The sequence below is a fragment of the Methylothermaceae bacteria B42 genome (assembly GCA_001566965.1).
Lineage (GTDB): Bacteria > Pseudomonadota > Gammaproteobacteria > Methylococcales > Methylothermaceae > Methylohalobius.
On the sequence record LSNW01000014.1, the window covers coordinates 1 to 228732 of the forward strand.

A 228732-nucleotide genomic window follows, 5' to 3' on the forward strand; every position below is an offset into this window, starting at 1 on the left:
CTTTCGTATATTTCTTGCGTACTGTCATCTCTCACCTCAGTTTTTAAAAATTATCCCTTAACTGGGTGTCCGTGGGAATTAGACCACATTAGTTTGAGATGAAGAATAAAGCTGCTTGCCCGGCAAGGATGACAGCAACCTTTGGGTGAAGGCGTGTTGGGGGTGGAACAGGATTTGACGGGTTTCCCCTAGCTCGACGATTTTACCCTGGTCCATCACCGCGATTTGGTCGGCGATTTCGGCAACCACGGCCAAGTCGTGGCTGATGAACAGATAACTGACGCCGGTTTTTTCCTGAAGCCGTTTCAACAGCTCGATAATCTGCTGTTGCACGGAGACATCCAGGGCACTGGTGGGCTCGTCGCAGACAATCAATTGGGGTTCCACCGCCAAGGCCCGGGCGATGCAGATCCGCTGGCGCTGGCCGCCGGAAAATTCGTGGGGATAACGGAGCCTGGCCTCTGGTGAAAGATCCACTTGTTCGAGCAGTTGTTCGGTGCGTTTGATTCGGGCGGGTTTGCTCATTTCCGGGCGCAGTGACTTTAATCCTTCGGCAATGATATCGCCTACCAGCATTCTGGGGTTCATGGAGGAAAAAGGGTCCTGAAACACGATTTGCATGGCCCGACAGCGGCGCTTGATGGGCAGGGTATCCAGTTCCTGGCCGTCAAAGTACACTTGGCCGGAGGTGGCGGGAATCAGCTTGAGAATGGCTTTGCCCAAGGTGGTCTTGCCACAGCCGGATTCCCCCACCAGGGCCAGGGTTTTGCCTTTTTGCAGGGTGAACGAGACACCATCCACCGCCCGCACATAATCCACCACCCGTTTTAAGATTCCCTTGCGGATGGGATACCAGACCCGGAAATCACTCACTTGCAGCAAAGGCGGGGCGGGCTGGGATTGCCGCTGCAGGCAACTGTCCAGCTTGGGGAGGGCCGCGAGTAATTGACGGGTGTAGGGATGTTTGGGGTTGGAAAATAACGGGCCGTCTTTTTTGTTGAAAATTTCGACAATCTTGCCCTGTTGCATTACCGCGGCCTGGTCGGCGAGATCGGCCACCATCCCCAGGTCGTGGCTGATGAGCCACAAGGTCATTTGCCGTTGCTCTTGCAGGGTTTTGAGCAGTTTCAGAATTTGCGCCTGGATGGTGACATCCAGCGCGGTAGTGGGTTCGTCGGCAATGAGCAGATCGGGTTCGCCGGCCAGGGCAATGGCAATCATCACCCGCTGGCGCTGTCCACCCGACAGTTGGTGAGGATAGTCCCACAGGCGCCTTTCCGGTTGCGGAATGCCCACTTGGTGCAACAGTTCGATACAACGTATATGGGCGTCCTCGCCCGTCAATCCCAAGTGGATTTTCAAAGCTTCCATGATATGGATGGCGATGGATTTGACTGGGTTGAGCGAGGTCATGGGATCTTGGAAAATCATCCCGATGCGCTTGCCCCGAACCCGGTTCATTTGCCATTCGGTGAGCTGGAACAGATCGTCACCCTCAAGAACGGCTTGGCCCGATACGATTTTGGCGTCCGGCGGCAGCAGGCGCATGACTGACAGGGCGGTCATGGATTTGCCGGAACCCGATTCCCCTACCAAAGCAAAGGTTTCGCCCCGCTGAATGGCAAAGCTGACCGAATCCACGGCGGTGAAGACCCGCTCTGCTTGATGAAAGCGGGTGGTCAGATTGTCCAGGCGCAGGAGCGGGTCAGTCATTCAAGCCTTCCAACAATAAATACCTTACATCGTGCCAGTCGCCGTGGTCGATTAACACATCGGCATGGTTGCGGGTGATGCCGTGGCCGTGATAGGCAATGCCCATGCCGGCCATCGCCAGCATCGGGATATCATTGGCGCCGTCTCCCATGGCCACGGCTTGCTCGGGGTTGATGGCCAGTTTTTGACAAAGTTGCTGGAGAAATTCCGCTTTGACATGTTTATCCACAATCGGGCCTGTGAGCCGTCCGGTGAGCCGCCCTTGTTTGATTTCAAGCTGACAGGCGTGGGCGTCATCAATGGGGAGGGCTTGCCGTAAACGGTCGGTAAAAAAGGTGAAGCCGCCGGAGACCACGGCAATAAAAACGCCTCGTTGCTTGAGCCAGGCGAGGGTTTCCTTGGCGCCAGGGTTCAGCTTCATTTTCTCGTGGAATACCTGTTCCAACACTGATTCGGGCAGTCCTTCCAGCAGCGCTACCCGTTCCTTGAGGGCGGCGGCGAAATCCAGCTCCCCCGCCATGGCTTTTTCGGTGATGGCGGAGACTTGCGCGCGAAGATTCAGCATGGCCGCCAGTTCATCAATGGTTTCAATGGCGACGAGGGTGGAATCAAGATCGGTGATGAAAAGCCTGGCTTGGGTAGGATCAAACTTGAGCGGCAGGGTGTTGATATCACAGCCAAGAGGTTGCCGTAGATCTTCCAGCGCCAAAGGCTCGCGGTGATGCAGCAAGAGATAACCCTTGCCTTGTTGCAGCTCACCTAACGAAGAAAGGCGTTCCCGGTGCCCGGTTGGAAGGTTGGCCTGGTGAATGACGGTGCGGTAGGTCATGTTTCTGCTCTTCTAGGGTCAAAAGCGTCACGAACGGTGTCGGCAAACAGGTTGGCGGATAAAACAAAGGTGAACATAAACAGAAAGGCCGCAAGCAACGTCCACCAGACGATGGGATCGCGGGCCAGTTCCAGCCGCGCGCTATTGATCATGTTGCCCCAGCTTTGGGTGGTGGGGTCGACGCCGATGTTGACGTAAGACAGCACCGCTTCCGCCAGCACCAGTCCGCTAAAATCCAGCACCACGGATATCAAAACAATGTGAAAAAGATTGGGGACGATATGGCGGATCAAGATAACGGGATGGGAAACCCCCAGCGCCCGCGCTGCCTGGATATATTCCATTTCCCGCAGTTTCAGGGTTTCCGCCCGCAGCAGCCGACACAACCCCGTCCAACTGGTGATGCCGAGAATCAGGCACAAAAAGAACAGCCGCATATCGGCGCGAACCGCCAGATTGGCGAATTGATCCTCATGGGCCGCCATATAGACCTGAATCATTAAGATCGAGGCAGCAATCAAAAGGACACCGGGAATGGAGTTCAAGGTGGTGTAGGTGTATTGAATGATATCGTCAATCCAGCCCCGGAAATAACCCGCCAGGACCCCGAGCATGAGGGCAAAGGGAAGCATCACCAAGGTGGTCAAGGTGCCGATGACAAGGCCGGTGCGGATGCTTTTCAAAGTTTGATAGAGGACATCTTCTCCCACCTTGTCGGTGCCCAGTACATGGTATTTCAAACTCAATTCGGCCAGGGAAAAACCCAGTACCGATAATAAAATCACCGTCGTTGAGAGCGTGCCCCAGGGAACGTCGGAACAGCCAGGTTTCCCTTTTCTGAAAAAGTAAAGCGGCGACATGAGGAATACCCCGAGTCCCAGTCCTTTGAGGATGCCGATGGATGTGGTGGCGGCAATATCGCGCCATTTCTTTGCTGGGTTTTGTAGGTGGGCGCCGCCATAAACCAAACGTGGATAGCGCCACTCCCGGCTGCCATCAGTTAGCGTCATGTATTCTTTGGTATAGAGATGGGTAGCGAAAGGAGCCGAGTAGGTTTTTTCCATCCTTGTCTTTAAAGGCGCCACCCAAACATCGAACAGGCTGATCACTTCGCCGCCTCTGGTGCTCCGGAAATGCACGGAATCCAGTAGCCCGATGGCCATAAATGCCATCAGAATCAGTAGCGCCGCCATGCCCTTGCGGTTACGCAGAATTTTACGCCAGGGGCGGCGCAGATGTTCCTGGTGGCGGGCGTAAATCACCAGCAGAACAATGGCGGCGACCAGAATAAACAGTAAGGCATCAGTCCACAAGATCACGGGTATCATTGCAGACGCACCCGTGGATCTGCCAAGGTGTAGGAAATATCCGTCAGCAGGAGCCCCAGGATGTACAGAACCGACCCTAAAAACACCATGGCGCGGACAATGGCGAAATCCTGCCGGTTGATGGCTTCAATTGTGTAGCTTCCCAGCCCTGGAATGCTGAAGAAGGACTCAGTCAGCAAGCTGCCCATGAAGAGTAAGGGTAAAATCGCCACCACGCCGGTAAGAATGGGAATCATCGCGTTGGGGAGTACGTGGCGGAACAGGACCGTCGGTTCCGACAAGCCTTTGGCCCGGGCGGTGCGGACATAGTCCTTTTCAATTTCCTCCAAAAACAAGGTGCGGTACCAGCGCACCCCGGAACCAATGCCGGAGACCACCCCGACAAGCACTGGCAGAATAATGAATTTGATGGCGGTCAAGCCGCTTTCGTAACCGGAGATGGGCACCAGCCGCATCAATTTCCCAAACACATACTGGCCGGCGATAATGTAAAACAGCGCGGAGATAGACATCAGGATGACGCACCCGGTCACCCCGGCGGTTTCCAGATAGCTGCGCCGGAAAAAAACTAGCAACAAGGCAAAAGTAATATTAACCGCTAGCCCAAGGATAAGGGATGGGACGGCAATCGCCAATGATGGCCACATCCTTTCCCGGATGTCGGCGCCGATATTCCTGCCGCTGTCCGAGCGCCCAAAGCGGAATAGAAATAAATTGAGCGATTTCTGATAGAAAATCGTCTGAGTGATTTTTTTTACTCCTTCGGCCTGCTTGTTGTAAAACAAAGGCAGGTCATAACCGCGTTCGTGCTTCCATTTGTCGATGGCTTCCTGGGTGACATATTTATGCCCCAACTGCATCCGGGCCATGTCGTCGGGCGGATTGACGACGAAAAAGAGCAAAAAGGTAATCAGGTTGACGCCGATCAGAATGGGGAAGGCATAGAGAAGGCGGCGGATGAGGTAGGCTGTCATGGTTTTAAGTAATTATTCCGTAGTACGGGCCTTTGCCAGCTAACGTTGAGAATCATTACAGTAAATGTGGTTCATTTTGCTTTCAGATAACTGCTGATTGTTATTAAAATGTAAATTATACAACTTGGGTAATTCACTGGTTACAATCAGACAGCCTTTGCCTGCATTCGCCGCCGGTAGCTCAAATAGGCTGGCAGTACCGCTAAAATCAAAAACGCAAAAAGCAATCCAAGCGGCCACCACACCGGTTGATTCCATAACGTCCTTAAAACGGCTCTGGGCTGTGGTTCCAGACGCATGTATTTGAGGGCGTTGTTTGCCATCATGTTGGGTTTCACATTATGCAGCCATTGATGGTATAGGGAAAAGGATTTTGGATGAAAACCAAATACCCAGGGCGCATCGCGGCGGACGATATCCTGGAGTTTGGCAATTAATGCCAGGCGCTTGGGCGTATTGTCCATATTGCGCATTTGCAGGAATAAACGGTCGAACTCCGGGTTTTCATAGTTGGCGGCGTTTTCGCCGCCGTATTTGACTTTGCCGTTGGCGCTGTAGAGCAGGAAGAAAAAGTTTTCAGGATCGGGATAATCGGCGTTCCAGCCCCACATGAAAATTTGCGTGTTGCCGGTGCGGATTTTTTGCCGGAAACGGTTGTAATCGGTGGCGCGGATGACCAATTGGATGCCCAGTTTTTCGAATTGCTTGCGGTACCAGTTGAGGCGGGCTTTTTCATCCGGCCCTGAGGCGGAAGTATCAAAATACAGCAGCAGTGGCTGGCCGGTTTTCGGGTCCCGTCCCCCAGGGTAGCCTGCTTGGGTGAGTAGCCGGCGAGCCTCGTCAATGGATTTTCGAACCGGCCGGTTATTCTCCCAGTGGTAGACATAGGGGTTGATCCCTTGGGGACCGGAGCGATAGCCGAAGATACCCGGCGGCAATACGCCTTGGGCGGCGACGCCACGGCCATTCATAAAGATAGAGATGTATTCTTCGTAATCGATGGCAATGGAAATGGCTTGCCGCAGTTTCCTTTGCTTCTCCGTCAGGCCGCCGACGACCGGGTCCAGCATATTGAATCCCAAGTAGAAAATGGAAGGGGCAACGGCGGTTTCCAGGCATATGCCTTTGTCTTTCAAGGTATCGGTCAATTCAGCCTGTCCCTGGCTGCCAAAGCGGATGGCCTGCTCAAAACTGTCCGAGCCGATGCCAGAGGCTTCATAATAGCCCTGAAGAAATTTATTCCAGGCGGGGATAGATTCCCGCTCCAGGATGTATTTCACTTCATCGATGAAAGGCAGCGGCTTGCCGGCGTCAGCGAGCAATCCTTTCTCTTGGTCTTGGGCTTCTCCTTCGCGGGGATAAGTTTCCAGATGAAAGTTGGGATTCCTTTTGAGCACCATGCGGCGGTTGGGATTGTTTTCCACCAGCATATAGGGGCCGGTGCCTACCGGGTACCAGTCAAGGGTCAGGTTGCGTTCCTTGAGCGCGGGTTGATCATAAAAATGATCGGCTTCCCAGGGCATGGGCGCAAAGAATGGCATGGCCAGCCAATAGGAAAATTGCGGGTATTTACCGTGAATCTTGATGCTGTAACGGTAGCGGTCTATCTGTTTGACGCCTTCAAGAGGGTAGGGGCGAAGGTCGAAAAAAGCATCGGAGCCTTCTTGTTCGTAGCGTTGCTGCATCGCCTTGGCGAATTCCTTCAGGCCCACAATATGCTGCTTCATCAATCCAGCGATGGGGGAATGCAGTTGTGGATGGACCAGGCGCTTGATTTGATAAATGAAATCTTTGGCGGTCAATTCCCGGGTTCCGAGCTTGGGGAAGTCCATGGGCGTGCGGATGCCATCCAGCAGGTCTTGGGTCAGCCGGTGGTAAAGCAGGATGCCTGTTTTATTTTTGGCAAAGGCTGGATGGGGTTGGAAGCGGATCCCTTTTTTGATAGTGATGATATATTCACTGTAGGCAATGCTGTCAACCGGCGCGTCGGCGGGGAGAGGTCTGCCCCCAGCATCGTAGTATTTCACATCCGGCATGGTGGCGGCGGCCAAAGGTGCCAGGGTATAGGGACGCTTCAAGTAATGATATTGCAACGGCGGTTCGTAGATCTGGGCGATCAGGCGGTATTCGTCGCTGCTGTAAGCCACCGCAGGATCGAGATGTTTGGGGCGTTCGGAGAAAGAGGAATAATAAATGTTCCGGTACTTTTCCGCGGCCGGGTAGGGGCTGTTGAGCGGGCCTTCGCAAGCAGCCAGCAGGGCCAATGATAAAATGGCCCAAACCAAAAGATTGAATATGCGCGTGATTTCCATCTGGGCGATACTATCGCATTCGTACTGAGAGGCCAAGGAACGAAAACCCATGAAACGGTTCAAAAGGTCAATATGATTAGAATTGTGCTGCTTTTTATCCTGCTTGCCCTTTTGTGGTGGGGGCTGCGGTGGTTCAGCCGGGTGCCGCCCAAAGAGGTAGTGCAAAAACTGCGGGGCAGTGGGGGTTTGCTAGTCATTGCCGCTTTGATTCTCCTTGCCGTACTTGCCAAGAGTTGGCTGTTTCCCCTAATTGGCGCGGTGTTGGCGGTATCAGCTCGTGCTATCCCTTATTATCTTCCCCGTCTCTTGCCGGTCCTGATTCAATTTTGGCGGCAGCACAGCGCCTATAGGAGGAGTTATCAAAGTGGGCCGGAAAATTCCGGCGGCGCTGAACCGGACTCGGTGGAAGAAGCCTATCAATTATTAGGATTGGAACCGGGCGCCAGCCGCCAGCAAATCATCGCCGCCCACCGCCGATTGATGCAAAAAGTCCATCCTGACCGGGGCGGTTCGGATTATCTGGCCGCCAAAGTCAATCGCGCCAAGGAAATTTTATTGAATTTGGAAAAATAGTCCATTGGACGCCTGGCTTTATCGTTTGTTTGTCAAAACTTTGGCCAGGTCCGATGCCCGCCACAACATCAGGTTTTGTGACCTTCCCCGGTAATCCCATGCCCCCAGTGCCCCTTCAGTGGGCAGCGGTGGAGAAAATCGGTTGCGATAGACGACAATGACCGCCTTCGGGTGCTGATTGGCCCAGGTTTTGATCGATGAAACAGGAATGACTACCAATGGCCGGCGCAGACGGCCGGGAAAATGAAATTGGCCATGGTATTTGCCGGCGTGGGCGACGATAACACCGGCCTTTTGGAATCTGCCAATGTTGGCGGCGACCTCCGTTACGTCATAAGTAGGCGCCAAGGCGCGGATGGGGCCCAAGTGGGCCAGCACGATGATCAGCGCTGACGCGGCAGTCATGCCGCGTATTGTTGGAGCAAGCGCAACAGGCCGCCAGAACCGCAAGCCTATCATGCTTGCAAGGATCAGCAGAGCGCCAGGCCAAACCGGCAGGGTAGCCAGCCGTGGCAACCCCAGGTGCGGCGCCGCCAAGGGCAGCAAGGTAAAGAACAATCCCGTGACGCCAATATAATACGCCGGCGCCCGGGAATCGGTGATGAGCTGTTTTCGTGAATCGAGGGTGGCGGCGAATAACAAAATGGCTCCGGGCAGCAAGGGCAACAAATATTTCAATTGCTTGCCGCTGACTAGGCTGAAGCCGACAAAAACCGGCGCCAACCAGGTGGTGAGAAAGGCTAAGGGGTACCGATGAGAGGCTTCGGGCAGGTGTTCACGGCGTTTTTCGAAGCAGACCACCCGCCCCGGCTTGAATAGATGACGGAGTCCTGAGGCTTCAGGGCGCTTCCATAGGCTTGGCCAACCTACCCAGGGCGCGAGCAATAATGGCAGCATGGGCAGGTACCACCACCAAGGGTGCCGGTGGGCGAAGGAATTCACTACCCGGCCAGCGGTTTGTTTCCAGAAAATCGCCTCCCGGTAGGCTTCCCCCCCGCTGTATGCCGCTGGAATCGCCCAGGCCAACGCTATGACGGCGCCGCCAAGCAACGCCAGAAACAGGCCGAGAAACCAGCGCGGGCTGCGTCCACTGCTTGTCCATAGGGGTGCTAAAAGTGCTGCCGGGAATAGGTGCAATAAGATGACAGGCCCCTTGGCGAGGACGCCCAAGCCGATGGCAAGGCCAAAAAAGGCAAATCCACGATGTTGCCCTTGCGCGGCCTGGAGTAGTCCGAGTAATCCCAGCAAAGTGCAGGCGGTTACTAAAAGATCGAATTGCACCAAGGTGTAGAAAAAAGTGAAGAACAGCGTGCCAAAGAGCAACCAAGGGGCGGACCGGGCAATCTCGGGCTGGTCGGGCCACAGCCGGCGGGCCAATAAAGCGGTCTGCCCCAGGCACAATAAACCAACAAGGGGACAGACCAGCCTCGGCCACCAGGCGTTGACGCCGAACAGCCACCATCCGCCATGGATCAGCCAGAAAAGTAGCGGCGGTTTATGGGGATAGGGCTCACCATTGAGGTAGGGCACCAGGAAATCGCCACGGGTCCACATTTCCCAAGCCACGGATACATAGCGTGCTTCCACAATGGGTAACAGGGGCCGGGTGGCGAGCGCAACGGCCAAGGCACTGCCCCACAGCAAGCAGAGTAACGCACGATTGGTGGTAGGGCTCATCGGGAAAACGGCTGGTTTTTATTCATTTGGTAGCGGAGATAGAGCGACAGGCCAAGGAGCCCGCTCATCAGAAATAGCCCCAGGCCCAAACCGATGCGCAGGCTGGAGTTGACGGTTATGCCGCTGCCGATGAGGGCGAAAACCGCGGTTTGGGGAATATACCCCAGGGCCGAGCCGAAGAGAAACGGCCAAAAGGGGATGGCGGAGACCCCCGCCGCCAGGTTGACCATTAAATTACTGCCCACGGGGAACAAACGGATAATCAACGTCATGGTAAAAGGATGCCCGCGCAGAAAATCGTCAATCGGTTTTAGCTTCTGACCATAACGCTGGATTACCCAATGACGTCCGAGCCATCGCGCCAGATAAAATGAAAGGGTGCAGCCGGCTATTGACGCGGCGAGCGCCAAGGCGAAGCCGAAGCCGAGCCCGAAGGCATAACTGCTTAGAAAACTGATGAATTGCCGGGACATGCCCGCGGCAACCGCCAGCGCGGCGGTGATCACAAAAAGGAGCTCGCCAGAAAGGCCATGGCCCCGGATGGTGGTATTTATCCAGGTTTTGTCGAGGGTGTTGTGAAGGCCCCAACCCAGGGCGCTAATCAACAGCAAGGCCCCGGCGCCAGGGAGAATCAACCGCCAGTGACGCTGAAGGGTCATTGGTTTTCGTGTATTTCAGCGTGACAGGGCCGGCGCCTCAGCCAAAGCACGCCCGCCAAGTCTACCAGGCCTACCCACAGCCGGTTGCCGATTCCGTATTTACTCTCCCCGTGTTTGCGAGGGCGGTGATTGACTGGTATCGACAGGACCTTGCCGCCGGCACGTTGGAAGAGGGAGGGCAGGAAACGGTGCATGTGGTCAAAATGGGGCAATTCTAGGAAGGCTTCACGGTGGAATACCTTCAATCCGCAGCCGGTATCGGGCGTGGCGTCCTTCAACAGGCGGCCGCGGACACCGTTGGCTATTTTCGAGGAAATTTTCCGCACCAGGTTGTCCCGGCGTTCTTTCCGCCAGCCAATCACCAGCCAAACTTGGCCACGGTAACGGGTAGCGGGCAAATGATCCACCAGCGCCGGGATATCGGCCGGGTCGTTTTGGCCGTCGCCATCCAGGGTGACGATAACGGGAGCCCGGGCAGCCTTGACCCCGGTCAATAGGGCGGTACTCTGGCCGCAAGGGGATGCATGCCGCAGAATCCGCAAGCGCTTAGGGTATTGCCGGGCTGCCAGTGTTAGTTCATCCGGCGTTGCGTCCGTGCTGTAATCGTCCACATAGATGATTTCATAGTCGTAACGGCTTTCCAATGCCGCGCGCACCTCCGCCACCAAGGGAAGAATATTTCCCGATTCGTTGCGGACTGGGATGACGATGGACAGATCCATGTTGAGACTTAGTGCAATCCTGCGGATTAATCGGCGATAGAAGGATTCTAAGGCTATTTCTCAGGGAATGACAAGGCGAGGGGGGAAGAAAGCCGGGGCTCCGTCATCTATTCAAGCCGAGGGAGGTGGTCTGCTTCGAAAAACGCCGTGAATACTTTCTTGCTGCACAATCCTGCTCTGCAAGAAAGTCCTGCCCAAACTTCCCTGTTTGGGCGTTCGCTCGGCTGCGAAAGTTCACTGGACTTTCGGTCCGGCTCGCCCCTGTAGGCTCCACGCCGGCCTCCCTGCCGGCGAGGATTTCGAAGCAGACCACCTCCCTCCACCTTCAATCAATCCTTTACGTGTTTAAATAACGTGGCCCTGGGTAAAAACAGGGCCGAGGGGTTGGGCAGGCTAGCTGATATCGATGCCTTACGAGTTTAAAAAAGTTGTCCTGGGTCCAGATGTGTTGTTGTATGTTGTTTATGGAGCAAGCAGAAACGCTTATCTAGCGGCAAAAATATATCGCGGCGAAGAAAAAATATTGGAATTTTCCAAATAATCCTTGCATTTATCAGGTTTCTCCAATAGGCTTTGTCTATCTGACCGACCTGATTGTTTATGTATCTCCATGCTTCCGAACTCCTAGACCAATTCAAAAAATCTGGAGTTCTCATCGCCCACCAGGGCCCCGACACCCTCATCCAGGGCATAGCTCCCCTTGAGCAAATGGAAGACCACTGCTTGGTTTTCATCGAGAAACCCCGCTATCTTTCCGCCTTACGCCAGGCCAAGCCTGCCGCTGTAGTGACCAACCCGGCCATTGCCGCTGAGCTAACCGAGTGTGATTTCGCTGTATTGGTAGCACCCAATCCCCGCCTGGCGCAAGCACTGATCTGCCAACGTTACGGCGATCGGGACCTGTTCCATACCGAGTGGCCGCAAGTCCATCCTTCCGCCGTGGTTCATCCAAGCGCCGATATCGGCAGTGACGTCGTCATCGGACCGTTGGCCGTGGTGGGTGCGGATGTGAAACTGGCCGGTCAAAATGTGGTCATGGCTGGCAGTGTCATTGAGCAGGGCGCCAGGATTGGTCTTAGGAGTGTCATTTATCCCCATTGCGTTATTGGCTATGACTGCGAAATCGGAGCAGACGTGATTATCAAATCCGGCGCTGTGATTGGCTCGGAGGGTTTTGGCTTCGCCCAGGATGAGGCCCGCAGGAATCACCGTATCCCTCATACCGGCAAGGTGGTGATTGAGGATCGGGTGGTGATCGGCGCCAATTGCACGATCGACCGTGGGACCTTCAATGAGACCCGGATACGGCGAGGCTGCGTGATCGACGCCTTGTGTCATTTGGGCCATAACGTGGAATTGGGCGAAGACTGTATTCTGGTCGCGCAAACAGGCATCGCGGGTTCATCCCGCTTTGGCAAGCGGGTGATTGCTTCGGGCCAGACCGGGGTGCTCGATCATGTGACCGTGCCGGATGATACGGTATTGGTACATCGCGCCGGGGTTATCAATAGCATCAAGCAACCAGGCAGGTACGCGGCGACGCCGACCCAGCCATTTCGGCAATATCTAAAAAACATTGCCGTATTCCAGCGCCTGCACGAAGTCTGGACCAGGCTCAAGGCGTTGGAAAAGAAAGTGCAGCAATTGGCTCTGGAAAGTGAATAACATTCCATTCAGGCCAAACACAAATTCGGGCGTTGGCCCGGAACACGAAGACTTGGTTCTCGCGCCATTGGCCGGGTCTTCGGTGATTGAAGAAAATGGCGTATTTTTCCGATAGGGTTATAGAAATGAAGAATATTTATGTAGGTAATTTGTCGTATCAACTCACTGAAGACGAACTGCGCGATACTTTCTCCGAGTTTGGCGAAGTCTCTTCTGTGCGGATCATCAAGGACCGTTACACCGACCGTTCCAAAGGTTTCGGCTTTGTGGAAATGCCGGTGGATTCGGAAGCGGAATCTGCAATTCAAAGCCTGGATGGACAGGATCTCAAAGGCCGCGCGTTGAAAGTCAACGAAGCGCGCCCCCGGGATGACTTCCGTCCTCGCAGGCAGTTTGCGTAATAAGTAGAAGTGGCCTTGTTATCTAGCAGATAGGCCATTTTTATTTCTTTTGAGCCGGCGTCAGATTATTATGCTGCCGCCGGCTTTTTTGTGTGTATAAATATCTGGTAGACATACTATGCTGCACCGTTTTCCTTTAGGGAAAAAGCAAACAAAGAGCAGTCGATAGAAGTGGCTGAATGTTATGGGAATCGTAGGTTATTGAAGTGGCTGGCCGTCCAAGATAAAGCCTGTCCTTCCCGATCCCAGGGCGTTAATACAATGCGTTTGCCAGATGGGTTGCCATTGAGTGTGGTTTTGTGAATGCCTGGGCGATGCGTGTGCCCGTGAATGAGTTGGGTGACATTAAACTTGGCCATCGTTTGCTGGACGGTGTTTTGATTGACATCCATGATATTCAAATCGGTTTGGCGGGTGTGAAACCTGCTTCTTAACCGGTACCAGCGGGCCCAGGTTCTTCTGAGCCACAATGGTTTGGCCAGCGCCCGTTCGCGCCACTCGGGCGTGCGAATTTGTTGGCGGATTTGTTGATAGCGGGTATCGTCGCTGCACAAAAGATCTCCGTGCATGAGCAAGGTCGGTTGGCCGGATAGGGAAATAACATGATAGTCTGGGAGCAAAGTGACTCCGGCAGCTGCGGCAAATGCTTCACCAATGAGAAAATCCCGGTTGCCTGCTTGAAAATAGACATTGACTCCGGCATGGGTAAGTAACCGTAGTTGGCTTGTGACGTTTTTGGCCAGTGGGGAAGGGTCATCGTCGCCAATCCAGACATCAAATAAATCCCCCAGAATATAAAGGGCCTTTGCTTGCTGTTTGCAGCGCTGGATTAATTGGCAAAACCGCCGCAGGGTGTGTGGTGTTGAAGGGCTCAGGTGCAGGTCGGAAATGAACCAGATTTCATCTGGTTTCATCGCTGGCGCCTTGCTCGCGCAATCTTAACCACAGTCCTCCTGCCGAAATAATAAACAGCCATAGCCATAATGGCCAATCACGCCATCGAACATAAGGTGTGGCGCCAGCCAGCGGGGTGATTTGTTCGGTCAGGGAGGTGCGGACGAACTGGGCGGCTTGAGAGCGTACTTTGCCATCCGGGCCAATAACCGCCGTGATACCGGTGTTGGTGGCTCTAAGGAGAAAACGGGCGCCTTCCAATGCCCGCATGCGCGCCATTTGTAAATGCTGGTGGGGGGCGATGGAATCGCCAAACCAGGCATCGTTACTGACGTTGACCATATAGGTGGCTTCTGGCAAGCCAGCGAGGGCATCCCGGGCAAAGGCGTCTTCATAGCAAATAGTGGGGGATAGAGGATAGCCGGCAGCAATCAGCAGTGGTTGATCATCTGATCCTGCGGCAAAATCCGATAGGGGAATTTGCAGAAGATCGAGAACGAATCCAAACACGGATCGAAGGGGCAAATATTCCCCAAAAGGCACCAAATGGCGTTTGTAATAAACCCCTGGGGTTTGTCCCAGGCTGATAATAGCGTTGTAGTATTGATTGGTGGTTTGATCCAGTACCGGAACGCCAATCAACAGGTCCGATCCTTTTTGTATGGCTTCTTTTTCCAGGGGGTTGATAAAACTGTTTCGAACCTGATGGAGAAATGCCGGGACCGCGGTTTCCGGCCAAACGATAAGCTTGGAATCCCAGTGTTGCCGGGTCATGGTGAGATAAGTTTCCAGAATCCGCCGGCGGGTTTCGGGTTGCCATTTCATGTCCTGGGGAATATTGCCTTGCAAGAGGGTGGCCTGAAAAGGCTCACCCGCCGGTTGATGCCAGTCGATGAGTTTGAGTCCGGCGCCAGCCGCCCAGATCAGAATTAATGAGGCCACTAGCCGATATGCGGCGACCCGGATTTGAAATAATAACCAAATACTGGCCGCTGTCAGAGCGGTGAGCCAGCCAACGCCATAGCTTCCAAAAACTGGCGCGTAGCCCGCAAGGGGCGTGTCGGTTTGGCTATAGCCGATTTCCAGCCAGGGAAAACCGTTCATGATGGATCCCCGCAGTATCTCCCCAATAATCCAAGTGGTAGGGAAGATCAGGATAACCTGCCAGACCGGCATTTCTCCCCGGCACAGCCAGCGTGCGGCGCCTCCCGCCAGTGCCGGAAACAGGGCCAGCACACTGATGAAAAGCAGGGTCAAAAGGCTGGATGGCAAGGTGCCCGCGCCACTGAATTCGTGCATGCTGATGAATACCCACCAGGTTCCCAATCCGAATTGCCCCAGGCCAAACAGATAGCCCAGCCAGGCTGCTTGCTGTGGGGTGGAACATTGTTGCCAGCAGAAAAAAAGTATCGCCAGCATGAAAGGTGCCAGATAACTTTGGCCGAATGGCGCAAAGGCACAGGGAAGAATTGCCCCGGCGATGAATGCCAGGGGCTTGGGATAGGCAAAAGGATTAATTGGCACTGGATGCCATGTCAGAAGTTTTCGGCTCCAAGACTTTGACTTTGAGCATATGAATCCGGCGGTTGTCGGCGCGCAGCACCTCGAATATCAAATGATCGATTTGAACTTTTTCTCCTCGTTTGGGAACGTGGCCGAATTGATGAACGATCAAACCGCCAATGGTATCAAATTCGCCGGCCTCCAATTGGGTGCCAAAATGTTCATTAAATTCCTCAATGGGCATGATCGCCTTGACGGTGTAGCACTGGCTGCTGCGGCGGAATACATATTCTTCTTCCAGATCGTGTTCGTCGGCAATTTCGCCCACAATCTGTTCCAGAATATCTTCAATGGTCACCAGGCCCGCGGCGGCGCCGTATTCATCAATGACAATCGCCATGTGTTGACGGCGCATGCGAAATTCCCGCAACATGACATTCAAACGTTTGCTCTCCGGTACAAAGTGGGCCGAGCGCATGACTTTTTTGACAGGGACATCCAGCTGTTGCCGCAGGGCATAGGGCAATAAGTCCTTGGCCAACAGGATGCCCACGACTTCACTGCGGTCTTCTCCTATGACAGGGAAGCGGGAGTGGGCCGTGTCAATGACGATGGGGAAGACTTCTTCTATCAAGGAATTTTGGTTGACGACATCCATTTGCGCCCTGGGAATCATGATATCCCGCACCCGCAATTCCGAAACCTTCAGCACCCCCTCAATCATGGACATGGCATCTGGGTCGATGATGTGGCGCTTTTGCGCGTCGCGGAGGATTTCCAGTAGTTCGCTTCTGGATTTGGGTTCGCCGGAAAAGAAATGGCTCAACCGTTCGACCCAGTTTTTCGAGTCGTTATATTCGTCCGGTTGTTCGTCATTCATGGTGGGTGAGTACCTCTTCTTGGTAGGGATTGTCATAACCGAGTCGGGCTAGTATTTTTATTTCCACTTGTTCCATGGCCAGAGCATCCTTGGGGTCGATATGATCGTAACCTTGCAGGTGCAGTAAGCCATGCACAACCATATGGACCCAGTGGGCGGAAAGGGATTTGCCTTGCTCCCGGGCTTCTTTAGCCACGACAGATGAGCAGATGACGATATCGCCGAGGAAATCCGTGGGCACCCCGGGCGGGGGATCAAAGGGGAAGCTGAGCACATTGGTTGGACCTTGTTTGCCCCGGTAGCGATGGTTGAGGGTTGTCATTTCAGCTTCGTCCACGATACGAAGAGAAACTTCAGCGTCCTTGCCCGCCAGCGCCTGTTCAACCCATCGCCTTATTTGTTCGGGGTCAGGGCAGGGGTCCTCGCTGGCTTGCTGGATATCAACGCAAATGGTCATTTAGCCAGTTCGGCGCGGGCCTTATCGTGAGCTTCGTAGGCGGCGACAATCCGTTGCACCAGGGGATGACGAACGACATCGTTGGCGTCAAAGCGGGTGAAGCTGATGCCTTTTACGTTGCCCAGGACTTCCAGCACGTGTTTCAGTCCTGAAAGGCGATCCCTGGGTAAATCCACCTGGGTGATATCGCCAGTGACGACAGCGGTGGAACCGAATCCCACCCGGGTCAGAAACATTTTCAACTGTTCCACAGTGGTGTTTTGCGCTTCGTCGAGGATGATAAAGGAGTCGTTGAGCGTCCTTCCGCGCATGAAGGCCAGGGGCGCGATTTCAATGACGTTGCGTTCTATCAATTTGGTAACCCGCTCGAAACCCAGCATATCGTAGAGGGCGTCATAAAGCGGGCGGAGATAAGGATCGACCTTTTGCGCCAAGTCTCCCGGAAGGAATCCCAAGCGTTCCCCCGCCTCCACGGCAGGCCGGGTTAAAATCAATCGCTTGACGGTTTCTTCTTCCAAGGCAGCCACCGCGCAAGCGACGGCAAGAAAGGTTTTGCCGGTACCCGCAGGACCAATGCCAAAATTAATATCGTGGGAAAGGATATTTTTTAAATATTGCTGCTGGTTATTTCCCCGGGCCTTGATGACCATTTTACGGGTGCGGATTACCACGGGCGCCTGCGGATTTTCCTCTTCCAATAACGCATTGACGTTGGAACTTTGCAAGGAAAGATGCACGTGCTGAGGAGTGATGGTTTCTTCGGAAGCGGTTTGAAACAGATTATGGATAATTCTGGATGCCGCCTCGACCGGTTGGCAGGATCCCATGATCTGGAAGCGATTACCGCGGCTGGCAATCTCGACGCCTAAGCGTTTTTCGATTTGTTTCAGGTTTTCATCATATTGCCCGCAGAGATTGGCCAATCTATGATTGTCTGCGGGCTCCAGGGTGATTTGGAGCGTTGTGGAGTTTTCTGTCAATGGATAAGATTTAAGCCACTTGGGCTGGTTCAACACCTCAAAATGCTGTTTAGTTCAGCATAACTTAGACTAGCCGTCCCCGCAAGGAGTTCGGCAAGGCTTCGGTAATAATTACCTGGGCAAATTGGCCCGTCAATGTCATTGGGCCTTGAAAATTCACCACCCGGTTATTTTCGGTACGGCCGCTTAATTCCTTGGGGTTTTTGCGGGACGCGCCTTCCACCAGGATAGTTTGCCGGGTTCCTATCATGCGGCGGGAAATTTCCCCAGCCATGGCTTGAATTCGCTGTTGTAATCTGGCCAGACGCATTTTTTTGGTCTGCAACGGCACGTCATCGGCCATTTCCGCTGCTGGCGTGCCGGGCCTTTGGCTATAGATAAAACTGTAGGAGTGGTCAAAGCCGATTTGCTCAATCAAATCCATGGTTTGCTCGAAATCTTCTTCGGTTTCCTGGGGGAATCCCACAATAAAATCAGAGGACAGAGAAATATTTGGCCGGACAGACCGCAGTCTGGCAATTTTATCGATATAGTCCTGGCGGGTGTATCCTCGTTTCATTTGCGCCAAAACCTTGTTGCTGCCGCTTTGAACCGGGAGATGCAAATGATCTACCAGTTGCGGAATGGCGGCATAAGCTTCGATGAGGTTATCATCGAATTCCGCCGGGTGAGAAGTCGTGAAACGGATTCTACCGATACCGTCGATATTGGCAATTTCAAATAACAATAGCGCCAAATCCGCCCAATCGCCGTCTTCGGTTGCTCCCCGGTAGGCATTGACGTTTTGTCCGAGGAGATTGACTTCGCGCACCCCTTGGTTTGCCAGCGATTTGACTTCCGCCACCACATCTTCCAGAGGGCGGCTGATTTCCGTGCCCCGGGTGTACGGGACGACGCAATAAGTACAGTACTTGCTGCATCCCTCCATAATGGATACAAACGCTTTGGGGCCTTCTGCCCGGGGGGTGGGAAGGGCATCGAATTTTTCAATCTCGGGGAAGGAGATGTCCATCACCGGGCGTTTTTCGGCGCGGGCTTGTTCAAGCAGGTCCGGCAGCCGGTGCAGGGTCTGAGGGCCAAAGACGATATCCACGTAAGGCGCCCGGCGTTGCACGGTTTCTCCTTCCTGGCTGGCGACACAGCCTCCGACGCCGATCACTACCTCAGGACGGCGGGCTTTCAAAGGCTGCCAGCGGCCCAGTTGGGAGAAGACTTTTTCCTGGGCTTTCTCCCGGATCGAACAAGTATTGAGCAGCAGGACGTCGGCCTCTTCAGGGTCGTCGGTCAATTCCAGGCCGTGAGAACGGTGGAGCACATCCCGCATCTTGTCGGAATCATACTCGTTCATCTGACAACCAAAGGTTTGGATATAGAGTTTTTGGCTCATCAAGGGTTATGTGGCATAAAATGGGGGTTAATTATAGCACCTAAATTCTGCAAGTGTTTCGGCATTCGGTTGTCAAATCAAGCCTTTATGCTGCGTTGGCTGCACCAATTTTATGCTCGAAGTAGCGCTGCTACGCCTGCGCGAAAATTGGCTTGCCGCCTTGCCTAAAGCCTTGCTTGACACCCTCGGTGCTCGAATCACTCGCAAAATTTAGGTGGCAAAATGCCATGTCAACCATGTTTTTTCCTGACAGCGAAAAATGCAAAGAATTCCTGAACCTGAATTGATGAATCATCCTGAGCAGGCCAAGGCCTATGCGGAAGCGGACTTTAGTGAAGCGAATAAGTTGTTTCTCCAACTGTTTCAACGCTATTTTCCTGATGCCGAGCCTCTCAAAGTGTTGGATTTGGGTTGTGGGCCGGGGGATATTACCGTGGCATTTGCCAGGACTTTTACCCGATCCCGCATTTGGGGCGTGGATGGAGCGGAAGCAATGCTAAAGTTTGCCCGTCAGAAAACCATGGATGACTCAAACCTTAGCGGACGGATTCGTTGGCTGCGCGCGCGAATACCCGCCGATATCGGCATCCATGGCTTTGATGGCGTGATTAGTAACAGCCTGCTCCATCATTTGCATGATCCAGGGATATTATGGCAGTCGATTCGTCAAAATGGTCAAGCGGGGGCAGCCGTATTGGTGATGGATTTGTTTCGCCCTGCCAACCTGGAAGCGGCGAAAGCGCTGGTCGATCAATATGCTTGCGATGCCCCGGCGGTGCTTCAGCGGGATTTTTTCAACTCCCTGTGCGCAGCCTATCGTCCCGGTGAAATTGAAGAGCAACTGGAGCGTGCGGGATTGGAGAATCTAGCGGTGGAAATTGTCAGTGATCGCCATGTGGCGGTTCATGGTCTTTTGAAATAAAAAAGGCGGACGCTTTCCGCGCCCGCCAGTAGAGGCTTGTACTTTACTTATTTGACGTAATTGAATGTTTTCCCTGGCGTGGCCGGCAAGCGGGGCATTTCCAGTTTGGGGAAGGGCCCGCTCAAGGCATTGAGGAAAGCCACAATATCGGCTATTTGGTCTTTGGACAAATCTTTGTTGAGCTGTAATTTAGCCATTACTTTAACGGCTTCGTCCAAGGTTTTGACTGCGCCGTTATGAAAATAAGGAGCGGTCAAAGCCACGTTACGCAGGGTGGGCACCTTGAACATATGCTTGTCTTCTTCCTTCTTGGTGACAGCATAGCGGCCCATGTCGTCTTTAAATTTATACTTGCCTTCAAAATAAGGATTGTCAAAGGTGGGAAACTTCATGAAGAAACCTTGACCTTCAGGCAGTTCTGGCCCGTTAAAGGCGGAGCCTGAGTGGCAGTTGACGCAACCGACTTCTTCAAAGGTTTTCATGCCTTTGATCTGTTGGTCGTTCAAAGCGCTTTTATTGCCCTTGACGTATTTATCATACGCGCTGTTGGGCGTAATCAGGGTGCGCTCAAAAGCGGCAATGGCTTTCACGGCATTGTCTTCGCTGATTTCCGCGTCATTGCCAAAGGCGGCTTTGAATAATTGGGGATATTCGGGAATTTGTTTCAAACGGGCAACCACGTCATCCCAGCTTTTCATGCCCATTTCAATGGGATTGGTCACAGGTCCTCGGGCTTGATCTTCCAGACTTTTTGCGCGGCCATCCCAAAATTGCACAGAATTGAAAGCAGCATTCCAGACCGTGGGCGCGCTGCGGTCGCCGGTTTTGCCATGCACGCCGGCGGAGACCGGGCGATTATCTTCACCCCCCGCCATCACGTTGTGGCAGGAATTACAAGAAACCGTGCCGGTGGAAGAGAGTCTTGGGTCTAAAAAAAGCATTTTGCCCAGTTTGACTTTGGCAGGCGTGGTGGCGTTGTCTGCGGGTTCTGGCGCCTTGCTGGGCAAGGGTTTCCATTCGGCGCCATGGGTAATAGTTGCCACGCTGGCCAGCGCCAGCGCGGAAATAAATGTTTGAACTTTCTTCATGGTAGCCTCCTTTTTCCTCTTTGAAGTTTTGAAAGTGATTATTTTGTTTATTATGTAACGCCGTTATTGAAGCACAAGGATTGGTTGCCCTGCAATGCTGAATTAGAATCGAGCAGGCATTAAAAAAGCCCGCAGGGTGAACCTGCGGGCTTTTGATTTTAAACGCTAACTAAATCGCGCGATTAGGCTCTTGGGAAAGTATTCAGGATTTTCAAAGCTTCTTTCAAACTTTCTTCAGCACCGGCCAGATCGCCACGTTTTGCCTTCCCGCGGGCCATGCGAACCGCGCTTTGAAAATTCTGCAACTTGGCACCAATGGCATCGCCAGTGATTTCCTTGGCTATTTGCTTGATTTCATTGATTTTCTTTACCAGTCCTTCTTGATCTGTACCTTCCGCCGCTATTTGTATGGCTTCGGGAATCATTTTTTTCAGCGCGTCAATGGCTGCGTTTACGCCAGCCGCGGTTTCAGCAGCAATGGCTGTAGTGCTGGCACCGCCAAACAGGAAACCTGCAGAAATGGCAATCAACAGTGCAGTTAAAATTTTTCTAATCGTTCTCATGGTTCAAACCCCCTTCTAGGTGTTTATTTTTGAAATTACAAATTAAAGGTATTGCGCTTAACTTATGCTTAACCTTTGATATCACATCCACTTGCATGAAGCAGTGTCGTGTACGGAAAGGATTTTACCATAACCCACCGAAGTTCAAACCCAAATGCCTGGGTTGCATCAGGGCTATTCATGCTGGGGCAGGTGGTCTGCTTCGAAAAACGCCGTGAATACTTCCCTCTAGTCTCCACGCCGGTCTCCCTGCCGGCGAGGTTTTCGAAGCAGACCACCTGCCCCAGTAATCAATCCTTTGCGTGTTTAAATGGCGCAGGTCCCGTTTGAGATGATTGCTTGCCACCTGTCAGTTTGCTTCTCCGGGAGCTGGGAAGGGTCTGCCAGCGGCCATGGAAGGTCGCTCCGGGCCTAAATTCAAGGACGAATTTCGGTCCGGCAGACCCTTCCCAGCCCCCTCTCGTGGAACTGATAGGTGTTGAGGAGATGATTGTTTGTAGCGCAGGAGTGATAGCGTTTCAGTTATACTTTCTTCTTTGTTTATGTCAACTGCCCATTAAGGTTGGGAAAAATAATGCGGGTGTTTTTCATAACATTGTGGCTCATCAGTATTGGTTTGGCTGGTTGTTCCACGATTGGAAATTGGTTTTCAAACACTTCCAAGGAGGTTGAAATTCTTCCAGAGGAGGAGCTGTACGAGCAAGCGAAGGAGAAATTGGAGAAAGGGCAATATACCCGGGCTATAGAACTCTACCAGGCACTGGAAACCCGCTATCCTTTTGGCCGGCGGGGACCTCAAGCCCTGCTGGATTTGGCTTATGCCTATTACAAGCAAGGGGAAACTGAATCGGCGTTGACGACTGTCGACCGGTTTATCAAATTGCATCCTACCCATCAGCGGCTGGATTATGCCTATTATCTGCGGGGATTGATTAATTACCGCCGCGGGATGGGGGTGGTAGAACGGTTTTTTCCCATTGATTTGACCAAGCGGGACATGGGGCCGGCGCGGGATGCCTACAAGGATTTTGTCACCTTACTGGAAAAATTTCCCGACAGTGAATACGCGGAAGATGCCCGCAAAAGAAAAATTTCCTTATTGAATGCGATGGCGGCCCACGAAGTTCACGTGGCAGATTTTTACATGCGCCGGGGAGCTTATCTGGCGGCCGCTACCCGGGCAGGCCGAATTGTCAAGGAATATTCCCGCACCCCGTCAGTACCATTCGCCCTGAAGATCATGGAAGAGGCATACACGATATTGGAACTGGACGATCTGGCGGCAGATGCGGCGCGTGTTTATGCCGTCAACTATGGCGAAAGCCTGCCGCGTAAAAAAGAAAAAGAAAAAACCCTGTTAGGCTGGATTTTCTGGTTTTTCCGCTGGGATTGACAATGCAAGTGGATGTGCTTTGTATCGGCCACGCCTCGTATGACTTGGTGTTTGTGGTTCCGTATCATCCCGGCCCGGATGAGAAGTGCGTTGCGAATAACTTTGTCTCCTGTGGCGGAGGACCTGCCGCCAATGCTGCCGTGGCTGTTGCCCGGTTGGGATTGGAATCGGCTTTCGTGGGCTATTTGGGAAAAGACCTTCACGGTAAAGCTCACGAAGCGGAGTTACTGGAAGAGAAGGTTAACATCGATTTTGTCAGCCGCGGCAATTCTCCCACACCTGTGTCAGCCGTGTTGGTCAAGCCGGACGGCAAACGTGCCCTGGTCAATTATCGGGGCGGAACGCAACCTCTGCATGCCAATGCATTGGACTTGTCATCCGTAACTGCCAACGCGGTATTGTTTGACGGCCACGAACCCCATGTATCTGTACAATGGCTGGATTTTTTCAAGCAACGGGGTTCGGTGACCGTGCTGGATGCCGGTTCCATGCACGAAGGAACAAAAGCCTTGATGTTTAAGGTGGATTATCTGGTCTGTTCGCGAAAATTTGCCTGCCAGTATTTGGGGGAGGACAATCCGCATAAAGCCTTGGAATCATTGGCAAAGTACTCGCCCGCAGTTGTCATTACTTTGGGAGAGGAGGGTCTGATTTGGCGGCGGGGCGGCGAAACAGGGCAACTGCCTTCTTTTCCTGTGAAAGCTGTCGATACTACCGGCGCTGGGGATACGTTTCACGGCGTTTTCGCCGCCTGCATCGCTGAAGGGCGAGACTGGGAGGAAACCCTGCGAGTTTCCAGCGCGGCGGCCGCATTGTGTTGTACCCGTTTGGGAGCACGGCCTGGGATTCCCTATCAGGAAACGATTGAAGCATTTCTTGAATCTCGTTTGTAACCTAAATTGTGCAAGTGATTCGAGCACCGAGGGTGTCAAGCAAGGCTTTAGGCAAGGCGGCAAGCCGATTTTCGCGCAGGCGTGGCAGCGCTATATCGAGCATAAAATTGGCGCGGCCAACGTAGCATAAAGGTTTGATTTGGCAGCCGAATGCCGAAATACTTGCAGAATTTAGGTTTAATATAAATTGATGGGATCAACATCCAGGGACCAGCGGACGCGCCGGGCAAGGGAGAGTTTTTCCACTTGTGGAATCCATGTATCCAGTAGTTTGTGCAAGAGATTGCGGGTAGGTGATTGGAGAAGCAACTGGCTCCGGTAATACCCGGCCCGTTTGGGCATCGGTGCTGGCGCAGGTCCGAGAATGATAACTTCATGCCATGGGAGCTGGCGCGCCAAACCGGCTGCCTTAAAGAGGAATTGATCAGGAATTTCCGGCCTGCTGGCTTCAGCCCGCAGCAGGGCTTGAAAACTGAAAGGCGGCAGTCCCGCCTGTTGTCTTTCCTGGAGTGCCTGGCGGGCAAATCCTGGGTATCCTTCATCTAATAATGATTGTAATAACGGATGGTCGGGGAATCGGGTTTGAATCAAAACTTCTCCCGGTTTTTCCGCCCGGCCCGAGCGGCCCGCCACTTGGGTAATCAATTGGGCCATCTGCTCCGGCGCCCGGTAGTCTGTGCTGTAGATACCGCTGTCGGCGTCCAGTATGACAACCAGGGTGACATCGGGAAAATGGTGCCCCTTGGCCAGCATTTGAGTGCCAAGCAAAATATCAATCTCTCCTCGGCGGGCGGCTTGCAAATGTTCTTCTAGCGCGCCTTTGCGACGAATATTGTCGCGATCGATGCGCGTGGTTTTTTGGTCGGGAAAAAGTTCTGCCAGGGTGTCTTCCACCCGTTGGGTGCCTTGTCCCAATGGGCTGAGCTGTGATGAGCCGCAATCTGGGCATTGATTCAATAAAGGTTGTTCATGGCCGCAATGATGACAGCGAATCCGCCTTTCGTTTAAGTGAACGACTTTTTTGGCGTCACACCGGGGGCAAGTGGCTACCCAGCCGCAGCTATTACAAATGAGTACCGGCGCATACCCCCGGCGATTGAGAAAGATCAACACCTGTTCTTTCCTTTGTAGCACGCGTTTCATGGCGTTGAGGGTTGAATCGGCGAAACCCTCGGTGAGTGGTTGATCTCGAATATCGACCAGTTTCATTTGTGGCGATTGGGCGCAGCCGGCCCGTTTTGGCAGTCGTAAATGTTGATATCGGCCGCTGAGGGCATTGTGAAGGGACTCCAGGGAAGGGGTGGCGGATCCCAAAATGATTGGAATGTCGCTCAGGTGCGCTCTTTTGACGGCGACGTCGCGGGCGGAGAAGCGGAAGCCGTCTTGTTGTTTGAAGGAAGGATCGTGTTCTTCGTCGAGAATGATCAGGCCGGGTCGGGCCATGGGTGCAAAGACAGCGGAACGGGTTCCCAGCAATAAAGGCAAGTCCCCCTTTTGGAATTTCAGCCAGGTGTCGAGCCGCGCAGCGGGACTTAAGCCTGAGTGATAGATGCCCACGGGAGAATTTAGACGGGCGCTGAATCTGGCTTGTAGTTGAGGCGTTAAGGCGATTTCCGGGAAAAGCACCAACACTTGCCGGCCTTGCGCCAATACTTTTTCAATCACGCGCAAGTACACCTCGGTTTTGCCACTACCGGTCACGCCTTCCAAAAGAAATGGAGCAAATTGGCCTGTTTGGCTGGTAATTGTGTCAATGGCCTGTTGTTGCGCGGGGTTTGGCGTCATGAGTTGGGTCTGGAGAGTTTCCTTTGTTACGCCGATTTCTTTGAATTCCACCAACCCTTTCGCGACCAGGCTCCTTGCGGCTGGGTGCCATTTCCAGGAAATGGCGTTAAGGGATTCAAGTGCAATTATGCCGTTACTGTTTTTCAGGATTTCAAACAGAGCTTGTTGGCGTGGCGCATTCTTGAGTTGGCTGGGGGCGTAGTTGATGCCTGCTTGGGTGAGGGCAAGATGAGTGAACAGACGCTTGCTTTTGGCGGCCTTGCCTTGTCTGAGCGGTACAGGTATCGCGGCAGAGAAGACCTCGCCAACCGGATGGTGGTAATAGTGGGCCGCCCATTCGAGTAATGTCAGATCCGGTTGCCTGAGCAAGGGTTGGGTCTCCAGAATTTCCAAAACAGGGCGTAAACGCTTAGGTTCAATTTGGCTACTGGACTCGATTTTTACCAGGATCCCAATCTGGGATTTTTTTCCAAAAGGTACTCGTACCCGAATCCCCGGCTTAAGTTGTTCCTTGCTAATGTCTGCTGGGGGCAGATAGTCAAATAATGTTCGAAGTGGTGTGGGAACAGCGATTTTGAGTATGAATTTCATTGACTGGGTGGTAATGCCAAATGGGCAAACAATTCAGGTTTGTTTTTTCATTAAATGGAAGGCGAGAGGCGTATTCCTAGGACATTCAGCGCTTTTGCTTTATGTGAATATGAAGTAATATCACAAAAATAAATGGTATTTATGCTCTAGGGAAATAATCCGGGCATGAATGTTATGCACATTTTTTGTGGATAACTTTGTGAACAAAGTGCTGAAAGTGCTTTCCAACGCGCATGATATCTAGGGTTTTATCAAATTGTAAAAAACTTGTTCATTAATTTAAGACATTTAAAAACAACAAGTTATGTTTTTATGGTTGTTTTGGTTGCAAATCGTGTTAAGACAATATTCACTGAAGTCCGCATGTGCATAAGTATTGACTTTGATCTTTTGATTTGCGCAGAACGTTGAGTGTGGAGGTCTCATGAGTTCGCTTTCTTTGCAGGTTTTGAGGACAGATGCTTCGGGCATGCCAATGGAATGGATAGATTATCAGGAGGCTGCCAAGCTTTATTATCTTGAGCAGGTGGCATACACATGCGGGACTTTATTATATACGATTCATGGCGGCATCAATGCCCGTACAGGTCAACGCAGCATCATCGAAGTCAACTCCATTATCGCTACCTATGGATACAGCCATCTGACTCGAAAGCAGGGGGTCAATTATACTCCGCCTTTGAGCAATCGCACTTTGTTCAGGCGGGACAATCATCTCTGTTTGTATTGCGGTGTGCGATTCCGGCACAGTGACTTATCCCGGGATCATGTGACGCCTTTGAGTCAAGGGGGAAGCGATACTTGGAACAATGTCGTAACCGCCTGCAAGCGTTGTAATAACCATAAAGCAGGCAGAACCCCTGAGCAGGCGGGGATGGAGCTGATTGCCATTCCTTTTGTACCGACCCATGCGGAATATATCTATCTCCAGGGGCGGCGTATTCTTAGTGATCAGATGGATTTTCTGCGCGCCCATTTTCCGCGGAAAAGTCCACTCCATGCGCGCTTGAAACAATCCAATTAAGGAAAGTCTGAATAAATCAGACTTTCCTGCGGTACATGGATGTGCCGCCAAAATTAATCGCAACAAGCGATTGATTTTGAACAAAAAACGAAAATCACACTTTTCGTTTTTTGTGCTCTGAGAATTCAGGGATGAATTATTCAGAGCTTCCTTAAGTTGGGTTATTTTCTGGCTAACCACAATGCCCAGCCAGCCAAGCCTAAAAATGCGATAAGCGTCCAGGCCGGGATACTCATCCCCAGAAAGGTCCAGAGCACGTCTGCGCATTCTCCGGTGCCGGAAAGCAACAATTTGATGGTTTTGGATAGAGGGAAATGTTCAAATACATACGCTAGTCCTGGGCCACAGGCGGGTACTTCTTCCTTGGGCAGGTTTTGCAGCCAAACGTGGCGGGCCGAGACTGCCGCGCCGGCCAAAGCTAACACCGTGGCCCAACCGGCATAGATTCTTCTCCCCAAAGGCCCTGGATTGTGAAGGGTTGCCATGAGAAAAACAATCCCTGTTCCTAGTACGAAGACCCTTTGGGTAATGCACAAAGGACATGGTTCTAATTCTTTCACAAATTGAAAGTAGGCGGCGACAGATAAAAGAACAGCGCAAAAAGCAAAACCTAGAAAAAAGCCGAGGCGGGGGGAGATAATCATAATCGCTTTATTCATTTGAAAATAATCGTTAAGGTGTTGATACCATAACAGAATTTAGCTCATGCTAAAATCGAATCACGCTTATTTCGGCATCTGTCGGGGCAAGGTGACACTTTGAAAAGCTTTTCTATCAACCGGTTGCAAAATCTTGATTAATTTGCGTCGTTAATATGCGACATAAACAGTATGGGAAAGACTTTGTGTATTTATATAATAGATTGATTTTATTGAAAAATATAAAAGTTGGCACTCTGTGTGCGAGGGTTAAGGTGTCAACATTATTGACTTGAGATTAATTGTATTTAGAGGTGTTTTGTATGTATAAGAAGATTAGCTTGGCTGTGATTATTGCAGCTTTTTCCGGCATGACAATGGCTGAAGAAAGTGGCCTTTTAGGCGCTGCCCAAGAAACGGCTGAAAGCGCGGCAACTGCAGTTGAGCAATCAGCTGAAAATGTCATGGGCGCGGCTCAAGAAGATGCGCAAAAAGTGGCTGAGTCTGCCAAAAGCACTGGTCTTTCTGACCTGGATGCTGACAAAGACGGCGTGATCAGCGCCGAAGAAGCGCAGGCCAATCCTGATTTGGCTAAAAGCTTCGAGTCTGTTGATGAAAATAAAGATGGCAAGATTGACGCGGCTGAGTTCGCGCAGTTTGAAGCTATCCAATCGCCAGCGCCAGAGGGCACCAGCGCTGAGTAATTTTTCAGTATTTCGGTAGAGGGAAATGCCGGTTTTCGACGGATCCGAGCCGTTGAAAAAAGAGGAAGCTGAAGCGACACCTTCAACTTCCTCTGTCTGAGAAGTCCAGGGAGGACTTGTTCAGACTTTAGTTTCCCCGTCTCAGGGAGTGCTTGCCAGGGAAGGCTCTTTTTTTACAATGTTCATGGATGGTGGCGTACAGCCTGCCAGCGTTAAGCGGGGCGGCTCCAGGGAGAAGGAGAACGGCGTCAATTTCGCAAGCACATTTAGGCCCAGAATGTGGCGCCTGCCATTGGGGAAAACGGCCACTTCAACATCTTCCACCATGCAAATGTCTCCCAATGCCAACTTTTTGATCCGATAAAGTGGCACTTCAATTTTGGTGCCATCTGCTAGTATACCGCTTTGGTTACGGATAAAAGTGGCATCTCCCGATGCTTTTAGCGCCGTCAAGGTTTTTTTATCGATGGTCGAGAAGCTCGATCCAGTATCCACCAGCAATTTGATCGGCTGAAGATGGCCAAATTGGCCTTCAATATAGTAAGTGCCGGTGCCCGGGTTATGCAAGGCGACAGAGGAGAGAATTTCACCACTGTGAACATGCAGGGAAAAGCAGGCTAATCCAAGCCAAACCCAATATTTCAATAATCTGACGCCCATTCTTCGCTACCACCAGTTGGATTTAAAAAAGTTTCAAAAAAACCAGCTAATGCTTGCTTTTTTGAAAACTCTAAGGAAACTCTAGTTTATTCAGAGTCTCCTGCGACACAGGGAGGTGTCGCCAAAATCAGTCGCTGCCAGCGATTGATTTTGTGCAAAAAAAGAAAATCACACTTTTCTTTTTTTGTGCTCTGAGAATTCAGGGATGAATTATTCAGAGCTTCCCTAATAAAAAGCGTAGTTGAGCCTTTGCTTTTTGCCTAGCGCTCTCCCTTATAATGAGAGGTGCTTCACAAAAAGTAAGAAACTTGGAGGGAGGAATGAAAGCAATCATAGTGGAATCCTCAGGTGGACCGGAGGTCTTGCAACTCTCCGTGGTTGAAACCCCGGCTATTCAGCGGCCAAGTCAAATCCTGGTCAAGCTGAAAGCGGCAGGTGTCAATCCCATTGACTACAAAATCCGTCAAAATTTAGATCGTTTTCCCGTGACGCTGCCTGCCATTCTTGGCTGTGATGGCGCGGGTGTTGTAGAAGCTGTTGGCTCTGACGTTACCCAATTCCAGCCCGGAAATGAAGTGTATTTTTACGAGGTGGGCTTCAACGGCCGTCAGGGCACTTATGCTGAATATGCCTTGGTGGATGAGGCATTAGTAGCCCATAAGCCTAAATCTCTGACTTTTGAAGAGGCGGCCGCTGTGCCATTGGTCATGATTACCGCTTGGGAATCGCTTTATGATCGGGTTCAAGTTCGCGATGGCATGCAAGTTTTGATTGAAGCAGGTGCCGGCGGGGTCGGTCATATTGCTATCCAATTAGCCAAGATAGCGGGTGCTCGCGTGGCGACGACGGTTAGTACTGCGGAAAAGGAAAAATTTGTGGTTGATTTGGGCGCGACTTATCCGATCCGCTACCGGGACGAGGACGTGGTGCAAAAAATCAAGGATTGGACCCGGGATGCGGGGGTGGATATTGCTTTTGATACGGTAGGGGATAAGGTGTTCTCCCAATGTTGTGAATGCACCAAGGTTTACGGTGACGTGGTTACGATTCTTGAACCTCCACCGGAGATGGATTGGATGCCATCACGGGTGCGGAATCTGAAAATCTCTCTGGAGATGATGCTGACCCCGGTGCTGATGGAAATGCCCGAATGGATGAAGCACCAGGGTCATATTTTGAAAAGCGCCGCCGAGTTGATTGACCAGGGCAAAATCAAGATCAAAGTCTCCCGGACCTTCGCCTTGGAAGAAGCTGATGAGGCTCACCGTTACCTTGAAACTCAATCCCCGATGGGGAAAGTGGTATTGGTGATTGAATAGTATTTCCCGTTACCCAGAACGCCGGTTTGGATCTGCTTCCGAGCCGGCCAGAGGCACGCCGCCCTTAGCTTCACACTCCTGTGGCGTGACGTACAAATACCCGCGGCCGCGGCAGTCATTTTGCCCGGCGCAGGCGTTAAAGGCCGTGGCGCACGCGGTGGTGCCCTTGCAACTGTTGATTCCCCAGCATGCGATTTGCCCTTCCTCGGCTTGCGGCGCAAAACGCTCGACGGATTTGGATAACCCATAGAAAACCCCTGCCGCAGCGACACTGACCGCAGCGCCAGTCACCAGGCGCCTTTGCTTGTCAATGGGTTCCTGTTGTGGCGGGCAAGCCAGGCCGGCCTTGCCGCGCCGGCTTTCCCTAAAATCCCAGATTTGCCCGGCGATAAATACCACCAATCCCGTATAGATCGCCCAGTTTTGGGGTGAGAGTCCTGTCACGGTAAACCACAAAGCAAATGTGGACAACATGCCGCCTCCCAGCGCCAGCCAGAACGGACCGGTATTGCCCCGCCGTTGCCCGTTTCGATATAGCAACCATAAGCTCAAGCCGATAAATCCAACAAACAGGGGAAACAGGTATGCATCGTTAATCAAGAAACCCAGGCCAACCGCGGTGACAGCCGATAAAGCCAAGGGCAGTCCCAGGCAGCAAGCGGCTGCAAAAGCGGCGCCAAAGGTTCCTAGCCATTGTCCAATTTTTTCTTTCATGGTTGCCTCCTATCCTGCGCAGCAAGAAAGTTGTTTCACATCTTTGGAAAAGGTCTGGGCGCAAAGTTTTAGCCCCTCGACCATGGTGAGATAAGGGAAAAGTTGTCCGGCCAGGTCTTCCACCGTCATATGGGTGCGGATGGCCAATGCGGCGGTCTGTATGATTTCCCCACCTTCGTGGGCCAGTACTTGAGCGCCCAACAATTTGCCACTGCCTTTTTCTGCCACCAGCTTTATAAAGCCGCGGGTTTCAAAATTGGCCAGCGCCCGGGGGACATTATCCAAGGTCAAGGTGCGGGTTTCGACTGGAATTCCCTGTTCATTCGCGCGGCGCTCATCCAGGCCTACCGTTGCTACTTGGGGATCGGTGAAAATCACTTCTGGCAACACAGACAAATCCAGTTTGGCCTGCCCGCCGGTCATATTGATGGCGGCGCGGGTGCCAGCGGCGGCGGCGACATAGACAAACTGAGGCTGGCTGGTACAGTCACCGGCGGCATAAATATGGGGGACGGAAGTGCGCATATATTCGTCCACTACGATGGCGCCATTGGATTGGGTGGCGACGCCGGCCTTTTCCAAATTCAGGCTGCCAGTATTGGGTGGACGGCCAGTGGTGATCAAGAGCCGATCGCAAGTCAGCTTGCCGGCATTGGTTTCCAGGATGAAACGGCCTTTTCCCAGCAGCGATTTTCGGTATTGTACCGAACTGGCTTGGGTATTGGTGAGTACTTGCATCCCTTCGTGTTCCAAGCATTCCTGCACGGTTTCCCCAATGGCGGGATCTTCACGGTAAAGAAGCGTATGACGGGCAAGCAGGGTGACTTTTGATCCCAGTCTCAAATAAGCCTGGGCCAATTCCAAGGCCACCACTGACGAGCCGATGACCACCAGATGCTTGGGCAGCTTTTCGGCAATCAAAGCTTCCGTGGAGGTCCAAAAAGGGGTTGCTTTTAATCCGGGAATGGGTGGAATGGCGGGAGAGGATCCGGTGGCGATGAGAATCCGGTCTGCCGACAGGGTTTGGGTTTGGCCGTCAGGTAGAGTGATAATCAAGGTTTGGGGATCTGCGAAAGCAGCCGTTCCGCGGATTAATTGGATCTCGGGGTGGGCGGCGAGTATATCTTCGTACTTGGCGCTGCGTAGTTCCTGAACCCGGTTTTGCTGTTGAGCTACCAGTTTTGCCCGGTCAATTTGGGGTTGATGATGCTCAATGCCTTGGAAGGGATGGGCCCGCTGCAAATAGGCGACATAAGCGCTGCGAATCATGATTTTTGACGGCACACAGCCGACATTGACACACGTGCCGCCAATAATGGAATTTTTTTCGATCAAATAGATTTTTTTTACCCCGCGCTCTATAGCCTTGAGGGCGCAGGCAAACGCCGCCGACCCGCTGCCAATAATGGCAATGGTCAAAGACTCTATGGGTTTTTCTGGTAGAGGGCCTGATTTATCTAAAATGCTGGCGCGGTAGCCTTTTTCTTCAATAGCGTTGATTAAGGTGGATAGCGCCACATCGCCGCCATTTTCCAGCTCCAGCCAGGCAAGAGATTCTTGGTAGGAAACTTTGGCGGAAACGCCGGGGAGTTCATTGAGCTTTTTTTCCAACCCCGGCGCACACGTGGGGCAGGTCATGCCTTCGATTTTTATAACGTGGGTGCTCATGCATGACTCCTGGTTTGTTTAGGGTGATTGTAAGTATGCATGCCGTACCTAACTACGGAGTCAAGCCATTTCTGATGTTACGCAACTTACGGGAAGAATAGCGCCGTCACACCCTCTCCCCAACCCCTCTCCCTCCCCCGCATGCTGGGAAGGGTTGGGGAGGGGGGGCCCTGTCTTGCCCGCAAGCCAATGCCTGGATTCCTTGGCAAACCGCTCACTTCGTTTGAGAGCTGACATGCGTGATATCAGTTATACCTTATAATGAGGGCAACCAAAGTGGAGGGATCTATGCTTGAAATCATCCAAATCCCCGTCCTTAGCGATAACTATGTCTATTTATTACATGACCCGGACTCTGGCATGACGGCGGTGGTAGACCCGGCAGTGCCGGAGCCTGTATTGAGTGTTTTGGAAACCCGGGGTTGGCGGTTAACGCATATTTTCAATACCCACCATCACTGGGATCATGTGGGCGCGAATGAAGTGCTCAAATCCAGCACCGCTTGTGAAATCGTCGGCTTTCAAGGGGATGCCCGGCGGATTCCCGGGATTGATCGGCTGGTGAGCGAAGGGATGACCGTCGAGTTGGGGGCGATAAGGGGGGAAGTGCTCGAAGTACCGGGTCACACCCGCGGACATATCGCCTATTGGTTTGAAGACAGTGACGCGGTATTTTGCGGGGATACCTTGTTTGTCCTGGGTTGTGGCAGGCTGTTCGAGGGAAGCGCGGAACAAATGTGGCATTCCTTATGTAAACTGAGAGCGCTGCCAAAATCCACCCGGGTTTATTGCGCGCACGAATACACCTTGAGCAATGCGCGGTTTGCATTGAGTATCGAACCAGACTACCCGCCTTTATTGGAAAGAGCGAAACAAGTAGAGGCGCTGCGCCGTGAGGGGAAGCCAACCGTGCCTTCAACCATTGGGGAGGAATGCCTTACCAATCCTTTCCTGCGGGCCGAAGACCCGCTATTACAGGCACGTTTGGGAATGAAGGGCGCACCAGCGGTGGCGGTATTTGCTGAAATTAGGCGAAGAAAAGATCACTTCCACGGCTGATGGCTTTCACTGTTATTTCCGGAGGACAAACTGGTGTGGACCGGGCGGCGCTGGATGTGGCTTTGACTTTGGGCGTGCCGTGTGGCGGATGGTGCCCGGAGGGACGGCAAGCCGAAGATGGCCCCCTTTCGCCGCATTACCCATTGCGCGTGTTGCCTGGCGCTGACTACCAGGCCCGCACCCGCCGGAATGTGATAGACAGCGACGGCACTTTGATTATTTATTTTGAAGAACTGGAAGGCGGCACTGCTTTGACTGCAAAGTTTTGCCTTGAATTGCATAAACCTTGCAAATTGATTGATGGAGCGGAGATTGCGCCCTTGCAAGCTGCGGAAGCGATAAGGCGATTCGTGAGGCGGCATAGCATAGAGTCGCTGAATGTTGCCGGTCCCCGGGCGAGCAAGGCGCCTCGCGCCTATGCTTACACCCGGGAGGTGCTGACAAAATTGTTGTCTCAGCGCATCCCGTAGACAACAATGGTTTTTCCACGGGCGCTGAGCAGTCCTTCAGCTTCCAGTGTTTTGAGCACCCTGCCCGCCATTTCCCTAGAACAACCAACAATCCGCCCTAGTTCTTGACGGGTAACCCGGATTTGCATGCCGTCGGGATGGGTCATGGCATCGGGCTCCTTGCATAAATCCATTAAAGTCCGGGCGATGCGTCCGGTCACATCTAGAAATGCCAGATGACCCACTTTGCGGCTGGTTTGCAGCAAACGTCTCGAGACTTGCCGGCCCAGCGTGCGTAATAGTTCGTTGGCGTAAGGCGCCAGCTCGCCTTCCAAAACTTGTTCCAAGTGTTTATAGCTGATCTCCGCCAACTTGCAGGGTTCTTTGGTGCGGACTGTGACGGCGCGGGTGTTTTCCCCCAAAAAAACACCCACCTCGCCGATGAACTCTCCCTTATTGAGATAGCCTAAAACCATTTCACGGCCACTGTCTTCCTGAATGCTTACGGAAACAGAGCCTTCCATGATGTAGTACAGAGTATTGCCCGGATCACCCGGTTGGATGATCGGGGCCTTCGAGCGGTATTGCCGGCGCCGGCAGCAGTTAAGGAATGCTTCGATAAAGTCTTGGTTTTCGACAACAGGTTCTGGTGTTTGAAGCATGCTTTGCCCGCAGTGTAACTCGTCCTTGTTTAAGTCTAGGCGAGATTTGGTGATTGTAAAGGTGCCTTTTCCGTGCTGATTTTATTGGTTTGCCTTGGGCTAGATCGGCTCCTTTATGGCTTTTCACGGTACAATCGATTAAAGATAGTGGATTTTTTACACTAGCCCGGATATTTCACCAGCCGGATTCGGGCTTTCCCATAATTAACTGATTTTTATGGATAAAATGCTTAAGCTTCATGATTTCCACGAAATCCAGATTGGATTCAGCCCGAATCCTATCCCGGCCCTGGCTTGTCTAGGCACGTCTGGGCTTGGGCTTCCTTCAAGCCGTAAGCTTAAGGCTATGCCTTTACTCCGGGCGTCCTGCCCTCCGCCCCTGACGGGGCCAGCGGAGCTGTTCCAAATCGCTCCCGGCGATTTGGTCAGTCCAGCCCTGCGCCCAGCCGCACCTGTCCTGCGCCATCATCCGGGATGCTGGTGAAATATCCGGGCTAGGAGCGAAAGGCCATGATTGATCAAGCATTCGTCGATAAATTATTCCCCCATTGGGTAGAACTTCGGAGGGAATTGCACCGCTATCCGGAGTTGGCTTTCGAAGAAGTGGAAACCGCCAGAAAAATCATGGCTGAACTGGATCGTTTGCAGATTCCGTATGAATATCAAGGCAAAGGCGGGGGCGTGATTGGCCGGATTGACGGTAAAATCGGCGTCCATGTGCCTACTGTTGCCTTGCGCGCGGATATGGACGGACTGCCCGGCACGGAAACCACCGGTCTGCCTTTTGCTTCCGAAAATCCTGGCAAGATGCACGCTTGCGGTCATGACGCTCACGTCACCATGGTATTGGGGGCGGCGGCTTTATTGCGAGAAAATCCGCCGCCGGGAAAGGTTTTGTTCGTCTTTCAGCCTGCCGAGGAAAGCGGCGGGGGCGCTCGAGTCATTCTTAAATCAGGCGTGTTAGAAGGGGTTCGGGCGATTTTTGGCGGTCACGTGACGCACCATTACCGGGTAGGAGAAATCATGGTGGCTGAGGGCGTGATCACCGCGCAATCCGATAGTTTCACCATTCACATCCATGGCCGGGGTGGTCATGGCGCCCGTCCCCATGAAGCCATTGACGCCGTGGTTATTGCCGGTTTTTTGATTACCGCAGTACAAACCTTGGTATCGAGGGAGATTGATCCTTTGCACCCCTCGGTGATTACCATCGGTCAAGTCGAGGCTGGCAGTGCGCCTAACGTGATTGCGGAAAGCGCAATGCTGCGGGGAACCATTCGAACCACACTGCCTGAAGTGCGTCGTCACTTGCACCGTGGATTGAAGCGAATGGTCAATGCGTTGGCGGATCTCCATGGCGCTGAAATTGAGTTGGAAATTCGGGAAGGCTATCCTCCGGTAATCAACTCTCCCACAGAAACGCAAATAGCCTGCCGCGCTGCGGAGGCAGTGGTAGGAGAGAAAGGCGTAGTGGCAATGGATCATCCCAGCATGGGGTCGGAAGATTTCGCCTTTTATTTGCAAAAGATAGCCGGCTGTTATGTGCGTTTTGGTGCTCGTAAGCAGGAAGAAGAATACATACCGCTGCATAGCCCAGCCTTTGATATCAACGAAGAAGTACTCAAGGTCGGCGCAGCTTATTTTGCCGCAGCAGCTTGGGAAGCGTTAAAGACCTATGAGCAAGGATGATCCTCTGATTTTCAAGGGTTCCAAACAGCGTACCCTCGGTCTGGAGTGGGAGCTTCAACTGGTGGATCAAGGCACCTTGAATTTGGCGGACAAGGTGCTGCCGCTGATGGAAGCTTTTCCCGATATTCAGTGGATTCAACCCGAGTTTATTCAAAGTTGTATTGAGATCTCTTCAAAAGTTTGCCATGGCATATCTGAACTGGAAGCCCATGTGCATGCAGTGCTTAAGGATCTTTGTCAACGAAGTAAAAACCTTGGGGTGCTCTTATGCGGCGCAGGTACTCACCCCATCTGCCAGCGGTTGGCATTGATTACGCCACTGCCCCGTTATTTGAGGCAACAGGCCTTGTACGGCTATTTGGCCCGTAATCAGATCACTTTTGCCAGCCATGTTCATGTGGGGATGCCGTGTGGCGAAACGGCAATCGCACTGATGCGGGAAGTCAAAGCGTATTTACCCGTCTTAATTGCCATTAGTAGTAGCTCCCCTTTCTGGCGCGGCTATGAAACGGGATTTGCGTGCTACCGGCAAAGAATCTTGGCCTCCGGCCGCAGCTTTGGTATTCCTCCCTCTTTTGCGGACTGGTCCCGGTTTTGTGAGTTTTTTTCCCTTTCCCAGCGGGCAGGCATTTTCGAAAACATCGACGATATTCACTGGGATATCCGCCCCAGGCCAGCACTTGGGACTTTAGAAGTGCGGGTAATGGATTCCCAAACCTGTCTCGAGGATGCAATATCCCTTGCCGCATTTGTGGTGTGTTTAATCGAATATCTGCAATCGACTTCTGAAAAAGATCGGCCAGCCATGCTTCCCAAGCCCTTGCCTTGGTGGCTTGAGAAAGAAAATTATTTCCAAGCCAACCGAGCAGGCTGTGAGGCCCAATATATCGACAAACGGGGCAATATCTTAGCGTTAAAAGAAATCATTGAATGTCTATGGTCTGAGTTATTACCCTGCGCTTCGGCGATGGAGTTGCTTTGCTATTTTGAACATTTGCACCAGAGAATCGTGTCGGGAGTAAGCTGGCAGCGTCAATTGCAGTGTTATAAGAAAACCGGAAATTTACACGACGTCGTCATGCTACTGGTGGATGAACTCTGGGAAGGGTTGGGTTAGGTGGGCGGGGGGTGATCTGCTACAATCCAAGGCAGCAAACATCAAGGACATCTATGGCTACCAAACAAATATTTAAAGTTGCTTTCGTCAATCAGAACCAAGTCTATGAGATCTATGCAAAGCGTGTGTATCAAGGGGATTTGTATGGATTTGTCGTCGTCGAGGATTTCGTGTTTGGCGAGGCCAGTTCCATTGTGGTGGACCCCAGCGAGGAAAAGCTGAAGGCTGAATTCGAGAACGTCAAGCGGAGTTTCATTCCCATGCACGAAATCATCCGCATTGACATGGTGGAAAGGCGGGGAACGGCAAAAATTTTGCCTCTCAAAGAGGTTGGTGGAAGCAGTAAAGGCCCTTCTTTTTATACGCCGGACAAGAAGTAAGGTTGTTTCAAGCGTTTAGGGATTTATATGCGTACTCAAGCGCGCGTCATTCCGGGAGAATTTTTGCGAAAGCAGGATGAGAGTTGAACGATTCTGGTTAGATAGAAAATATCGACCCGGAGGGCATATGCACTGACACTTGGATTCCCAGTGGAACGATTACGGTCATTTCACCACTTTCAGGGTAGGCCGTTTGGGTTTCTCCGGCGTTTTCTTGGGAGAGCTAGGCGGTGGGGTGTCACCATCGGTTTCCTCATCAAAGATCATGCCCTTGCCCGTTTCTTTGGCATAAATCGCCAAGACTGCTTGTATCGGTACATGAACCTGCATTGGCGTGCCCCCAAAACGGGCTTGGAAAGCGATTTCTTCATTACCCATCAACAAGTTTACGACTGCTGCAGGATGCAGATTGAGCACAATGCGGCCATCTTGCACATATTGCCGTGGCACGATCGCCTGCTCCTGGTCTGCATCCACCAGGATATAAGGTGTCATTTCATTATCGACAATCCATTCATAAATCGCGCGAATAAGGTAGGGACGCAGTGGTGTCATGGCTAGGCAGAAATCTTTTCGGGTAAGTGACCCATTTCCAATTCAATATCGCTCAAGCTTCGTTGGAAGCCATCGCGGGCGAAAATCCGGTTGGCATAAGCTTGAATAGCTTGGGCTTCCCTAGGGAGTTCAATGCCAATTTTGGATAGCCGCCACATCAAGGGCGCCAAGGCGCAATCCACCAAGGAAAATTCTTCGCTCAGGAAATAGGGTTTGGAAGCAAAGATTGGCGACGCGGCTATCAATCGCTCCCGTAATAATTTGCGAACCTTGGCGGCCTTTTTATCCACCGAGGCTTCGATCTCGTTGAGCAGGCTAAACCAATCCCTTTCAATTCGGGATATCAACATCCGGGCCCGAGCCCGTGCCACCGGTTCCATCGGATGCAAGGGCGGATGGGGAAACCGCTCATCCAAAAATTCCATAATGATTTTTGGGTCGAATAGTACCAGTTCCCGGTCAATCAAGGTGGGTGTATCGCCATAGGGGTTGAGATCGATAACATCCTCGGGTGGATTGGCAGGGTCAATGTATTCGATGTCAGCCTGTATGCCTTTTTCAAACCAGACCACGCGGACTTGGTGGCTATAGGGGCAGAAAGGAGAACAATACAGTTTCATTATATTTTGGCCATTGAATATAACAATCCGAAACCTTAATGTTGCGGAATTGAATAGGACTGCACTATATTATCACGCAACACGTCAATGAATTTCTTTCCAATACGCTTTCTTGAGCCGGTACATAATGAAGGCCAAGATAATCAAATAAAATAAAACATATTTACCGAGTTTTAATCTATCCAATTGCGCTGGTTCGGCAACGTAATTGAGAAAATTGACCAAGTCAGTCACTGCCCGGTCAAATTCTGTTTTGGATAAGGTGCCAGGAGAGACCTGTTGTAATTTTACAATGGTGGGTGTGCCCTTCTTCTCCTTGATTACAGCTTTTTGCATCCCCTGAAGATCCCACAATACATGAGGCATTCCCACGTCTCTAAACACCCAATTATTCACCCCGAAAGGACGCTCCTCATCCTGGTAAAAACTGCGCAAAAAAGTGTAGACCCAGTCCGCGCCTCTGGCCCGAATACGCTCGGACAAATCTGGGGTGGGCAGACCGAACCATTTTTCCGCATCTTCAGACGGCATGGCAGTTGACAGGGTTCCAATAGGTTTGTCCAACCAGGGGAACAGATTCTTCAGTTCATCATCGGATAGCTTCAAGTCTTTTTGAATGCGTTTGTAGCGCATATGCTTGAGAGAGTGACACCCAATACACCTTTCTCCGTAAAGTTTTGCTCCGCGTTGTAGAGATTCGGTATCAAAGATATCCAAGTCGGGTGTTTGTAATGGCGCGGTTAATTCTGCCGCTACCATCCTTGGAAGACTCAAAAACAACGCAAAAATTAAATGCTTCATAGGAATTTTCTCAGGATTTTGTTGTTTTTAATCATTGTCTGAGTAGCTGACCAGGCTTCGGCCGCCTTTTTGTATAGTGGCAAAGATTGGAGTATGGCCTGGATTTTTTCTAAAACAGGGCGCAATAGCTTCCAGATCATGCGGGCAAGCGCCGGGGTCCAGCCCTCCCGTTCCAGGAAAGGTTTGGGCGGCCAAACCACCCGTTCCGGTACTGGCTTGGTGATTTCCATGCGGGTGTAGATCGGCATGAAAACGAAGAAGGCAAAATAGATAATGGTGAAAATAATGCCGAAAAATGCCGCCGTCGGCGTGGGTGGAATCGTACCCAAATAGCCCAGGGCCAAAAAGCTGATCACAAACAAAGCCAAAGCGATTTTGTAGGTAATACCCCGGTAACGGATAGAGCGTACGGAACAGCGGTCCAGCCAAGGCAGGAAAAACAAAATAAAAATCGCCGCGAACATGGTCAACATGCCACCGAATTTACTCGGAATCGCCCGCAGAATGGAATAGAAAGGCGTGAAATACCACACCGGGGCGATGTGCTCGGGGGTTTTCAATGGATCGGCGGGAATGAAATTGGGATGCTCCAAAAAGTAACCGCCGAAATCTGGTTCATAAAACACAATCCATGCGCAAATGGTGAGGAAAACCGCAGCCGCGAAAAGATCCTTCACCGTGTAATAAGGGTGGAAAGGAATGCCATCCAGGGGCACGCCGTTTTTGTCCTTCTTTTCCTTGATATCGATGCCGTCGGGATTGTTGGAGCCTACTTTATGCAGGGCCACAATGTGTAAAAATACCAGGAACACCAAGATGAGTGGCACCGCAATCACATGAAAGGAGAAAAACCGGTTCAAGGTGACGTCGGAGATGACAAAATCCCCGCGTATCCAGGTGACTAGATCATCACCAATCACCGGAATGGCCCCAAACAGGGAGATAATCACGTTGGCGCCCCAGTAAGACATTTGTCCCCAAGGCAGCAGATAACCCATGAAGGCCTCCGCCATCAGCGCCACATACATGGACATACCCAACAGCCACACCAGTTCCCGCGGTTTTTTGTAGGAGCCATAAAGCATGCCCCGGAACATGTGCATATAAACGACGATAAAAAACATCGAAGCGCCCACTGCATGCATGTAGCGGATCAGCCAGCCCCAATCCACATCGCGCATGATCATTTCCACGGTATCGAAGGCGCGGTCAGCCGAGGGTTTGTAATTCATTGTCAGCCAGATCCCGGTGAGTATCTGATTCACCAGGACCAGCAGCGCCAAGGAGCCAAAGAAATACCAAAAATTGAAGTTTTTGGGGGCGTAATACTTGGCGAAGTGTTCGTTCCAAACTTTCAGTAAGGGAAAACGCTCATCTATCCAAGCGAGCAAGCGGCTTCCACAATCTTTGCATTCGTTCATGTCAGGCCGATGCCTCCTGTTGTTCTTCTTCTCCAACGACAATGCGGGTATCTGTCAAATAGCGGTACGGAGGGACTTCCAGATTGGTTGGCGCGGGGACTTTTTTGTACACCCGGCCCGCCAGGTCAAACCGCGAGCCGTGACAGGGACAGAAAAAACCGCCCAGCCAGTCTTTGCCAAGATCGGGTGGCGCCACTTCGGGCCGGTAAGTGGGGGAGCAGCTTAAATGGGTGCAGACCCCCACCGCCACAAAAATTTCAGGTTTGATAGAGCGGTAACGGTTTTTGGCAGCCTCTGGCTGAATGGATTCCTCAGATAAGGGATCCCGCAGCAAAGGTTCCAGTTTGGGTAGGGTTTCCAGCATTTCCTCGGTGCGTTTCAACGCCCAAATGGGTTTGCCGCGCCACTCGACCCGAATGAGTTGCCCGGGCTCCAGCTTGGCGATATCGACTTCAATGGGAGCGGCGGCTTCCAGGGTGACAGCGCTGGGCTTCAAATAGCCAAGAAAGGGCACTGCGGTCATCGCAGCGCCGGCGGCGCCTACAACCGCTGCGGTTTGGGTGAGAAACTTGCGTTTCTCGAGATCGATCTGACTATCGTCTTGACTCATGACGAAGACTCTCCTCCAAATTCGGCCTGGCGGTGTTATATAAATTTCGTTGCTAGAAGGCAAGCAATTAATGTGCCATTAAAAGCTTGCCGAGAGAAAGACGCCAGTTGCCGTTGTGTTTTTATTAAGGTTGCATATGCTTTTTGCCTTGGATTTTGGCGTTTATCAAGGCCACTGTCAATGTCCTGCCCGGATTACCAGGCTGGCGGATAGGCTGAAACCCATTGATTTTATAGGGGTAGCGCGGATTGCAGTGCGGCGAAAAAAACCGCATTTTCTTCAGGGGTGCCGATGGTCACCCGCAGGCAATTGGTTAATAACCCCCCTGCGGGATGCAGGTTTTTAATCAAGATTTTTTGCTGCTTAAGCTTGTGAAAAACCGCGTCTGCATCGGGAACACGGAAGAGAATAAAATTGGCCGCGCTGGGAAAAGCTTCCACCTGGGGAAGTTTTTGTAGTTGCTGAAACAGTTTGGTGCGGTCGCTCCGGATTTGGGCGGTTTGCTGCTCGAAAACGTTGGCATTGGCCAGGGCAAATTCCGCGGTGATTTGGGTGAGGACATTGATGTTGTAGGGCAATCGCAGTTTGTCCAATTGTTCCAGCCAGGCGGGATGGCCGGCCAAAAATCCAAGACGCAGTCCGGCCAGTCCCAATTTCGACAGGGTGCGCATGACCAGTAGATTATCGAACTGATTCAGGCGATCCATGAATGTCGCCTGGGCGAAAGGTGCGTAAGCCTCGTCCAGGATTACCAGGCCCGGCGTCTTTTTGATGATTTCAGCAATAACTGTTTCATCAAACAAGTTACCGCTGGGATTGTTGGGGTAGGCGAGAAAAATAAGCTGTGGTTGATATTGTTTGATGGCGGCCAGCACTTTTCCGGCATCCAAAGAGAAATCACTTTGCAGCGGCACGCCGACAAAATTCAGTCCCAAGCTGATGGCCAGTTGTTGATACATGACGAAAGTGGGTTGTGGCGCCATGACCGTTGCTTCGGGCTTGCCCGCCAGGGCCATCAGCAGGATTTGGATGATTTCATCAGAACCATTACCGAGCAGGATTTCCATGGTCTCTGGTACCTTGGCGTGTCGCCGCAGGGTATTCTTAAGGGACTCAGGCTGGGGATCCGGGTAACGGTTGGGTTGAATCTCCCGGAGCTTGCTCAACCACGCCTCAACCATCTCAGGTGGCCAATGATAAGGATTTTCCATGGCATCCAGTTTAACGAATCCTTCCGCGGAAGGAACGTGATAGGCATTCAGCGCTAGAATTTCCGGACGGAAAAACGCGGTAATTTTATCGTTGAGATTGGTCATCGTTTGATCCGGTATTCCGCGGAACGGGCGTGGGCGGTCAAACCCTCGCCACGGGCCAGGATGGCAGCGGTTTCGGCAAGTTTAGAGGCGCCTTCGGGGGAGCAAAAGTTGAGGGTGGTGCGCTTTTGAAAGTCATAGACGCCCAGCGGGGAAGAAAATCTCGCGGTGCCGGAGGTGGGCAGCACGTGATTCGGGCCGGCGCAATAATCTCCCAATACCTCGGCGGTATAAGCGCCCATGAAGATGGCGCCTGCATGGCGGATTTGGGAAAGCAGTGCTTCGGGATCGGTTACCGCCAATTCCAGATGTTCCGGCGCAATGATATTGGCTATCTGACAGGCCTCGTCCAGATCTTTGACTTCGATCAAGGCACCGCGCCGGGACAGAGAGGCGTGGATGACTGTTTTTCTTTCCATGGCGGGCAGTAGCTTGTCAATGCTGGCGGCCACTTGTTGGATATAGCTTGGATCCGGGCATAGCAAAATTGATTGGGCATTTTCGTCGTGTTCTGCCTGGGAGAATAAATCCATGGCGATCCAATCCGGTTCAGTGCTGCCGTCAGCAATGATTAAAATCTCGGAGGGACCGGCAATCATGTCGATCCCCACTTGGCCAAACACCAGCTTCTTGGCGGTAGCCACGTAGATGTTGCCGGGACCGACAATTTTATCAACTTTGGGAATGGACTGCGTGCCGTAAGCCAGCGCCGCGACAGCTTGCGCGCCACCTATGCGGAAAACCCTGTCCACTCCGGCGATGGCGGCGGCGGCCAGGACCAAATCATTGATTTCCCCATTGGGGGTGGGGACGACCATGATAAGCTCGGGTACTCCGGCGACTTTGGCGGGAATCGCATTCATCAACACCGACGAGGGATAGGCCGCCTTGCCGCCTGGAACATACAACCCCACCTTGTCTAAAGGGGTAACTTGTTGGCCCAGCATATTCCCCAAAGCGTCAGTATAGCGCCAGGATTCCAGCTTTTGATGCTCGGCATAGGCGCGGATGCGTTCGGCGGCAAAGCGGAGAGCTTTGGTTTGCCGATTGGGTATAGACTGCAATGCTTGATCTAGCCGCGATTTGGGCAGTTCAAGTTCACTAATGGAAGCGGCCCGGAGATTGTCGAAACGTTGGGTATAGTCCAAAACCGCCGTATCGCCACGGGATTTGACCTGCTGAAGTATCGTCTGCACTGTTTGCAGCACGGAAAGATCCTCCTCGTCATTCCATGCCAACAGCCGGTCGAGCTTGGAAGGAAAGTCAGGGTCAACGCTGGAAAGCCGCTGCATTGCAATAGTCATGGCATGGCCTCGGCGGTAACCGCGGTTTCCAGGTCGCGGATTAATTCCTTGATGCGTTCGTGTTTCATTTTCATGGCGGCTTTATTGACGACCAGTCTGGAGCTCACGTGCATGATCAATTCCTTGGGTTCCAAGCCGTTGGCTTTCAAGGTATTGCCGGTATCCACCAAATCAACGATACATTCCGCCAGCCCTATCAAGGGCGCCAATTCCATGGAACCGTAAAGTTTGATAATTTCCGCCTGAATCCCCTGACCGGCGAAATAGCGCTTGGCGGTATTGACATATTTGGTTGCCACCCGCAGCCGCCTGCCTTGCCACTCTTCCCCCGCTTTGCCGGCGGTCATCATTCGGCAGCGGGCGATGCCCAGATCCAATGGCTCATAGAGCCCTCCCGCCCCATGCTCCACCAGCACGTCCTTGCCGGCAATACCGGCATCAGCCGCCCCGCAGGCGACATAAGTCGGCACGTCCGTGGCGCGAATAATCAGCAAACGGACATCTTCTTGATTGGTGGGCAGGATTAATTTGCGCGAGGTTTCCGGATCACAAGCAGGTTCAATTCCCGCAGCCGCCAACAGCGGCAGTGCTTCCTGGTAAATCCGGCCTTTGGAAACGGCAATGGTAAGCATTTAAATATTGTCCTCAACTAATTTAACAACCCATATTCCGGACTTTCGCTTGCCAGGGTATTCAGTCTTTCTTCCGAGGGTGTCGGCAGCAAGGATGCTGCCGTCAAGTTCCCCAGAATCGCATCATTTAAACACCTAAAATATTGATTGCCGGGGCAGGTGGTCTGCTTCGAAAACCTCGCCGGCAGGGAGGCCGGCGTGGAGACTAGAGGGAAGTATTCACGGCGTTTTTCGAAGCAGACCACCTGCCCCGGCTTGAGTAGATAACGCAGCCCTGACAAGTTCCCAGGGAAGGGCTTACAACGTCTCTCGGAAGAAATACTGAATACCGTGGCCAATGATTTCATTTTCACGCTACCCGGCGGATAACAGCACCCAATTGGGCGAGTTTCTCTTCAATTTGTTCATAGCCCCGGTCAATATGATAAATCCGGTCAACGATGGTTTCATCCTGGGCCGCCAGCGCCGCCAGCACCAGGCTGGCCGAAGCGCGCAGGTCGGTGGCCATGATTGGCGCGCCCTGGAGTTTTTCCACGCCCCGGCAAATGGCGGTATTGCCCTCGATAGTGATATCCGCCCCCAGGCGGCGTAATTCCAGCACATGCATGAAACGGTTTTCAAAAATGGTTTCAGTGATGACCCCGACGCCTTGGGAAATACTATTCAGCGCCATGAGTTGAGCCTGCATATCCGTGGGGAAGGCGGGGTAGGGAGCGGTACGCAGGGAAACCGCCCGGGGGCGCTTTGGCATGTCCAGTTCAATCCAATCGCTGCCGGTTTCGATTTCAGCCCCGGCTTCCTTGAGCTTATCCAATACCGAATCCAGTAGGTCGGGACGGGTTCGAGTGGTTTTGACCCGGCCTTGGGTGATGGCGGCGGCGGTCAGATAGGTGCCGGTTTCGATTCGGTCGGGTTGTACTTCGTAATGCAAGCCTGGCTTTCCCAAGGTGTCTACCCCTTCGATTTCCAGTACATCAGTACCGATACCTTGAATTTTGGCCCCCATCTGGTTGAGAAAAAGCGCCAGGTCGGTCACTTCCGGTTCCCGGGCGGCGTTTTCTATGATGGTCTTGCCTTGCGCCAGCACCGCGGCCATGAGCAGATTTTCCGTGCCGGTGACGGTGACTTGATCTAGCACCAAGCGGCTGCCGTTAAGGCGTTTGGCCGTGGCGTGAATGTAGCCGTTTTCCACCTGAATTTCAGCACCCATGGCGGTCAAGCCTTTAAGGTGCAAATCCACGGGCCGGGCGCCAATGGCGCAACCGCCCGGCAGGGATACCACGGCCTCTCCAAACCGGGCCAATAAAGGTCCTAGCACTAATATGGAGGCGCGCATGGTTTTGACCAGTTCGTAAGGAGCCAAAGGCGAGTGGATATGGCTGGCGTCGGCTTCAATCACCATTTTCTCGTCCACGAGGAACTTAACCCCCATGCCGCCCAACAGTTCCAGCATGGTGGTAATGTCCCGCAGATGGGGTATATTGCCCAGGGCTACCGGGATTTCCGAGAGCAATGTCGCCGCCAGAATGGGCAAGGCGGCGTTTTTTGCGCCAGAGATAGGAACTTCGCCGCACAAGCGGCGGCCCCCTTCAATCAGTAGTTTATCCATGGTTACAGGGGAGAAGGGACTCTAAGTCATAGACTTGGGCAATGGGATCCAGTTGCGGCGGACATTGCCGGTAGGTCAAGGTTTTCCCAAATTGTTTCGTCATTCTCAACCATTCCACCAGTAAAGCCAGCCCCGCGCTGTCAATGCGCTGGACGTTGCTCAAATCAATAACAATGGACGAAGGCGCTTTTTCTAAGTGTTTGCGGGAAGTTTTCCAAAGGGTGGCGGCGGTGAAAAAAGTCAAATCGCTTTCCACCAGGAAATGCCCATTGCCCGTCTCCACCAGTCTGGGTGTCGCTGTATTGGAAGGTTGCGAGGGGGATGTCATGGGAATGTGCGGTTTGCTTATTCTTTTGGCGGATCGGGCGCTTTATCACTGGCTTTCATGAAAAAGCGGCCAATCAGCTCTTCCAAGACCAGCGCCGATTGAGTGATCTCAATCTCATCGCCGTCTTGCAGATAATCAGGACTGCCACCGGCTTCCAAAGCGATATATTGTTCTCCCAACAGCCCAGCGGTATAGATGCTGGCAATGCTGTCATCCGGCAGTTTATTGTATTTAGGCTGGATTCTCATCTCCACCATCGCTTCGTAATTTTCATCGTCCAAACTAATGTTGGAAACCCTACCGATAGTGACACCGGCTACCTTGACCGGGGATCGTACCTTGAGACTGCCGATATTCTGAAACCGCGCATAGAGATGATAACCTTTGCGCTGATCGCCATATTCACTCAAGTTGCTGACTTTCATCGCCAGCAGAAATAGCGCCGCCAGCCCCAGGGCGACGAAAAACCCAACCCAAATTTCAATCATTCTCGTGTTGTGCATTCCCTTAATCTCCAAACATCAGCGCTGTGAGGACAAAGTCCGATCCTAATACTGCAAAAGCCGAATAGACCACCGACCGGGTCGTGGCCCGGCTTACCCCCTCGGAAGTGGGGGTCGCGTCATAACCTTCGAATACCGCGATCCAGGTGACAATGACACCGAATACCAGGCTTTTGATCACACCGTTGACAATGTCCTCCTTAAAATCGATGGCGGCCTGCATCTGGGACCAGAACGAACCTTCGTCCACCCCCAACAGCCCCACGCCCACGAAGTAGCCGCCGTAAATCCCGATAAAACTGAACAAGGCCGCTAAAAGCGGCATGGAGAAAAAGCCGGCATAAAACCGGGGCGCAATCACCCGGCGCAAGGGATCGACCGCCATCATTTCCATACCGGAAAGCTGTTCGGTAGTTTTCATCAAGCCGATTTCCGCGGTCAGGGCCGATCCCGCCCGCCCGGAAAACAGCAGCGCCGTCACCACGGGCCCAAGTTCCCGCACCAGGGAGGCGGCAATCATCACCCCCAGGGATTCCTCAGCGCCAAAATCCGACAACACGTTGTAGCCTTGCAGCCCCAACACCATGCCGACAAAAAAACCGGACAAGCCAATCAATAAGATGCTGAGTACGCCGACCACATACATTTGCTGGATCAACAAACGGGGACGGATCACGATTTCCAGGCTGCCGGACAACACCTGGAGCATGAAAACATTGGCGCGCCCCAGTTTGGCAAAGCCAGAAAGCGTGGTGTGGCCCAAGCGTTGCAGTACCCCTAGCATTCCAGCAAATCCTTTTCGTAATCGGGCGCTTGATAATGAAACGGCACCGGCCCGTCGGGCAGACCGTTGAGAAACTGCCGAACCCAGGGCGAATCGGTTTCCTCCAATTCCGCCGGTGTCCCTTGACCAACTACCTTACCCTCGGAAATCACATAAATATAATCGGAAATCGATGCCGTTTCTTGCACATCGTGGGATACTAAAATACTGGTCAGCCCCAATGCTTCATTCAGAGTCTTGATCAATTTGATCAAAACTCCCATGGAAATTGGGTCCTGGCCGGTAAAAGGTTCGTCGTAGAGGATCATCATCGGGTCCAGGGCGATGGCCCGGGCCAGTGCCACCCGCCGCGCCATGCCGCCGGATAATTGGGCCGGCATCAAGTCCCGTGCGCCGCGCAGGCCGACGGCCTCCAATTTCATCAACACCAGGGTGCGGATCATGGATTCCGGCAGCCGGGTATGTTCCCGCAGCGGAAAGGCGACATTTTCGAAGACATTCAAGTCGGTCAGCAAGGCGCCGGTTTGAAACAGCATTCCCATTCGTTTTCGCAGTTGGTACAGTTGGCCCCGGGACAGCCGGGGGACTTCCTTGCCATCCACCAAGATGGTTCCTGCCTGGGGGCGCAATTGGCCGCCAATGAGTTTGAGCAAGGTGGTCTTGCCGGTGCCGCTGGGGCCCATGATGGCGGTCACCGAACCGCGCCTGATATCCATATCCACGCCGTCGAAAATCCGCCGCTGGCCTCTGGAAAAGACCAGCCCGCGAATACTGACGATGACATCCTTTTCCCTGTTCATTGGTAATGACTAATGTTTCGATTGCGTTTCAAAATATTGCATTGTCCCCGACCTGGGGAGGTGAAGTCAATGGAAGCCGCTTGTCTCCCTTTTACATATTAATTTACTTTTCCGGGGAGGCAGAGGGTCTTCAGAACAACGTCATTTGCCCGGGTTGTCCGCGAAAGCGGCTGCAATCGAGGGGAGGTGCCGGTTGGTCGAGTTTGTATTTACGGACGGCGAGAAGGAAGCGCTTGCCAATCAGTTCGGCGAAGATGCCTTCGCCCCGGAGCCGGTGGCCGAAGCGGGGGTCATTGGCACGCCCGCCCCGGGTATCGCGGATGCGGTTGAGCACGTGATCGGCTTTGTCGGGAAAGTGGACGCGGAGCCACTCTTCGAACAATCCGGCGACTTCCAGGGGCAGGCGCACCAGCATGTAAGCGGCCGTTTGGGCGCCCGCCTGGCTGGCGGCTTCCAGAATGGATTCCATTTCCGGGTCGGTGAGTACGGGAATCACGGGCGCGACCATGACATTGACTGGAATGCCAGCCTCACGCAGAGCCGTGACAGCTTGCAACCGGCGGTGAGGCGCACTGGCGCGCGGTTCCAGCTTGCGGGCAATACCGGGTTGCAATGTAGTAATGGACAGGTTGACCTGAACCAGTTGTTTTTCCGCCAGGGAAGCCAGTAAATCCTTGTCCCGTTCCACCAGGGCCGATTTGGTGGTGATGGTGCACGGATGGTGGAATTCGTCAAGCACTTCCAGAATCTGGCGGGTGATCCGGTATTGCCGCTCAATGGGTTGATACGGGTCGGTATTCGCGCCCAGGGCGATGGGAGAACAGCGGTAACCGGGTTTTTGCAATTCCCGGCGCAGTAATTTGGCGGCATCGGGTTTGGCAGTCAGTCTGGATTCGAAATCCAGCCCCGGGGACAAGCCGAGATAGGCATGAGTGGGCCGGGCGTAGCAATAGATACAACCGTGTTCGCACCCCCGGTAGGCGTTGATTGATTGTTCGAAGGGAATATCCGGGGACTGGTTGCGGGCGATGATGGTGCGGGGGGATTCGAGCGTAACTTCGGTGCGAAGCGGTGCGGGATCGTCATCGTCTTCCCAGCCGTCATCCACCGCTTCGTGGTGATATTGATTGTAGCGGCCATCCTGATTGCTGACCGCGCCGCGGCCTTTGGGTTTTTCCGGGGGTATCATCGCCATGTGTATGGATTGCCAAGTTTAGACATTATGAGCACTGAGCTTTGATTTCCTGACCCATAATTCGTTTATGATCGGATCGTAGCCCAGTTACGCCGGTTTGGCTACCTGCATTTTTCGAGGACGATTGCAGACACGGTTCTGGAGGCCATGTTCTTCCAAAAACCGTCTCTGAACCTGTCAGGAATTTTTTGTGCGCTTTGATAGGATGTAGTATCATAACTACAATCTGGCCCATTATTGTAACCATCATGTCCATATTGTCCAGCCGGGAATTCAATCACCACCCCAGCAAAGCCAAACAGGCCGCCGAAAAAGGTCCGGTAATCATCACCGACAGAGGACGTCCCACCCATGTGTTGCTTACCTGGGAATCCTATCAGCGCATGGCGGGTGGACAGACCAGCCTGTTGGATGCCATTGTTCCGGAGGAAACCGAAGAGTACGTCGAGTTCGAGCCACCGAGACATGAAGGCGGTTTCCACAAAAGCGCCGTCCTCGAGAACGGGGATTGAATGTTCCTTTTGGACACCAATGTTATCTCGGAACTGCGCAAGGCGCCTTTCGGAAAGGCCAACCCGAACGTGGTCCGGTGGGCTTCCGCCAGGGCGGTTACGGATTTTTACTTGTCTGTGGTTTCCATGTTGGAGCTGGAACACGGCGTGCTTCTCATGGAGCGCAAGGATGGCAGGCAGGGCTTGGCGTTACGGCAATGGCTGGAGGGGCGGGTGAAATCTGGGTTCACAGAGCGTATCCTGCCCATCGACACGGAAGTGGCTGTCTGTGCGGCCCGGTTGCATGTGCCGGATCCAAAACCGGACCGGGACGCATTGATTGCCGCCACCGCCATTGTCCATGGTCTGACAGTAGTCACGCACAACCTGAAGGATTTTTCGGCAATGCCCGTTCCGGTCATTGATCCATGGCAGAATTAATACCTTGGCGCTTGTGAGTGGCCAAAAAAATACATGGCTCAAAATAAGTTCTGATGTTATACAGCCGACAGCAGATATGCTCAGGTTTACGCGATCTTTGACCGTCATTTCGACCAGAGGGAGAAATCTTCACACCCCAGCCTCGATTTTGGATCAACTACAAGATTTCTCGCAAGCTCTCTCACTTCGTTCGAGACAGGCCTCGAAATGACAGTGCGTAACATCAGATAAGGTGTCTGTTTTTTTGACTACGTCAACACCCAAACATCGTTTGCTCAGCTAGATTTACTTGTCACCCGCTTTCAGGCTCGTTTCTGATTTGGAAAAAACTTTGGAGATGAAAAATTGGCGTTCAAATTGGATGTCAGGGCGGCGAGCCTGATAACCGTTGTGATTCTGGCAATTGCGATAGCCGCCATCCTTGGCCCGATACCCCAGGACCCCGCCTATCACCAATTTGCCGATGCCCGCGCATGCGGTTCCATTCCCAACTGCTTCAATGTCCTGTCCAATCTGGGGTTCGTGTTGGCGGGATTTCTGGGGCTGCGCTCGGTTTTCAAGTGGCCGGCGCCGTTACAACCGGCCATGAAGGTGTTCTGGTGGGGGATTCTCCTGATCGGCCCAGGCTCTGCCTGGTATCACTGGGCTCCGGATGATGCGCGGCTGGTGTGGGACCGGTTGCCGATGACCGTAGCCTTCATGGGCTTGTTTGCCGCCGTGCTGCAAGATCAATTTCATTTGAAAGGTTACTGGCTGCCCTTGCTGGTGGGGGTTGGCCTGGCGAGCATCGGGGTGTGGCTGGTGTTTGATGATTTGAGGTTTTATGGCCTGGTGCAATTTTTACCACCGGTATTGATCTTGTTGATTTTTTATCTGTCTCCGCCCGGGGTGATTCCCCGACAGGCTGTGTATTATGCTTTCGCCTTTTATGTCTTGGCTAAGGGAGCGGAATTTCTTGACCGGGAACTATTGGCGTTGACCGGCTGGATCAGCGGCCACACGCTCAAGCATTTGCTGGCTGCCGCGGCGGTGACATGGCTGATAAAAACCGAAGGTTAACTGAAACGGATTGATGCAATGAAATCCAAGCTCGCTGAAAGACAAGCCTTGTTAAATAAAGCGAGGATATTCCAACTCCTCAAATACACCATCTATATCCTATTGATGGTGGATGCTTATCAATACTTTCTTTCCGACTACGCTGCCAGCCGGCATTTATTTGAGACGGGTTTTAGTTTCAGCGAATTTGCCAAGGCCTTCGCCATCACCATTGATGTGACTGCGTGGCTGGTGTTGCTTTTGTTTTTTGAGCTGGAAACCGCCGTCATTCCAGCGGAAAAAATGAAAGGCCCATTGCTTTGGTTTCTGCACGGCGTGCGGCTGGTTTGTTACTTTTTTGTGTTCTCCTCGTATTACGGTTATTTCTCGAAATATTGGATGTTCGTGAATGCAGTGCCTTTTGCCGTGGATGACGTGTGCGCATTGGTGGGGGGCGCTTATACCTATGTGGTGGACCTGGATGAATATTTGCCAATTACGGAAGGAGTTTGCCAGAAGTTGAACCAGGCACCTCTGATGCGGTTGGAAGGGACGCATATTTTGGCCGATCCCGAGCGTTTGCAAGAGGCCCGCTTCATGGCTTTGGTAGATGTCCTCTACGCAACAGTTTGGTTAATTGTCATTGCCATTCTGGAGATTGATGTCTATTTGAAAGAGCACGGCAAGCTTAAAGGCTGGGTGCTGCTGGCCAGTGAAGTCACCAAAGCGCTTTTGTACCTGGCGCTACTGGGGGGCGCCGTTTTTTGGGGGATCAAAGGCGAGTTTCTGGACTTCTGGGATGCTTTTCTCTGGTTGGCCGCTTTTGCATTAATTGACTTGAATGTGTTTGGTTTGGCTGACGATTCGTAGGTTGTTATTGAAGGGTGTGTGAAATCACTTATTCACAACCGCTAGTCAAAAATGAAAAGTAAATGTCAAGCCCAGCAGTCAAAATTTTTCAGTTATATATTTTCTTGTAAACTATTGATTCTTATGGATAAATTCGGTTTGTCCAGTTTTTTTACAATTTGATAAAAGGCCATGATTTATGCGGGATTCAGGCTGCTTTTTGCAACTTGTTCACAAAGTTATCCACAGCTTTTGTGGAAAAAAATAGAGTTATAAATTCCGCACATCCAGGAAAGAACCGCTTTCATAAGCCTTTAGTTTCGGGAAGGTTTCAGCCAGCAGGCGGGCGGCTTCTTCTGGCGACATTTTCTCGGCATCCTGAACCCTTTGCACCGAGGGAAACTTGATTTTATCGCTGGTTTCAATCACTTTCGCCAGCATGGGGGTCCAAATAATCCCGGGCGCCAAGGCAGTGACGTGGGTGGATTCCATTTCCCGCGCATAAAGTTTCAACAAGCTGTTCAGCGTGCCTTTTGACAAGGAATAAGCATTCCAGCCCCGGTTGCAATTCACCGCCGCGCCAGAAGAGATGCCTACGACTTGATCGATATCGACCTCCAGATCAATCAAAGTATCGAGTAACACCTTGTTGGCCCAGACGTTGACTGTCATCACGGCGTCGATTTCATACAGGGGCGTCTCTGTCATATCTTTGATGGCCCCCAATACCCCGGCATTCAAAATCATCAAATCCAGGTTTTGGACGCCGTTTAACAAAGACCTTGCCGCTGGATCGATCCTTTCCAGTTGTTGCAAATCACAGTACTGGAAGCGGCATTTGCCGTGGTCTTGCAGCGGCTCTGGAAAATGACGCCCAAGCGCATATACCTCAGCTTCTTGCTGTAAGTACCATTGAGCCAGGGCTAGACCAAGTCCCGAACCGATGCCTGTAATTAAGATTCGTTGCATAGACATAACTCTTCTAAAGTGCGGGTCGAAAGAACCATTGAAAAATTCAGGAGTTTAAGGTGTTCCTTGGTGTGAGTCCATTTGTTTTGAGTGATGTTTTGCAAGCTATCTCCTGGCTAGCCGGCTCTCGGTCACTGAGCACGATGCTTTGAACCTCGGTAGATTCTGAAAAACTAGCCGGTATCGATGAAGTTCTCCCGCATCTGTGCGGATGGACGGTCACGTGAATGTATTTTGTCCACCTGGACAATCAATCCACTTATCATTCTGTGTGATATGCCGCACTAACTGCGGTATATCACGCAATATTTTGATAAAGGGCTTTTCTCTATTTTGATAAGGCTTTGAATTTAGTGGCTTATGATACTAAGGAACAGAATATGCTTAAATGCTTAGTTTCTAAATATTGATCGTCTTTTTATAGAGGAGGATGCCATGAGAAAGCTCAGTTTGCCGAAACTGATCGCAGTAGCCATAGTCTCTCAAATTCACGGTGTATGGGCGGAGTATGAGGAGTTGCCAACCTTGGTGGTGGAAGGAGAGATGATGGAGCCTGGGACTGTTTCGCTTCAACCCGGTTCCACCGGGGCACTGGATGCCGCGGATTTTCTGAATTATGTGCCTGGGGGAAATGTCAACCGTAATGGCCCGTTGACTGGAATTGCTCAGTTCCGGGGGTTGTTTGGGGAAAGGGTTAACCTACTCACCAACGACATGGCCCTGAAGCCTGCCTGCACCAATGCCATGGATGATCCTGCCAGCCACATTCCTTCTTCCCTGTTCCAGTCGATCACTGTTTATCGGGAAGTAACCCCGGTCAGCACTGGCCTGGAAACCATCGGCGGAACAGTCCAAATGAAATCCCGGGAGAGCGAATTCACCGATGAGAAAAAGTTTAGTCTCCAGGGGTTCGGTAGCGCTGGCTATAGTGGTGTCAGCAATGGTCATTACGGTGCTGGCTTGTTTGGGGTGGCTAATCAGCATTTTCGTGCTCATTTTGCCGGCAGTGTTGAACGGGGCCGGGACTATCGCTTCGACCGCACCCGCCGAGTCAACTCCAGCAAATACAGCCGCGAGACCTACGAACTTGGTTTCGGCTTAAGAGGTGCCGGCCATGAGTTCGGTTTCACTTATGACAACAAATACACTGGCCATTCCGGCACGCCGTCATTGCCCATGGATATTCTCTTTGACAGAATGAGTATCTATCGGGGCGAATATCATTGGGACTTGGGCAGCGGCTGGAAACTAAGTTTTTTGGGGTTCTACCAAAACGCCAATCACGTTATGAACAACTTCAGTTCCCGTCCCGCACCGACCAACAAGAAACGCTGGCGTGAGGCCGAAACCGAACTGGAAACCGGCGGCTACAAATTCACCGTGACCATTCCGAATATCGGTCCAGGCAGTCTCCAGTTGGGCTTTGACGGCGATGTGGCGCTTCACAATGCCGTTATCCGCAATCCTAATAATACAGCTTTTTTCGTCAGCAACTTCGAAGACGTCAATCGCAATCGCTATAGCGTTTATGCCGAGTGGCGTGGCGAGCCGTTCGAAAAATTCACTGTGACCACCGGTGTTCGCTACCGCTATACCTATATGGATGCTGGCAAGGTGGATGGCACACCGGCGCGCAAAATTGCCGCGGCAAAGACGCTGCGTGACCGGTTCAATGCGGCCGATAGGCGTCAAGATCAGCACGACGTGGACGTTGGCATGAATTTCCGTTATGCTCTGCGGGACAGCGTAGATCTAGTGCTGGGCCTTGCCCGCAAGACCATGGCACCCACCTACCAACAGCGCTACACTTGGTTACCGCTTGAATCCACGGGTGGTCTTGCGGATGGGCGGGTTTATATCGGCAATATCGGATTGGACAGCGAGAAATCCTACGAGGTTGTGGCTGGGTTTGATCTACGCCTGGATCATTGGGGCGATTGGATCCATGATATCTATTTCGAACCTCGGGGCTTCTATCGCTACATCAATGATTTCATCCAAGGCCAACGGGCCACTGACCCAACGGTTCTAGCGGCGGCTAACGCCATGTTGCCTGGAAGAACCTGCCCGAACGACCCCAGCCCCGGCGATAATGACGCCAGCGATTGCGTTTTGCAATGGGCCAATGTCAATGCCCAGCTTTACGGGACCGATATTCAGGCCGGTCTGGCTGTGGGAGATCACTTCCGGCTGGATGGATTATTGAACTACACCCGCGGTCAGAAGTTAAGTGGTAAGGACGATAACCTCTACCGCATTGCGCCTCTAAATGGCCTTATCCGGGGGACATTTTCCTGGTGGGATTTTTCTTTTTCCACTGAGTTGGTTGGAGCGCTACATCAGGACAAGGTGGCCGACTACAACAAGGAAAGGAAAACTTCGGACTGGAGTGTGTTGAACCTGCGCTTGCAGTATCAGCCCTCTTATCGTTATGTCCAAGGGCTTAAGATCGCCTTAGGGGTGGACAACGTTTTCGACAACGAGCACACCAACCATCTCAATGGTCTCAACCGGGTTCGTGGTACCAGGAATTTGCCCGTGGGCTCAAGGGTGCCTAACCCCGGGCGCAATTTGTATGCAACTCTTACCTATGACTTTTAAGATAGGAATTTTGTCATTCACTCTCTTTTTGAAACATTCTGTCCAGTAACGTTAATATGCATCTTAGGTCTCCTCTTCGGATTTGATTCACAAGGTAAATCTTCCATTGTGACACCTCAATTCAGGTAAGGGGGAGGAGACCATCTCATCAGGCTAGTGCGGTTCAATAAAACTGCATTTCGTTTCCGGTATCGGCGTGATAATCTCTATAAAGGTTTTGAATGCTGGTTGCTTCAAACTTCAAACCTAAATTATAAGGATTATTTTTTAACACCCTTTCAACCCGTAACGGTAAAGGTATATGCAGCTGATTATTACAGCCGTTGGTGACCACCAAGGCACGGTATTTTCTGAATTGCTTAAGCTCATCCAAGAGTGTTCCTGCAATATCCAGGAGAGTCGGATGAGCATGATGGGCGGTCATTGCTTGGGGTTGCTCTTGGTGCAGGGGAATTGGAACCATGTGGCGAAACTGGAAAATTTGTTATCCGCCCATCAGCAGCGCACCGGTTTCCATGTTTATTACAAACGGCTGGCGGGGGAGGGGAGCAGCGGCAAGGAAGACGCCTTGCTTTATGTGACGGAAATTGTCGCCAAGGATCAGCCCGGCATCCTGGGCAATTTGGTGGATTTTTTTGTCTCCCAAGGGGTGGGGATACAGGATCTTAGATCCAGCTGTTATCAAGTGCCTTATGTGAAATCCGCCGTTTCCACGATTCATATGCTGCTTAAAATCCCCGATGATATCTCCGTTATCACTTTGCGGGATGATTATCTCGAGTTTTGCGAAAAGTTATACGTGGATGCGATTTTGGAACCGGTAAAACCCATTGTCTAAGGAAAAATGTTATGAGTGAAGCTGTTGTAGAAGTAGGCCAGTCTGTCCCGGATTTTGAGCGTCCGGCTACCGGTGGAAAGACGGTGAAATTATCCGATCTGCGCGGCAAGTATGTGGTGTTGTATTTTTATCCCAAGGACCACACGCCAGGTTGTACCCAGGAGGGACGGGATTTTCGCGACCATTACGAAGAATTCAAGCAATTAAATGCAGAGGTTTTCGGGGTATCCCGCGATAGTTTGAAAACCCACGAAAACTTCAAAGCCAAACAGCAATTTCCTTTTGAACTGATTTCAGATCAAGATGAACAGCTGTGCCGGATGTTTGGCGTGATCAAAAAGAAGAAAATGTTCGGCAAGGAGGTGATGGGCATTGAGCGCAGCACTTTTATTATCGACCCGGAGGGAAAACTGGCCGCCGAGTGGCGGAAAGTGAAAGTCAAGGGTCATGTGGCGGAAGTGTTGGAAAAACTCAAAGCCTTGCAAAGCTAGGTTATTGCAGCATCGTCTTCTGCTTTTTGTCCGGGCGGTCGCTTTTTATCCGCCTGCCCCGCCCATGAAGGCGGGGTTTGCTGGTTTTTTCGAAATGTTGATAGCGTTGTCCCCGGGGCCAGGCGGAGATAACCGCTTCCACCAAGGTCGCCAGGGGAATGGCGAAAAACACCCCCCAAAACCCCCACAATCCGCCGAAAAACAAAATGGCGACGATGATGGCCACCGGGTGCAGGTTGACCACTTCGGAAAACAAGATAGGCACCAGCAACATGCCGTCCAGGGCCTGAATGACGAAATAGGCAATGGCGATGTACCAGAAGTCATTGCTCAGGCCCCATTGGAAATAGGCCACAATCAGTACTGGGAAGGTCACCACCGTGGCGCCAATGTAGGGAATGATGACCGACAACCCCACCAAGACGGAAAGTAACAGCGCGTAGTTGAGCCCCATCAAAGAAAAGGTCAAAAAACTCGCGCCGAAGACGATCAAAATCTCAATGACCTTGCCGCGAATGTAGTTGCCAATCTGCGCATCCACGTTGCGCCAGACTTGGGCGGTCAGGTGAATATCCTTGGGCAGAAATTGTTTGAACCACCCCAAAATGCTGTCTTTGTCCTTGAGGAAGAAAAAGACCAGCAAGGGAACCAGGATCACATACACAATGATGGCGATGATGTTGACCAAGGAAGAATAGGAATAGCTGACCAGGGCCTGGCCCATGGAAAGCAGTTCCTGACGAATCGCCAGGGTAAGTTCGTTGATTTGGGATTGACTGATGAATTCGGGATACAGTTCCGGGAGGCGGTTCAAAAGCGCCAGCCCTTGGGTCACCATGTTAGGCAGTTGTTGGACCAGTTGGGCCAACTGTTGATAGAGCAAGGGCAGGAGTGCAATGACGGTGAACAGCAGCAACGCCATGAACCCGACAAATACAATTGTCACGGCGGGCAGCCTGGGGATGTTGAGCTTTTCCAGGGCGCTGACCGGCCCTTCCAGTAAATAGGCAATCACCAAAGCGGCAAACACCGGCATCAGCATATCCGCCAGCATGACCACGGCAAAAAAACCGATGGCCAGCAGGATAGTCAGCGCTATCGCTTGCGGGGTGGGGAAAATGCGCTTGATCCAGCGAAGGAATATCTGGGTCAAAGTGGGAGCGTGGGGGGAGGGTTGCGGGTGTTTGGGTGCCGGCATGGGAGTAGCCTTTTTCGTTTTTTATCATTATAGAGAGTTTTTTCTCCTGGCTATTTTGCCAAAAGATGGCGTGAGGGCTGGAATTATTTTTTGTCTGCGAATTTCCGCGGCCAAGGTATTCCGGTCTTCCTTCTGTGGGACGCCGTGAACTCATCCCTGAGGGCTTGATGGTGGCCATCCAGGCCACCAACACCCACGGAAGGAAGACCGGAATACCTTTTTTGCCCTAACATTGAGACATTCTCCTGCTCACCCACAGGTTATCCACAGCCTATCCCATGGATAAACACAACATATTGGGGTTGACATTATCCAAAAACACCGTCTATAGTGTCTTGCAAGGAATTCAAAAAATCTGTTTTACAACCCGATGAATGTTGTGAGTCACGATGGATGCTTGGCGGCAATTGCCGGATTTTATGCCGCAAGAAGTATTCCAGTCTTCTTTCCTCGGGACGCCGTAAACCCATCCATGGGGGCTTGATAGCGGCCATCCAAGCCGCCAGCACCCGCAGAAGGAAGACTGGAACACCTCAAGAGAGTGGTCAATTTTTACAGGCGCGAAGTGAAAAAAATTTTTAATATCCCCAATCCATTACCACGGGAGGCGTTATGGAAACCGATCTGATCAGCCCATCCAACCAAATTGATTCAGCTCAATTGTCATCTGCCGAATTGAGCGCCGAAGTCCAGGCCATGATACCGGGTGAATTAAAAGTCATCCGCCGCAACGGCAAATTCACCGGTTTTGACGCCAACAAAATCCGCCTCGCCATCACCAAGGCGTTCCTCGCCGTGGAAGGGGGGCAGGCGGCGGCCAGCCGGCGGATTCACGACACTGTGGCGGAGTTGACCGAGCAAGTGGTCCGCGCGCTGATGCGGCGCTTGCCCGCTGGCGGCACGATTCATATTGAAGACATCCAGGATCAAGTGGAGCTGGCCTTGATGCGCAGCAGCCACCACAAGGTGGCGCGGGCTTATGTGCTGTACCGGGAAGAGCGGGCCCGGCTGCGGGCGGACAAACAGGCCAAGCAGACCCAATCTGGCGCGGCGTCGATTCATGTCACCGATGCCGAGGGCCGCCGCAAGCCCCTCGATGAAACACGCATGCAACGGGTGGTGGAGGAAGCCTGCCAGGGGTTGGAAGATGTCGAACCCGCCTGGATTCTGGAAGAAGCCAAACGCAACCTCTACGATGGCGTGCCGGAGCAGGAAGTCGCCGACACCCTGATCATGGCGGCCCGGGTCAAAATCGAACAGGCGCCCGCTTACAGTCAGGTGGCGGCCCGGTTGCTGCTGGACAAGATCCGCAGCGAGGCGTTGGGCTTTTTGAGCGGCCGTTTCGAAGTCGCCACCAGCGCGGAAATGGCAGAGCAATATCCCGCCTATTTCGAGCGCTACATCCGCCGCGGCATCGAATTGGAACTGCTCGATCCGGTCATGGCCCAATATGACCTGGAACAACTGGGCCAGGCCCTCGACGCCTCCCGGGACTTCCAATTTACCTATCTGGGCTTGCAGACCCTCTACGACCGTTACTTTATCCACTACAACCAGGTGCGTTTCGAATTGCCCCAGGCTTTCTTCATGCGGGTGGCGATGGGGCTGGCAAAGAATGAAATCGATCGGGAAGCGCGGGCCATCGAGTTTTACCGCTTGCTCTCCAGCTTCGATTTCATGTGCTCCACCCCCACCCTGTTTAATTCGGGCACGCTCCGGCCGCAATTGTCTTCTTGTTATCTGACCACTATTCCCGATGATCTGGAGGGGATTTTCAACGCCATCAAGGAAGACGCCATGCTATCCAAATATGCCGGCGGGCTTGGTAATGACTGGACGCCGGTGCGGGCCATGGGTGCCCACATTAAGGGCACCAACGGCACTTCCCAAGGGGTGGTGCCGTTCATGAAGGTGGCCAATGATACCGCAGTGGCGGTCAACCAGGGGGGCAAGCGCAAGGGCGCCATTTGCGCCTACCTGGAAACCTGGCATCTGGACATCGAGGAATTTCTCGAACTGCGCAAGAACACCGGTGAGGAACGCCGCCGCACCCACGATATGAATACCGCCAATTGGGTCCCGGATCTTTTCATGAAACGGGTGGCCGAGGAAGGCGAGTGGACGTTGTTTTCTCCCGACGAAACCCCCGATCTCCATGATTTGTATGGGGAGGCATTCGAAAAAGCCTATCTGGCCTATGAGGAAAAGGCCGGGCGGGGAGACATCAAGCACTTCAAGAAAATTCCGGCGGTGCAGTTGTGGCGCAAGATGTTGACCATGCTGTTCGAGACCGGCCATCCCTGGATTACCTTCAAGGACCCGTGCAACCTGCGCTCGCCGCAGCAGCACGTGGGGGTGGTGCACAGCTCCAACCTGTGCACTGAGATTACCCTCAATACTTCCGATGAGGAGATTGCGGTATGCAATCTGGGTTCGGTGAATCTGGCCGCCCACGTGACCGAAAAGGGCCTGGATGAGGAAAAACTGGCCAAGACCGTCACCACCGCCATGCGGATGCTGGATAACGTCATCGATATCAATTACTACAGTGTTCCCAAGGCGCGCCGCTCCAACCTCCGCCACCGGCCGGTGGGATTGGGGTTGATGGGTTTCCAGGACGCCCTTTACCGCCAGCGGATTCCCTATGCCAGCGAAGATGCCGTTGCCTTTGCCGACCGCAGTATGGAGATGCTGAGTTACTATGCAATTCAAGCCTCGACACAACTGGCGGAAGAACGGGGCCGCTACGCGTCCTACGAAGGGTCTTTGTGGAGTCAGGGAATCTTGCCCATCGATTCCATCGGCCTTTTGGCCCGGTCCCGGGGGGAGTATCTGCAAATGGACCGTTCCATGAGCCTGGATTGGGATAGCTTGCGGGCGGCGGTGAAAGCCAAGGGCATGCGTAACTCCAATTGCCTGGCGATTGCCCCTACCGCCACCATTTCCAATATTTGCGGGGTGTCTCAGTCCATCGAGCCCACCTTCCAGAATTTGTATGTCAAATCCAATTTGTCGGGGGAGTTCACTGTGGTCAATCCCTACTTGGTGGAGGATTTGAAGGCGCGGGAGTTGTGGGATGAAGTCATGATCAACGATATCAAATACTACGAAGGCAGCGTGCAGATGATCGACCGCATCCCCGACGACTTGAAGCAGCTTTACGCCACCGCCTTTGAAATCGACCCCCGCTGGCTGGTGGAAGCGGCTTCCCGGCGGCAGAAGTGGCTGGACCAGAGTCAGTCCCTGAATCTCTATATGCCCGAGCCTTCCGGGAAGAAGCTGGATGCGTTATATAAGCTGGCCTGGCTTCGGGGGTTGAAAACCACTTATTACCTGCGTTCCCTGGGCGCGACCCGGGTGGAGCGACATGCACCGAGCGCGCCGGCCACTTCTGAGCTTGAAGAGCCGAAAGTGTGCTCCATATTGGATCCGGATTGCGAGGCGTGTCAGTGAGATTAACCTTCAGATGTTGGGGATGGCTTTTTGAAAAACGCCATAAACCCTTCCATGGGGGCTTGATGGCGGCCATCCAGGCCGCCAACATTTTCAAAAAGCCATCCCCAACATCCCAATATTTATTTAACCGGGTGTAAAAACGAGGAGAACCACCATGTTGAACTGGGATGATCCCCTGGAAAAAATTACCCCTGCGGCTTCCGCCAAAGAGCACTTTACCGACTTGCCGGGCGTCGCCGCGGACTGCGAGGCGGAACCTGCGGTTGACAGCGTCAAGCGTCTGGTGGGCGGGTCGGATTTGACCGCCAACATCGCCCCCATCAAATATCAGTGGGCGTGGGACGCTTATATCAAATCCCAGCGCAATTTCTGGCTGCCCACCGAAATCGGAATGGGAGAGGACTTGATGGCTCTCAAGCAATTAAGCGACAACGAGCGCCATACCTTCTTCACCACCTTCGCCACCCTGACTACCGCCGACGCCTTGCACCAGCGCAATCTGGCTCTGGCGGTCTATGAGCGCATCAGCGCGCCGGAGGTGGGGATGGCGATTATCGCCCAGATGCACCAGGAAACCATCCACTCCATGAGTTATCAGCACATTATCGAGTCCCTCAATTTTGACGAGGATGAGATTTACCTGCTGTATCAGCGCATCCCCCAAATCCGCGCCAAATTCGAATACAGCAACCGCATGACCCGGGGGCTGCAAGGTCAGACGGCGGACCTCAAGGAATACGTGCGGGGCTTGTTCTTTTATTACATGATTTTTGAAGGGGTCTGGTTCATGGCCAACTTCTGCCCCATCTTCTCCATGCAGCGGCGCCGGCTCATGGTCCGTACCGGCGAGCAACTGCAATACATCGCCCGGGACGAGTCCGGCCATGTTGGTTTTGGCCGCGCCCTGATTTGGGCCTTGTGGCAGGAAGCGCCGGAAACCCGCCTGGAAGAATCGGAGGCCCATGAATTGATGCGCGAAGCCATGGCATTGGAAACCGATTATGCCGAGTACACGGTCAAGCCCATGCTGGGCTACGACCTGGAGCTGCACCAGCGCCACGCGAGATATCTTGCCAACCGCCGCCTGCAAGACATGGGCTTCGCCCCGATCTACCCGGAATCGGAAGTGGCATGCCTGCCTTGGTGGGAGGAGCAGATTGGCTTTAGGAAGGAAAAGAACTTCTTTGAAACACGGGTCACGGAATATCAAACTGGTGGGGCGCTGAGTTGGGATTGAGCCTCCGTTAGGATGGGAGCCTGTAGGGAGAATGAGAAAAATAGTGGAAGCGGAATCGGTTACCTACGGACTCACCTGGAATACTCCGATGACGGTGTCGGCCATTATTCTGGTGCTGACTTTCATCGGGATTTTTACCGAGGGTCTGCACGGTTTTCACCGCACCAAGTTCGCCATGCTGGGGTCAGGCGTTATGATTATCGCCGGGCAATGGTTTGGCTTCTATGATCCTCAGCGGGCGCAGGAAGCGGTGGACTGGAATGTGGTATTCCTGCTTGGGGCCATGATGACCATTGTCGCCATCATGATTCCCACCGGGGGGTTCCAGGCTTTGGCATACCATATTGCCGACTACAGCAAGGGCCGGCTTTTCTTGTTGATGGCAATGATGGGCACGGCGGTAACGGTAATTTCATTACTGTTGGACAATGTTACTACCGTGGTGATTTTTGGTCCCCTGATTATCCTGATCTGCCAGGCAATGCGGGTGAGCCCGGTACCCTATCTGTTAGCGGCGGCGCTGTTGTCCGATACCGGCGGGGTGGCGACTTTAGTAGGCGATCCGCCTAATTTGATGATTGGCTCTGCGGCCCATATCGACTTTAATACCTTTTTCTTGCGCATGGGCGGTATTGTCCTGGTGGCCTGGCTGGCCATCTTGTTTGCACTGAAATACTTGTTTCATAAAGAGTTGTCCGTCATTCCCCAGATACCTGATTTCAGCAGAAAGGAGGAAATCAAGGACCCCACCACTTGGTATAAAGCCTTGGGAGTAATGGGGGTGATGGTGGTGCTGTTTATATTCCACCATGCGTTGCACTGGGAAGCGTGGATGGTGGCGGCCTTTGGCCTGACCTTGCTGTTGTTTCTGGCGCCGGATGTGGATATGGACGCCTCCTTCGAGAAGATGGAAATGACGCTGTTGATTTTCTTCATCTCTTTGTTCGTTTTAATTGGCGGTGTCGAGCATAGTCATTTCCTGGAGTACATAGGCCAGTATATTGAACCTTTCGTGGATGAGGATTTGTTGACGGCGTGTATTGTATTGATGTGGGTGGCGGCGATTCTGTCGGCCATGATTGATAATATTCCCTTCACCGCTGCCATGATTCCCATCATTTCCGCCATGGAGACCAAGGGCGTGAATGTGACCCCACTGTGGTGGAGCCTGGCGATCGGGGTTGGGATGGGCGGCAATGGCACCCATTTGGGTTCCTCCGCCAATGTCTTTATCGTGACGTTGTCGGAACGGGTCGCCAAGGAAACCGGCGATCCCAGCCTGGCCATCACGCCGGGGGTTTGGTTCAAAAAAGGCACCCCGGCCATGATCCTGACTTTGGTGGCTTCGTCCTTGATAATGTGGCTGTTTTTTGATTTTTATGCAGCGCCTATTCATCCACATTGATAAATTTCGGTTGGCTGCATTGTGCCAGAAAACTTTCAGGAAACCCTTTCTTGTACCCCAGGCGGATCAGATTTTCCGGCCGATTGGTTGTTTCCGAGACGTCGAAAGGCCCCAGTTCCAAAAAGCTAATCTGCCTGAAATAGTCATGGAGAGGTTGAGGCTAATAACCAATTTGGTGTGGGTGACGGAATCAAAATCGTCACACCGGAAGGGAATCACGATGTGATACTGACCTGTCAGGAAAAAGCGGATAGTGCTTTGACTTAGGTGGTTCCGGGTTCAGGTCACAGGGTTAGACTTCACTTTCAGAGATTGGATTGCTGGCCAGATATCTGGAGTCCCATGATGCGGCAAGCGTGGCAGAGGGTTCCTGATTTATTCGATTTCCGCCTCGAGAAATTTCCGCCCTGCCTTGACACCCGCTTCGATATCTAACCCAGGAACCACCGCCCCCAGAAGAGAATGGGTAATATCTGCATCTGCGGCAATCAGCTTGCGGATTGCCTCATGGTCAGGTGCAGGAATATTGTTGGCTTGTTCTTTTAATTTTTTGATGGTCTCTTTATAGTCAGTGCCAGGATCCACATCGGTCATAGATGCGAGTCCCTCCAACAGGTTGATGATTGCTTCATAGTCAGATGTAGATGGATAAGCGTCGGCTGCTTCAGAGTTGAACTCAGAGATGTACCCCTTTATCAGTTCAGTATCGCGGATGCTGCAGGCTGCGAGTAAACCCACATCATCAAAACCATCTCCCTTGTCATAACTGGCCCGTTGCCACTTCTCACCATTCCAGCCATAGATGAAACCAATCCATGGTCCCTGGGGTTCCGGGTTCAGTGCCTCTCCCCACCAGTCTGGTGCATCCTTGAGCAGGTCGGTTTCTTCTTCACCGAAATACTCGGCAGCTTCACCAAAATAGGTTTCTGAATATTCATGGTCATGACCAAACAGGACAGCTCTGCTTTTGTCCACAAAATGGAGCTTGGCCCAGTTACCGCCGCCATCATGATACAGCCACTGATTGGATGACAAGGCACAAACGTCATCACCCCATCCTCTGGCGGCAAGCACAGCGGCCAATGCTGCCCATCCACCACGAAGCTGTTTTGGAGCGGGTATATCAAGATCGATTAGTGGCATGACAAAGAAGCTTGCGGATCCAAATGTTATCTATTTCTCATTATATTTTTAAATATTTTTAAATCGGTTTAAAGAAAACGCCAAAGGCATACGCTTGAATCATGAAGAAATTCCTGGTTGTACTGCAAGTTCTCTTCGTGGCAGGAACCAGTTTCAGGTCTGCAGTGTTTTATTCAAGCCTATTTTTGCTCGATTCATCGGAGGCCGAGGGAAATAAACTACTTATGCTGTTTGCTTTAATTCAATGAATTTAGGAGCCACATTCCACGCACCATTTGACCTTGCCGTTGGGGTCCACGGTTTCCAGCCGGACTTTGAAACCCCACAGGCGGTAAATATGTTTGAGGACTTCGTCGGCGGTTTCCGCCAAGGGGCGGCGGTGGTGCTGGTAATGCCGCAAGGTCAGTGACCTGTCGCCCCGGGTATCCACCGAGTAAACCTGAATATCCGGTTCCAGGTTGCCTAGATTATAGTGTTCGGAAAGTTGATGGCGGATTTCCTGGTAACCTTCGTCGTCATGGATGGCGGTGATTTCCAGCTCCTCTTCCTCGTCGTCATCGAGGACGCTGAATAGCTTGAATTCCCGGATCACGGTGGGGGAAAGGTATTGGGCGATGAAGCTGTCGTCCTTGAAGTTCCGCATGGTGAAATCCAGGGTTTCCAGCCAGTCGCTGCCGGCGATGTCGGGAAACCAGTGTTTGTCTTCTTCGGTGGGGTTCTGGCAGATTCTCTGGATATCGCGCATCATGGTGAAGCCCAAGGCGTAAGGGTTGATACCGCTGTAATACTTGCTGTCAAAAGGCGGTTGGTAGACGACGTTGGTGTGGGTTTCCAGAAACTCCAGCATGAAGCCCTCGTTAATCAAGCCTTCGTCATAAAGCTGATTCAAAATGGTGTAATGCCAGAAGGTGGCCCAACCCTCATTCATGACTTTGGTGTGGCGCTGGGGATAGAGATATTGGGCGATCTTGCGCACGATGCGGACAATTTCCCGCTGCCAGGGTTCCAGCAATGGGGCGTTTTTTTCAATGAAATAGAGCAGGTTTTCTTCCGGTTCCGGCGGATAACGCTCGCTGCTGTCGGAAGCTTTGGCAAGCTTTTGCGGGACGGTTTTCAGCCACAGTTCATTGACCTGGGATTGCAGGTATTCGGCCCTTTCCTTTTGCCGCAGCTGTTCTTCCTTGAGGGACAACGGTGGCGGTTTGCGGTAACGGTCCACCCCGTAATTCATCAGCGCATGGCAGGCGTCGAGGATTTCCTCCACGGCCTCATCGCCGTAGCGTTCCTCGCATTCGGAAATATAATTTTTGGCAAAGACCAGATAATCGACAATGGCGTCGGCGGAAGTCCAGGTTTTAAACAGATAATTATTTTTGAAAAAAGAGTTATGGCCATAACAGGCGTGGGCGATCACCAAAGCCTGCATGAGCATGGTGTTTTCTTCCATGAGATAGGCGATGCAGGGATTGGAATTGATGACCAACTCGTAAGCCAACCCCATCTGGCCCCGTTTGTAGTTTTTTTCGATGGACAAAAACTGCTTGCCGAAGGACCAGTGGTGGTAATAGACTGGCAGGCCGCAACTGGCATAAGCGTCCATCATTTGCTCGGAGGAGATGACCTCAATCTGGTTGGGGTAGGTATCGAGGCCAAAAATTTCGGCGATGCGGGCGATTTCCGAATCAAACCGTTCCAGCAAGGGGAATGTCCATTCGGAACTGGTGGTGATTGGTTTATTGTCACTCATCCTGCTGATGCTTTTTTCTTGAACAATTCCCGGAAAACCGGATAAATATCCGCCGGTTCATCAATCGCCTGCATGGCAAAGTTGGGCCAGTGAGCGGCGACCTTTTCATACTCTTGCCACAGCCCCAGAGGATAATCGTTGTCGATTTCTATATAAGCATAGTATTGCAAATAGGGCATGATTTCTTCGTTTAACAGCCGGCTGCAATTGCCGGAATCCTCGGGCCAGTTGTCGCCATCAGAGGCTTGGGCGGCATAGATATTCCAATCCTGGCTGGGATAGCGCTCACGGATGATATCGCGCATCATTTCCAGGGCGCTGGAGACGACGGTGCCGCCGGTTTCCCGGGAATAAAAGAATTCTTCTTCGTCCACTTCCTTGGCGATGGTGTGGTGGCGGATGAACACCACGTCGGTGCGTTCGTAGTTGCGGGATAAGAAAAGATAAAGCAACAGGAAAAACCGTTTCGCCAGATTCTTTTTGTACTGGTCCATGGAACCGGAGACATCCATGAGGCAGAACATGACCGCCTGGGTGGTGGGCTTGGGGATCTTTATCCGGTTGCGGTAACGTAAATCCAGGGTGTCTATAAAAGGGACAGCGGCGATTTTGGCCTTGAGCAGGTCGATTTCCTTTTGCAGATCCCGGCGTGTTTCTTCGTCCGCGCCATCGGCTTCCAACTCGGCCAATTCTTTTTCCAATGCCTTCATTTTGCGCCGGCTGGCCATGGTCAAGGCGATGCGGCGGGCCTGGGCCTCTTTCAAGGAACGGACAATGTGGAGGTTGGGGGGGATGCCGTCTTTGGCGAATCCCGCCGGTACACTTTTGTGGGTGACCTCTTTTGCCAGCTTGGTTTTGACCAGGTCCGGCAGTTCGAGATCCTCAAAGAAAAATTCCAAGAACTCGTCGCGGCTGAGCTCGAAGACGAAATCATCCATCCCTTCGCCCTGGTTGCTGGCCCGGCCGCCCTGGCCGGCGCCCCCATCGGGCCGGGGAATGCGGTCTCCGGTAATGAAATCCTTATTGCCAGGGTGAATGATCTCCCGCCGCCCGCCGGGGCCGTGGTGAAAGACAGGTTCCGACAGATCCTTGGCGGGGATGGTGATTTTCTCGCTGCTTTCGGTATCGGTGACCGAGCGCCCGTCCACCGCGTCGGAAACCGCCTTGCGGATCTGTTTGCGGAACCGCTTCAAAAACCGCTGGCGGTTGACGGCGCTTTTGTGTTTGGGGTTCAGGCGGCGGTCGATGATTTGCGACATGGCTCGGGCTCAAGTGGATTTGCGGACTCTCAAATACCATTCGCTCAACAGCCGGACCTGCTTGGGCGTGTAGCCCTTTTCCACCATGCGGTTGACGAAATCCTCGTGCTTCTTCTTGTCCTCCGCGGAAGATTTGGCGTTGAAGGAAATCACCGGCAGCAGTTCCTCGGTGTTGGCGAACATTTTCTTTTCAATGACTCTACGCAACTTTTCGTAGCTGGTCCAGGCCGGATTGTTGCCTGCGTTCTTGGCCCTGGCCCGCAGCACGAAGTTGACCACTTCGTTGCGGAAGTCCTTAGGGTTGCTGATCCCTGCGGGTTTTTCGATCTTCTCCAGCTCTTCGTTGAGGGCGCGGCGGTCGAACACTTCGCCGGTGTCGGGGTCGCGGTATTCCTGGTCCTGAATCCAGTAATCGGCGTAGGTGACATAGCGGTCGAAGATATTCTGGCCGTATTCGGCGTAGGATTCCAGATAGGCGGTCTGGATTTCCTTGCCGATGAAATCGATATAGCGCGGCACCAGATATTCCTTGATAAAGCCGAGATAGCGCTCTTCGATTTCAGGCGGGTATTGTTCCTGAATGATCTGTTGTTCCAGGACATAAAGAAGATGGACCGGGTTGGCGGCGACCTCAGAGTGGTCGAAGTTGAAGACCTTGGAAAGAATTTTGAAGGCGAAGCGGGTGGAGAGCCCCTGCATGCCTTCATCCACGCCGGCGAAATCCCGGTACTCCTGATAGGATTTGGCGCGGGGGTCGGTGTCCTTGAGGTTTTCCCCGTCATAGACCCGCATCTTCGAGTAGATGCTGGAGTTTTCCGGTTCCTTCAGCCGGGACAATACCGCGAATTGCGCCATCATTTGCAAGGTATGGGGGGCGCAGGGGGCTTCCTTCAAAGAACTGTTGCGGAGCAGTTTTTCGTAGATTTTGACTTCCTCCGAGACTCTCAGGCAGTAGGGGACTTTGACGACATAGATGCGGTCGAGAAAGGCTTCGTTGTTTTTGTTGTTTTTGAATTGTTGCCATTCCGATTCATTGGAGTGGGCCAGAATGATGCCTTCGAAAGGAATAGCAGGCAGTCCTTCGGTGCCTTTGTAGTTGCCTTCCTGGGTGGCGGTTAGTAAGGGATGCAGGACCTTGATGGGCGCTTTGAACATCTCCACGAATTCCATGATGCCGCGGTTACCCAGGCACAAACCGCCGGAATAGCTATAAGCGTCGGGATCGTCCTGGGCATAGGTTTCCAGCTTGCGGATATCCACCTTGCCGACCAGAGAAGAAATATCCTGGTTGTTTTCGTCCCCGGGCTCGGTTTTGGAAATGGCCCGTTGATCGAGAATGGAAGGACGGACTTTGACTACCTTAAATTGGGTAATGTCCCCATTGAACTCATGCAGGCGCTTGGAAGCCCAGGGAGAGATGATGGTGTTCAGATAACGGCGTGGAATGCCGTATTCGTCTTCCAAAATAGGGCCATCTTCTTCGGGAGAAAACAGGCCCAGCGGGTTTTCATGGATAGGTGAGCCCTTGATGGCATAGAATGGGACTTTTTCCATCAGGCTCTTGAGTTTTTCCGCCAGGGAGGATTTACCGCCCCCAACGGGCCCTAACAGATATAGAATTTGTTTGGCTTCTTCCAGGCCCTGAGCCGCATGGCGGAAATAGGCCACGATTTGTTCGATGGTATCCTCCATGCCGTAAAAGTCGGCAAAGGCGGGATAGCGTTTGATGACTTTGTTGGCGAAAATGCGGCTCAGGCGCGGGTCGAGACGGGTGTCCACCAATTCTGGCTCGCCAATGGCGAGCAACATGCGTTCCGCCGGTGTGGCGTAGGCGGATGGGTCGTCACGGCAAATTTCTAAATATTCTTGGAGGGTATATTCTTCCTCTTGACTTGTTTCATATCGGGAACGGTAATGGTCGAAGATCCCCATGGATGCCTCCTCAACGTTGACAGCAATATTCAGTGGATTAGCGGAGATTTTTGTCTTCGCCTGTTAATAAAGATAGTAACGCAAATCTCGCGCCAAAAAAGAATAGAATGAGTAAAGAGCAGCGTATGCACTATTGTGACGCTTGAGATGCGCGATGGTTCCGGGAAAAATTGTCAAAAAAACAGACATTTTGCGGTAATTTTTAACCTGTAATGACAATATTATGGCGCATTTTTTTCCACCGGGTATTCATATCGGGACTTCCGGTTGGCATTATGAGCACTGGCGGGGGCGTTATTATCCCCTAACGTTGCCAACGGGAGAATGGCTGACATTCTATGCCCGGGATTTTCACTGCGTGGAAGTCAACAACAGCTTTTACCGACTGCCTTCCCCTAAAACCGTGGCTCAGTGGACTCAGCAAGTACCCGATGGCTTTATTTTTGCGGTCAAAGCCAGCCGGCTCATGACCCATATGAAAAAACTCAAAAACTGCCAGGCGCCTTTGCAGCAATTTTTGCGGGTAGTTTCAGGATTCGGGGACAAACTCGGTCCAATTTTGTTTCAGCTGCCCCCCCGCTGGCATCTGAACCTGGAGCGGTTGCGGGATTTTTTGCATATCTTGCCAAAGGAGTATCAATATACTTTTGAATTTCGCGATCCCAGTTGGCACTGCCAGCCTGTTTACGAGTTACTGGAGGCATTTGACATGGGGTTTTGCCAATTCGACCTCGCTGGCTGGCAGTCCCCCGAAGTGATTACTTCAGCCTTGGTGTACATTCGCCTCCATGGGCCTGGGGCGGCTTACAGTGGTTGTTGCGATGCAGCAAAACTCAGGCAGTGGTCGGAAAAAATAAAACAATGGGCGGAGGAGGGCAGGTCGGTATTTGTCTTTTTTGACAATGATCAGAACGCCTATGCGGTGAAAAATGCGCGGCAATTGCAGGCCATGATCAGGTCGTGAATATTCGGGCTAGGTACTCATCATAAATGTCTTATAGGACAGTTCGCGCAGCTCTTTATCAATAATTTTCAGCGCCACGACGGTGGCGCCCAGCATCCCGGCCACGAAGCCGTAACCATACAATTCCGGGCCCATTTGCAGGGTAAACAATGTCAGGCCGGTATTGAGTGCGGCGAGCACGGCGCTGACAACCAAAACTTCTAGGCGTTTGTCGAGATAAAAAAGAATATTAAGCGCGCCAATCAGAATCACTTGGATACCAACGCCAATCACATTGACATGAAACAATGGCGCGTATAAAGGATCGAGCCCAAAAACCTTCAACAACGCAGGACCTGAGGCAATGATGGCCAAAGCGGTAATGGTTTGTACTTTAATAATATCGAAAATGCTTTCCCGGGCGCAGAATGTCATCTCTTGTTGCAGGTGCAATATTGTGGAAAGGGCGCCCCCGCTGCGGACGGTTTGGTAAAAACGATCATAGGCTTCGGCGAAGTCGGTTTCGATTCGCATGATAAAAACCGCCATGCCTGGAATGATGGTGAGATAGGCCAGAAAGATCGGCGAATCATAAATCGGCGAGGCCCGAAGTCCGCCAAGAACCGGGCTGCCCGTTGGCCCCAGCCAGAAGATAATCTTGTCAATCCAGACGCCGAAATTGAACAAGAAACCGGTTGCCAAGAGTGACGGGAATCCCCGGCCCTTTTTGAAAATATCAAAATCTATCAGTCTGGGAGAAGGATATTCCTTCCAAACCAAGGCGGACATCCCCAGCACCAAAATGGTTTGGCCGAGCATAAAACTGGCCAATAGCCCTTCTTTACCCCATTGGGCAAACCAGGGATTGAGGGCCAGCATGCTGCCATAGCCAAGGAAGTAGATCAATATAATCATCTTATATTGCTTGAGCCCGGTAAGCAGGACTGTCAGCAACCAAACCAGGCATAACAGCGCAAAAGTGGTGAAGACCAACAGTTGATACAAAACGGGAACATCGTCGAAAGTCAGGATCAAAAATGCGGCTACCGTGGGAAGCGAAATTGCAAAACTTGCCAGTACCGCGGCATGCAGACCGGGTAAGACGCGGCTTGGTTGATGCTCGAACAGGCGGTCGGCGATATAGCGGGTGAAATACAATTGCAGCCCACCGGTAAAAATGAGGGAAAAGGCAATCAGCCAGGTGACTGTCACCTGGAATTGTGCGATCAGTTCAGGTAGATAAACGGCTTTGAGGCTCAGGAAATTGATCAGTAGCATGGCCAAAATGGAAATAATCCACGGCCCTGAGCCAATCACGCCCGCAAACAAATAAGCCTGAAAAAGCCCGGTAAAGGAGTCTTTTTTAAGAAGTTTCCGTAGTTCGAAGCCGATACCGGCCATGTTCGATCGCCTCGGTATAAATCTCCCGGAATCGGGAAAGCATTTGGTGTTCCGTGTAATAAGTTTCAACCCGGGTAATCGCCGCTTGCTGAGCTCGGCGCCACTTCTCGGGGTTGGTTAAAAGCTCCAGGGCCGCCCCGGCCAATGCCGCGGGGTCGGCAATACCGACGACTTTGCCGGAAGGGCCGATGGCATGGTCTTCCGGGGTGCGTCCTTCAATCAGTTCCCGGCATGAGCCGACGTCCGTTGAAATACAGGGCAAACCGCTGGCGTAAGCTTCGAGAATAACAAGGGGCAGCCCTTCGCTGATGGAGCTGAGTACCAGTACGCCGGATTGAGGGAGAATGTCGGTGATTTTCTGGAAACCCAAGAACTTGACTTTGTCTTTGAGTCCCAGGCTGGTGACTAATTGCTGGCACTCTTCAAAGTAATCCGGGTCTTCATCGGTGGGGCCGACAATCCAACCCTCCGCTTCCGGAAGGCGATTGGCCACCGTGCGCATGGCGCGGATAAAGGTTTTGATATCCTTGATGGGAACAACCCGGCCCAACAAGCACAGGACTGGCGGGGGGGGAAAGGGTCTTTGCTCCCGTAGCGGCGCAAGACGCTCGATGTTTACCCCATTGGGGATAATCATGGTGCGATAGGGATCGGCGCCATCGTCAATCTGCCGCTGACGGGCTTCGTTATACAGGCTAATAATGGGATTGGCGCTGTCGTAGGCAAACTTGCCCAGCGCTTCGAAAAAACGGATCCACATTTCCCGCAAATAGCTCAGTTGCATAGGATTGTGTTGAAAGGGATTGCGGTTGTCGGCAATCCAGTCAGCCGCCAGGAGATCGATCCGGCGCTCCTTGGTATAAATACCGTGTTCCATCAGGATATAAGGTGCGTTGCGGCTGTGTTGGAGCATGGCCCCGAGGAAGCCAGCGTAGCCAGTGGAAACGCTATGATACGCTGCCGCTGGCGGCAGTGTGCGGACCAGCTTCAGTAATACCCATAGAGGCTGATGCAGATTGCGTACGGTCCAGAAATAGTCGATGAAAGAAGGCTCGGTGCTGTATTTATGAAAACACTCGCTGATGAAATTCCAACTGGCCTTGCTATGCAAGAATGTGGATTCGTTAAAGACTTCTGGATTGTCTTTAACCGTGCGGGATAGATCCGGCACCGGGGCGTTCTTGTGGTCGAGCAGTTCGCGCAGTTCGCTGTGGAATTTTTCCACACATTGAAATTGCTTTGGGGATATTTTGGGAGGGACAGCAGGCGGTGGCGGGCTGTCATAAAGGAAATGTTCCTCATAATGGACAATATTGTCCGGCATGTCATAGGATTTTTTCCCGTAATCCTGCTGGCGGGAGCCAATAAAAACCAGAGAAAAACTGATTTCAGGCAAACCTTTGATAATATTGGCCACCCACGAGGAAACTCCGCCACGGACGTAAGGGTAAGTGCCCTCTAGGATCAGCATTAAATCAGCAGGAGGATTATGTGGCATCAGAAATATTCCACAGCCGGTAAACGGGTTTCAAGGCAGGTTGCCATGCCAGGGTGGGTGCTTCCTGGAGAAAATAGGGGATTTGTTCAAACTGCCGCTCAAGGTAAGCATATTCCGCGGCATAGGGCATGATTCTACTGGGTGGGGCGTGGAAATACAGCGCATGCTGCAAGGCGTTGTCCGCCACCTCATAGGCATTGGCGCGCAAGGCCATACGGGCTTGAAGTATCCAAAGTCCGGTATCTTCCGGCAAAAGTTCAAGCGCCAGTTGAAGATGGAACGAGGCTTGTTCCAAATGGAATTGCTGCAAGTCTTCTTGGCTGAGGGCCTGGTAAAGCAGTTCCCAATGCAAATAAGCCAGTTCCTTGTGAAAGCGGCCTAATTGGCCTGGATCCGGGTTGTCCTCCAGGTGTTCGTGCAAGGTGTGAATCAATTCCAGTATCCGCTTTTCCCGGCGATCGAGCATGCTGAAAGCGAGCAAGCGCAAATAATCATCTTGGTGGCCTAATGTTTGCCGCAAAACTTGCGTATCGGCAGGGGTGTTATGTTGGTCAAGGGCCAACAGCGCCAATACCGCGCTATCACTTGCCACAGAAGGGTCCAGTAGTCTTTTGACGGCGCCACCGGCACTGAAATGAGTGGGTTGGGCGGAGATTTCCGGTGCATAGGCAGGGGGTTCCAAATGGGTTGGAATGGGTTTAGGGCCAGCTTTGCCCAAACGGGATAATTTCACTATGGCAGGGAATAAAATGAAGGGTCCGATGATGGGGATGCAGGCGCCTAGAATCCATAAGAACAGCCCATCCCGAAACCCCCAATGCGTATGACTTAGCCTTCTGCAGAGAAGGAAGGTTAAGGTGGCGCTGAGGCCGGCGATCAATGCATTTAGCATTAGCGCATTGGTCAGGTTAAGCCATGGTGGCAGAAGTTGGGCGGGCGGGGGGGCTGCCAGTTCGGGTAATATAACCACAGAAATTACGCGCTTGATAAATGGGGACGCAGGGGGTAGCTGTGCGTATAGCCGATATATTCATCCAGCCAATCCACCAAATCCTCTGGCGGTAGCAGTCGGCTATCCAGTCTTAGGTTCAGCTCAGAGGCAGTAGCCTGAAAGCGCTCCAGGAGCATTTCAGCGAAGCGGTGTAGAAATCCTTCCGCGCCAATAGTGCTGGTCAGTGGCATGAGTTTTAGGAGTATGACGGTTTGCGAATCTGGCGAGTGAATCCAATGTAGATCCAGTCCGCGTTTGGTTTTTTCCAGTGCTTCCAAGATGGCAGCCTGTTTGTGACCTGGAGGAATGGTAATTGCGATGAGTGATGAATCAATATCTATTAACCGCTTGAGTCTGGAGAGTTTCAACAATTCCTTGCCGAAAGCAGGCGGACATTGGGGAAAGTGTTTGCGTAGGGGGACACTTTCTTCATAGATGGATAGCTCGTCGGCAAAATATTGCAAAATGGCCTTCGTCATCAACAGGTTTTCTTCGTTGAGCGCCAAGAATGGCATATCGGCGACCACTAACAATCCATATAATTTGCCGGTATAGGACTCGATAGGGATTACGGCCAGATAATCACTTACTTTTTCGGAAATGATTTGGGAAACGGCATAGAAAGCATCGGTCCGCTTTTCAATCGCGGCAGTGACCAGCGGATCATCAACATTGAGCTCAAAGGCTAGCCCCAAGGTGGCAGAAGGGTGATTCAAGGGACGGTCATGGACGACTGGAAACAGCGCGGCGGATTCCAGGCGATTGTAATGACTTAGAAGTATCAAAAGGTTTTTTGCCGCTTCTCCGGTCAATGAGGCATTGTCTTTTTCGATCAGCTTGCGCAATTCTTCAAAGGCATTGCGCAAAGTCGCAGGCTGGGTAATGAGATTTTGTTCCAAAATATCATGGGAAATGCGGGTAACGTAAAAGTCCCGAGTCAAAGCTGTCAGGCGCTGTTCGTTGTACTCCAAAGCAATTTGCTGTTTGTCCAGGCGCCTGCGCCATAAATCGCTGAATTGGCCGCACAGCAAAACCAGGATGATGCCGCCGAGGAATTGCTGACTGGGCATGGGAGTGTCAATTATTTGGTATTTGCTCAGGACAAAAAAACCCAGGACCAAAACCCAGGCCGCGCCAATCCCGGGCATCAACCCATACCTTAGCGCAATCAATACCGGAGCAAGCCATACCCAAGGAAATTCACTGGCGCTAAACAGGCTTTTGGGCGCCATCCATAGTTGAAGCGCCATGGCCAACACGGGAATGGCCAATGTCTCGAGCCAAAGCTCAAGCTGCTTTCTTTTGGCCGGTGATTGACCAGGAAACAAAATCATGATTATTCAGACAAAAGCCGCTTGATTAGACGGTCCAACGTGCTTTGAGCAAGAACGCCAGCGCTTTGCCAATAACGTCCGGAGGCACTGGCAGCGCCCCGCCATAGGGCAGTGTCAGTAGATAAATCCTTGAGTTCCAGGGTAAAAGAAACCGCCGGTTCCCCATCCAGCCCTACTTTGTAGCGCCATTCATCTACAGAACCGGTAACCAGATAGCGAATGTTGTGTTCTTTCGCCCAGGAAAGATATTGTTGTTGGCTTCCGCTGCTTTTGCCAATTGGCATGGGGGTTTGCGCGGGGGGAGGGAAGTTAACGTTGGAGACTTCCCGGCTTTGCAGCAGGGCTGCGGCTAGCTTCTGCGCCCTTTGCCCGGCAAAGGGGACGGTAGTGTGATTATCAAAGGGCAAGACACCCCAGGCGGCTGTTTTGTCCAGGGAAACGGTGGAGCTGGTATTGATGCGCGTGGTGGTGCAGCCACCAAGAAAGCCCATGATGGAAAGAAAAATTATAAAAAAAGATAGGTTTTTTATTTTCATCACTGTTGTCCTTATGCTGTCTAAAAGAAAATTTGATAAGTCAAACCCAAGTTCAAGGAGTCATTTTGCACTCCTTGCCCTCCCTTGATGCGGTCAAAAAACAGGGTAAGCCGGTCTGGGCCAAATAACCGGGAGGTAAGTCCCGCGTGAATACTCCCACCAAAATCATTGACGGAATGCCAATTGCCGGCAATGGAGAAAAAGGGATGCAGTCTTGGTGTGAAGCCGGTTTCAAAATCGGTATTCACATCGAGCGCGATATTGACCTGGGTATAATCCTGGGGAATCATAAATCTGCCATTCTTATTTCCGCCTATGGGGACATGGCGCGCCAGTTTGCCCGGCAATGATTTGGCCGCGGAATAATCGCGCCATTGCACGCTGCTTCGCAATGCAATTTGGGGTGACCGGCTCCGCCAAAGATAACGGTAACTGCCATCCACCAGCCAGCCCTTGCCAACATCGTCCCCATTGGAAGCTTCAAACCAACGGTGGCCGAAGCGGGCGAAAATGTGCTGTCTTTGGCTCAAAGCATAGTCCAGATTGGTGGAAACTTCTTTGGCGGAACCTGCCAGAAACAGTTGCACACTTTCCCGGTTGACTTCGCCGGTGGCGATCTTTAGGCCTGCCCTCAGCCCAAAAATGGCGGGCAATTGGTGTTCCAGGGAAAAAGCGGGATGTTGACCCTGCGCTTGAGTGATGCCGCCATGCAATTTGGTTTCCCCGTAACGGTGCCGGTAGCTTGCTTGTAACAAATATCGGCCAGGCCTTGGTTTGGACCTTCGCCAGAGCGTCGGATCGACGTCAATCAGATTGATCCGCTCGGCTATTCCCTTCAAACGTAGCCGGTGTGTCAATTGTTGATTGATCTCAAGGCGTGCTTGGTGCCAATGGGCGTCCTGTAAATTTTCATAGCGCCAGGTAAAAGCAGCATTGTTGCTTTGTTCCAAAGCCAGGGTTTGAAATTGCTCCGCTAAGGGCTGATTCCAGGGAGACTGGCCAAGGGTGTCAAATGCTAGGTTGATGGCCTGATTTTGCCGCTTTAAATTGAGTGCCGCATTCAGTTTTTCCGAAGCGGATAATCGAATGCCTTGATAGTCTAGCCAAGCGGCGATAGTTTGCGCATCGCTTTCTTTAACCGCCAGGTTGAGAGATACCAATGGCGGTTGCTGGTGGCGTTGCCAATAAGATTTCAAATACCAATACCGGGCCAAGGATTCATCGGGTTGGGATAAAGCCCAGGCGAGAACCAAATCTTGTAGCTGGGGATTGAGATTGGATTGCCTGGCGGTTAGCAGGTTAAGCATGGCCGCAGCTGTGTTATCACCGCCGCCAAAGATCTGTAACAGACGTAAAAGCGCGATTTTTTCATCATCCTTTAAGGTAAAGGGGTGGTTTTTCAATAAGTGATAGCTGTGAACGCGCCACAATTGGGCTTCTTGCCTTCTTCCCGATTGCTCCAGCAGATCCGCATAGTTCATGAGCCATAAAGGATCGTTCTGACGGTCGCGCGCCTGCATGCGCATGAAAAGCAGGGCTTGTTCCGGTTTTTCCAAAGCAGTCAGCAGAGCGACAGTTGGCTCAATCAATTTGGGGTTATGGAGCGCCCAGGTTTGCAAGGTAGGGAGCCAGGAAGCAAGCAAATCCGCTTGGCCGTTGTCAATCATGATCCAAAGATAGGTCAGCCATAGATCCAGATTGTCCGGAAGTTGGGCGAGTCCTTCCCGAAGCACAGCTTGCGCTTCCGCAATCCGCCCGTGATGTTGATGCCACTTTGCCCAGCTTAAAAAATACAGTGGGTGATTCTGCAATTCTTCCATGGGGAATTGGTCAAGAGCGGAAATGGCTTGATCTAAGAATGCACCTTTTTTGTCTTGATTGGCGATCGACAGCAGCATCAATGCCGAACTGAGATTGGGTTCCTGTTGCCACAACCGCAAAGCCATGGAAAAAGCCTGGTCCAGCCTGCCATAACTTTTGTCCAAAAGAATCAGGCGGGCAATCTGGTTAGCAGACAGGGTTTCTTGATAACGTTGAACCAGCTTTGAGAAGGTTGCGTAATCTTGTTGTGACCAAGCGAGTTCCAAGTGCAGGCCCGCCAATTCCGGGGAAACTTCTCTCAGTCTGGGCGTGTATTTTTGCAATAAACGATAAGCGCCCTTGGCATTTCCTCGCAGCAATTCCAGAGAAGCCAGGCGTTGGATTGCCCAAGCTTGGGGAGAATGCCGTTTTAGAAATAATTGCAGAACGTGGCGTTCGCGTTCCGGTTGGTCGATACTGCGGTACAGTTCAGCCAATTCCCGCAACAGACCGCCGTGACCATATTTTCGGTACCGCTGCCAAAGTACGGGGATGGCTCGTTCTGGTTTGCCCACCTCGCTCCAGGCATGGATAAACTTCATAAAGAGTTGGTCATCTCTCGGCCGCTCCTTCATTTGCATCCGGTAGAGAACCAAAAGCTTGGGATAATCATGCAGGGCCTGGGCCAAGGTTAAGGCGCGCTGGAAATCATCGGGATCGCCTTTTAGAGCGAGAAAGAAAAAATGCCTCAAGGCAATGTCGCTTTTCCCTTGCCAAAGGGCTGCCTGGCCAGCTTTCCGCCGCCATTCCAGGTTATTGGGATCGTTTTTAAGCGCTTTGACCGCGACCGCAAGCGCTTCTTTCAATGCGCCGGATTTGATAAAAACATCATAGGCTAATTCATAGTCGGTTTGCTGAAAGGGGCGGGAAGGTTCGGGTAATTCTTCGCTTCTTGCTGGAGACAAACCGATGGCGAGCAGGAAAATCAATGACCAGCAGAAACGCATTGATTTTCTCCGTGGGGTTGAGGAATGCCAACGAGCAGGCGCGCAAAGTAAGCAGCACACTTGGAATTAGCCGACATGAGCGCTAATTTAGAAAGCAGTCGGTAGGTTTCCTGGGATGGCTGGATGTTGGGTAGCAGTTCCAGGGCCAGTGCCAGGGTTTTTTTGGAGTCGCCCAGGCTCAAATGGGTACGAATCGCCTCTTCGAATACTTGGCGTTTGAGAGTGGCATCTGAAGAAGTCATCAAGATCTGGCGGTACAAGTGAATAGTCAATTGCGCATTACCTAGGTGTTTTGTTGTCGCCGCCAATTTTTCCAAGCGGGCTGGATTTTTTTCCGCTTGAATCAATTGTATTAATTTGTTTTCCAGTGCTTGGCGCCGAGGATCCGATTCGCTGAGGTCAAAATAATAACGCTCCAATGCCACGAGATAGGCTGCCAGGGTTTCCGGGTGGTGCGGAAGGAATCTTTCCAGAATCTTCATGGCCTCCTGATAGTTGCCGGTTGCAACTAATTGGTTAGCCAGTTGCTGCTGATATTCAAGCGCATCGGGATGTTCTTTTGCCAATAAGCGCAAGTACTTAAGGGAAGCGGGGGTAGGATCTTCCGAGCGATTTAATAATCGGTCCAGGGCTTTGTCCGGGGCAAGCCAAAACAGCGCCGCGGCGACAGCGACAATCAAGCCGATGAGCAGACCCAGGGAAGCGAAGCGTTCCTGGCCTTCGTTACTGGCATTTAAAGGTAAATTTGACACTTTGCTCATGAAAATGATACTGAATGAATCCCTTGCCCTTTTGGCTGTGAATCGGGTTGCGGGATAGATGCGTACGCTTGCAATGATCGCCTGGCGCCAATTTTACTTTTATGGGTACTTCCCCGCGCAACTTAATTCGTAGCCGATCGTGGTCGATTGTATAGGTTTCCACGGTGGCGTTGGCCGAGATGACATAAGGTTTCGTATGCTTTTTATCGGTGAAAGAAAAGCGAGCTTGTGAACCGGGGGTCAGGTGAAAATAATAGTTTTCGCCATTTGCAGCATCGAAACCCGCGACATGATCGCTCGTGTTCAAGTTTGGATATCCAAACTTTTGCGGTACCCGCAGGGTAAGGGCCTGGCCATAATTTCGGATAATAAAATGATTTTGCTGTCGCGCAATAACCAACTTCTCAAAATCCAGTGCGGACTGAATATAAGCGGAAGAAAACAGAGGGTGCGACTGCTGACGGGCGGCCCAGGCATAAACTTCTTGCAACGCGTGCAAGGCGCCGGGGCGGTCCGCGGAATAAAAATGATAGTAAATATTGATCGGTTTCAGGCGCCTGGGGGATTCGGTTAACTGAAAAGTGTTTCTTACCCGTTTGAAGCCATAAAAAGGCCCCTGCCACAAGTTGGTAAAGTCGTTTTCGTTCCCCACGGGAGCGAAGACCTGAAAATAATCTCCTTTCCAGATGCCATTTCCAAACAGGTTGGTCAGGGATGGCTTGGTGCGGAGAATCACGCTGCCGCCGCCATTGATATTGAGCAGGCCTGCTTGATAGGCTGCTTTGAGGCTGGGAACGCCCGGGTCCGTGTCGCCCGACCAGTTGATGATTTTGGTTTTTTTGCCGGGAGGAGCGATCAGTTCGTCAATCAGTTTTGCCGAGCCGGCGGTTTCCATGTAAGGGTCGAAGCGGTAGCCTGGAATTGGCAGGTTGTAGCCATACTCACCTGCCGCGGGATTGACGGGTTTGGGGTTTACACCTGCGCTTAAATCTGGATTTTTTTCCAGCGCCTGCCAATTGAAAGGATGGGAATAGGTGTGACTAGCTGTCTCGGTCCACGGCAATTCGAGAATGCGCCGGGCAATTTTACGCAGTTGCGGCGCTTTTTTGGGAAACAGGCCATCATCGGTAAACTCGCCCACAATATAGGAGACATTGGTAGGCCAGCGATATTTGCGCAGGATTTCCATTTCCAGCACTTCCCCGGCAAAACGTCCGTAATAATCGGGGACGGTGCTGAGCGCGGCAAACCCGTCGCCATCTATGTGTATCATCATGATCCGGCGGCCGCTGCGAGTGGTAATATCCGGTACCGGGAATTCGGGCAAGCGCAATGCCTGAGTAAGGAAGGTAAACGGATCCAAGATCCATAGGGATTGTGCGCCTTCTTCGGGGAGTGTAATCAAATTGACGATATGAGGGGCTACGATATAGCCGCCCCATGGGGTGATGGCGGCGGCATCCTGGCGCTGTTTTTTACTGTCCTGCAGTTGGAGCAGTACCTTGCCTTTTTCAAGATGCAAAGGGCTGAAATCGGCAATCGTTGGCTGAGGGGCGGCTTCTAGGCCGATAAATCGTTTATCGATTTTTGTAATGGTAATGGGAGCGCCGGTTTCAGAAATGTTGGGAGCGCTCAGACCAAAAGGTTTGAGGTGAGGCTTATCCAAGGGAAAGCCAAAGTCTCCCATGATGACAATGGGAACGCCGTTGTTTTTTTGTTGCACAAGCCATTGCCAAACCCTTTCACTCTCCGCTCCCAAGGGTTTTTCAAACCAAGTGACTATGCCAGCGTGTGTGCCCGTTAGAGGGAAATCCGGCAGGGAATTTTGTATATGCAAGGGGCGGGCGGAATAACCCAGATAATTCACCGGCATGGTGAGGTAGTAATTGAGGTTGGAATCGTAGGGATTGGTGTTGCCATTGTAGAGCATTAATATTTTGCGGGGCATGACTTCCCGTAGTCCAATGCCAACCATATTCAGGTCCGCGTTGGTGATCCAGGGGATAAAACCATGGCTTTGGATCTTTTTAGCAGTGATCCGGGCCTGATCACGCTGGTTGGGAGGCAGATAATCAATCACAATGACGGGCAAGCCCAAATTGCGGGCTTTATTCAGCTGGTTCAGCAGCCACTGCCGGTCTTGTGGGTTGACTTTAGTGTACTGGTGTTGAGACTGATTCCATCCTTGGTACAAAGATTCCGCGGCTACGGCGTCCACGTCACTGGCCACCTGCTCTAAAAAGGGAAAGCCGCGGTTTAATATCAGTTTGGTTTCTGGATAGCGGGATTTGATGGCTTGAATGAGCGCGACTAGCCCTTGCTCATGCCGCTTTCTATCAGAGGCTTGTTCGCTGACAAGCTGGTAGGAATCCAGTGTATCCAGGAAGAACCCTCGAAACCCTCTTTCCCACAGCGGCGTGACAATGTGGTCCAAAAAATATTGGCGGCACTTGGGCAGGGATTGGTCGATGACGCTTGCTTGCCACGCTTTATTGGTCCCAACGATACAGCCTTTGGGAATCTTGTTTAAATGAGTGCTTTGGCCATGAAGCTCGCCAGCGCTGACATAGACGAATAATTGCGAGTCGGGGGTTTGGTAGTCCGCCGGGTTCAGATTGCTATAGGGTTGCACCACGACCCAATCGAAGGCGCGAAGCTCATCGGTCGGAGGTTCGGTACCATAATGAAAAGCTACTGCGGGGTTGCTCCAGACAGGGGTGGCAGACCACATTTGAAACCCAAAAATAAAAATTAAAAAGCGGGCCATAAAAATTGCTATAAAAAACTATCCCAATTAAATACTAGTCAAAAAAATAACTTGAAGCGCTCCTGATTAATCGGAGTAGGTTTCCCGTTTGATATTTGCGCTGTGGGAGCCGCACTATAGTTTATCGGATTTTTCTAAAACCGTAAGCAAAATCGTACAATCTAATGTCAGTGGCGGGTGAAGACCAATTGCCGCCAAGGTAAAAGTAGCATAAGCTCAATCCATGGTAAGCTGAGGGCTGGAAAGTAATGAAGCTGCAAATTGACAAGCAAAAAGACTGGAGAATCCTCCGTCTCTTGGAGCCGCGCCTGGATGCTCATAATTCTGGTGAGTTAAAAGACCGGATCCTCAAACTTTTGGAAAATGGCGAAAAAGATTTGATAATAGATTTATCCGAAGTGCGTTTCATTGATAGCTCAGGACTCGGCGCGCTTCTCTCCGGTTACAAAAACGCCAACCTCCACCAAGGCCGTTTGGTGTTGGCAGGACCTCAACCCCGGGTCCGGTCGATGTTCGAATTGACCCGTCTCAATCAAGTGTTCGACATTTATGCCAGCGTTGACGAAGCGTTGGCTGAGAATTAAATGATGAACACTTCCATTAATGATATTCAAGTAGATATTGTCGTTCCCAATCAAACCCGCTATTTAAGCTTGATTGGTAACATCGGAGAGGCGATTGCCAAGGAGTTGGACCGTTATCAAGGGGATCGAGAGACCTTGGCATATCATCTTAATTTAGTGCTGACCGAAGCTATGACCAATGCCATCCGTCATGCCCATCACGATAATTCCGCGAAAACCGTGCGGGTGCAAATCCATATCGATCATAACCAGCTGTGTATTAAAGTCTATGATCAAGGCCAGGGTTTTGACCTGGAATCCATCCCTGAACCCGATCCCGGCGCCCCAGTTGATCACGGCCGAGGGCTGTTTTTAATCCGTACATTGATGGATGAAGTGGAATACCGCCAGGGTAAGGATGCCAATGTGTTAATCATGAAGAAAAAACTGAGCTAGGCTGTGGATTCTTGGGATAAGAAACTGTTGGCTTTGGTGGATAATGGATTTACCTCCGAGTTAATTCAAGTATTGCCCCTAAGCTATAAACAAGCCACTTCTCCCCGTCAAGCTGTTAAGGATATTGCCTATCTTGAAGCGCTGCGCCACAGCAACGATGTGGTGGTGGATTTTAGCTTTGAAGATGATACTCATCCACCTTGTTTGCGTTTCTACACTACGCGGTTCACGTATTTAGACACCTGGTTGCCACCGATTAACCACCTGGGACTACGGGTGGTGGACCAATCTTTTTTCCGGATTCCATTCCCAGAGAGCGAAGTCTTTTTACGCTGTTTCCACGTGGAACCGGCCAAAACTATGGACCGGCGAGCCTTAAAGAGGCGGCGGGCAGAAATTATTGCTTTGCTGACAGCCGTGTTTTCTGGACGGGTGGAAGATGATCAGCTAAATGGCTTGATATTGAGCGCATCCTTGTCTTGGCGGCTAGTGAATATGCTGCGCGGCTATCGCAATTATTTTTTTCAATTGGGCAGCACCTATTCCAGTACCCGTTTCCATAATGCTTTTTTGGATTATCCTCAGGTAGCAAAGCTACTGTGTGATTATTTTGAGACTCGCTTCGACCCATCATTACCCTGGACAACCCTGGAAAAGCGCGAAGAAGAAGGCTTGTTTCCCCTGCGTCAGGCGTTGCAAAAGGCGTTGGAACCGGTCGTTGACATGCATGCCGACCGGATTTTAAGAACGGTATTTAATTTGATTGACGCCACGGTCAGGACCAATTTTTATTGTCCCGAGGCTGAAGACCGGTTGGCTTTCAAGCTGAGTGGCTTGGGTGTCATAGAGATGCCAGCGCCGATGGCGAAATACGAAGTCTATGTTCACAGTACTGAGATGGAGGCAGTGCATCTTCGCGGCGGCAAGGTTGCCCGTGGCGGTATCCGCTGGTCGGATCGCCAGGATGATTTCCGTACCGAAGTGTGGGAGCTGATGCGCACGCAAATGCTTAAAAACGCATTGATTGTTCCCCAAGGGGCTAAGGGCGGCTTTATTGTCAAGGATAAAAAGCCTCAACCCAGTCAAATCAAAACTGCCTACGTCAATTTTATGCGTGCCTTGCTGGAGGTAACCGATAATCTTAAAGAGGGACAGTTAGTTCGACCGCCTCATGTGGTCAGTTACGATGGGGATGACCCCTATTTGGTGGTGGCGGCTGACAGGGGGACGGCCCGATTTTCTGACATTGCCAATCGGATCTCGGTTGAGTATGAATATTGGCTCAAAGATGCGTTTGCCAGTGGCGGTTCCCGTGGGTATGACCATAAGAAGCTCGGGATAACCGCTAAAGGGGCTTGGGAATGCGCCAGGCGCCACTTTTATGAGTTAGGGCGCAATTTAGAAGAGGAAACCATTACCGTTATTGGAATTGGCAGCATGGATGGCGATGTTTTTGGCAATGGCATGCTGTTGTCTAAACAAATCAAATTGTTAGCCGCCTTCTCCGGGCGCGCTATTTTTATTGACCCGAATCCGGATCCAAAAATTGCCTATCAAGAAAGGCTGCGTCTGTTTCAGTCAGGGGCCAGCTGGGATCAATACAATCCAGAATTGATTTCTGAAGGGGGCGGCGTGTACCCCCGGCAAGCTAAAAGCATCCCTCTTTCAACACAGGTTCGGCGTTGGTTGGGCGTTCGTCATAAAGTTTTAGATAGCGAGACATTGATTCGACATATATTAATGGCGGAAGCCGATCTTATGTGGCTGGGAGGTATTGGAACCTATGTCAAGGCAAGTTGGGAAAAGCACCATGAGGTAGGCGATCCCGCCAACGATGCTGTCAGAGTGGATGCCAATCAGTTGCAGGTGAAGGTGGTAGCCGAGGGTGCCAACCTAGGATTTACCCAGTATGGTCGGGTGGAATATGCGAGTTTGGGCGGCAAAATCAATATGGATGCCATAGACAATTCCGCCGGCGTGGATTTATCCGACCACGAGGTCAATCTCAAAATCCTTTTGTATTCCTTGCAAGAAAAACAAGAGCTGGGGGACAAAACGCCCTACTATTGGTTGTCTCGGGTTTGCGGAGACGTTGTCAATAAGGTGTTGGGACATAATGCCAGTCAGAGTCTTTGTATTTCAATCGATCTACTACGTTGCCGGCGCGATTCCGCCCCTTTCTTGGATCTGGCTGACCGGTTAGAGAACGCCGGTTTATTGAAGCGGGCGTTGGAAAGCTTTCCGGGTTCAGAGCAAGTTATTGCCCGCAGCGACCAATCCTTGACCCGGCCAGAATTGGCGGTATTACTTTCGCTCACTAAATTGCAGTTAAAGCAAGCGCTATTAGTCCGGCCAACGTTCTTGCGTCAGAATTTTTTACAGGGGTATCTTCGCGATTACTTCCCGGCCGAGTTATCCAAACAATTTGGAAGTAGTATTACTCAACACCCGTTGGCAGCCGAAATTACCGCGACGGCCCTGAGCAATCATATTCTGGATCGGGCGGGTGCCACTTTCCTTGGCCGGATTGAAGAAGTATCCAGTCCTCTTATCGAACATGCAGTAGCTTTATACTTGACCTTCGACGGAGTTTTGGGAACCGCGCTGTTGCGTCAAAATTTATTGGATCGAGCGGGGGTGTTTCCCTGTGACAGGCTTTACAGCTTGTTGCTGCGAATTGAAGACGCCTTGGCATTATGCTTGAGTTGGTTTTTGAACCGGGGTCGGTCATTAATGCCAAAGCCAGAAATAATTCAGCGCTGTCAAAATTTTTTACAAGCGTATGGCCATCGATTTGTTACCGAAGACACCTTGGAAATAGGTCAATTGCAATCGGAAGGCTTAGAAGATGAGGATGCGCGGCGTCTGGTTCTTATGAAGCAACTGTATGATTTCCCGGTGTTGGTGGATCTGGCGATAAACAATCCAATGGATTTTACGGAAATTGCGCAAACGTATTTCACGGTTGCGGAATTTTTGGGTCTTTCTTCAATCCTAGAGTCGTTGGCGTTGATACCAGTGCGCTCGGATTGGGAAAGCCGCCTCAAGCAGGCCCTTTTTCTCCGTTTTAAGGGGGCGAATGCGTCGTTGACACGGCACTTGATCTCCGGCGCCGAGGATGTAGGGATGGTTTGTACAAGCCCTGTATGTTTACAGAAATTCAGCCGTTTTCAGCGCCTTAGGCGTGAGCTGGAATCTCATCCCCCTACAGATTTACTGCCTTTTGCAACTCTCAGCGCGGAAATGGAGGGGATGGTGGAAGCCTTGGCTTGAGCAGTTATTTTTCCACTAGAAGAAGATGCTAAGATAAAGTTTTAATCACTAGAAAAACAGGGGAGGATCTTGCCATGTCGGATAATAAAGCTGAAGCAATACTTGAAAAAATGGAAAAATGGTTTCAAGCGATAGGGGTTGATACCCGCGCCTGGAACGCTCGATTTGACCACTTCGCCCGTATTGCATCGAGGCTTGCAGGTCGCCCCATCGCGTTTAATATTGCTATCGCCATTATCCTTTTGTGGATGCTCAGCGGCCCTGTTTTCGGCTTCAGTGATACCTGGCAGTTGATTATCAATACCGCCACCACCATTGTGACCTTTTTGATGGTATTTATCATCCAACACACCCAAAACCGCGACACCGACGCCATCCAGATTAAACTCGACGAACTCATCCGCGCTGTGGACAATGCGGAGAATATGCTGCTGGACCTGGAAGAAATGGAAGAAAAAGAACTGGACATCCTCCGCAAGCGGTATTTGGAACTGGCGCGTAAGGCGCGGGAGGAATTAGAAAGGCGGGAGGATAAATCTACTCAGTAGCTTTCAAAAATCTGAGCCCCTCTATAATTTGTTCAAATAAATAAGGAAGTTACTATATGAAGTTACTATATTGTTTATTTTAAATATTGATATATACCCTAGGTTGGGATTTTTATTCCATGGCATTCCGTGAATATATGTAGATACACTTCAGATTTATTCAGGAATTTTGTCTTCGGTCACAACTATTACTATATCATTTTAATTTGATTTATTCCTTGATGCGGGGATTTTGTTCGAGTTTTAAATACAGATGAGGTCTTTATGCCTGATTATTCTTTGTGGTTTCGTCATTTCTTTTTCATTCTACTAGTAACATTTGCTTTTTATGGGTGCGCTCCGGAGTTGACTGAAGCAGAACATGTTTCCAGAGCAAAAGAATTTCAGGAAAAAGGCGATTTTAGAGCTGCAATCATCGAACTCAAAAGCGCTCTTAAAAAGAATCCCCGCAACCAAGAAACCAGAACCCTGCTAGGAGAATTATATGTAAAAGTTGGAAACGGACCATCGGCAGAAAAAGAGCTTCGGCGCGCAATTAACCTTGGCGTTAGCAAGGAGGCTCTGATGTCCCCTCTTGCTAAAGCGCTTGCTATGCAAAACAAATATCAGGAAATATTGAATGAAATAAATATTCCCCAAAGTTTGTCGTCGGTGCAGCAGGCTGAGCTTTATGCTTACCGGGGTGATGCTTGGCTTGGGCTGGGTAAAAGGGAAAAAGCTGAGGCAGCGTATAAACAGGCGTTAAATCTCGACCCCCAGTCACCACTTGCTAAATTGGGGATTGCTCGCATAGCCATGGGCGATAAAAAAATCTCTGAAGCAGCAAGGCTTGTGGAAGAGGCGCTGTCTTTCAATCCTGAATTAGGACGTGCGTGGCGTTTCAAGGCAAAAATTCTTGAAGCCCAGAGAAAACTAAAAGGGGCAGAAGAAGCTTATACAAAAGCTATTCAGTTCAACCCTATCAATATTCCGGATTTGGCTAGCCGGGCGCTCCTTCGTATAGAAATGGGCAGGTTAGAGGAAGCCGCCAAAGATATTCAGGTTGTGAAGAAAAAAGCGCCAAAATATTTTTTAGGCTATTTTTCCGCGGGTTTGCTTGCGCTCAAGCAGCAGCGATTTGATGATGCCCTTTCCGAACTCGAACAAGCCCGGAAATTAAATGAACGTTATCCTCAAACCCACTATTTTCAGGGCTTGACTTTTTTGTTGAAAGGTCAGCAGTTGCAGACGGAAGCTGCGATTAGGCGTTATTTAAGCCTGGTTCCAGGTTCGGTCAAGGGACACCAAGTTTTAGCTTGGGTACAGTACAAGATGAAACACTATGATGCGGCTAAAAACACTTTAGCGCCGGTGGTGGAAGCCTTGCCAAAAGATTTGTTTTCGCGCATGTTGATGAGCCGGATTGAGTTTGCTCTTGGTAATCATCAAAAGGCAATAGAGCACATGCAAGCCTTGCTGGAACTGAATCCGGATTCTCCGGGATTATACGCCCAACTTGGCATGGGGTTGGGTTCGATTGGTAAACTGGAAGAAGGCGAAAAGGCGCTAAAAAAATCACTGGAGATTAATCCCGATTTTCTTCCTGCCAGAGTCCAACTAACTATGCTGTATTTGCGCAATAAACGCTTTGATGAAGCCCGCAAGGAAATCTCAATAATTCAAGAAAAACTACCAGATTCCGTTCTTGGGTTGGGGTTACTTGGGTTGCTACAAGTAAAACAAGGGCATATTGAGGAAGCAGAAAATACTTTTGAACAAGCCCTGGCGTTGGAACCGGGCAACCCTGCCATTGCCCATAATCTTGCGCAGTTGGCCGCTGATAGGAATGACTTTAAAAAAGCGCGTGAACTTTATAAACAAGTGCTAAAGCATCATCCTGATAATCTTAATGCTGCCATGCATTTGGTGATGCTGGATGCTATGGAGGGCAAGGCAAAAAGTGCTATTACTCATCTTGAGGAAATTGTGCAAAAACATCCTGATGTGCTTGCGCCAAGGTTGTCATTAGCGCGAACCTACATCCAAATGAATGAATTTGGCCGTGCCCAATCTTTGCTGGAAAAAATTCGTCCACTCTATCCAGATTCTGTCCCACTCTTGATGGTGTTGTTGGAAGCGCAAATAGAAGAAGGCCAAATTGGCCGAGCACAAGATACCGCAAAAAAATTAAGAGATTTGGCGCCGAATTCCCCCTTATCACATTTTTTTCTCGCCCAGGTTTTTATGAAATCAGGTGATTTTGCCCGAGCACAAATGCATCTGGAAAAGGCTGTCTTGCTCGATAAGAAATTTTTGCCGGCACATTTGGCCTTGGTGAAATTGGAGATCAAGAAAGGTGATCTAAAAAACGCCCAGGCGATTTTGACGAAAATCAAAAAAAGTTATCCTGAAAATCCCAAGGTTTTATCCCTCCAAGCCGAATTGGCAATGCGCCAGAATGAACCGCAAAAAGCGATTAAACTCTACCAGCGGGCATTGGCAAAAAAACCGGATTCGGAAACGGCCGTCGCATTATCCCGTGCCTACTGGAGAGTGGGAAAACAGGAGAAAGCAGAAGAAACGTTGGATGATTGGTTAAAAAAGTATCCCCAGGATCTCAAAGTAGCCTATATGCGTTCGGTGCTTTATCGTACCATGGGCGAGGATAAGCGGGCGATTAAGCAGTTGGAGGAAATTCTGCAAAAAAATCCAAAGCAAGCAGATGTGCTGAATGACCTTGCCTGGATGCTTCGGAATCAGGATCCGGATAAAGCTTTACAATACGTAGAAAAAGCGGTGGAAATAGATCCCAATGCAGGGATGATCTCCGATACCTTGGCAATGGTATTGTTGGCGCGTGGCGAACGTGGTCGGGCATTGACTGTTATGCAACCTGTCGCGGAGAAGTTTAATTTCCCTTCCGTGCAGTATCACTGGGCCAAAATTCTTGTTGCCAACCGCCGGAGACAAGAAGCCATCAAAGTTCTGGAAAAGCTATTGAACAATCGGGCTTCTTTTCCAGAGCGGGAAGAAGCTCAAAACCTTCTGGCTGATCTCAGAAATTAATTCATGACAATACGCTATCTAGAGTTTCTGCGGCGATGGCGTTGGTGGTTGCTGGCTGTACTCATGTTGGTAACCGCCATTTTGATAAGCGGCATTAGGTTTTTGGACTTTACTGCGGATTACCGGGTATTTTTCACTCAGAATGACCCCTATCTGAAGCGCCTAAATACCATTCACGAAACTTATACCAAGGATGATACGGTGATGTTCATCCTCTCGCCCAAATCCGGCAATGTATTTAATTCCGAAGTCTTGGAAGCGATTGAATGGTTGACGGATCAAGCCTGGTACATACCTTATGTTCAGCGAGTGGATTCCCTGAAAAATTTTCAGTACACCTTGGGCAGGCAGGATGAGTTAATTGTCCGTGATTTGTATGCTTCTGCTGGTAAGTTATCACGGGAAGATATTGAAGAAATCCGCAAGATTGCCTTGAAAGAACCCTTATTGGTGCGCCGGGTGATTTCCAAGGATGCTAAGGTTACTGGTCTTCATGTGACTGTCAGGCTGCCGGGGGTTGACGAGCATACCGAAATCCCCTCTGTCGTTAAATACGTTCGCCAGCTTGCCCAAAAATTCCGGCAGCGTTATCCCAAAATTGAGGTGCGGCTTAGTGGTGGCGTTTTGATGAGCAACGCATTCCCCGAAGCCTCGCAGCAAGACATGGCCACTCTATTCCCTCTTATGTTTACCCTGGTATTTATTGTGTTATGGGTATTACTGGGATCTTTGATGGCGGCGGTTTGGGCTTATATGGTATTGCTGCTTGCCATTGGTGCCACCATGGGATTAGCGGGCTGGATGGGTTTTGAAATTTCCCCGCCCTCGGCGGCTGCACCCAATATTATTTTGACAGTATCGGTCGCCGATTGTGTTCACTTGTTAGTGACGTTTCTTTTGGTTCTTAAGCAGGGCTGGCTAAGTGCTTTAGGTTGGCGTCAGCTGCAATTCCAAGCGCTTGCGCAATCCTTGCGTGTAAACTATCAACCTATATTTCTGACCAGCCTGACCACCGTTCTGGGTTTTTTGACGCTCAATTTTAGCGATTCTCCGCCTTTTAGGGATTTGGGCAATATTTCCGCCATGGGCGTGGGTTTTGCTTTTTTTTATACCATTGTGTTGTTGCCGCTGCTGGCGATAGTGGTACCGGTCAGGGTTTCTCTGCCCAGATACAAAGGCTCACCGGGAATATCGTGGTTGGCGGATTTTGTTATCAAATACCGCCTCCCGCTTTTGCTCGGCATGCCGGTTTTGGTGATCGGGTTGTCCAGCTTTGCCTTTAAAAATCAGCTCAACGATGATCTGATCAAATATTTCTCGCCTAATGTCCAGTTCCGGTCCGATACCGAATATGCCACTAAACACTTGACCGGTATGTATATTATGGAATACTCCCTCCCGGCGCCACCTGGCAGCACAATCACCGATCCGGAATATCTTGACGCCCTGGACCGTTTTGCCCAATGGTACCGCGACCGGCCGGAAACCCTGCATGTCTATTCCATCGCCGATATTATCAAACGTCTGAATATGAATATGCATGGCAATGAGCGTGCTTGGTACAAGATTCCCCAGAGTAAGGATCTGGCGGCGCAATATTTGTTGCTCTATGAGATGTCTTTGCCCGAAGGGCTGGAGCTCAATGACCGTATCAACGTGAATAAGTCCGCTTCGCGCATGACGATTACCCTGAAGAATCTCTCCAGCGACGAAATGCTGGCCCTTGAGCAAGACGCTGACCAATGGTTGCGGGAAAACGCCCCCGCTTATATGCATGTAGGTGCCGCAGGCACTATTATGTTCGCCCATATTGGCCGCAGTAATATTCGTGGCATGTTGATTGGCACCATGGTTGCGTTTGCGGTGATTTCACTGACTTTAATCCTTGCCTTTCGCTCTGTTTTTTGGGGGTTGCTCAGTTTGGTGCCCAACCTGGTGCCGGCATGGATGGCGTTTGGCTTATGGGGGGTCATGCACGGTCAAGTAAGTATGGGGCTTTCGGTCGTCGCGGCGATGACCATGGGAATCGTGGTGGATGATACGGTACATTTTCTCAGCAAGTATCTCCATGCTCGCCGGCAATTGGCGTTGTCACCCATGGGTGCGGTTCATTACACCTTTGAACACGTAGGCAGCGCTATGCTAATTACTTCCATTGTGCTAGTGGCAGGATTTTTGGTGCTAACCTTGTCTGATTTTGCCATCAATGCCCAAATGGGACTGTTGGTTGCAATAACCATCGGGTTTGCCCTGCTGACCGATTTCTTTTTAATGCCCCCGTTAATTTTGTGGGCGGAGCGAGGAGTACAAGATGATAAAAAGGCATACAGTTATCTGGCTTGAAATACTGTTCCTGATTGCCTTAACCTGGCAGCCCAAGGCATGGGCGCTCAGCGCGGAGGAACGGGGTTTGGAAATCGCCAAGGAAGGTGAACGCCGTGATGAAGGGTGGGGGAATTTCCGTGCCAGTTTGATCATGATATTGAAAAATCAGCGCGGAGAGACAAGCGTTCGTCGTATCCGTAGCATGACCTTGGAAGGAACCGATGATGGTGACAAGAGCCTGTTGATTTTCGACAGTCCTGCGGATGTCAAAGACACTAAGTTCCTTACCTTTTCTCACAAACACAGTGACGATGATCAATGGTTGTATCTGCCGGCGCTCAAACGGGTGAAAAGGATTTCTTCTTCCAATAAAGGTGGTTCATTCATGGGCAGCGAATTCTCCTATGAAGATATGACCGCGCCGGTATTGGAAAAATACGATTACAAATACCTGGGGGACGATAATTACAAAGGCCGGAAGGTTTTCCTCGTAGAGCGTTATCCAAAAGATCCTCACTCCCTTTACAGTAAGCAAGTGACCTGGACGGACCAAGAACATTATATCCCATGGAAAATTGAATACTTCAACCGCCGGGGCAAGCATCTAAAAACGCTGACATATCATAAATACAAGCGCTATCTCGGGCAATTCTGGCGGCCGGGCAAAATGCTGATGGTCAATCACCAAACCGGCAAGGCAACTGCGTTGGTTTGGAAGAAATACCGATTCAGGGATAAATCCATCAAAGAAAATTTGTTTAATCCGGCTGCGCTTCCCCGATTGCGATAATATGGCCGGAAAACGTTTGTTGTTTTTTGCCGAGGCGGTTACCTTGGCTCACTTGGCCCGCCCGTTGGCATTAATTGAAAAACTATCTGAAACAGATTGCGAAATCCATTTGGCTTGTCCCACCAATAATTTTCGCCAGTTTCTGAAAGACTTTCCCTATCCTGTCCACGATCTCGATTCGATAACGCCAGCCAAGTTCCGGCGCATACTGGATTGGGGGTTGCCCCTTTTCAGCAAAGCGCGGCTAAGACAATACATCAAAACTGACCTTGGACTGATTGAGAAAATCCAGCCCGATGTTGTGATTGGGGATTTGCGATTATCGTTGGTAATCAGTGCCCGGGTGGCGAAAATCCATTATATCAATATCACCAATGCCTATTGGCGCCCTGAATTCTGTCCGATACCCCCGCTGCCTTGCCTTAGGCCTTTTGCTTATGTACCTCATCAATGGGTGGAGCCAGTTTATAGGCGGCTGATTCCTTCGATATTTGCCAGCCATGCCAGGCCTTTCAATCAATTACGGCGTCAATATGGTCTATTGGAATTAGGAGATGATGTCAGGAAAATTTACACTAACGGCGATACTGTACTGTATGCGGATGTTCCCGAAATGTATCCCGATCTTCCCATGCCGGAGAATCATCATTTTCTGGGTCCGCTTCTCTGGGCGCCGCCTGTGCCTGAACCTCCATGGTGGGGTGAGGTCCCCGACGACAAACCAATAATCTATGTGGTTGCCGGTACCTCCGGTTCCGCCCAGGCATTTCAGAAGGTGCTGGACTATATGTCAAATCTGCCGGTTACAGTTATCGCGGCTTTGGGTCACAAGCAGGCCGGCGTTACCGGCAATCTTTTCCATGCGCCTTGGCTGGATGGTCTGAAAAGCGCGCAACGTGCGGATTTGATGATTTGTAACGGTGGGGTAATGGGATGTCACCAAGCTGCGGTGGCTGGGATACCGGTACTGGGAATTTGTGCCAATATGGATCAGTTTTTGAATATGAGGGCTGCAGAGCTTTTCGGAATAGGAAGAAGTCTAAGGCAGGATGAGGTTAGTGAAGGCCGTTTGGCAGTAGGGTTGGACAAACAAAAAAAAGAATTTCTTCAGATAACTGAAACCAACCTCTCTGGCAATGTGTTACTTGAAGTCATTGAGAGTAAAAAGACACCGTAGGATTAAAAATGTCAGCAAATTTTACAGATATGGCCAGATATCTAATTGACAAAAGAACCATATCTCTAAGATTATGTTTTTCCAATAAATTATATCAGCGGCACGAGTTTTGCTTTAATTGTTCTGAAACTGAGTGGTTTCCTTATTACACTTTATTTGAGTACATTTATTTAAGGAGTAGATGGTATGAAAACTAAAAAAATATTTTTAGCGGTGGGCGCCGTATTGGCCTTGGCTGGGGCAAGCGCACACGCAACGACAGTGCTTTTCGATCATGACCAAAATGGCGCCTTTTCCCAGGCCAGCGGGTTTGATTGGTTTCCAGGCAATGCTTTGTCCGTAGATTCCTTGACAGATGGCCAATTGAATGTTGGCGATGTCTTTACCACCTATTATCAGGCGGAGCTGGGTTCTTTTTCCGGAGCTGGGAATACTAGTTTACCTGTTGGTAACGCTGGACCCTACGAATATACCGGAATTGCGGTAATCCAGGAAGAGGTGACTTTCGTCGCAGACACCAATGGCGATGGCGTTCAGGATTTGGTGAAATTTAAGCATGTGGGTGGTACCTTTAAGATGTATTATGATGATCTTGGCGGTACCACTAATGCTGATGGTATCACCGGCAATACCGGGCTGGGATACGATGATGGGCAGTTGATTTTGACAGCTAATGTTACTCTGGGCGGTGCAAACTTTACCTTGGCTGACCCACTCAATACCGACCTGCTGGATAAATTTGGCGCCGATGATCTTGGCGGGATTCAAACGGTGGTGGGGAATGGAAATACCAACGTCGAAGGGCCTGTCACCTTTGTTGATTCTAATTTCCTCAAGGGCATAAATCCTGGAGAAAGTATTGTAAAGCTGTTTTGGGACAGTACTTTAGCGGCCCCATTTGACAGTATTAATCCCGAGACGAGCATTGTAGGACAGACTCCTAACTATGGTCCTGATAATCTAAATGGACCATCCGTTGGGGCTCAAGGGAATGAAGACTTCCATTTTGAAGCTGATGGCAACATGAGTGTGGAAACTAAAACAACGGTTCCTGAGCCGGCAAGTTTGGCGTTGGTGTCACTTGGCTTGCTTGGGATGGGCGCGGTTTCCCGAAAGAAGAAAGCTTAATAAGCTTAAGCTAAAGAGCAATTATAAAAAGCCCCGCGTTTGCCGCGGGGCTTTTTTACGATTGTCTGACTTTACGTCCTAAAACTTAATGGCTACGCCATAGATAAAATCTCCGCCATATTTTTCCACCAGGCCGCCAGGCAATGAGAACCCTTGTTTTTCGAGTTCTTCTGCAAAGTCCTGGGCACTGAACCGGTTTTCTTCCGGATGAACGAAGAAAACACGGTAAAACCATTTATTCAAGGCATGGGTGGTCACATCCTGAAAATAAAATTTCCCCCCGGGCTTTAGCACCCGATGGATTTCTTTGAGCGCATTCTGCCAATTGGGAACATGATGAAGAATGGCGAAATTGAAGCAGGCATTGAATGTTTCATCGGGCTTGCTGATTTGGGTTACGTCACCTACTTCGATTTGGAGCTTTTCTTTTGGGTAATGGGCCAATCGCTTTTGCGCTCTGGCCACCATGTCAGGATCCAGGTCTATGGAATAAACGTATTTTGCCCGGAATCTTTCCAGGATTTCGCGCGTACCGACACCTTGTCCACAACCAACTTCCAAGGCTGCCCCCCCTTCGATTTTTCCGCCCAGTTTTTCCAATAGGGGAGCTTCATACCAGCGCTGAAAGGCTGTGCGAATGGGGGAGTTCATTGCCAGTTTTTCAAAGGTATTCATTTTCATGGCTAACCCTCTTAATTTAATTAATACCGCATAGGTGATAGATGCAGGGAGTTTAATTTCTATTTTTCAACATTATTGGACTAGGCTTGATGGCGCCAAACTGCCGCCGGTTCATAGGCGGATGGGAAAAAATAACCAAAAAAGGCCCAAAACCAGAGTATCGGGCGTTTGGCCATGATTTTTCCAGCATCCGGCTTCAATGCCATGTTCATGTTATGACCAAGGGCGCGGTTAAATTCATCCAGAAACCGGTAATTACTGAAGGGTACGAGACGATCCATGTAGGAACGCCGCCAGCAAGCCAGTGGTTCCAGGCCGAGTTCCTCTCCCAATTTCATCAGACCGGCCTGGGTGAGGACTACCCGATGGTATGGCTGGTGCAGGCGCATGATATGTTTTTCCAGATCAGCCATGTTTTCCACCCCTTCCGAATCTGCGGTGCCCACATAGAGCAGCCCCCCAGGGTTAACCAGGCTAAGGGCGTCTTTCATCATGGCGCGGGGATCGTCCACGTGTTCAATCACATCGTTGGCAATCACGCAATCGAAAGTGCCGTTTGGCCTTTCTTTCCAGCCAGGCACGTAAGGATCCCATCCTGCCACGTTTTTGTATTCTTGCTGTTTTAAAAATTTCACCATTACGCCATTGCCACAGCCATAGTCCAAAATCCGATCGGTTTTTTTGAGCCCGGCCTTTTGCAGGCGCTTGAGCAGGTTTTTCAGGGTGCCTCGGGCGAAAATATCTAGTTTCCGCTCATTCAACGGATAGCGGGAATAAATTTCATTGTAATCCACCGGTTTCAGGCTGTGGATGGCCTGGCAGCCTGGGCACTTCCACAGGGGAAATTGCTCTTCCAGGTAGCCTTCAATATTGCCCCGGACCTGGCCAAAGTTATCTGGTTGACTGGGGTTGATAGGTTCATTGCACAAGCTGCAATGAGTATAGGCGGGGTTGTCAGGCATCATGGTGTTGTTTCTCATCGGTTGATAATGTGATCAGCGACGCGCAAGGCATTGGCAGCGATGGTCAGGGCAGGGTTGATCCCGCCGCTGCTTGGGAAGAAAGAGGCATCGGTAATGTACAGGTTATCCAGTTCATGGGCCTTGTTCCAGCGGTCCAGTACCGATGAGTCCGGGTCGTCGCCAAACCGGCAAGTGCCGCAGACATGGGCGATACGCTCGTTGTTTTCAGCCTGGTTGAGTCGTTTGACTTTCCATGGTGCAAAGGCAGCTTGTATGTGTCTGCGAAACAGCCTCAGCCGTTGTTGGTCATATTGACTGAGGCGATAATATAACTCAAGTTTGTCCTGGTGAGGTTCGATCCGGTTATCCGCATAGGGTAAATCTTCAAGAATGCCGGCAAAAACTGCCTTGCCTGAAGTCATTATTTGGATGATGGGTTTTAAAAAAGGCTTCATGATGGGGAAGAAGGAGGAAAGCAAGGGAACTGCGTGACTGATATCTTTATGAAGGCCGTCCAGGAGCATGGGCAAGGGCGGCAGGGTGCCGAAAGATTGCACCGATCCGAGTTTGCCTTTATCGGTGAGATAAAAGTCATTGAACGCCAGTTGTTTGCGATAGCGCTGAACCGGCCGGGGTAGTTTCACAAGATAGAGATCAATGGCATGGCGCATTAAATTCCGCCCCACCATGGCGGAGCCGTTGGCCAGTCCTTTCGGCCATTGGCGGCTTATAGAGCGCAGCATCAGGGCGGGCGTGTGCAAAGCGCCGGCGGCAAAAATAAACAAGTCGCCATCAATCTTGATTTCCTTCCCCTGTTTGATGCATGCAAGCCGATGAATCGTTTGCTGCCCCGCTTCAACGCCGATCACTTCACATTCATCCACCAATGCCGCATTGTGTTCCGCCAGAGCTGGAGCCAGACAAACAGAAGCGCTGTCGCGCTTGCCGCTTGTGGCACACAGAAACCCTTGGCAGTCGCGGCAATTTTCCTTTTCCAGGCAGGCCCCGGGAACCCGGTAGGGATGGAGCCCCTTGGATTTTAAATGAGTGGCAATCATTTGATTGGCAGTATCCAGGGGTGGGTAGTCAGCCAGCGGATCAAGGTGGCCAGCCCGTAACGGATCGGTGGTGCCATAAACTTGATAAAGCCTTTCCGCGGCCACATACCAAGACCGCATTTCTTCATAGGAGATGGGCCAGGTTGGTGGCAATGTGGATGCATTTTTGCTGTTATGGTGCTTGCCTGGCTCGAAGTCTTCGGGAAAAAACCGTTCCAGTGCGGCGCCGTACAAACTGCTGGAACCACCGCTGCCCATGCCAATGAATGGAATAAAGGTTTTCTCCAGGCGCATGCTTCGATCATGCAGGGGGGATGTCCACCGCCCGGTTTCAGGTAGAATGTCTGATAATGGAGTGTCTTTTTCGGATGCGATCATCTCGGCATACGCTCCGGCAAGCCTGTCATTTGCCAACAGGTTTTTACCGCGTTCGAGAAACAATACGGACCGTCCTTTTTGCGCCAGAGCATAACCCACTGTCGCGCCTCCCATGCCAGAGCCAACGATGACCACATCCCAGTGTTTGCGGGCAGCCGTGTCAAGATCCATTGGTTTGAGATATTAATGCGGGAAGGGGAAATCTCAATGACCGGGCGGCAGCCTGTCTTGCCTGGCCTGTGCGCCCGGCGAAAACGATTTTCTCCGGTGTTTGATACAGCCGGGAAAATTGTTTTGCGAGACGCACCGCCTCTTGTTGCACGGATTCTGTATGAGTGAATTGCTTTCCCTTACGAACGTAACCAGAAAAAATTACAGGTGTCATCTCCGGTTGCAACTGCAATCCCAGTGAGGTGGCTGTCAACCAGAATCGCTGCAGGGCCCGTCCGGCCTTGAAATAATCCTCAATCGTTTCGGGTGCTTTGTCCGCTACGAGTGCAAAATGGGCGGCGCACAAGATGCCGGGCAGCAGATCCAGTTGAATTCTGGGAATCCAGGTTCCGGCCAGCCAGCGGTTCATGAATTTTACCCGGTCCCAGCTTTGCATTGCCCAATGCATGAGCTTCAAGGCAAGCGGATCCAGGCCCACCGCTTGATCGGGGATTTTATCTATGCTGTAGCGCGCATTCCACTCAATAATGCGTTTGTGGACTTCATAGGCCTCGGGCATGGTCAGGCGTAGCTTGGCGTTGTCAAACATCAATTTGGCTGCCTGCCAGCGTTTTTTCCAGCCTTCAAGCCAAAGGACTTGATAGTTCGCCCCAATGGATTGTTCCAGAGCTTTTTTCTCCCGTGGCGTCAGGGGTCGGGTTTTGAATGGGCGGCGGTTGACAGTGCGCTCAGGAAGATAGGGAAATAAAGGATCTGGCTTGATATCCGGATTTTCTTTCAGGAAAACATCAATAATGGGATGGGTTTCTGGAGATTCCTTGCGCAAATTGAACTCAGCTTCCAGCCCGAATTGGCTGGCGGCGATGGCAATGCTTTCCAATAAGGCGCCGATGGCCAGTTGACTGGCCCGGCCTTCCAGATCGTACACGCACCAGTCCCGGGTGTCGTGTCCATGGATGACAATATGATGGTCATTCACCATCTCGAATTGCCATGGCTGAGTATTATCTCCCGAAGGGGCCCAGCGAGCGGCATCAAAAATCTGTTCAGTGATTGTCCGAGGCGGTTTTTCAGAGGGTTCGTCAATATTTTTTACACTCATAAATTGTTTCCGGGCAATGGTCAGAGCCAGTTTCTGGATCGGGTTGCGGTTACCGCCTGGACGCCAGGTTGTCACCATTGTATTGCGGTAAGCATCGAACTGTAATCCCCAAGGCGCGGATTTAACCGTACCACGATTAAGAAGAATCTTTAGCGCTTCTGTGGCGGTAACGCCCGCGCACAGTTCGCAAGCCATGGGAGTCGAAGGTCCTTTGTGTTGCCCAAGCTTGACGGCAGTAGGGTCGACGAGATAGCCTGATTGTAGCATCCGTGGCGATAATCCCAGTAAAAAACGAATGATTTGTTCGTCTTCGGGTTGGCCTTCCAGTTGAAAGTACTCTTCAAAGGTCATTTTTCCGGGCAAAAAGTTCAATAGCGCCGTTCCCATGCCGAGGGGCGCGGCTGTCACTGCCGGGATGCCTACATTGGCGCAGTAGGCAAAGACCATTCGGCGGGTGTCAAAGGCAAAAAAGTCCAGGCCATCTACGTATAAGTCAACATTCGTAAAAAAATCTGACAAATTTTCTTTATGGACACCGTCGGGAAAGGTTTTGATATCCAGTTCGGGATTAATGTCACGAGCCATTTCGGCCAGTACATCCACTTTTGGTTGTCCCAAATGGCTGACTGAAGCCCCTGCTTGACGGTTGAAGTTCGCCAGCTCAAACACATCAAAGTCAGCAATATGAAAGGCGCCTATGCCCAATCGGGTTAAGGTCAAAAGGTGACTGCCGCCCACGCCACCCATCCCGGCAATGGCAATCCGTTTGTTTTTGAGGATTAATTGCTCATTTTTTGTCAGCCAGCCGATATTGCGAGAAAAGGCTAACCGATAGTCGAAGTCTGTGATGGTGTTCATAGTTGGGCTTTATTAGCTTGTCCTACAATAAATATAGCTGGATGGGATATCCATGAGTTAAACATCATGTTGGGATAGCAAGATATGATTACAGAATTGGGACAAAGGGAAAAATTGGTACGTAAAGAAGATAGTTTACGGGAACAATTTTATAAATTTTTTAAAATTCTGCCTGCAAATACCGAGCCCCTATTACGTGAGGTATACCACCTCCGGTTTCAAGTCTATTGCTTGGAAACCGGCTTTGAGAGCAAAGAGGATTGCCAATATATTATAGAAAATGGACAGGAGATTTGGCTCGAGAAAGATAAATATGATAGGCGGGCAGTTCATTATTTGGTCCAGCATCGCAGAACGGGCCTTTATGCGGCGACTGTTCGTTTGGTGCTGCCGGATCACCGAAATATTAATATACCTTTCCCAATCGAAAACCATTGTAATCTCGAATTTCCGGTAAAAAATCCTAAAATTCGAAGGCATCTAGCTGAAATCTCCCGTTTTGCAGTATCGAGAGAATTTAAAAAGCGTCAGGGGGAAAAGGGGACATTGGCGGGCATTTCTGATTCTACAGAAGTTTACTTAGAGCCCGAGGAGCGAAGGATTTTACCCCATATGGCAGTGGGATTATTCGCGGCTATCGGGAAAATGAGTTGTGAAAATGATATTACTCATTGGTATGCGGTGATGGAGCCAGCATTATTACGATTGTTACGCTTGTTCGGTATTCGATTTATTCCCATCGGCGACGATGTGGATTATCACGGCCTGCGTCGTCCGTGCCTGGCTGAATTTAGTAAAGTGTTAGCGAGTATAAGAAACGTAAATCCTGATGTGTGGGACTTTGTAACCGATAATGGCAAATATGTTAAATAATGATTGGATTTCTCTGTGTGAAAAATGAACCCATTCCTCCCCAATTTCTGCGACGTCCGTATATTACTGCTGGTGGTGCTGGGCTCGATTTTCCTGGCGTTGCTGATGACCTTGGTAAGCGGGGTTGAAGAAAGCTTTGGCGCTGAGTTGGGTCTTCGGGGGATATTTATTGCCTGGGTGGCTTTGCTTAGTGCGTTTTTTTTGTGTTTTTTTCGTCGGTTAATCAGCAAGTTTCAGGTTTTTGTCCAGGCGATTTATGTGGTTCTCTTGATTACGGGAGTCACTGTCTTTTTAACCTGGGTGGCTTTTGAGCTGCTTTCTGTTAATGCTATTCAAGGTCATTCTCCCTATCTGCGTCATTTCAGTATCGCCCTGTTGATCAGTTTGGCGCTGTTGCACTATTTTCATCTTCAGTACCAATGGCGCCAGCAAGTGCAAGCGGAAGCCGAGGCGCGGTTGCAGGCGTTGCAGGCCAGAATGCGTCCGCATTTTCTTTTCAATAGTCTAAATTCCATCGCCGAGCTTATTGCCACGGATACCGTGGCGGCTGAAGACCGGATTGCGGATTTGGCGGAATCTTTGCGCGCCGCCATGCGGCTGGATAGTCAAAAATTAGTGCCATTGGCGCAAGAACTGGATTTGACGCGGCATTACCTGGCGCTTGAGCAGGCCCGGTTAGGAGAAAGGTTGCAAATCCGCTGGAAAATAGAACTTGCTTTGAAAGAGACGCAGGTTCCGCCCTTTTGCTTGCAACCTTTGGTGGAAAATGCTGTTTACTATGGCGTGGAACCTTCTTCTGATGGGGGACAGGTGGAAATTTCCGCCATTGAACAAAAAGGCTATATAGTATTAAGCGTCAGGAATACGATTCCAAAATCCGTTACTAGAAAGCGCAAAGGAAATCATATCGCCTTGCAAAATATCAAGGCCAGATTATCTGCAAGTTTCAAGCAGCAAGCCAGCTTATGGATAAGCACGGCAGAGGGCTGGTATCAAGTTCGGATGCGCATACCGCTAAACCCCATCAACTGAATTCTTTGAACGGGATCACATAGCAACTTAAACCTAAAGGCTATGCTTATTAGCATGGTTTGTTTGGCTGCTGTAATCTCATGAATCTTGTCGTTACCGATGATGAAGTGCCTGCCCGTGAGCGCCTTTGCCGTCTGGTCAAAGAAGTAGCGCCTGAATGGCAAGTGGTGGCCAAGTTTGGCAACGGCCTGGATGTGGTTGAATATTGCTGTGCCAATCCGGTGGACCTGGTATTGCTGGATATTTGCATGCCGGTCATGGATGGTTTGGATACGGCCCAAAAACTAATTCAACTGCCAGTGCCGCCAGCGATCGTATTTGTGACGGCTTTTGAAGATCACGCTTTGCAGGCGTTTGAGGCTCAGGCCGTGGATTATCTGCTCAAACCCGTCCGTAAGCAGCGTTTGGCGGCTACCTTGAAACGGGCGCAGGTCTGGATAACTGCTAGCAGGCAAGGCGGTTTCCCAGCGGGTAATCACCACCGTCACGTCTGCGTCAGGCACCAGGGGGGGCAGGAATTAATTCCTGTAGAGACGATTCGCTATTTCCGTGCCGATCAAAAATACGTGGTGGCGCGCACGGAAAATCGGGAAGTCTTACTCGACGAGTCCCTAAAATCCCTGGAGGCTACCTTTGCCAATGCTTTTATTCGAGTTCATCGCAGCGCGTTGGTGGCTTCTGCCTATATAAAAGGTGTGCATCGCGATGCCCAAGGCAGATATTGGGTCACTTTGGATGGGGTGTCGGAAAAGGTGGAAGTCAGCCGCCGTCATGTCAGCTTGGTAAAACGCTATCTCCAAAGCAACGCTGTAGTTACTGCATAAGCCGTATTGACGGCAGTGCTTTCAGGCAGTCTCTTCTAAGAAAAAATCCCGTCAGCATTTTTGATACAATGAAACGCTTGTATAGTGCTGGCATGATTTGTGACAACTACCATACACATCGCAACCCGTAAAAGCCCACTGGCCCTGTGGCAGGCAGAGCACGTGGCTGCCTGTTTGCGGGCTATCCATCCCGGAATTACGGTTGAATTGGTCAAAATGACAACCCGCGGCGATCAGATTCTGGATGCCCCGTTAGCCAAAGTCGGTGGCAAGGGGTTGTTTGTCAAGGAGCTGGAGCAGGGGTTGCTGGATGGGCGGGCGGATATCGCCGTGCACTCCATGAAGGATGTGCCAGTAACCTTACCGCCTGGGCTGCACATTGGCGCCATTCTCGCGCGGGAAGACCCAAGAGACGCGTTTGTCAGCCAGGCATATTCCGGCTTGGATGATTTGCCTGATAATGCGCGTATCGGGACTTCCAGCCTCAGAAGGCAATGCCAATTGCTGCAACGTTTCCCCGGATGGCGGATTACCCCTTTGCGGGGAAATGTCGGTACCCGCATGGCAAAGCTGGAGGCAGGGGAATTCGATGGTATTATTTTGGCGGTGGCCGGCTTGAAGCGGCTTGGATGGGCGGACAAAATCACCCAAATCATCGCCCCCGAACTGAGTCTGCCGGCGATTGGCCAGGGGGCCGTCGGCATCGAGTGCCGGAAAGATGATCCCACAATCAACGAATTGATCGCCCCGCTTCACCATAATGAAACGGCCATCTGCGTCACAGCGGAACGGGCCATGAACGAGCGCCTCGAAGGGGGTTGCCAGGTGCCGATTGCGGGTTTTGCGGAAATTGACGGGGAGTGCTTGACATTGCGCGGCCGGGTCGGGAATCCTGATGGATCGGAAATGATCGCCGCCCAGGCTACGGGCGTAATCAGCCAGGCGCAATGGCTGGGTGAGTCGGTCGCCGAGACTTTGCTGGCCCGCGGCGCGGACCGGATTTTACATGCGGTTTATCATGGTTGAAGATTGGGATCTTACAGGCATCCGGGTATTGGTCACTCGGCCGGAACCTCAGGCAAGCCGTTTATGCCAGTCTATCCAGGAAAGAGGCGGGGTTGCGTACAATTGCCCCATGATTGACATTACCCCGTTACAACCCGCGTTGCCTCTTGCAGAGTGGAGAAGGTATGATTGGCTCATTTTTGTGAGTGCCAATGCGGTTCGTTTTGCCCTGGACGTCGGGATGAGGCCGATGGCGGATGTGCGGATAGCAGCGATAGGTCCGGCGACGGCGAAGGTTTTAGAAAAGGCGGGTTTTCCAGTGACGTGTCAGGCGCCCGCGCCTTATACTTCCGAGAGTTTATTGACAGTGCCCGCGTTGCGGGAAGTGGCCGGTCAAAAGCTGCTCATTGTTAAAGGACAGGGGGGGCGTGAGCTTTTACAGGAGACATTGCGTGATCGCGGGGCTGAAGTGAGTGTCGCAGAGGTTTATCGGCGTACCTGCCCGCGGCAACAGGCGGTAGAAAGATTACATCAAGTGCTATCGGAAAATATTACGGTAGTGACGGCAACCAGCGGAGAAATCCTGGCAAACCTGATCAAGGCGGCAAACGGGATGACCGGCCGGTTGCTTCAATTGCCGATTGTGGTTGTAAGTGAGCGCCTGGCCGACCTGGCCCAGTGTAAGGGCTTTACCCATATAATTATCGCGGCATCGGCATCGGATATGGCAATATTAAAGGCGATTGAGCAATGGCGAGTGGCCGCGGCAGAATCATGATTTGGCGAATAGGATAAGGAAAGACCATGGCAGATTTGCTCCACGGTGAAGAATTTGATGAAGATGAAGTAGGTTCCCGGCTGGGCCTGTGGATCACTATTGTATTGGTGCTTCTGTTACTGGGCTTGGTGGGTGCTGGTTTTTACTTATTTCAAATGCTGCGCGCCGAGCAGGCGGGACTAGGCGGTAAACTCGGCAAGGAAGGGATGCGGGTGATCGAAGTGACCAAACAGATCACCAACTTGCAAAAAGAAGTGGCCACTTTGCACACCCAAGTGGCGACCCTGGATAAAAAGTTGTCGGTACGAGATGAGCATTGGGAAAAGATGCTGGCGGAGCAAACCAAAGTCTTTGATGAAAAGCTGGAAGCGTTGAAAAAACAGCTGGAACTCAGCCACAGCAAATTGGCCAATAAAATCCAGGCGGTGCAAAACCAGTTCAACAAAACCCAAGCCGATGTTCTGATTGCCGATGCGGAATATTTGCTTGGGGTGGCCAATCAAAATCTTCGATTGGTAGGGGACGTGAAGTCTGCGTTGGCTGCATTACAAGCGGCGGACCAGTTGCTCCGGCAAAGCGGCGATCCGGCGGTATATAAAGTCCGCCAGGCATTGGCCAAGGAAATCGAGTCATTGAAGGCCGTGCAAGCCCCCGATATTGTCGGCATCTCGGCTAAGCTGGTCACTTTGCAGGACAAAGTGGAGTCACTACCATTAGCATTACCCCACATGGGCAAAGTCGCGACTTCAAAAAAGAAATCCGCCGAACAAACACATGAGACAGATAAAGGACTTCTGGAAAGCTGGAAAGAGGTGCTCACTATCCGCCGCCGGAAAACCGACCGCCCGGTGGAAGCGATCCTGACACCGGAAGAAGTGGAAGCTATCCGTCACGCTCTGATCCTGAAGTTGGAAACCACCCGGTTTGCTGCCGTGCGCGGCCAGCAGGATTTGTACAAGCACAGTCTGGAATCCGCCAAGCAGTGGGTCAAGCGTCACTTTGATACCCGCTCCCAGGCAGTCAAAGACTATTTGGCCCAACTGGATTCCTTAGCCAATGCGCCGGTTTCGCTACAACTGCCTGAAATCGGTAGATCGCTCCAACTACTGCAACATTTGCCTGCTTTGCGGCTGGAACAGACCAGTCTCTCAGGGAATTCAGCCAATCAATAAACGGGAGTTGCTGTGAAGGCTTTAAAAAAGCAAATCATCATCTGGTCGGGAGTCCTGTTGCTGGCTGTGATAGCCGCGATTATGCTGCCCCGGCTGAAGCTTCTGGATGATGCTGGCTATGTCCTCATTGGCTGGGGCCAATGGGAGCTTGAACTGACGCTGGTGACATTGATTTTAATCTTTGTCATTGGCTTTCTTCTCCTGTATTCAGGAATTAGGTTGATAAATTTGTTGTTGCAGTTGCCGGCCCAACGACGCCAGAGAAAAGAAATCGAGCGTATGGAAGCGTCCCACAGGGCCCTACTGGAAGGCTTGCAACAATCGGCCGAGGGTAATTGGGAGCAAGCGGAAAAGGTCTTGATTGAAAACGCCGCGGTAAGTGGCCAGTCTCTGGTCCACTATCTGACCGCGGCCCATGCAGCCCACCATCGCGGTGCTGCCCGGCAACGGGATGAATATCTGAAGCAAGCTTATGAAGCCGCGCCCGATGGGGAAGTCGCCATTCGGGTGACCGAAGCGGAATTTCACCTGTCCAACCAGGAGTTTGAGCGGGCGCTCCAGTGTCTGCTGCAGGTGCGCAAAATAGCGCCCAATAATGCCCGGGTATTGAGGCTTCTGCACCAAGTCTATGGAAAATTGGAGGACTGGGAAGGACTTCGCAAACTGCTGCCCGCTTTGCATAAAAATAAAGTACTGATGGAGGCGGAGGTCAAGCTGCAAGAGATAGAGGCTATAAGCGCACTGATTAAGCAAAAGAGCAAGGTTAAGGATGTTGCAGGTCTCAAGGGGTTGTGGAATGACCTGCCAGAACATGTTAAGAAAACGCCGGGTTTGCAAGCGACCTACTTTGCAGCCATGATTGAAAATGGGGCGGGACCGGAAATTGAACCTCAATTGCGAGCAGCTTTGGAAGAAAAGTGGCAGGATACGCTGGTGGTGCTGTATGGCACCATCGAAATGGAAAATGCCGCCGAACAACTGAGCCATGCCGAAGCCTGGCTGCAAAAACATCCAGACGATGCCGTTTTGCTGCGGGTTTTGGGTAAGCTGGCCTTACGGGCTGGCGATAGCGAAAAAGCCTTGGATTACCTTACCCGTTCCCTGGAACAATCACCTACGGTGGAAGCTTATCGTTTGTTGGGCGATCTGTTTATGAAAAAAGGCGAGACGGAACACGCCTGTGAATGTTACCGCCGTGGGCTGATGCTGGCCTCCAAGGCGGTGATTGAAGAGATCGAAGCCCATCCGGAGGGCGTTGGTTATAAATCAATTCCCAGTTGATCCCAGATCGAATCCACTCGCTGTTTTACTTCCGGGGACATGGTGATAGGCTTGCCCCACTCGCGGTTGGTTTCGCCGGGCCATTTATTGGTGGCGTCAAAGCCGATTTTTGAGCCCAGTCCCGCCACCGGCGAGGCAAAATCCAGATAATCAATTGGCGTGTGCTCGATGATTGTAGTATCTCTAGCCGGATCCATGCGCGTGGTCATGGCCCAGATCACATCTTTCCAGTCCCGGATGTTCACATCGTCGTCAGTGACTATCACAAACTTGGTGTACATAAACTGGCGCAGGAACGACCATAATCCCAGCATGACTCGTTTGGCGTGACCGGGATATTGTTTCTTCATGCTGATGACAGCCAGCCGGTAGGAGCAGCCTTCCGGCGGCAGATAAAAATCAACAATTTCCGGAAACTGCTTCTGCAAGATGGGCACAAAGACTTCATTCAATGCCACCCCAAGCACAGCCGGTTCATCTGGCGGACGGCCGGTGTAGGTGCTGTGATAAATGGGGTTTTGCCGTTGGGTAATACACTCGATGGTAAACACCGGGAAGGTTTCCACCTCATTGTAATAGCCGGTATGGTCGCCGAAAGGACCTTCCGGCGCGGTCTCGCCGGGATAGAGAAAGCCTTCGAGGACAATCTCCGCGCTCGCCGGAACTTGAAGGTCGGAAAGCTTGGCTTTTACCACCTCGGTCTTGCCGCCGCGCAGCAGCCCCGCAAAAGCGTATTCTGACAGCGTATCCGGCACGGGAGTCACTGCGCCCAAAATGGTCGCGGGATCGGCGCCCAGGGCGACGGCCACGGGAAAAGGTTCACCAGGCCGTGCCTGTTGCCATTCCTTGTAATCCAGCGCCCCGCCCCGGTGTGCTAGCCAGCGCATGATGACTTTGTTGGGAGCAATCACTTGCATCCGGTAGATGCCAAGATTCTGCCGTTCCTTCAGTGGTCCCCGGGTAATCACCAGGGGCCAGGTAATAAGCGGACCAGCATCTTCCGGCCAGCAGGTCTGGATGGGGTAACGCCCCAAATCCACCTCGTCTTTTTTCAGGATTTCTGTCTGGCAGGGCGCATGACGCAAGACCTTCGGCGCCATGTTGAGTACCTGCCTGAAAATCGGCAATTTTTCCCAGGCGTCTTTCATGCCTTTGGGCGGGTCCGGTTCTTTCAGGAAAGCCAATAACTTCCCAACTTCCCGCAGCGCTTCCACCGAATCGGCGCCCATGCCAAAGGCCACCCGCTTGGGAGTGCCGAATAAATTACCCAGTAATGGCATTGTCGAACCTTTGGGATTTTCAAATAGCAGTGCAGGGCCCTGCGCCTTCAAGGTGCGGTCACAGATTTCCGTGATTTCAAGATAGGGATCGACTTCCAATTGAATCCGCTTGAGCTGGCCTTGTTGCTCGAGTTGGCGCAGAAAGTCCCGCAGATCGTGATAGCGCATAGTGCCCGCTATTGTAATTGTTTTTGTGACAGCGGGACCAGACTGCCGGCAATGAAAAAGAACAACACATCCCCACTAATGGTCATGACCCTGAGTAATAAGGCGATCAAAGCGGCAGGCGCTTCGGGGGATAGGTGTTGCAAACCCAACACGATAATGCCTTCTCTGATGCCGAGTCCTGATGGCGCGCCCGGCGTCAAAAAGCCGGCCAACCAAGACAGGGCAAAAATGCTTACCAGATGAAATGCTGGAAAAGGTTGTAATGCCCTGTCATCAAAAAGGCCACATAAAGCAACGAGCAATAAACCGGCGATAATAAAAAATAGCAAATAATTCAGGTACGCTTGGAGCAATGCGCCTGCTGTTTGTCTGTTCATCAAGTGAGGCCAACGTGTTTTTGTTAAATGGCGAGCTGCAATTAAGATCAGGATTGCCAGGCAGGCGAGAACCATTAAATAATAGGCATAATTTCGATCTTGAAACAGACCGAAATTCAGGGCAGTTGGCACCGCTATTGTGGTAGACGCGGCCACCAATCCCACAAACTCATACAAAGTGGAGGCGGCTAGAATATTATGGCTGATGCCAAACTGACGGCCCATGATTTGTCGCCCTACCACATGGAAAAAATTACCTGGCAGGTATTTGCCAATCTGGCTTTGGGCGAAAACGCCTACCGGAATAGACCACTTTAAGCCATCCACGCCTAATCCTTTGAGTAAACCGTGCCAGGCTACCGCTAGAAATATGCAGGCGAAGGCGTAACCGGCACAACCTGCCGCAAGAATCCCTATCGCCAGTCCATCTGGGCGCCAGTGACGAATAGTAGGCCATTCACTGCCTAAACGAAGGGCGACAAAATACAAAGACAGCCCCATGACTGCCCAGCCCAGCCAGGTCACATTATTCTTTAGAGACATTTAACCTTCACGAACGGTAATGTTTGGAACGGCCTAGAATGATTGTCCAGGGCAAAGGGGATCGAATTTCTACAAGCTCGAATTCGCGTCCAACAAAATCCAAAAACGCCTTTTTTGACCAATGCTGGATATGGCCAGGGCTGTTGCCCCAGCTTTTGACATGAGCCCCACGCAGAAAGTTGAGAATCCGCCATAGCGGTTCCCGGGGGACAGACATCAAGGCATAGGGTTGGGCCAGCTGGGCAAGTTTGGACAGTCCTTTGTCAGGATTGTCAAGATGTTCCAAAACCTCGCAACAGACAACCAGTTCCGCGTTATGACTTTGCGGCTCCAAATCGACAATATTTTTTGCCTCAAAAGTCAACCTGGGTGAATCTAGGTTTTCACGGGCGATATTGACAATGGTGGGGGACAAGTCCGTGGCATGGATTTTGGCTTGGGTATGATCCAGCAAGATTTGGGTGATATGCCCCTCTCCACAACCAACTTCAAGAATGGTGTCAGGATTGACGGACGAGGCCAGTTCGGCCACAGCGTCGTCAAACGTTTTGAGCATGTACTGGGCCAAAGGATTTTTGGTTTCATACTTGTCCGATCCTGTGCCCACCACAATGCCATTTTCAATGAGGGGTGTCTTCCTGGCTTTCATGCAACGTCTCCCCCAGCTCGTTCCAAAATCGCAAACTCAGGCGGCTTTTCATTGGCGTGATGGGTAATCAATTCCGCCAATAGCCCAACGGAAATCAATTGGATTGACAAAATGACCAGCAAAATTCCGATAAAAAATAACGGCCGGGTGCCAATGGGCCGGACCCCGGAAAACCAAAGTACTGCCAGATAAGTTAAAATTGCCACACCCAATAGGCCAGAAGCAATACCCAGGCCGCCAAACAAATGCCCGGGCTTATGACGGTAGCGAGTGGTGGCCAGTACCGTTAACAGGTCCAAGAATCCCCGTGCGTAGCGTTCCCAGCCATATTTGGAAACCCCATGTTCACGGGGGTGATGTTTAACCGGTATTTCCGTGATTCTAAAGCCTCGGTCGTGGGCCAGTACTGGCACATAGCGGTGCAACTCGCCGTACAGCCTGAGACTTTGCAATACCTCCCGCTGGTATGCCTTGAAGCCGCAATTGAAATCATGCAATGGAACGCCACTCAGCCAGGCGGTGACTTTGTTGAACAAGCGCGAAGGCAGGGTTTTGGAAAGGGGATCTTGACGGTTTTGTTTCCAGCCCGAGACGAGATCGTAGCCTTCTTCCAGCATGGCAATAAAACGGGGGATTTCTTCCGGGTCATCCTGCAAATCCGCATCCATAGTGATAATGATATCCCCGTGGCTGGCTTGAAAACCGGTCGCCAAGGCAAAAGCCTTGCCGAAGTTTCGCCGCAACCGCAGCGCAATCACCCGGTTCGGATGGTCAACCGCCAAGGATTCCATGATTTCCCAGGTTTTATCGCTACTGCCGTCATCCACGAAAACCACCTCAAAGTTGTAGTCCGGGAGGTGGCCCATGACCGTGGTAATTTTTTGAAAAAGCGTTTCCAAGCTATCCGCCTCGTCTTTGGCGGGGATGACAAAACTGATCAGACTCATTTTTTTAATGGATTAAGGGTTGTAGCTGATGGAAAAACAGAATGGGTGTCACTTAACGGGTACCATTGTAATGGCTTGCCTGTAAGTACATAGGCAAACAACTGTTTATCTTGCGGCGCTATTCTGGCATAGCCTAGCCATCCGAAATCCCCCGGTTTATCAAGATATTGATTGACATCTGGCCTGGGGAATCCAGAAAGCGCAAGGCCACGGACAATTTTATCCTGGTTGGTGATTACAATGCAGCGCAGAGGCGTGGAGGGAATTGGTCTAGCCCAACCCTCCACCTTATAAATCAGAGGATCGAGCAATTCTATGCGATCAAAATGCCCCGCAGTAAAACCACCTTTCTGGCCAGGTGGGCTTTGTTCAGTAATGTTTAATTTTTCACCCGGTTGAGGGCAATGCTGGAAAGTGCCGTCAAATGGAATGTGACGAATTTTTTTCAATTGGGGAATCAGGTTGGCGGCTATTGCGCGTCCTGCCTCAGTTTTTAGGGTAGGGGTGACGGTTTGGGATAGCAAATCAAAATCGTATCCGCCAGTATAAATCGAAACCATGGCCAAAGTTTTTTTCTGGCTTCTAGCTAGAAAGTAACCGGTGATTTCCCCGTATGCGGGAATGCTGGCATAAGCAAATCCGGCCAATAGCAAGAAAAAGACAGGGAAACGCCAATGACGGAATAACGGAAGTGTGCGGGAAAGCAAAAGGATTATGCCAAACCAACCAAGCCAGAAAAGCGCGGGCAAGGTCATATAGCGGGAGGAAAGCGCCTGTTCGATACCAAAGCCGGCTCTTGCGAACGCGATAATGCCCATATTGGCCAAGGCATAACAAATGATCATCAACCAGATGGCCGAGGCCTGCCGCGATGCTGGTGTTTTAATTAACCGCCAAAGAGCAAAAACAAGCGTAATGAGTCCAGCGCCGGCCAATTTTTGCGCCAGCCCGGCATCATGGCTAGTAAACAGCCCGCCGGTCAAGGTCAGCAGGTAGATCAAAATGGTAAAAGGATCTCTTTGCAGATCCGGGTGTCCTTCCGGTTTATGATAAAAAAACAAAAACATTAAGGAGGCTATGAAGGCATAGGCAAGTATTTTCTTGATACTGTCCAGCGGGTGTTTGGCCAATAACGCGCCGACAATAAGCGCTGGCCATATTCCCAGCGCGGTGCTGTAAGTCAACATGCCTATCATCGCGACTAAACAACTTAAATGAACTTGCCGATTGGCGAGAAGGTAGAAAGCAATTAAAGCCAGGGCATTGGCGCCAATCCAGGCAACGCCGCTCATCCCCAGCATCCAATTATGGGCGGCGGCGGGCGTGAAGATAAGAAGGCTAATCGCCAGGGTTGCCCAGTGCTTTTCTGTGAAGGTGAGATATTTCCTAACAAAGGTCAAAAGGATTATGGCTTCCAAGGTTGCGAAGGAAAATCCCAGTAACCCTAAGGCCCGGTTGTCTCCACCAGTGAGTTTGATGTTGAGAGCATAAAAAATTTTGGGGATGATAACGATGTGTTCTGTATTATGGGCAAACCAATCCCTAAAACGCAGACTAAAAGCGCCATTTCGGAGAATGGTATTTAAATAATCCCAGTAATCGTTGTCGGGCAGTTTTCCTGCCTGGGTGATCAAGGCGAGAATATATAGCGCAGGAAGGCAACAGAGGATGACAAATGCTAATAGCGCCAACAATTCAATGTATTGTTCTCCCTGGTGCAAACAAGTGGCTGTGGCATTTTCTCTGGCTAGTATCGTCATCGGTAACGTGGCGGGTTTGACTGTAATTATTTTGAGATTAAAAGAACTAGGCAAAAAATCGCTTTTTCGGAAAAATGCAAATTAGATAGAAGTACATTTGCGCTTGGTTATAATAACTTGCCATAGTTGATGCCAAATCCATTGAAGCGGTATTGGGCGCGATGTCCAATGCGGATAAGCCGCTACAATGGTATTCTACAATCTTTTCTCCTCATGAGAGTTAAGGATTTGCTAGGATTAAGGAGGCTTTCATTCTTATGCAAACACATTTTTTGCTGGATAATAAAATATCAATAAGGATCTTGCTGACCAGTTTGTGGCTGGTCATGTTAGGGGGATGCGCCCTCAATGGGCCTAAAACTCCCGAGGCCATTGTTGCCGAACGGGCGCAAGCTCGCTGGGACGCATTGATCAAAGGGGATCTTGAAACCGCCTATCAATACCTGTCTCCCGGCTACCGCAAAGTCAAGAGCTTTGAGCGCTACAAGCGCGGAATCTTTGGCGTTGGTGTATGGCAGGCGGCAAAGGTGGATAAAGTGGTGTGTGAACAGCCGGATGTCTGCAAAGTCACGGTGCTGGTGACCACTCGCCTGGCATTGCCGCGGATTGGCACGCCCATGGAATCGACCACCCCGGTCTATGAGCGCTGGATTCGCGATGAGCAGGGTTGGTGGCATGTGCCCCGGGAATGATGAGTTGCCTTTTTGTTGCAAATTGACAACATGTGGTAAAAATACCTTATCATGCAGCGCTAGCTGTGTAATAACTAGGATAGAAATCATGGGATGCGGGAAGGGATTTGCATTTTTGTGAAAAATTTGTTGTTTTTAAATTGCATTTCCGCCAAAGTGTGCTAGGATTTGAATCTGACAGTAATAGCGATACCAATGCGATCAGTAGAAGGCTTTGGAGGGTGGCTTTATCTGGGGGCAATCGGATTTGAGGGGGGATCTCAAATTATCCGTCAGCAACACCAAGATTTAACCATTAAAGCTATCCGCCAAGGCTTTGGCCGCGGTCCGCCGCATCAGGCATGCTCCGGATCTGGCTATTGGTCGAAAAAGGGGCCGATTGTCGAAATTCGCTGAAGTTTGAAGCTTTTGTTAACTACAACGTTCGAAGAAGGAGAGTACTATGAAGTTCAAGATGTCTAAAATCGCCGCTGCTGTGGTGGCAGTCGGTGCCATTGGCAGCGCTCAAGCAGTGACAGTAAACCAGGACGGGCTGGGAGAGGTTCTACTCGTTCCCTATTATAATGTAAATAATAATTTTCAAACCAATATCCACATTGTTAACACCAAAAATGAATCCAAAATTGTCAAGGTCCGTTTCCGTGAAAGCGGCAACTCCCAGGACGTACTTGACTTCAACATCTATATGTCACCTTACGATGTGTGGACCGGCGTAGTCCGTAACGTTAATGGCAAAGCTAATTTGATCAGCACGGATAATACTTGCACCTTACCTCTAAATGATTCAGCTACGTCTGTGGGGACACTGAACAGCACTGGATGGAATATGAATACTGTCTATCCAGATGTTGAGGATTCCGATGCCCGAGAAGGTTATGTTGAGATTATTGAGGTTGGTGTCATCAAAGCTAATCAATACGCAGACACTGATGGAAATGGGACAATTGATAACACCAAGGACATGGAAATTGTAGCAGGCATTAAGCATGGCAGCGATGGCAAACCTGCCGATTGTAGTGTCATTACCTCTGCCTGGACGAATGGGGTGGGCACGAATGGAAATGCTGCTTCTAGAAATAACTGGGGAACTAGCACTGTTTCTGGTGCTACTGCCACTTATGTGGGCGACAGTGATGCTAATGCCGCATTGAGTGAGCCAACTGGAGGTCTCTATGGCCACGCGATTTATTTGAATAATGCTACGGGGGCAGCGTATGTTGCCCAGGATACAGCGCTTTCAAACTATGCCAACAAGAGTCAGCATTACCGTCCGGATGATCCTGCGTGGTTTTTACTGCCATCTTTGGCTTCCGGCGATGTTAGAACCAGTGGGGTAGTAAATGCAGGTGGTGATGCTATAGTAAACCCTGGATCAAATTGGCCTTTAGCTGTGGATGCAACTTTGAATGACGGTGATAAAAACACGCCAGCATCAGGCAATAATCCATTCCCTATGGCCCATGCTATGCAAGCAGTTTCCGTCTTAAATGATTATTTCATTGATCCTACTTATGATGGGGCTACCGATTGGGTGGTAACTTTCCCAATGCGCAAACATGGCATTTTTAATGGCCAATACACAGAAGATTGTGACGATGATGGCACAGAAGAGTCTAGTACCCAGCAAGTTACCTTTAATGCCGATAATGTCCCAACAGCTGCGGTAACGGAAAGCGATCCTTCTGATGTTTGCTTTGAGAAGAAAGATCAAGATGTTGCTATTCAAGTGCAGCCTTTTGACCGGGAGGAACAGCAACCAGCCCCAGGTGGGTTTGGTGTCTCTCCTGTCCTTGGTAGTCCCGATACTATTTTAGAGCGGGAAGTCAATATCCTGAATTTCCAGAGTACCGCATCTTCCGTGTTGGGTTCCGATAATGCTAAAACTATTAATACGGGTACTTCCTTTGTAACTGGGTGGATGAAGCTTACCTTCAATAATAAATATGAGTTTGTTGAATCCCAGTTAAGTGACGCCACAGTAGACTTTGCAGATGCTGACGGTGGCGCTGATGGGGGAACTGGATTAGTAGCTGCTGATCACACGTTTGAGGGTGTTCCAGTGATTGGTTTTGCTGCTCTCCGCGGTAAGAATCCAGTGGGTTCAAGCTTTGGGGAAACTGTCGATCACCGTTTCGAGCGTGATGTAACGGTCAACAGTGATGACTTCTAAGCTTTAGCTGATTTATTTAGCATTATTGGCAAGGCGGACTTCGGTCCGCCTTTCCTTTTGGTATTGGAAAAGGCTAGAGGAGACAAGATTGTTGATGAAAAAAGTAAAAGTTGCTGGTTTTCTGATCATGTCAGGTAGTTGGCTGTTGGCCCATGCCGCAGAGTTACAACAAGATTTGATTGGCGATGGCAAGATCAACGTGCCGCTGGCCAATTTTGAGGCCTATATTTCCCAGGCGCCGGCCAATGGGCAGTATAAATTGCTCAATGACCGTCAGCGTTTGGAAGAAGTCATTTACCATTTGTATCTCAACTGCGCCCTGGCAGAGGAAGCAAAAAAGCTGGGGTTGGATAAAGATCCTTTAATCCAGGCGGAGATTGAAAACTTCCGCGACCGGCGTTTGGCTTTGGCGCGCCTGGACGCCATCCGAAAAGAACCAGTACCCGATATGACCCAAGCCGCCCGCGATTATTACAAAGCCCACTACGATGAATTCATGCAGCCCGAGCAAGTGGATGTTTCCCATATTCTTATCCGCTGGAAGGGCAAGCGCCCCAAAGCCGAAGCCAGGAAAATGGCCGAGGCGGCACGGAAGCGGATACTGGCCGGCGAGGATTTTGCCAAAGTGGCCGACGAATTGTCAGAAGACCCTTCCGTCAAGGCCAATCATGGCCGTCTAGGTTGGGTAACCCCCGATAAGGTGGTGACTCCCTTCCGCAAGCAGGTGTTCAAACGTAAACCCGGCGAAGTGAGCGAAGTTTTTGAAACCGAGTTTGGCTTTCACGTGGCCAAGGTATGGGATAAAAAACCGCCCAAGCAACTTCCCTTCGAGCAGGTCAAAGACAAGATCATCGCCAACCTCGAGAAACAATACCGGGAGGACAAGGTTCAGCAATATCTAGAATCTTTCCGCAAACGGAAGATCGGGATAGAGAAAAAACTGCTGGATGCCTATGTGAAGGAAAAATTATCAGAATTGCGAAAAGAGTTGAACATAAAGGCGCCAGAGAAGCCTATTCAGCAGGTAGCCGAGCCCTTAACAAAACCAGTAGAATAGATTGAACCCTCGGGTTATGCTGCGTTAACCCAAGTTTTCATCCCGTTTTCACAGTCCATTGATACAAAACATCAAAGAAGGGTGGCGGTTCCGCCACGCCCTTTGGCAATTGACCTTGCGCAACTTGGCCCAGCATACCCGGGGCTCGGTGCTGGGCGTGGGTTGGCTTTTGCTGGAGCCGATGTTTCTGTTTGCGGTTTACACGGTAGTATTCGGTTACTTGATGAAGGTGCGTTTTGATACTGGTGGTGGAGTAGCGGATTTTGCCTTGTATCTGCTTTGCGGTCTAATTCCATTTGACGCCATGCAGCAGACCGCCATGCGTAGCACCGGCATTCTCATTGGTAACCGCCCGCTATTGCTGCATGCGCAATTCCCTGGCTGGTTGCTGCCGGTAGTGGAAGTTTTGACCAGCTTGGTCACCGAGTTGATGGGCTTGATAGTGTTATTGGCGGCCATCTTTATCAAAGGCTATCATTTGTCGCCGTGGTTGGCGTTACTGCCCGTGCTGATGTTGACCCGGCTGATGGTGACCGCGGGCATGGCCTGGGTCAGCAGTGTGTTGACAGTCTTTGTCCGGGACTTTAGCCAGTTGTTGCGTATGCTGTTAATGCTGGCGTTTTTCGCGACGCCGGTGATTTATCCTCTGAGTTTGATTCCCAATCAGTGGCGCTGGCTGGAAGATTTCAATCCCTTTTACTGGTTGGTGGCCGCTTACCGGGCGGTTTTCTTGCAAGGCGTGCCGCCGCCTGCCGGTTTTTGGTGGTTATTGTTGGGTAGCGGGATATTCTCTTTATTGGCTTGGATTTTTTTTAACAAGTCTCTGGAGCGGGCCAAGGATTTTCTATGATTGCCATTCGGGCCAACAACCTCGGTAAAGTGTACCGGCGCTATCCCCGCCCTATCGATAGCCTGCTGGAAATGCTGCTGCGTCGGCCCCGCCATCACCCGTTCCACGCCCTGGATGGCGTGTCTTTTGAGCTTAACTATGGAGAAACGGTGGGAGTCATTGGCGATAACGGGGCAGGCAAGAGTACCCTATTGAAAATCCTGGCCGGCTCTGTTGCCCCGACTTTTGGGGAATTGGCAATTCACGGCAGGGTCTCGGCCATTTTGGAATTGGGGGCGGGTTTCCATCCAGAATTTACCGGTCTGGAAAATATTCGTTTGGGATGTGCCCTGCTGGGGCTGGATGAAGCGGAAACTCAAACCAGAATACCTGAAATTATCGATTTTTCAGAGCTGGGGGAGTTTATTCATCAACCGGTCAAAACTTATTCTTCCGGCATGTATGTGCGCTTGGCTTTTTCCCTGGTGACCTGTATTGACCCGGATATTTTGATTGTCGATGAAGCCTTGGCGGTGGGGGATGCCCATTTTCAGAAAAAATGCATGGACCGGATGACTGAATTCCGCGAAAGGAATAAAGCATTGCTGTTTTGCTCCCACGCCCTTTATCAGGTCAAACATTTGTGCGACCGGGTCTTGTGGCTAGAAAGTGGCCGGGTCAGGCTCAGCGGGCCAGCCGAAGAGGTAGTAGATGCCTATCAAGACTATGTGCGGCAACGGGACGCCCAATACCCCGCCCCAAGCATGGCCCATCCTGCAGCAGCCCAGGTTCAGCAAGAAAAAAGAGCCTGGTTGGAGTCGATACAACTATTACATTGCCGAAAAGATGATGATGGCAGGCCAAGATATCACACAGGAGAGGTATTCCAGCTAGAAGTGTTGGCCCATGCTGGCGTGATGCCCTTGGCAGATATTCATGTGGGTATTGTGATCAAGCGCAATGACGGTGTCCAGTGTTTCGGTGCTAGTACCGAGGTGGACCAGGTTACATTGACGGATCTGGGAGAAGGCAAAGTGGGTGTGATTTTCGAAATCCCGGCATTACCTTTATTATCCGGAGAGTATCTTTTGGATGTCTGGTTGATTGATCGCACCGGCGTTCATGTTTACGATTCCCGGGAATCTTGTCTGCCTTTCCGGGTCAGGCAACCGATGAAAGCGGTGGGTATCTGCTGGATGGAACATCAATGGCAGGCAGCGGAAAGTATCAAACAAGTAATTTCCATGGGTGATTAACGTGCAGGAACAGGCATTAGTACCGTATCAAACAGCATCGCTGCCCCCAGGCCCCTGGCTCGTATTTGCCCCCCATCCAGATGATGAAACCTTTGGCATGGGTGGCACATTACTGTTGGCAAAAGAAGCCGGAATAGAAGTTTCCATTGTCGTTATGACGGACGGCGCCATGGGTGGGGAAGGGGATCCTGAGCATTTGGCCCAAACCCGTGAACAAGAAGCCCAAAAGGTTGCTTCCCGCTTGCATCTCAAGCAATTGATTTTTTGGCGCGAGCCGGATAGGGGGCTGGAAATTAACACCAGGTTGATTGCTAAGGCTCAAGCGGTCATTAAGCGGGTTCAGCCGGCAACGATTTTCTTCCCTTCCCCCATGGAATTTCACCCAGACCATAGAATGGCTGGCGCACTAGTTTGGCAAGCGGCGCAACAAATGGGGTACGTAGGCAAATGTTATGCCTATGAAATTAGCGTGCAAGGACGGGTTAATCGGCTCCACGACATCACTTCGGTGATAGAAGAAAAAAAAGCGCTCATAGACTGTTATAAGAGCCAGCTGCAGGCCAATGACTATCAAAACAAAATCATAGCTATCAACCGTGCAAGAACCTATAGCCTCCCCCCGGAGATGCATTATGCGGAAGGCTTTTATGAATTTAGTGAAATAGAAGGCGATTATGCCAAGGTGGTTCTGGATTCCCTTAGCCTGTACTGGCAAAGCGTGGCGATGTCGCCCGCTGAAAATGATGGGGCGCGGGAAATCAATCCTGATATACAGTCGTTGCTGGAGCAAGGCGCTTCGAAGATGGATGCGAATCCCCTGGTGTCGGTCATTGTCCGGACCAAGGATCGCCCCGAATTGCTCAGCGAAGCCCTCCAGTCTTTGGTTGGCCAGACTTATTCAAACCTCGAAGTGATTGTCGTCAACGATGGCGGTGTCGATGTCAGTAGTCTGTTATCTTCTTTTGAAGATAGATTGACTATCCGTTACCTTCATTTTGAACAAAATCGAGGCCGCTGCGCGGCAGGCAATGCTGGGCTGGAGGCGGCAAAAGGGGACTACTTAGCCTTTCTGGACGATGATGATTGGTTTTTGCCGGAACATTTTGAAAACTTAGTCAAAATCATTCATGCCAGGCCAGAAAAAGCGGTATATGTTTCGGTCCAGGCGGTCAGGGAACAGAATGGCCAGAGGCTGAAGGAGCATTTGTTTGAGCTGGATTACGACCCGCTCCGGTTGCAATGCGTCAATTACATACCAATTCACGCGGTTTTATTTGATCGTTCCTTGTTGGATGCGGGTTGCTGTCTGGATGAAACATTGGATCACTATGAAGATTGGGATTTTTGGCTGCAGGTTGCAGAAAAAACGGATTTTTTTCACTTCAAACGAGTGACGGCGGTTTACCGGTTGCCTCCTGACGGCGGTTTTGGGGTGAATCCCGATTCAGAAGAACAGAGAATAGCCTGGCATCAATTGCTGGAAAAGTGGCGTAGCCGTTGGTCTGTCGAAAAAGTGCGAGAGCTGACTGAACATGCGCTGCGGGGTTTGGATCTGGAAAAGGAAAAGCAATTAGATCTGAATCATATCAAGAATCTAGAAAATCAGATCGACGCCTATAAAAAGGAAAAATATTTAGATCAAAATCATATCAAGAATCTAGAAAATCAGATTGAAGCTGATAATAAAAAAATTGAATTAGCTCAAAGCCATATTGAGAATCTTGAAAGTCTAATTGATGATTACAAAAAGGAAGTTGTTTCTCTCACCCATGCTTTAGAGCAAAAGGCGGGGTTATTGAAGCTTTGCCAAAAGGAACTGGAGGCAACCAAGGTCCATTCGCGCAACCAAGAGGAAATGATTACTCACTTACGGCAAGTGATAAAAGAGAAGGAAGCACAGATTGGACAAGTTACTCAACAAGTTCAGCAGCTGCAAACAGAAACGGAGGTCAAAGTGCGTGAGCTTCAAGTCAAAGAAGCCGAGCTTGCTCGTTGGCGGCATGCCTATGAAGAAGTCATGAATTCGACCAGTTGGCGAGTCTCGGCGCCAGTTCGGATGTTTGGCCGTGCCTGGAAGCGCTTTCGCCGTTTATATCGATCACGCAACCATGAGTTCGAGATGGAAGCCGGGGATGATCTTAGGATGCTTGAAGACGGGAAATTTGTTTCCACTGGCCAAGATCCTCATATCCTGTTGCGTTCGAACCGCGGTAAAGCCCCTAGCGGTTGGGTTAGGATTAAGGGGCAGTTGTCTGGCACGGCTTTGATTTATCCGGTGCTTTATATTGATGATGGATCCGGTTTTAACGAAGATAACAAAATTTTTCTGAATCATTGTTACGATGCCCAGAATGGGCGGATCGAGGGTATTGTAAGATTGCCCGATAAAATCAACCAATTGAGGTTCGATCCTGCCAGCAGTTACGGAGAGATAACTTGCCGGGCATTGCAAATTCAGGAAATTGGTTTATTGCAGGCTGCTTGGCGGATCCTTGGCCCGCAGCTGAAAAGCGTTTTAAAACAACCGGGATCGGTTGGGGCGATTATGTCCAAGGTTTGGCGGATTTATCGCCACCAAGGGTGGTTGGGATTGAAGCTGGCCATTGTCAATAAGACTCGGTCAGAAAGTGACTATCAGCAATGGTGGCAACATTATGGGGTTTTGTTCGACTCCGACCGAAAGGCAATCCGAAACAGAATCCAGGAGATGTCTTTATTGCCCAAATTTTCCATATTAATGCCGGTATATAACCCTGATGAAATATGGTTGCGAAAGGCGTTGGATTCTGTTTGTAATCAACTCTATCCGTACTGGGAGCTATGTATTGCCGATGACGCTTCCACTTTGCCCCATGTTCGCAATATTCTGGAAGAATATGCGCAAAAAGATGATCGAATCAAGGTGAAATTCAGGGATGAAAACGGGCATATCTCCGCTGCCTCTAACAGTGCTTTAGCGCTTGCAACTGGACAATTTCTTGCATTGATGGATCAGGACGATGAATTAACGGAACACGCATTGTACATGGTGGCTGAAGAGCTGAATCGTTATCCGGATGCGGAATTGATTTATTCCGACGAGGACAAGATTGACGAGCAAGGTCAGCATCACGAGCCATACTTCAAGCCAGATTGGAATCCGTTGCTGCTTTTAGGGCAGAATTATCCATCCCATCTCTCGGTGCTGAAAACAGAACGGGTTCGCAGCTTGGGCGGTTTTCGGGAAGGACTCGAAGGTAGCCAGGATTGGGACTTGATTTTCCGGTTCACCGAAAACCTTCCTAGTGAGCGAATCAGGCATATTCCTTTTGTGCTCTATCACTGGCGCATGATTCCAGGGTCCACAGCCTTGGATGTTTCCGAAAAAAGCTATGTGCGCGAGGTTGCGGTGCAAGTGGTCAAGGAACATTTAGACCGGATTGGATTTGAACATGCCGAGGTATCCCGATGGGTAGGGGGATACTGCCGGGTACGATTTCCTTTGCCGGAGCAAAAACCACTGGTTAGCCTGATTATTCCAACCCGTAACGGTTATCACTTGTTGCACCGTTGTGTAGAAACGCTGTTAGAAAAGACGGCGTATCCGAACTATGAGCTGATAGTTGTCGATAATCAATCGGATGATCCCGAAACTGTCCAATATCTAGAGCAACTAGCAGATCGAGATAGGGTTACTGTAATTCCTTATGATGCGCCCTTTAATTTTTCTGCATTGAATAACCAGGCAGTGACCCATGCCCGTGGAGAAATTTTAGGCTTCCTCAATAATGATTTGGAAATATTGCATGCAGACTGGCTGGATGAGATGGTCAGCCATGCGGTTAGGCCCGAGACAGGCGCAGTTGGCGCCATGTTGTATTATCCCGATGACCGGATTCAACACGCCGGTGTTATTCTTGGCGTGGGCGGGATTGCAAATCACGCTTATCAAGGGATGCCGCGGGGCGTACCTGGTCAATTAGGAAGAGCGTTATTACTGCAGAATCTCTCTGCGGTGACCGCAGCTTGCCTCATCGTCCGGCGCAGTATTTTTGAAGAAGTCGGGGGTTATGATGAGGAAGCGCTGACGGTAGCATTCAACGATGTGGACTTGTGCCTCAAAATTCAACAACGAGGCTATTGGAACGTTTGGACGCCATTTGCCGAGCTTTACCATCACGAATCGGCAACTCGGGGCAGGGAGGATACGCCCGAGAAGCTGGCGCGTTTCAACCGGGAAATCAGCATCATGTTGGCGCGCTGGGGGCATGTCCTATTTGAAGACCCAGCTTACAATCCAAATTTAACCCTAAATACGACTGATTTTTCCCTTGCCTTTCCACCGCGGGTTGTGCGGCCCTGGAGCCTAGTGGATTCAGATCCGGAAAATCATCATGTTGGCAGTGCCCAAGTTGCCGCTACAGGATAAGCCAATCCTGCTTCGTCCCCTAATGCCACGGGACCAGCTCAATGCGCTCGGCCTATGGCAAGCAGCGTTTGGGAAAACCCTGGATTCCAGCGTCTGGCAATGGAAATATCAAGGCACCTTTGGAAATAAATGCATGGTCGCAGAACATGCCTCTGGCGAATTGATCGCCATGTTTGGCGGTGTTCCCTATCAGGCACATTGTCGGGGAAAGCGGCTGGAGGCTGTTCATTTATGGGACAACATGTCCCATCCGGATTACCGTGGCGTGATGGGTGGACGCCGTGGCGTTTTTGTTAAGACGGTGGATGCTTTCATTGATGCTTATTGCGGGGATAATAAGGCTGCGATGCTTTATGGTTTTCCGGGGGAAAGGCATTTTCGTCTTGGTCAACATACATTGCAATACAGCAGACTGGCCGGAGGGATGGTTTGTTTGCAAGCAGAGCTAAGAGATCTGGCTTTTACCAGCAAGAGCGGAGGCGTTGAACGACTGCTCAATGCAGATGAAAGGTTGGACCGCTTGGCGGAAGTATTCGATGGAATTTATTCGTTTTGGATAAGACGTGACCGCCGCTTTATCGAATGGCGTTATTTCCAGCACCCGCATCAATCCTATTGGGTTTACGGTTTCCCGCGGGGATGGAGCGGGGCGCTCCATGGGCTGATGGTAATGACCAGCGCTGACCAAGCCGGGGAGGGGGTAGTGGTGGACTTTCTGTTGCCGCCCAGGGAACAGGATGCGCTGGCCTTTTTGGCGGGGATGGTACGGGAATGGCTTTGGCTGGAGTGGCAGAAAGTCCGGGTATGGATGCCGTCCCGGTCTCCATATCGTAAATTTTGGGAACGGGTGGGTTTTCAGGCAATTCCAGAACCCATAGGGATTATTCCTACCGGCAGGTCTTTTTCTTCTGGTCTGGATTGGACGTGGGCGTCAAACAACTTTTTTTATACCATGGGTGATGGAGATCTTTTTTAAGGATTTGCTTGACGGTTTGCTGGTAAAGATTGTGCTGTGGGGATCGTGGGTGCAGACTAAAAATTAAATCTTGTTCCACTGCCATGTTTTTTGGGTGCCCAGTGTTGGATGCCTAAGCCGAGTATAGTACCGGCCAGGCTCAAGCTGTTGCCATACTTCGTCGGGGAGGATGATAGGGGTATTGCCTCGGGTTTGGGTTTGGATAAATGGAATAAACCAGGGGTTGTGGCTGATTTCAAAATATAATGGGCCATTGCTCTCTTTTTCTATTGTAAATTCAGGTGAGTGCTGAAATTTTCCCAATAGAGCCGGTTCCGAGGCGGGTTTAGCAATGCTGATCGAACATTGAGCCGGTACTGTCCCAAAGTGCTTTTGATAAAACTGCGCGCGGGCCTGTGCCATTAGCTGTTGTTTTTTGGAGGCAGGCGCCGGGCTCTGGTTATAGTAATGAACCATCTGCGCTTCTGGTACGCACAAGGGTTGGATTTGGTGTTGAAGTAGCCGCATGCACAGGTCGGTATCTTCATAATAAAGAAAAAACCTGTCATCGAAGACCGGCTCGGAATTATTCTCGAACCACTGTAGATCCAGTAACAAACAGGCTCCGGACAGGAAAGGCTCATAAAATGGCGTGGTTTGACGCCAGAAATGATCGTGACGAAGCTGCCAATAATGATCCAGCGTATAAGCTTCCGTAAAATGCTGGCTTGCACCGATCAGCGCGGTTGCCAGCCAAGGGTGATCGCCTGGCGCAGGGGGCATGCGGAATCGGCGGGCATTATCCCAAAAAAAACGTGGCCCACTCACTGGTGCGGAAAATTGAACTGCCGCCTCCCGTAACAGTTGGACCATACCGGGCAGAAGCAGTGCATCAGGGTTGACCAAAAGCGCCCAGCGAGTATTCACATACCGAACCGCTAAATTCACGGCTTTGGCATAGCCGGGATTATTTTTTTGGCTAATGATGCGAATTGGAAAAGCAGCGGAAAGCGAATTCTCAAAAGTGCCGCTGTTGTCCACAATAATCCATGCTTCGATGGTTATTTGCTCTGTTAAAGATTCCAGCAGGGCGGGAAGAAAAGATTCGGTATGATAGTTAACAGTAATAATTGTGATTGACATGGAATGGATGTGAATTTACAGGTTTTTTGGCCAACGGTCGATTCCCCGCCGGTTAAAGAAGTAGCGTATTCTTACGATTTCTGCCGAAAATTTAGTCAAAGTGAACTTCCGAACGGCAACTGGGTGAGTTACCACCCCGAACAATCTTGGCAATGGCCTGACTCGGACGGAAACAAATTTATTTGCATCGTTTCCGACCCGCAATTGGTAATACCAAGGCTAACTTGGGATCAGCTGTTGAACGCATTGTTACTCCAGCAAACAGCCGTGGTTGCACCCGTTTATAATATCAGTCCGAATCCAAAGCAAGTCGCCGAGCTGCCCGGTGTTTATACCACGGTGAGCACGTTTTTAGAAATAACCCAAATCGTCCACGGGCAACATCGCCCAGCCACTGATTTAACTCAGCCTTATGACCCAAGTTGCTTAATTTGCCGAGGTGATTTGTTTCCTTCCAATACAAAGTTTGAAAATCATGCCGATTTTATTTCTCGGTTACCAGAAGAAGCCTTTCTAATCCCCAATGCCTTAGTGCATAGGTTTGGAAGCTATGGAGAGGCAGACAGAAGTGATCTGGTGGCATGGATACCTCCTGCTGCTACGGACATTCTCGATATTGGTTGTGGGCGTGGATGGTTGGGGAAGCACTTGTCTGAAAAACGTCCTCATGTAGAAATAGTCGGTGTGGAAAGTAATCCCGCAATGGCCAGCCAGGCGCGAAAGTGGTATCGGGAAGTGTTTGTGACGCCGGTAGAAGATTTTACGAGTAGCCAAAAATTTGATTGTATTGTGTGTGGCGATATCCTGGAACACTTGGAAAATCCCTGGCAAGTTGTTGAACGTTTGACATACATGCTTTGGCCTTGTGGTTGCTTGGTGGCCAGCGTGCCCAACGCCGGGCATTGGTCTCTGGTGCGTGATCTGGCACAAGGAAGATTTGATTACCTTCCATATGGTCTAACGTGCATTACTCATATCCGCTGGTTTACTGAAGCCACGCTAAGGGAAATGATTGAACAGGCAGGATTGCAAATTGACAAAATTGAACATCAAGTTTCTCCTCCCACACCACAAGGGGAGAAATTTATCAAAATGATGGTGAGGGGGGAGGCAGGCAATGATAAATCACTACGTGCTCATGGCTTGATAGTGCGTGCCTTTGCTCCTGGTTACCGAATCAAATGATTTTCAGTTCATCACCACGTATTAGTTCCAATATACGTATTATCCCATTCGTGAAAGGATAGATAGTCGCTTTTCTTCTGGATAAAATACATTATTTATATGTATCTATATGTGGAATATTAATAAATATTTATTAATATAAATCTAATTTAGAAGCTAGAGATAGGAATAGATAAACTTTCTAACCATATGTAAGGTAGGATTTTGAGGAAACTCACATGTTCGATTATGTGATCATCGGGGCGGGATTTGCGGGTTCAGTGATGGCTGAAAGACTTGCAAAAGTATTGAATAAACGTGTTTTGATTGTGGAAAAACGTCAGCATATTGGGGGGAATTGTTATGATTTCTATGACCAATATGGTGTGCTTGTACATAAATATGGTCCGCACCTGTTTCATACTTCAAATAAAAAAGTGTTTGACTACCTAAGTCAGTTTACAGAGTGGATAGAATATCATCACCGGGTTTTAGTAGTAGTTGATGGCAATAAAGTGCCATTGCCATTTAACTTGAACTCCTTGCGATTGTTATTTCCTGAATCGATGGCTAGTTCTTTGGAAACCAAGTTGATCGAGCGTTATGGATTTGATGTAAAGGTTCCCATTCTTGAGTTAAAAAAAGAGAAAGATAAAGAGCTTCACTACCTTGCTGATTTTATTTACCGGAAGATATTTTCCAATTACACAGCAAAGCAGTGGGCTTGTACTCCTGAAGAGATATCCCCAGAAGTGACGGCGAGGGTGCCTGTTTTCATTTCACGGGATGATAGGTATTTTCAGGATAAGTATCAAGCAGTTCCCCGTCAGGGATATACTAAATTGTTTGAAAATATGATTTCTCATGAAAACATCAAGTTGATGTTAAATACAGATTACAAAGAAATTCTGCATTTAAACTTAGACTCCGGTAAGATGGAATTGTTTGGGCAGAACTTTAATGGGCATGTTATATATACTGGAATGGTGGATGAGTTGTTTGGCTATCGTTTTGGTGAGTTGCCTTATCGTTCACTTAAATTTGATTTTGAACATTTGAGCAAGGAATACTTTCAGGAAGTAACTACAATTAATTATCCTGAGAACTTTGATTTTACAAGAATAACTGAATTCAAACACATCACCAAGCAGGAAATTCGAAGTACGACTATTGTCAGGGAGTATCCTCAGGATTATGACCGTCTGAGTTCAAGCAAAAATATCCCCTATTATCCTGTGTTCAATGACGGGAATATGGATAAATATAAATTGTATCAAGAGTTTTCGAAAAAGTTTTCCAATATCACCTTGATTGGAAGATTAGCCGAATACAAATACTATGATATGGATGATATCGTTGCCCAAGCCCTAGAGCTATTCCAGTCTGATTTTTGCAATTAAGCATGTCTAAAATTGACTCGCACAATAATAAAAAACTCAGCATTGTTTTTTTAAATTTCAATCGTCTCCATGAAACTCGGCAAACAGTCGATCAGTTGCTTCAATTATGCGGCCGAAGAACCGATATTGAAATTATTGCAGTGGATAATGGCTCTAATGATGGTACCGCGGAATTTCTCGCTTCCCAGGAAAACATTCAGGCTATCCTGCTGGATGAGAATTACGGGATCGCCGGTTACAATGCGGGCTTTAGGCAGGCGAAGGGCGATTATATTTTAGTGCTCGACGATGATTCATGTCCGAAGGATGCTTCCACACTCAATCAAATTATTGATGTTTTCGATCAACAGCCAGCAATAGGGGTTATCGCTTGTCATATCGAGACTCCCATGGGGGAGGCGCAATGGAGTTGGCATCTTCCCCCACAGCCTGTGGCTGGATCTTCGCCTTTTTTTATTGGATGCGGTTTTGCGATTCGGCGCAATCTGTTTCAGGAGATTGGTTGGTATCCTGAAGAATTCTTTCTGTACCAAAATGAAGTCGAAGTGGCTTATCAAGTCAGGCAAAGACATTTTCAGATATTTTATCTGCCCGATTGCCGGGTTGTTCACCGGGGAATGCCATGTCAAAGGCCTGGTTGGCGGCGTATTTATTTTCCTACTCGTAATACTATATGGTTAATAAAACGTTACTATCCCCAACCTAAATCGACTTATATGATCATTTCACGGATGATGATAGGTTTGATTCGTTCGTTACAGTTTGGAGAATTTATAACCTATTTGCGTGCAGTTTTTGACGCTTACAAGCAACCTGTAAAGAAACAACAGCTTTCACCTGAAATTCTTAAGGAAACAAGTGTTTTCTTTAGGCAGAACAGTATTTTTCATCATCTTTTTAAACGTGCCTAAGCAAGTTAATTTAATGAAAAACTATCCCAAGGTTTTAGTCATTATTGTGACATGGAACAAAAAGGATTATGTCATTAACCTATTGGATTCTTTGTTAGATATGGATTATCCCAAAGAGGCCATGGAAATTCTGGTGGTAGATAATGCCAGTACCGATGGGACGGCAGAAGCAATCAAAGCCCGTAAAGATAATATCAATATAATATGCAATCGTGAAAATCTTGGAGGTACCGGAGGCTTCAATACTGGGCTGTCATGGGCTTTTTCACAGCCCGCTGAAAAATATGACTATTTATGGCTACTGGATAATGATGTACTGGTCCACAAACACGCTCTTTCGGCGCTTGTGCAAATTTTATCCAAACACTCTGATGTCGCTGTGGCAGGATCCACCATGATGCAACTCGATTATCCTTGGAAAATCAATGAGATGGGTGCCGGCGTGGATCTTGAGCATGGACGACTCAAACTTAATCGTCATTTCCAGGAAATTGACTCCTGGAAGAATATTCCGGTTGAGAGATTGCGCTCTCAAGATATCGATATAAGTTTGCAATTGGATAATTGCCCAAAATGGATGAAGGTGGATTATGTGGCGGCGGCATCATTGCTAATCCGCTCACACGTTGCCAGAAAAGCAGGGCTTTGGGAGGATTATTTCCTTCATTTTGATGATGTGGAGTGGTGTTTGCGTATTGCAAAGATGGGGGAAAAGGTTGTTGTTTCCGCGCAATCCATAATTTGGCATCTTTCCGCATTTTCCAAAGTGCCCTCATGGGTGTTGTATTACGATAACCGCAATGTGCTTTATCTCTTGGAAAAGCACGGTACTCCCGGATCTATCTCGAAAACCAGGCGCTGGATCCAAATGAAATCATTATATTATGCCGTTCTCGGTAAATTCGATCTATCCAAACTGCATATAGAGGCTTTACGTGATTATCGGCTAAGGGTGATGGGGAAAAAGAATATTCAATTGGATGAAGGCTATGGCAAACTCAACGAAATAGAAAAGACATTATCTGACCCGAGTATCAAGCAAGTTTTAATTCCCTGGACGCTGGAAGATTCAGCACCTGCGCTTCTCCAAGCGTTTCGTCGAGTGGCTAATAATAAATCCGCCCCAAATATTGATGTTTTGCTTTCTCCTTATCTACAAACAGCTCCTCGGTTGGCTGAGCTAGCGACTGCGGATCCTATGGTTTTACCTAAGAATAGGGTACTGCGGTTGATCAAGTATTTTCTGTTACGTGGCCGTTACGACCTGGTTTTGCAATCCGATTATCAACCTGTTCCCGCATTGTCATGGGTGGGCGGAAAGGTCTTGTTTACAAATAATGAGTACTTCAGCATACGAGACCGCCCGCGAATTTCCCAAGTGTTTAAAACGCTGTGGGAAGCGATTAGGAGCTGATATCTTCTTCAATGGCCAGTTCATAATGGCGACTGTGCTGGGAAAGATTAGGGTTGTATGCGGGATCCCCTTTGTTCAGCCATTCCTGCCAGTGGTTTCTGAATACGGGCTGTTCATTTTCCATGAAAATTTCCGGTAAAGGTTCGGCGAGCAATTTAAAGACAGCGTTGGGTTCGTACACGATGCGCCAACCGAGCGCCAAACCTCTGAGAGCAAAATCCAGGAGCCCGTGGGCGCCTCGAAAAACCGGATTAAAGCCTCCAAGCTGCTCCCATAGCTCGCGATGGATCATCACGCAATAAGGATTAGGCGTGCTGATATTACGTACAATCGCGGTAACCGCCATATATCCCGGTTCCTCGGAAGAAAATCCTTGATAAGGCCAAAGCAGCTTGCCCTCTTTGGTTAAAATGCCGCCGGCATAATGTAACTGTCCTGATTTTCCTAATACTTTACCTGAGGCCATGCCTATATTTTTTAGGGTAAGCCAGCTAGCCAGCTGCTGTTCGGCTTGAGCATCGATGGGTTGGCAGGCTTGATGGCGAATCAGAATATAGGATTGGCTTTGCTCGATCAGTAGACGATTCTGTACTATTTCCGTATATTTTTCAGGCGTGATGTCTGTCGGCAATATGACCTTAGTGATTTTTTCCTGATCAGGTAAAGGTAATTGCACCCGGTAGTTACCACGCCAAAGTGTTTTAATCTCGCTGACAGTACCTGAAATCTTCCGCCTTGAAAGGGCGTCTTCTAAAGCTCTGATCCCGGCGTTAAAAGCATAGGATTTGGCGTTGTCATTCAGGGCTACGGAGTTCGAATGTTGGCGCCAATGATATAGAACTTTCGGGATGTGCTCGATTTTGTCAGTATATTCCATGCATCGGAGTATCAAATCGTAATCCTGTGAGCCATCATATTCGGATCTCAGTCCTCCTACTTGCTGAATTAAACTCTTACGATATGCCATCAAGTGAAAGAGATAATTTCCTGAGAACAAGTTTTCCGGAGACCAGCCAGGTTTCATCAGATGCATGAATCTTTTATTCTCTGGAGACAACATGTCTCGATCAGAATAAACAATATCGGTTGCTGGATGTTGACTTAGAAACTCAATGAGATTTTGAATTGCATCCAGTGCCAAGCGGTCATCATGGTCCAAGAAAACAATAAAATCCCCTTGCGCAAGATTGATTCCCAGATTGGTCGCAGCAGAAATTCCTTGAGGACAACTTCTATTAATCTCAAGCAATCGAATTCTAGGATCGCGGCAATAAGGAGAAGCTAAAACCGAGCGCGTTTCGCGATTCTGTGAGGCATCGTCAATCAGAAGCCATTCCCAATAGGGGGAGGTCTGCATTCTGACCGACAAAATACATTCTTTCAATACTTCGGGATCGGTATTGTAGACAGGGGTTACGATAGAAATTTTAGGTCCGGGCGGGGTTGCTAGACGCCGCAAGGATTGCCATTGTTGGCAGGTTTGGATGGTGTGGCGATCAATCCAGCGTTGATAGTCAGGCCATTCGCTTTGGGACCATTTTACTAACAGGGCATCATTAGGGGTAATGGGGGGATAATAGCGCAACCAGTGCCAGCGTTTGGCGACAAAAGGGGATTTAAAGGCAAGATAAAAGAGATAGCGAGCTGCCCGGGGAATGAGAGAAGATTGGATCATCAATAAGCCAAATGCCCCATTATCGGGCTAGGATGTGGTAAGAAATTAATTAGATGGGGCCAAATTCCAGCTATTATCGTAAATATTGTTGAACGCTTGGCTCGCACTTTCTAGCGGTGCTACTCGGTATAGCCTCACTATGTTGTCATAGATGTCATTATAGGCTGCATCCCTATCCAATAAAATGCCGGCACGGTGAGCGCCATAGATTATGTTGCCGGCAATCACGTTTTCTAGTGAGGGGGAAAAATTCAAAGAATGTTGGGGATTTTTCGCCACTTGCGGCTCCGCATTGGCCGAACCTAATAGCACCCCAAAAAACTGGAATCGGTCATTGTGCCCTTTATTATTGTCGATAATCGAGTTAAATAAAATGTAATTGCGATGGCTACTCCGAACAGACTTGACGCCATCACCGGCATTGTTCTTGATGATGTTGCTCATGATCAAATTATAAACCGCGTTATCCAGCGAAATGCCCGGAAGTTTGGCGACAGCAGAGCCATCTGGTAGGCGCCCGAATCCTGACACTAGATCAATTTGCAAGTCTTCGTCTGTTTGTCTGGCTCGATTACCATTGCCACTAACTTTGTTATCAATGACTAAATTTAAGGCGCTGCCAAAGTCCAAGCACATGCCTTCTTTGTCATTCATGACAATCGTGTTGTCCTCAATCAGATTGCCATTGGCGCCGTCTAAATAGATTCCTTGGGCCCTGTTATGGTGTAAGTTATTTTGGGTGATCAAAATCTGATGAGGAACATTGGCTGGTGGCCAAATGGGTTGAGCTAGGGCGGCATTGTTGGTAAAAGCTTCCGGTGGGCTCCCTTTGGGAGCGGTGCTATCGGTAAGCAAAATTGCGGCACTGCCGTTATTGGCAGCCATTCCATTGGTGATCTCATTGTTTGAGATTCGAAGATAAGTAACATCTCCTTGCACTAGAAGTCCGGTATTTTGAGGGGTATCGATAGTAGATTGATCGATTCCGATAAACCGGCTTTTTGAAAAGACTGTAATTCCCCAGGTCGGTTGAGTTAAAGTCAAATGAGTTAAAATTATCTTCTTGGCGCCTTTGATAGAGATGGGCCAGAATACATTATCAAACTCGAAGCCGCGCAACCCAGAAAAGATTGTGTCCTTATCCAACACAATAGCCGGCGCTTGTAATCTGCCTTTCACCGTTACCCCGGTCCCGTCAAGGAATATAGAGCTTGATACGGCTAATGTGGTGTCGGCGACAATTTCCGGCGAAGCAAATTTGATCACTATGCCAATGTCTGTTCCCTGATGTGTAGCCAAGAATTGATTCAATTCAGAGAAAGACGAACCGGTAAAGGTTAGAATGTTTGAGGTTTCTGGCCATTTAGGAATATTGTCCTCAAGGGTAGTTGTTAATTTAGTGCGAAATTCACGAAGATTGACAACCTCTCCCAAGACAGGAAGTTTACTTGTGCGTTTTAATGCCAATGAATGCTGGATAATATTATAGGCAGCATCGGTTTCAGGAACACGCTGAACAGGAGGCAGCTGATAGTGTTTCAGCAGGTTTTCACAGAAGGCAGTATGGTTAAAGGAAAAAGCCGCCAGAAACATAAGAAATGAAAATTTAAAAGATAAAGGGCGCATAACCAGGCTGTTAATTGAAATAATTAAATAATAATATTAGAGATATGCTTTAAATAGAATGTATGATGGAGGCGCAGGATAATTCATCCTTAAATTATTCAGCAATTTATTAGCGTTCATATATGTGGCGAATATATCTTGTAAACACTGTCGCTAAAGATTGTTGCTGAAAACCTTCTTTTGTATCGGAGAAATCCGATGAGACGGCAATGTCAGGTACCGAGACATGGAAGAAATTAGCGTCTATTCTTCCACTGGCATCAAACCATATTTTCACGAATACTTCGGGATTGTTTTCGCTTCCCCATGATACGTCGTTGGGTGAGGCATAAAAATAACCCCATACCACTTCATCGCCGCGTTGTGTGGAGTCATAGCCTCCTTCTATCCAAATGGCGTCAATGGGCCCAATGTCCTCCGTGTTTATTGTCGCACCAATGTCCAGATTATGGAGAATTGTTTGACGAATTGGCTTGCTTGACACTTCGCCGCCTATCCCATTGGATGCTGAATTTGACACGACTTCAGAACCGGATTGGCCGTTTTGAAAATAATGGCGAACATATCGCCGCTCCATTGTAGTGGTGCCTGATTGGTCGTATTGGCCATCAAAAACATAGTCTGTGTATACCTGAATATCAGGTACCGATACATGAAAGTAATTCACATCGACCCTGCCACTCACATCAAACCAGATTTTGACGAAAAGCTCGGGATTCTGCTTGCTTCCCCACGAAACATCGTCTGGGTTCGCATAAAAATATCCCCAGATAACCCGGTCACCTCTATTGGTTAACGCTTCCCCGCCTTTATGCCAAACGCCTTCAATGGGTCCTTTTTCTTCAGTTTGGATAACAGAGCGTAACCATAAATCGTCAGTGACCATGTACCCCGTTGTTAAAGGGATTTCTTCGCCTTGATAAAATTTAATAGCATGGCTTGTATTAAATTGTGGCAGTGCTATTTTTGCTACGCCATTACCATCTGGTGTGACTTCGAGCTTTTGAATTGGAAAGTTTTGATTTGGGTCGTAGGTGTTCCAGAATTCCACAAAATATTTGTGACGTGGCGATAAATTTTTTATCTTTAAAGTGGCCCCTGAAATTTTTCCATAGATGGCTTTTCGTTGATCTTTTAGTAAAAAAATAATTCCTTGTTTCGCATTACCGGATCCAATTTTGATTAAAGGGATATCCGTTCCGATAATTTCCAATTCATTACTAAGGTTTTGGGGGGTAAAATTAGCAAAATTGAGATCACTGGCGACAAAATTACTGAGAGCTTTTTGATACGCTCTCATTTTTGTTGTCAACTTATGATCTTTTAGCATTTCGCCTGGCCATCTTAGTCCGGTTCCCGCGTCGCCACCTGCTAAGTGCGCCCAAATCATGTTGTGGAAATATTGTTCGTCATCTGCTTGAGAGAAATAAGCATCGTAGGCCTTTGTGTAAAAAACGATAGGACCACTTTCTGTATCCATGTAGGGTTTGGTGTCAAAAGCATTAGCTTGGTAATATTGAAGACCTTGGTTGACCCTGACTGCGGGCGCTACGGTGTTATCAAGATCTGCAACTTGATAGACAAACTCCGAGGTCGCGGTATTGTCGGGATGATTTAAGTTAGGATCTCGGATGTCGTGGTAATACATATGGGTAGAATTAAAATCCATAAGATCATTGTTTAGTACAACCGCCGTATCCGCTCCGGGCTTCGAGCTCAAATCTGCTTCAGGGATGTGGTTGGTGAACTTAGGATCCCAACGCACGGAAGAAACATAAATTAGGTGATTGGGATCTATAGAACGATAATAAGTTGCCAGTTCGTTGAGGGTATTTTCTCGTATATCGAATGCAGCGCGATTCCATCCGAACTTTGGGTCATCGCTATCAAATTCATTGATTAATTCAATCGCCAAAATATTTTTTTTATCACAAATTGTTTCGCATAATTTTTTCAAAATCCTTTTTAGATACACCCGGTTTTCGGGCAGAAATAAGTCGTCTGGAGACTCCATGGGGCCGCCCATTGTGGTACTAAAAGGCACTTTATTCCACTTGACTTGGTAATGGAAAGTATCAAAAGGAGTCAAAATCAAATTGATACCGACTTTTTCGGCTTCATCGGCCAAAGTCCGGATGAAATTCAAAGTATCTTGGTTGAATTTGATGTGATCAGGCCCTTGAGACACATCGGTAAAAAGGCGCACGGGATAGTCGAGATCATAAGATTCTGCAATTAGCCGAATTGTATTGACGCCGTTATCAGCTAAAGTTTGCAAATAGTTTTGCCCCGTTTGGATGCCTTCTTCAGAATAGAAATTTCTGAATCTACCTAGCATCTGATCCCACATGGAGCCATTGTAGAATGTCCTGATTTTAGGCCAGGGAATGCCTTGATTGTCACCAATGACAACAAACGCCTCTTTGTTTTCAAAGCAAAAATAGCGTTTTCCCGGACAGAGCGTTATAAAACCTTTGTCATTAGGGTCTTGAGGCAGGGTGGTGAATTGAGCTGTAACCAGCGCCGAAGCATTGCCTTTCTCATCTATCGCTTTAATGCCTAGGTAATAATGACTGGAAGGAGCAAGGCCAATGATTTGGATTTTTTCTGCAAGACCTGCTTTCTTGGGGCGTTGGTTGACTGGATAGGATCTAGCTAAAGCCCAGGTTTCATTCGTAATAGGCTGATTGGAATAGCGGATTTCATAGTGATGTGCATAACCTTGCAGAGCATTATCGCCACTAGCAATAAAGTTTATCCATGCGCTTCTCCCGTGAATATTAGTAATAGATAGGTCCCTGATTGCGGCAGGAGCCGTCTTATCAGAAGAACCGGAGAATGCGAATTCAGCCCAAAATTCGGGTCTGCTTTCTTCTCCCGCCAGTGGGGTGATTTCATCATATACCCGCTTCCATTCCTTGTAATAAGCAGGATCTAGGGCACCGCCGGTATCATCTTCTATATTTGTGATATTGATGCCGATGGCATCGCCATCGGAAGGCACAGGTGGTGTCGTTGAGCCATATAGATTTTTCCAACTGATCGCCGCTTCAACAATAAAATCATCATCGCTGTTCGAGTAATGGGTATTTTGGAAAGTGTTGTCATTCAAAGTGCCGCTAAGAGTAACGGACTGTAAAATCTCATCAATTTTTTGTGCCCCTATGGTGGAACCACTGCCATCTCCTTGGTCGAATCTTGCCGCCGTGCCGTTTGCATTGATAGCAAATATCCGGTCTGATGGTTGGATTAATTTGTCGCGGCTAAGATCCAGGTCGAACTCCCATTTGACCGCATCATCGTCAAATGTGCTTATCCAGGGTTTGGCTGGATCGAAATTATCGACCCATAGCTCAAAGTCTCTGACTTCAGCGGCTATATAAAGATATTCCGAGTCCCACATGAGATGGTATTTTATTTGTGCATCTTCCCCAAAGAATTTATAGATAACGCGGGTGCCCAGAGGATTCCATTCGCCTGTATCAATCTTTCCATCAATCACCGGTTTGCCTTCTGGGATGAAACCACCAAAAAACTTATATTCGGTAGCTAAGGATGGGTTTGCCCAATATCCCGCAAACAAGATCAATGAAGTAATAATCGCTTGAAATTTAAACATTTTTTAGTGTGATAGTGGGAAGTGCTTTCTAATTAAGTGTTGTAGAGGGTTAGCACTCTGTCAAATCAGGAACGGCAAATTTATAGTGGCAAAGATAGTGAATGAATCTCAACGGTTGGCAGTTTCCATTGTGGTCCACAATTCTTCCCTGCGTGATTTGGATCGCTCACTGGAAGCGCTGGGGATTGCGGTTAAGGAGGCTCAAAGGGAAAACTGTCTAAACGATGTGCGGATTACGATGATAGACAATGCTTCTGATCAAGAATATTTGAAAGAATTAAAAGCATTGTTGCAGCATTGTCAAAATACCGGGGGAGTGGTTGTGGAATTGATTCAGTGCGCTGGAAATCTTGGATATGGCCAAGGCCATAATGTGGCAGGCAATAACAACGAGGACTTCCGGTTAATACTCAATCCTGATGTCTTCCTTGCCCGGGACTCCCTGAGCCAAGCCCTGAATTTTGTGAAGGAAAATCCGGAAGTAGGCGTTGTCGTGCCTCGGGTACTGGATTCAGATGGCGATGTGGATTATTTGTGCAAGCGCTATCCCTCCATTTTGGACTTGGCGCTGCGGGGGTTTGCGCCGGTTTGGTTGCAAAAAATGTTCACAAAACGCCTCCATCGTTATGAGATGCGTGACATCGATTGGACTAAACCCCATTGCCAGGTGGAGCTGGCCAGTGGTTGTTGTCTGCTGATGCGGGGGGAGGTTTGGCTGGCGTTGGGGGGGTTTTCCCCGGATTATTTCATGTATTTTGAGGATTTTGATTTATCCATGCGGGCCAAGGAGATTACTACCATTGCCTATGTGCCAGAATTTGAGGTGACTCACCTTGGCGGGAATGCGGCGCGGAAGGGATGGCGGCATATTCTATGGTTTATTAAGTCGGCGTGGGTATTTTTTAATAAGTATGGTTGGCGGTTTTGGTGAGGGACTGCGATGCACTGTGCTGTGCAGTCATCGCTCCAAGAGGAAGACCAGCAGCGCCGTCAATAAACCAATCAAGGTGGTTTTGATTCCCATCCAGATGCCCCAGGCGCCAGATATTTGGCCAAGAAAAACGCCGAGTAAAAACAAGATAACAAAAGCCAAGGTAATGGACAGCAGTAACGGGTTGATGGGCAATTGCAGGCCCAGTTGAACCCACCAAAGGGGAGCGATGAGGATGATGGAAATTAAAAAAGGGGACAGGCCGTTGACTGCGGCCACAAAGATCGGGATATATTTTGATGCCAGCGCGTGGTCGGAGTCGCTGAGATCGGCCACCAATGCCTGTTCGAGTTCCCTCAATTCCTTCTTTCTTTCCGCGGCTTCGCTGATATAGGCGCTGCTCATGCCGCTTACACCCAGCGCAACTGCGGCACCAAGACAAGCGCTGATGACGACTGGCAGTTGAGCTTCGTCGCTCATGTAAAAACCGATCATGATGCCAAGAATGGTCAAAGCGCCATCAAAGCCGTTGGTGACGAAATATCTGCGCCCAATGGCCCAGGCATGAGTAATTCGGAGCAAAAAGCGTAGGCGCGAAAAGAGCCTCATGCGTCAGCCGATTTTTCATCAGGCAGGTCATGGATCTCTACTTCGTCAATACTGTGGACCGATCCTCCCATGCTGGCGATAGTTTCGATAAGCTGCTCATAGTGAAGATCTATTCCCTCGATTTCCAGCACCGTACTTTCAGTTTTTTCATCCATTTCCTCCAGCATCAGTTTGCCGCGATACACGCCTTCGACAGCAAGCAGGCGTTGGACGAACTCAAAGGCATTGGGTTGGTGGGGTTTGAGGACATCCAGAACTAATTTTATTTTGGCCATCTTTCCCGTTTTTGGTTGTGTGTCCCAGCGAGTATGCTCAATCCCCTTAGTGCTTTCAAGCATACCGTCTTAAACAACCGTAAGGCGACAATGTAAGACTGCTGTATAATAGGCAATCAATCAATGATCATAGCAGCAATTCATGGAAGCATTTAAAGGTACTACTATTCTTTCTGTGCGCCGGGCTGGTAAAGTCGTCATTGGCGGTGATGGCCAGGTTTCCCTGGGCAATACCGTGATGAAGGGCAATGCCCGTAAAATCCGCCGTCTCTATCATGACCGTGTTTTGGCGGGGTTTGCCGGTGCCACGGCCGACGCCTTCACCCTGTTCGAACACTTCGAAGGCAAGCTCGAGAAACACCGGGGCAACCTGGTTCGGGCGGCGGTGGAGATGGCCAAGGACTGGCGCACGGACCGGATGCTGCGGCGGCTGGAGGCGCTGCTGGCCATTGCCGATGCCAAGGCCTCACTGATCATTTCCGGCACCGGTGACGTGATCGAGCCGGAGCAGGACTTGATCGCCATCGGTTCCGGCGGTTTTTATGCCCAATCCGCGGCCCGGGCCCTGCTGGAGAATACCGAACTGAGCGCGCGCGAGATTGTGGAAAAATCGCTCAATATCGCTGCAGACATCTGTATCTACACCAATCACAACCTGACCCTGGAAGAACTGGAGTCGGAAACATCATGACCATGACCCCCCGTGAAATCGTCCACGAACTGGACAAACACATTATCGGCCAAGCCGAAGCCAAGCGCGCCGTGGCCATTGCCTTGCGCAACCGTTGGCGCCGCAGCCAGGTATCGCCGGAGTTACGCGAAGAAATCACCCCCAAAAATATCCTCATGATCGGCCCTACCGGCGTGGGCAAGACGGAAATCGCCCGCCGTCTGGCGCGCCTGGCCCATGCACCTTTCATTAAAGTAGAAGCCACCAAGTTTACCGAAGTCGGCTACGTGGGCCGGGATGTGGAATCCATCATCCGCGACCTGGTGGAAGTGGCGGTGAAAATGACCCGCGAGGTGGAAATGGAAAAAGTCCGCGCCCGCGCCGAAAAGGCAGCGGAAGAGCGGGTTTTGGATGTGCTGGTGCCACCGCCCAGCAGTTGGTCGGAACAGGCAGCGGAGGAAAAAGATTCCGCCGCCCGCCAGCGGTTCCGGGAAAAACTGCGCGCCGGGCAACTGGATGATATGGAAATCGAGATCGAAGTCCAGGCCACCCCCATCGGCGTGGAAATCATGGCCCCGCCGGGCATGGAGGAAATGACCAGCCAGCTCCAAAGCATGTTCCAGAATCTGGCGCCCGGCCGCACCAAGAAGCGCAAGCTGCGGATCAAGGATGCGCTCGAAGTGCTGAGGGAAGAGGAAGCCGCCAAGATGATCAATGAAGAAGATATCAAACTGCGGGCGGTGGAATCGGTGGAGCAGCACGGTATCGTTTTCCTCGATGAAATTGACAAAATTTGCCGCCGCACCGACATGAGCAGTTCCGGCGCCGACGTTTCCCGGGAAGGAGTGCAGCGCGATCTGCTGCCGTTGGTGGAAGGCAGCACCGTCGGTACCAAATATGGCATGATCCGCACCGATCATATTTTGTTCATCGCCTCCGGCGCGTTTCATCTGGCCAAGCCATCGGACTTGATTCCCGAGTTGCAAGGCCGTTTCCCCATCCGGGTGGAATTGGATGCGCTGTCGGTGGAAGATTTCATCCGCATTCTCACCGAACCCGATGCGTCATTGACCGAACAATACAAGGCGCTACTCAAGACCGAAGGTGTGGAACTGGAATTTACCAATGATGGCCTGGCCCGGATTGCGGAAATCGCCTGGCAGGTGAATGAAACCACGGAAAATATCGGCGCCCGCCGTTTGCATACGGTGCTGGAAAGGTTGCTGGAGGACGTGGCTTTTGAAGCATCCGACATGGCGGGGCAAACGGTTCGCATCGATGCCGCTTATGTGGACGCCCATTTGGGTGAATTGGCGCAGGATGAAGATTTGAGCCGGTATATTTTGTAAAGCGTATTGATGCCAACGCCGACGGAAATCAAACTCCACCGCCAATCCAGAGTGCTGGAAGTGAGCTTCGACGATGGCGCCCGGTTCCAATTGCCTTGTGACTATTTGAGAATCCATTCGCCAGCCGCGGGTGAAGATAATGTCACTGGCAAACAAGGCGTGACCATCAATCACATCGAGCCGGTAGGCAACTACGCGGTCAAATTATCTTTCAGCGACGGCCATGACACCGGTTTTTATACCTGGGAATGGTTGTACAAGCTGGGGCTGCGCTGGCGGGAGCAGGCTGACAAACCGGTCAATGCCGGAGGGGAAAATCACAATGACTGACAACAACCGCGACTCAACCACCCATTTCGGCTTCCGCCAGGTGCCAGTGCGGGAAAAGGCCAGGCTCGTGCGAAACGTGTTCGACTCGGTGGCCGACCAGTACGACCTGATGAACGATATGATGTCATTCGGCATCCACCGGTTGTGGAAGCGTTTGACGATTCATTTAAGCAATGTCAAATACGGCGAGCGAGTGCTGGATCTGGCGGGCGGCACCGGGGATTTGACTCGCTTGTTTCATCCCAGGGTCGGGGACAAAGGAGAGGTGGTGTTGGCTGATATCAATGCCGCGATGCTCCGGCGGGGCCGGGACCGGCTGGTGGACGAGGGGCGGGTCAAGGGAATTCGTTATGCGCAGGTGGACGCCCAGTACCTGCCTTTCGAAGATGAAAGCTTTGATTGCATCACCATCGCCTTTGGCCTGCGCAATGTCACCGACAAAGACAAGGCCCTGCGATCCATGTTCCGGGTGCTCAAACCCGGTGGTCGCCTGCTGGTGCTGGAATTTTCCAAGCCTGTCAATGAGCTGTTCAGCAAGTTCTATGACCTGTATTCCTTCAAGATGCTGCCGCTGATGGGGAAATTGATTGCCGGAGACCCCGACAGTTACCGTTATCTGGCCGAATCCATCCGCATGCATCCGGACCAGGACAAACTCAAGGGCATGATGGTGGCGGCGGGTTTCGAGCGGGTGGAATATTTCAATCTCACCCAAGGGGTGGTCGCCATTCACCGGGGTTACAAACTGTAAATGCTGGCACAGGCACTGTTATCCGACGCCTTCGAAGTTGCCATCGCCCAATTGCTGGCGTTGGACCACGATCGGGAACGCTGGTTGTCGCCGTTGGCGGGCAAGGTCATTGGGGTGCGGCTTGAACCGCCAGGGATAGAGTTTTTCTTCAGTCCCACCACGGAGACGGTTTTGATTCTGGAAACTTCGGAAAGGATGCCGGATACCCGTTTGATTGGTCCTCCCCTGGCGTTTTTGCGCATGGTGGCCAGTGATCATCCCAAGTCCGAACTGTTTGACGGCGGCATTCGTATCGAAGGGGATATCGATGTCGCCCGTCAATTACAAAATTTGCTCCACCATTTGGATTTCGATTGGGAGGGGTGGTTGGCGCAATTTACGGGAGAAACGGCGGCCAGGCAGGCGGGGGACTGGATGCGAGCGTTTTCCCGCTGGCATCGGTATGCCTGGCGTGCCTTTCAGGATAATTTGAGTGAGTTCCTGCAGGAAGAAACCCGTGCCTTGCCCGCCCCACTGGAAGCGGAAGATCTGTATCGCCGGATTGGCCATCTGCGCGATGACGTGGACCGATTGGAAGCCCGGTTGAAACGCCTGAATCAAGCCTTGGATCCAATCCAATAAATGTCCCCGAATGGCTTATCCTAATTCCTTGAAAGCTTGGACGCGGCGGGCTAGTTTGAGCGCAACACGTAAATCAATGCCATTCCTCCACCGCCGCATTCGTTTATTATTTCACTTTATGCCGAAAAGGCGTTCCAGCCTTCCATCTGCGGGTGTTGGCGGCCTGGATGGCCGCCATCAAGCCCCCAAGGATGGGTTTACGGCGTCCCACAGATGGAAGGCTGGAACGCCTAACCTAGTTAATCGATATATACCGTCAGATCTGTTCCTGCCTGTCCATTTGATTAGCACCCTGGAGCACTTGAATGTTTTCCCTTAAGCTCCTTTGGCGTTTGCTGCGCATCCAGCAGATTTTCCTGCGCCACGGGCTGGATGAATTGGTGTTGGCGATTCCGCTGTTTCGCCCCTTGCGTTTTCTGCGTTGGTTCTCTCCCAACATTTGGCTGGCCCGCCACAATGCGTCCCGGGGGCAGAGAATCCGGGAAGCGCTTGAGGATTTGGGGCCTATCTATGTCAAATTCGGTCAGGCGGTGTCCACCCGCCGAGATCTCCTTCCCGACGATATTGCCGATGAATTGGCGAAGCTCCAGGACCGCGTGCCCCCGTTTTCAGGGTCTGAGGCGCGAAAAATCGTCGAATCCGAACTTGGGCAACCAATAGATCAGATTTTTGCGGCGTTTGATGAAACCCCGCTGGCTTCCGCTTCCATCGCCCAGGTTCATCCCGCCAGACTAAAAGATGGCAGCGAGGTCGTGGTCAAGGTGCTGCGTCCCAACGTAGAATCCAGGATTCGTGAGGATGTGGCATTGATGTTTGCGTTTGCCCGGATGCTACAGCGATTTGCCAAAGAAGCGCGAAGGTTACGGCCGGTGGAGGTGGTGGCGGAATTTGAAAAAACCATCCTGGACGAACTGGATCTGGTGCGGGAGGCGGGTAACGCGGCGGAACTGCGGCGTCATTTCCAGGATTCGGACATTCTTTATGTCCCCAAGGTTTATTTCGACTGGACCCGCCCGAAAGTCCTGGTATTGGAGAGAATCCACGGCATTCCCGTCACCCATCGGGCAGAACTGGAAGCCGCTGATATCAATTTGAAGCTGCTGGCAGAACGGGGAGTGGAGATATTTTTCACCCAGGTTTTCCGCGATAATTTTTTCCACGCCGACATGCATCCGGGCAACATCTTTGTCGATCCCCGCTATGAGGCCCGCTATATGGCGGTGGATTTTGGTATTGTAGCCAGTTTGTCCCAGGCCGATCAATATTATCTGGCGGAAAACCTGCTGGCTTTTTTCAACCGGGATTACCGGGGGGTGGCGGAGATGCACGTGGCTTCGGGTTGGGTGCCTCCGCACACCCGGGTGGAAGAATTCGAAGGCGCGATCCGGGCAGTGTGCGAGCCGATTTTCGCCAAGCCCTTGGGGGAAATTTCCTACGGCCAATTGTTGTTGCGTCTTTTCCAGACCGCCCGCCGGTTTGAGATGGAAGTCCAGCCCCAGTTAGTTTTGTTGCAAAAAACCTTGCTCCAAATTGAAGGCCTTGGCCGTCAGCTCTATCCGCAACTGGATTTGTGGCAGACCGCCAAGCCTTTTTTAGAGGAATGGTTCAAAAACCGGGTGCATCCCCGGGCCCTTTACAACAAAGCCAAAGCGCAAGTGCCGGAACTGGCGGAGCAACTACCGGAAATTCCCGGCTACGTTTTTCGTCTCCTACACGACGCCAGCCGGGGAAATTTGAAAGTCCGTTGGCAATCAGAAGAGTTAAAGGATTTGCGCCGACAAATGCAACGGAATCACCGGCGCACGGTAGCTTCAGTGGGGGGAGGGGCGATGTTGATCAGCGCCAGTCTGTTGATGAGTCAAGGGCTGATGATGCCTTTGACTTGGGGGTTGGCGGGTTTCGGCGGGTTATTGTTGGCAGGCGCTTATTGGGGATCCGGCCCGGACTGATCTTTGTGTTTATCCGCCACTAAAATGTTATCTGCCTCTGCCTCTGCCTCTGCCTCTGCCTCTGCCTCTGCCTCTGCCTCTGCCTCTTGCACAGGTTCCGTGCTTATCGTGTCTTCGTCGCCAGCAGAAGTATCTTGATCCCCGGATTCTTCATCGTCTTCGGTGTCAGATAAAATAACTAACTCATCATCCTCTAACACGCCCTGGGTTGTATCTTCCGCTAATGCTTCCTGAAGCGAATCACTAGATACCTGGACGGCATCCTCGGCTGGGGCATCGGACAATACCGTCGGCCCTTCGTTATTCTCGGAAAGAGGGTCCTCTTCGTCGGGGGGAGCAATTTGAATTTCTTCTGTTGGGGCCGTTTCCCGTGGCTCTGGTTGAGATTCCTCTTCAGCAGGCGCGGTGGGATTCATCTGCGCGGTGGAGGCTAACCTTTCATCTATCAGGCTATGTAAATGCCTGACTAAATCCAGCAGCCCTTGGGTCCCTGGGTTGAGTTGCCAGATAAGGAATTCGCGCCAATATTTTTTTTCCGATTCCAACCAGGCATTGACCAGTAGGAGAGCGTCTTCTTCACTAAGATGATGATGTTCTTTGAGCCACTGGTGGTAGATCTCGCTGCGCTGAATTTCTGCCTTTTCCAGAGTTTCCAAAAGCTGCGCCATGTTTTTGGCGTGATTTTTCCGCCTGCGCCAAACAGACAGCCCCCAAAGCAGACTGATGGTGGCGGTGGTCAAAAACAACTCAATCCCCAAAAGCCACCAGATATTCATGGTCAGGACTCTTCTTCCATGGTGATAATAATTTCGTCATCGTCGAGCTGTTGTATCTTATTAATCCGGCGCTCATTGTCTTTCAGGGTTTGCAGGATTTTGCTGCGGCTGGCTTCCAGCGCTTCCTTGGATTTACCGCCGCCAAACATGTTGGTATATTCGGAAGAAACCCGGTCGATGGTTTCCATGGCTATTTCCAATTGTTTGGCCAGTTGCTCGCTTTCCGCTTGGAGGCGTTTGATTTCGTCCTGGGCCTGTTGGAGTTCTCCAGACAAATCAGGCACCGGTTGCGGCAAATCTTTTAGGAGGTCGAGATAGGGCTGGGACAGATCCTTGATTCGTTGCTGTATTTTCCCCAACAACTTGACGTCACGGTCAAGGAACAATCTGAAGATTTGCTGATAGAGGGCTTTTTCATGCTGCTTGATTTCTTCCAACAGAGTTTCTAACTGATCGGGGGCTAGATGGCCGATTTCATTGAGAATATCCGACAATTCCTGTACCCGGTCATTCTCTACTTTCCGGAGCCGGTTGATTAGTTTGCCCACGGCATCCCTTTCCTGGTTTTTGCGGCGGGAAAAAATAATCAGGAGCACGCTGGAAAAAAGAGAAAATCCAATCAGCGCTTCCAGAACAAAAACAATCGCTAAAGAATCCAAAGGCACCATAATTAGTTGTATTTCCTGAAATTATTGAACATTTTTAAGCCAGGCGGCTGAGTAACTTTTCCTGCTGTTCCTGGGCGCGTTTTTGGCTCCAGCGCCAACCAAAGAATCCGGCAATTCCCAAGACCAGATTGAGTCCCGCAGCAATCAAGCCGGTGAGCAGCCAATTGGTTTCGGAGGCATCGGCTTCTTCTAATGCTTCCAAATCTTCCTCGAGTTCTTCTTCGGCGTCACCAGCGGCTTCCTCGTCATCTTCGAACAGGGATGGATCGATGGTGACAGGTTTTAATACCGGAGTCAGCGTTTGCCCCTGAACGCTTTTTGCCTGGATATCAAAATTGACTATCAGCGTTTGATGGCCTTTGGGCTTTTTCATTTTCAGCACCCAACCGCCGTCCGGCGCTTGGATAAAGTCAGTCTCCAGAGTGTGGCCCTGGTCATCGGCAATCAGGGCCTTTGCCCGAAAAGAACCCGGATCAATCACATTGATATCGGGCGTGAGGTGGATTTGCACTGGCATTTCAGAATCTTCTTCCACGGTAACTTCTGACTGGACCGGGGTGGCGATGATTTCTACGCTTTGGGTCCACTGGCGCTGGAAGGTGTTGCCATCGGCGGTGAGGATCAGTTCGTAAGTGCCCGGTGAGAGCTCGTCTTTCAACCGTTGCCGGAATACCCCTGTTTGTTCTGGATCCGGTTGCAAGAGCCAGGTATTTTCTGACTCGCCTTGCTGTTTGAGCTCGAAGTTCACCAATTTAAGGAAGTTTTTTCGGGTGATGCGCTTTTCATGTTCGGTCAATTCGGCGGAAACGGTGAGGGTTTCCCCGAGGCTGAAATAATGGGGAACAGGCTGTACCTTGAGTTTGAGGTCGGTGACAATCATGACTTGATTGTCCGGATCCACATCGGCCACCAGTTGCCATTGTCCTGGCATGGGTTGAGCCACGGTAATCAAATCGTAAGTTGGTTCGTGGCGCCAGCGAACCGAATCGGGATACTGATCATAATTCCAGCGGCTGCCATCGGGTTTGACCAATTCCGTCGCCGGACTGCCTTCCTTGCGGAAGACCAGCAACGTGAATTCCTTGACGCTGAGATCCACGGTAAAGCTGTTGTTATTCAGGGGTAAACCATCGCGCGGTACCGCTTTTTTAAAGATTTTCACGAACAGGCGTTGCAGTTCTTCGGCGGAATCGGCGGTTTCGCTCCAGCCATCGGTAGCCAGAGAAAGGCGTTTAAGTAAAGCGTGATCAGCCTGGTCGGAGAGAGCAATAGTATAAATATGAGCGCCCATTTGTTGCAGCCTGGGCAACAACTCTTTTTCAATCCTGGCTTTGGAAGCGGCATTGAGTGCCGGATTCTTGGCCACGTCCACCATGCCATCGGTCAAGAGCAAGATGTTGCGCTGATTTTTCTTATCCCCGTCTTGCCAGTCTTTTGAGACGGTTTGCAAGGCTTTTTCGATGTCGGTAAACAAGCCTCGCGAATGAATTTTGCTGCTGGATTTCAGCGCCTTTTTTCGCCAAGGCTCATCCACTGAAGCCAAGGGAACCAAGGTTTTGGTGTCCTCGGCAAACAACCAAACCCCGGCCTGGGTTTCCGGCGGGAGCAATTCGAGCAACAGCCTGAGCGCTGGAATACGCAAATTGTGGGGGTCGGTCTTCTTCATGCTGCCGGAGACATCAATCAGAATCCGCATTTCATTGGCGGCAAGCGTGGTTTCGGCAATGGCCAGCAGACCTAGTAATAGGAGAAAAATACGCACGAAATTTATCTATCCCTTTCAATTTGCCTTAGTCAGAAGGATAGACGAAATTTGCCAGGTAAAGGGTTGGGGATACATTCCATGCGCTAATTGGTGCGCAAAGCCCACCTTACGGACTACGTTAATTCAATGCGAAGTTTGTGGAAAGGAGGGATGGCGCAGCTCAAGCTGATTTATTAATTTGCCTTTTTCGTAAAAATACCTTGCTTTAGGTGTCTATATGACTATAATCATGACCATGGTCATATTGGTTGGATGGATTTATGTTAAAGATCAAAGCCTCGGAATTTAAGGCCAAATGTTTAAATCTCATGGATGTTGTCAATGAGACTCATGAAGAAATCGTCATTATCAAAAATGGCAAGCCGGTTTCCAAGTTGGTGCCTTATCAGACCAGGCCAACCTCGCTGTTTGGTTTGCACCGGAACCAGATTCGATCCCTTGACGATTTAATTGAGCCGGTGGCGGAGGTTTGGGAGGCAGATGAGTGATTGTGTTGGACACCCATGTACTGATTTGGCTGGATGAGGGCAGTTCCAGGTTAGGGAAAAAGGCCTTACAGGCCATCGACGCTGCTTTTCAGCAAGATACTTTGTTCGTTTCTGTCATCAGTTTTTGGGAAGTTGCCATGCTGGTGGAGAAAGGGCGCCTGGAAATGTCGGTCAGCGTAGATCAGTGGCGTAAAAGTTTGTTGGCGAATGGATTGCGGGAAATTGCGCTGAATGGCGATATGGCGGTTCAATCCGCGGGTTTGGAGGGATTTCACGGTGATCCAGCCGACCGGATGATTGTTGCAACCGCACTTTACAAGAATGCCACACTTTGCACTGCCGATGGCGGAATTTTGCATTGGAAGCCATATTCCCAATGGCTGGATGCCAGCCAATAACCCTGTCAAGCGCGTAGCACCGCTTGTACGGTGCTACGCCTATCGGCCTTCAACAGGCGGGCCATTATCTGGTGCGAAATCCCTCCCCACCAGATTTACTGTGTAGGGTGCATTCCATGCACCACTGCTTGGTGCGCAAAGCGCACCCTGCTGGCAAAGACGGCTGATCAGGCTTTTTCCTGCTGCATGGCCTGAATGAAACTGTCGGCTTCTTGGATGGAACGCTCCATTTCCTTTATCAACGCAGCTACGTCATCTTCAATGCCTTCCAGTTCAGTTTGCAGGGAGGCAATGGCGCGAGCATTGAGATTGTGTTTCAGGAACAGCACTTGATCCCGGAATACGGTCAGGACCGGGTCGATTTTAGCTTCGGCCCGCTTCATGGCGGCGATCAGTTTCTGGTAGCGCAACTTGGTTTCCCGCAGCTGCTGGGCACTGCGTCGGCGTAGGGAAGCGCTGCTGTATTGTTCCAGTTCTTCTTCCCATTCTTCAAATAAGGCCTCGGCCACGTCCTCGATATCGGCAATCCGCTTGCGCACCGCCTTGGCTTTTTCTTCGCTGGCCTCATAGGCAGCGTTGAGTTCTTCGTATTTGTCTTGCAGGTCGCCGCCGTGGAATTGGGTCAAGGCGGTGAATTTTTCCAGCGCGGTCTTGAATTGTTCCTTGGCTTCGGCTTCTTCTTTCCGGGCTTTTTGGATGCGGTGAACAAGGATATCGCGCTTGTGAAAGCCGACTTTCTCCATGGCGCCATAGTACGCGGACGAGCAGGCCGTCAATATAAAGAGGATGATGAAAAAAGAAAAACAGTTACCAATTTTTTTCATGGATGTATCACTCGATGGAAAAAAGTTGAATACTGATGTTACGCACTTGCTTGCCCGGAATGCCCTCTCCCCCGGCCCCTCTCCCTGTGGGAGAGGGGAGCAACGCTTGATTTCCCGCCGCTTCTGTCATTGGGCGGAGAACAACCCGCATCCCCTTCCCCGCCGGCACGGCAGGCTCAGATAATCCACCCTTGTCCCTCCCCCGCTTGCGGGGGAGGGCCGGGGAGGGGGGAGGATAATACGGAATGATCGTGCGTAACATCAGTTACAAATATATAAAACCCCGGCTATCCAACCAATGCTGACTTGTATTGTCAAGTTCTTTTGCTAGGTTTCTAGCAGGAGGACTTTAATTGTGAACAAGTTGGCATTTTTTTGGCTTCTGGGTTTGTTTCTGGGCCTGCAGGGGTGCGCGCCGCCGCCTCTGGCGACCTCGAAGGGCCATTTGCATCCCGCGCCCGAAGTGGCTGGCGCCGCGCCGCCGCCTGTGCTTAATCTTCCGCCTTTGCCTAAGCCCCAGGCACAAAAGTCAAAGCAGCGCTTTTCCGCGGTCGTGACCGGTGTGCCGGTCAAGCAATTATTATTTGCCCTGGCCCGGGACGCCAAAATCAATATAGATATTGCCCCCGGAGTAAAGGGCAAGGTGACCCTCAACGCCATCGACCAGACCTTGCCCCAGATTCTCGAAAGATTGGCCCGCCAAGCCGACTTCCGCTACCGCTTTGAAGACAATCTTTTGATTGTGGAACCCGACGCGCCTTATTTTGAGCACTATGCAATCCCTTATGTCAATATTCAACGCGACAGCGAGAGCAAAGTGGGGGTCTCCAACCAGATTTCCGCCGGGGTCACGGGGCAGCAATCCCAAGGCAATAGTGAAGATAATGAATCCTCCACCAAAATCACCAGTTTGTCTCGCAATCATTTCTGGGAGCGGTTGGTGAAGGATTTGCAGTCCATCATTCCTAGTACAGCAGCGGGTGATCAAGCGCCAACTCATATTCTCGCCCATCCGGAAAGCGGTGTCCTCAGCATCAAAACCACCGCCAAAGGACATGACCGGGTGCGGGCGTATCTGGATCAAGTGTTGGAGCGTTCCCGCCGCCAGGTATTGATCGAGGCGACGGTGGTGGAAGTGGTGCTGAACGACCGCTACCAGGCAGGCATCGATTGGGCCGCCATCAAGCGAGATTTGGTGAATAAAGGTGATTTAGGCACGGTTTCCCAGGATTTTCTGGGGACGACGCTGGCGGGCCCACCGGTGCTGACCTTGACCTACACCGGCAAAAATATCGCCGCTCAAGTGAAAATGCTCAACCGCTTTGGCAATACCAAGGTGATTTCCAGCCCCCGCTTGATGGTGGTCAACAATCAGACAGCGATTTTGCGGGTGGTGGAAAACAAAGTCTATTTCACCACCACGGTGGATGTGAACCAAACCCAGGGGGTAAGCGTCACCACCACGGAAACCATTCCCCATACGGTTCCCGTGGGCTTTGTCATGAGTGTGACGCCCAACATCGATGACAATGACATGGTATTGATTCATGTGCGCCCGACCATTTCCCGGATTACCGGCTTCGTGTTCGATCCCAATCCCTTGCTGGCCCAGGCCGGGACCGAAAGCCGGGTGCCCGAGATCGAAGTCCAGGAAATGGAATCGCTGCTCAAAATTCACGATGGCAACATCGGCATCATTGGTGGGTTGATGCAAGACAACGTCAAGGAATCCACCGATGGCGTGCCAGTGTTGGCGAGACTGCCGGGCGTGGGAGACTTGTTCAGCGTCAAGACCAACGATTACGAAAAGTCCGAGCTGGTGGTCTTTATCCGCCCCACGGTCATCAAGAACGCCAGTCTGGGCGGAGATTTGAATGAATACGAGCCGTTTCTGTCCCACCCGCAAACTCCCTCGATGCAGACCCAATGAAGTTGATTTTTCTATATTTTGGACTGGCGGGGTTGGTGGCCATGGGATCTGCTGCCCAGGCAAGGGAAGAATGCGCCGAAGTGCCGTCGTCGGTCGCCGAATCGGTAGCCGTTGACACCAGAGACTTGATTCGCCCCGGTACTTTCAAGATTCAAAAAGTCACCCAGCCTGATTGGTTTGGTTGTTGGCTGAACCGCGCCTGGCGAGCCTATCAGGCTGGTGAACTGGGATTGGCGCACCGTTATTATCTCAGCGCTCACCGTTTGGCGCCCAAGGACCTGGATGCGCTATTGGGCTTGGCCGCGGTGGCGGCGCGGGAAAGGCGCATAGAAGAAGCGCAAAGCTGGTACCGGCGGGCATTGATATTCGACCCGCGTAATCCCCATGCCTTGGCGGGTTTGGCTTTACTCACCGGGCAGGCCAGTTCCACTGCTACGGAGGCTGTGTTGCAGCAGCAACTGAAAAAGGACTCCAAAAACGCCGGGCTGCATTTCGCCTTGGGCAATCTATATGCCCGGCAAAATCGTTGGCCTCAGGCCCAAAAGGCCTATTTCAGCGCCTTGTCGAAAGACCAGACCAACCCGGATTATGCCTATAACCTGGCGGTAAGTCTGGATCAAATGGGCAAGTTCAATCTGGCCCGGCGTTACTATCAAAAAGCCATGCAGGAAGCGCAACTGCGCCCCTTTGCTTTTTCCTTGGGTGAGGTCAAAGAGCGGCTGCAAGCCATGGAGGGGATTGATGGCTAAACCGAAACGCCTCGGTGAGCTGTTGGTAGATGAGGGCATCATCACTCCGGACCAGCTTGAAATCGCCCTGCTGGAGCAAAAGACCGACCAAAACCGGGATCCTTTGGGAAAAGTATTGGTGCGGCTTGGTTTTGTCAGCGAAGAAATCATCCGCGACCAGCTCAGCCGTTCCCTGGGCCAGGAAAGCATCGATCTGGCGCATTGGGTGCCTGACCCTCACGCACTGGCCTTGATCGATCAGGAAACCGCCCGGCGCTTGAAAGTAGTGCCCGTCACCTACAGTGAAGAACATCGGAAATTGGTCGTGGCCATGAGCGATGTGTTTGACATCGTTACCCTCGACCACCTGGCGGCGCAACTGGGGGGAGAGATTGAAATCGAGCCGGTGCTGGCGGGCGACTCGGAACTGGAACAAGCCATCGACCGCTTCTATGGTTTCGAGCTTTCCATCGATGGCATTTTGCGGGAGCTGGAAACCGGCGAGCGCGATGCGGAATTGACTCTGGACAGTGAGCAATACAGCCATCCCATTGTCCGTTTGGTCAACGCCTTGCTGGCCGATGCAGTGAAAAGAGGCGCTTCGGATATTCATTTTGAACCGGAGGAAGGGTTTCTGCGCATCCGTCACCGTATCGACGGGGTGTTGCAGCAAGTGAGAAGCCTCCACAAACGCTATTGGTCCGCCCTCTTGGTGCGGTTGAAAGTGATGGCGGAAATGAATATCGCCGAAACCCGCGCGCCCCAGGATGGCCATATCCAGCTCAATATCGCCGGACGGGAGATCGATTTCCGGGTGGCCACCCATCCCACCCTGCATGGCGAAAACCTGGTGCTCAGGATTCTGGACAAGCGCAAGGGGATCGTTCGTTTGGAACAGTTGGCGTTGGCCGATGATACCTTGAGCCACCTTCAACGCATCATGACCCGTCCCGAAGGCATCATTCTGGTGACCGGCCCCACCGGCAGCGGCAAGACCACCACCCTCTATTCCATGTTGGATCATATCAATAACGAAACGGTCAACATCATGACCCTGGAAGACCCGGTGGAATATCCCATGCCCCTGGTTCGGCAAAGCTCGCTCAATATTTCGGCGAGGCTGGATTTCGCCGGGGGTATCCGTTCCTTGATGCGCCAGGACCCGGATATCATTTTGGTGGGGGAGATCCGGGATGCGGAAACCGCCACCATGGCTTTCCGCGCCGCCATTACCGGCCATCAAGTGCTTTCCACCCTCCATACCAATTCCGCGGTGGGGGCGTTGACCCGGTTGCGGGATATCGGCGTGCCCGCGCCGATGCTGGCGGGCAATCTCATCGGTATTATCGCCCAACGGTTGGTGCGTCAATTATGCGCCCATTGCAAGGAACCCTATATCCCCTCGGGGGAGGAACGGCTCCTGTTGGGTTGGAATGGCGCCGAGGAGCAGGTTATCTTTCGCCCTGGCCGCTGCGAGCAATGCAATTACCGGGGATTCAAGGGGCGTACCCTGATTATGGAAGTGATTCCCCTGGATAACGAACTGGACGCCCTGATCGCCGCCGAGGCCCCGGCCCTGGAAATTGAACGCATGGCCCGCGCCAAGGGTTACCGGTCCCTGGCGGAAGACGGACTGCGCAAGGTCAAGGAAGGGGTGACCGCCTGGACGGAAGTGCAACGGGTGACCAATCTGGGTCTCGAGGCGGTTTGATGGCCCGGTTCCGCTACGTCGCCATTGACGATCAAGGCCAGCGTCTGGTGGGCATGGCCGAGGCCGATAATCTGGACATGCTGGAAAGCCGCCTGCAGGGTCGCAGTCTGACCATGATCCGGGCCAAGCCCATCCATAAGCGCCGGCGGCTGAATCTGCGCCGGGCAATCTCCCGCCGGGAGTTGATCAATTTTTGTTTTCAGATGGAACAAATGATCAACGCCGGCGTGGGTTTGCTGGAAGGACTCAGGGATTATGCCGACGCCCAGGACCCTTGTCATTTCCGTGACGTGGTGTCCGGCATCGCCGACAAAATCGAGAGCGGCCAGACGTTTTCCGGGGCTTTGCGCGATTTTCCGGAAGTCTTTTCTCCCCTGTATGTCAGCCTGGTGGAGGCGGGCGAGCGCAGCGGTGAATTGGGGCAGGTACTGGCCCATTTGACCGAATCCTTGAAATGGCAGGATGAATTGATTACCCAGACTAAAAAAGCCCTGCGCTATCCGGCGTTTGTCGCCGTGGTGGTCTTGGGGGCGGTGACCTTTCTGATGATGTATGTGGTGCCCCAAATCACTGGGTTCATTCTCTCCATGGAAGGGAAACTGCCCTGGCATACCCGCTTGCTGATAGCCGTTTCCAAGGGTTTTGTGAACTACTGGTATCTGATTTTCGGGATACCGGTGGCGGTATTTGTGTTCGGCCGTTTGCTTATTCAACACAACACCCAGGCGCGCTACTGGTTCGATGGTTTCAAGTTGCGCCTTTGGGTGATTGGCCCGGTACTGGAAAAGATCATGCTGGCCCGTTTCGCCCATTATTTCGCCCTGTTGTATAACGCCGGGATGCCGGTATTGGACTGCATCGCCATGTGCGAAGGGGTGGTGGGCAATGCTTATGTCAAAAAAGCCCTGGCCAAGGCGCGGGAAGACGTCTCCTATGGCGAAGCCATCAGCCAGGCGTTGGAGGACACCGGGCTGTTTCCCAGCCTGGTGCTGCGGTTGATCAAGGTGGGTGAACGCACCGGCGATTTGGGGCAGGCCCTCGACAACGTCAATTACTTTTACCGCCGCGATGTGGACGAAGCAGTGGCCAAAATGCAGGAAATGATCGAGCCGGCGCTCAATATCCTCATTGGCCTGATTATTGGCTGGGTAATGCTATCCGTACTGGGGCCGGTTTACGACATGATTGGCAAGATGAAATTCTGATGCGCACAGTACTGTATCTGGGTAATCGATTCCAGGCCTTGTACGAAACGCGGCACAAGCCGCGGCGGGTTTGGCAGCATCAAGGTCCGCTCGCTGAGATGGATGTGTCGCAAATCAAAGCCAGGCATGTTCTGATCACCGCCGATCTCATTGAGGAAGAATTCCGCCTCGAACATATTCCCCATCTGATGGGACCGGACCACAGGGCCTTGGTGGCGAGAAAGCGCCGGCAAATCTTTCAGGACGAACCCTTTGTTAACGTCACTCCATTGGGCAGGGAATCGCAGGGCCGCCGGGATGATTTGCTGCTGTTTTCCGCCATCCGGGACAGCGGCGCTTTCAACCGGTGCCTCAAAAAATTGGCCGAACAGGAAATCGATGTCCAGGGAATCTGGTCGCTGCCCAGATTGAGCCAGGGCTGGTTCAAAGCGTTTCCGAAATTTCCCGAGGGGCTGTGGGTCTGGGTGTATACCACAGGTGACCGGGTGGCTTTGCGACAAAGTTATTGCCGGGATGGCAAGTTATTGTTCAGCCGCATGAGCATGGTGACGGAAACGGATCTGACCCGGGAAGCAGCGGAAGAAATGGACCGCACTTACCGTTATTTGGTTCGTTTGTTGCGGATTGCCACCGACCAGGATTTAAAGGTCAATGTGGTTTGCACCTCGGAATTCGTACCGGTCTTTCAGGAACTGGCCGGAGAGATTCCCCGCTTTGATCTTCGACCCATGGATTTATCGGAATATGCCTCAAAGCTTGGGTGGCGGGCCGATCCCAAGCGGGTTTCCGTGCCGGATTTGGCGGCTGCCAATTTGGGACGCCGGTGGCTGTTGGTTTCCCATTATCAAAATCATTGGCAACGAAGGTTTCAACGTCAGCGCCGTCTTCGCCTGGCGCTCTACGCCACGACCGGTGCGATGCTGTTGGCCAGCGGGAGCTATGGCGGTTATGCCTGGCTGGAGGGGCGATTGTTGAAGCAGGAAATTCAGCGTCTGCAAAGGCAAAAAACAACGTTTGAAAAATTGCAGAAACAACAACCCGAGACAGCATCCATTCAAGGCTACGATCCTTGGCAAATCGAGACTGCCATGGCACTGAAACAACAGTTCGACACGCGCCGGATTGACCCGGAAAAATTGCTGGCTCCCATCAGTGAGGCTTTGGCCAAGAACCCGGAGTTGACCTTGAAATCTTTGGAATGGCAACGCCCCCAATTCCAAGAAGAGGAAATGGCGGCGGATTCCTTTGATGATAGATCCATTGAAATGACGTTGCGGTTGCGTGTTTCCGAGGTATCTCAAGGGCATTTGCAACAGGCGATGGCTGAAATTCACCGATTTGTCGGGCAATTGGAGAAAATGCCTGGAATCGAGACAGCGATCATTATCAAAAGTCCCTTGCCTCTCAATCCTGAGAGCATAGTTTCAGGGGAAATGGGGACGCAGGCGTCTTATCACCAAGATGCTACATTTATTGTGAAAGTGCTTTTTGGGGAAGGAAACGGTATTGATTGACAAAAAAAGCGGTTGGATCATGGCCGTATTATTCTTTGTGAGCTTGGTTGGATTGGGCGGGACATACCATTACTTAGAGCAACGCAGAGCCGCGGTTCAAACCCTGCAAAACGACATTGCCTCTCTACAAGCCCGGCTGGGTGAAGACGAGGAGGCGGAAGAAATTTTAGCGAAGCTGGGCGAGGCGTTTGTCGGGGGATTTGGGCAGGGATGGTGGCAACCCCAGAATCGCATCGCCTGGCTGGAAGCCGCCCGGGCAAGCGCTGAGCAGTTGGGTTTGCCCCGTATCGGTTACCGCCTGCAGCCTCAGGAAATCGACGACACCCAGGGCGATTGGAATCTTATCCGCACTGCCATTGATTTGGATATGGGTCTGGTCCACGAAGGGCAACTGTTAGCTTTTTGGCACGCCATCGATAGTAGCGGACTGGGTTTTTTTAGCCTGGAGGCGTGCCGGATTGAGCGTGGCACAGACCAGCCCGCTCCCCGGCAAGTCAATTTGACGGCAAATTGCAAAATGGATTGGTACGCCATTGTCAAGGAAGCGGCCAGTGAAGCGTAACTTCATTGGACTGTTGACTGGTTTGCTCTGGTTGGCGGCAAGTGAGTGCCAGGCGTTGGGCAAGTTGTTTTTTTCACCCACGCAACGGGCGTTGCTGGACAGGCCGCCGGCGATGGCCAAAATGCCGAAAAAGACGGCAACCAGGCAATCAAGCCGGTCGCTTGCAACCCGGTTGGATGGGATAGTCCGGGGGTCAAGCCGAACCTGGATTTGGTTCGACGGCAAATTAAAGAAATCCGGCGCTCCGCCGTTAACTCCAATACCTGTGGATGAGAACCAAGTCACATTATATTGGCGCGGCAGGCGTTTAAAACTCAGGCCGGGTCAGAAACTGACCGCTGGTAAAAACGGCACGGTCAGGATTAAAGAGGCGTTTGGACCGTAACAAATGGTAACTCAAAAGATAGGCTCTGATTCCAGCCAAGGGTTTTCCATGATTGAAATGGCCATGGTGCTGGTGGTGTTCAGCTTAGTGATGGGGGGGTTGATGGGGCCGTTGTCCACGCAATACCAACAGCACTGGCGGAGTGAGACCATGCAAAGACAGCAAGAAATTTTGCAGGCGCTTTATGGCTTTGCCATGTCCCAAACCACGCCCCGTTTACCGTGTCCGGACAGTGACGGAGACGGCTTGGAAAACCGGCCCTGTGGCGCCAGTGGCGTGGCGGTGGGGGAATTGCCCTGGGCCACCTTGGGGGTGGCCAAAGACGATGGCTGGGGGAAACCGTGGACTTATGGCGTCAGCCGTGCGTTGACGTCCGCCGTGACATTGGCTTCCGTGGGCGGGGTGGATATTCTCAACGTCGATGCTTCCTTGCCAACCGTTGCCAATATGGCTGCGATAGTGGTATCCGGCGCTAAATTTGACTATGCCACAGAGAAAGAAAATCGGGATGGCGATAAGGATTTTGTCCAGGGCGATTATTCTGAGAAAACTGGCAATGCGTTTGATGATTTGGTGGTATGGATTTCCCCCAATGTTTTAAAAGACCGGTTGGTAAAAGCGGGGAAATTGCCCTAATTTCAATATTGGAGATAGCGGCTGTAAACCGGCTTTCCTCAAGACCAAATTGAGAGAATTAGTTTTTACGTTAACATTGTGTGAGGTGTTTGAAAATGCAAAGACAACGGGGATTTACTTTAGTAGAGATTGCCATCGTTTTGGTGATTATCGGTTTATTGTTGGGGGGGGTTTTGAAAGGCCGGGAATTGATTCAAAATGCCAAGGTTTCAAATCTTGAGAAATCCATCAAAGAAATCCGCGCGGCAATGTATACGTATCAGGATCGTTTCAAAGCGTTGCCTGGCGATGATAAAAGGGCGGATAAGCATTTGTCGTCAGTGACTTCTACCGATAACGGGGATGGGAATGGGGCAATCGGTGGCAGCTGGGCTTCCACAACCAATACCGATGAGTCGAGAAAATTTTGGAAGCATTTGCGAGCCGCAGGGATTATTTCCGGCAGTGGCTATGAACAACCGACTCATACATTTGGCGGCATGATAGGCGTTTACACAAGCACGCCATATGGTTTGAATTATGGGCATGCTATTTGTTTGGCGGGGTTGCGCGGTGATGTGGCCTTATTATTAGATACCCGCTTGGATGATGGGTTGCCTAATACCGGGACTATGAGAGGGCATGCAACACAAACAGCGTATCTCCCAACTTCCGCCTATAATGTTTGTACTTCCCTTTGAGACAGGCGCTTGCCGTGACCATGAATGACCAACGCCGGGATTGCCGCTTCCCGCTCGCCGGATGGCGGATGGAGGTACGCAAAACCCGCTTGGGCCGGATGGCCAGTTTGCCCAGTTGCCAATTGGCGGATATTAGCAGCAACGGCTTGTCGTTTACTTCTTCCGGTGATCCGTTTGCGCCCTTGGATAAGGTCACTTTTGCTTTGCACGTGAAGGATCAGGAAATCCGCGGCAAGGGCGTTATCTGCTATAAACAATCCTACGGCGGCAGCCGTTGGCGTTATGGGTTGATGTTTCTGGAAGTCAGCCGCGATGTGGAATCGGTATTGCGGGATTTCCAATTCGAACCCCAAGAGGTTCGGAATGTTGCCCGGAACATGGCCGACCACATCGTATTGAATGGTTGTTCGACGGCGTCCGAGCGGGAATTATTGCACAAGCAATTGCTGTTGTATGAAGCGGTCACCGCCTTTTTGGAGCGCTGGACCTTATTGGAACAAAAACCGCTTCCCGTCAAAGTGACGCTTGACGGGGTTCAAGTGACGGAGGGGGAGGACGCCTGGTTAATCCAAGCTTTGAATCGGCGTCCCGGGTATGCCGCCAGTAGCGGCGAGCATTTCGTCAATGTTTTTGAAGCATTGATATTTCTTCGGGATAAGCTTTTGATGAATAAGGCTGAACCTTCATCGAAGGAAGTCGGTTAGTAACTGATGTTACGCACTATCATTCCGCATTATCCTCCCCCTCCCTGACCCTCCCCAGCAAGCGGGGGAGGGGGCAAGGGCGGATTATCTTACCCTACCGTGCCGGCGAGGAAGGGGATGTGGGTTGTTCTCCGCCCAACGACAGAAGCGGCTGAAAACCAAGCGCTGATCCCCTCTCCCTGTGGCAGAGGGCATTCCGGGCAAGTGCGTAACATCAGTTAGAAATTTCTTGCCAAGCCAGAAGTGGTAGTTTAGTATCACTTGCATGAAAATTGAATTGGTAACCACATTGAAGCGCCAGGCTACGCGGATTCTGGCGGAATTGCGCGAATCCAAGGAACCGGTGCTGATTACCGAACATGGCCGTCCCTCCGCCTATCTGGTGGATGTGGAAGATTTTGAACTCATGCAGCGCCGGATGCGGATTTTGGAGGGCATTGCACGGGGCGAACAGGCCATTCAAGAAAACCGTGTCATGACTCATGAGGAAGCTCAGCGGGCCATGCGCCGATGGCTCGAGTGATCTGGACGGCACCTGCGCTATCCGACCTGGAAGAAATCGCCCGATACATTGCAATGGATAAACCCAATGCCGCCCGGCGGCTGGTTCATAAGATTTTTGATGGCGTTGGGTGTTTGGAATCGTTTCCTGAATCTGGCCGTCATCCACCGGAGCTTGAAAGTTCGCGGTACCGGGAACTCATTATCGGTCCCTGCCGGGTGTTTTACCGGCTAGATGGGGAGCAAGTTTATATACTCCACATTATGCGGGGTGAACGCCAACTCCGGAAGTTCTTGCTTACCGAGCGGGATTAACGCCCGCGTACGCTCCGAATTCCATAACAGTAGCGGTGGGCGGGTTTATCTTGGCTACAGAGTACAGCTGAAATTCTAGCCAAACCTGCCGGTAATATAATCCTCAGTCAAAGGGTGGCGGGGGTTGGTGAATATCTGTGAGGTTTTGCCTACTTCAATCAATTTCCCCAGATGAAAATAAGCCGTGCGGTGAGAGACCCGGGCGGCTTGTTGCATGGAGTGGGTAACGATGACAATGCTGTAGCGCCGGCTTAGTTCGTCGATCAGTTGTTCGATGGTGGCGGTGGCGATGGGATCGAGGGCCGAGCAGGGTTCGTCCATGAGCAGGACTTCCGGGTTGACGGCGATGGCGCGGGCAATGCACAAACGTTGCTGCTGGCCGCCGGAAAGTCCGATGCCCGGTTGATCGAGGCGGTCTTTCACTTCGTTCCAAAGGCCGGCCCGCTTCAAAGCCTTTTCCACGATCTCTTCCAGTTCCGACTTGCTGGCTGTCAAGCCGTGAATCCGGGGACCGTAGGCAACGTTGTCGAAGATGGATTTGGGAAAAGGATTGGGCTTTTGGAACACCATGCCAACCCGGGCCCGGAGGACAACGGGATCAATATCATCGTGATAGATATCCACCCCATCCAGCTTGATTTCCCCCGCCACGCGGCAGATTTCGATGGTATCGTTCATGCGGTTGAGACAGCGCAGATAGGTGGACTTGCCACATCCGGAAGGGCCGATCAGGGCGATGACTTCCTTTTTGGCAATGTCGAGGTTGACGTCGAAAATCGCCTGCTTTTCTCCATAGAAAACATTGACGTGGCGGGTTGTAATCCGAGGATCAGGCACCGTGTAATCCCCCACGGTATGTTCGCTGGCATCTTTCTCAAATAGCTTGGTGGTATCGACAGCTCTGCGCTGCTTGACCTGGACTCCGGGGGATGCCGGTTTTGAGCTTGGTTCCACGGAGGAGCTTTCAGCTTTCACGGTATTCTGCACGGCAATGACCTCTCCAATAAATTTACCTTTAAGTTTACGGGGACCAAGTGTTCCGGCCTTCCTTCTGCGGATGTTGGTGGCCTGGATGACCGCCATCAAGCCCTCAGGGATGAGTTCACGGCGTTCCGTAGAAGGAAGGCCGGAACACTTCAGAATATCCAACCACCAAATTGTTGATCATGAAAAAATCACCAGCGGCGTTCAAAGCGTTTGCGCAGGATAATCGCCAGCGCATTCATTATCAACATAAATACTAAAAGGACAATGATAGCAGCGGCGGATTTTTCCACAAAACCGCGCTCGGCGCTGTCAGCCCACAGGTAAATTTGTACTGGAAGCACGGTAGCGGGGTCCAGGAAATCTTTGGGGATGTCCACCACAAAGGCCACCATACCGATCATCAATAACGGTGCGGTTTCTCCCAGGGCTTGGGCCAGGCCGATGATAGTGCCGGTGAGCATGCCTGGCATGGACAGGGGTAGCACGTGATCGGTAATCATTTGCATTTTGGAAGCGCCGATACCGAGTGCTGCTTGCCGGATCCACGGGGGAACGGCCTTGAGGGCAGAGCGGCTGGCGATAATGATAATGGGCATGGTTCTCAGGGCCAGCACCAAGCCGCCTACCAAAGGGGTGGAGCGGGGCAAGCCAAAGAAACCGAGAAATACCGCCAATCCCAACAGGCCGAAGACAATGGAGGGGATCGCCGCTAGGTTGTTGATATTGACTTCAATCAAGTCCACCCAGAAGTTCTTTTTGGGAGCGAATTCTTCCAGATAAATGGCTGCCGCGACTCCCAAGGGAAAAGAAAGCAACAGGGTAATGATGATGGTGTAAATAGAACCCATCAAGGCGCCTAGAATACCCGCCAATTCCGGTTCCCGGGAGTCTCCGGAAAGGAAAAACAGGGAATTGAAGCGTTTTTCCAGGCGGTTTTCTTCAATTAGCCGCTGAATCCAGGCCAACTGGAAGTCCTTCAAGCGCCGCTGGCTTTCCGGTTCATTGGGATCGATGTAGCCCTTCATAAACATATCGACGTCACTGTGGGCCGGTAGCCAAACAGTTTGCGTGGTGCCAATCAGATCGGGATTTTTCATGACCATTTGGCGCAGCACGTCAGGGGCGCCGACACTGACGAGCCGGTAGAGAGCGCGTTTCTGGCGTCGGTTTTTAACCCCGGGAAAGAGCTCTTTTAAAGCACGTTTGACCAACAAACCATAATCCGCCTGGCGCAGGGTATCGGGATCACGGATACCTTCGGGAGAAATGACTTCCGGGTCGAAATATATATCCAGAGCGATGAAGCTCTGCCAAAAGGCCTTGTACCCGAGGGAAACAATACTGGCCATCAAGATGACAACCAGGATCATGCCGGCAACAACTGCTGATATGCCATAGAGCTTGAGCCGTTTTTCCCGGGCGCGGCGTTTTTTGACCGTGCCGGCAATCAGTTTGGCGGTGGTGACTTCGTTATTCATATTGTTCACGGTATTTGCGGACGATATGCAGGGCCAGGACGTTGAGCGCCAGGGTGATTAGGAACAGCACCAAACCCAGGGCGAAGGCCGCCAGGGTTTTGGGGGAGTCAAATTCCTGGTCGCCCACGAGCAATCCCACGATTTGGGCGGTGATGGTGGTGACCGACTCCAGAGGGTTCAAGGTCAGGTTGGCGGTCAGGCCGGCGGCCATGACCACAATCATGGTTTCACCAATGGCTCGGGAAACCGCCAGCAGCAATCCGCCGACAATGCCGGGCAGGGCGGCGGGGATGATGATTTGGGTGATGGTTTCCGCCTGGGTGGCGCCCAGGCCATAGGAGCCGTCGCGCAGGGATTGGGGCACCGCGTTGATAACGTCGTCGGAAAGGGAAGAAACGAAGGGAATAATCATAATCCCCATCACCAGTCCCGCGCCCAAGGCGCTTTCCGAAGAAATGGGCACGCCAATGTTGGCACCCAGCTCACGCAAGAAAGGGGCGACGACCAAAGCGGCAAAGAAGCCATAAACGACGGTGGGGATGCCGGCCAGGACTTCCAGCATGGGTTTGGCCAGGGTGCGGACTTTTCTGGAAGCAAATTCAGAGAGATATATAGCCGCCAACAACCCGATGGGCGCGGCAACGATCATGGCGATAGCCGCAATCAATAGGGTGCCGGTGAGCAGGGGAATAAACCCAAACGCACCGGATGAACCTACCTGATCTGGCCGGATGGCCATTTGCGGACTCCAGTGGAGGCCAAACAGAAATTCGGTGACCGGCACGAGTTTAAAGAACCGCAAGGCTTCAAACAATACGGAAAGCACAATCCCGATAGTGGTAAGGATGGCGATGGTGGAGCTGGTGATCAAGAAAATCTCCAGTAATTTTTCCACCCGGTTACGGGCCCGAAGCTTGGGGGAGATATGGTGCCGGGCCCAGCTAAGTCCTGCAATAGCGCAGGCCAAGGCAAGGACGAAAAGGCAGCGGTGGCTTAAACTTTTCAGATACCGGTAATGTTGCGCGGCGGCTTGGGCAAGGGGGTCTTCGGTGGAGGAAAAGGCTTCGTTATAAACCAGGTTGCGCACCTGGTTCATGAACAGGCCCAACTGCTCTTTGGGGAGCGATTGTATTTCTGGAGGCAGATTGGCGATTACCAGTTGAGAGATCAGCGTGTCATCAAAGATTTGCCAGATAATTAGCAACACGAGGGCGGGCAGAGCGCACCATAGGGCCGTGTAATAACCGTAATAACGGGGCAGGGAATGCAGATTGCGTACATGTCCACCGCTGACTGCCCTGGCTTTGGCAACACCCAGATAATAGGCAAAAAAACTAAGCGCGGCGAGCAATAAGATTAAAGTGCTGGTTTGCATATTCCGTCCGTCAATAACCTACAACCTGCTTTGTTTGTACAAGCAGTTTAGAAACGTATTTAGCGGGCGAGTGTTCATGGCACTGGCCCGCCATTTTACACGGTTTTTGTCTCGCGGGATTTACAGGGACTTTAACGGGATTAGTTTCAAGGCGATCTTACGATAGTGCATGCGCTCTTCTTCCGGCATGGGAATCAGGCCCTTGTCGGTCAGGTAGCCTTCTTCTCCCCAGGCTTTCTCGCTGGTATATTCCTGCAAGAATTCCTTGATGCCCGGGATAACCCCCACATGGGCTTTTTTGACATAGATGAAAAGCGGGCGGGAAACGGGATAAGTTCCATCAGCGATATTTTCAAAAGTCGGCTCCACGCCGTTGACAGTCGCGCCAGCCACCAGATCGATGTTTTGGTCCAGAAAACTGAAGCCGAAGATTCCCAGGGTAGTGGGGTCGGCTTCCAGCTTGCGGACAATCAACGTATCGTTTTCCCCCGCTTCGATGTACGCGCCATCTTCGCGGATGGTATGGCAGATTTCCTTGAACTTATGCTTGTCTTCTTTTTTGATGGCCTTGATCCAGTCAAAGGTTTTACAGCCTCCTTCCATTGCCAGCTCGACAAAAGCATCGCGGGTGCCCGAAGTGGGTGGCGGACCATATACCCGAATCACTTGGTTGGGCAGCTTAGGATCTATTTGATTCCATTTTTGATAAGGGTTGGGAATCAGTTTGTTGCCACCTTTGGGGTCAGGCACTTTTTTTGCCAGTGCCAACCAGACTTGCTCTAGCGTCAGATTCCAAGGTTTGGCTTTGCGTGAGTAAGCGATGACAATGCCATCGTAGCCAATTTTAATCTCAACAATGTCTTTCACTCCATTTTTTTGGCAACGTTCGAATTCCGATGGCTTGATCCGGCGGGAAGCGTCCTCGATATCGGGATGTTTGACCCCAACCCCTTCGCAAAAAAGCTTCATCCCACCACCAGTACCGGTGGATTCTACCTTGGGAGTAGGGAACTTGGTGGCTTTGCCAAAGTGTTCGGCCACAGTGGTGGTGAAAGGATAAACCGTCGAAGAGCCGACCGCGTAGATGTAATCTCTTCCGGCAGCCTGGAGGTTGAAGGCCAGCGCAGCCAGCAGAATTAAGGAGAATCCTGACCATTTCATAGGTGCTTTCCTCTTAAGTTCAACAATAAGAAATCATGCACAACAATAAGGATTTATAACACGAAAAATGTTACGGCAATGTGACAAGGCGATGGAATTTATCCTGATTGGCATGGAATGCCGTTGTTTTAATAAACAGAAAGTTTAAAAAAAGAAAATAATCCTCTCCGCTCAGCTTGTATTCATGTTTCTTGTTTCGTGTTAGATTTATTTTTTCTGGGGGCGTGGTATTTTTTGTCAAAAAACGTTAACTTGCTCGCAACACCTTTTCGGGTGAACGACTAGGATGTCCCATGGATGAAACGAAAAATATGATGGAGGTTATGGATGAAGCAATGGGATCGAAAGCTATGGATGGTGATTGGATTTGTGAGCTTTTTTAGTGGATGCTCATTGGCGGAGGTAAAGGATTTACAAGCAGTCAGGTGGGGTTCAGAGATCGTTTTCAGAGCTCAATTTAGCCCACAACATTCCCATAAGCAGGTTTTTATCGATGCCGATGGCGATACCTCGACAGGCTATCCGGTGGGCGGTATCGGCGCTGATTACTTGATTGAAGATGATTGGTTTTACCGGTATCAGGGAAGGGGCTGGCGCTGGGATTTTATAGCGGAAGTTCCCATGTCCGAAAATAATGGTCAATCTGTTTGGCGGGTTCCTGCCAAGCTAATCTTTCCGTCCGGGCCGCTATCAATAATTTTTTCGGGTATCGACGACTGGGATTCGCCTGAGCTTTCTTCCGTAATCCGCAGCGGTGAGGCGGTGCTGGTCAGCCATGCGTTGACGCCTTACCAAATGCGAACCCGGCGAGGGAGCGAAAGCGATCAAGGTTTGGATGCCCTGGCCACTAAGGATCAGTCGGGTACCCAGGATAAGTGGGATGACTATATCGAATTCTATCCCGGTGATAAGGGTTACGCGGGCCAGTTCTATTTGAGGCTGCCCAAAGAGGTTAAGGCACGGGATATTATTCACCTCAAGGTCGTCACTAATTACCGGGGCGAACGCAAGAAATACCAGCGCTGGATCTGGAAAATCTATGACTTCAAAGAAAGTCGTTGGCAAATCATAGGAGATAATGGCAGGGCGCCCAATTGGCACTGGAAGTCGTTCACTTTCCCGGTGAACGGCACCCCCTCTCATTACTTCGCTTCAAACGGCCTCGCTAAACTGCGTTATGAAACCTCAAAAGATGTGGATAACAGCCAGCTGGATTTGCTGAAACTGGTGGTGGATTCCATTTCTTCAGATACACAAGAAGATTCGCCGCAACCTGATCCAGAAGAAGGCTCAACACCTTCACAACCGGAAAATCCAGGTTCAGAAGGAAATGATTCAGAACCACCGCAACCGCCCGGACTTCCCGGTGAGTCTTCCCGGTGGATTCCCAGGCCAGGCATGAGTTGGCAATGGCAACTCAGCGGTAAGATTGAAACTTCTGTCGATGCCGATATCTTTGATGTGGATTTGTTTGATACACCCCGAGAGACCATTGACTTACTCCATGCCAAAGGCAGGAAAGTAGTCTGTTATTTCAGCGCGGGCACCTATGAGAATTGGCGCCCGGATAAGTCGAAATTTCCTGACGATGTCATTGGCAGACGGTTGGAAGACTGGGAGGGCGAATCCTGGCTGGATATTCGCCAGATAGATGTATTGCGGCCGATTTTAGCGGCCAGAATGGATTTGGCGAAAGAAAAGCACTGCGACGGTGTGGAGCCCGACAACGTTGATGGTTACGACAATAAAACTGGTTTTCCCTTAAAAGCCGAAGACCAAATCCGCTTCAACCGGATGTTGGCGGAAGAAGCCCATAAACGGGGGCTGCCCATTGCGCTTAAAAATGCCCTGGGATTGATAGAAGCGTTGGAAGGCCACTTTGATTGGGCGCTTAACGAGCAATGTTTCCAATACGATGAATGTGAAATGTTGCAGCCCTTTCTGGATGCGGGCAAGGCAGTATTGGGCGTTTCCTATGTGAGTAAAGGCAAGGCTGGTAAGATCTGCCGCAAGGCCAATCAAATGGGTTTCAGCTGGTTGATCAAAAGGTGGGATCTGGATGCCTGGCGGATGGATTGCCGGAATTATGATTAAAAGCCCATCCCTGCATCACAGAGGCTGCCGCCTTATGTTCAGACTTGTAGCCTCCATGTGGCTATCCAATTGAGGTAGGGTGCGCTTTGCGCACCATGGGTTGGTGTATGGAATGCACCCTACTGGTGGACTATTCAGCAGGCTCATTTCCCTTAATGGATTTGGCGATGACTCTTTCCCGTTGATAAACCAGCACCGCGGAGGTCCGCAAAGCAGCCAGCACCAACAGTAATGCGCTGAGGGAAAGAATCAATTCCACCGTCAATTGCTGCCTGAAAAGCCCGATCATGATGTCCCTGAGCACGGAAACGATCGCGGCGTCGGTAATGAAAGTCAGCCGCAGCCGGTGGACATGGAAATATTCCGCGAGGGAACGGGACAGTTCTATCAACACGAACAGCGACAGCACATCGGTAATCAAATCAATGTAACTGCCTGTTACCGTGCCTTGTTGAAGCAGGGGGTAGAGGTGCAGGAAAAGTTTGCCGGTACCCAGCAAAATAGCCAGGGACAAAAAACCCAGCATGAGGGCGAAAATAATATCGGTAAAGCGAAAAAAATAGCGCAGGGCTATTTGACTGAATCCCTTCAACCTTCCAACGCCTTGTCCACAATTTCAAACAAATCTCTCGACAACTCGGGCGCCTGGCGAATCCTTTGCAATTGTTCCCGCATGAGCTGTTGACGGGTTGGATCATAGCGTTGCCAGGATGCCAGCGGTGTTGCCAGGCGGGCGGCGACTTGGGGATTGATGCGATCGAGCTTGAGCAGGTAATCAGTGAATAGCCGGTAGCCGCTGCCGTCAATAGCGTGAAAGTGAATCGGGTTTTGGCGGGAGAAAACCCCTAGAACCGCCCGCACCCGATTGGGGTTTTTCAGATCAAAATCTCGGTGGGCAAGCAGTGTCTTAATCCGCGCCAATGCGCCAGGCAAGGGAGAGCCTGCTTGGATGGCAAACCACTTGTCAATGACCAGCGCCTCATCTCGCCATTGTTGATAAAAGCTTTCCAGGCAGGTTTCTTGCTGGGGATGAGGATGATGGGCGATGGACTTGAGGGCTGCCAGTTGATCGGTCATATTTCTAGCCTGCTGAAACTGCGCCAAGGCAAGCTGCTGGGTCGCCGGGGTAGCTAATGTGGCCAGATAACCCAAACAGGCGTTTTTGAGCCGCCTGCGGCCTATGGCAACCGCATCGGTATGCAAGGCTTGCTCCGGTGAGTGATGGTTTTGGTAACAGCTGAGAAAATCCTCTTCCAGCATCTTTGCAAGAAATTGCCGGGTGCCTTCGCGGGAATGGAAAATACCTTCCACATCAATCACTTCCATTTGCTCCGCCAGATAGTCATATTCCGGCAGCGTCAACAGTAATGCAGTGTAGGACAGATCGTCCAGGGGGGATTGAAGGAGCAATTGCCTGCCTTCCACCAGACGTGGATCTTTTGCCGGTTGGCGTTGACCTACTTGTTGCAAAATCAATTGCGAGGCCAAAATTTGGCCGGCATCCCAACGATTAAAAGTATCGGTGTCATGACGCCAGAGGAAATACCAGTCTTCCAAAGGACGCTGCATATGCAGTTTAACCGGCGCGGAAAAGCCACGCAGTATCGATACGACCGGGAATTTGGGGATATTGATGAATTGAAAGGATTGTTCCGGTTCGGTCAACGTCAATACCCGGCAGGTGCCGCCTGCGGTTTGTTCGCCGGCTAATTGCAGGGGAATTTCCATGCCATCCGGATCGAGCAAGCCCAAACGCAGGGGAATGGGCAGAGGTTTTTTGTGGGGCTGGCCCGGCGTGGGCGGGCAGGATTGCCGGCAATAAAGGGTCAGAGTTTGAGTTTCTGAATCGTAATTGGTGTCGATGGATACATTGGGCGTGCCGGCTTGAGTGTACCAGCGCATGAACTGGGATAGATCGGTTTGGTTGGCGTCCGCCATCGCCTGCACGAAATCCTCGCAAGTAATCGCGTGGCCGTCATGACGCTCGAAATAAAGGTCCATGCCTCGGCGAAAGCCTGCTTCGCCTAGGAGGGTATGGAGCAGCCGCACCACTTCGGCGCCTTTTTCATATACCGTCATGGTATAGAAGTTGTTGATTTCCAGATAGGAATCGGGACGCACGGGATGGGCCAGGGGGCCTTCGTCTTCGGGAAATTGACGGGTGCGCAAAAGATTGACGTCCTCAATCCGGCGTACCGCGGGCGAACCCTCATCGGCGCTGAATTGCTGTTCGCGGAAGACGGTGAGCCCTTCCTTCAAGCTCAATTGAAACCAGTCGCGGAGGGTGATCCGGTTGCCGGTCCAGTTGTGGAAGTATTCGTGGCCCACCACCGCCAGAATATGTTCATAATCGTCATCGGTGGCGGTTTCGGGCCGGGCCAATATGTATTGGGTATTGAAAAGGTTGAGGCCCTTGTTTTCCATGGCTCCCATGTTGAAATGGCTGACCGCGACGATCATGTAACGGTCCAGGTCATATTCACGGCCGTATTTAAGTTCGTCCCAGCGCATGGCCCGTTTGAGGCTGTCCATGGCATGGGCACATTTGTTCAGATCCTGGCTTTCCACGTAGATTTCCAGGAGAGCCTCGCGCCCGGACTGGGTGGTAAAGGTATCGGTGACTTTTTCCAGATCGCCCGCCACCAGGGCGAATAGATAACTGGGTTTGGGAAAAGGATCGTGCCAGAGGGCGTAATGCCTGCCATCTTCCAGATCGCCTTGTTTCTCAAGATTGCCGTTGGCCAGCAGCACCGGATAGCGTTTTTTATCCGCCCGCAGGGTGACGGTATAACGGGCCATCACATCGGGGCGGTCTGGGAAAAAGGTGATTCGGCGGAAACCTTCCGCCTCGCACTGGGTGCAAAGAATATCATGGGAAACGTAAAGCCCTTCCAGGCGAGTGTTCTCCCGGGGGTGAATAACGACTTCGGTTTCCAGAACAAATTGCTCGGGAACATCGGGTATCACCAGTTTCTCGTCTTCCTGACGATATTGCTGGCCGGTCAACGCCTTGCCATTCATTTTGATGGTGTGTAGTTGCAAGTCCTCACCATTGAGCTCGAGTGGGGGATTTTTTTCTTGGAGCGCGGGGCTGCGGCGTAGAGACAGTAGACTATGGACTCTGGTATCAACAGGGTCCAGATCAAAGGTTAGCTTTACCTCATCCACCAAATAGGCGGGCGGGTGGTAATCTTTCAGGTGAATGGGTTTTGCAGTCACTTCACGAGTCATGGTCCCTCCAAGCACTATAGGCCAGTAACCCCCAGGCCGCTATAAATGCCAGGCCGCCCAATGGGGTAATCATTCCCAGCCAGCCGAAGCCAGTCAATACCAGCAGATACAAACTGCCGCTGAATAAAACAATGCCGGCAATCATCAACCGGGCGCTCCAATGCCAAGCGGCGGAAGGCCGGGAGTAAAGGGCGATTAATCCCAGCCCCAGCCCGTGCCACATCTGGTAATTTACCGCAGTATGCCAAACCGAGAGCATGTTGGGGGTTAAAGTCGCTTTCAGAGCGTGAGCGCCAAAGGCACCCGTGACAACTGCCAATCCGGCAAATAGTGCCGCAAGGGCAAACAAACGGCTATTCATCCTATTACCCAAGGGGCGAGACGCCAAATAACTTGGCATGGCCGTGTAAAAAACCAGCATAAAGCACCAAAGCCAGAACAATCCGCCACCAGCCCAGTTCTTGCCAATTCAACTGCTGGCGCTTTTCCAGAATCGCCTGAAACGGAATTCGGGAGGTTTTGGCGACAAATTCCTGCCATGCATCACCGTATTGTTGTTCGCGTTTTTTATCTATCAAATAGGTTCCGAAGACCGCCAGTATCAAAAAGGTGCTAAAAAAGATCAATGCCGCCAGATCGCCATTGGCGAGCAGATGCAGCAGAGCCCACAAGGCAATGCCCCAAAGCATGGGGTGACGGGTAATCCGAAGAACCCCGCCAGGTTCGATATGAGCTTGTAAAGTCTCTTCCTGGCCCAAGCGAGTGGGGTTTTTGGTGGTAAGTCCGGCAATAATGAAGAAAAACGCCAATGGCATCAAAAGCACTGCCAGATATCTAAATACAGCAGGCTGTCCCCACAGGGCAACGTAGGGAGCCTGGCGCCAGGCATAGACCAGCCAGATGATTCCGAGTAACGCCAAGCTGGCAAAGGCGATACGATAAGGGATTGGGCCGATTCTATCTATGATTTTTTGACGCAAAGGCGTTGCGGCAATACCAAAATGCAGCCCCAGAAAAAAAAGGGAAGCCAAGGTTAATTGCAACATTTTTATTTCCTCCCGTGAATTATTGTTCCTGCAACCTCGGTATCAACTCTACCAGATTACAAGGCCGGGTGCGGTAATCCAATTGGGCTTGAATAATATTATCCCAAGCCGTGGCGCAGGCGTTGCGCGAGCCGGGCAAACAGAAAATGTACGTGCCATTGGCGACTCCCGCAATGGCACGGGACTGAATGGTGGAAGCGCCGATTTCCTGATAGGAGATACTGCGGAAGACTTCGCCAAAGCCGTCCAGGGTTTTATCCAAGAGTGGCATGATAGCCTCAGGCGTGCCGTCACGACCCGTGACCCCGGTGCCCCCGGTGGTCAACACCACTTGAACTTCGGGGTTGGCAATCCAAACGGACACCACAATGCGGATCTGGTAAATGTTGTCAGGAACGATGATTTTATCGGCCACCCGGTGCCCGGCTTTTCGAATCCGATCGCATAAGAGCTTGCCGGAACTGTCGGTTTCTTCGGTGCGGGTATCGGAAACCGTCAGCACCGCAACGTCAAGAGGGATGAAAGGTCGTTTGGACATAATAGGAGATTGGCAGTTGTCAAAGGAAAGAGTATGCTACGGAAAAAATTTCCATGGCAAGTAGAATCTTCAGAAATTATGGCGCGAGTATTTCAAATCCCCCTCAACGAACACCCGGAAATTCTCCTAAACAAAGCCCAGCAAATGGCGCTGGCCAATCAAGTCCATTTTATCGCTGATCAGGTGGAAGGCCATTTTTCAGGCAAAGGGCTGGAAGGCACTTACCGTTTCGAAAATGAAATGATAATCGTCAATGTTGCTAAAAAACCACCATTTATTACCTGGAATATGGTGGAGAAGATGTTGCAGAAGTTTTTTGCATAAATGTTCACCGCAGAGACGTAGAGTTTAAAGAAACCGGGCTTAGCCTAAAATTAATTTTCTCTATGCTCTCCGTATCTCTGCGGTGAGACCCTACACCTTGCGGTAAATCTCCGCCCCGGTTTCCAGGAACTCCTTCGACTTCTCCTTCATCCCCAATTCGATCTCCTGCTCGGCGTAGTCACGCACTTCCTGGCTGATCTTCATGGAGCAGAAGTGGGGGCCGCACATGGAGCAGAAGTGGGCTACCTTGGCCGACTGCTGAGGCAGGGTTTCGTCGTGGAATTCCCGGGCCTTTTCCGGGTCGAGGCTGAGGTTGAATTGGTCCAGCCAGCGGAACTCGAAGCGGGCCTTGGACAGGGCGTTGTCGCGGTACTGGGCCGCCGGATGCCCCTTGGCCAGATCGGCGGCGTGGGCGGCGATCTTGTAGGTGACGATGCCTTCGCGCACGTCTTCCTTGTCCGGCAGTCCCAGGTGTTCCTTGGGGGTGACGTAACAGAGCATCGCTGTGCCGTACCAGCCGATGTTGGCGGCGCCGATGGCGGAGGTGATGTGGTCGTAGCCGGGGGCGATGTCGGTCACCAGCGGCCCCAGGGTGTAGAAGGGGGCCTCGTAACACTCGGCCAGTTCCTTGTCCACGTTCTCCTTCACCAGATGCAGCGGCACGTGGCCGGGGCCCTCGATCATCACCTGGACATCGTGCTTCCAGGCGATCTGCGTCAGTTCCCCCAGGGTCTTGAGTTCGGCGAACTGGGCCTCGTCGTTGGCGTCGGCGATGGAGCCGGGGCGCAGGCCGTCGCCGAGGGAGAAGGCGACGTCGTAGGCCTTCATGATCTCGCAGATTTCCTCGAAGTGGGTGTAGAGGAAGCTCTCCTGATGATGGGCCAGGCACCACTTGGCCATGATCGAGCCGCCGCGGGAGACGATGCCGGTGACCCGGCTGGCGGTCAGCGGGATGTAGGCCAGGCGCACGCCGGCGTGGATGGTGAAGTAGTCGACCCCCTGTTCGGCCTGTTCGATCAGGGTGTCGCGGAAGATCTCCCAGGTCAGCTCCTCGGCCTTGCCGTCCACTTTCTCCAGGGCCTGATAGATGGGCACGGTGCCGACCGGGACCGGCGAGTTGCGGATGATCCACTCGCGGGTTTCGTGAATGTGCTTGCCGGTGGACAGGTCCATGACGGTGTCGGCGCCCCAGCGGATTGCCCACAGCATCTTCTCCACCTCTTCCTCGATGTCGGACACCACCGGCGAATTGCCCAGGTTGGCGTTGACCTTGACGAGGAAATTGCGGCCGATGATCATCGGCTCCGATTCCGGGTGGTTGACGTTGGCCGGGATGATGGCCCGTCCCGCCGCCACTTCCTGGCGCACGAACTCGGGGGTGATTTCCTCGGGCAGATCGGCGCCGAAAGGCTGGCCCTTGTGAATCCGCTGGCCATAGGCTTCCTTCATCGCCTGGAGGTTCTGGTTCTCGCGGATGGCGATGAATTCCATTTCCGGGGTGATGATGCCGCGTTTGGCATAGTGCATTTGGGAGACATTGGCGCCGGATTTCGCGCGGCGGGGAGCCTTTAGGTTTGGAAAACGCAGATGGGCGGTATCGTCATCGTGGAGGCGCTGGCGGCCGTATTCCGAACTTAAGTCGGGTAGTTCTTCGGTATCGCTCCGTTCTTCTATCCACTTGGCGCGCAGCGGCGGCAAGCCCGAGGTCAGGTCGATTTCCAGGTCTGGATCGGTATAGGGGCCGGAAGTGTCATAGACATAAACCGGTGGATTCTCCACCGGGCCTTGCTGGGTTTGGGTCGGCGATTGGTCGATACGGCGCATGGGTATTTTAAGATCTGGCCGGGACCCTGTCAGATAAATCTTAGTGGAAGCGGGGAAGGGCTTGATGGCGGCCTTTTTGGCTTGGACGCTCTGCTGGAATTGTTCTGGAACGGCGCTCATTAGGTCTCTCCTAGCAATGAGGCGCAGGGACAGACCCGAGCTTCCCTACGCCGGTATTAACCGGAATCAGGTTCAAAGGGTGTCTCTCAGCACCGAGTCGGGTCAGTCGGCGCACCCCTAGCCCATTTATGGTAAAAGCTAAAGCATCGGCTGCAGTTTTGCAAGCGCAATTCATAGAGAAATACTCGGGAATTTTGTCCTTGGCAGATTAGGATAGATGATATTCCCGGGTTCCAGATAGATTCTCTGATGAGAGATTTCTCCTTATGTATTTTGTTGATTGGGTAATGATGCTACAATCCACCCATCAAAGAGAACCACTTGCACACTTAGTGCCTTATCCAGCCCAATGACTGCAGACTCTGCCGAACAGAAGCGCTCTCCTGTTGTAGAAATCAAGGGGGGCTCTGTCACTCTGCCGATCGTCAAGTTGTTGGGTACGGATATCACAGCAATCGTTACCCAGCTCAAGCAAAGAGTAAAGCAGTCCCCTGACTTTTTCCGCAGCGCTCCGGTAATGATAGATGCGACAGCGTTGGAAGAAGACGCCTTAATTGATTTAGCGGCCTTGGTGGAGCATTTGCGGGGATTTGAGATGGTGCCCATGGGTATTCGTGGGGGCGGGCCGGATTTGCGGGAGGTCGCGACATCTTTGAAGCTAGCCTTACTCAGTCAGTCATCGGCGCCGGAAGTTCAGCCGCAAAAACCGCCATCTCCCAGACCTGAAAAAAAAGCGCCTAAGCCTGTGGCTTCTGTGCCGGCCACTTCGTTATTGATCGACCAACCGGTACGTTCCGGGCAACGGGTTTACGCCAGAAACTGCGATCTCATCGTCACCGCTCCGGTAAGTTACGGTGCGGAAATTATCGCCGATGGCCATATCCATGTATATGACACTTTGCGGGGGAGAGCGCTAGCGGGGGTGCAAGGCGATACTCATTGCCGGATTTTTTGTCACGATTTACAAGCAGAATTAATATCCATTGCAGGCCACTACCGCATTAGCGAGGACCTGGATGAAAAAGTCCAGGGCAGGCCAGTACAGATTCGCCTGCAGGATACCACTTTGATCATTGATGAAATTTGAAGATAGAGAGTAGGAGGGACATTTGTGGCGAGAATTATTGTAGTCACCTCGGGTAAGGGTGGCGTCGGCAAGACAACCACCAGCGCGGCTCTGGCGATGGGGTTGGCTTTGCGGGGGCACCGAACGGCGGTGGTCGATTTTGACGTTGGTCTGCGTAACCTTGATTTAATCATGGGATGCGAAAGGCGGGTCGTTTATGACTTTATCAACGTGATTAATGAGGAAGCTTCGCTTCGCCAGGCTTTGATCAAGGACAAACGCTGCGAGGATCTATATATTTTGCCGGCCTCCCAAACCCGCGATAAAGATGCTTTGAGTAAAGAAGGGGTTGGAAAGGTATTGGAGGAATTGTCACAAGATTTTGATTATGTCATTTGTGACTCGCCCGCTGGCATAGAAAAGGGTGCTTTTCTGGCCATGTATTATGCCGATGACGCCATTGTCTGCACAAATCCTGAAGTATCTTCCGTGCGGGATGCGGACAGGATGATTGGCATTCTTGCCAGTAAATCCCGCCGCGCTGAGTTAGGCGAAGTGCCGGTGACGGAACATTTACTCCTGACTCGCTATTCTCCAGAACGGGTGAAAAAGGGCGAAATGCTATCGGTGGATGATGTGCTGGAAATTTTGGCTCTGCCTTTATTGGGCGTGATTCCAGAATCTCAAGCGGTTCTGAGTGCATCCAACGAGGGGATCCCCGTTATCTTGGATGAAAAAAGCGATGCTGGGCAGGCCTACCAGGACGCGGTTTCCCGCTATCTGGGAGAGGAGTTACCGCACCGCTTTATCACTGAGAAAAAAGGTCTGTTTGGCCGATTGTTTGGAGGGTGAAATCATGGGGCTATTAGATTATTTCCGCGCTACGCGTCCCAAGAGCGCGCAAACTGCCAAAGAACGTTTGCAAATTCTGGTGGCTCATGAAAGGAGCATGCAGGGGGCGCCCAGTTTTTTGCCTAAAATGCAGCAGGAAATCCTGGCGGTCATTCGCAAATATGTGCAAGTAGACCAGGATGCGGTCACGGTGAATATGGAACAAGATGAAGATCGTGAAATTCTCGAGGTCAATATCGTTTTATCCGAGGATAGTTTGGAAGCATCCGGAGAAACGGTATAAAGAAGGCATTGATTTTTTAGTCGTTGATCAGCAAGTAAAAAGGGGAGAAACGAATGGCTACTCCACAGAACAAGCCGGCGCCAAAACCTCAGAAAAAAAGCCCTTCGGCAGCCAAGGCTGATGTTAAAGCTGCAAAATTGTCAAAGGGCGAGGAAATTGGTGAAGCGGCGGGCAAGGTTTGGCAATGTCTCAACAAATTAGGAGACGTATCGCCTTCCAAGCTTGCTTCTGAAACCGGTCTGAGCACGAAAGAAGTCCAAAGAGCAATAGGCTGGCTTGCGCGCGAAGGAAAGCTTATCATTGAGAGTGACGGACGCACTGAGGTTTTCAGACTCTCATAGAACTTCAGCACGCTCCGCGATAGCAATAAATTATTATGGAAACAGGAGGAGCGGTTATGTGGAAAAAAATCAGTTTAGCGATTGCGTGTACATTGTGTTTAACAAGCACCACAGTGTGGTCGGCCAGTGATGAGGATGTGAAAGACGCGGGTAATGTCCGCATCAAAATCCGACCTGCCCAGCCAGGCCAAGGTGGTATGGGAGGACCCGGCATGGGTGGCCCGGGAATGGGTGGCATGGGTATGCAAGGCGGTGGCCCCGGCATGGCTATGCCAGGTGGAGGGATGATGATGCAGATGCATCAAAAAACCATGGAACGGTTACAGGCTATTGAAACCAAAGTAGATCACCTGGCCAACGAACTTGATCATATTCTCGAGGAACGTGAAAGAAAGCACGAGGAGAAAAAAGAGAAGAAAACCGAAAAGCACAAGCAAGTAATGGATCAGCTGGCAGAATTAGAATCCAAGCTCGAACATTTGAGTAAAGAAATTGATCATATGTATAAAGAGCAGGAAAAGGAATCCCATGAGCTTTTGGAAGCACTCGGAAAGAAGATTGAACATATTTTGAAAGAGCAGGAACAGGAAACCCATCAATAAACATTGCTTAATGAGTGACTGCCAACGCCCCGCATTGTCGGGGCGTTTTTGTTTCCGCGCCATTACCTCTACAATCTGTCTCAAATTCAGCCGTTGTGGAGAGCGTTATCTTCAATAATCTGTTTATTCGCCAGTTTTTATCGAGCTGCCTGGATTTGGCGCCGGTCATGGTGGTTGTCATTGGGTTTCAATTGGCGGTGATCCGTCAGCCACTACCCGATGCCCTGGACATGATCACTGGCACTTTAATGATTGTCTTGGGGTTGACTTTGTTTGTTCAGGGACTGGAGCAAGCCTTATTCCCCCTTGGCGAATCCATGGCCTATGCCTTTGCCCGTAAGGGCAGCTTGCCTTGGCTGCTTGCTTTTGCCTTTGCCCTGGGGTTTTCGACGACCGTGGCCGAACCTGCGTTGATCGCGGTGGCGGACAAAGCAGCGGAAGTTGCGGCTTTGGGCGGAATGATTGAGGATAGCGAATCCAGTCGCCACAGTTACGCACTCGGATTGCGTTTGACCGTTGCGCTGGGGGTGGGTTTTGCCATTGTTATCGGCGTCATACGGATTATCAAAGGCTGGCCGCTGCATTATTTAATGATTCTGGGGTATTTGGGGGTCGTCATTATGACTGTTTTTGCTCCCCCGGAAATTATTGGCGTGGCCTATGATTCCGGTGGTGTCACTACCTCCACCATTACCGTGCCCCTGGTGACTGCGCTGGGGGTGGGTCTGGCCAGTGCCATTAAAGGGCGCAATCCGGTAGTGGATGGGTTTGGTTTGATTGCTTTTGCTTCGTTGACACCTATGATTTTTGTCATGGTTTATGGGCTGATTTTGTAATGAAGCTGGTGTGGATTCTGTGGCAATCTCTTCGGGATATTCTTCCCATTGCCGCCACCATTGTGGTTTTTCAGGTGCTGGTTATTCGCCGCCCTATTCCCCATCTTGGCCGGTTGCTGGCGGGATTTACTTATGTGGTATTGGGAATGGCACTGTTTCTGCAAGGGTTGGATATGGCGCTATTTCCTTTGGGGGAACTCATGGCCACCCAGCTGACCAGCGGGGATTTTATCCCTTCCCAAGGGGCCGATGCAGGGGATTATTTCTGGGTCTATTTATTTGCCGCCAGTATTGGCTTTGCCACGACCCTGGCGGAACCTTCCCTGCTAGCGGTGGCAATCAAGGCCCAGGAGATTTCCGGCGGAGGCATTAATGCCTGGGGGTTACGCTTGGCGGTATCGGTTGGGGTTGCTTTTGGCATTGCGCTGGGGACTTATCGAATTGTCACCGGCGGTCCATTGTATTTATACATTGTCATAGGTTATGTAATTGTTATTATTCAAACGTTATTTGCGCCTAAATTAATTATAGGGTTGGCGTACGATTCCGGCGGGGTGACAACCTCCACTGTAACCGTGCCGCTGGTGACTGCCTTGGGGTTGGGTTTGGCATCCTCGGTGCCGGGCCGTAATGTTCTGTTAGACGGGTTTGGCCTGATTGCGTTTGCCAGCTTGTTTCCCATAGTGGCGGTATTAGGTTATGCGCAATTTGCTGCTTGGTTTGGAAAAGATGAGGAATAGAGAGAATGCGTTTTAAACTGATCGTGGTTTTTGTGGAAGACGATAAAACCGATTTGGTGTTAAAAACCGCCCGGGATTACGGCGCCACGGGCGCGACTGTGATTACCAATGCCCGGGGGGAAGGTATGCACCGGCCGAAAACCTTTTTGGGACTGACTTTGGAAACCCAAAGGGATGTGGTGTTGATGCTGGTGGAAGAACATCTGAGCCGGTCAATTTTAGAGGCGATCGCCAAGGTGGCTGAATTCGATGTCTCCCCGGGTACCGGGATTGCCTTCCAAATCGATGTGGAAGATGCTGTAGGAGTGCGCCATCAAGTGGAAAAGCTGACGCCTTTGATTGAGGAGGAGATTTGACATGCGGGACAGAAAAAGACCATTAATCCGGGTTCGGGACATCATGCGGACCGATTTTGGCACCATTGAAGGGATTGCCACGATTGACGAGGCGCTGCGAAAAATGAAATCGCTGAAAACTTCGGTGCTGGTGGTAGAAAAACGCCACGCCGATGACGAGTATGGGCTTATTACTTCTGGCGATATCGCCCGTCATGTTTTGGCCAAAGACCGCTCTCCCGACCGGGTCAACGTTTATGAAATCATGTTGAAACCGGTCATCTCCGTCCATCCCAACATGGACATCCGCTACTGTTCCCGGCTGTTCGCCCATTATGATTTAGTACGGGCGCCAGTGATCGAAGAATGCAAGGTCATCGGCATGGTCAGCCCCAACGCTTTGGTATTGGACGGCTTGTATCAGCTTCTATGATGATTTAACCTTCCTTCAAGCGAACCGCCAGGACGTCGCATTTTGCATGGAGGATGACACTGGAAGCGGTTGATCCCAGCAGCACGCCGAGCCCGCGGCGGCTGTGGGAACCCAAGACGATTAAATCGACGTTTTCCTCTTCGGCTACCCGGACAATCTCGAACTTAGGGCTGCCTACTTCCACCCAGCGCCGGTTTTCCGGGATGCCCAGTTTTTCCCCGATCTGATCCAGCTTTTCCTTGGCCGCGGCAATCAATTGTTCCGTGATATTGACATCAAAAGGGATGATGGGGCCGTAGATGGAATCGGTGACCGGCAGATTATCCACTGAGTGCAACACGCTCAATTGGGCCTGGTAGCGGTCTGCCAAATCCTTTGCCCGCTGCGCTACCAGTTCACCGTGTTCTGAAAAGTCGGCGGCTAACAGGATGTGTTTATAAGGTTCCATTGGTAGACTCCTTAATGAATCAGTAGAGAATAATTAGGATCATATCAAAAGCAGGAAGGGATATGCGCATTTGCTTGACTATAAAGTCCCGTTGATGGCATCCAGCTTTTCTTCCGCCGCCATCCAGCGTTCTTCCGCCAACTGTAGTTGTTTATCAATTTCGCCCTTTTCCAGTAACAATGCTTGTAAACGTTGCTTTGCCTCGGGCTGGTAAAGGGAAGGATCGGCCAATTGCTGCTCGAATTTATCTTTGGCAGCCGTCAATCGCTCGACTTCTTCTTCTGCCTTGGCCAGAGCTTGTTTCAGGGGGCGCAGTTGCTGCCGCCGTTTGGCTTCTTCCCGGCGCAGATCCCGGCGGGAAAGCGCAGGGGTTTCAGATTGAGCCGAAGTGCCACGGTTGCGTTGCTCCAATAGCCAGCGGCGGTAATCTTCCAGATTACCGGAATAAGGTACCGCGTGGCCGTTGGCTACCAGCCAATAGTCGTCAGTGACGCAACGTAACAAGTGCCGGTCGTGGGAGACCAGAATCAAGGCGCCTGGGTAGTCCTGCAAAGCCAGGGTAAGAGCATGGCGCATTTCAATATCCAGGTGGTTGGTAGGTTCGTCCAATAGCAGTAAATTGGGTTTTTGATAGACGATTAGCGCCAGCACCAGTCGGGCTTTTTCCCCGCCGGAGAAAGTCTCAACCGGTGTGGTGGCCCGCTCACCGCTGAAGCCGAATCCCCCAAGAAAGCTACGCAATTTTTCTTCTCTGGCCTGGCGGTCGAGTAGCTGGAAATGCACAAGGGCGGTTTGCCGGGGGACTAATTGTTCCAGTTGATGTTGGGCGAAGTAGCCGATCTTGAGTTGATCGGCGGTTTCCTTGCTGCCAACCAACGGGGAAATCTCGCCCGCCAGGGTTTTGATTAAAGTGGATTTGCCGGCACCGTTAGGCCCCAATAATCCTAGCCTGTCGCCCGGCCCCAGCGTTAAATTGACCTCCCTTAAAATAGTGGTTTCCCCATAACCCAATCTGGCATTTTCCAGCCGCACTAAGGGAAAAGACAGATATTCCGGGCGGGGCAAGCGGAAATGGAAGGGAGAGTCCACATGGGCCGGAGCGATTTCCGCCAGTCTCTCCAGGACTTTAATGCGGCTTTGTACTTGTTTGGCTTTCGTGGCCTTGGCGCGGAACCGGTGGATGAATTGCAGCAAATGGTCCTTTTCCCGTTGCTGTTTGCGGTAGGCTGCTTGCTGTTGGGCTAGGGCTTGGGCGCGGAGTTTTTCAAAGGCGGAGTAGTTGCCGGTATAGTGTTTGATGCGGCCTTGTTCCAAGTGCAAAATGTGGTCGCAAATCTGATCGAGAAAATCCCGGTCGTGGGAAATGAGCAGTAACGTGCCGGGATAGGTTTTCAGCCATTCCTGGAGCCATATCACCGCGTCCAGGTCGAGGTGATTGGTAGGTTCATCCAATAGTAATAAATCAGAACGGCACATCAAGGCCTTGGCTAAATGCAGGCGCATGCGCCAACCGCCGGAAAAATCCTCAACTTTTTTTTCCAAATCAGAATTGGCAAATCCCAGGCCATTAAGGAGGCGGGCAGCTTTGGCTTTTGCCTGATAACCGCCGATGGCTTCTAGTCGGGCGTGGAGTTCGGCTTGAAGGATGCCGTCGCCGTTTTGTTCGGCCTTTCGGAGTTGGGTTTGCAGTGCCCGCAGTTCTTTGTCGCCATCGAGCACGTAATCCAGCGCTTGGCGATCCAGATCGGAGACTTCCTGGGTTACGGAAGCGATGGTCAAATCCGGTGGCATCTGCAGGTGACCGCTGTCAGGGGAAAGCTCCCCGAGAATCAGTCCCAACAGACTGGATTTCCCGGTGCCATTGGCGCCGACCAGTCCGGTCCGGTCACCGCGTTGCACCGTAAAAGTGGCGTGTTCAAACAGCAACCGCCCGCCCCGGCGGAGAGAAACCTCGTGAAAACTAAGCATTTAGATAACGGTTTTTTAGTTGAATGTAATGCTGGGCGGAGTATTCAAGGAATACCAATTCGTCATCAGTTAGCGGACGTGAGCGCCGGGCGGGGCTTCCGATATAGAGTGATTGGGCTGCCAGTTGTTTCCCCGGTGGTACCAGCGCGCCTGCGGCCAGAATAATCTTGTCTTCCAGTACCGCGCCATCCATCACAATGGCGCCAATTCCGATCAAGCAAAGATCACCGATGGTGCAACCGTGGATAACCGCCCGATGGCCGATGGTAACCTTTTGACCAATCGTTAATGGATAGCCTCCCGGCGAGTGGGGGCCATCGTGGGTGACGTGCAAGACGCTGCCGTCCTGTACATTGGTGCCAGCACCGATATGAATGTGATTCACATCACCACGGACGACCGCTTGAGGCCAAATGGAAACTTCATCTTCAAGGTGCACATCGCCGATGACGACAGCGCTTTCAGCGATATAAACGCCGCCCCCTGAATAAGGGGTCATATTTCCAAAGGTTTTGCGTGTCAATTCTGTCTCCGTTGCCACTATACTTTAAAAAAGGCTTACCGTGCTTTCCAAGCAGGGAAGGCGAGTCATTAACCTCAAATTTAATTTTACCTAGGGAGTTTTGAAACATGCTGGTTTTCTTGGTTGTCCTCCTTGCTTTGATTATTATCCTGCTTGTCTACGGGATTGTCATATATAACCGGTTGGTGGCATTAAAACACGGGGTTTCCCAAGCCTGGTCCAATATCGATGTGCTTCTCAAACAGCGCCATGACGAACTGCCCAAATTGGTGGAAGTATGTAAGCGCTATATGAAATTTGAACAGGAAACACTGGAGAAGGTCATGCGGGCCAGGGCTAGTGTTTTTCAGGCCCAGCACCAAGGCGATGTGGGGGCGTTGGGTAAAGCTGAAGGGCAGCTCAGGCAGGGGTTGATGAATCTGTTCGCGGTGGCGGAAAGCTACCCGGAACTGAAGGCGGACCAGTCATTTCGCCATTTGGAGATCCGTATCACCGGACTGGAAAATGCCATTGCCGACCGGCGCGAATTCTATAATGAGGCGGTGAATAATAACAACGTCCGCATTGAGCAATTTCCAGATGTACTGATCGCCCGCAAATTGAATTTTCAGCCTTTCAAATTGCTGGAGTTTAACGAAGAAGAGAAAAGCGATGTCAATCTCCAAACCCTATTTGGTTGAAGTAAATTAATGATCGAAGCGTGGTTGCTGCACAGCCCGCCAGTGCATTTCTGGGGATTGATGGTTATATTGGCAGGCGTGGCAATAGGCTCATTTTATACAGCCTTCCGTCGTCTGCGCCGGGTCAGGATAATAGAAGACACGCCAACGGCGAAGATCCGTTCCGCCCACCAAGGGTATGTCGAGCTGGAAGGTTGGGCCCGGATGCTGCCCGGCGAACCTATCTACGCCCCCTTGAGCAATCGTCCTTGTGTCTGGTACGAATATACCATTGAACACAGAGAATCAACGGGATTTGGAAGCCGCCGGCACAGCCATTGGAGCAAAATTGCCCATCAGCGCAGTGATGCCATTTTTGCGCTGGAGGATGCGACAGGGCGGTGCGTCATCGATCCGGATGGAGCGGAAGTCATCCCGGAAAGGGTGCTGACCTGGTACGGCCATGACCGGACGCCTGGAGCGTCTCCGCCTGGCCAAGGGGCGCTCATAGGTCCTTATCGTTTTAGCGAGAAGATTCTGGAACCAGGGAAACCGCTCTACGCTATCGGCTTGTTTACCACGATGGGAGAAGGCGGTGGTAGCGATAGCCTGGAAACAGAAACCCGGGAATTGATTCTCCAGTGGAAGCATGATCAAAATTATCTTTTAAAACGCTTTGATCTCAATCAGGACGGCAAGATAGATGAGAAGGAATGGCGAATTGTGAGAAAGCAAGCCGCCAAAGAGGCGGTTAAACAACGTTTGGAAAAGCCGCCTGAACCCGTAGTGAATTTGTTGAAAAAGCCGTTGGCCAAGGATCAACCCTTTATCCTTTCAGCAATTCCTCAGGACAAACTCATTTCCCGTTTCAGAATCAGTAGCGGATGGATTGTTGGTGTGTTTGTCCTATGTTGCGGGCTATTGGCTTGGGCGCTGAAAGTGAGATTGCACTTGGCATTGGGGTAAAACCGAGTGCTGTCGGGACCACATTAAACGGTTTTTTCCAGCGCGAATAAATCGAATGCTGGCGTCGAGTCGACCAGGGACTTGAGCCAATAATTTTCTACCTTGCCGTTTTGGTGATGCACTTGTACCCATTGGCCTTGCTGCCAGACGAAGGCGGGGCTCAGCAAGCTTGTTGGCCGGCCCAGGGTTGGTTGGGGCGGAATGAGCAGTCCCCACTCACGGCGGAATTCGCCTTGGGCATCGGGGGAGATTTTTAAATTCACGACAACGACATTGATTGCAAAGGTGATAATTTCAATTCCAACTAATAACCCTTGATCCGGGTCTTTTTGCAACCAGCGGATCGCGCCGATTTCCAGATCATCACCGTGATTGAGAACGACTAATAACTCTCCAACCTTGAGTTTGGACAAGGCGTGATCCATCCATATCAGGCAATAGCCTTGGGCGCTTGAATTCAGCAGTTTGCCGGGAAAATGATTTTGTTTATTGTCCTGATCCCTTTGAGCGGGTTTTTCTTGAAGGCCGAAGTCAGGGGTGGAATACATTTGATTCACCAGTCTTTGATAGACATCCCGTTCCATGCCTTCGTAGATTACCTGACCGGTATCAAAAAGTTCGTCACCATCTAAAGGCAGTAGGTCAAAATCCCCAGTAGAGAGGAGATTCTCATCCATGCGCCCGGAAGGTGTTGCCAATAACGACTTGAGATTCTGGTGTATTTTGCCTTCTTTATTGAGTACCGCAATCAAGTCTTCCAGACCCACGACCAATAAACATTCGCTATTTTCTTGCATCCTGCCCCATTTGCGGTGTTTAGGGGCGCCGAGCGAATGGGCGATTTGCAGGGCCAGTTTGCGCGTGGCATTGACTGGCAGGACAGATTTACCAGTAGCAGCCGGTGGATTAGAAATAAATTTAAGAAGCTGTTTGACTACTTCCTGGCAATAAATAAAGCGGCTGCCGATAGATTCTGGATGTTCGACCAACTTAGCCGAGCGCGGCGGGGTAGGGTCATATAGATCGAAATGAAAATAAGCCTTCTTTTGCTGATAACTGGGCTTGGAATGTATCTCTGCAAATTGGGCAAAGGATTGTAAAAATAAATCTATTTGTTTGAGATCCCGCTGCCGAAACCGCTGAGGCGCGCATAAGCTAAACAGAAACAGCCTCAGAAAATGGGCTTGGTTGAAAACTGGCATGTGTGAAGACGGGGTGTTGTCTTCGAATAAATTATCGTATTCAGCCATCTCATAGAGGCGGTATACTTTGCGCCAAAAAGTATCATCCAATGGTTCGTAGACTTGGGCAGACAGAACCTGCACCCGTTGCAGGCTGTCAATCGCTCTGACAAGCGCGGTAGTTTGGTCTGATTTGGAAAGTTCTTTTGCTTTGAGAAAGTCCTTGGCAAAGACGGTGATAAGATAGCCTTCACTGACCTCCTGATAGAGCTCAAGGGCCAACATGGCCTGCAGTTTGCTGTCTTTTGATAAAGGGAGGGCGGTATCGAAAAGAAAATTTTCCAGGCCGTCAACGAGCTGGAGCAAGTAGGGATAATATTCCTCTAGCAACTGGTAGCGAAGGCCCGTAGATAGAACAGTATGGTTCAGCGCTCGGATCTGAGTCAGAATACAGTTACCGGTGTTATGGCAATCCAGCCAGGGCAGCGTGGCTAGCCAATTTCTGAGCGAGTTTGGGTCGGTAAATATAGGTGGGGAGCCATCATTATTAGACACGCGTCATCCTATAAGTGATCAGTTGAGCCAAGGATTCTTTTTGTGCCGGGTTTCCTTGGAAAATCCAAGGCATCCAGCCAGCGTAAACCTTCTTTTCCATCCCAAATTGCAGGCAATCATACCTTTAAAATGCTTTGGGTAGTAACAGTTTCCAAGGTTCTTCAGTAAGTGTAGACGAAGCTGGAAATTAATGAAAAAAGAGAGCCGGCCTGTAAGCCGGGTTCTGTCGAGGGCAATCATTCCTCTACGGCATACGTCGCCACATGCCTTTAGCGATCTACCCGGGAGCTTGTGCGGGCCGCACATGGATTGTTTCCCTCGCTCCCCTATTTGATCTTGCTCCGGGTGGGGTTTGCCGTGCCGCGGATTGTTGCCAACCGCGCGGTGCGCTCTTACCGCACCGTTTCACCCTTGCCTGTACCCGACTGACTACCTTTTCCGATTCTCGAACCAACTAGTCAAGCCTGATTCCAAATACAGGCTGTCGATGTCGGGACTTTTTGATCGAGGTAGTCGGGTCATCGGCGGTCTATTTTCTGTGGCACTTTCCATGGGTTCACACCCTCCAGGCGTTACCTGGCACCCTGCCCTATGGAGCCCGGACTTTCCTCTCTCGAAAAAACCGAAAGCGATTGCCCGGCCGACTCTCTCTACCTTATTTGACCAGAATTCCCGGCAAAAGTGTTAGCTATTTTTCTTATGAATCTTTTGCCAGTCCAGGGCTGCTTGATATAGGGTTTTCTTTCGCGCTCCGGTTATTTTTTCCGCCAGGGTGACAGCGGTCTTTAAAGGGCACTCTTCCAAGAGCAAATGCAATGTGCGAAGGTGTTCTGCAAGAATACCTTCGGATGTCGATGGGGGGGCGCCCTCCAACAATAGTACAAACTCTCCTTTCTTGAACGCGGGGTTTTGATGGAAGATTTCAGGCGCCGAGCCCGCCGTTGTATGAATGAATCGTTCGTGAATTTTGGTGATTTCCTTGGCAATGACCAAGCGGCGCTGTGAAGGAAAAACCTTTTGAATGTCTTCAAGGCATTTTTCAAGCCGGTGACTGGATTCGTAAAAAATAATGGTACGGGGCTCGGTGAGTAATGCTTCAAAAAAGCGTTTGCGGGCATTGGACGTCCTGGGGGGGAATCCTTCAAAGGCAAAGCGGTTGGCAGATATGCCCGCAGCAGATAACGCCGCAGTAATAGCACAGGGGCCAGGTATGGGAGATACTGTGATGCCTGATCGGTAGGCGGCGTTGACTAAAGGGAAGCCAGGGTCGTTGATGAGGGGAGTGCCAGCATCGGAGACCAGGGCAATGCTACTACCTTGTTGAAGCCGGGTGATTAGAGAAGCTAATTTCTCTATTTCATTATGTTCGTGAAGCGCGGTGACGGGGGTGTCAATGCCGTGGTGGGAAAGAAGTCTACGGCAATGACGGGTATCCTCTGCCGCAATCAGGTCGACCTGTCGTAATACCTCTAGGGAACGTAAAGTAATGTCTGCTAAATTGCCGATGGGCGTAGCGACAATATAAAGCTTTCCCTCGAAGACTTCAGTCACGTGGTAGTGGTGGCTTCTCTGCGTCCTACCAAACGGTGCTGTAACCGTTTCAATGATAGATAACAACGTTGTTTAGCAACAAGCAAATAGATAACGAACAACAGTTTTGCAATGACTAGATAGCTTGCGAAGCGTTTCATGATCTTTACCTCTAAAATGGTCTTACTGAAATATATGCATATCATGGGCCAAAATTGGGTTTTGGCCTAATTCAATGAGTTGGTTATAGTGTGAAGCAGTTGGTAAAAAAAAGCGTTAAAAAAGTTGACAGAATTTGTCACATTTTTCCCTTGCTTTTTCAAAAAATGACAAGTTAACGTAGCCAAGTTAAATTTTGATGAAACCCATTAAGGTTCGTTTTCCTATGACGTCAGTTGGTTTACCATGTTCCCTAAGGAATCGCTAAATAATTCAGAGATTCCTGCGGTACAAAAAAGTAGCGCCAAAATCAATCACATCAAGCGATTGATTTTGCATAAAAAACGAAAATCGTACTTTTTTAAGCGCGGAAGATTCAAGGATGAATTATTTCGCGATTCCCTAAAGCGCAGCCTTGAGACTAGGTTTTGTCCCTACCATGCTGAAGGGCCTTTAAGCAGAGTAAAAGTGTCATTCAAGGGATGTAAAATTGCCGAGAAAAAGAGGTGTGCTCAGAGGCCATTCTTAAGTATGGCTTGTTTGGCGTATCTACAAAAACAATGTAAATAAAATGGACACTTTGTTTCGGTCGCTCACAATGGAAAACGTAAGATATTTCCTTCGCAGTTTCCTTTCAACTACTAAAACAAAAAAATGATGTCATCACCAACTTCGTTACCTGTATGGCAAGCGCTAGTCCGGCACCATGAAGAAATAGCCTCCTGCCACATGCGCGACTGGTTTAACGCTGATCCACAGCGTTTCACCCGTTTTTCACAGCATTTTGGAGATATTCTCTTCGATTATTCCAAGAACAGAATCACTGACAAAACACTCGGATTATTGCTTCAACTGGCGGAGCAAAGCGGTCTTGCCACGGCAATCGATGCCATGTTCCGCGGTGAAAAGATTAACCTTACAGAACAACGCGCTGTATTGCATGTCGCGTTGCGAAATCGATCCGCTGATCCAATTTATGTGGATGGCCAAGATGTCATGCCCGAAGTCAGGCGGGTTCTAGAAAAAATGCGCCGCTTCACGGATTTGGTGCGTAACGGAAAATGGCTGGGATTTACCGGCAAGGCGATTACCGACGTGGTTAATATTGGCATTGGTGGTTCCGACCTGGGGCCGAGGATGGTGACAACCGCCTTGACGCCTTATCACAAACAAGGGCTGAGGGTACATTTCGTCGCCAATGTAGATGAATCTGATCTCCTAGAAACCCTAAAAGGATTGAATCAAGAGACCACGCTTTTTCTAGTCGCTTCTAAAACCTTTACCACCCAGGAAACCATGACCAATGCTTTTTCCGCGCGTGAATGGTTATTGACCGCGGCAGGCGGAGATCGCAGCGCCATTGCCCGTCATTTTGTTGCTATTTCCACCAATCGCCAGGCGGTAGAGTCCTTTGGAATCGACAGCGAGAATATGTTCGAATTTTGGGATTGGGTGGGAGGCAGGTTTTCTTTATGGTCCGCGATTGGCCTGTCTATTGCCATAGCTATTGGCATGGATTATTTCGAAGAATTACTCGAAGGCGCTTTTGAAGTCGATCAGCATTTCAAAACCATGCCATTTTCCAGGAATATTCCAGTGATTATGGCGCTAATGGGCATTTGGTATAGCAATTTTTTTGGCGCGGAATCCTATGCGGTGTTGCCTTATGATCAATACATGCGCTTTTTCTCTGATCACCTGCAACAACTGGATATGGAAAGTAATGGCAAAAGCGTGACTTTGGATGGCAAGCCGGTTGACTACCAAACCGGCCCGATTGTCTGGGGACAGCCGGGCACCAATGGACAGCATGCCTTCTATCAATTGATTCATCAAGGCACCCGCTTGGTACCTTGTGATTTCATTGCACCGGTGCAAGGTCACCACAAATTGGGGGACCATCATGCCATTTTGCTGGCAAATTGCCTTGCCCAGGCCGAGGCATTGATGAAAGGCAAAACTCCGGACGAGGTGAGGGAGGAATTGAAATCACTGGATTTATCAGAGTCGCAACTTGAGCTTTTGGTGGCGGCGAAAACTTTTCCCGGCAATCGGCCATCGAATCTTTTCCTGTTAAAAAAATTGACACCCAAAGTACTGGGCAGCTTGATTGCTTTTTATGAACACAAGATTTTTGTGCAAGGGGTCATTTGGAATATCAACTCCTTCGATCAGATGGGCGTGGAATTAGGAAAACAACTGGCCAAGGCCATTCTTCCCGAGCTTAAAGGCGATGAGATTAGCCAACACGATGATTCCACCACCGCTCTGATCAAAACCTACCGGCAATGGCAGTCAATAGATTGAAGAAAGAAATTCTAACTTTCCCGACGCCGGAACAAACCTTCATCGCGGTAGCAGACAGATTTTCCACTGCCGCCAAGCAAGCCTGTCAGTCTGGCGGGCGTTTCACTATTGTCCTGGCTGGAGGAGAGACGCCAAGGGCTTTATATCGATTATTGGCGACTGCCTACCGGGATCAATTTGATTGGCAAAGGGTTTATGTATTTTTTAGTGATGAACGATTTGTGCCTCATGCCGATCCTTTGAGCAATTACCGGATGATCAAAGAGACACTGCTCGATTCTGTGCCCATACCAGAGCCGCAGATCTATCCCATGCCAACTGAAGGGGTTTCTTTGGAACAGGCGGCCCTTCAATATGAAGCGCAGCTGTTATCTTTCTTTCAGGGGCCACCTTGCTTTGACTGGGTTTTGTTAGGACTGGGAGAAGACGGGCATACGGCTTCGTTATTCCCTGGTCAAAATTGCTTTTCCCAGCAATGGGTAGCAGCGGTTGCAGATGCGCCTAAACCGCCTCCTCAGCGACTGACCTTAACCTATCAGACTTTCAATCAAAGCATGGAAGCGGTTTTTCTGGCAACGGGATCTCAGAAAGCCAAGGTAGTTGCCAATGTGCTGCAAGCGCCTGAAACAAACTTGCCTGCGCAGAAAATTTCTCCCAAACAGCGATTGGCTTGGTATATAGACGAGGCAGCTGCCGGATTGCTGAAATCCTAGACCCGCTTTTATTCCGAGTAGCGATAAATTTTAACTTATTAAAATCAATGCTTTATATGTAAAAGCAAAGAATGGCAATAAATGGCAAAAGGATTTTTAACTTGTATAAAAAATATAACAAATGATGCTTGCTTTGATATCGTGCTGTTGATAAGGTGAAAGTCACATAAGAAGATTCTTATTTGATTTTCAGGCGATGACATAAGGTTGTAGAGGAGGCATGGTTATGGCTGATAAAGTAGATCTAAAAAGAAGGCGGTTGTTACAAGCGGCCGGGGTTGGCGCAGCAAGTTTGGCGGCATTTCCGGCTTTCCCTATTATCCTCAAGCGGCAGGCCGGCCGCAAAGTAGCGCGTCCACCATCCGCTGCGTTTTCTCCGGACGTGGAAATAGATTTGGTGGCTGGGGTTTCACGGGTTCCTATCCTCAAAGGCCAGTCAACTTCGGTTTGGCGGTATTTCGCCAAAGTGGTAAAGGGTGATCCAGGTTCAGTAATTCCGCTCCAGAATACTTATCTGGGCCCGATTCTCAAATTCAAGACCGGACAAAGAGTCAGGATCACTTTAAAAAACCAATTGCCGGAGAAGCATATTACTCACTGGCATGGATTGCACTCGCCTTTTGAAGCCGATGGCCATCCTAGTTATGCGGTGCAACCCGGGCAAGAATATGTCTATGAATTCGAGGTAAAAAACCAGGCTGGCACTAACTGGTACCACCCCCATACCAATATGTTAACCGGGAGCCAGGCTTATGCTGGATTGGCGGGTTTAATCATTGTCGAGGATAAAAAAGAGCAAGATTTGCCCCTTCCCCGGGGCGAATACGATGTGCCTTTGGTCATTCAGGACCGTACCTTTAATGACCGCAATCAATTCTTGTATGACCGCCGTGGCCCTATTTCTATTCTAGGTTTTTTGGGGGAGCGGATTTTGGTCAACGGCCAGCCGGACTTCACCATGAAGGTAGCGTCTCGTGCCTATCGCTTTCGGGTGTTGAATGGTTCTAATTCCCGGCTTTATAAATTGGCATGGAGTGATCATTCTCCCGTGACAGTGATTGCGACGGATGGCTCGTTATTAGAAAAGCCGGTCACCAGACCCTATATCATGATTGGTCCCGGTCAACGGGTAGAAATTTGGCGGGATTTTTCCAAACCCGGCGTGGGCAAAGAGATAACTTTGGAAAGCCTGGAATTTGAGGGCACGATGCCCCCCCCTTATGAACAGCAAATGCATGGACGCCGATCGATGGGAGGCATGGGACCAGGCGGCATGAGAGGCCGGGGTATGGGTGGCATGGGGATGATGGGCCGGGGTATGGGAATGATGGGCGGCCGAGGCGGCATGGGCATGGGGCCCTTGGCGGTAATGGCAAATCATATCCCGCAAGGCAGCGCTTTTACTATCGCTCGATTCCACGTGACCGAAAAAGCCAAGGATAACCTTGAGCTACCCGATAAACTTTATTCCCGTCCTCTTTATCGTTTGGAAGACACCGTTAATCCGGATGATCCGCGTCCCATTGCTATTGGCACCCAGGGCCGGCACTTTACCTTGAATGGCAAGGTTTTTGAGATGCTTGGCGCGCTGGATGTGGAAACCATCCCTGTGAATACGATACAACTCATGGAAATTTTCCACGCGCATGGCATGGAGCACGAGGGAGATGAAAACGAAAAGAAAGAAGGAGGTATGTCCATGCAAGGAGGCATGGGAGGCATGGGAGGCATGGGAGGCGGCATGATGATGTCGATGGTTCACCCCATCCACCTGCATGGCCAATATTTTCAAATTGTCAAGCGCACTCCGCCGCGGGAAGGTCATGGCTCAGGTTATGACACGGTCAAAGACGGGTTTATTAACGAAGGCTTGCACGATACCGTTTTGGCCATGCCAGATGAGCGGATTACTCTCATCAAACCTTTCGCCGATTACAAAGGGTTATTCTTGTACCACTGCCATAACCTGGAACACGAAGACGCAGAGATGATGCGGAACTTCAAAGTGGTGTAGGACCTGTTGAGCTGAAAATCTACTATAAAGGGCATCTTAAGGGTGCCCTTTTTGGTCTGATTTACTGATGTTACGCGCGATCATTCCGCATTATCCTCCCCTTCCCCGACCCTCTCCCGCAAGCGGGGGAGGGGCAAGGGCGGATTATCTTACCCTACCGTGCCGGCGAGGAAGGGGATGTGGATTGTTCTCCGCCCAACGACAAAAGCGGCGGAAAACCAAGCGTTGCTCCCCTCTCCTTGTGGGACAAATCCGTCGGGAACGGATTTGAACGCGCGAAGCGCGGCCCGCGAGGGAGAAGGGCAGGACGCCCGAGTAAAGGGGCCGGGGGAGAGGATATTCCGGGCAAGTGCGTAACCAGTGATTTATTCAAAGCTTTCTAAAGAGGATGGGCTATCGCTATGGCCCAAATGTTTTTTCGGGGCAATCCGATCTCTAAGCCTTTGCTTGATTTCTTTGGCTTCGGGAAATCGTCCCTCCTCCCTGCGGCTCCAAAGGATATGCTGGTCTACACGGATCTCGAAGATGCCGCCTTGGCCTGGAATTAAAGCGACTTCGCCAATTTTTTCCGAAAAAGTTGAGAGTAACTCCTGTGCTAGCCAAGCCGCTCTAAGCAGCCAATGGCATTGAGTGCAATATTCAATCTCGACTCTTGGACGCTTCATGGGCATGGATGCGTTGTCGCCGATCTTCATGCTTTTTAACCGCAAACGGGGTGGGTTCACTCGAGAAACTCGAAACTGAATCCTCCAACTGGCTTGGAAGGTGCGGCCAGATTCAAATCGACGAAGATCAATTGATGGCTTGGCATCAACGGGGGATGATCCGGAGGAAGGTATTCATCCGGTTTGAATATGCGGCTGGCAATGGGGGTGCCATCCAGGGAACTGAAGGAGATTTTGAGCAGGGGATAAGGTTGGGGATAGGGCGCTTCATTGACAATCACTAGATGAAATTGATAGCCTTCTACGCTATTTTTGGTGGGGTACAGGGCTCGATCCACAACCTTGATTTCAGCCAGGTTGCGAAAAGGGGGCAAGGAGCATCCCACCATCCCGCAAAAACTTTCTAGCCAGGGCCTAAAGCTTGGATTTTGCGCCAGTTTGTCCTTTTCGTAGACAAATAGTTGGATCAGCAACAAAATCGCCAATGCCGCCGTAGCTAACGTCCGGTATAGCCTGGCTCTGGCCTCTGCTTCGTCTTTTTCCTGTTCCTTGGCGCCCATGGAGAGCAACACATCCGCATCGAAGGGTTTGATCTGCGGTTCTTGCTCGATATTAGGCTTTGGTGGCGGTTCGGTTTGAAAGGGGCCTGCTTGGGTTTTGCCTTTGCCTTCTTTAGGCGCTTGATCTTCCGGTTTAACTGCGACCGCATTTGCGCCCAATTCCGGCAACTCCAAAATGCAAGACGAGTGGTCCTCGGCAGCCTCTTCTGGCGTCTCGCCCAGATTTTCCAAAGCTCCAAAAATAATGTTGCAGTGGGTGCAGATGACTTCTCCCCGTCCGCTGCGGAGCTGTTCGGCGCTGATTTGATAAATGGTGCGACATTGAATGCAACGTGTATACAACATGGATCAACAAAATCTATTCCCTGTTAAAAGAACCCATCCTTCCCGGAAAATCGGAGCCTCGAACTGAATCTGGCCACTATACGCACGCTGGACCTCCGCTATCTGGTTTTCCATAATCCCAGAAAGCGCCAGTTTCCCGCCCCTTGCTATTATTTTTGTAATTTTCGGAGCTAATTCTATTAAAGGTGTGGCCAAAATGTTGGCTACAACGACATCAACGGTCAAGTCAGGCATACTTTGAGGATAACAGCAGATCAGCTGCTTGGCTACCCGGTTTTTGTCTGCATTTTCTTTAGTGGCAATCAGTGCTTGGGGGTCAATATCGACAGCGACGGCTTGCCGCGCGCCAAGCAGCAATGCGGCAACAGCCAAAATTCCCGAACCGCAGCCATAATCCACTAAGGTTAGCTGTTGGAGATCCTGCTGTGCCAGCCATTCCAAGCAAAGTGCCGTGGTGGGGTGGGTTCCGGTGCCAAAAGCCAATCCCGGATCTAACACTAGTCGAATGCCTTCCGGGGCAGGGGGTGTTTGGCCACTGGGACAAATCCATAAACGGCCAAAAGCAAGCGGCTTGAAGTGCTCTAGCCATGCCCGTTCCCAAGGCTGGTCTTCCAATCGCTCTTGACGGAAATCCGTTACTGTATCAGGGAAGTGCTTTTCCAGAGAAGCTTGGATTTCTCCAAGATTGGCATCGATTTCGAACAGGGCAGTCAAGCGCGTCTGTTGCCATAGCGGCGTTTCGCCCGGTGCGGGTTCCAGCAGAGCTTGGTCACCCAGTTCTGAAAAAGTGACTGCCAGCGCGCCGTGGGACTCCAGAAGCTCGCTAACCCCTTCGGCAACTTCGTTGGGTAAGGAGCAGGAAAGCTGTAGCCAGGGCACCTTATTATTCACGCATGCCGAGCATGTCTTCCAGGTAATGAATATGCTGGCCGCCGCTGCGGAAACCACTATCGGAAATGATTCTGCTGAGAAGCGGAATATTACATTTGATTCCGGTGATTATGGTTTCACTCAGGGCGGTACGCATTCTTGCCAAGGCGCAGCTTCGAGTTTCACCGTGGGCAATCAGTTTGCCAATCATCGAATCGTAAAAGGGTGGCACCCGGTAACCCGCGTAAATATGGGTATCCACGCGAATGCCAGGGCCTCCTGGCAAATGGAGCTGTTCGATCAAACCGGGAGACGGCATGAAATTATCGGGATCTTCGGCATTGATCCGGCATTCAATGGCGTGACCCCGCATGACAATATCCTCTTGGGTATAGGACATGGGCTCGCCAGCGGCAATGCGGATTTGCTCCTTGACCAAATCAACACCAGTGACCATTTCTGTCACCGGGTGTTCTACTTGGAGGCGGGTATTCATTTCAATGAAATAGAATTCTCCGTCTTCATACAAAAATTCGAAGGTGCCCGCGCCCAAATACCCAATTTCCTGACAGGCCAATGCGCAACGCTCGCCAATTTCCCGGCGCTGATCTTCCGTCAGCCCTGGGGCGGGAGCTTCTTCCAAGACTTTCTGGTGGCGGCGCTGCATCGAGCAATCCCTTTCCCCCAGATGGATGGCGTTACCATGACTGTCCGCCAGGATTTGGAATTCTATATGCCGGGGGCGTTCGAGGAATTTTTCCATATATACTTGATCATTGCCGAAAGCGCTGCTTGCTTCGGCCTTGGTCATGGTAATGGCGTTAATCAGCGCGGCTTCGGAATGGACCACGCGCATGCCGCGACCACCGCCGCCGCCAGCTGCCTTGATGATGACCGGAAAGCCAATTTCCTTAGCCAATTTCAAGTTTTCCATGTAGTCATCCCCCAGTGGACCGTCGGAACCTGGGACGCAGGGGATGCCCGCCCGCTGCATGGCTTCTTTGGCGCAGATTTTATCGCCCATCAGGCGAATGGTGTCAGGCCGTGGGCCAATGAAAATGAAGCCGCTTTGCATAACCCTTTCCGCAAAATCGGCATTTTCCGAAAGGAAACCGTAACCTGGGTGAATAGCCACGGCATCGGTGACTTCCGCTGCGCTGATGATGGCGGGAATATTGAGGTAACTGTCCGAAGATGGGGCCGGGCCAATGCAGACAGCCTCGTCCGCCATGAGGACGTGTTTCAGATCCCGGTCTGCTTCGGAATGGACGGCGACGGTGCGGATGCCCATTTCCCGGCAGGCGCGCAAAATACGCAAGGCAATTTCGCCCCGATTGGCGATCACAATTTTATCGAGCATGATGAATCCCTTGACTGACCTGAATTATTCGATGACGAATAGAGGCTGGTTGTATTCCACGGGCTGGCCGTTCTCCACCAAAATCTTGGTGATAACACCGGATTTATCCGCCTCGATTTGATTGAGGATTTTCATGGCCTCGATAATACACAGGGTGTCCCCTACGTTGACATGATGACCGACTTCCACAAACGGTTTCGCGCCAGGGGCGGGGGCGCGGTAAAAAGTCCCTACCATGGGGGAGCGGACAATGTGTCCCGCCGGTTCTTCTTCCACCTCTTCCGCAGCGGGAACAACCTCTTCGGCAGGTGCTTGAGGCTGGGGCGCTGGGGGTGGCGTTTCAACGGGAGCCACAATTTGCGTGGTAGCGCTAACCCGGCTGATTCGGAGAGACTCTTCTCCTTCATGAATTTCTATTTCGGCGATACTGGTTTCTTCTAATATTTCGATGAGTTTTTTTATTTTTCTAATATCCATACATAACCTCAATACTCGCTTATATGGTGAATGGCGGCCAGTAGTGCGTATTCATATCCCAAGGCCCCAAAACCGCTGATGACGCCCTGGGCGATATCAGATAGATAGGAATGGTGGCGAAATGACTCTCGGGCGTGGACATTGGACAAATGCACTTCGATAAAGGGAATTTGGGTGCCAAGAAAAGCATCCCGCAGAGCAACGCTGGTGTGGGTAAAGGCAGCCGGGTTGATGAGAATAAAGGCCACTTTTTGCCGCCAGGCTTCGTGAATATGCTCTACCAATACATGTTCGGCATTACTTTGGAAAAAGCTTAACTGGTGGCGGTGCTGTTGGGCGATATTGGTTAATCGCTGCTGGATATCGGCCAAAGTGTCGGCGCCATATATTTCTGGCTCCCGCGTACCAAGTAAATTTAAGTTGGGTCCGTTTAATACGGTAATGTGGGCCATGATGCCTGCAATGGACGCTAAAATCCTTGGTATTGTGCAGAAATTGGCGGGTTTTGTCCAGAACGTGCGCGAACTGTCCATCATCTATACAAGTCGGGGCGGGTGGTCTGATTCGAAAAACGCCGTGAATACTTTCTTGCTGCGCATTCCTGCTGTGCAAGAAAGTCCTGCCCAAACCTCCCTGTTCGGGCGCTCGCAGGCTGCGAAAGTCCCTCTGGGCTTTCGGTCCGGCTCACCCCTGTAGGCTCCACGTCGGCTTCCCTGGCGTCGAGGTTTCGAATCAGACCACCCGCCCCCTTCAATCAAACCTTTACGTGTTTAGATCACGTGGTCCTGGTGAATTGATTCAATTAAGCAGGATTTTGACCCTTTTGTTAAAAGTATCCGCGTCCAAAATACCCGCATGGCCAAAGACTAATTTACCGCTACGATCAAATATGGCGCTGTAGGGTAAAACGCCAAGAATATTTCCCATCAAAGTGGCCAGGGATAATCCTGTTTTTTCTGCAACGAGTATCGGGTAGTCCATGGGAACATCCTGGATGAATTTAGTAACGGAGCCGGGATTGTCCACGGCTATCCCGATAATTTGCAGCCCATGGCCGCCATATTGCTGCTGCCAGCGGTTAAGATCGGGGATCTCCTGGCGGCAGGGAGCGCACCAGGTGGCCCAGAAATTGACCACCAGCACCTTACCTTGCCATTCTGTGAGTTGGTGAGATTTGCCATGGAGATCGGGGATCTGCATGGTTGGCAAGGAAGGGGGCGGATTTTTCGGAGCGTTGAGCCAAAAGGAAGTAGCAACGCCGCCTAGCAATGCCACCAGCGCCGCCAGAACGACTATCCATTTATTTTTCATGGTTTGTCTAATTTAGGCGCATTTTTGCGGCAGATTACGAAGATGCTCTAAAAACCGCTCTGGCGGAATAAAGCCAATCAAACGGGCGGAAGGGCATTCTTGACCTTGGGGGGTAAAAAACAGCACCGCCGGTGGGCCAATCAGGCCAAAACGCTTGAGTAAAGCTTTTTCCGGCAGGGTGTTGGCGGTGACATCGGCCTGTAAGGTAAGTAGCGGCCGCAAAGCCTGTTGGACTTGCGGGTGGGCGAAAGTGCCATTTTCCAGCTCTTTGCAGGAAATACACCAGTCCGCGTAAAAATCCAACATTACCCATTGCCCTTGGTTTTTGGCCACCGCCATTTTTTGCTCCAACTGAGGAAGGGAGGTGAGACGCTGAAATTGCACCTGTGGGGGATTTTGCGATCCAGAACGGGCCGACAGGATTTTCAGTGGCTGCAACACATCACGGCTGCCAGCGGAAACCCCAATCAAAAGCAAAATGCCATAAGTGAGCATGACAATGCCAAGCCCTTTGCCCAGCCGCCGCCAATGGCTGGCCTCTTCGGGCAAAGGGCTGGTAGCCCCTAAATAGATAGCGGGGCCAATCAGCCATAATGCCCATAAAACCATGGTTACCGTGGGCGGCAGAATGCGTTCCAGCAACCAAATTGCCACGCCTAATAAAATCACTCCGAAAATGGCTCTGATGGTATTCATCCATAAACCGGCCCGCGGCAGCAGCTTCCCGGCCGATGTGCCTATCGCGATCAACGGCAGTCCCATCCCCAGGCCCATAGCAAACAAGGCTGCGCCCCCCAGTACCGCATCGCCGGTTTGGCCGATATAAATCAAGGCGCCAGCTAAAGGGGCTGCAACACAGGGGCCTACAATTAAGGCCGATAGGGCCCCCATGACAGCCGCATTGACAATCCCCCCGCTTTTGCCGCCGCGCCAATTCGCCAGCCTGGATTGCCAACTAGACGGCATTTGCAACTGATACAAACCGAACATGGCGAGCGCCAGCAGGACAAAGACCGCGCTGAAAGTGCCAATAATCCAGGGGTTTTGAAAAGCAGCCTGCAAGTTGGCGCCAAATAGCCCCGCCAACACGCCAAACACGGTATACATCAAGGCGGAAGCAATCACGTAGCTCAGGGAGAGGGTGAAGGCTCTGGCGGTGGTAATACTTCTTCCCTGACCGACAATGATGCCGGAGAGAATTGGCAGCATGGGAAAAACGCAGGGAGTAAACGAGAGACCAATGCCAAATCCCAGAAAGATTAAAATAATCCACCAAAAACTCTGATCTTTCATCACCCGGGCAATGCGGTCCTGCTCCGCCAAGGTTTCCGTTGGTGGAGGAGATACCGCGGTAGATTGGGTTGCGGCTGTGATTGGCGGCAAAGTCAAGGTGATGGTTTTTTGCATTGGCGGATAACATACTCCCCTTTCCGCGCAACCTTGAAAGCCGACACGGAGGGTGAGGGAGCCGGATTGGGTTTGCAGGCGCTGGAGGGGAACCGTCGCCGTCACGCTATGAAAGTAGACTTCCGTGGTGCCAAATTCCGGGTCGTCCTTTTGTTTGCCAGGGGGGAACCTGGGGGTGCCAAGCTTGGCCTCGCCCTGGATTTTTTCAATTTTGAACTGGTTGCGGTAGAGATAATAGCCATCGGCAATTTGCCAATGAAGCTTGATTTTTTCCGGGCCGTCGGTTTCGGCGCTGAAATGAAATGCCTGATCCGCGGGCAGGAGTTCGTCCTGGAATAAGTTCAGCCCCAAGGTTTTGATGGAGCGGGAAAGCTGACCAAGCGGATCTTCCGCGGCAGAGGATTCAACGGTACCCGCCAGTAGCAGGCACAGGCAAATTATGATTTGAATTAATGAGAAGTGTCGACCCATTCGCTCACCCAGTCTAAATATTGTTTTGCACCTTGCTCAATGGGGACCGCAACGATTTCGGGAAGTTCGTAAGGGTGGTGGGTTTGGATATAATTCTCCAGCGCCGGGAAACACTCGCTGCGGGTTTTAATTAATAGTAACACTTCATTATCCGTCTCGATTTTCCCTTGCCAGGGGTAGACCGAGGTGAGTCCAGGGATAATGTTGACGCATGCCGCCAGATGATTTTCCACCAAGCCTTGCGCAAGTTTTTTTGCGGCTTCTTTATCGGGGCAGGTGCAGTAAATGATTTGGTGATGGGTGCTCATGGCGAAAGATGACATAATGGGCGTTGTTAAATTAACCAAAGTTTCCGAATTTATGAATCCGTTACGTTTGTTATTTCTGCTTTTTCTTATTGTACCTATGATCGAGATCTACTTGTTGCTCGTCATAGGTTCTATTATCGGACCTTTGCCGACGATTTTCATGGTGGTCTTCACCGCCGTGGTGGGCGCCTGGCTACTGAGAATTGAAGGTTTCAATACTTGGTTCCGGCTCCAGCAGAGCCTGGCCCAGGGGAAAGTACCCGCCCTGGAAATGGTGGAAGGGCCAATTTTGCTTGTGGGCGGGGCGCTGCTTTTAACCCCAGGTTTTTTTACTGATTTCTTGGGTTTTCTTTGTTTGCTGCCTTCCACCCGCCGCCGGATTGCCCAATATATTATCAAACGATGGATGATTCAGAGGACGCCGGGTGGACCCAAAGGCCCTAGTGGCGGCGCGACGGTGACCATTGAAGGGGAATTTGAGCGCAAAGACTAATTAGCCTAAATTCCGCAAGTATTTCGGCAGTCGGCTGCCAAATCAAGCCTTTATGCTGCGTTGGCTGCACCAATATTTATGCTCGAAGTAGCGCTGCCACGCCTGCGCGAAAATTGGTTTGCCGCCTTGCCTAAAGACTTGCTTGACACCCTCGGTGCTCGAATCACTTGCAAAATTTAGGCTAGATTGTCAAGGAAAAACCGGAGTAGATCTCTCCAGCTCACAATGCCAACCAGTTTGTGATCTTTATCGACCACGGGCAGGGCGGAAACTTTTTCTTGCACCAGAACGGCGGCAGCGGAGATGACAAAGGTTTCAGGCCGCACCGTCACTGGTTCCCTGGTCATGATTTGGTGCGCTCTTTTTTTCAGGGTTTCCCGGTCCCGTTCGGTTTCAGAAGGCGTATCCACGTAGGGACTGATGACGTGCAATAAGTCATTTTCATAGATTATCCCCACCAGTTTCTTCCGGTCCACCACCGGGATCTGGTGGAACCCCATGTCCCCGAAAATGCCACGCACCAGCCGCACACTCGCATCCATGGCGACTGCGGTGACTCTTCGGGTCATGATCTCTGAAATAAGCACTGACTTTATCCCATTGTTGTTCGGAATAAAGTATAGCAACCAAAATTGGAGTGAAAATTAAAACCTAAATTCTGCAAGTATTTCGGCAGTCGACTGCCAAATCAAGCCTTTATGCTGCGTTGGCCGCACCAATTTTATGCTCGAAGTAGCGCTGCTACGCCTGCGCGAAAATGGGCTTGCCGCCTTGCCTAAAGCCTTGCTTGACACCCTCGGTGCGCGAATCACTTGCAAAATTTAGGTAAAAAGAAAAAACTCAGAAAAATAAAAGACGCGTCCCTGCGCCGAAGGGATTCAACTCAATGTTGGGTGGCTTGGTCGCTCTTGTGCTGAGCGCCGCCACAGCAAGAGGCGAAAGTGTTCCTGCCAAGTCCCGAATTGATCGGGCACCAACGGGTGTATCCCGTGGCCAGTAGGACAATGCCAGTCATAAGAAGAATGACACTGCCCAAAAACAGGGAAATAAAAATGAGCAAAGCGCCTATGCCGTAGCGGATTTTTTGTTCCTTGTCGCCGATATTGCGTTCATATTTCAACATTTTCTTGAAATCAAAACCCATAACCTCTCTCCTTTGATTGACTTTAAGGGTTAAAAATTGCTTTTAGGAAATTTCATCCCAAAAGTCTCTCCACAAACCCAACAAACTGCCTTCCAAGTATAACGGAAATATGGGGTCGGTATCCGGTAAAATAAAGGCCATGGATATCACCACGATTCTCGATCCCCTCAACGACGCCCAGCGCGAAGCCGTCAGCGCGCCCCTGCAACCCATGTTGATACTGGCCGGCGCCGGCAGCGGCAAAACCCGAGTGCTGGTTCATCGTCTGGCCTGGCTGATGCAAGTGGAGAGCTTTTCTCCCCATACCTTGATGGCGGTAACTTTTACCAACAAGGCCGCCAGCGAGATGCGCGGCCGGGTGGAAAGCCTGCTCCATCTGGACACCCGGGGCATGTGGCTGGGAACTTTCCACGGACTGGCCCATCGGCTGCTGCGCCGCCACGCCCAGGAGGCTGGACTGCCCGATGGCTTCCAAGTCCTGGACAGCGATGACCAGTACCGCCTGATCCGCCGCCTGCTCCGGGAAATGAACCTGGATGAAGGCCGTTGGCCGCCCCGTCAGGTGCAATGGTATATCAATGCCAATAAAGATGAAGGCTTGCGTCCCCAACATTTGGTGGCGAACGATTTATTTGAACGGCAAATGCTGGAAATTTATCAGGCCTACGAACAACATTGCCAGCGGGCGGGAGTGGTGGATTTCGCCGAGTTGCTGCTGCGCGCCCACGAAGTATTGCGGGAACACGGTTCATTGTTGGCCCATTATCAGCGCCGTTTCCAGCAGATTCTGGTGGATGAATTTCAAGACACCAATGCCATTCAATACGCCTGGTTGCGGCTGTTGGCCGGGGACAATGAAAACCTGTTTGTGGTCGGAGACGATGATCAATCCATCTATGGCTGGCGGGGCGCCAAGGTGGAAAATCTGCAGCGCTTCCAGCAGGACTTTCCCGGCCACCGGCTGGTGCGCCTGGAACAAAATTACCGCTCCACCGCTCAGATTCTGGAAGCCGCCAATGGGTTGATCTCCCACAATCGGGGCCGGTTGGGGAAAAAACTCTGGACTGAAGGGGGCAAAGGGGAGCCCATCTCTGTGTATGCGGCATTCAACGATCAGGACGAAGCCCGCTTTGTCATAGACCGCATACAGCAAAAATTGGAACAAGGCTGCCTTGGAAGCGACATCGCCATTCTCTACCGCTCCAACGCGCAATCCCGCCTGTTTGAAGAGCATCTGCTCGCTGCTGGCATCCCCTACCGGGTCTATGGGGGGCTGCGGTTCTTCGAGCGGGCGGAAATCAAAAGCGCGCTGGCTTATTTGCGTCTGATAGCCAACCGGGACGATGATCCTTCCTTCGAGCGGGTGGTGAATCTGCCTACCCGCGGTATTGGCCCGCGGACGGTGGATATTGTCCGGGACTATGCGCGCCACCACATGCTCTCACTGTGGCGGGCGGCGGAAGCTTTATGCCAAAGTCAGGAGCTTTCCGCGCGGGCGCGCAACGCCTTGCACAAATTTCTGCAGTTAATCGAAACCATGGAAGAGGCTACCCAAGGTTTGGATTTGGCTGATCAAGTCAAAAAGGTGGTGGAAACCAGCGGTCTGCTGGACCATTACGGCAAGGAAAAAGGCGAACAAGGGGAAACCCGGATGGAGAACCTGAAAGAATTGGTCAACGCTGCCCGGCAATTTGCAGTAATCGATCCTGAGGAAGAAGAAGGCACGCCACTTGATATCTTCTTGGCCCACGCGGCTTTGGAGGCGGGGGAGTCCCAGGCCGATGCCGGGGAGGACAGCGTTCAGTTGATGACATTGCATGCCGCCAAAGGGTTGGAGTTTCCCCTGGTGTTTATGGTGGGAATGGAAGAGGGGCTGTTTCCTTCCATGCAATCCTTGGAAGACCCGTTGCGCCTGGAAGAAGAACGGCGCTTGTGTTATGTGGGCATGACCCGGGCCATGGAAAAATTAACTATGACCTACGCCGAATGCCGCCGCTTCTACGGGCGGGAGACCTATCCCCGTGAATCGCGTTTCTTGCGGGAAATTCCCACCCAATACCTGGAGGAAATCCGCATGACTGCCCGGATATCCAAACCCGTTTCCACCAGCCCAACATCCATGGAAGAACCGCCCTTAAAACTGGGTCAACGGGTAATGCACGCCGCCTTTGGCGAAGGCACGGTGCTTCAATGCGAAGGGGAAGGCAAAAATGCCAGGGTACAGGTCAATTTTGAAAACGCGGGCGCCAAATGGCTGATGCTGGCCTATGCGGATTTGCAGGTTTTGTAGGAAGGATGATTACTTAAATCTAGTCCATTTATTGGCGCCGGGTGGCCGCTTGTGGGGAACGTCGTAAATCCATCCATGGAGACTTGACGGCGGCCATCCAGGCCGCCGACATCCCCACAAGCGGCCACCCGGCGCCTCCGTTGTGAAATCTAAATCGGCAACGGCAGCCTTTCCATCAAATAACCCAAACAATCCTGGCGGATGATGCGTTCATCCATTGTGAACATGGAAGGCATAACCTTGCGTTTGAGGATTAACTTACCTGCCTGGACTTGGAAATAAAGGTGGGTGACTTCATTGCCGTCTTCATCCAGGGCAATCAACGGTATCGTGTCGCAGTGGACTTCTCCCAGGGCAATCCCGGCTGACAGCTCCATGAAATTCAAATGATCCAGATCTGACCGTAGCACCAAATCCGCCTTGTCGTCAGTAAAGCTGAAATAGATATCCTTACGGATTTTGATTTGAGCAACGGTATGAAAAAGATCGACGTTTCCGGGACTGGGCGGCTTATTGGGAATTTCCTTCAAGTGCAAACATGTATCCACATAATCAAAGGCGTGATCAACGCCTTGTGAAATGCCTGGCTTGCCGCATTCCAGAGTAACCGCGGGACATAACCTGGCAAAAGCCATGGATTGCACGCCCTTTGGGCGAAGGAAGTACACCACCAGGCGGCCAAAAAAGGAGGCCAGTTGCAGAAAAGGCGCTTCCAGACAGTTGACACAACCATAGAGAGGGTTGCGGCCGGTGTTATTGTGAATATCGATGCTGGCGAAAAGCGGCCGGGCGGCCATGGTTTCCCACACCTGTCTCATGAGGGAAACTTCAGGACAGGGGGGATGTTCAGTGCCTGGCCAGACGCGATTGTAATCGGGTTGTCCTTCAAGACGTCTAACGCCTGCCCTGGCAGCCTCGATATTGCCGAAAAAGATGGACAAAGAGCGGGGTAATGGGTGGTCCTGATATTTTTTCAACAACCGTTGCACGGCCAGCAGGCCGGTGACCTCATTGCCGTGCAAAAGGATAGAAATAAACAACCGGGCGGGATCTTTGCCCTCCAAGTGAAGTAAGGTCGGGCCAGGCAAAAGGGTGTAAAGTTCTTTGGCATCAATCTCCAGTAATCCTGGCGGCACAGTATCTATTTGGTGCAAAGTCAAATCGGCCATGTGTGCACGGGTTTTCCTTGTTGTTGGTGTTGCCAATAAGTTCGGGTCATGGCGGCGAAATCCTTGCCGTGAGCGGCAATATAACGGCGTTGCCATTGGCTGCCGCATTGATTGGCGGCGATTCTGTCCCGGATTATCCCTAAATATTTTTCCCGGTCCCGCCGGCAAATCGCCAATTGCGCCAAGCCTTCCCTGGCTCTTGGAATCAGTTCCTCCAAAAGTAATTTTCGCAATTGCCAGCGGACGTTTTCAAACCAGGTGACATGAGCATCCCAACCATGCATGGCGGCCAGATAAAAATTATCACGGGCCTGGGAAAATGGCAGTCGTTTTTGTTCCTGGCTCAGGTTGTAAGCCAGACCATAATAAAAGGCGGCGTTGGCGATCATGTCAATGATGGTCGGCCCCGCCGGCAGAACCCGGTGCTCGATTCTTAAATGGGGCGTGCCGTTTTGGTCGAAACCTACCAGTGGCCGGTTCCAGCGCCAGATGGTGCCATTGTGGAGGCGCAGGTGGGAGAATTTATCTGGTGGATCTTCGAAAAGGATAGGCAGCAGCACCGGGAAATGTTCCAGATTCTCACGGAAAGCCTGCGAGACACCTTGTTTGAGATACCGGTTGCCAAAGCCAACCCGGCGCAAAGGTCCATGAATAGCGGCGCCATAGCCGCCGATTTCGATGGATTGTTCAAATAAGGGAATCCGGGTTTCCGCCCACAGGTCTTTGCCAAACAAGTAAGGCGCATTGGTCCCTGCCCCCAAGGTGGCGGCGGACGCCATGATGGAGGCATTGAATAAAGGGGTAAACTGATCCTGGGGCGTTTGCAGATGGATCTGGAACGAGGTGGCGGCCGCTTCCAGCATGACATCGTCATGGAAACACTCCAAGTGTTCCTCGCCGGTGATTTCCAGATGGAGGGGTTCACCCCGAAGACGAAGGATCTGTTCGTTGAGGGCCCGGTAGCGGTTTAGCTCCGACATGTTTTTAAGGGTCAAATCCGTTTGCCGCAAGGTCGGCAACGTGCCGATCATGAGCAGGCGGCAATCCAGCGCCTGGGCTGTCTGTTGGGCCTTGCGCCAGATTTCTTCCTGTTCGTGATGGAGACGCGACAAGGCATCGCTTTGGAGGTCACGGGGGTGATTATTCAGCTCAATATTGAATTTGGCCAGTTCCGGGGAGGCGAGGGGATCGGCCAAGCGCTTTAGAAAACGGTCGTTACAGGGTGCTGGACGCATGTGTTGATCCACCAGCCATGCCTCGATTTCGAAGCCAGCAACCGGGCCTTTGTCAGAAAATTGCCAGCCTTTTTCCAAGGAACGCAGCAGCTCGGTTTCTTCGCCAAGCCGCTTTAGAAAACGTTCGAAATCCTTTTGGCTAAAGTGAATATGCTCGATTTCCTGGCCCATAGTTCCCCCTCTATTGCCAGCCTTCCCAAACTGGTGTCACCCCTTGAGGAAGGGGGTGTAATTTGCCCAATTCAATCCAGGGGAAGGCAGGGTCGTGAAAGTCCGAGCCTACCGAACCCATCAACCGGTAACGCCTGGCGTAGTCCGCGCAGGCTTCTATTTGAACGGGTGTGCTGTTGCCGCAAACCACTTCAATCCCCAAGCCACCACTGGATCTGAAGGCAGTGAGAAAGCGGCGTAGCCAAGCGCCGGTCAGTTTATAACGTAATGGATGGGCCAGGACGGCGATGCCGCTGGCCTGTTGAATCCATTCCAAGGCTTCCTCCAGATCCGCCCATTGGGTAGCCACATATCCGGGTTTGCCGCGAACCAAGAATTTATCAAAAACATCAGGCATATCCTTGGCGTAACCCTGGGCAATCAAAAAACGGCCAAAGTGGGTACGGGTGATCATGCCTTCCCCAGCCATGGATTGGACTGCCTCCAAGGCCCCTGAAATACCGTGCTTTTTTAAATGGACATCCATTCTTTCGGCTCTTTCCCGGCGCAGTTGTTGCAACCGCCTGAGTCCTTTGGTTAAAGATTCAGAATTCGGATCAATGTTGAGTCCCAGCACATGAAAGCATCTTTTTTCCCAGGTGACTGAAATTTCAACGCCGGGAATCAGTTGAATTGGATGGTCTTGGGCGGCTTCAGCGGCTTCCTGGATCCCGGCAACAGAATCGTGATCGGTCAGGGCAAGATGCCGAACGCCGGCTTCAACTGCCAGCCGCACTAATTCCGTGGGAGATAGCGCGCCATCCGAAGCAGTAGAATGGCTGTGGAGATCGTAGGGGAAAATCACTTGAGATAGGGTTATGGTAGCGCCTGTTGGCTTTCTCCATAGAGTTTAGCATACAGCCCATTGAGAGAGAGAAGACGCTCGTGTTCGCCTTGCTCGCAGATCTGACCGTCTTCAAAAACATAAACCCGGTCGGCCTGTTTCACGGCGCTAAGCCGATGGGCCACAATGATGGTGGTACGGTTGGTGAGAAAGCCGCTCAGGGCATCATGGAGCCGTTGTTCCGTTTCCGTATCCAGGGCGGAGGTAGCTTCATCCAGAATCACCACTTTCGGATTCATGAGTATCATGCGGGCAATGGCCAGACGCTGGCGTTGGCCGCCGGACAAACGCATACCGCTACGGCCGATAATGGTATCCAGTTGAGCGGGCAGGCGTTGAATAGTGTCTTTGAGCTGGGCAATTTCCAATGCCCGCCACAGCGCCAGGTCGGCGTGGTCATGTCCCAGAGTCAAATTGGCGCGAATCGTATCATTGAAAAGCACCGGGTGCTGCAAAACCGTCACCACGTTTTCCCGCACCACATCCATGCCGATTTGGGTGATGGGGATATCGTCGTAATACACCATGCCTGAGGTGGGGCTGTAGAGCCCAATCAAGACTTGCACCAAAGTCGATTTGCCACCGCCGCTGGCGCCCACCAGGGCGACTTTTTCCCCGGCCTGGATATCTAGGGTAACGCCCTTGAGGACTTCAATTTCATGGCCGTAGGAAAAATGCAGATCTTGCACCGAGACACCGGTGGTGCGCTTGTTTTTAAATGGATTCTCGCGATGCGGATAGCGGGGTTCCTGTTTTAGATCAAGCAGGCGGTTGATGCGGGTCAAGGCGGCCTGAGCGCCGTAGAAAGCATATTGAATGCCTAGTAGTTCCTGGACCGGCGCCATCATGAACCATAAATAACCAAATACCGCCAGCATCTGGCCAATGGTGAGATCTGAAAAGACCACCATCAACATGGCAGTGGCCCGGAACAAATCCACGCCGTGGAGAAAGATGACAAAGCTCAAGCGATTCAAGGCATCGCTTTTCCAGGCGTAATTGGAAGCATCTTGTTTGACTTGGCTGGCTTTGTCGGTCAGGCGGCCAAAATAATAATGCTCGCGGTTGCTGGCGCGGATTTGCTGGATGGCGTCCAGGGTTTCCGTCAGCGCTTGTTGAAATGCCTCCAGGGCTGAATTTTCTTTCTTTTTGAGGCGTTTGACCTGTTTCCCCAATGCCTTGGTGAAGTAAATCACAATCGGATTGAGGCAGAGAATAAAGAGGGCAAGCGGCCAGTGAATCCAGAGCAAAATAGCTGCCGTGCCTAGAATAGTCAGTACCGAAATCAGAGAACGGCTGATGGTGGCGCCGAGAAAATTATCGAGCGTATCCAAATCGGTCACTAAATGCGTAACTACCGTGCCACTGCCAAGAGATTCGTATTCCGCCATGGCGACTTTTTCCAGACGCTGCAATAATTCCGACCGCAGGCGGAAAATAATATCCTTGGACACTTTCACGAATTGCCGGGTTTGCAAGACATTGAAGATCAACGCGATAATACGAAGAACAAAAGAAACCCCCAGAATGACCGCAATGTATAGCACGGGACCATGCCACGCGGCGGGAAACCAGCGGTTGATGAAAGTGACAGCTGTGCCTGGGTGGTTAAGCAGGACTTCATCCACCAGCATTGGAATCAATAAAGGCACCGGCACGGCCGCCAGCGCCGCCAATAAAGCGACGGCTTGCGCCATAAGGATCTTTTTTTTGTGCCTGAGGGCGAGACGACCAATGGTGCGCCAATTGTAGTGCCCAGAAGGGGATTTAACCGTCACGCCGGTCATGGAAACATTAACCTTCCAAGCAAGGATGAACCAAATGGATCTTTTCCATGGAGAGACCGGATCCCGGCGGAGACATCCTGCCATAGGTGGAAAGTTCCAGCAGTGGAATGGGACCGGCGGCTTTCTCCAGATGACTGATTTTGATGCCCTGTTTGATCAGATACAATAGGTAAGTATGGCGGACTGCTCTGGCGTTGATAGTTTCCGGTTGATCCAGGCCCGCATCGACCGCGCTTAAATAAATTTGTTTATTCAAATCGTCGGTGCGGTCAGGCACCAGCGGGTTGCCGCCGCTGGCGGCCATCCAGGCTTTCAACCGGGGCGCCAGGGGCAGGCTGCGGTGATATTCACCCGGCACCCGGATTTTTTCCTGACCGATTTCGATGTCGCCAGGGGATAATTGAATCACTTCTTCCGGGAGCAGCCCGCTCAGCAGGAATGCAATGCACTGGCGGGTGCTCAAGTCGGAGCCCGCCAGCATGGTTTCAATTTCATTCAGGGTGAGTTCTCGTGGTAAAGGCGCAGCCAGGGCGCTAGGCGCTTCTTGATGTTCTATTGGTGGCGTCGAGTGAGTTTGCGGGTTGTGATTGAGATGCTCATTGTTGTTGGGTTTGGCATAAACATGGACCCCGGATAACGTCAATTGGGTTTGAGCTTCTTCCTCATCTTTGTGGGATAAATATTCCGCCAGCCAAACCGCCAACAACCCTAGTACCAAGGAGCCGGCGAGGGTGAAGCCGGCATCGCGCCAGTAATGGGGACGGATGGAGTGAGTCGGACGGTAAGCCCGCTCCACCACTTCCACCTGGGGATATTTTTCCAGTTGCTTGATTTCCAGTTGGGCAATCCGGTCTTGCAATTCCCGTTGGCGGAGTTCCATTTGCTTGAGTTCTTCCAGCAGGGCCTCGTGTTCGGTGAAGCGGGTGCTGAATTCGGTCGCCAATTTTTTTTGTTCCTGGATTTGCTGCTGGATTTTCTGAACCGATTGGCGGGCGGTGGCGTAGGCTTGCTCAGCCTCGCTGAGGACGATTTTTTGCCCATGGCGGGCAAGCTTGGCAATTTTTTCTTGCACCTCCTCGAGCTGTTTGGGGATGACGCGATATTGCGGATTCAGGCGAAGATACTGCGGCGTGAATTGTTTTTTCAGGGCGGTGAGGGTTTCACTCAGTTCCTGGGCTCGGGTTTCCAGGGCAGCGAGGACGCGTTCGTCACTCTCCGGTACCACTGGCTTGCCGGCGGCAATTTGTTGGCGGATGGCATCCAACCGCGCTTTGGCTTGAACTTCTTCCTCGCTGGCGGTATTCATGGCTTCCATCAAACCCTTGAGGCGCGCCAGAGCTACGTTTTCTTCCCGCTCCAGAGATGCAATGTCATAACGGCGGCGGTATTCTGCCAGTTTTTGCCGCTTGATTTCTATTTTGCCTTCCAAAGTGCCCAGTTGTTCCTTGAGGGCTTCTAGTGTCGCACCCGTGGTGGCCCGGATTTCCCTTGCCCGGGTATCTATATATACATCAATCCAGGTATTGACCAGGGGCGCCAAGAGATCCTGATTGGTGCCTTCGGCCCTAAGTTCCACCAGATTGGTAGCGGGTACAGGTTCCACCGATAACATTTGCTTGATGTCCGCGGGCGTGAGCCCGCCTTCGGGAATCCAGCCTTCCAGTTCAAGCAGACGAATGGTTTCCATTAACAAGGGTTGCGCCGTTAGAATGACGCGCTGGATCGCCACGTGCTGAGGGTCCACGGTCACACCCACTGTTTCCGATGGGTTCTCAGAAACAAAATGCCGGGGCTCCATATAATCGGCAGGCGGCGCCGCGGTAGTCAGCAGGGAAGCGCTGGCTCTATATATGGGGGGGCGGAGAAAGACAATCAATAGCCCAACGATCGCTGCGATCAAAAAAATCGTCGCGAAGATAATGAAACGCCGGGTACGAAACCAAGGAATGACGGGTTCGGGGGCAGGCGTTGTTCCCGGGCCATGCAATCGTTCGATGCGGATATTCGCCATGAAAGTACCTTGGTTAAACCTCTAAGGAAGCAATTTGAGCAGATGAGTGAGGCGGGTTTCCAATCCCGCTTTGGTGGGTGCGCGAACAGTGGCGTGGCCAACCTTGCGGCCGGGACGTAGCGCCTTGCTGTAGACATGGCAGTGGACGCCAGGTTGTTCCAGTAAGTCGGAAAGTTCTGGCAAAACGCCGATGAAATTGATCATGGCCGAATAATTCACAGGCTCCGTGTCGCCAAGGGGTAGGTCGAGAATGGCGCGGAGGTGATTTTCAAACTGGCTGGTTTCCGCGCCTTCAATGGTCCAGTGGCCGGAATTGTGAACTCTGGGGGCCATTTCGTTGGCCAGGAGCCGACCGTGGACTTCAAAAAGCTCCAAGGCCATTACCCCAACATAGTCCATGGCTTCCAGTAGTCTCTGGATGTAATCTTCCGCTGGCTGGGTTTGGGGGTCGTCAGGACGGCAGCGGGACAGGTGTAAAATGCCGTTTTGATGCTGATTTTCCGAGAGGGGATAAAAGGCGGTTTCACCGTTTTTTCGGCGCGCCGCGATTATTGATACCTCGCGCTGGAAAGGTACGAAGCTTTCCCCAATCAAAGGTTGACCTGCCAGTGCATCCCAGGCGGGCTTTATATCGCCAGCATTGTGGAGCAAATACTGGCCCTTGCCGTCATACCCAAAGCGGCGGGTTTTAAGCAGAAAAGGCCAACCCAACGACTTGGAGGCATTTTCCAACTCGTCAAAATGATCGATGGCCATGAATTTGGGGGTGGGGATATCAAGCGCTTGAAACAGGGTTTTTTCCCGCAGCCGGTCCCGGCTCTCGGCTAATGCCCGTGAAGAGGGGTAAACCGGCACCTTTTCCGCAATTTTATCCAGGCCTGCCAAGGAAACATTTTCGAATTCGTAGGTAATCACATCACAACATTCTGCCATTTGCGCTAAAGCGTCGGGGTCATCGTAGGGGGCTTGGATGTGATTGCATAATTGGGCCGCGCAAGCATCTTCCGCAGGATCGAGTACCACAAAGCGCAGGCCTAATGGGTAACCTGCCAACGCCAACATCCGCGCTAGCTGACCACCACCGATGATGCCAATATTCATGGCTGCTCCTCCCGGGGATCGGGATGGGCCAGTACCGTTTCTGACTGGCGGTGACGAAACGCTTCCACGGCGGTGGCGATTTCCGGATATTTATTGCCCAAGATTGCCGCCGCCAGGAGTCCTGCATTGGTAGCGCCGGCATCGCCAATGGCCAAGGTCCCTACAGGAATGCCTGCCGGCATTTGCACAATCGAAAGTAATGAATCCAAGCCATTCAAGGCCCTTGATTTGACTGGGACGCCCAGGACGGGTAAAGCGGTTTTCGCCGCCATCATTCCCGGTAAATGGGCTGCTCCGCCAGCGCCGGCAATGATTACCTCGAGGCCCCGGGTTTTGGCGGATGCTGCATAGTCAAAAAGCAAATCTGGTGTTCGGTGGGCGGAAACCACTTTGACTTCAAAAGGCACAGAGAGTTGCTCTAGTGTGTCCGCGGCATGGCGCATGGTGTCCCAGTCAGACTTGGAACCCATGACGATCCCTATCAAAGGTTTAGGTGCGGTCATAATTTTGCTTAAAGATTGAAGTGGTCAAAATGCTATTATGACAAATTCACGGCATCGGGGGGATGCCCTATCTTGCTCCCCATCAATTTGTCCACCGTCCTTCTGTCAGAACGAGGGTATCGCAAAAGCCCATCCTTGGGCTTTTGCGATACCTCCATTTTCTATGGCTTATGGCCATCGAAAATGGCGATGCATCCCTGCATCGCGGAGGTTGTCGCCTATTGCGACACCCTTAGAACTGAGTGGGGGTGAATTTTTAGCAAGGGAGAAAAAATACTTGTAAACGTTAATCATCGCCCACAGATACTTAGTGGACACTGAATAATCAATTTTTTCAATATTTAAAGGGGAATAGTCAATGAGTATTATGGGAATCAGTCAATTTGAGCGTTTTTTCCGCGAGGCGGCATCACTGGATGTGGATAAGTCGGATTTAAAGCGAATGTCCGACTTTCTCAATCAAAAGCTGCACGATCTTTTGTTGATGGGGGTGGTTACGGCGAAGGCCAATGGCCGTGATATCATCCAAGTTTATGACTTGCCGCTCACCAAGGGATTGCAGGAAAGTATCCACCAATTCAAGAAAATGGATTTGGCCTTGGAATTAAAGCCGATTTTGGACCAATTGGCCACTTTACCCACGCTGGAATTGGATTATAGCGACGAGGTTGAGGCAAAGTTACCCGAAATTGTCGGGGGGTTGACTTTTGCCTTGGCTAAAACCTTTAAAATCATCGATCCTACAGTAAAAAATCCTCAGACGGAACATTGGGACAAAGCCATCGAAATTTTCAATCAATTGCTATAATTCCTTTAAATAGGCAGCGAAGCGGTTTCGAGTGAAGGAACCGCTTCGCTGTTGGCCGTTCAAATCCAGTAATAATTTATTTGCTGCAAGCCAGGGGGAAAAACGTGATTGAGATTCTTCAAGCGGGTGGGTGGCTTATGTGGCCCATTGTGGCCTGTTCCATTTTGGCCACGGCAATTATTTGTGAGCGTTTTTGGAGCCTTCGAACCCAAAAAATCATACCTCCCCACCTGGTTTCCCAGGTCTGGAAGCAGTATCGCCGGAATCAGTTGGATCATACCCGCCTGCGGCAATTGCAGAGTGGTTCGCCCTTGGGCGCAATTCTGGCGGCAGGCCTTGCCAATTATCAATACGGCCGTGAGGTGATGAAAGAAGCAATCGAAGATGCCGGCCGGCAGGTATTGCATGAATTGGAACGGTTTCTAAATGCCTTGGGAACCATAGCTTCCATCACCCCGTTGATTGGCCTGCTCGGAACCGTTTTTGGCATGATCAAGGTATTTTCAGCGATTACCTCGGCAGGGGTGGGGGATCCGCAGGTTTTGGCGGGCGGTATTTCAGAAGCCTTGATTACCACGGCGGCGGGTTTGTCCGTGGCTATCCCCGCATTGATTTTCCACCGTTATTTCGAGCGTAGGGTGGATGAGTTGGTGATGCAAATGGAGAATGAGGCATTACGTTTGGTTGAGGTGATGCACAATGAATCCCCGTCGGCGAATTCTCAGGAAGAAGCCGATAATAAAGAGGAAGTTGTGCTTGAGGAGGCCCACGGATGAACTTTCGCCGTCATCGCCGCAGCGCCGTGGAAATTAGCTTGACGCCGATGATAGATGTGGTTTTTTTGCTGCTGATCTTTTTTATGGTGACCACCACCTTTCAGAAAGAATCCGCCCTCAAAATCAATTTGCCGGAAGCCAAAGGCCAAAAGCAAGCCGAACGCGAAACCCTCGATATTGTGATTGATCCGCAAGGCCGTTATTACATTAACCGGCATCAATTGGTCAATACCCGGATTGAAACCCTCAAAAGAGCCCTCGCCAGAGCCAAAGGACAAGGTCCCAGGCCCCTGGTTGTCATTTCCGCGGACAAGAAGACCCCCCATCAGGCAGTGATTCGAGCTCTCGATGCGGCGCGTCAAGTGGGCTTAATCCACATTTCCTTTGCCACGCAAACCGCTTCCGAGTCCCAAGAATAACGCCGTTGACCGGCTGAGATCAGCAGCCTTGTCATTCCAAGGGCGTTTAGCCCGTTGGCTTGAAGATCTTTGGTATGGCAACCGTCCCGTGCCTTGGGGGCTAAAGGTCTGTGCGTTTGTTTTTGGGGTTTTAATCCAATACCGGCGCTGGTTTTATACTCTCTTTCCATCCCAAGATCTTGCCATACCGGTCATTGTGGTGGGCAATCTTACCGTGGGTGGTACGGGTAAAACTCCATTGGCGATTTGGCTGGCGCGGTTTTTAAATGCCCAAGGCATAAAACCGGGCGTCATTTGCCGTGGACACGGGGGGGATGAAAAAAATCCCATAGTCGTGACCACAACTTCTGATCCTTCCCTCGTCGGCGATGAGGCGGTGCTTCTGGCTAGGCGCTGTGGGTGCCCGGTGGTGGCAGGAAGAAAGCGGCGACAAGCGGCGCAATGGCTAGTCAATCATTATCCTTGCCAGGTCATTCTCAGTGACGATGGCTTGCAACATTATGCGCTTCCCCGTGAGATTGAAATCATTGTCATTGACGGTGTCAGGCGTTTCGGCAATGGCAGGTTATTGCCGGCTGGGCCCTTGCGGGAGCCACCCGGACGCCTTAAAGAAGCTGATTTGATTGTCAGTAATGGCCGCGGTCAACCTGGGGAATGGGCCATGGGCTTGAAGGGGCGAAAGGCGGTCAATCTTTGTCATCCCTCACGAGTGTTCTCCTTGGAAGCATTTCAAGGCAGGCCGGTGCACGCCGTTGCAGGCATTGGGCATCCCCAGCGTTTTTTTCAGGATCTACAAAGTTCGGGGCTTGAGGTGATCCCCCACGTTTTTCCCGACCATCACCGGTATAATGACAAGGATATTTGTTTTTCCGATGGACTGCCGGTATTGATGACCGAAAAAGATGCCGTCAAGTGTTTTGCTTTTGCCAGGGAAAACCACTGGTATGTCCCGGTGGAAACAGAAATCGATGAAAAGTTTGGTATCCGTATTTTGCAATTGTTGAGGAAGGGTTTGGATGGACAGAAAACTGCTTGATATTCTGGTATGCCCCGTATGCAAGGGCAAATTGATTTACGATTCCGGGGCCCAGGAATTGATATGTAAGGCGGACCGGTTGGCCTATCCCATCCGGGATGATATTCCCGTCATGCTGGAAGAAGAGGCCCGCAAATTGACTTTGGAAGAATACGACCAATTGAAATCATGACCCAATTTAAAATTGTGATCCCCGCCCGCCATGATTCCTCCCGGCTGCCCGGGAAATTATTGATGCCTCTGGCGGGAAAACCGGTGATTGTGCACGTGTGTGAACAAGCCTTGGCCGCCGATGCCGAGGAAGTGATTGTAGCCACCGATCATGAGCAGATAGCAGAAGTGGTTTCCGCAACCGGTGTGCGGGCAATGCTGACCGATCCGGGGCATGAAAGCGGTACCGAGCGTCTTTTTGAAGTAGCTGCTCGTTGCGGATGGGATGAGGACGTCATCGTCGTGAACTGGCAAGGGGACGAGCCCCTCCTGACGCCAGCCCTGGTAAATCACCTGGCCCATTCCCTGGAGTCGCATCCAGCTGCTGCTGTGGCCACCCTTGCCGCGCCGTTGGCGGAAGATGAGATCTTTAATCCCCATGCGGTCAAAGTGGTGCTCAATCAGGATGGGTACGCCATGTATTTCAGCCGGGCGCCTATCCCGTGGGACCGGGACGGATTTGCCCGGCAACCAATCGATATCCATCTTCAACACTATTTGCGCCACATTGGTGTTTACGCTTATCGGGCTGGTGTTTTAAAACGCTATGTCAACTGGCCGAAGGCGCCGATAGAAGAAATCGAAGCGCTTGAACAATTACGGCTGTTATGGCACGGTGAACAGATATATGTAGTCACGGTGGCGCAGGCGCCAGAGGCTGGCGTCGATACGCTGGAAGACTTGGAAAGAGTGGAACGCTGTCTGGCCAGTAGTGAACCGGATTAAAAAGTTAGAGGTACTGTCATGGTAAAAATTTTGTTTGTTTGCATGGGGAATATCTGCCGTTCTCCCATGGCGGAAGGTGTCTTTCAAAAGCTCCTGGAAAAGCATGGGCTGGCCGATCAAGTGCTGATAGATTCTGCCGGTACCCATGCCTATCATGTGGGTAAATCGCCCGATCCCAGGGCGGTTCAGACTGCCCGGGCCCGGGGAATCGATTTGCAAAACCAACAAGCCCGGCAAGTGAGCGCCGGGGATTTCGACGAGTTTGATATGGTTTTGGTCATGGATGAGCAAAACTACGACGCACTCACTTTCATTTGTGCCAAACGGCATCAAGGGAAATTGAAATATTTCCTCGATTTCGCCCCCCATTTGAAAACCCGCAACCTGCCCGACCCTTTTTACGGAGGTGATATCGGTTTCGAGCGGGTAATGGATATGATTGAAGATGCCTGCGAAGGTCTGCTGAATCACATTCAAAGTCAAATGCAGCGCAGCATGCCCTAGCCTTGATGGATAAAGCCTGCACTTTTATCATTTTTGGCGTCACGGGGCATTTGGCGCGCACCAAATTATTGCCTGCGCTGTACCGCCTGGATGCCGCTGGCATGCTCGCGCCACAAACCCGTATCGTCGGTTTGGGCAGGCGGGAGTGGGACAATGATATCTGGCGCCAGCAGGTGATCGGCCATTTACAGGAAGGGCTTGAGGATCTGGATCAAAAGCTGTTGGACCGCTTTCTCCAGCGCCTGGCATTTATCTCCCTGGACTTAGGCGAACCCCAGCACTATCGGGCCATGGCCGAAGTATTGGCTGCTCCCGAGTATCCGCCGAATCTTGTTTTCTATTTAGCGATTCCACCGGATCAATATGCTTTGGCAGCCCGCAATTTGGCGGAAGTCAATTTGAACCAGGAAGACCATGGCTGGCGCCGTCTGGTGGTGGAAAAACCATTCGGTTACGATCTGGAGAGTGCGCAACTGCTGGATCACACCCTCCACCGCAATTTCCGGGAAGAACAGATCTACCGGATTGACCACTATCTCGGCAAGGAAACCGTCCAGAACATTTTCGTTTTCCGGTTCGCCAATTTACTCTTGGAGCCTTTGTGGAATCGTAACTATATCGATCACGTCCAGATCACCCATGCGGAAACTTCCGGCGTGGAAGGCCGGGCGGGTTATTATGACAGCGCTGGCGCTCTCCGTGATATGCTTCAGAGTCACCTGTTGCAGATGCTGGCATTGACGGCAATGGAGCCACCGCCGCAGCTGGATGCGGAATCGCTGCGGGACGAAAAGGTAAAAGTCCTCAAATCCATTCGCCCTATTCCCGCCAGCGCGGTGCACGCCCACGCTTTCCGGGCCCAATACGCCCGGGGCACCATAGAGGGTCGTGAAGTTCCCGGCTATCTGGAAGAAGAGGGGGTTCCTCCAAGCAGCAGCACCGAAACCTACGCCGCCTTGAAACTCTATTTGGATAATTGGCGCTGGCGTGGCGTGCCTTTCTATCTGCGCACGGGCAAGCGGTTGGCGAAAAACCGTTCCTTGATTGCCATTCGTTTCAAGCATCCGCCCCAACAGTTATTCCGGGAAACCCACATTAACCGCCTGGAACCAAACTGGTTACTGCTGGGCATCCAGCCTGAACAGTGCATCCGCGCGGAAGTGTATGTTCAGGAAAGCGGCACCGAAATGCGGGCCCGTAAGATTCAATTGGACGCCTCCACCTGTGGCATGCCCGCCAACCGGCTGGCGGCATACGAAACCTTATTGCTGGATGTGATAGACGGGGATCACTCCCTGTTTTTGCGCTCAGACGAGGTGTTATGGGCATGGAAGGTGGTCGATCCCATTCTGAAAGTATGGTCAGTGGAGCGTGATTACATTCATACTTATCCAGCAGGCAGCTGGGGGCCGGAGGAAGTCAATCGATTGTTTGACCGGGAAGATCATTATTGGCGTCACGGTCTGGATATCCATGAATGTCAGGAGGCAGCGCGATGACGATACAAACACAAACTGTGGAATATCAAGAAGGGGAAACCCGCCTGATTGGCCTGTTGGCGTGGGATGATGCGCAAACGGCGCCGATGCCCGGCGTATTGGTATCCCACACCTGGGCGGGGCGGGATGACTTTGCCTGTAACAAAGCCAAGGCCGTTGCCGAGTTGGGCTATGCGGGATTTGCCCTGGATCTCTACGGCGAGGGGAAAGTCGGCTCTGGCCCGGAAGAAAATGCCAAGCTCATGCAGCCCTTTTTGGACGACCGGGCCTTGTTGCAGAGGCGAATGTCAGCCGCTCTGGAAGCGCTTCGAGCCCAACGGCAGGTAGATAACAAACGCATTGCCGCCATGGGATTTTGTTTCGGTGGGCTTTGTGTACTGGATTTGGCCAGAATTGGCGCGGATTTGAATGGCGTCGTCAGTTTCCACGGCCTGCTCAATCCGCCGGGAAATACCCAAGGCACAAAAATCAAAGCCAAGGTGTTGGTACTGCACGGCCACGACGACCCCATGGTCCCCGTGGAAGATGTCGTCGCGTTGGAACAAGAGTTGACCGAAGCCGGCGCTGACTGGCAGGTCCACGTTTACGGCAACACCATGCATGCCTTTACCAACCCCAAAGCGAACGATCCTGGCTTTGGCACCGTCTATAACCCGGTAGCGGACCGACGCTCCTGGATTTCCCTGCAAAACTTTCTGGAAGAGATTTTCACTGCATCATGAATTTGAACTATCTGGATTTCGAACAACCCGTTGCCGATTTAGAAGCCAAGATTGAGGAACTCAAGCGAGTTGGTTTTGACAACGAGATCAATATTTCCGAGGAAATCGCCCGGCTGGAAGAAAAAAGCCGCAAACTGACCGAATCCATTTTTTCCTCCCTGTCGGCCTGGCAAATTTCCCAACTTTCCCGCCACCCCTTGCGTCCGTATACACTGGATTATATTGATCTGATCTTTACCGATTTCCATGAACTCCACGGTGATCGTACCTTTGCCGATGACCCGGCGATAGTCGGCGGTCTGGCCCGCCTGGAAGGGCGGCCGGTGATGGTGATCGGCCAGCAAAAGGGGCGCGATACCAAGGAAAAACTACGCCGTAATTTTGGCATGCCCCGTCCCGAAGGTTACCGCAAGGCACTGCGCCTCATGCAAATGGCCGAGCGCTTTCAATTGCCGGTGGTGACTTTTATTGACACCCCGGGAGCTTATCCTGGCATTGATGCCGAAGAACGGGGGCAAAGTGAAGCTATCGCCCGCAATTTGTTTGTCATGGCCCAGCTTAAAACCCCCATTGTCTGCACCGTCATCGGAGAAGGCGGTTCCGGCGGGGCGTTGGCCATCGGTGTCGGTGACCGGTTATTGATGCTGCAATACAGTACCTATTCGGTCATCTCCCCGGAAGGTTGCGCTTCCATTCTCTGGAAAAGCGCCGACAAGGCCGAGTTGGCGGCAGAAGCCATGGGCATTACTTCTGAGCGTCTGGAAGAGCTGGGATTGATTGACGAGATTATTCCAGAACCTCTGGGGGGCGCCCACCGGGACAAGAAAAAGGCGGCGGCCAATATTAAGGAAGCCCTGCTAAAGCATCTGGATCAGCTGGAAAAAAGGCCGCTGCAAAAACTGCTGGATGAACGTTATCAGCGGCTCATGAGTTACGGGGTATACACCGAAGAGAGTGCATGACCGATCTGCTTCAGCATTTAAGGCGCTTTCTCGAAGAAACTTCCCTTTCCCATTTCAAGATTGCTTACAGCGGGGGCCTGGATTCCCATGCGTTGCTGTATCTTTGCTCCCGCTTGCAAGACCTGTGGCCATTCGCCGCCATCCACATCAACCACGGCCTGCAACCCGATTCATCCGCTTGGGCTGAACATTGCCGCCGAACGTGCGCATCACTCAATCTTCCTATCCGGATTATTACTGTCAACGCCGAAGCCGCGCCAGGCCAAAGCCCGGAAGAAGCAGCGAGGAACGCCCGGTACCAGGCCCTGTCTCAACATCTTGAGCCCGGCGAAGGGCTGCTCCTTGCCCAACACCAAGACGACCAAGCCGAAACCGTGTTGCTGCAACTGCTACGGGGCGCCGGTCCTGCGGGCCTGGCCGGCATGCCTATTGCCGCGCCTCTTGGAAAGGGGAAACTCCTGCGGCCTTTGCTGGGTATTCCCCGTAGTGCCTTGAAGGAATACGCCGAATCCCATCATCTGACATGGCTGGAAGATCCCAGCAATCAAGATTTATCCTTCGACCGCAATTTTCTCCGCCATCAGGTTCTCCCGCTAATAGCCAAGCGCTGGCCGGCCTATGCCCGCGCCATCTCTCGCAGCGCCCGCCATTGTTGTGAAGCTCACGGCATTTTGGCGGAAGTTTCAGCGCAAATGTTGGAGACGGCAGAAGCCGATGACGGTGGTTTGAAAATTGATGCTATCACTCAATTCACTCCTCCCCATCAGCGCTTGTTGTTACGCGCCTGGCTGCAAAAACATGGCTTTAGGTTGCCGCCCGAGCCCTTTATCCGAAGAGTTTTGACCGAAGTCATCGGCGCCAAACACGATCGTATGCCCAAAGTGGTATGGAAAGAAGGGGAAATTCGCCGCTACGACGATAAGCTCTATGTTCTTTCTCCCTACCAGCTATTCCCACGGAAAAATTATCTATGGACGGGAAATTCGCCATTGGTATTGGAAGGAAACGGCACCCTCAAGACACGGCCTGCAACCGGTCAGGGCATCGTACTCAAATACTGGCAACATGGAAGAAAAGAAGTCCGCTACCGCCAGGGCGGAGAAGTCTGCCGCTTGCCTAACCGCCAAGGGCATCGCAGCCTGAAAAAACTATTCCAGGAATTCCGCATCCCTCCCTGGCTCAGAGAGCGGGCGCCATTGATTTATATTGATGGCAAACTGGCCGCGGTGGCGGATTTTTGGGTTTGCGAACCTTTTGCCGCCAAGGACAAAGAAGCGGGTGTGCTTCTTGTGTGGGATGGGGCTTAGTTTAGTGAAATTAAAGAATCGCTGAATAATTCAGTGTTTCCCTACCCCGAATATTTCACCAGCATCCCGGCTGATGGCGCAGGATAGGCGCGGCTGAACGCTGGCTTGGACTGAAAAATCGCCGGGAGCGATTTGGAACAGCCGCAGGCTGGCCCGAAGGGAGATCTACAGGGAAGTAGATCGTAACGTGCGTACTAAGGTTCGCAACCTACTGGCTCTGGGAACAGGCAAACGCCAGGGCTTGATCTCTGGATGAAAGCGCATGGGTATGCCTGATCTCGCCGTGTGCTCCCTTCTTGTGAACCGCTTGAGTAGCGGACCCGCATGTTTGGTGGTGTGGGGAGGACGGGTTAGAAGCACGCCCTTACCCGAGTGGGAGTTTTATAATGACTGAAGCTATTTACTCAGAACCTCCGTATTCTTCAGATAAATAGTACTGCATGAAATCCGGTCATTTTCTTGATTCATGAAGATCCCGATATAATCCGGCAAGCCAGCCCAAGAAGGCGGTGGCGCGGATGGCCCTGCGTCTTTGGTTTTATACAGGAACACACCTTCGATGAAGGCCACAGTAGCGATACCGTATATCTTTGCAAATTTGAGCGCTCCGGATTGAAAGCTACATGTGGCGAAAATCATCGCCTTATGCGCCTTTACATCCTACATTTTCGCCCATAGGGAGAGTAGCTTTTCCCTTTCAACTGGTCTGCTATAACGTTTGCACTCCACTAGAACAACTATCTGAGCACCATTTAAAATGGTGAGCTGGGCAACCGCATCGAACTCATAGTCTCCGCCAGCGCCGCATAGGTGGCTAAGATGCTTCACCTCAAATTTGTCGAGCATTCCACCGGCATCCCGTAGCCAACCAACAACCTGCTTCTCATACTCTTCGGGCGATATGTCCACAGTACTTGCTGGATTCCAGGGCGACTTAGGATTTCGTTTCGGCACTATCCCTCCCACATACCCAAACGATTCGCATATGTGGCGCGCGTCAAGCGCATCCAAGTGAGCGTAGCAGTTGATACTTACTCATGACCGCCGCCCCTGGTAAACGGGCTTAGTGGACTGGTCACTATCCAAGCTTCGAATGAAGTGTACGATGTCAATGCATCAAACAGAGGAGGCGATCAAACCGTTTCGTGGGGACTTGGTGGTAGGCGCCGAATGCATGTTTTCCTGGTACTGGTTGGCGGCTCTTTGCCTTCGGGAAAAGATTAAGTTCGGGCCATGCTTTGTCTATGAAAGCCATTCATGGCGGTATCCCTGTCTCTTACCCTTCGGGCAGCTTGCTGTCCAAATTTGATCCGGTCAAATTTGTGTGCGCAGGCACGGCCTGACGCAATAAGGAAAAGTTAAGGCAGCAGAAACGACAAGCGTATATTTTAAAAATCCGATTATTTCGGAGAAAAACTCGTTTTGCCTATTGACAAGAGGCGGTCATATAGATGTTAGCATTATTTTTTCCTTACCAGTCTCTCAAGCAAAACATCCTCGATGTTTCGCCGGGAATCAATAACCAATAGCACATAAACCTGCTCTTCATAAATGCGGTAAATCATCCGCCATGGAGGAATGATCAATTCTCGATATTGAATAATGCCTTGATCCTTAAGCTCTGGGACAATTCGGCCCCTTTGGGGAAAAGAGCAAAGATTTGAAGCTTTGGTTTTTATTTTTTTAAGGCTGTCTCTGGCAGCTAACGGACTATCAATGCATATATACTCAATAATGGACTTCAGATCCTCTTCAGCAGCTTGTGCCCATAGCACCTTATAATTTCTTGCCATTAATCAGGAATCAACCAGTTTCTCTAAATCAGAAAATACTTGGTCTTGCGTTTTTGATTTTCCTTTTAGGATGTCCTCCTCACCCAAGGATATCAATTTCATTAATCCTATGGCGTTCCGCATATTTTCGTAACTTTCGGGATCTTGAAGCACGGCTCTCGGTTCACCATTTTGTGTAATGATGATGGGCCGGTGAGTTTCATTTACCTGCTTTAACATATCAGCAGCCTTGGACTTCAGGAATGATATTGGCTTGATATCAGTAGAAATTTTCATAACAATCACCTCCAGTCCTTTTATGGTACTATATTATGGCTGGATGTCAATATTCAACAAAAAATGGTACTTATTGCGCTAACGTTAAAGCTATGCGGCGCTAACGAAGCACAGCGTAGTTTGCGTCCGAACGAGCGTATTGAGTACGCCCGCCATGGGCATGAACTGATGGGGTGCAAGTCTCCCCTGTAGGCGTACCTGTCATGTTCACGATGTGGACTACTATAACTACTAGCCGACGGCGACCCCCCTGCGTCAGACTAGTTGTCGCCTCTATAAAACAGAGGAATTAAACGATGTCCCAACGTTATAGTGACGCATTTAAAGAACAAGCCATAACAAAAGTATTGCAACGTGGTGATAAAACGATACAGGGTATCGCTGATGAATTGAATGTAAACTTGTTTACCCTTAAAAACTGGCTAAAGAAACCTCGAACAACGCCTATGACAGACACCCCGATGAATAAACGCCCAGTTGATAGGTCAATGGCAGAGCGTTTTGCTTTATTAATGGAAAGCGCCGCTTTAGAAGGTGAGGCGTTGAATGCCTTTTGCCGTCAACAAGGTATTTTTCCGCATCATCTTGATCGTTGGAAAGACGAGTTTGTTAAAAAAGCCGATAAAGCCGAACAATCAGGGAAATCCCGATCAGACAGGTCTTTACGGGATGAGATTAAACAACTGGAGAAAGAATTAAATCGCAAGGAAAAGGCCTTGGCAGAAGCCGCCGCCTTATTGGTGCTACAAAAAAAGTGCCGAGCGGG

Annotated in this window: 212 protein-coding genes, 1 other RNA gene, 3 pseudogenes and 1 other annotated feature; of the genes and pseudogenes, 106 read left to right on the forward strand and 110 right to left on the reverse strand. The window is 51.2% G+C overall.

Annotated elements, in window-relative coordinates:
* Positions 1–78 precede the first annotated feature (78 nt).
* From AXA67_06725 to AXA67_06745, 5 genes are all read right to left on the reverse strand, one after another.
* Positions 79–1713: an ABC transporter ATP-binding protein gene (locus tag AXA67_06725; protein ID KXJ40919.1), complete on the reverse strand. Its 1635-nt coding sequence runs from the start codon at positions 1711–1713 to the stop codon at positions 79–81.
* Entirely contained in the window at positions 1706–2542 is an 837-nt protein-coding gene (locus tag AXA67_06730; GenBank protein ID KXJ40920.1) for a hypothetical protein, read from the reverse strand. Before AXA67_06730 ends, AXA67_06725 begins: the two co-directional genes overlap by 8 nt.
* On the reverse strand, positions 2539–3870 hold the full coding sequence (locus AXA67_06735) for a peptide ABC transporter permease (protein KXJ40921.1): 1332 nt from the start codon (positions 3868–3870) through the stop codon (positions 2539–2541). The genes AXA67_06730 and AXA67_06735 overlap by 4 nt, the downstream gene beginning before the upstream one ends.
* A complete protein-coding gene (locus AXA67_06740; protein KXJ40922.1) occupies positions 3867–4844 on the reverse strand; it encodes a peptide ABC transporter permease in 978 nt (325 codons plus the stop codon). The genes AXA67_06735 and AXA67_06740 overlap by 4 nt, the downstream gene beginning before the upstream one ends.
* A 146-nt stretch (positions 4845–4990) precedes the next feature.
* Positions 4991–7156 carry a peptide ABC transporter substrate-binding protein gene (locus tag AXA67_06745; protein KXJ41116.1) on the reverse strand — a complete coding sequence of 722 codons (2166 nt, stop codon included), beginning with the start codon at positions 7154–7156 and terminating at the stop codon, positions 4991–4993.
* Positions 7157–7228: 72 nt separating this feature from the next.
* Here AXA67_06745 and AXA67_06750 point away from each other — a divergent pair, with 72 nt between their 5' ends.
* Positions 7229–7729, forward strand: coding sequence for a hypothetical protein (locus AXA67_06750; protein KXJ40923.1), 501 nt, complete (start codon positions 7229–7231; stop codon positions 7727–7729).
* Positions 7730–7747: 18 nt separating this feature from the next.
* Here the strand turns inward: AXA67_06750 and AXA67_06755 are convergent, their stop codons facing one another.
* From AXA67_06755 to AXA67_06770, 4 genes are all read right to left on the reverse strand, one after another.
* Positions 7748–9406, reverse strand: coding sequence for a hypothetical protein (locus AXA67_06755; GenBank protein ID KXJ40924.1), 1659 nt, complete (start codon positions 9404–9406; stop codon positions 7748–7750).
* Entirely contained in the window at positions 9403–10065 is a 663-nt protein-coding gene (locus tag AXA67_06760) for a hypothetical protein (GenBank protein KXJ40925.1), read from the reverse strand. The genes AXA67_06755 and AXA67_06760 overlap by 4 nt, the downstream gene beginning before the upstream one ends.
* Positions 10062–10787 carry a dolichol-phosphate mannosyltransferase gene (locus AXA67_06765; protein KXJ40926.1) on the reverse strand — a complete coding sequence of 242 codons (726 nt, stop codon included), beginning with the start codon at positions 10785–10787 and terminating at the stop codon, positions 10062–10064. The genes AXA67_06760 and AXA67_06765 overlap by 4 nt, the downstream gene beginning before the upstream one ends.
* Positions 10788–10890: 103 nt before the next feature.
* On the reverse strand, positions 10891–11100 hold the full coding sequence (locus tag AXA67_06770) for a hypothetical protein (GenBank protein ID KXJ40927.1): 210 nt from the start codon (positions 11098–11100) through the stop codon (positions 10891–10893).
* 287 nt (positions 11101–11387) lie between these two features.
* Between AXA67_06770 and AXA67_06775 the strand changes: the two genes are divergently transcribed.
* Both AXA67_06775 and AXA67_06780 read left to right on the forward strand, forming a co-directional pair.
* Complete coding sequence (locus tag AXA67_06775; GenBank protein KXJ40928.1) at positions 11388–12452, forward strand: UDP-N-acetylglucosamine acyltransferase; 1065 nt, start codon at positions 11388–11390, stop codon at positions 12450–12452.
* Positions 12453–12577: 125 nt separating this feature from the next.
* Complete coding sequence (locus AXA67_06780; GenBank protein KXJ40929.1) at positions 12578–12853, forward strand: RNA-binding protein; 276 nt, start codon at positions 12578–12580, stop codon at positions 12851–12853.
* A gap of 182 nt (positions 12854–13035) precedes the next feature.
* Here the strand turns inward: AXA67_06780 and AXA67_06785 are convergent, their stop codons facing one another.
* The 6 genes from AXA67_06785 to AXA67_06810 all read right to left on the reverse strand — a co-directional run bounded on the left by AXA67_06785 (position 13036) and on the right by AXA67_06810 (position 18954).
* Positions 13036–13767: a hypothetical protein gene (locus AXA67_06785; protein ID KXJ40930.1), complete on the reverse strand. Its 732-nt coding sequence runs from the start codon at positions 13765–13767 to the stop codon at positions 13036–13038.
* A complete protein-coding gene (locus tag AXA67_06790) occupies positions 13754–15271 on the reverse strand; it encodes an apolipoprotein N-acyltransferase (GenBank protein ID KXJ40931.1) in 1518 nt (505 codons plus the stop codon). The genes AXA67_06785 and AXA67_06790 overlap by 14 nt, the downstream gene beginning before the upstream one ends.
* On the reverse strand, positions 15261–16130 hold the full coding sequence (locus tag AXA67_06795; protein ID KXJ40932.1) for a magnesium/cobalt efflux protein: 870 nt from the start codon (positions 16128–16130) through the stop codon (positions 15261–15263). Before AXA67_06795 ends, AXA67_06790 begins: the two co-directional genes overlap by 11 nt.
* Positions 16123–16587, reverse strand: coding sequence for an rRNA maturation RNase YbeY (locus AXA67_06800; protein KXJ40933.1), 465 nt, complete (start codon positions 16585–16587; stop codon positions 16123–16125). The genes AXA67_06795 and AXA67_06800 overlap by 8 nt, the downstream gene beginning before the upstream one ends.
* Positions 16584–17567 carry a phosphate starvation-inducible protein PhoH gene (locus tag AXA67_06805; protein ID KXJ41117.1) on the reverse strand — a complete coding sequence of 328 codons (984 nt, stop codon included), beginning with the start codon at positions 17565–17567 and terminating at the stop codon, positions 16584–16586. The genes AXA67_06800 and AXA67_06805 overlap by 4 nt, the downstream gene beginning before the upstream one ends.
* A 64-nt stretch (positions 17568–17631) precedes the next feature.
* A complete protein-coding gene (locus tag AXA67_06810) occupies positions 17632–18954 on the reverse strand; it encodes a tRNA-2-methylthio-N(6)-dimethylallyladenosine synthase MiaB (GenBank protein ID KXJ40934.1) in 1323 nt (440 codons plus the stop codon).
* Positions 18955–19213: 259 nt separating this feature from the next.
* On the opposite strand from AXA67_06810, the gene AXA67_06815 reads away from it, so the two are divergent.
* Positions 19214–19876 (forward strand): hypothetical protein, encoded by a 663-nt coding sequence (locus tag AXA67_06815; GenBank protein ID KXJ40935.1) that lies wholly within the window; start codon positions 19214–19216, stop codon positions 19874–19876.
* A 47-nt stretch (positions 19877–19923) separates the two neighbouring features.
* Here AXA67_06815 and AXA67_06820 read toward each other — a convergent pair whose 3' ends face one another.
* Together AXA67_06820 and AXA67_06825 are read right to left on the reverse strand one after the other, a co-directional pair.
* A complete protein-coding gene (locus AXA67_06820; GenBank protein KXJ40936.1) occupies positions 19924–20964 on the reverse strand; it encodes a cytochrome-c peroxidase in 1041 nt (346 codons plus the stop codon).
* Between the two features lie 182 nt (positions 20965–21146).
* The gene (locus tag AXA67_06825; protein ID KXJ40937.1) at positions 21147–21527 is read right to left on the reverse strand and encodes a hypothetical protein; all 381 of its coding nucleotides are present in this window, start codon (positions 21525–21527) and stop codon (positions 21147–21149) included.
* A 574-nt stretch (positions 21528–22101) separates the two neighbouring features.
* Here AXA67_06825 and AXA67_06830 point away from each other — a divergent pair.
* A complete protein-coding gene (locus AXA67_06830; GenBank protein ID KXJ40938.1) occupies positions 22102–22920 on the forward strand; it encodes a hypothetical protein in 819 nt (272 codons plus the stop codon).
* Positions 22921–22922: 2 nt separating this feature from the next.
* On the forward strand, positions 22923–23813 hold the full coding sequence (locus AXA67_06835) for a carbohydrate kinase (GenBank protein ID KXJ40939.1): 891 nt from the start codon (positions 22923–22925) through the stop codon (positions 23811–23813).
* 177 nt (positions 23814–23990) lie between these two features.
* Here the strand turns inward: AXA67_06835 and AXA67_06840 are convergent, their stop codons facing one another.
* Positions 23991–26189 (reverse strand): primosomal protein N', encoded by a 2199-nt coding sequence (locus AXA67_06840; GenBank protein ID KXJ40940.1) that lies wholly within the window; start codon positions 26187–26189, stop codon positions 23991–23993.
* Between the two features lie 424 nt (positions 26190–26613).
* Between AXA67_06840 and AXA67_06845 the strand changes: the two genes are divergently transcribed.
* Positions 26614–27213, forward strand: a complete 600-nt coding sequence (locus AXA67_06845) for an HNH endonuclease (protein ID KXJ40941.1) — start codon at positions 26614–26616, stop codon at positions 27211–27213.
* A gap of 161 nt (positions 27214–27374) precedes the next feature.
* Here AXA67_06845 and AXA67_06850 read toward each other — a convergent pair whose 3' ends face one another.
* Positions 27375–27860 (reverse strand): disulfide bond formation protein DsbB, encoded by a 486-nt coding sequence (locus AXA67_06850; protein ID KXJ41118.1) that lies wholly within the window; start codon positions 27858–27860, stop codon positions 27375–27377.
* Between the two features lie 314 nt (positions 27861–28174).
* Here AXA67_06850 and AXA67_06855 point away from each other — a divergent pair, with 314 nt between their 5' ends.
* Positions 28175–28555 carry a hypothetical protein gene (locus AXA67_06855; GenBank protein ID KXJ40942.1) on the forward strand — a complete coding sequence of 127 codons (381 nt, stop codon included), beginning with the start codon at positions 28175–28177 and terminating at the stop codon, positions 28553–28555.
* A 141-nt stretch (positions 28556–28696) separates the two neighbouring features.
* On the opposite strand, the gene AXA67_06860 is transcribed toward AXA67_06855, so the two are convergent.
* Positions 28697–29215, reverse strand: a complete 519-nt coding sequence (locus AXA67_06860; GenBank protein KXJ40943.1) for a hypothetical protein — start codon at positions 29213–29215, stop codon at positions 28697–28699.
* 320 nt (positions 29216–29535) lie between these two features.
* Between AXA67_06860 and AXA67_06865 the strand changes: the two genes are divergently transcribed.
* Positions 29536–30534 (forward strand): alcohol dehydrogenase, encoded by a 999-nt coding sequence (locus tag AXA67_06865; GenBank protein ID KXJ40944.1) that lies wholly within the window; start codon positions 29536–29538, stop codon positions 30532–30534.
* A gap of 9 nt (positions 30535–30543) precedes the next feature.
* Here AXA67_06865 and AXA67_06870 read toward each other — a convergent pair whose 3' ends face one another.
* Complete coding sequence (locus AXA67_06870) at positions 30544–31248, reverse strand: hypothetical protein (protein ID KXJ40945.1); 705 nt, start codon at positions 31246–31248, stop codon at positions 30544–30546.
* Positions 31249–31257: 9 nt separating this feature from the next.
* On the reverse strand, positions 31258–32916 hold the full coding sequence (locus tag AXA67_06875; protein ID KXJ40946.1) for a mercuric reductase: 1659 nt from the start codon (positions 32914–32916) through the stop codon (positions 31258–31260).
* A 288-nt stretch (positions 32917–33204) separates the two neighbouring features.
* On the opposite strand from AXA67_06875, the gene AXA67_06880 reads away from it, so the two are divergent.
* Complete coding sequence (locus tag AXA67_06880; protein KXJ40947.1) at positions 33205–33975, forward strand: hydroxyacylglutathione hydrolase; 771 nt, start codon at positions 33205–33207, stop codon at positions 33973–33975.
* Complete coding sequence (locus AXA67_06885; protein ID KXJ40948.1) at positions 33975–34445, forward strand: hypothetical protein; 471 nt, start codon at positions 33975–33977, stop codon at positions 34443–34445. Before AXA67_06880 ends, AXA67_06885 begins: the two co-directional genes overlap by 1 nt.
* Here AXA67_06885 and AXA67_06890 read toward each other — a convergent pair.
* The gene (locus AXA67_06890) at positions 34430–35086 is read right to left on the reverse strand and encodes a transcriptional regulator (GenBank protein ID KXJ40949.1); all 657 of its coding nucleotides are present in this window, start codon (positions 35084–35086) and stop codon (positions 34430–34432) included. The two genes, AXA67_06885 and AXA67_06890, sit on opposite strands and share 16 nt — an antisense overlap.
* A 510-nt stretch (positions 35087–35596) precedes the next feature.
* Between AXA67_06890 and AXA67_06895 the strand changes: the two genes are divergently transcribed.
* From AXA67_06895 to AXA67_06905, 3 genes are read left to right on the forward strand one after another with little or no spacing between them, the layout of a single operon-like run.
* Positions 35597–36775 carry a peptidase M20 gene (locus tag AXA67_06895; protein ID KXJ40950.1) on the forward strand — a complete coding sequence of 393 codons (1179 nt, stop codon included), beginning with the start codon at positions 35597–35599 and terminating at the stop codon, positions 36773–36775.
* Positions 36762–37892 (forward strand): hypothetical protein, encoded by a 1131-nt coding sequence (locus AXA67_06900; GenBank protein KXJ40951.1) that lies wholly within the window; start codon positions 36762–36764, stop codon positions 37890–37892. The genes AXA67_06895 and AXA67_06900 overlap by 14 nt, the downstream gene beginning before the upstream one ends.
* A gap of 53 nt (positions 37893–37945) precedes the next feature.
* Entirely contained in the window at positions 37946–38272 is a 327-nt protein-coding gene (locus tag AXA67_06905) for a hypothetical protein (protein KXJ40952.1), read from the forward strand.
* A 165-nt stretch (positions 38273–38437) separates the two neighbouring features.
* Here the strand turns inward: AXA67_06905 and AXA67_06910 are convergent, their stop codons facing one another.
* The 14 genes and pseudogenes from AXA67_06910 to AXA67_06975 form a co-directional block, all read right to left on the reverse strand.
* The gene (locus AXA67_06910) at positions 38438–38827 is read right to left on the reverse strand and encodes a stringent starvation protein B (protein KXJ40953.1); all 390 of its coding nucleotides are present in this window, start codon (positions 38825–38827) and stop codon (positions 38438–38440) included.
* 2 nt (positions 38828–38829) lie between these two features.
* Positions 38830–39447: a stringent starvation protein A gene (locus AXA67_06915; protein ID KXJ40954.1), complete on the reverse strand. Its 618-nt coding sequence runs from the start codon at positions 39445–39447 to the stop codon at positions 38830–38832.
* 84 nt (positions 39448–39531) lie between these two features.
* A complete protein-coding gene (locus tag AXA67_06920) occupies positions 39532–40248 on the reverse strand; it encodes a hypothetical protein (GenBank protein ID KXJ40955.1) in 717 nt (238 codons plus the stop codon).
* 197 nt (positions 40249–40445) lie between these two features.
* A pseudogene (locus AXA67_06925) lies at positions 40446–41669 on the reverse strand (cytochrome B).
* 1 nt (position 41670) lies between these two features.
* On the reverse strand, positions 41671–42279 hold the full coding sequence (locus tag AXA67_06930; protein KXJ40956.1) for a ubiquinol-cytochrome c reductase iron-sulfur subunit: 609 nt from the start codon (positions 42277–42279) through the stop codon (positions 41671–41673).
* Between the two features lie 230 nt (positions 42280–42509).
* Positions 42510–43595: a histidinol-phosphate aminotransferase gene (locus AXA67_06935; protein ID KXJ40957.1), complete on the reverse strand. Its 1086-nt coding sequence runs from the start codon at positions 43593–43595 to the stop codon at positions 42510–42512.
* Entirely contained in the window at positions 43592–44896 is a 1305-nt protein-coding gene (locus AXA67_06940; protein KXJ40958.1) for a histidinol dehydrogenase, read from the reverse strand. The genes AXA67_06935 and AXA67_06940 overlap by 4 nt, the downstream gene beginning before the upstream one ends.
* Positions 44893–45528: an ATP phosphoribosyltransferase gene (hisG, locus tag AXA67_06945; GenBank protein ID KXJ40959.1), complete on the reverse strand. Its 636-nt coding sequence runs from the start codon at positions 45526–45528 to the stop codon at positions 44893–44895. Before hisG ends, AXA67_06940 begins: the two co-directional genes overlap by 4 nt.
* Before the next feature lie 349 nt (positions 45529–45877).
* Complete coding sequence (locus AXA67_06950; GenBank protein KXJ40960.1) at positions 45878–47137, reverse strand: UDP-N-acetylglucosamine 1-carboxyvinyltransferase; 1260 nt, start codon at positions 47135–47137, stop codon at positions 45878–45880.
* Positions 47130–47465: a hypothetical protein gene (locus AXA67_06955; GenBank protein KXJ40961.1), complete on the reverse strand. Its 336-nt coding sequence runs from the start codon at positions 47463–47465 to the stop codon at positions 47130–47132. The genes AXA67_06950 and AXA67_06955 overlap by 8 nt, the downstream gene beginning before the upstream one ends.
* 17 nt (positions 47466–47482) lie before the next feature.
* Positions 47483–47968 carry an outer membrane lipid asymmetry maintenance protein MlaD gene (locus AXA67_06960; protein KXJ40962.1) on the reverse strand — a complete coding sequence of 162 codons (486 nt, stop codon included), beginning with the start codon at positions 47966–47968 and terminating at the stop codon, positions 47483–47485.
* A gap of 4 nt (positions 47969–47972) precedes the next feature.
* Positions 47973–48752, reverse strand: a complete 780-nt coding sequence (locus AXA67_06965; protein ID KXJ40963.1) for an ABC transporter permease — start codon at positions 48750–48752, stop codon at positions 47973–47975.
* A complete protein-coding gene (locus AXA67_06970) occupies positions 48746–49552 on the reverse strand; it encodes an ABC transporter ATP-binding protein (GenBank protein ID KXJ40964.1) in 807 nt (268 codons plus the stop codon). Before AXA67_06970 ends, AXA67_06965 begins: the two co-directional genes overlap by 7 nt.
* Positions 49553–49682: 130 nt before the next feature.
* Positions 49683–50741, reverse strand: coding sequence for a DNA repair photolyase (locus AXA67_06975; GenBank protein KXJ41119.1), 1059 nt, complete (start codon positions 50739–50741; stop codon positions 49683–49685).
* Positions 50742–50995: 254 nt separating this feature from the next.
* Between AXA67_06975 and AXA67_06980 the strand changes: the two genes are divergently transcribed.
* From AXA67_06980 to AXA67_06995, 4 genes are all read left to right on the forward strand, one after another.
* Complete coding sequence (locus AXA67_06980) at positions 50996–51259, forward strand: hypothetical protein (GenBank protein ID KXJ40965.1); 264 nt, start codon at positions 50996–50998, stop codon at positions 51257–51259.
* Positions 51260–51679 (forward strand): twitching motility protein PilT, encoded by a 420-nt coding sequence (locus AXA67_06985; protein ID KXJ40966.1) that lies wholly within the window; start codon positions 51260–51262, stop codon positions 51677–51679.
* 345 nt (positions 51680–52024) lie between these two features.
* Positions 52025–52738: a hypothetical protein gene (locus AXA67_06990; protein ID KXJ40967.1), complete on the forward strand. Its 714-nt coding sequence runs from the start codon at positions 52025–52027 to the stop codon at positions 52736–52738.
* 18 nt (positions 52739–52756) lie between these two features.
* Positions 52757–53587, forward strand: coding sequence for a hypothetical protein (locus AXA67_06995; GenBank protein ID KXJ40968.1), 831 nt, complete (start codon positions 52757–52759; stop codon positions 53585–53587).
* Positions 53588–53836: 249 nt separating this feature from the next.
* Here AXA67_06995 and AXA67_07000 read toward each other — a convergent pair whose 3' ends face one another.
* Complete coding sequence (locus AXA67_07000) at positions 53837–54535, reverse strand: alcohol dehydrogenase (GenBank protein KXJ40969.1); 699 nt, start codon at positions 54533–54535, stop codon at positions 53837–53839.
* A gap of 435 nt (positions 54536–54970) precedes the next feature.
* Here AXA67_07000 and AXA67_07005 point away from each other — a divergent pair, with 435 nt between their 5' ends.
* Positions 54971–57136 (forward strand): hypothetical protein, encoded by a 2166-nt coding sequence (locus AXA67_07005; GenBank protein KXJ40970.1) that lies wholly within the window; start codon positions 54971–54973, stop codon positions 57134–57136.
* 163 nt (positions 57137–57299) lie between these two features.
* On the opposite strand, the gene AXA67_07010 is transcribed toward AXA67_07005, so the two are convergent.
* Positions 57300–57560 carry a hypothetical protein gene (locus AXA67_07010; GenBank protein KXJ40971.1) on the reverse strand — a complete coding sequence of 87 codons (261 nt, stop codon included), beginning with the start codon at positions 57558–57560 and terminating at the stop codon, positions 57300–57302.
* On the opposite strand from AXA67_07010, the gene AXA67_07015 reads away from it, so the two are divergent.
* Positions 57546–57974 (forward strand): hypothetical protein, encoded by a 429-nt coding sequence (locus AXA67_07015; protein KXJ40972.1) that lies wholly within the window; start codon positions 57546–57548, stop codon positions 57972–57974. The two genes, AXA67_07010 and AXA67_07015, sit on opposite strands and share 15 nt — an antisense overlap.
* Before the next feature lie 11 nt (positions 57975–57985).
* Positions 57986–58465, forward strand: coding sequence for a peroxiredoxin (locus tag AXA67_07020; protein ID KXJ40973.1), 480 nt, complete (start codon positions 57986–57988; stop codon positions 58463–58465).
* Positions 58466–58577: 112 nt separating this feature from the next.
* Here the strand turns inward: AXA67_07020 and AXA67_07025 are convergent.
* A pseudogene (locus tag AXA67_07025) lies at positions 58578–59618 on the reverse strand (permease).
* Positions 59619–60275: 657 nt separating this feature from the next.
* On the opposite strand from AXA67_07025, the gene AXA67_07030 reads away from it, so the two are divergent.
* From AXA67_07030 to AXA67_07040, 3 genes are all read left to right on the forward strand, one after another.
* Positions 60276–63116 (forward strand): ribonucleotide-diphosphate reductase subunit alpha, encoded by a 2841-nt coding sequence (locus AXA67_07030; protein KXJ40974.1) that lies wholly within the window; start codon positions 60276–60278, stop codon positions 63114–63116.
* Positions 63117–63273: 157 nt separating this feature from the next.
* Positions 63274–64356, forward strand: coding sequence for a hypothetical protein (locus tag AXA67_07035; GenBank protein KXJ40975.1), 1083 nt, complete (start codon positions 63274–63276; stop codon positions 64354–64356).
* Between the two features lie 31 nt (positions 64357–64387).
* On the forward strand, positions 64388–65761 hold the full coding sequence (locus AXA67_07040) for an arsenic transporter (protein KXJ40976.1): 1374 nt from the start codon (positions 64388–64390) through the stop codon (positions 65759–65761).
* 375 nt (positions 65762–66136) lie between these two features.
* Here the strand turns inward: AXA67_07040 and AXA67_07045 are convergent, their stop codons facing one another.
* The 4 genes from AXA67_07045 to AXA67_07060 all read right to left on the reverse strand — a co-directional run bounded on the left by AXA67_07045 (position 66137) and on the right by AXA67_07060 (position 71842).
* Positions 66137–66844, reverse strand: a complete 708-nt coding sequence (locus AXA67_07045; GenBank protein ID KXJ40977.1) for a hypothetical protein — start codon at positions 66842–66844, stop codon at positions 66137–66139.
* A 310-nt stretch (positions 66845–67154) separates the two neighbouring features.
* Complete coding sequence (locus tag AXA67_07050; protein KXJ40978.1) at positions 67155–68651, reverse strand: SpoVR family protein; 1497 nt, start codon at positions 68649–68651, stop codon at positions 67155–67157.
* Entirely contained in the window at positions 68648–69910 is a 1263-nt protein-coding gene (locus tag AXA67_07055; GenBank protein KXJ40979.1) for a hypothetical protein, read from the reverse strand. The genes AXA67_07050 and AXA67_07055 overlap by 4 nt, the downstream gene beginning before the upstream one ends.
* A gap of 9 nt (positions 69911–69919) precedes the next feature.
* Positions 69920–71842 (reverse strand): PrkA family serine protein kinase, encoded by a 1923-nt coding sequence (locus AXA67_07060; GenBank protein KXJ40980.1) that lies wholly within the window; start codon positions 71840–71842, stop codon positions 69920–69922.
* Between the two features lie 223 nt (positions 71843–72065).
* Between AXA67_07060 and AXA67_07065 the strand changes: the two genes are divergently transcribed.
* Positions 72066–72806 (forward strand): hypothetical protein, encoded by a 741-nt coding sequence (locus AXA67_07065; GenBank protein ID KXJ40981.1) that lies wholly within the window; start codon positions 72066–72068, stop codon positions 72804–72806.
* Positions 72807–72815: 9 nt separating this feature from the next.
* On the opposite strand, the gene AXA67_07070 is transcribed toward AXA67_07065, so the two are convergent.
* Genes AXA67_07070 through AXA67_07105 form a run of 8 tightly spaced genes read right to left on the reverse strand, consistent with a single transcriptional unit; the run spans position 72816 to position 84880 of the window.
* Positions 72816–74186: a hypothetical protein gene (locus tag AXA67_07070; GenBank protein KXJ40982.1), complete on the reverse strand. Its 1371-nt coding sequence runs from the start codon at positions 74184–74186 to the stop codon at positions 72816–72818.
* Entirely contained in the window at positions 74149–75684 is a 1536-nt protein-coding gene (locus AXA67_07075) for a glycosyl transferase family 1 (GenBank protein ID KXJ40983.1), read from the reverse strand. Before AXA67_07075 ends, AXA67_07070 begins: the two co-directional genes overlap by 38 nt.
* Positions 75674–76654, reverse strand: a complete 981-nt coding sequence (locus AXA67_07080) for a hypothetical protein (GenBank protein KXJ40984.1) — start codon at positions 76652–76654, stop codon at positions 75674–75676. The genes AXA67_07075 and AXA67_07080 overlap by 11 nt, the downstream gene beginning before the upstream one ends.
* 5 nt (positions 76655–76659) lie before the next feature.
* Positions 76660–78009: a hypothetical protein gene (locus AXA67_07085; protein KXJ40985.1), complete on the reverse strand. Its 1350-nt coding sequence runs from the start codon at positions 78007–78009 to the stop codon at positions 76660–76662.
* 2 nt (positions 78010–78011) lie between these two features.
* Positions 78012–78545, reverse strand: a complete 534-nt coding sequence (locus AXA67_07090; protein KXJ40986.1) for a hypothetical protein — start codon at positions 78543–78545, stop codon at positions 78012–78014.
* Positions 78546–78565: 20 nt separating this feature from the next.
* Complete coding sequence (locus AXA67_07095; protein ID KXJ40987.1) at positions 78566–81352, reverse strand: hypothetical protein; 2787 nt, start codon at positions 81350–81352, stop codon at positions 78566–78568.
* Positions 81331–82113, reverse strand: a complete 783-nt coding sequence (locus AXA67_07100; protein KXJ40988.1) for a hypothetical protein — start codon at positions 82111–82113, stop codon at positions 81331–81333. The genes AXA67_07095 and AXA67_07100 overlap by 22 nt, the downstream gene beginning before the upstream one ends.
* Positions 82076–84880 carry a hypothetical protein gene (locus AXA67_07105; GenBank protein ID KXJ40989.1) on the reverse strand — a complete coding sequence of 935 codons (2805 nt, stop codon included), beginning with the start codon at positions 84878–84880 and terminating at the stop codon, positions 82076–82078. Before AXA67_07105 ends, AXA67_07100 begins: the two co-directional genes overlap by 38 nt.
* A gap of 248 nt (positions 84881–85128) precedes the next feature.
* On the opposite strand from AXA67_07105, the gene AXA67_07110 reads away from it, so the two are divergent.
* The 9 genes from AXA67_07110 (at position 85129) to AXA67_07150 (ending at position 98185) form a co-directional block, all read left to right on the forward strand.
* Positions 85129–85464 (forward strand): anti-anti-sigma factor, encoded by a 336-nt coding sequence (locus AXA67_07110; protein KXJ40990.1) that lies wholly within the window; start codon positions 85129–85131, stop codon positions 85462–85464.
* Between the two features lie 3 nt (positions 85465–85467).
* Positions 85468–85899, forward strand: coding sequence for an anti-sigma factor (locus AXA67_07115; protein ID KXJ41120.1), 432 nt, complete (start codon positions 85468–85470; stop codon positions 85897–85899).
* A 3-nt stretch (positions 85900–85902) separates the two neighbouring features.
* Complete coding sequence (locus AXA67_07120; GenBank protein KXJ40991.1) at positions 85903–89172, forward strand: hypothetical protein; 3270 nt, start codon at positions 85903–85905, stop codon at positions 89170–89172.
* Between the two features lie 110 nt (positions 89173–89282).
* A complete protein-coding gene (locus tag AXA67_07125; GenBank protein KXJ41121.1) occupies positions 89283–89720 on the forward strand; it encodes a hypothetical protein in 438 nt (145 codons plus the stop codon).
* A 264-nt stretch (positions 89721–89984) separates the two neighbouring features.
* The gene (locus AXA67_07130; GenBank protein ID KXJ40992.1) at positions 89985–92765 is read left to right on the forward strand and encodes a hypothetical protein; all 2781 of its coding nucleotides are present in this window, start codon (positions 89985–89987) and stop codon (positions 92763–92765) included.
* Positions 92766–92768: 3 nt separating this feature from the next.
* Complete coding sequence (locus AXA67_07135) at positions 92769–95108, forward strand: hypothetical protein (protein KXJ40993.1); 2340 nt, start codon at positions 92769–92771, stop codon at positions 95106–95108.
* A complete protein-coding gene (locus AXA67_07140) occupies positions 95077–95880 on the forward strand; it encodes a hypothetical protein (GenBank protein KXJ40994.1) in 804 nt (267 codons plus the stop codon). Before AXA67_07135 ends, AXA67_07140 begins: the two co-directional genes overlap by 32 nt.
* 1 nt (position 95881) lies before the next feature.
* Positions 95882–97057 (forward strand): hypothetical protein, encoded by a 1176-nt coding sequence (locus AXA67_07145; protein ID KXJ40995.1) that lies wholly within the window; start codon positions 95882–95884, stop codon positions 97055–97057.
* A gap of 186 nt (positions 97058–97243) precedes the next feature.
* Positions 97244–98185, forward strand: coding sequence for a hypothetical protein (locus tag AXA67_07150; protein KXJ40996.1), 942 nt, complete (start codon positions 97244–97246; stop codon positions 98183–98185).
* Positions 98186–98263: 78 nt separating this feature from the next.
* On the opposite strand, the gene AXA67_07155 is transcribed toward AXA67_07150, so the two are convergent.
* The 4 genes from AXA67_07155 to AXA67_07170 form a co-directional block, all read right to left on the reverse strand.
* Positions 98264–98866 (reverse strand): methyltransferase type 11, encoded by a 603-nt coding sequence (locus AXA67_07155; protein ID KXJ40997.1) that lies wholly within the window; start codon positions 98864–98866, stop codon positions 98264–98266.
* A gap of 80 nt (positions 98867–98946) precedes the next feature.
* Positions 98947–99831, reverse strand: coding sequence for a hypothetical protein (locus AXA67_07160; GenBank protein KXJ40998.1), 885 nt, complete (start codon positions 99829–99831; stop codon positions 98947–98949).
* A gap of 11 nt (positions 99832–99842) precedes the next feature.
* Entirely contained in the window at positions 99843–101435 is a 1593-nt protein-coding gene (locus AXA67_07165) for a hypothetical protein (protein KXJ40999.1), read from the reverse strand.
* Positions 101425–103395 (reverse strand): thiamine biosynthesis protein ThiF, encoded by a 1971-nt coding sequence (locus tag AXA67_07170; GenBank protein ID KXJ41000.1) that lies wholly within the window; start codon positions 103393–103395, stop codon positions 101425–101427. Before AXA67_07170 ends, AXA67_07165 begins: the two co-directional genes overlap by 11 nt.
* An 84-nt stretch (positions 103396–103479) precedes the next feature.
* Between AXA67_07170 and AXA67_07175 the strand changes: the two genes are divergently transcribed.
* The 7 genes from AXA67_07175 to AXA67_07205 all read left to right on the forward strand — a co-directional run bounded on the left by AXA67_07175 (position 103480) and on the right by AXA67_07205 (position 110360).
* A complete protein-coding gene (locus AXA67_07175; protein KXJ41001.1) occupies positions 103480–104268 on the forward strand; it encodes a hypothetical protein in 789 nt (262 codons plus the stop codon).
* Between the two features lie 24 nt (positions 104269–104292).
* Entirely contained in the window at positions 104293–105300 is a 1008-nt protein-coding gene (locus tag AXA67_07180) for a hypothetical protein (protein KXJ41002.1), read from the forward strand.
* A gap of 80 nt (positions 105301–105380) precedes the next feature.
* Positions 105381–106124: a hypothetical protein gene (locus AXA67_07185; GenBank protein ID KXJ41003.1), complete on the forward strand. Its 744-nt coding sequence runs from the start codon at positions 105381–105383 to the stop codon at positions 106122–106124.
* Positions 106125–106223: 99 nt separating this feature from the next.
* Complete coding sequence (locus AXA67_07190; protein ID KXJ41004.1) at positions 106224–107150, forward strand: porphobilinogen deaminase; 927 nt, start codon at positions 106224–106226, stop codon at positions 107148–107150.
* Positions 107143–107907: a hypothetical protein gene (locus AXA67_07195; GenBank protein ID KXJ41005.1), complete on the forward strand. Its 765-nt coding sequence runs from the start codon at positions 107143–107145 to the stop codon at positions 107905–107907. The genes AXA67_07190 and AXA67_07195 overlap by 8 nt, the downstream gene beginning before the upstream one ends.
* 26 nt (positions 107908–107933) lie before the next feature.
* Positions 107934–109079: a hypothetical protein gene (locus AXA67_07200; protein ID KXJ41006.1), complete on the forward strand. Its 1146-nt coding sequence runs from the start codon at positions 107934–107936 to the stop codon at positions 109077–109079.
* 81 nt (positions 109080–109160) lie between these two features.
* Positions 109161–110360 carry a heme biosynthesis protein HemY gene (locus AXA67_07205; GenBank protein ID KXJ41122.1) on the forward strand — a complete coding sequence of 400 codons (1200 nt, stop codon included), beginning with the start codon at positions 109161–109163 and terminating at the stop codon, positions 110358–110360.
* Here the strand turns inward: AXA67_07205 and AXA67_07210 are convergent.
* From AXA67_07210 to AXA67_07230, 5 genes are read right to left on the reverse strand one after another with little or no spacing between them, the layout of a single operon-like run.
* The gene (locus tag AXA67_07210) at positions 110339–111808 is read right to left on the reverse strand and encodes a 3-octaprenyl-4-hydroxybenzoate decarboxylase (protein ID KXJ41007.1); all 1470 of its coding nucleotides are present in this window, start codon (positions 111806–111808) and stop codon (positions 110339–110341) included. The two genes, AXA67_07205 and AXA67_07210, sit on opposite strands and share 22 nt — an antisense overlap.
* A gap of 8 nt (positions 111809–111816) precedes the next feature.
* On the reverse strand, positions 111817–112710 hold the full coding sequence (locus AXA67_07215) for a hypothetical protein (protein KXJ41008.1): 894 nt from the start codon (positions 112708–112710) through the stop codon (positions 111817–111819).
* A 25-nt stretch (positions 112711–112735) separates the two neighbouring features.
* Complete coding sequence (locus AXA67_07220) at positions 112736–113377, reverse strand: methyltransferase type 11 (GenBank protein KXJ41009.1); 642 nt, start codon at positions 113375–113377, stop codon at positions 112736–112738.
* Entirely contained in the window at positions 113374–114324 is a 951-nt protein-coding gene (locus AXA67_07225; protein KXJ41010.1) for a glycosyl transferase family 2, read from the reverse strand. The genes AXA67_07220 and AXA67_07225 overlap by 4 nt, the downstream gene beginning before the upstream one ends.
* Entirely contained in the window at positions 114321–116045 is a 1725-nt protein-coding gene (locus AXA67_07230; protein KXJ41011.1) for a hypothetical protein, read from the reverse strand. Before AXA67_07230 ends, AXA67_07225 begins: the two co-directional genes overlap by 4 nt.
* 296 nt (positions 116046–116341) lie before the next feature.
* Between AXA67_07230 and AXA67_07235 the strand changes: the two genes are divergently transcribed.
* The 8 genes and pseudogenes from AXA67_07235 (at position 116342) to AXA67_07270 (ending at position 127472) form a co-directional block, all read left to right on the forward strand.
* Positions 116342–116776, forward strand: coding sequence for a hypothetical protein (locus tag AXA67_07235; GenBank protein KXJ41012.1), 435 nt, complete (start codon positions 116342–116344; stop codon positions 116774–116776).
* A 195-nt stretch (positions 116777–116971) separates the two neighbouring features.
* A complete protein-coding gene (locus tag AXA67_07240; GenBank protein ID KXJ41013.1) occupies positions 116972–117172 on the forward strand; it encodes a hypothetical protein in 201 nt (66 codons plus the stop codon).
* A gap of 46 nt (positions 117173–117218) precedes the next feature.
* A complete protein-coding gene (locus AXA67_07245; GenBank protein ID KXJ41014.1) occupies positions 117219–118946 on the forward strand; it encodes a hypothetical protein in 1728 nt (575 codons plus the stop codon).
* Between the two features lie 94 nt (positions 118947–119040).
* Complete coding sequence (locus AXA67_07250) at positions 119041–120003, forward strand: hypothetical protein (protein ID KXJ41015.1); 963 nt, start codon at positions 119041–119043, stop codon at positions 120001–120003.
* 58 nt (positions 120004–120061) lie between these two features.
* The gene (locus tag AXA67_07255) at positions 120062–120853 is read left to right on the forward strand and encodes a hypothetical protein (GenBank protein ID KXJ41016.1); all 792 of its coding nucleotides are present in this window, start codon (positions 120062–120064) and stop codon (positions 120851–120853) included.
* A complete protein-coding gene (locus AXA67_07260; GenBank protein ID KXJ41017.1) occupies positions 120850–122088 on the forward strand; it encodes a hypothetical protein in 1239 nt (412 codons plus the stop codon). The genes AXA67_07255 and AXA67_07260 overlap by 4 nt, the downstream gene beginning before the upstream one ends.
* Before the next feature lie 2488 nt (positions 122089–124576).
* Positions 124577–126415, forward strand: a pseudogene (locus tag AXA67_07265) (glycosyl transferase family 2).
* Positions 126416–126461: 46 nt separating this feature from the next.
* The gene (locus AXA67_07270) at positions 126462–127472 is read left to right on the forward strand and encodes a hypothetical protein (protein KXJ41018.1); all 1011 of its coding nucleotides are present in this window, start codon (positions 126462–126464) and stop codon (positions 127470–127472) included.
* Positions 127473–127535: 63 nt separating this feature from the next.
* Here AXA67_07270 and AXA67_07275 read toward each other — a convergent pair whose 3' ends face one another.
* Positions 127536–128594 carry a hypothetical protein gene (locus AXA67_07275; GenBank protein ID KXJ41019.1) on the reverse strand — a complete coding sequence of 353 codons (1059 nt, stop codon included), beginning with the start codon at positions 128592–128594 and terminating at the stop codon, positions 127536–127538.
* A gap of 3 nt (positions 128595–128597) precedes the next feature.
* Between AXA67_07275 and AXA67_07280 the strand changes: the two genes are divergently transcribed.
* From AXA67_07280 to AXA67_07295, 4 genes are all read left to right on the forward strand, one after another.
* Positions 128598–129779: a hypothetical protein gene (locus AXA67_07280; protein ID KXJ41020.1), complete on the forward strand. Its 1182-nt coding sequence runs from the start codon at positions 128598–128600 to the stop codon at positions 129777–129779.
* Between the two features lie 218 nt (positions 129780–129997).
* The gene (locus AXA67_07285; GenBank protein KXJ41021.1) at positions 129998–131158 is read left to right on the forward strand and encodes a UDP-galactopyranose mutase; all 1161 of its coding nucleotides are present in this window, start codon (positions 129998–130000) and stop codon (positions 131156–131158) included.
* A gap of 2 nt (positions 131159–131160) precedes the next feature.
* Positions 131161–132069, forward strand: coding sequence for a glycosyltransferase (locus AXA67_07290; GenBank protein KXJ41022.1), 909 nt, complete (start codon positions 131161–131163; stop codon positions 132067–132069).
* 13 nt (positions 132070–132082) lie between these two features.
* The gene (locus tag AXA67_07295) at positions 132083–133483 is read left to right on the forward strand and encodes a hypothetical protein (protein KXJ41023.1); all 1401 of its coding nucleotides are present in this window, start codon (positions 132083–132085) and stop codon (positions 133481–133483) included.
* Here the strand turns inward: AXA67_07295 and AXA67_07300 are convergent.
* The 3 genes from AXA67_07300 to AXA67_07310 form a co-directional block, all read right to left on the reverse strand.
* Positions 133473–135158 carry a hypothetical protein gene (locus tag AXA67_07300; GenBank protein ID KXJ41024.1) on the reverse strand — a complete coding sequence of 562 codons (1686 nt, stop codon included), beginning with the start codon at positions 135156–135158 and terminating at the stop codon, positions 133473–133475. The two genes, AXA67_07295 and AXA67_07300, sit on opposite strands and share 11 nt — an antisense overlap.
* Before the next feature lie 45 nt (positions 135159–135203).
* Positions 135204–136784, reverse strand: coding sequence for a hypothetical protein (locus AXA67_07305; GenBank protein ID KXJ41025.1), 1581 nt, complete (start codon positions 136782–136784; stop codon positions 135204–135206).
* 109 nt (positions 136785–136893) lie between these two features.
* Complete coding sequence (locus tag AXA67_07310; protein KXJ41026.1) at positions 136894–140403, reverse strand: hypothetical protein; 3510 nt, start codon at positions 140401–140403, stop codon at positions 136894–136896.
* Positions 140404–140500: 97 nt separating this feature from the next.
* Here AXA67_07310 and AXA67_07315 point away from each other — a divergent pair, with 97 nt between their 5' ends.
* The gene (locus tag AXA67_07315) at positions 140501–141334 is read left to right on the forward strand and encodes a hypothetical protein (GenBank protein KXJ41027.1); all 834 of its coding nucleotides are present in this window, start codon (positions 140501–140503) and stop codon (positions 141332–141334) included.
* A gap of 27 nt (positions 141335–141361) precedes the next feature.
* Here AXA67_07315 and AXA67_07320 read toward each other — a convergent pair whose 3' ends face one another.
* On the reverse strand, positions 141362–141943 hold the full coding sequence (locus tag AXA67_07320; GenBank protein ID KXJ41028.1) for a hypothetical protein: 582 nt from the start codon (positions 141941–141943) through the stop codon (positions 141362–141364).
* The gene (locus AXA67_07325) at positions 141940–142218 is read right to left on the reverse strand and encodes a hypothetical protein (protein KXJ41029.1); all 279 of its coding nucleotides are present in this window, start codon (positions 142216–142218) and stop codon (positions 141940–141942) included. The genes AXA67_07320 and AXA67_07325 overlap by 4 nt, the downstream gene beginning before the upstream one ends.
* 142 nt (positions 142219–142360) lie before the next feature.
* Between AXA67_07325 and AXA67_07330 the strand changes: the two genes are divergently transcribed.
* The 6 genes from AXA67_07330 (at position 142361) to AXA67_07355 (ending at position 147888) form a co-directional block, all read left to right on the forward strand.
* The gene (locus AXA67_07330; GenBank protein KXJ41030.1) at positions 142361–142909 is read left to right on the forward strand and encodes an ATP-dependent protease subunit HslV; all 549 of its coding nucleotides are present in this window, start codon (positions 142361–142363) and stop codon (positions 142907–142909) included.
* Positions 142906–144237 (forward strand): ATP-dependent protease ATP-binding subunit HslU, encoded by a 1332-nt coding sequence (gene hslU, locus AXA67_07335; GenBank protein KXJ41031.1) that lies wholly within the window; start codon positions 142906–142908, stop codon positions 144235–144237. Before AXA67_07330 ends, hslU begins: the two co-directional genes overlap by 4 nt.
* A gap of 9 nt (positions 144238–144246) precedes the next feature.
* Positions 144247–144567, forward strand: coding sequence for a hypothetical protein (locus tag AXA67_07340; protein KXJ41032.1), 321 nt, complete (start codon positions 144247–144249; stop codon positions 144565–144567).
* The gene (ubiE, locus tag AXA67_07345; protein KXJ41033.1) at positions 144560–145318 is read left to right on the forward strand and encodes a bifunctional demethylmenaquinone methyltransferase/2-methoxy-6-polyprenyl-1,4-benzoquinol methylase; all 759 of its coding nucleotides are present in this window, start codon (positions 144560–144562) and stop codon (positions 145316–145318) included. Before AXA67_07340 ends, ubiE begins: the two co-directional genes overlap by 8 nt.
* Positions 145319–145939: a hypothetical protein gene (locus AXA67_07350; GenBank protein ID KXJ41034.1), complete on the forward strand. Its 621-nt coding sequence runs from the start codon at positions 145319–145321 to the stop codon at positions 145937–145939.
* Between the two features lie 305 nt (positions 145940–146244).
* Positions 146245–147888, forward strand: a complete 1644-nt coding sequence (locus tag AXA67_07355) for a ubiquinone biosynthesis regulatory protein kinase UbiB (GenBank protein ID KXJ41035.1) — start codon at positions 146245–146247, stop codon at positions 147886–147888.
* On the opposite strand, the gene AXA67_07360 is transcribed toward AXA67_07355, so the two are convergent.
* From AXA67_07360 to AXA67_07370, 3 genes are read right to left on the reverse strand one after another with little or no spacing between them, the layout of a single operon-like run.
* On the reverse strand, positions 147864–148664 hold the full coding sequence (locus tag AXA67_07360; GenBank protein ID KXJ41036.1) for a hypothetical protein: 801 nt from the start codon (positions 148662–148664) through the stop codon (positions 147864–147866). The two genes, AXA67_07355 and AXA67_07360, sit on opposite strands and share 25 nt — an antisense overlap.
* Before the next feature lie 2 nt (positions 148665–148666).
* A complete protein-coding gene (locus AXA67_07365; GenBank protein ID KXJ41037.1) occupies positions 148667–149332 on the reverse strand; it encodes a hypothetical protein in 666 nt (221 codons plus the stop codon).
* Positions 149333–149366: 34 nt separating this feature from the next.
* Complete coding sequence (locus AXA67_07370) at positions 149367–151094, reverse strand: hypothetical protein (protein ID KXJ41038.1); 1728 nt, start codon at positions 151092–151094, stop codon at positions 149367–149369.
* A 263-nt stretch (positions 151095–151357) separates the two neighbouring features.
* Between AXA67_07370 and AXA67_07375 the strand changes: the two genes are divergently transcribed.
* Entirely contained in the window at positions 151358–151585 is a 228-nt protein-coding gene (locus AXA67_07375; protein KXJ41039.1) for a hypothetical protein, read from the forward strand.
* A complete protein-coding gene (locus AXA67_07380; protein ID KXJ41040.1) occupies positions 151582–151983 on the forward strand; it encodes a twitching motility protein PilT in 402 nt (133 codons plus the stop codon). Before AXA67_07375 ends, AXA67_07380 begins: the two co-directional genes overlap by 4 nt.
* A 167-nt stretch (positions 151984–152150) precedes the next feature.
* On the opposite strand, the gene AXA67_07385 is transcribed toward AXA67_07380, so the two are convergent.
* On the reverse strand, positions 152151–152807 hold the full coding sequence (locus AXA67_07385) for a DNA repair protein (protein ID KXJ41041.1): 657 nt from the start codon (positions 152805–152807) through the stop codon (positions 152151–152153).
* Positions 152808–152814: 7 nt separating this feature from the next.
* Positions 152815–153069 carry a hypothetical protein gene (locus AXA67_07390; protein KXJ41042.1) on the reverse strand — a complete coding sequence of 85 codons (255 nt, stop codon included), beginning with the start codon at positions 153067–153069 and terminating at the stop codon, positions 152815–152817.
* Between the two features lie 93 nt (positions 153070–153162).
* Here AXA67_07390 and AXA67_07395 point away from each other — a divergent pair, with 93 nt between their 5' ends.
* The 12 genes from AXA67_07395 to AXA67_07450 all read left to right on the forward strand — a co-directional run bounded on the left by AXA67_07395 (position 153163) and on the right by AXA67_07450 (position 163678).
* Complete coding sequence (locus AXA67_07395; protein KXJ41043.1) at positions 153163–154737, forward strand: hypothetical protein; 1575 nt, start codon at positions 153163–153165, stop codon at positions 154735–154737.
* Positions 154734–155486 (forward strand): hypothetical protein, encoded by a 753-nt coding sequence (locus AXA67_07400; protein ID KXJ41044.1) that lies wholly within the window; start codon positions 154734–154736, stop codon positions 155484–155486. The genes AXA67_07395 and AXA67_07400 overlap by 4 nt, the downstream gene beginning before the upstream one ends.
* A complete protein-coding gene (locus tag AXA67_07405; GenBank protein KXJ41045.1) occupies positions 155479–157176 on the forward strand; it encodes a secretion system protein E in 1698 nt (565 codons plus the stop codon). The genes AXA67_07400 and AXA67_07405 overlap by 8 nt, the downstream gene beginning before the upstream one ends.
* Complete coding sequence (locus tag AXA67_07410) at positions 157176–158381, forward strand: secretion system protein (GenBank protein ID KXJ41046.1); 1206 nt, start codon at positions 157176–157178, stop codon at positions 158379–158381. The genes AXA67_07405 and AXA67_07410 overlap by 1 nt, the downstream gene beginning before the upstream one ends.
* Complete coding sequence (locus tag AXA67_07415; GenBank protein ID KXJ41047.1) at positions 158381–159895, forward strand: hypothetical protein; 1515 nt, start codon at positions 158381–158383, stop codon at positions 159893–159895. Before AXA67_07410 ends, AXA67_07415 begins: the two co-directional genes overlap by 1 nt.
* Positions 159888–160457, forward strand: coding sequence for a hypothetical protein (locus AXA67_07420; GenBank protein KXJ41048.1), 570 nt, complete (start codon positions 159888–159890; stop codon positions 160455–160457). Before AXA67_07415 ends, AXA67_07420 begins: the two co-directional genes overlap by 8 nt.
* Positions 160458–160502: 45 nt before the next feature.
* Entirely contained in the window at positions 160503–160730 is a 228-nt protein-coding gene (locus AXA67_07425) for a hypothetical protein (GenBank protein KXJ41049.1), read from the forward strand.
* A gap of 115 nt (positions 160731–160845) precedes the next feature.
* Complete coding sequence (locus tag AXA67_07430) at positions 160846–161478, forward strand: hypothetical protein (GenBank protein ID KXJ41050.1); 633 nt, start codon at positions 160846–160848, stop codon at positions 161476–161478.
* A 95-nt stretch (positions 161479–161573) separates the two neighbouring features.
* On the forward strand, positions 161574–162158 hold the full coding sequence (locus AXA67_07435) for a hypothetical protein (GenBank protein ID KXJ41051.1): 585 nt from the start codon (positions 161574–161576) through the stop codon (positions 162156–162158).
* Positions 162159–162178: 20 nt separating this feature from the next.
* Entirely contained in the window at positions 162179–162862 is a 684-nt protein-coding gene (locus tag AXA67_07440; GenBank protein KXJ41052.1) for a hypothetical protein, read from the forward strand.
* 265 nt (positions 162863–163127) lie between these two features.
* Positions 163128–163385, forward strand: a complete 258-nt coding sequence (locus tag AXA67_07445) for an antitoxin (GenBank protein KXJ41053.1) — start codon at positions 163128–163130, stop codon at positions 163383–163385.
* Positions 163373–163678 (forward strand): plasmid stabilization protein, encoded by a 306-nt coding sequence (locus AXA67_07450; GenBank protein KXJ41054.1) that lies wholly within the window; start codon positions 163373–163375, stop codon positions 163676–163678. Before AXA67_07445 ends, AXA67_07450 begins: the two co-directional genes overlap by 13 nt.
* Before the next feature lie 75 nt (positions 163679–163753).
* Here the strand turns inward: AXA67_07450 and AXA67_07455 are convergent, their stop codons facing one another.
* From AXA67_07455 to AXA67_07470, 4 genes are all read right to left on the reverse strand, one after another.
* Positions 163754–164632: a phosphate ABC transporter ATP-binding protein gene (locus tag AXA67_07455; GenBank protein KXJ41123.1), complete on the reverse strand. Its 879-nt coding sequence runs from the start codon at positions 164630–164632 to the stop codon at positions 163754–163756.
* Between the two features lie 221 nt (positions 164633–164853).
* A complete protein-coding gene (locus AXA67_07460; GenBank protein KXJ41055.1) occupies positions 164854–166143 on the reverse strand; it encodes a phosphate ABC transporter permease in 1290 nt (429 codons plus the stop codon).
* Positions 166136–167518, reverse strand: coding sequence for a phosphate ABC transporter permease (locus AXA67_07465; GenBank protein KXJ41056.1), 1383 nt, complete (start codon positions 167516–167518; stop codon positions 166136–166138). Before AXA67_07465 ends, AXA67_07460 begins: the two co-directional genes overlap by 8 nt.
* A 120-nt stretch (positions 167519–167638) precedes the next feature.
* Entirely contained in the window at positions 167639–168679 is a 1041-nt protein-coding gene (locus AXA67_07470; protein KXJ41057.1) for a phosphate ABC transporter substrate-binding protein, read from the reverse strand.
* Positions 168680–169006: 327 nt separating this feature from the next.
* Between AXA67_07470 and AXA67_07475 the strand changes: the two genes are divergently transcribed.
* On the forward strand, positions 169007–170773 hold the full coding sequence (locus AXA67_07475; protein KXJ41058.1) for a hypothetical protein: 1767 nt from the start codon (positions 169007–169009) through the stop codon (positions 170771–170773).
* A gap of 130 nt (positions 170774–170903) precedes the next feature.
* On the opposite strand, the gene AXA67_07480 is transcribed toward AXA67_07475, so the two are convergent.
* Genes AXA67_07480 through AXA67_07500 form a run of 5 tightly spaced genes read right to left on the reverse strand, consistent with a single transcriptional unit; the run spans position 170904 to position 175588 of the window.
* The gene (locus AXA67_07480) at positions 170904–171365 is read right to left on the reverse strand and encodes a hypothetical protein (protein KXJ41059.1); all 462 of its coding nucleotides are present in this window, start codon (positions 171363–171365) and stop codon (positions 170904–170906) included.
* Positions 171362–174004, reverse strand: a complete 2643-nt coding sequence (pepN, locus tag AXA67_07485) for an aminopeptidase N (protein ID KXJ41060.1) — start codon at positions 174002–174004, stop codon at positions 171362–171364. The genes AXA67_07480 and pepN overlap by 4 nt, the downstream gene beginning before the upstream one ends.
* Positions 173994–174365: a hypothetical protein gene (locus AXA67_07490; GenBank protein KXJ41061.1), complete on the reverse strand. Its 372-nt coding sequence runs from the start codon at positions 174363–174365 to the stop codon at positions 173994–173996. Before AXA67_07490 ends, pepN begins: the two co-directional genes overlap by 11 nt.
* Positions 174366–174369: 4 nt before the next feature.
* Positions 174370–175050: a hypothetical protein gene (locus tag AXA67_07495; GenBank protein ID KXJ41062.1), complete on the reverse strand. Its 681-nt coding sequence runs from the start codon at positions 175048–175050 to the stop codon at positions 174370–174372.
* Between the two features lie 19 nt (positions 175051–175069).
* Positions 175070–175588 (reverse strand): molybdenum cofactor biosynthesis protein, encoded by a 519-nt coding sequence (locus AXA67_07500; GenBank protein KXJ41063.1) that lies wholly within the window; start codon positions 175586–175588, stop codon positions 175070–175072.
* A 33-nt stretch (positions 175589–175621) separates the two neighbouring features.
* On the opposite strand from AXA67_07500, the gene AXA67_07505 reads away from it, so the two are divergent.
* Complete coding sequence (locus AXA67_07505; protein ID KXJ41064.1) at positions 175622–175912, forward strand: hypothetical protein; 291 nt, start codon at positions 175622–175624, stop codon at positions 175910–175912.
* Between the two features lie 90 nt (positions 175913–176002).
* Here AXA67_07505 and AXA67_07510 read toward each other — a convergent pair whose 3' ends face one another.
* Positions 176003–177856, reverse strand: coding sequence for a phosphomethylpyrimidine synthase ThiC (locus tag AXA67_07510; protein ID KXJ41065.1), 1854 nt, complete (start codon positions 177854–177856; stop codon positions 176003–176005).
* 25 nt (positions 177857–177881) lie between these two features.
* Positions 177882–177985: a binding site (TPP riboswitch), on the reverse strand.
* Positions 177986–178205: 220 nt separating this feature from the next.
* On the opposite strand from AXA67_07510, the gene AXA67_07515 reads away from it, so the two are divergent.
* From AXA67_07515 to AXA67_07555, 9 genes are all read left to right on the forward strand, one after another.
* Positions 178206–178943 carry a hypothetical protein gene (locus tag AXA67_07515; protein ID KXJ41066.1) on the forward strand — a complete coding sequence of 246 codons (738 nt, stop codon included), beginning with the start codon at positions 178206–178208 and terminating at the stop codon, positions 178941–178943.
* Positions 178944–178967: 24 nt separating this feature from the next.
* A complete protein-coding gene (locus AXA67_07520) occupies positions 178968–179774 on the forward strand; it encodes a septum site-determining protein MinD (protein KXJ41067.1) in 807 nt (268 codons plus the stop codon).
* A 4-nt stretch (positions 179775–179778) separates the two neighbouring features.
* Positions 179779–180057: a cell division topological specificity factor gene (locus AXA67_07525; GenBank protein KXJ41068.1), complete on the forward strand. Its 279-nt coding sequence runs from the start codon at positions 179779–179781 to the stop codon at positions 180055–180057.
* A 137-nt stretch (positions 180058–180194) separates the two neighbouring features.
* Complete coding sequence (locus tag AXA67_07530; GenBank protein ID KXJ41124.1) at positions 180195–180398, forward strand: hypothetical protein; 204 nt, start codon at positions 180195–180197, stop codon at positions 180396–180398.
* 56 nt (positions 180399–180454) lie between these two features.
* Entirely contained in the window at positions 180455–181000 is a 546-nt protein-coding gene (locus AXA67_07535) for a hypothetical protein (protein ID KXJ41069.1), read from the forward strand.
* A gap of 167 nt (positions 181001–181167) precedes the next feature.
* Positions 181168–181836, forward strand: a complete 669-nt coding sequence (locus AXA67_07540) for a hypothetical protein (GenBank protein ID KXJ41125.1) — start codon at positions 181168–181170, stop codon at positions 181834–181836.
* Positions 181836–182576 (forward strand): hypothetical protein, encoded by a 741-nt coding sequence (locus AXA67_07545; GenBank protein KXJ41070.1) that lies wholly within the window; start codon positions 181836–181838, stop codon positions 182574–182576. The genes AXA67_07540 and AXA67_07545 overlap by 1 nt, the downstream gene beginning before the upstream one ends.
* A 5-nt stretch (positions 182577–182581) precedes the next feature.
* A complete protein-coding gene (locus AXA67_07550; protein ID KXJ41071.1) occupies positions 182582–182932 on the forward strand; it encodes a transcriptional regulator in 351 nt (116 codons plus the stop codon).
* Position 182933: 1 nt separating this feature from the next.
* Positions 182934–183344 (forward strand): histidine kinase, encoded by a 411-nt coding sequence (locus tag AXA67_07555; protein ID KXJ41072.1) that lies wholly within the window; start codon positions 182934–182936, stop codon positions 183342–183344.
* Positions 183345–183348: 4 nt separating this feature from the next.
* Here the strand turns inward: AXA67_07555 and AXA67_07560 are convergent, their stop codons facing one another.
* The 3 genes from AXA67_07560 to AXA67_07570 form a co-directional block, all read right to left on the reverse strand.
* On the reverse strand, positions 183349–183792 hold the full coding sequence (locus AXA67_07560; GenBank protein ID KXJ41073.1) for a universal stress protein A: 444 nt from the start codon (positions 183790–183792) through the stop codon (positions 183349–183351).
* Between the two features lie 78 nt (positions 183793–183870).
* Complete coding sequence (locus tag AXA67_07565; protein KXJ41074.1) at positions 183871–185760, reverse strand: ABC transporter ATP-binding protein; 1890 nt, start codon at positions 185758–185760, stop codon at positions 183871–183873.
* A complete protein-coding gene (locus tag AXA67_07570; protein ID KXJ41075.1) occupies positions 185753–186259 on the reverse strand; it encodes a gamma carbonic anhydrase family protein in 507 nt (168 codons plus the stop codon). Before AXA67_07570 ends, AXA67_07565 begins: the two co-directional genes overlap by 8 nt.
* Before the next feature lie 131 nt (positions 186260–186390).
* On the opposite strand from AXA67_07570, the gene AXA67_07575 reads away from it, so the two are divergent.
* Both AXA67_07575 and AXA67_07580 read left to right on the forward strand, forming a co-directional pair.
* The gene (locus tag AXA67_07575; protein KXJ41076.1) at positions 186391–186963 is read left to right on the forward strand and encodes a LemA family protein; all 573 of its coding nucleotides are present in this window, start codon (positions 186391–186393) and stop codon (positions 186961–186963) included.
* A 9-nt stretch (positions 186964–186972) separates the two neighbouring features.
* Positions 186973–187908, forward strand: a complete 936-nt coding sequence (locus AXA67_07580) for a hypothetical protein (protein KXJ41077.1) — start codon at positions 186973–186975, stop codon at positions 187906–187908.
* Positions 187909–187931: 23 nt separating this feature from the next.
* On the opposite strand, the gene AXA67_07585 is transcribed toward AXA67_07580, so the two are convergent.
* From AXA67_07585 to AXA67_07595, 3 genes are all read right to left on the reverse strand, one after another.
* Complete coding sequence (locus tag AXA67_07585) at positions 187932–189455, reverse strand: hypothetical protein (GenBank protein ID KXJ41078.1); 1524 nt, start codon at positions 189453–189455, stop codon at positions 187932–187934.
* A gap of 385 nt (positions 189456–189840) precedes the next feature.
* Positions 189841–190292, reverse strand: an RNA gene (rnpB, locus tag AXA67_07590) — RNase P RNA component class A.
* A 36-nt stretch (positions 190293–190328) separates the two neighbouring features.
* On the reverse strand, positions 190329–191195 hold the full coding sequence (locus tag AXA67_07595; GenBank protein KXJ41079.1) for a methyltransferase: 867 nt from the start codon (positions 191193–191195) through the stop codon (positions 190329–190331).
* Positions 191196–191990: 795 nt separating this feature from the next.
* Here AXA67_07595 and pgi point away from each other — a divergent pair.
* The 4 genes from pgi (at position 191991) to AXA67_07615 (ending at position 196724) form a co-directional block, all read left to right on the forward strand.
* Entirely contained in the window at positions 191991–193640 is a 1650-nt protein-coding gene (gene pgi / locus AXA67_07600; GenBank protein ID KXJ41080.1) for a glucose-6-phosphate isomerase, read from the forward strand.
* The gene (locus AXA67_07605; GenBank protein KXJ41081.1) at positions 193622–194353 is read left to right on the forward strand and encodes a hypothetical protein; all 732 of its coding nucleotides are present in this window, start codon (positions 193622–193624) and stop codon (positions 194351–194353) included. The genes pgi and AXA67_07605 overlap by 19 nt, the downstream gene beginning before the upstream one ends.
* Before the next feature lie 316 nt (positions 194354–194669).
* Complete coding sequence (locus AXA67_07610) at positions 194670–196367, forward strand: hypothetical protein (GenBank protein KXJ41126.1); 1698 nt, start codon at positions 194670–194672, stop codon at positions 196365–196367.
* 177 nt (positions 196368–196544) lie between these two features.
* A complete protein-coding gene (locus tag AXA67_07615; protein KXJ41082.1) occupies positions 196545–196724 on the forward strand; it encodes a hypothetical protein in 180 nt (59 codons plus the stop codon).
* A gap of 8 nt (positions 196725–196732) precedes the next feature.
* On the opposite strand, the gene AXA67_07620 is transcribed toward AXA67_07615, so the two are convergent.
* From AXA67_07620 to AXA67_07645, 6 genes are read right to left on the reverse strand one after another with little or no spacing between them, the layout of a single operon-like run.
* Complete coding sequence (locus tag AXA67_07620; GenBank protein KXJ41127.1) at positions 196733–197038, reverse strand: selenoprotein; 306 nt, start codon at positions 197036–197038, stop codon at positions 196733–196735.
* 50 nt (positions 197039–197088) lie between these two features.
* Positions 197089–197937 carry a hypothetical protein gene (locus AXA67_07625; protein KXJ41083.1) on the reverse strand — a complete coding sequence of 283 codons (849 nt, stop codon included), beginning with the start codon at positions 197935–197937 and terminating at the stop codon, positions 197089–197091.
* A 3-nt stretch (positions 197938–197940) separates the two neighbouring features.
* Positions 197941–198816 (reverse strand): ribosomal protein L11 methyltransferase, encoded by an 876-nt coding sequence (gene prmA / locus AXA67_07630; GenBank protein KXJ41128.1) that lies wholly within the window; start codon positions 198814–198816, stop codon positions 197941–197943.
* Between the two features lie 4 nt (positions 198817–198820).
* A complete protein-coding gene (locus AXA67_07635) occupies positions 198821–200167 on the reverse strand; it encodes an acetyl-CoA carboxylase biotin carboxylase subunit (protein ID KXJ41084.1) in 1347 nt (448 codons plus the stop codon).
* Between the two features lie 24 nt (positions 200168–200191).
* On the reverse strand, positions 200192–200644 hold the full coding sequence (locus tag AXA67_07640) for an acetyl-CoA carboxylase biotin carboxyl carrier protein subunit (protein ID KXJ41085.1): 453 nt from the start codon (positions 200642–200644) through the stop codon (positions 200192–200194).
* A gap of 8 nt (positions 200645–200652) precedes the next feature.
* On the reverse strand, positions 200653–201096 hold the full coding sequence (locus AXA67_07645; protein ID KXJ41086.1) for a 3-dehydroquinate dehydratase: 444 nt from the start codon (positions 201094–201096) through the stop codon (positions 200653–200655).
* Between the two features lies 1 nt (position 201097).
* Here AXA67_07645 and AXA67_07650 point away from each other — a divergent pair, with 1 nt between their 5' ends.
* Positions 201098–201340, forward strand: coding sequence for a hypothetical protein (locus tag AXA67_07650; GenBank protein ID KXJ41087.1), 243 nt, complete (start codon positions 201098–201100; stop codon positions 201338–201340).
* 102 nt (positions 201341–201442) lie between these two features.
* On the opposite strand, the gene AXA67_07655 is transcribed toward AXA67_07650, so the two are convergent.
* From AXA67_07655 to AXA67_07665, 3 genes are read right to left on the reverse strand one after another with little or no spacing between them, the layout of a single operon-like run.
* Positions 201443–201955 carry a hypothetical protein gene (locus tag AXA67_07655; protein ID KXJ41088.1) on the reverse strand — a complete coding sequence of 171 codons (513 nt, stop codon included), beginning with the start codon at positions 201953–201955 and terminating at the stop codon, positions 201443–201445.
* Between the two features lie 12 nt (positions 201956–201967).
* Positions 201968–203833, reverse strand: coding sequence for a hypothetical protein (locus AXA67_07660; GenBank protein ID KXJ41089.1), 1866 nt, complete (start codon positions 203831–203833; stop codon positions 201968–201970).
* Positions 203812–204156, reverse strand: a complete 345-nt coding sequence (locus tag AXA67_07665; protein KXJ41090.1) for a hypothetical protein — start codon at positions 204154–204156, stop codon at positions 203812–203814. The genes AXA67_07660 and AXA67_07665 overlap by 22 nt, the downstream gene beginning before the upstream one ends.
* A 37-nt stretch (positions 204157–204193) precedes the next feature.
* On the opposite strand from AXA67_07665, the gene AXA67_07670 reads away from it, so the two are divergent.
* Entirely contained in the window at positions 204194–204634 is a 441-nt protein-coding gene (locus AXA67_07670) for an exlusion protein FxsA (GenBank protein ID KXJ41129.1), read from the forward strand.
* A gap of 176 nt (positions 204635–204810) precedes the next feature.
* Here the strand turns inward: AXA67_07670 and AXA67_07675 are convergent, their stop codons facing one another.
* A complete protein-coding gene (locus tag AXA67_07675; GenBank protein KXJ41091.1) occupies positions 204811–205221 on the reverse strand; it encodes a hypothetical protein in 411 nt (136 codons plus the stop codon).
* A gap of 296 nt (positions 205222–205517) precedes the next feature.
* Positions 205518–205778, reverse strand: a complete 261-nt coding sequence (locus tag AXA67_07680; GenBank protein ID KXJ41092.1) for a hypothetical protein — start codon at positions 205776–205778, stop codon at positions 205518–205520.
* Positions 205779–205917: 139 nt separating this feature from the next.
* Here AXA67_07680 and uvrD point away from each other — a divergent pair, with 139 nt between their 5' ends.
* Complete coding sequence (gene uvrD / locus AXA67_07685; protein KXJ41093.1) at positions 205918–208068, forward strand: DNA helicase II; 2151 nt, start codon at positions 205918–205920, stop codon at positions 208066–208068.
* A gap of 149 nt (positions 208069–208217) precedes the next feature.
* Here uvrD and AXA67_07690 read toward each other — a convergent pair whose 3' ends face one another.
* Genes AXA67_07690 through AXA67_07720 form a run of 7 tightly spaced genes read right to left on the reverse strand, consistent with a single transcriptional unit; the run spans position 208218 to position 216928 of the window.
* Positions 208218–209237, reverse strand: a complete 1020-nt coding sequence (locus tag AXA67_07690) for a peptidase M14 (protein ID KXJ41094.1) — start codon at positions 209235–209237, stop codon at positions 208218–208220.
* A complete protein-coding gene (locus AXA67_07695; protein KXJ41095.1) occupies positions 209225–210643 on the reverse strand; it encodes a glutamate--cysteine ligase in 1419 nt (472 codons plus the stop codon). The genes AXA67_07690 and AXA67_07695 overlap by 13 nt, the downstream gene beginning before the upstream one ends.
* A gap of 10 nt (positions 210644–210653) precedes the next feature.
* Positions 210654–211502, reverse strand: coding sequence for a phosphoesterase (locus AXA67_07700; protein KXJ41096.1), 849 nt, complete (start codon positions 211500–211502; stop codon positions 210654–210656).
* The gene (locus AXA67_07705; protein ID KXJ41097.1) at positions 211499–213313 is read right to left on the reverse strand and encodes an ABC transporter ATP-binding protein; all 1815 of its coding nucleotides are present in this window, start codon (positions 213311–213313) and stop codon (positions 211499–211501) included. The genes AXA67_07700 and AXA67_07705 overlap by 4 nt, the downstream gene beginning before the upstream one ends.
* Positions 213314–213320: 7 nt before the next feature.
* On the reverse strand, positions 213321–215324 hold the full coding sequence (locus tag AXA67_07710; GenBank protein ID KXJ41098.1) for a hypothetical protein: 2004 nt from the start codon (positions 215322–215324) through the stop codon (positions 213321–213323).
* A 21-nt stretch (positions 215325–215345) separates the two neighbouring features.
* On the reverse strand, positions 215346–216425 hold the full coding sequence (locus tag AXA67_07715; protein ID KXJ41099.1) for a 5-(carboxyamino)imidazole ribonucleotide synthase: 1080 nt from the start codon (positions 216423–216425) through the stop codon (positions 215346–215348).
* Positions 216422–216928, reverse strand: coding sequence for a N5-carboxyaminoimidazole ribonucleotide mutase (locus AXA67_07720; GenBank protein KXJ41100.1), 507 nt, complete (start codon positions 216926–216928; stop codon positions 216422–216424). Before AXA67_07720 ends, AXA67_07715 begins: the two co-directional genes overlap by 4 nt.
* Before the next feature lie 358 nt (positions 216929–217286).
* Between AXA67_07720 and AXA67_07725 the strand changes: the two genes are divergently transcribed.
* From AXA67_07725 to AXA67_07775, 11 genes are all read left to right on the forward strand, one after another.
* A complete protein-coding gene (locus tag AXA67_07725; GenBank protein KXJ41101.1) occupies positions 217287–217736 on the forward strand; it encodes a hypothetical protein in 450 nt (149 codons plus the stop codon).
* A gap of 104 nt (positions 217737–217840) precedes the next feature.
* The gene (locus tag AXA67_07730) at positions 217841–218512 is read left to right on the forward strand and encodes a biopolymer transporter ExbB (protein KXJ41102.1); all 672 of its coding nucleotides are present in this window, start codon (positions 217841–217843) and stop codon (positions 218510–218512) included.
* Positions 218509–218931 carry a biopolymer transporter gene (locus AXA67_07735; protein KXJ41103.1) on the forward strand — a complete coding sequence of 141 codons (423 nt, stop codon included), beginning with the start codon at positions 218509–218511 and terminating at the stop codon, positions 218929–218931. Before AXA67_07730 ends, AXA67_07735 begins: the two co-directional genes overlap by 4 nt.
* Before the next feature lie 28 nt (positions 218932–218959).
* The gene (locus tag AXA67_07740; protein KXJ41104.1) at positions 218960–219967 is read left to right on the forward strand and encodes a hypothetical protein; all 1008 of its coding nucleotides are present in this window, start codon (positions 218960–218962) and stop codon (positions 219965–219967) included.
* Positions 219948–220139 carry a tetraacyldisaccharide 4'-kinase gene (locus AXA67_07745; protein ID KXJ41105.1) on the forward strand — a complete coding sequence of 64 codons (192 nt, stop codon included), beginning with the start codon at positions 219948–219950 and terminating at the stop codon, positions 220137–220139. The genes AXA67_07740 and AXA67_07745 overlap by 20 nt, the downstream gene beginning before the upstream one ends.
* On the forward strand, positions 220136–220903 hold the full coding sequence (locus AXA67_07750) for a 3-deoxy-manno-octulosonate cytidylyltransferase (GenBank protein ID KXJ41106.1): 768 nt from the start codon (positions 220136–220138) through the stop codon (positions 220901–220903). Before AXA67_07745 ends, AXA67_07750 begins: the two co-directional genes overlap by 4 nt.
* Positions 220904–220921: 18 nt before the next feature.
* Positions 220922–221407, forward strand: coding sequence for a phosphotyrosine protein phosphatase (locus AXA67_07755; protein ID KXJ41107.1), 486 nt, complete (start codon positions 220922–220924; stop codon positions 221405–221407).
* 5 nt (positions 221408–221412) lie between these two features.
* Complete coding sequence (locus tag AXA67_07760; protein ID KXJ41108.1) at positions 221413–222906, forward strand: glucose-6-phosphate dehydrogenase; 1494 nt, start codon at positions 221413–221415, stop codon at positions 222904–222906.
* A complete protein-coding gene (locus AXA67_07765; GenBank protein KXJ41109.1) occupies positions 222903–223628 on the forward strand; it encodes a carboxymethylenebutenolidase in 726 nt (241 codons plus the stop codon). The genes AXA67_07760 and AXA67_07765 overlap by 4 nt, the downstream gene beginning before the upstream one ends.
* Positions 223625–224590, forward strand: a complete 966-nt coding sequence (locus AXA67_07770) for an acetyl-CoA carboxylase subunit alpha (protein ID KXJ41110.1) — start codon at positions 223625–223627, stop codon at positions 224588–224590. The genes AXA67_07765 and AXA67_07770 overlap by 4 nt, the downstream gene beginning before the upstream one ends.
* Complete coding sequence (locus tag AXA67_07775) at positions 224587–225897, forward strand: hypothetical protein (GenBank protein KXJ41111.1); 1311 nt, start codon at positions 224587–224589, stop codon at positions 225895–225897. Before AXA67_07770 ends, AXA67_07775 begins: the two co-directional genes overlap by 4 nt.
* Before the next feature lie 396 nt (positions 225898–226293).
* Here AXA67_07775 and AXA67_07780 read toward each other — a convergent pair whose 3' ends face one another.
* The 4 genes from AXA67_07780 to AXA67_07795 form a co-directional block, all read right to left on the reverse strand.
* Positions 226294–226536 carry a hypothetical protein gene (locus AXA67_07780; GenBank protein ID KXJ41112.1) on the reverse strand — a complete coding sequence of 81 codons (243 nt, stop codon included), beginning with the start codon at positions 226534–226536 and terminating at the stop codon, positions 226294–226296.
* A gap of 21 nt (positions 226537–226557) precedes the next feature.
* Positions 226558–226806 (reverse strand): hypothetical protein, encoded by a 249-nt coding sequence (locus AXA67_07785; protein KXJ41113.1) that lies wholly within the window; start codon positions 226804–226806, stop codon positions 226558–226560.
* Between the two features lie 551 nt (positions 226807–227357).
* Entirely contained in the window at positions 227358–227690 is a 333-nt protein-coding gene (locus AXA67_07790) for a plasmid stabilization protein (protein ID KXJ41114.1), read from the reverse strand.
* A 3-nt stretch (positions 227691–227693) separates the two neighbouring features.
* The gene (locus AXA67_07795) at positions 227694–227966 is read right to left on the reverse strand and encodes a prevent-host-death protein (GenBank protein KXJ41115.1); all 273 of its coding nucleotides are present in this window, start codon (positions 227964–227966) and stop codon (positions 227694–227696) included.
* A 296-nt stretch (positions 227967–228262) separates the two neighbouring features.
* Here AXA67_07795 and AXA67_07800 point away from each other — a divergent pair.
* Positions 228263–228732 (forward strand): hypothetical protein (locus tag AXA67_07800; protein KXJ41130.1); only part of this gene is annotated, 470 nt, incomplete at its 3' end.

What these genes read in the sequence shown, in the direction of transcription:
- AXA67_06725 (KXJ40919.1), bottom strand. Translation starts at nt 1,713, where the DNA reads ATGACTGACCCGCTCCTGCGCCTGGACAATCTGACCACCCGCTTTCAT.
- AXA67_06730 (KXJ40920.1), bottom strand. Translation starts at nt 2,542, where the DNA reads ATGACCTACCGCACCGTCATTCACCAGGCCAACCTTCCAACCGGGCAC.
- AXA67_06735 (KXJ40921.1), bottom strand. Translation starts at nt 3,870, where the DNA reads ATGATACCCGTGATCTTGTGGACTGATGCCTTACTGTTTATTCTGGTC.
- AXA67_06740 (KXJ40922.1), bottom strand. Translation starts at nt 4,844, where the DNA reads ATGACAGCCTACCTCATCCGCCGCCTTCTCTATGCCTTCCCCATTCTG.
- AXA67_06745 (KXJ41116.1), bottom strand. Translation starts at nt 7,156, where the DNA reads ATGGAAATCACGCGCATATTCAATCTTTTGGTTTGGGCCATTTTATCA.
- AXA67_06750 (KXJ40923.1), top strand. Translation starts at nt 7,229, where the DNA reads ATGATTAGAATTGTGCTGCTTTTTATCCTGCTTGCCCTTTTGTGGTGG.
- AXA67_06755 (KXJ40924.1), bottom strand. Translation starts at nt 9,406, where the DNA reads ATGAGCCCTACCACCAATCGTGCGTTACTCTGCTTGCTGTGGGGCAGT.
- AXA67_06760 (KXJ40925.1), bottom strand. Translation starts at nt 10,065, where the DNA reads ATGACCCTTCAGCGTCACTGGCGGTTGATTCTCCCTGGCGCCGGGGCC.
- AXA67_06765 (KXJ40926.1), bottom strand. Translation starts at nt 10,787, where the DNA reads ATGGATCTGTCCATCGTCATCCCAGTCCGCAACGAATCGGGAAATATT.
- AXA67_06775 (KXJ40928.1), top strand. Translation starts at nt 11,388, where the DNA reads ATGTATCTCCATGCTTCCGAACTCCTAGACCAATTCAAAAAATCTGGA.
- AXA67_06780 (KXJ40929.1), top strand. Translation starts at nt 12,578, where the DNA reads ATGAAGAATATTTATGTAGGTAATTTGTCGTATCAACTCACTGAAGAC.
- AXA67_06785 (KXJ40930.1), bottom strand. Translation starts at nt 13,767, where the DNA reads ATGAAACCAGATGAAATCTGGTTCATTTCCGACCTGCACCTGAGCCCT.
- AXA67_06795 (KXJ40932.1), bottom strand. Translation starts at nt 16,130, where the DNA reads ATGAATGACGAACAACCGGACGAATATAACGACTCGAAAAACTGGGTC.
- AXA67_06800 (KXJ40933.1), bottom strand. Translation starts at nt 16,587, where the DNA reads ATGACCATTTGCGTTGATATCCAGCAAGCCAGCGAGGACCCCTGCCCT.
- AXA67_06810 (KXJ40934.1), bottom strand. Translation starts at nt 18,954, where the DNA reads ATGAGCCAAAAACTCTATATCCAAACCTTTGGTTGTCAGATGAACGAG.
- AXA67_06815 (KXJ40935.1), top strand. Translation starts at nt 19,214, where the DNA reads ATGCAAAGAATTCCTGAACCTGAATTGATGAATCATCCTGAGCAGGCC.
- AXA67_06820 (KXJ40936.1), bottom strand. Translation starts at nt 20,964, where the DNA reads ATGAAGAAAGTTCAAACATTTATTTCCGCGCTGGCGCTGGCCAGCGTG.
- AXA67_06825 (KXJ40937.1), bottom strand. Translation starts at nt 21,527, where the DNA reads ATGAGAACGATTAGAAAAATTTTAACTGCACTGTTGATTGCCATTTCT.
- AXA67_06830 (KXJ40938.1), top strand. Translation starts at nt 22,102, where the DNA reads ATGCGGGTGTTTTTCATAACATTGTGGCTCATCAGTATTGGTTTGGCT.
- AXA67_06835 (KXJ40939.1), top strand. Translation starts at nt 22,923, where the DNA reads ATGCAAGTGGATGTGCTTTGTATCGGCCACGCCTCGTATGACTTGGTG.
- AXA67_06840 (KXJ40940.1), bottom strand. Translation starts at nt 26,189, where the DNA reads ATGAAATTCATACTCAAAATCGCTGTTCCCACACCACTTCGAACATTA.
- AXA67_06845 (KXJ40941.1), top strand. Translation starts at nt 26,614, where the DNA reads ATGAGTTCGCTTTCTTTGCAGGTTTTGAGGACAGATGCTTCGGGCATG.
- AXA67_06855 (KXJ40942.1), top strand. Translation starts at nt 28,175, where the DNA reads ATGTATAAGAAGATTAGCTTGGCTGTGATTATTGCAGCTTTTTCCGGC.
- AXA67_06860 (KXJ40943.1), bottom strand. Translation starts at nt 29,215, where the DNA reads ATGGGCGTCAGATTATTGAAATATTGGGTTTGGCTTGGATTAGCCTGC.
- AXA67_06865 (KXJ40944.1), top strand. Translation starts at nt 29,536, where the DNA reads ATGAAAGCAATCATAGTGGAATCCTCAGGTGGACCGGAGGTCTTGCAA.
- AXA67_06870 (KXJ40945.1), bottom strand. Translation starts at nt 31,248, where the DNA reads ATGAAAGAAAAAATTGGACAATGGCTAGGAACCTTTGGCGCCGCTTTT.
- AXA67_06875 (KXJ40946.1), bottom strand. Translation starts at nt 32,916, where the DNA reads ATGAGCACCCACGTTATAAAAATCGAAGGCATGACCTGCCCCACGTGT.
- AXA67_06880 (KXJ40947.1), top strand. Translation starts at nt 33,205, where the DNA reads ATGCTTGAAATCATCCAAATCCCCGTCCTTAGCGATAACTATGTCTAT.
- AXA67_06885 (KXJ40948.1), top strand. Translation starts at nt 33,975, where the DNA reads ATGGCTTTCACTGTTATTTCCGGAGGACAAACTGGTGTGGACCGGGCG.
- AXA67_06890 (KXJ40949.1), bottom strand. Translation starts at nt 35,086, where the DNA reads ATGCTTCAAACACCAGAACCTGTTGTCGAAAACCAAGACTTTATCGAA.
- AXA67_06895 (KXJ40950.1), top strand. Translation starts at nt 35,597, where the DNA reads ATGATTGATCAAGCATTCGTCGATAAATTATTCCCCCATTGGGTAGAA.
- AXA67_06900 (KXJ40951.1), top strand. Translation starts at nt 36,762, where the DNA reads ATGAGCAAGGATGATCCTCTGATTTTCAAGGGTTCCAAACAGCGTACC.
- AXA67_06905 (KXJ40952.1), top strand. Translation starts at nt 37,946, where the DNA reads ATGGCTACCAAACAAATATTTAAAGTTGCTTTCGTCAATCAGAACCAA.
- AXA67_06910 (KXJ40953.1), bottom strand. Translation starts at nt 38,827, where the DNA reads ATGACACCACTGCGTCCCTACCTTATTCGCGCGATTTATGAATGGATT.
- AXA67_06915 (KXJ40954.1), bottom strand. Translation starts at nt 39,447, where the DNA reads ATGAAACTGTATTGTTCTCCTTTCTGCCCCTATAGCCACCAAGTCCGC.
- AXA67_06920 (KXJ40955.1), bottom strand. Translation starts at nt 40,248, where the DNA reads ATGAAGCATTTAATTTTTGCGTTGTTTTTGAGTCTTCCAAGGATGGTA.
- AXA67_06930 (KXJ40956.1), bottom strand. Translation starts at nt 42,279, where the DNA reads ATGAGTCAAGACGATAGTCAGATCGATCTCGAGAAACGCAAGTTTCTC.
- AXA67_06935 (KXJ40957.1), bottom strand. Translation starts at nt 43,595, where the DNA reads ATGACCAATCTCAACGATAAAATTACCGCGTTTTTCCGTCCGGAAATT.
- AXA67_06940 (KXJ40958.1), bottom strand. Translation starts at nt 44,896, where the DNA reads ATGACTATTGCAATGCAGCGGCTTTCCAGCGTTGACCCTGACTTTCCT.
- hisG (KXJ40959.1), bottom strand. Translation starts at nt 45,528, where the DNA reads ATGCTTACCATTGCCGTTTCCAAAGGCCGGATTTACCAGGAAGCACTG.
- AXA67_06950 (KXJ40960.1), bottom strand. Translation starts at nt 47,137, where the DNA reads ATGGATAAACTACTGATTGAAGGGGGCCGCCGCTTGTGCGGCGAAGTT.
- AXA67_06955 (KXJ40961.1), bottom strand. Translation starts at nt 47,465, where the DNA reads ATGACATCCCCCTCGCAACCTTCCAATACAGCGACACCCAGACTGGTG.
- AXA67_06960 (KXJ40962.1), bottom strand. Translation starts at nt 47,968, where the DNA reads ATGCACAACACGAGAATGATTGAAATTTGGGTTGGGTTTTTCGTCGCC.
- AXA67_06965 (KXJ40963.1), bottom strand. Translation starts at nt 48,752, where the DNA reads ATGCTAGGGGTACTGCAACGCTTGGGCCACACCACGCTTTCTGGCTTT.
- AXA67_06970 (KXJ40964.1), bottom strand. Translation starts at nt 49,552, where the DNA reads ATGAACAGGGAAAAGGATGTCATCGTCAGTATTCGCGGGCTGGTCTTT.
- AXA67_06975 (KXJ41119.1), bottom strand. Translation starts at nt 50,741, where the DNA reads ATGATACCCCCGGAAAAACCCAAAGGCCGCGGCGCGGTCAGCAATCAG.
- AXA67_06980 (KXJ40965.1), top strand. Translation starts at nt 50,996, where the DNA reads ATGTCCATATTGTCCAGCCGGGAATTCAATCACCACCCCAGCAAAGCC.
- AXA67_06985 (KXJ40966.1), top strand. Translation starts at nt 51,260, where the DNA reads ATGTTCCTTTTGGACACCAATGTTATCTCGGAACTGCGCAAGGCGCCT.
- AXA67_06995 (KXJ40968.1), top strand. Translation starts at nt 52,757, where the DNA reads ATGAAATCCAAGCTCGCTGAAAGACAAGCCTTGTTAAATAAAGCGAGG.
- AXA67_07000 (KXJ40969.1), bottom strand. Translation starts at nt 54,535, where the DNA reads ATGCAACGAATCTTAATTACAGGCATCGGTTCGGGACTTGGTCTAGCC.
- AXA67_07005 (KXJ40970.1), top strand. Translation starts at nt 54,971, where the DNA reads ATGAGAAAGCTCAGTTTGCCGAAACTGATCGCAGTAGCCATAGTCTCT.
- AXA67_07015 (KXJ40972.1), top strand. Translation starts at nt 57,546, where the DNA reads ATGATGGGCGGTCATTGCTTGGGGTTGCTCTTGGTGCAGGGGAATTGG.
- AXA67_07010 (KXJ40971.1), bottom strand. Translation starts at nt 57,560, where the DNA reads ATGACCGCCCATCATGCTCATCCGACTCTCCTGGATATTGCAGGAACA.
- AXA67_07020 (KXJ40973.1), top strand. Translation starts at nt 57,986, where the DNA reads ATGAGTGAAGCTGTTGTAGAAGTAGGCCAGTCTGTCCCGGATTTTGAG.
- AXA67_07030 (KXJ40974.1), top strand. Translation starts at nt 60,276, where the DNA reads ATGGAAACCGATCTGATCAGCCCATCCAACCAAATTGATTCAGCTCAA.
- AXA67_07035 (KXJ40975.1), top strand. Translation starts at nt 63,274, where the DNA reads ATGTTGAACTGGGATGATCCCCTGGAAAAAATTACCCCTGCGGCTTCC.
- AXA67_07040 (KXJ40976.1), top strand. Translation starts at nt 64,388, where the DNA reads ATGAGAAAAATAGTGGAAGCGGAATCGGTTACCTACGGACTCACCTGG.
- AXA67_07050 (KXJ40978.1), bottom strand. Translation starts at nt 68,651, where the DNA reads ATGAGTGACAATAAACCAATCACCACCAGTTCCGAATGGACATTCCCC.
- AXA67_07055 (KXJ40979.1), bottom strand. Translation starts at nt 69,910, where the DNA reads ATGTCGCAAATCATCGACCGCCGCCTGAACCCCAAACACAAAAGCGCC.
- AXA67_07060 (KXJ40980.1), bottom strand. Translation starts at nt 71,842, where the DNA reads ATGGGGATCTTCGACCATTACCGTTCCCGATATGAAACAAGTCAAGAG.
- AXA67_07065 (KXJ40981.1), top strand. Translation starts at nt 72,066, where the DNA reads ATGGCGCATTTTTTTCCACCGGGTATTCATATCGGGACTTCCGGTTGG.
- AXA67_07070 (KXJ40982.1), bottom strand. Translation starts at nt 74,186, where the DNA reads ATGGCCGGTATCGGCTTCGAACTACGGAAACTTCTTAAAAAAGACTCC.
- AXA67_07075 (KXJ40983.1), bottom strand. Translation starts at nt 75,684, where the DNA reads ATGCCACATAATCCTCCTGCTGATTTAATGCTGATCCTAGAGGGCACT.
- AXA67_07085 (KXJ40985.1), bottom strand. Translation starts at nt 78,009, where the DNA reads ATGATTTTGTTTCCTGGTCAATCACCGGCCAAAAGAAAGCAGCTTGAG.
- AXA67_07090 (KXJ40986.1), bottom strand. Translation starts at nt 78,545, where the DNA reads ATGAAAATAAAAAACCTATCTTTTTTTATAATTTTTCTTTCCATCATG.
- AXA67_07095 (KXJ40987.1), bottom strand. Translation starts at nt 81,352, where the DNA reads ATGCGTTTCTGCTGGTCATTGATTTTCCTGCTCGCCATCGGTTTGTCT.
- AXA67_07100 (KXJ40988.1), bottom strand. Translation starts at nt 82,113, where the DNA reads ATGAGCAAAGTGTCAAATTTACCTTTAAATGCCAGTAACGAAGGCCAG.
- AXA67_07105 (KXJ40989.1), bottom strand. Translation starts at nt 84,880, where the DNA reads ATGGCCCGCTTTTTAATTTTTATTTTTGGGTTTCAAATGTGGTCTGCC.
- AXA67_07110 (KXJ40990.1), top strand. Translation starts at nt 85,129, where the DNA reads ATGAAGCTGCAAATTGACAAGCAAAAAGACTGGAGAATCCTCCGTCTC.
- AXA67_07115 (KXJ41120.1), top strand. Translation starts at nt 85,468, where the DNA reads ATGAACACTTCCATTAATGATATTCAAGTAGATATTGTCGTTCCCAAT.
- AXA67_07125 (KXJ41121.1), top strand. Translation starts at nt 89,283, where the DNA reads ATGGAAAAATGGTTTCAAGCGATAGGGGTTGATACCCGCGCCTGGAAC.
- AXA67_07130 (KXJ40992.1), top strand. Translation starts at nt 89,985, where the DNA reads ATGCCTGATTATTCTTTGTGGTTTCGTCATTTCTTTTTCATTCTACTA.
- AXA67_07135 (KXJ40993.1), top strand. Translation starts at nt 92,769, where the DNA reads ATGACAATACGCTATCTAGAGTTTCTGCGGCGATGGCGTTGGTGGTTG.
- AXA67_07140 (KXJ40994.1), top strand. Translation starts at nt 95,077, where the DNA reads ATGATAAAAAGGCATACAGTTATCTGGCTTGAAATACTGTTCCTGATT.
- AXA67_07145 (KXJ40995.1), top strand. Translation starts at nt 95,882, where the DNA reads ATGGCCGGAAAACGTTTGTTGTTTTTTGCCGAGGCGGTTACCTTGGCT.
- AXA67_07150 (KXJ40996.1), top strand. Translation starts at nt 97,244, where the DNA reads ATGAAAACTAAAAAAATATTTTTAGCGGTGGGCGCCGTATTGGCCTTG.
- AXA67_07155 (KXJ40997.1), bottom strand. Translation starts at nt 98,866, where the DNA reads ATGAAAATGAATACCTTTGAAAAACTGGCAATGAACTCCCCCATTCGC.
- AXA67_07160 (KXJ40998.1), bottom strand. Translation starts at nt 99,831, where the DNA reads ATGATGCCTGACAACCCCGCCTATACTCATTGCAGCTTGTGCAATGAA.
- AXA67_07165 (KXJ40999.1), bottom strand. Translation starts at nt 101,435, where the DNA reads ATGGATCTTGACACGGCTGCCCGCAAACACTGGGATGTGGTCATCGTT.
- AXA67_07170 (KXJ41000.1), bottom strand. Translation starts at nt 103,395, where the DNA reads ATGAACACCATCACAGACTTCGACTATCGGTTAGCCTTTTCTCGCAAT.
- AXA67_07175 (KXJ41001.1), top strand. Translation starts at nt 103,480, where the DNA reads ATGATTACAGAATTGGGACAAAGGGAAAAATTGGTACGTAAAGAAGAT.
- AXA67_07180 (KXJ41002.1), top strand. Translation starts at nt 104,293, where the DNA reads ATGAACCCATTCCTCCCCAATTTCTGCGACGTCCGTATATTACTGCTG.
- AXA67_07185 (KXJ41003.1), top strand. Translation starts at nt 105,381, where the DNA reads ATGAATCTTGTCGTTACCGATGATGAAGTGCCTGCCCGTGAGCGCCTT.
- AXA67_07195 (KXJ41005.1), top strand. Translation starts at nt 107,143, where the DNA reads ATGGTTGAAGATTGGGATCTTACAGGCATCCGGGTATTGGTCACTCGG.
- AXA67_07200 (KXJ41006.1), top strand. Translation starts at nt 107,934, where the DNA reads ATGGCAGATTTGCTCCACGGTGAAGAATTTGATGAAGATGAAGTAGGT.
- AXA67_07205 (KXJ41122.1), top strand. Translation starts at nt 109,161, where the DNA reads ATGCTGCCCCGGCTGAAGCTTCTGGATGATGCTGGCTATGTCCTCATT.
- AXA67_07210 (KXJ41007.1), bottom strand. Translation starts at nt 111,808, where the DNA reads ATGCGCTATCACGATCTGCGGGACTTTCTGCGCCAACTCGAGCAACAA.
- AXA67_07220 (KXJ41009.1), bottom strand. Translation starts at nt 113,377, where the DNA reads ATGAAAGCCAGGAAGACACCCCTCATTGAAAATGGCATTGTGGTGGGC.
- AXA67_07225 (KXJ41010.1), bottom strand. Translation starts at nt 114,324, where the DNA reads ATGAGTCTGATCAGTTTTGTCATCCCCGCCAAAGACGAGGCGGATAGC.
- AXA67_07235 (KXJ41012.1), top strand. Translation starts at nt 116,342, where the DNA reads ATGCAAACACATTTTTTGCTGGATAATAAAATATCAATAAGGATCTTG.
- AXA67_07240 (KXJ41013.1), top strand. Translation starts at nt 116,972, where the DNA reads ATGCGATCAGTAGAAGGCTTTGGAGGGTGGCTTTATCTGGGGGCAATC.
- AXA67_07245 (KXJ41014.1), top strand. Translation starts at nt 117,219, where the DNA reads ATGAAGTTCAAGATGTCTAAAATCGCCGCTGCTGTGGTGGCAGTCGGT.
- AXA67_07250 (KXJ41015.1), top strand. Translation starts at nt 119,041, where the DNA reads ATGAAAAAAGTAAAAGTTGCTGGTTTTCTGATCATGTCAGGTAGTTGG.
- AXA67_07260 (KXJ41017.1), top strand. Translation starts at nt 120,850, where the DNA reads ATGATTGCCATTCGGGCCAACAACCTCGGTAAAGTGTACCGGCGCTAT.
- AXA67_07270 (KXJ41018.1), top strand. Translation starts at nt 126,462, where the DNA reads ATGTTGGCAGTGCCCAAGTTGCCGCTACAGGATAAGCCAATCCTGCTT.
- AXA67_07275 (KXJ41019.1), bottom strand. Translation starts at nt 128,594, where the DNA reads ATGTCAATCACAATTATTACTGTTAACTATCATACCGAATCTTTTCTT.
- AXA67_07280 (KXJ41020.1), top strand. Translation starts at nt 128,598, where the DNA reads ATGGATGTGAATTTACAGGTTTTTTGGCCAACGGTCGATTCCCCGCCG.
- AXA67_07285 (KXJ41021.1), top strand. Translation starts at nt 129,998, where the DNA reads ATGTTCGATTATGTGATCATCGGGGCGGGATTTGCGGGTTCAGTGATG.
- AXA67_07290 (KXJ41022.1), top strand. Translation starts at nt 131,161, where the DNA reads ATGTCTAAAATTGACTCGCACAATAATAAAAAACTCAGCATTGTTTTT.
- AXA67_07295 (KXJ41023.1), top strand. Translation starts at nt 132,083, where the DNA reads ATGAAAAACTATCCCAAGGTTTTAGTCATTATTGTGACATGGAACAAA.
- AXA67_07300 (KXJ41024.1), bottom strand. Translation starts at nt 135,158, where the DNA reads ATGATCCAATCTTCTCTCATTCCCCGGGCAGCTCGCTATCTCTTTTAT.
- AXA67_07305 (KXJ41025.1), bottom strand. Translation starts at nt 136,784, where the DNA reads ATGCGCCCTTTATCTTTTAAATTTTCATTTCTTATGTTTCTGGCGGCT.
- AXA67_07310 (KXJ41026.1), bottom strand. Translation starts at nt 140,403, where the DNA reads ATGTTTAAATTTCAAGCGATTATTACTTCATTGATCTTGTTTGCGGGA.
- AXA67_07320 (KXJ41028.1), bottom strand. Translation starts at nt 141,943, where the DNA reads ATGAGGCTCTTTTCGCGCCTACGCTTTTTGCTCCGAATTACTCATGCC.
- AXA67_07325 (KXJ41029.1), bottom strand. Translation starts at nt 142,218, where the DNA reads ATGGCCAAAATAAAATTAGTTCTGGATGTCCTCAAACCCCACCAACCC.
- AXA67_07330 (KXJ41030.1), top strand. Translation starts at nt 142,361, where the DNA reads ATGGAAGCATTTAAAGGTACTACTATTCTTTCTGTGCGCCGGGCTGGT.
- hslU (KXJ41031.1), top strand. Translation starts at nt 142,906, where the DNA reads ATGACCATGACCCCCCGTGAAATCGTCCACGAACTGGACAAACACATT.
- AXA67_07340 (KXJ41032.1), top strand. Translation starts at nt 144,247, where the DNA reads ATGCCAACGCCGACGGAAATCAAACTCCACCGCCAATCCAGAGTGCTG.
- ubiE (KXJ41033.1), top strand. Translation starts at nt 144,560, where the DNA reads ATGACTGACAACAACCGCGACTCAACCACCCATTTCGGCTTCCGCCAG.
- AXA67_07350 (KXJ41034.1), top strand. Translation starts at nt 145,319, where the DNA reads ATGCTGGCACAGGCACTGTTATCCGACGCCTTCGAAGTTGCCATCGCC.
- AXA67_07355 (KXJ41035.1), top strand. Translation starts at nt 146,245, where the DNA reads ATGTTTTCCCTTAAGCTCCTTTGGCGTTTGCTGCGCATCCAGCAGATT.
- AXA67_07360 (KXJ41036.1), bottom strand. Translation starts at nt 148,664, where the DNA reads ATGAATATCTGGTGGCTTTTGGGGATTGAGTTGTTTTTGACCACCGCC.
- AXA67_07365 (KXJ41037.1), bottom strand. Translation starts at nt 149,332, where the DNA reads ATGGTGCCTTTGGATTCTTTAGCGATTGTTTTTGTTCTGGAAGCGCTG.
- AXA67_07375 (KXJ41039.1), top strand. Translation starts at nt 151,358, where the DNA reads ATGTTAAAGATCAAAGCCTCGGAATTTAAGGCCAAATGTTTAAATCTC.
- AXA67_07385 (KXJ41041.1), bottom strand. Translation starts at nt 152,807, where the DNA reads ATGAAAAAAATTGGTAACTGTTTTTCTTTTTTCATCATCCTCTTTATA.
- AXA67_07390 (KXJ41042.1), bottom strand. Translation starts at nt 153,069, where the DNA reads ATGTTACGCACGATCATTCCGTATTATCCTCCCCCCTCCCCGGCCCTC.
- AXA67_07400 (KXJ41044.1), top strand. Translation starts at nt 154,734, where the DNA reads ATGAAGTTGATTTTTCTATATTTTGGACTGGCGGGGTTGGTGGCCATG.
- AXA67_07405 (KXJ41045.1), top strand. Translation starts at nt 155,479, where the DNA reads ATGGCTAAACCGAAACGCCTCGGTGAGCTGTTGGTAGATGAGGGCATC.
- AXA67_07410 (KXJ41046.1), top strand. Translation starts at nt 157,176, where the DNA reads ATGGCCCGGTTCCGCTACGTCGCCATTGACGATCAAGGCCAGCGTCTG.
- AXA67_07415 (KXJ41047.1), top strand. Translation starts at nt 158,381, where the DNA reads ATGCGCACAGTACTGTATCTGGGTAATCGATTCCAGGCCTTGTACGAA.
- AXA67_07430 (KXJ41050.1), top strand. Translation starts at nt 160,846, where the DNA reads ATGGTAACTCAAAAGATAGGCTCTGATTCCAGCCAAGGGTTTTCCATG.
- AXA67_07435 (KXJ41051.1), top strand. Translation starts at nt 161,574, where the DNA reads ATGCAAAGACAACGGGGATTTACTTTAGTAGAGATTGCCATCGTTTTG.
- AXA67_07440 (KXJ41052.1), top strand. Translation starts at nt 162,179, where the DNA reads ATGAATGACCAACGCCGGGATTGCCGCTTCCCGCTCGCCGGATGGCGG.
- AXA67_07445 (KXJ41053.1), top strand. Translation starts at nt 163,128, where the DNA reads ATGAAAATTGAATTGGTAACCACATTGAAGCGCCAGGCTACGCGGATT.
- AXA67_07450 (KXJ41054.1), top strand. Translation starts at nt 163,373, where the DNA reads ATGGCTCGAGTGATCTGGACGGCACCTGCGCTATCCGACCTGGAAGAA.
- AXA67_07460 (KXJ41055.1), bottom strand. Translation starts at nt 166,143, where the DNA reads ATGAATAACGAAGTCACCACCGCCAAACTGATTGCCGGCACGGTCAAA.
- AXA67_07465 (KXJ41056.1), bottom strand. Translation starts at nt 167,518, where the DNA reads ATGCAAACCAGCACTTTAATCTTATTGCTCGCCGCGCTTAGTTTTTTT.
- AXA67_07470 (KXJ41057.1), bottom strand. Translation starts at nt 168,679, where the DNA reads ATGAAATGGTCAGGATTCTCCTTAATTCTGCTGGCTGCGCTGGCCTTC.
- AXA67_07475 (KXJ41058.1), top strand. Translation starts at nt 169,007, where the DNA reads ATGAAGCAATGGGATCGAAAGCTATGGATGGTGATTGGATTTGTGAGC.
- pepN (KXJ41060.1), bottom strand. Translation starts at nt 174,004, where the DNA reads ATGACTCGTGAAGTGACTGCAAAACCCATTCACCTGAAAGATTACCAC.
- AXA67_07490 (KXJ41061.1), bottom strand. Translation starts at nt 174,365, where the DNA reads ATGAATAGCCGTTTGTTTGCCCTTGCGGCACTATTTGCCGGATTGGCA.
- AXA67_07495 (KXJ41062.1), bottom strand. Translation starts at nt 175,050, where the DNA reads ATGTTGCAATTAACCTTGGCTTCCCTTTTTTTTCTGGGGCTGCATTTT.
- AXA67_07500 (KXJ41063.1), bottom strand. Translation starts at nt 175,588, where the DNA reads ATGTCCAAACGACCTTTCATCCCTCTTGACGTTGCGGTGCTGACGGTT.
- AXA67_07505 (KXJ41064.1), top strand. Translation starts at nt 175,622, where the DNA reads ATGCTACGGAAAAAATTTCCATGGCAAGTAGAATCTTCAGAAATTATG.
- AXA67_07510 (KXJ41065.1), bottom strand. Translation starts at nt 177,856, where the DNA reads ATGAGCGCCGTTCCAGAACAATTCCAGCAGAGCGTCCAAGCCAAAAAG.
- AXA67_07515 (KXJ41066.1), top strand. Translation starts at nt 178,206, where the DNA reads ATGACTGCAGACTCTGCCGAACAGAAGCGCTCTCCTGTTGTAGAAATC.
- AXA67_07525 (KXJ41068.1), top strand. Translation starts at nt 179,779, where the DNA reads ATGGGGCTATTAGATTATTTCCGCGCTACGCGTCCCAAGAGCGCGCAA.
- AXA67_07535 (KXJ41069.1), top strand. Translation starts at nt 180,455, where the DNA reads ATGTGGAAAAAAATCAGTTTAGCGATTGCGTGTACATTGTGTTTAACA.
- AXA67_07540 (KXJ41125.1), top strand. Translation starts at nt 181,168, where the DNA reads ATGGTGGTTGTCATTGGGTTTCAATTGGCGGTGATCCGTCAGCCACTA.
- AXA67_07545 (KXJ41070.1), top strand. Translation starts at nt 181,836, where the DNA reads ATGAAGCTGGTGTGGATTCTGTGGCAATCTCTTCGGGATATTCTTCCC.
- AXA67_07550 (KXJ41071.1), top strand. Translation starts at nt 182,582, where the DNA reads ATGCGTTTTAAACTGATCGTGGTTTTTGTGGAAGACGATAAAACCGAT.
- AXA67_07555 (KXJ41072.1), top strand. Translation starts at nt 182,934, where the DNA reads ATGCGGGACAGAAAAAGACCATTAATCCGGGTTCGGGACATCATGCGG.
- AXA67_07560 (KXJ41073.1), bottom strand. Translation starts at nt 183,792, where the DNA reads ATGGAACCTTATAAACACATCCTGTTAGCCGCCGACTTTTCAGAACAC.
- AXA67_07565 (KXJ41074.1), bottom strand. Translation starts at nt 185,760, where the DNA reads ATGCTTAGTTTTCACGAGGTTTCTCTCCGCCGGGGCGGGCGGTTGCTG.
- AXA67_07570 (KXJ41075.1), bottom strand. Translation starts at nt 186,259, where the DNA reads ATGACCCCTTATTCAGGGGGCGGCGTTTATATCGCTGAAAGCGCTGTC.
- AXA67_07575 (KXJ41076.1), top strand. Translation starts at nt 186,391, where the DNA reads ATGCTGGTTTTCTTGGTTGTCCTCCTTGCTTTGATTATTATCCTGCTT.
- AXA67_07580 (KXJ41077.1), top strand. Translation starts at nt 186,973, where the DNA reads ATGATCGAAGCGTGGTTGCTGCACAGCCCGCCAGTGCATTTCTGGGGA.
- pgi (KXJ41080.1), top strand. Translation starts at nt 191,991, where the DNA reads ATGTCATCACCAACTTCGTTACCTGTATGGCAAGCGCTAGTCCGGCAC.
- AXA67_07605 (KXJ41081.1), top strand. Translation starts at nt 193,622, where the DNA reads ATGGCAGTCAATAGATTGAAGAAAGAAATTCTAACTTTCCCGACGCCG.
- AXA67_07615 (KXJ41082.1), top strand. Translation starts at nt 196,545, where the DNA reads ATGTGGATTGTTCTCCGCCCAACGACAAAAGCGGCGGAAAACCAAGCG.
- AXA67_07620 (KXJ41127.1), bottom strand. Translation starts at nt 197,038, where the DNA reads ATGCCCATGAAGCGTCCAAGAGTCGAGATTGAATATTGCACTCAATGC.
- AXA67_07625 (KXJ41083.1), bottom strand. Translation starts at nt 197,937, where the DNA reads ATGTTGTATACACGTTGCATTCAATGTCGCACCATTTATCAAATCAGC.
- AXA67_07635 (KXJ41084.1), bottom strand. Translation starts at nt 200,167, where the DNA reads ATGCTCGATAAAATTGTGATCGCCAATCGGGGCGAAATTGCCTTGCGT.
- AXA67_07640 (KXJ41085.1), bottom strand. Translation starts at nt 200,644, where the DNA reads ATGGATATTAGAAAAATAAAAAAACTCATCGAAATATTAGAAGAAACC.
- AXA67_07645 (KXJ41086.1), bottom strand. Translation starts at nt 201,096, where the DNA reads ATGGCCCACATTACCGTATTAAACGGACCCAACTTAAATTTACTTGGT.
- AXA67_07650 (KXJ41087.1), top strand. Translation starts at nt 201,098, where the DNA reads ATGCCTGCAATGGACGCTAAAATCCTTGGTATTGTGCAGAAATTGGCG.
- AXA67_07655 (KXJ41088.1), bottom strand. Translation starts at nt 201,955, where the DNA reads ATGAAAAATAAATGGATAGTCGTTCTGGCGGCGCTGGTGGCATTGCTA.
- AXA67_07660 (KXJ41089.1), bottom strand. Translation starts at nt 203,833, where the DNA reads ATGGGTCGACACTTCTCATTAATTCAAATCATAATTTGCCTGTGCCTG.
- AXA67_07665 (KXJ41090.1), bottom strand. Translation starts at nt 204,156, where the DNA reads ATGTCATCTTTCGCCATGAGCACCCATCACCAAATCATTTACTGCACC.
- AXA67_07670 (KXJ41129.1), top strand. Translation starts at nt 204,194, where the DNA reads ATGAATCCGTTACGTTTGTTATTTCTGCTTTTTCTTATTGTACCTATG.
- AXA67_07680 (KXJ41092.1), bottom strand. Translation starts at nt 205,778, where the DNA reads ATGGGTTTTGATTTCAAGAAAATGTTGAAATATGAACGCAATATCGGC.
- uvrD (KXJ41093.1), top strand. Translation starts at nt 205,918, where the DNA reads ATGGATATCACCACGATTCTCGATCCCCTCAACGACGCCCAGCGCGAA.
- AXA67_07690 (KXJ41094.1), bottom strand. Translation starts at nt 209,237, where the DNA reads ATGGCCGATTTGACTTTGCACCAAATAGATACTGTGCCGCCAGGATTA.
- AXA67_07695 (KXJ41095.1), bottom strand. Translation starts at nt 210,643, where the DNA reads ATGGGCCAGGAAATCGAGCATATTCACTTTAGCCAAAAGGATTTCGAA.
- AXA67_07705 (KXJ41097.1), bottom strand. Translation starts at nt 213,313, where the DNA reads ATGACCGGCGTGACGGTTAAATCCCCTTCTGGGCACTACAATTGGCGC.
- AXA67_07710 (KXJ41098.1), bottom strand. Translation starts at nt 215,324, where the DNA reads ATGGCGAATATCCGCATCGAACGATTGCATGGCCCGGGAACAACGCCT.
- AXA67_07715 (KXJ41099.1), bottom strand. Translation starts at nt 216,425, where the DNA reads ATGAATATTGGCATCATCGGTGGTGGTCAGCTAGCGCGGATGTTGGCG.
- AXA67_07720 (KXJ41100.1), bottom strand. Translation starts at nt 216,928, where the DNA reads ATGACCGCACCTAAACCTTTGATAGGGATCGTCATGGGTTCCAAGTCT.
- AXA67_07725 (KXJ41101.1), top strand. Translation starts at nt 217,287, where the DNA reads ATGAGTATTATGGGAATCAGTCAATTTGAGCGTTTTTTCCGCGAGGCG.
- AXA67_07735 (KXJ41103.1), top strand. Translation starts at nt 218,509, where the DNA reads ATGAACTTTCGCCGTCATCGCCGCAGCGCCGTGGAAATTAGCTTGACG.
- AXA67_07745 (KXJ41105.1), top strand. Translation starts at nt 219,948, where the DNA reads ATGGACAGAAAACTGCTTGATATTCTGGTATGCCCCGTATGCAAGGGC.
- AXA67_07750 (KXJ41106.1), top strand. Translation starts at nt 220,136, where the DNA reads ATGACCCAATTTAAAATTGTGATCCCCGCCCGCCATGATTCCTCCCGG.
- AXA67_07755 (KXJ41107.1), top strand. Translation starts at nt 220,922, where the DNA reads ATGGTAAAAATTTTGTTTGTTTGCATGGGGAATATCTGCCGTTCTCCC.
- AXA67_07760 (KXJ41108.1), top strand. Translation starts at nt 221,413, where the DNA reads ATGGATAAAGCCTGCACTTTTATCATTTTTGGCGTCACGGGGCATTTG.
- AXA67_07765 (KXJ41109.1), top strand. Translation starts at nt 222,903, where the DNA reads ATGACGATACAAACACAAACTGTGGAATATCAAGAAGGGGAAACCCGC.
- AXA67_07770 (KXJ41110.1), top strand. Translation starts at nt 223,625, where the DNA reads ATGAATTTGAACTATCTGGATTTCGAACAACCCGTTGCCGATTTAGAA.
- AXA67_07775 (KXJ41111.1), top strand. Translation starts at nt 224,587, where the DNA reads ATGACCGATCTGCTTCAGCATTTAAGGCGCTTTCTCGAAGAAACTTCC.
- AXA67_07780 (KXJ41112.1), bottom strand. Translation starts at nt 226,536, where the DNA reads ATGATTTTCGCCACATGTAGCTTTCAATCCGGAGCGCTCAAATTTGCA.
- AXA67_07790 (KXJ41114.1), bottom strand. Translation starts at nt 227,690, where the DNA reads ATGGCAAGAAATTATAAGGTGCTATGGGCACAAGCTGCTGAAGAGGAT.
- AXA67_07795 (KXJ41115.1), bottom strand. Translation starts at nt 227,966, where the DNA reads ATGAAAATTTCTACTGATATCAAGCCAATATCATTCCTGAAGTCCAAG.